Here is a 230686-nt window from a genome sequence, read left to right on the forward strand (position 1 = left end):
GCCCAGGTCTGCGGTTCGCGATGCAATTGGTATACGTCGCAAGGAATGATGTCGCCCAGCAGCGTTCCCAGATGAATGAGCAAAGGCTGCGGTGCCAGCGAAAACACGGAGAGATGCGCAATGTCGCCGTCTGCAATCTGATCTCGAACACGCCGAGCAAATTGCCGCTCAAGATTCTCTCGTTCAGAGATCCAGAACTGCTCATCACGGTCTGTGCCGGCGCTGTTGTGGAGACTGAGGCTAATCGCACGATCAGTGGCCGGGTAGCGGTGCGGAAACATCGCCGTCGCGGCACCAGCGTAAGTCAACGGCGCAGTGTGTTCGCCAATGTTGGCTCCGTACAGGAGAACGTGGCTTTTCCGCGTCGTATCTATGCCCGTCACGAGCTCGATGCGGCTCTCGTGGTCTCGCTTCATCTCACGGAGCAGTGGCGCCGGATAGCGTCCGCCATCGACAGCTTTGTCGATCTTCTGATGGCACTCGTGGCAAACCAGCAGGAGATTGTCCACCGAGTTGATGTCTTCCGGCAAAACCCCGTCACGCCCTCGTGGTCCGCCTTCGCTAAAGGAATATATATGGGCTTTCTGCCCGATGTTCACGCGCTCAGTCGTGACCGAAGATTTCCATAGTGGCTTGTTGCACCCGGCAAACTCGCAGCGGCCAGCGGCCCGTCCCCAAAGCTCATTCTGGATGGCGGCGGGAATGTACCGCGTCACTTCCCAAGCACCCGGCAAAGCCCCATCCGCGACCGCAGACGTGCTGGCCCGTTCTCGCTTCCGGCTCTCTTGGGAGTTATTCAATCAGACTCCTGTCTATTGACGATGCAACTACATGACCTCAGAATGGTTCATATGTAAGACAGTAAAGGCCACTGTGCACCGTGTCAATAGTGCACCAGTGGATTACTTGTAAACCACAGGAGACGGCCTTGGCCAAAAAGCTTCTTGAAGACCTCGGACGCAGAGTGCAGCAAAAGCGAGGGAAGTTGGGAGTTCGAGCCGCCGCCCAACAGATCGGCATCAGTCATGCAACGCTTTCGCGCATCGAACGAGGACATCTCCCTGATCTAGAAAACTACCGCAAGATCTGTGTCTGGCTCGGCGAAGATCCAGAAACAATCGCTGTGGAGACCGTTGTCGCCGAATCTTCGCCCATTTCTGAAGTACACTTCCGCAAGAAGCCGACTGTGACCCCAGTTACCGCTGAAGCGCTGGCGCAGATGATTCTAGCTGCGCAAAATTTCATCCTGACGCGGCAAGGCGGGTTCTAAAGTGAACGAATTGCGTCGCGGCTTTAAGAGCTGGTGCGAGAAGGCCTCTGCCGGATATCGGCGAGACCTTGGATTGGTGCGGCATGCTGCTCTTAATCCGCGCGCACTCGCCGCATACCTCGCAATCGAAGTTTTCTATCCAGAGGAAATTCCGGGTCTGGACGCCGGCGCTCTGCACCATCTCATCCGTGTCGATCCCGATAGCTGGTCGGCGGTAACGTTGGTCGTAGGCACAACAACGATCATCATCTTGAATTCGGCGCACCCTCTGACTAGGCAGAACAGCAGCTTGGCCCACGAATTGGCACATATTATCTTGCGTCACAGCCCCACGCAGGCTTTCTTCGGACCGGGGGGTGCATTGATGATGAAGGAGTTCAACGCCAGTCAGGAAGCTGAGGCTGATTGTCTCGCAGGAATTCTCTTAATCCCCAGGGATGCATTGTTGGTCATGCTTAACCAGATGGACGAACCATCGCTCGCAAGTTATTTCGGAGTGAGCCTGGACTTGTTCAAGATGCGCAAGAACCTGACTGGCGTTGAGCGGCAGCTCGGGAACCGGTTTGCGCAATGTCGATCGTCTGCTCGGGTCACTTCCTGACAATAAGTATGCTTGTCGTCAGCGATCGATCAAGTCACGCTAAGCGGGTTTATAGCTAATCACTTCTTGCATCAGTCCGCAGGCGATGCGAACTGGCTCACTGAGTGACCTCTGTTGCATTCTCTCAAGAAAACCTTAGGTAAGTGATCTATTTCGGTGCGGACTATGGATGCCAAGCAGGCACCGAATCAATCACGTTGACATCACGGGGTAATTCCAAAGAGGCAAGCGGGATTCGATGTAGTGCCTGAGGGCTTCATATCGGACGATCAGCTTGGGATCGTTTCCTTTGTTGATTCGCTCTTGCTCTGCAAGCGCGAATTCATAGATCGGTTTGAGCTGGATCTCCTTGAACTTGCCCTCTGATCCAGCAGCATTTTCGACTATGAAGGGGCCTAGATAGTCGAGTATTTTTTTTCCATCGCTGTCTATTGCAATAAGTTTCAGCGCTTTCTCGATGATCGCTGTGATCGTTTTTGACTCAGGGGTCGCCTGCGTCCGAAAGTTGGCGTGGGCCGAATTGAGAAAACGCCAGAGTCCTTCACCGACGAGGATGCGCGGGTATCCGGCTTCTTCGGACTCGAGCCTATATGCGCTTTCTAACGCCGTACCGTAAATTTCCTGGGGGCCGATCTCAGTCGCAAGACCCACATCTATTCCACCACGCAAAGGGTGGCCGCTTGCTAATGACACGCCCATGACCGAGGCAGCGGCTGAAAGAGCCGATACGATCGTAATCATTAGGGCTAAATCTCCCCCTTCATTACGTATCGGAACTGACGTGACGAAGGAGTCGGAGAAGCCCATAAACTTTGGTCGGACGGACTTGTCTGTGTGTTTCTTTAGGTTAGAAAGTCCGGATTCAAAGGCTGTGAACTGCGTATCGAAGATCCTTCAGAGGTCGAGTACGAAACCCGCTGTATGCCTGAGAACTTCAGCTACTTCTGCTCTGTTTTCGGGTGTGGTCGGGAGATACAAGGCTTTGAACCTCTCGCGCTGCCCGAGCACATCGAGAAATGCAACTAAATGATTCCCAAGCTGAAGATGAATCTTTTGCATCGATTTTACCTTCCACTATTACTAATAAATTCTCGTAAGTCGGCCTATGGGAAGCAATCCCGAACGCCGGATCTCTACTGAGGTTCGGCAGACGTCTCTTGAGCGTCCCAGCGGTACATCTAAAGAGACCACCGGTTTAGGGTAGCTGGACTAAACAGCGCGGGCGCTGATGGGTGCTGAAATCAACTGGCGAGTTGTACGAAACCAAGAACTGCTGCGTTCGCTCCGTAGATCATCCCTAAGTCACGCCGATATACGGTGCCGACCATACCAGGAATCACTGCAGCGATGATGTATCGCTACAGTGCTGGTTGTGAGGCGGCATCGCTGATGTGTTTCTCTACAAACTCTGTCACACCATTCAAGTGAAACTCTATCTGGCGGTCTCCGAAAAATTGCTGATATCGCTCCTTCGTACTTTCGTACCGCCGACTGTCCTCGTCGCTGCCGCCTTTGCGGAGAACGACATCGATCCTGGCATCCTGATGAACCATGCGCGAGAGAAGCTGTCTGAACTCGAAATCCGCATTTGGCAAGGAATACCCGATAAAGACGAGGCGCTTCGCTTCCATCAATTCGACGCCAGCATTCTGCCAGACGAGCTTCACCTGGAAATTTGTCAGGTCCTTCAGGAAGGTCGGCATCACCAGAGAACCCGCAAGCGGGTTCTTATATCCATATTTCTCGCAATGACGGCAGCACGTCTCGCCGACACGCTCTAGGATGTCTTCCTTGAGACCGTACTCAACGAATAGCCTCTGACAATTCGGGCATTGCAGCCAATTCATCGAACCGTGAAGTTTCAAAAGCTTCACGTTGAAGCCACGACATCCGAGGCTCCATAAACCGGAGCGTATTCGTGTATCGCCCGCTTGGACCGAGCTGATATAGCAGCAATAATCCACGACACCAAACGGGTCATAATCGCCCCCAAGTCCGGGATCACGATTCCAAAGCGCCGAATGAATGGCGTTGTCGAGCAGGATGTCCCAATTCAACGAGATAATCGCAAATGGATCATAGGCTTTTGCCCTCTTCGCATCCTTCGCGTCTTTCGCGTATTCCGCTCTTTTTGCAGCTTTGGCAACGACGTACTCCGCAAACGCATGGATGTATTCGCCGTCAGCCTTGCCGGAGCCAATCTGAGTGGTGATGCGCCGGGATATCGCAACCGATATGAGATACCCGAGATCCTCGCGAATCTTTTTCAGATCCGCAGCGTTCCTGCTTTTAAATGCCGTGCCGTCGGCGATACAGCGGTCAATAGGGGTGTAAACATCCTCCAGTGCGATCCGGGGGATATCTTCGCGTCTGATACGAAGGTCGTCGATGAGGAAGGTTTCTAGCCTGGTCTTCGCTTCAGCTACTTTGGCGTTCCATCCATCAAGTTCCAGGATGTCTCCGAGTATCTGCGCTTGCGTCGGTGCTCCAGCGGGGATTGAAAAGCCCGCTCCCAAAACATAAACCACTTTGCCGGCATCTACTGGAGTTCCTAACATATTCTCGAACAACCTCTCTTCGAATCTCGATACCCCAATTTATAGGAACATCCCTCGTCTCCGGAATTAGCGGATTGTGTTCGGTGGGTGGCAAAGAAGTGCCTACGATTGCAGTGCATCTGGCCGATGCCTCTTCTTTGCTGGAAATGTCCGATGCCAGGCGTGGCGCACACTCTGGATCTCGAACAGGATGAACTTGATGGCCGCAGCGAGTAGTGCAGCTAAAAGAATAGCGTCAATCAGAAGGTGCTCCAGACTCATTTGCCGCCCGCTTTCTTTGCGGCCTTAGGAACGACGATCTTCGGCTTGGGTTCAATCAAAGGCAGCTTCATGATTTCGAGCAGGTCGTTAGCATCTTCCAGCTCGCCCTTCGTCATCTCGTTCAGCTCGTAAAGTTTTGCGACGGCTAGTCGAGGGTCGCGCAGCAGATAGCGACGGGTGCCCCGGTCATTGTGGGAGCGGATGAGTCCGATCTTTTCCAGACGGTGTATCGACTTGCTTACCGTTCCTTTTCCCTTGATGCCCGTGCCTCGCATAATGTCTTCATAGGTCGGGTAGCAGATGCTTTGCGGGCCGCCGCGCGTGAGCAGGTAAATCCAGACCTTGAGTTCTGCGCCTTCCAGGTACCGCAGGAGTTCCCGCGAGATGTATGGAAGCGGTGCATATCCCCCGGCTTTAGGCGCGAACACTTCTTTGGCCCCGTCAGGAAAACATGCGTCCCGGTATCGCTCGTCTTTTTGCTTTCGCTTCGTCGTCATTCCAATGCCTCCAGGATGAGTATCCGGCCCTGCTCAAAATTCTTCTAACCCCGCTCACACTCACCCCATGGTCAATAAGTCAATACACTCAACACAGGTAAACACAGGTAAACACAGTCAATACACCGGCCCCTTTGCGCCGGAGCGAAATCGCCAGAAAAGGCGCGCCATTTTGACTTTTTCAGCCTGGGGACAGGTTTCCTGTAGGATTTTATCGTGCTGCACGGAGCCGGAATGGATTGCAAAGTTGACCCCCTAAAATAGTCCGGCACTTTCATTATCGACTGAGTGTCTGGAGGCGAGGGGGTGCGCCTGCCGGGCGTCAGCTAACCCTATATGGGTTAATAGATAAGCGGCACTGCAAAGGAACGTCCGATGAGTACGACTGCCAGTTTAGAGAAATTCGTAGGTGATGTGTTGCACACCTATACAACCACACCGCCAGGCATGTTGTGGCACTACACGAATGCTGCAGGATTTCTGGGGATCTTCCGGTCTGGCAAGCTCTGGGCGACAAATACTGACTATCTTAACGATGCATCGGAGATGCGATATTCGAGGCGTTTGGTTTTGCGTGCTATTGAGGGAATTAGATCCAGCATAACCACCCGCGAAGAGCACGAGATGTTGAGCCTCTTCTTGCAATGCATTGGCGACAACGCTACCCGGCCTGTTTTTGTGACATCCTTTTCGGCCGAGAAGAATGAGCTGAGCCAATGGCGTGCATACGGGGGTAGCACCGGAAGCTTCGCACTAGGGTTCGGCTCAGCGCAGCTGGTCGCGGCAATTGCCAAGAACACTGTTACGCGCTTCGGTTTGTACCAGTGTCTTTATGACGAAACACAAAGCGCATCCCTGTGTCAGCAAATAGTGGAAAACTTGCTTGAAGACTTTAGAAGTTTGCGGACAAGCGCGACCGGCAGCCTCCCTTATAACGAAATGTCAGATTTCGTTCATGAGTCGGTCAGGATATTTGATACGCTTGCCCCTCTCATCAAACATCCTGATTTCATCAAGGAGGCCGAGTGGCGACTGGTATCAGAGGTTGTCGATCTTACTAAGAGACCGATACATCTGCGTGAGGGCAGAACTCAGATCGTTCCCTATCTTGAACTGACGATCGCTCCGGACAACTCGGACCCGAGATTTACGGTGCATATGCTGGTTGGGCCATCTAACGGCCATAACCCCCGAGATGCCAGCCGCGCACAAATCGGATATTGTGACGACTTCATTCTCCAGCCTTTCCCCATCGAGTCTTCGTACAGTCCTTTCCGACATACGTAAGGGCGGCCACAATGAGCGACTCAACGTCCGGCTCGGCGGTCGTCTCAGATATCCTTCAATACGAATACTTTCGAACCTGATAGTTCTATCCATTGGGTATTGCTGACAAACTTAGGCTGGAGCATGATCGGAAGGAGCACCTCGTTCCTGCGGCCATTTACTTCAATCACCAACCTCAGCGCGGCTGGGCCTGAATGGTCGGAGTAGTTCATGTCAGGTCGAGGCGTATTGAATAAACTGATGATTTTCGCGTGATCCAGCACAACTGAATGTTCTTTGGCATTCTCAGAACCGATTTGCATATCGGATATTTTGGCTTCGGAAGAGGTAAGAAACTCGACTTGTTTTACGATGATCGGTTTGTTTGATTCGACGCAGAGCAGCTGCCTGTTGGGTGTTCCTGCGAACGACAACGACAGTTCCAGAGGAGCAATGCTGATTTCCTTATCAGCGCGGGCGAAGCCATCTTCGGTCAGCTCGTATATTTCTTCACTCTCTTGATGCAGATAGCCGAGTTGCACCAGGTTGCTCAGCACTCGCTTCCACGTTGCGGAGGAGCGAGGAGTGTCTTCGACAAAATTCTTCCCATTTGCCTGGACGTAAAACCCCTCCATCGTGGTCCCTGCAATGATCTGTCCGTTTCGGTCGTCCGCCGTTTCCAGAATGAGTCGTCGCTCATTGTAATCCAGATCCGGTTCTTTCAGTTCGACTTCGGCATTGGGCTTCGTGAGCCAAAGATATTGAGGCCTGTTGAGAGCGATTGCCAGGTGATGTCCGAAATCCGTGCGTAATTGTTCGTGGCTGGCATATTCGGCATAGAGGCCGCTTGCTCTGCACTCTTCCTTAAACGCTTGCAGCGCGGCCCATTGTTTCGGATCGATGGCATGCGGATCGACCGGTACATGCGAAAAGTACAACATTGCCAATTTCCCCGCCGCGACATGTCGCTTAATCTCCTCCACACTGCCGCTTATGAAGTCAGCTGTGGCCGTCCCGATGCGAGTTCCGAAGATGCTGACAACGATGTCTGCATCGAGCAGTAAATGTTCGTTGAGAAGTGATTGTGCAGGAGCGCCCATCTGAGGAGAGCTGTGGGTTTCCCACTTGACGGGCTGGAGCACGAGTTCGCGGGTGACGGCGTTGGCGTTATTCCATTGATACAGCACATTGGTCACGATCTCGCGCTCGTCCGCTACGTCGCTTGGGGAGGCGATCATTACTTTTAGGACATTTGCCTGAAATCCCATGTCTTCCTTTATACAGCTTGGGAATGCGCGGCGACTGCGGCCCGTAGAAGAGGTTATGGGAGCAATGCGGCTGACCGGAGATTGGTTGGTTCCTATGCTGCCTGGGCAACAATTGAGGTCGTTTGGATACACAGACCGGTATGGAAATCAAGCAGACGCTATTGGTGCTTTTGTCGTTTCTCGGCAAAGGTCGCGACATTTTGGGCCCAAATCGCCGAGGGTGCTGGCGAGGTACTGAAATTCGATATAGCTGTTTTTCCCAGCGTTTTTGAGGGTTCAACGATGCTGTCGTTAGCCATCAACGCAGCCATCAACGCCCATGAAGCTTTTGGATACGTAACTGTTACGGCAGCGATCCAACAAGCTAAACGGAATACTAATCACAAGTGCCCATTTCGTCACTTACAATTCCTGTTCAATCACGGACGAAATGCGATCGATGACCGAAAGGCGATGCTCGGGGGATAGGTGACTATAGCGGGCTGACATAGTTATCGTCTTATGCCCGGCGAGTTCTTGGATTTCTTTGATGGAAGCGCCAGCCATTGCAAGCCATGAACAGAATGTGTGTCGGTTGGAGTGCCAAACGTAACCTTCGATGTCGGCCTCTGTGAGGCATGGGACGAACCAGGAACGCGTGTCGAAGCGGGCACCTTGCCTCAGAAAGATGGGATCTGTAGCCTTCTGTCCTTTACGGCGGAGGCTCTCGAACGCAGCGACTGAGTCTGCATTTAGATAAACGGTACGGGCGGAGCCATTCTTCGTCTTGATGAGATCGATAGTGCGGCGGTCCAGATGGATTTGTCCCCACGTCAACGAATATTGCTCCGAGAGCCGCATGCCTGTAGTTACGGAGATGATGAACTCGGCCAGGTGCTCCGGATGGTTTGTTTGAATCACCTTGTAAAGGTTGTCATACTCTTCGCGAGTCAGGAAGCGAAGACGACCGACTCCTTCACGACGGTGACGAACCTGACGTGCGGGATTTATGGTGGTTTTGTTGTTGTGAACACCCTCGCGATAGCAAAGCGAGATAAAGGCTTTGTACCGGTTTGCGGTGGCGGGCGTTTTGCAGTGAGAGCGAAGCCAGCGATCAAGCTCCTGTGGTGTAATCTCTCCGGCGGGCCGCGAGCCGAACACCTTGCGGACGATTTCGCCTTTGCTGATGTAGCTGCGACGATCCTTGTGATCGGCTACGAACTCCAGGGCATCGTCGATCAGTTCGGAAAAACGCAATACCTTGCTGTCTCGCAATTCCGGCAGTTTTCGACCGGCAGTCGCATCGGCCTTGCGGCTCTGGTACAGCTTAATGGCATCTGACTTGCGACCGACCTTTTCGCGATGTCGTTTCCCAGACGCGTAGTAGTGAATCCACCATACACCGCTGCCTTCCGGCTTTTCGTATACTCCGCGCATTGACTACTCCTGATGGCTGTTCCGTCGGATATAGAATATCAGTCTATCCGCTGCAACAGCCACTCACACTCGGGCAACCATGTAAATCTGCCACGCAACGGCAGATTTGCACGGTTAAACCGAGTCATACTCTCCTAAGGCATCCTCCAATCCTTTATTTCGACCTTGCGAGATCAAGCGCACCAGCACGCACAAACAAAGAAGGCTAAGGCCATCTAAGGGCGCTGCCCTCGCGCGGCGCAAGGGCTTCCCCAATCTTCCGCGCTTCGCTTGTGCAGACCTTCGCTGCGCTTCGCCCTTTCCGTTCCGCCGTTGGCTCCGCTGCAAGGGTGGGGGAGACCCCTCCCTTGCGCCTTGCTACCCCGCCTTCGCCAGGGGGCGTTCGGCATGTAGGTACATGCCACGCATGGCATGAAAAGCAACCGCAACTGCTCCAAAGTTACTCGCCAGTACCTAGTGAGTGCGAGGACGGAATATCTGTTTTTAGAGCCTTGGGTCGATTGGTTCACTTTCCAGAGCCAAAACTCCGAAAACGCATTCATGGGTGAGACGTAAGGGCTCCTTGCGAACAAATCGCTCCAGCGCCTCAATACCAAGTGCAAACTCTCGGCTTGCGAGAGACCGCTTGGCTCCGACATTCCGAGAACGCAGCCGTTCAAGATTTCCGGGGAGGAGATACTCCGGGCCATAGATGATGCGGAGGTATTCTGCACCTCTGCACTTTATCGCCGGCTGGGTAATTCCACGCTTGCCTTCTGCAATGAAGTTGAGCGGCTTGACGACCATTCCTTCTCGTCCTTGAGCCGTCATCTTCGTCCACCAAGCAACTGCGTCCGCAACGCTTGCCTCATCTTGAAGGTCGACGATCTTGAATGGGGTTGCGAATAATATCTCGGTATCCGCGCTGCAGAGCTTGGCGATCATCTCCATGTGCCAGGTGTGCGGCTTGTCCGTGTGGACTGCGCCTTCGCTTGCCAAGAGATGAAACGGAGCAAGTTTGAGATCGGCTAACGAATTTACCGGCCAGCAGTATTGCCTGTAGGCCGTGGTGTAATGCTCGACAGCGTTGAGCCGTTCAGTAGTCTGCGCAGAGAGCGATTCCAGGCCGGGGACGCGCAGCATAGCTTTTGCGATGAGATCTTTCTCAGCTTGCAATGCACGGACGCCAGCGTTGCCGACAGGCGCATACTGCTTCTGGAGCAACTCCTGTGCCTTTGCGGACCAGGGCATCAGCTCGCAATCAAAGCAAAGCCAATCGGTCCCGAGTTCATCCCAAAGCCCCGACTTCTCAACCGCCAATTGCAGACGAACGAGGAACCGACGTTCCAATGCTTCATCTGTGAAGAATCGACGACCGGTTCGTGTGTAAACCGTTCCGAGTGACGCTTGTACAACACCGAAACGCTTCTGAGATACGGCCTCATCTTTGCAGAGGACAACGACAGCTCGAGAGCCCATGTGTTTCTGTTCGCAGACAACAGTTGTGATGCCCTCTTTGCGGTAAAAGGCGAATGCCTCGTCGGGATGTTCGAGCAGGTTCTCGTGCTTGCTCGTCTCGGTGGGTGACATCGTCGGAGGAAGATAGATGAGCCACTTGGGGTCACTCGCGAACCGGCTCATGACTTCAAGCGCGGAGATAGCGTTCTCTTCTCGAATCGTGATCTTCGGCTTCAACCGTGTGTCGATGAGGCGTTTACCGACTACATCGGCAAGGTCAAGCACATCGTCTTGTGCATGTTGCAAATTCCGTATAGCCTCCGTCTTTTCAGGCAGGAATGGACGGGCAGGTTCGTAGTACGTCTGGTGCGGTTTGACGGACACGATTTCCCGCTCGGGATAACGCAGGGCTGTGAGTTGCCCGCCAAAGACGCAGCCGGTATCGAGGTTGATCGTATTGTTCAGGAAGAGCGGCTCGGGCACGGGCGTGTGTCCATAGACGACTAGAGCTTTACCGCGATAGTCCGCAGCCCAGTTGTAGCGAACGGGCAAACCGAACTCGTCCGTCTCTCCCGTAGTCTCTCCGAAGAGGGCAAACTCACGCACCGCTCCTGACCCTCGACCGTGCATGGATTCCTTCAGGCCAGCGTGGGCGACGACCAGTTTCCCGTCGTCAAAGACATAGTGACTGACAAGGCCATCGAGAAACTTGGCGACTTCGGCGCGGAACTCATTTGACTCCTCGCCGAGTTGTTCCATCGTTTCTGCAAGACCGTGCGTGCGCTTCACGTCCCGGCCTCGCAGAGCTCTCACGAGCTTCATATCGTGATTACCGGGAACGCAGAATGCTTGGCCGGATTGCACCATGCTTGAGACGAGGCGAAGAACCTGCACCGTTCCTGGGCCACGATCAACAAGATCGCCTACAAAAACCAGTTTGCGGTCACCGGAGGACGAAACCGAATAAACACCATCGGTTTGATTCACCGTGTAGCCGAGCTGCGCCATAAGCTCGACAAGCTCATCAAAGCACCCATGAACGTCTCCGATGATGTCGAAGGGGCCGTGCTCGGTCTTCTTGTTATTCCAGAGTGGGTGACGTTCGATGGTTACGGCATCCACTTCCTCGGGGCTTGAAAGCTTGAAGACGTGACGGATGCCTTCGCGTTCCAGTCCGCGCAGAGAACGGCGGAGTTGCTGCGACTGGTTGCGAATGACGTGCGGCCCGAACTGCCGGTCAGGACGAAGCACATTGCGGTCCTGGCACACGCGCTCCGAAAGGTCAAAGACAATCGCCTCTGCAAAGAGATGAAACTCCTTTGCCAGCGCGATCAGAGACTTTCGTGCCTCTGGCTGGACATTGGTTGCATCGACTACCGTGAGGTGGCCCCGAGCGAGCCGCTTGCGAACAATCTCATGCAGTAGATCGAAAGCATCTCCGGTGGCAGACTGATCGTTTTCGTTGTCAGAAACGAGCGCGCGGCAGAAGTCGGAGGACACAACCTCGGTGGGCAGGAAGTGCTTACGCGCGAACGAAGACTTGCCAGAGCCCGAGGGCCCAACCAGGAGGACAAGCGACAATTCCGGAATGCTGATTTTCATGCCGCCACCTCCTTCTGAGTAAAGACTGCCATCTGCGTTGGGGCGCCTTTTTCCATATCGACTGGCCCTACCGGCTCGAATCGAACTCCATAGCCGAACCGCTCTGCAACTCCACTTGCCCAGCCTTCAAACTCAGCTCGTTTCCACTCGAAACGGTGGTCGCCATGACGGAATTCGCCTGCCGGAAGCGTCTCAAAGATCGTGTTGTACTCTGCGTTCGGAGTGGTCAAAACGACGTGCGTCGGTCGAGCAAATTCGAAGACGATGCGCTCGAAAGTCGCCAGTCGCGGCGCATCCAGATGCTCTATGACTTCCACAATGGCGGCTGCTTCAAACCCGTTCAGCCGCTGGTCCTGGTAGGTTAGCGATCCTTGGATCAGCTCGATTCGACCGCGTTGGCGTTCCGGTAGTTCGTCGAGTCGCAAGCGCTCCTTCGCGATCTCCAGCGAACGCCAGGAGACATCCATGCCGAGGATCGTGTCAAACTGCTTTTCCGATAGAAGCAACTTCAATAGCTTGCCTTCGCCGCAACCGAGATCGACAACGCGCTTCGCCCCTGTATCCCGGATGACTGAAAGCACCGTTTGCAGGCGCTGATCGTGCAGGGAAGGTGTGCGTTCCGTCACAGGCGACTCCGCCGAGGGTATCTCGTCTACCTCATCGCTTGGTGTGTCCTCTGCCAATAAGCGGCTCAACGCTTCTCGCGTAAGACTTCGCTGGCGCTTCAGGTAGCGCGAGACAATGAGGTCTTTCTCTGGATGAGTACCAAGCCAGCCCTCGCCACGCTTCAGTAGCTTTTCGATCTCGTCGTTAGCGACCCAGTAGTGCTTTTCATTGTCGAGAACTGGAATCAGCACATAGAGGTGGGTGAGAAGATCTTGCAGCCGCACTGTACCGGCGATAGTGAGCCCGACATAGGGGGACGCCCCCCACTCCGGGAACTTGTCGTCAAGCTGTGATCCCTTCAATTCGACGGCATAGCCAAGCGGCTCAAAGAGACGCCTGACCAACTCCTCACCACCCCGAACCGCAATGACAGGCAGATGTGCCGTCAACGGAATTGGTACCTCCGCAAGTTCAGGGCGATCCTTGCTCCGACCGCTCATCGCCGTGCTGAAGATCCGCCCCATCGCGACGCTCAGGAATGAGTTCGCAGCGTAGGGACGGTCGTTCACATACTGCTCCAACTGACCGCCTTCACCGGAAGGTCCCCGTCCGCGAACGAGAGCGACGGGATCAATCTCGACCAGCAGAGCTGCTGTGCAGAATTCGACAGACGCAGCGGGATAAAAGACATAAGCCTTTCCAAACGAAAGCGCCTCCGTCTGGAGACGTGACGGATTCTTATGCAGCAAATAACCGAGGTCGGTGGCCGGGTGATGGGTCGTGGAAATCGTGAGGAGCATCTGGTTAGTTTAGTGGATGGACCGTGGCCGCCTTCTACGATGGCCAGCGGTCTCACGGTGGCAATCTGCATCGCATCATCTGATAAATCGCTATTTGCCTTTTGAGCTGTGCTTGGAGCAATCGTCCGTTTGTCGTCAAAAGAGGTTGCGCTGCTGCGCAGCGGGTGTAGAGCTGACACGTCATCCCCAAATGGGTGCTGTGGAGCTCCGCCGGGGCACAGTCCGTTAACTTCTTTTCCCTGCAACGGATTACCTTTTCGTGTTCACGGACGTAAACATGCGGTTCTGTTGCTGTCTACACGTGCTATTTGCCCTATCAAGGGCGTAGTTATAGAAACTACGTCGACTCGAAACGCATCCAAGCGGACACCAGAGAAGTCTTAATAGGTGGTATTGTTCATGGCCTCTCCTGATACCAAACCGCAGCAAGTCGCAGAGCCAGCTTCGGGCAATCCGGCAGCGAGTGACGCTTCTCGGGTGAAATCCATCGCAACCAGGCTCACAGAAGCAGAGCTTGGCGAGGTTGAAGCGGCGGCCTTTAAGGCTGGGAAAAAGGTATCCGAATGGCTGCGCGACACTGCTCTTGCCAATGTCCGCGCTCCACAAGAGACACAGACTGATGCTCTTCTATTGGCGGAGATTATAGGGATGCGGGACCTCATGCTGAACCTATTTGCCCAGGCATCGAAAGGGCCATTGAGCAAAGAAGACATGCGCAAGATTTCTGCTTATGCAGACTCTATTAAGGAACAAAAGGCTCGCGAATTGCTGTCCCAAAAACAGTCGCGAACCGCCACCAAATAAGAGGAGAAAAGCATCATGCAATGGCCGGATCTTCGCAGGGCATTTCCGTGGAGAACAGGACTGCTGATGTGCTCGATTCCAACGCTGGCATTGGCCGCGCTCCTGGCATGGTTTCGGGGGGAATTGCCGCCGCTCGAAGGCTACTATTTGATGGCCTATTGGGAGAGTTCTAAGAGTGCTGAACGTCCTGAAAATACCACTCAAATCGAGTGGCTTTATAAGGCGGCTCCGGGACGGCAAAGCGAACCCGTAAATCGGCAGGATGTCGATTCAAAGGGATCGGGATTTCCTCCGATTGGACTGTCATCTTCAGCCCGCGAGCGAGGCTGGACTCAACTGGTCAAGATGCCTGTCCAAGGATGGAAGTCATTCGAGCTGGCGACCTTCCTGCAAGAGGATTTCTACGGCAACCGCACCTTCCGGGAAGTGATCGTCGAACCGCTCTTCACTATCTGCGTTATACCGTTCCTTGTCCTCTATGTCGTGGTCATTATGAGGCAGGAGTTAACTGCGGAATGGAGACGGCTTTATGAAGAGGTTTATGGAGATGAGTTCGCCCCCGATTGGAGTGCTCCTTGGTGGAAGTTTCGAGAGCAGATTCAAGAGGGGGAGAAGCGTCTCTTTGCCTGGGCAAAAGGAAGTCTTTCGAGACCCCAATTGAAGCCCGGAGAACAACCCCTTGCGGCCACCAATCACAGACCATCTCACGCTGAACGTGACATGCCTTCGAGAGATGAAAAGTCGGTTGCTCCAGTAGCCTTTCCTGCGAAGCCAAGGCGCCATATGATCTTTCCGGGCGCAACAGCTATTCGCAACGGTGACGCACTCCCTAAGCCGTGGGATAAATCGCAGTGGATTGATTAGCTTCGCGGCCCTCAAAGCACTCCATTGCGACCTTCCATATTCTCTGACATTCGAGCTTCAGAGATACCTTCATTGACCTTGTTTGTGTCTATGCATTCGTGTGCTTCTTCGTCTACTAGAAGAGGTCACGTTAGCCTAGTTATATGCGATGAATTAGACGTTCAATAGCTGTTTCATTCAATATCCATGCTGGTATTCGCAACTATCGCGCCGAAAATATTTCTTGAAATTAGGCTCTACATTTCCATATTTGGAGTTACGCTATGCAGCAAGCAGTTGCGAGATTCTGCAGTTCACGTGTTGAGGCTTCTACGCATGTTGACTCTTTCCAAAGCGTTGTCGGCCAACCAAGCCCGTACATACCATGCGCGAGAGTTCACGTCAGAGAAGCAGAACTACTGGAGCCGTGATCGCCGGGGACACAGTGAGTGGCAAGGAGGGCTTGCGCGTGAATGGGGTCTGCATGGCTCCGTCGCCGATGAGCAATTTGCGCGGTTAAGCGAAGGCCAGCATCCAGTGAGCGCCGCGCAGCTCGTCAAGCATCAACCGGCGAGAACCTATGAGAACGAGTACGGCAAGCAGATCACGAGCGCAGAACATCGCGCAGGTTGGGATGCAACCTTCTCTGCGCCGAAGTCCGTATCGGTGACGGCTCTTGTTGGTGGTGATGACCGTGTGCGTGATGCACATCGTGAAAGCGTTCGCGTTGCGCTGCATGAATTGGAACATTACACGCAGGCTCGCATCGGCAATGTTCGTGCGCCTGAGACAACTGGCAAGTTTGTCGCGGCAACTTTCGAGCATGACACTGCACGGCCTGTTGACGGATATGCAGCTCCCCAGCTTCATACCCATGCTGTGATCTTCAACATCACAGAGCGCGAGAATGGCCAGACCCGCGCGTTGCAGGAGCGCAGTCTCTTTCAGTCACAGCACTATGCGACAAGTGTGTATCGCTCAGAGCTTGCCATGCGGCTACAAGGACTTGGTTACGAGATCGAGCGTGGTCAACATGGGCAGCCAGAAATCAAGGGGTACTCACAGGAGTATCTGGAAGCATCGAGCCCACGGCGCGCACAGATCAAAGAACATCTTCAAGAGATAGGCCGCGACGGTGCAGGAGCCGCGCAAGTTGCGGCCCATCGGACAAGAGACAGCAAGGACATTCTTTCGCGTGAAGAGGTGCTGGAACGGCATCGTGAGCTTGCGGCGAAGTTTGGCAATCAGCCCGATCATGTCGTAGCCCAGGTGCAGAAGCGCGAGCACAAGGTCGAGCAGCAGCCCGAGAAAGCAGTACAGCAGTCGATGACGTACTCGCGGAATCACGTATTCGAGCGGTCGGCTGTGCAGGATGAGCGCAGCATCTTGCAGGCTGCAATGGATCGCAGCATGGGCCAAGCGACGTACAGCCAAGTTCGGCAAGAGTTCGAGCAACGTGTACAACATGGCGAGTTCCGTTTGGTAGAGCGCTCAGACGGAAGAGCAGCACCGCAGTACACGACAGCCGAGATGGTGCGGTTGGAGCGGGAGATCATCGGCCTTGTGCGGAAGGGCAATGAGAGCCGATACGAGAGCTCCATGTTGGTGTCGCCAGTTCTGCGAATCCGCATTGAGGACGCGCATCCAGAGTTGAGCAAGTCTCAACTTGCCGCAGTAGATGACATTTTCCTGACTCGCGAAAAGATTGTTGGGCTCGATGGCGTAGCAGGGGCGGGTAAGACGACCACGCTGTCAGTCATTCGTGAAGGTGTCGAAGCACAGGGCTACCGTGTCGAAGGATTCGCACCAACAAGCCGAGCCGCACAGAAGCTCGCAGAGGCCGGCATGATGACATCGACGCTTCAGCATCATTTAGTCAAAGGCGAACGTCCCAATACTGGAGGGAAGCGCCTTTACGTGCTGGATGAGTCCTCTCTTGCGTCCACACGGCAGATGCACGAGTTCCTTTCACGTCTTCATCGGAATGATCGCGTGTTGCTGGTTGGTGATGTGCGTCAGCATGAAGGTGTAGAGGCTGGTCGTCCTTTCGCGCAGCTTCAAGAAGCCGGGATGCACACGGTAAAGCTGGATGAGATTCTGCGACAGCTTGATCCAGAGTTGAAAGAGGCGGTTGAGATGCTGGCGCGCGGTCATGTCGCAGCAGCAATTGAAAGTCTCGACATCCAGGGCCGAGTGCATGAAGTGATCGGGCGTGATGCGCGAATATCCTCGATAGCACGTGAGTATGCAGCTTCGCCGGAAAACACGCTTGTTGTGTCACCGGATAATCGCTCCCGTGCTGAGATCAATACCGCGATTCATCGGGAGCTACAGAAGCAAGACATCGTTAGCAAACGGGAACATACGATGCAAGTACTTGTCCCGCGGCAGGAGCTGACCGGCGCGGATCGCAGTTGGGCACAGCAGTATCAGCCCAATGACGTACTGCATTATTCGCGGACATCGAAGGAGACCGGCATCGGGAAAGGAGAGTATGCCCGTGTTCTTACCGTGAACGGCCAGGAGAATCTGCTTAGGGTTCTGCGCGGCAACGGTGAGCAGACGACCTACGATCCGCGCCGTCAGATGGGCGTCTCTGTATATCGAGCTGATGAGAAGGCGTTTTCCGTTGGTGATCGCATTCAATTCACGGCACCCAATCAAGAGCTGAAGATTGCCAACCGGGAGCTCGCCAGTATTGAGAACATTGGCACGAACGGTTCGGTGCGCTTGAAACTTGATAGCGGACGCAATGTTGAAGTCCGGGTGCATGGCTTCCCGCACATCGACCACGGCTACGCTGTCACGAGCCATTCGAGCCAAGGACAGACCGCAGAGCGTGTTCTGATTCATGCCGATACTGAGCTAGGAGCTAAGGATTTACTGAATCACCGCATGGCCTATGTATCCGTCTCGCGCGGGCAGTGGGACGCGCAGATATTTACAAATGACCGCGACAAGTTAGTGCAGGCGTTAAGCCACGATGTTTCGCACAAGAGCGTGCTCGAGCCAGGACAGGCAATCTCCGGAACGCCCCAGAGGATAGGTCCCGCCTCAGAGCATGTACTGGAGCGGAGTATGGGATACGGATTGGGTTTGTAGGAAACGAGTTCTTATAGGGGAACGGACCATGCAGCCATTCAACACTACGCAGAAGAAGCCACCAACGCGAGCCACAATTCCAGCCGAAGAGAAGTTACTTGTCAGCAGAGGAGAGGCGGCACAGCTCCTCTCGATCAGCCAGCGTGGGCTCGATTACCTGATAGCAAATCGTAGACTTCCGACTCGAAGAATCGGTGGAAGGGTTTTGATTCCTGTGGCAGATTTGCGAAAGTATGCGCGCGGGGATCATCCTGAAAGTATTGTGGCGTGAGCGTTTCGCGTAGGTAACGAGTTGAAGTGTGCCGAGATGAGATGTAGGCCACTCGAAAAGCGGAGGCACAATCCCTCAAATTAGTTGTAGTATTGTGCGTATGGCTCAAGTTCGTCAGGAAGCGTCGCAGCGTCTGTTCGATCTTGCCGAACAGCAACAGGGCTACTTCACCACGAAGCAGGCTAAGGCGGCAGGATTTGCAGAAAACACGCATCCTTACCACGTTCAGGTTGGGAATTGGATTCGTGAGCATCGCGGCATTTATCGGCTCGCTCGATTTCCTGCGACGGATCGGCCAGACCTTGCCCTTTGGTCGCTTTGGTCAAAGAACCGGAAAGAAGAGGTCGAAGGGGTTTATAGCCATCAAACGGCAATCAGTCTCCACGAACTGTCTGATCTCAATCCGGCCAAACTCCATATGACCGTTCCTCCCAACTTCAGGCGTAATAGCGAGATTCCCGGCGTTCTCATACTCCATCACAGCCATCTTGCAGAAAGCGATATCCAGAGTGGCCCTGGGTATAGATACACGCGGCCTCTGCAAACGGTTGTTGACCTCATTGAAGACGGGACAGTAGAGAAGAACTTCATTCGTCAGGCGGCGAGGCAAGCGGTTGATCGGGGACTGATTACTCGTCAGCAGATTCAAAAAGCAACGATGAGTGAGCCTGCACGCGAGTTCATCGAAGAAGCAATCTCACGAGCTGCCAAATGACAGAACCGAAAAAGTACACAACCGCTGGAGCCTTTCGGAGAGCCCTTGAAGAACGCTTGAAGAAGACATCGCAGACGGAGCAAACCGACATCAACCGTCTCAGACGGCAGGTGTCATTCGATCGTTTGCTGGCGCGGTTGTTTCACGATGGCTCGGCGCCGTGGGTATTGAAGGGCGGCTACGCCCTGGAACTTCGCTTTAAGATGGCACGATCTACCGTGGACATCGACCTGACTATGGGGCGAGTAAACGATGGAACCGATGGCAGCGATATAAATCAGGTTGTCCGGGAGATGCTTCAAACAGCGGCCAGTCTCCCGCTGGGAGATTGGTTCGAGTTCACGATTGGTTCTCCCATGACGGACATAACGGCTGCTCCTTATGGAGGAGCGCGTTATCCGGTCGAAGTTCGTATGGATGGAAGAATCTTCGCAAAGTTCCACCTCGACGCAGGCATCGGAGATATTGTCATACATCCGGTGGAGATCATCGAAACGCGAGATTGGCTCGCATTCGCTGGAGTCGAACGGTCGCAGGTGCTGTTGATTGCCCGCGAACAACAGTTCGCCGAAAAGATTCACGCATACACGCTGCCGCGCAACACTCCCAACAGCCGTGTGAAAGACCTGGTGGATATGGCGCTCCTGATCGGCGATAACACATTGGACCGGCAGAAGATTCTCAACGCGCTGCGGCTAACATTTGAGCGCCGCGAAACGCATCCCTTGCCAGAAACGCTGGATGCCCCGCCACCTGAATGGACGACGCCGTTTCAAACCCTCGCGAAGGAGTGCGGATTGCCACCAGACCTTACCGCCGTATTTGAGCGCGTGCGCAATTTTTTTGAAGAAGTCTTTGCCAGCCAGAGAGCATCCTGATTGGGTGGATTCTCTGTTTCCCCAACCGCAATCCTGCTTGCTATGATTGCGACGCGGGCCGTGGTGGCTTCTAGTAGCGACCACCAGAATAGCCACCCAGCGACAGAACAGCCAGCAAGCTGGAGCACGTTAGAAAAGCATTCCGCCGGGAAAATGATGAATCTGGTGGCTGTTTTGGTGGCTGTTCGTTTTCGACTTTTGTGCTTTTTTATGCGGTGCATTGCAAACGTAATATGGCTCATATCGCATTGAAAATGAAATAGTTGTGCAGTTTTTTGCGATCCATTGCGACTCGCTGCAAAACCATAAAAACGGGACTCAAAATCCGCCGGGCCTTGCGCCCGTGGGGGTTCGACCCCCCCTCCCGGCACCAAATATTCCCCCTATAACTCGTTTATTTCAATAGACTTACCTGCATTTCTCTGCTTAACAGAGAGGCACTGATACCTGGCTTCAGGTACAAAAAAGGGTACAGTGCTCAACCCATTCACGTTGAATGATTTAGGCGTCATCGACTTCGTTGACGGCGCGCGGAGATATGCTCCGTTTCTCCTAATTACGCTGGATTACGGAATGCGCAGCGGATAATCGATCCGCGCAATGAGATGTTCTCTCGCGATGAATTTTGAAGCGGAGTTGTCGATCGGAAAGGGAAGTGGGATGGCCGCTCCAGTGGTGAGGTCAGATTGCCCGGTGAGTTCGCCATGAAGGACTAGGCGAAGGCTGAGAACAAAGGGCCAGCGAAACCCGTTCGAGACTGTTGCGAAACTCTATGCTCGGACCCAGTTCATCGCTGGTCAACTGTCGAGTTGGCGACCGCCCGGGAGTTGGCGACTATCGGTTAGTTCACGCTAGAGCGTATGTCCTCGTGGGGCGCCGTACTCACCAAAATCCCGCATGTCCGTACCCTACGAAATATTCTCAGTAGCACTTAGTGAATGAGGGGCTCTACATACCAATGGGCAAGCTCGTACCCAAGAGCACCGATCAATGCCGCCCCGGGAAACGTCATCACCCAGGCCCAGACGATCTTTTCGCCCCAGACCCAGCGCACGGCATGAGGTCCGCGTGTTGCGCCGACTCCAAGCACGGCTCCCCCGATGGCGTGGGTAGTTGAGATCGGGACCTTTGCTATGGTGGCCAGCCCAATGGTCGTTGCCGCGGCCATCTCAGCCGCAAAACCACCTTCGGGACGTAGATGAGGAGTGATTCGTGAACCGATCGTTTTGACGATTCGCCATCCTCCCGCCATTGTCCCAAGGGCCATGGCAGCGTGGCAGGAGAGAATGATCCACCACGCAATTTCGTGTTTTCCTGTCAAGCCTTGGAAGCTGTCCGGACCGGCCTTTCCCCACTGCTCGTGCCCGGCGGCGGCTAGAAGAGCAACAATGATTCCCATGGTCTTCTGCGCGTCATTGGTTCCGTGCCCCAAGGAATATAGGCCTGCTGAAATCAACTGAAGATGGCGGTAACGTTTTTCCGCTCGATACCGTTCGGTACGGTAGGTAAGCCAAGAGTTGGCAGTCATGATCGACCAGCCGAGAACCGCACCGATGATGGGAGAAACGATGAGGAAGATGACAACTGGAATCCATCCCTTCAGCAGAATGGCCTTCCAGCCGGCGTGAGCGACCGCCGCCCCAGCATAGCCACTAATGATCGCATGCGACGAACTCGTCGGCATGGCTGTCAGCCAGGTAATGATGTCCCAAACGATAGCGCCAATCAGTCCACCACAGACAACATACATGTCTACGGCTTTTGGATCGATGAGCTTATCCGAAATGGTCTTGGCGACACCGGTACCGAATAAAAATGCCGCAATAAAGTTGAAGAAAGCAGCCCAGAACACGGCCTGAACCGGCGTGAGCACGCGTGTTGTGACGACCGTGGCAACGGAGTTGGCGGCATCATGAAATCCGTTAAAGAAATCGAAGACGAGCGCGGTTGCTATGAGTGCAAACACAAGGTCGAGAGTCGGCATGCTCATAGCCTCCTGTTCTAACCGTTCTTGAGCAGAACGCGAACAAGCACTTCAGTGGCTTCTTCACAGCGTTCGATCGCATCCTCCAGGAGGTCGTGCAGCTCTTTCTTCTTGATCACATCGAGCGGGTCGGGATTGCCGATAAATAGGCCGCCAAGAAAGATTTCGCGATCTCGCTTCACCAATTCCATCGTGCCGGCGACTGTATCCAGCGCAGGTTGGCAATCTTTGAGCTTCTTTCCACTCCGAACGCCATGGATGATTTGGCTGAGAACTCCCGCGAGTGTGGACAGGTTTCTGGCTTGCCCCTCCAGCGTCGGGTGCAAATCTTGAATACCATACAGACGAAAACGTTGTGACAGCTCAGCCACGCGGTCGACAACACCGTACATCTCCGTGATGAGATTGAGAATATCTTCACGGTCTAGTGGCGTAATAAAGGCCTGGTCAAGTCGAAGAAGACTTTCCTTGAAAATTCTGCCTGCACCGAGACGGTCACCTTCGATGGACTGAATCTGCCCGTCGCGGTTAGGAAAACTCACAACTAAGCTCTGAAGCTGACCAGCACTGTTGACAACGCGGTTCGCGAGCTGTTCAAGCTCGTCATAGAACTTCTCGTCTTTCGGTAGGAGATTGAACATGAGCTCACCATGTTTAATATGGATGCCAAAAACCATGAAACCACCGCAAAAATCGCAGCAGACATAAATTGCAATTTGACGCTACAAGCTGCCGGCAGCAAAATTGAAGCCTTGTGCGGAGGATTCTGGGTAGAAACATGTGCTTTGTGCTGCATGGAAGTAACTCCGGGTCGCGGGACAGGGGGCATTCCCTATACGATTCGTGCCATGGTTCAGAAGAAGATGATGGTATTCCGGTTTAAAGTCGGTTTGCATATCTGAGGAGGAAGATGTGGATAATCAAAAAATACAGACCATTACATTGATTCCCGGCGATGGAATCGGCCCAGAGGTCACGAATGCAGTTATCCGGGTTTTAGAGGCCACTGGCGTTAGGTTTGCATGGGAATCGTTTACTGTCGGCGCGGATGCATTCGCGCAGCATGGGGAATATCTTCCGAAAGAACTCAGTCATTCGATTGAACGGACCAAGGTCGTATTGAAGGGACCCGTTGCAACTCCGGTTGGCGGTGGATTCCGCTCCGTAAATGTTGCCCTGCGACAACAATTTGAGCTCTATGCCAACCTTCGTCCAGTCAAAAATTTGCCTGGTGTTCCAACGAAATATCCTGATGTGGATCTGATCATTGTGCGTGAAAACACCGAGGGATCTTACATAGGACGTGAAAAAGAAATAGCCCCTGGAGTCGTTGAAGCCATCAAGCTGGTAACCGAAAAAGCATCGACGCGGATTGCCAGGTTTGCATTCGAATATGCAAGAACGCATCATCGCAAGAAAATCGACGCAATCCATAAAGCGAACATCATGAAGCTATCCGATGGTCTATTTCTAGATTGTGCACGGAAGGTCAGTCAGAAGTTTCCTACGATTGCCTACGGCGAGAAAATCATCGACAACGCCTGTATGCAACTGGTTCTGAATCCGCAGCAATTTGACATCTTGTTGACAGAGAATCTCTACGGAGACATTTTGAGTGATCTCTGTGCCGGCCTTATCGGCGGCCTGGGATTGGTGCCAAGCGCGAACCTCGGTACCGAGATTGCAATCTTTGAGGCTGTCCACGGTTCTGCCCCGGACATAGCGGGAAGAAATATCGCGAATCCGACGGGATTATTGCAATCGGCTATTCTCATGCTCTGGCACATCGATGAACCGATCGCGGCCCAGAGAGTTCAGAAGGCGCTTGAATACGTTTACCGGCAAGGCAAAGCATTAACCCAAGATATGGCTGGCTCGTATGGAACGATGCAATTCGCGGATGCGATCATTGCTGCTATGTGATCCACATCGCCACTAAGATGGGAACAAGCGATCCGCAAAAGACGAGTTCGCCATGCTCGCGAGCAGCATGGGATGAGAGAGCACTGGGCGTCCCGACATCCTAACGATACGATCCGTACTTAAATACAGGTCAACCCCGGGTGTTATAGGAAAGATATCTCCCTGGCAGCCGACATGCTTACTTACAAGCAGCCAATTCATCCAACGCGTGCTTCAGCTCTTCGAGCTTTGCGCCAGCGGCTCCAAGCTTGCCTTCCGACGTCAAGCGCTGATAATCGGAGAGATATTTGGCGGCCTCGGGAATGCGAGCGCTACAGGATGCCTTTGGGTCTGGCCGTTCCTTGGGGTTTCTGGAAGCCGCCGGTGACGGCGTGCCCGACTGCGTCTGCTGAGCAGTGCTGGTGGAGGACGCCGCCCCGCCAAAGAGCCCTGCCATCGCGGCCTCGAAGGTCGGTCCGTAGACGAGGCGATCCTGTAGAGCAAGTACGACGAGACGCAGTTCGGGCATCGGGCTTCGCTCGGCCTGCAGGTAGATCGGCTGCGCGTAGAGCAAGGCATTTCCGATGGGAATGACAAGGAGATTGCCTCGGCGGACGCGCGAACCTTGCTGGTTCCACAACGTCAATTGACCGGAAAGTTCGGCGTTCTGATCAATCCGGGCCTCAACCTGGAGAGGACCATCGACAAGCTTCGTCTTGGGAAAGTTGTAGACGACCGCGGAGCCATAATGCGCGCCATCGCTGCGTCCCGCAATCCAGCCGATGAGATTATTGCGGTTTGCCGGCGTAAACGGCAGAATGTTGACGAACTCGGTGCCGCTCTCGCCTGGAAGCTTCATGAGAACGAAGTTCGGGGCGATTGGCTGGGTGCTGCGCTGGCCCTGCGCATCGACGCTACTCTCGGAGGCGGGTGTCCAGAGGTCTTCGCGGTTGTAAAACATCTCCGGATCGGTCACGTGGTACAGACCGTATACCTCCGCCTGCAGCTTCAGCAGCAGCTCGGAGTAACGGACGTGCGTGCGCAGCGTCTCCGGCATTGCGCTGCCGTCCTTGAATAGGCCCGGGAACATATTCCGATAGGATCCAACAATCGAATCCTGGGGATCAAAGACGTAGAAGGTCGTCGTGCCATCGTAGGCGTCGATGACTACCTTGACGCTATTCCGCACGTAGTTGATGGAGTCGCCGGCAAAGTTGAAGTGCCGCGAATAGGGAAAGGTTTCTGATGTGGTAAAGGCGTCGATGATCCAGGACAGCCTGCCGTCGCCCCCGACCACGATGTAGGGGTCCGAGTCGAAGGTTAGGAACGGCGCCAGCGCCGACGCGCGCGCGATGATGTTGCGCCGCATTAGCAAGCGGCTGTCAGGGCGGATGTCATCGCTGAACGGCAGCTTAGCCAGATCGCCGCGATCGAACGCGATGAGCAGACGTCGTAGCCTTCCCCCCAGGACGATGCCCCCACTGCCTTCGTAGGAGGTCAGATTGTTCGACTGCCCTTGCGGGTAGTTGAACTCTTTCTGGCTTGTCTTGACGTAGACGTCCTTATCCGTCAGTTGACCGAAGTAGACCTCTGGCCGCGCCAGCGTGAGTCCGGGAACGGTGCTCTGGACAGGCATGTTGCCCAGCATCAGGAGCGGCAGGCCCTCCGCCGTGAAGCCGTTGACGGAGTTCATGGTGATACCGTAGCCGTGCGTGTAGATGAGCTTCTCGTTTATCCAGTTGCGACTGCTCTCGGGCAGCTTCTCGGTGTTGAGTTCACGAGTAGAAATCATCACCTGGCGAGTTGTGCCATTAAGGTCGTAACGGTCGATGTCGATGTCGGGAAAGTCGTAGTAAGTGCGGATCTCCTGGATCTGGCGCAGGGTGTCCTGCAAAGCATGCCAGTCCCAGAGCCGGATGTTTTTGAGGGTGTCCTGGTTGTTCGCGGCGTCGGCTGACTCGACGGTCGTCTGGGCGGAGAACTCCCGCTGCGTGATGCGATCCAGCCCGTACGCCTTGCGCGTGAACTCGATGTTGTAGCCGATGTACGGCCGCTCCCGTACCAGTTCATTCGGCTTGACGATGAAGCTGTTCACGTACCAGCTGAAGAGCTGCAGCGCCACAAAGGAGATCACCGCAGGCAATACAGCCAGGCCCAGCCAGCGCCTGCCACGATCCGCAAAGGCACTGACCGTCGCAACTGCTGCACCCAGAAGCAGCGCAACACAGAGGATCAGCAAGCCTTTAATCATGAGGTGCGCGTCCATGTAGCTGGCGCCGGAGAAGACTGTATGGTCCCCAAGCAGTCGGTCAAAGCGGCCGATATACATCCGCACGGCCAGCATGAGCAACAGGAAGGCGGACGCGAGGGAGAGGCCGTGCCAAGGTGGCTTGATGTAGTGTTCGCGCCGTCCTTCGAGGGCCCGGCTTCCGTTTGCGATGAAGAGAAAGAGGACGGCAATGCCGAAGGCGAAGAGCGCGAGCGTAGTGAGCCAGTCCGCCGTGAGTCTCCAGACTGGAAGTGTAAATAGGTAAAAGTTCAGCGGCCTGCCGAAGATGGGATCAAGCGTGCCTCCGGCGACTTTTGGCGTGTACCAGAAGCGCGCCAGAACAGGCCAATCCGCAGATATGGCCAGGCCGCTCACGAGAGCGATGACGCCTGAAACGCCCACTGACAACCAGCGCATGAGCGAGCCGAGCGGGATCGTGACCGGTTGGCGATTGAGGATGATGGTGTGGCTGCCGGGCAGGTCATCGCGGTGTATCCGCTTCAAGCCGAAGAAGGTTCCGTAGAAGAGGAGAAAGGTCGTCGTCGCGACTGCGGCGAAGACACCCCATTGCATTCCCAGGGTCTTCCAGAAGACCTCTCCATAGCCGAGCGAGGAAAACCAGAGACTGTTTACGTAGCTCGAAAGCGCCGTGTTACCGAAGAGGAAGAGGACCGCGAAAGGAACGATGGCGAGCAAAATACGGCGGCGACGTCCCGGGCTGTGAGGCAAATGGATCGTATTGGGCATCATCCCCACTAGTTGAAGCAGATCCGTTACCAGGCAAGTAGCGTCCTGGAGAGTGACCTAAGTGTACAGCGCGGTGTTTTTGTGGGATTGGGCAATCCATACGAGGGGATCTCGATCTCATCGCATCTGCAGGACGTAGCACCAAGCAAGTTCCTCGTGGCGATTGCTTCAGACTGGCGGAAGCCGAACGGTCTCTTCAGCCCAAAGGGTGTGGATACCTTTCTATTTCGATTCGAGTTGTGATCATTGGAGACAATTTCCTTGATCTACCGGCCGGCGGCCTTCGAGAATGACGGCCTCCGAAGGGCTGCAAAGTCGCGTGTGTTAGACGGAGTATTCTCCCAAGCGAGCTGGGCCCGAAGTACGGCGTCTCTGCTCCTGTCTTTGCCGGCATTTCCGCAAGTCTTCGGCTACGAACTCGCCGGAGAGGAGATAGGCGGGATACTTGGCCCCGAAGAACCCATGTTTGTTGCCGCGCGGCGCGCATAAGTCTCGCCGGAATACGGAATCTACGACTTCTTAGCCGGGTCCGCGGCGGTCACCTTATGACCTGTCGCTTCTTCGACGACCGAAAACTCTCCACCGTTCTGCGACATCTCGAGCTTGAACGTGTACTCGGTTTGGGATACTTGCTTGATGGTGACGCGCACACTGATCTTGGCGTCGCCCATCTTGGATTCGGCGGTCCAGTTCCACGTGTCGCCGTTCACTGTGCCTTTCGAATCGATAGCATCGCCAGTGCTGGTGAACTCATGGTAGGTGTAAACCTTCTCATTCGGATCGTATCCCATGAAGGAGACGCCTTTCTCTGGCCCCATCGGCCCGGCGCCTTCCGAGTGGCACATGACGAAGAACCCGCCCGAGTACCATTCGCACGTTTCCGTGGACGTGAACTTGCCTCCGGGCATTGGACCGAATGGTTTGGCCTCGCCCTCAACCTTCCACGTGCCGATGTTATAGTCGAGCTTCTTCACCTCAGGTCCTGGCTTCGGCGGGCCCTGAGGCGCCTGTGCTTGGAGTGATGTCGCAAGAAACATCGTGCAAACCGCGAGCAGTATAGTCATTTTCTTCATAATCGCCTCCTTTGAATCGGCTCCGCTGCGGGTGTAGGTCACATGGAAAGTCATGTTCACGGCGCGGTGGGGCGTGCGAGGATGATACTCCCGGCCTCAAAGTTTTCAACCGAGCAATCGCTCTGACTTTGCTGTCTTGTCGTCGGCCATCGCGTCACGATCTGGCAGACAAGCAGGATGTTTAATTTTTCGTCTTTTCTTCGCCGCAAATAGCATCTCTGGTTCAGATGCGGGCTTCAATGGGCATAGGCCGTGTTATCTATGGAACGGCTTGATCCAACACGATCCGAGCGGGCCCAACCTTCTCCTTTGAATAATTCCTGAACTGAATGGAGCTCTCGTGAAGCGAACTCTGTTGGTATTGGCTTTTGCCGCAACGTCTTTGCCGGGTCATGCTCAAAGGCAAACCGCGGACCTCGTCCTACGGCACGGAACAGTGTTGACGGTGGATGCGAAAGACAGCGTCGCCCAGGCAGTCGCCATCCGCGATGGACACCATATTGATCACGTAACCGATAACTGAAAACTTTTTGCCTGAGATGAGCCTCCCGGCGGCATGCAGAGTCTCGTGTTTGATCCCGATGCCCACCTCCCGGGGATCAACCGTGGTATGGTTTACCGAGATTTTCTAACCGGGTGTTTCGGAAAGTTCCGCTAAAACTGGAGAAGAAATGACCCAAGCTGAGTTCAACGACCAATGGGCCATTAAAGAATTACCGCCTGCAGTGCTGGGATGGAGATTCTGAAGCATTTTGCCGAAGCCCACCCAGAAATCCCCCTATACGAGCTGCGGATTTTGTCCTGGACGAACAAGGTGGATGAAGTTATGGCAGAGGAACCGCTCTGGAGGGCCTACGCTCGTCATATAGGCGACTGCTCAGACTGCAATGAGCTCTAGAGCGTGGCCTTGAGAGGCTATATCGCCAGATACTCACGCAAGGCGCTTTACGTGAAATTAAGCTTCCGCGGGCCTCGGTATGAAATTACGCCCGGTTTCGAAAACAATTTACGTTGCGGTGTCCCTTAGTGATTTACGCTCGTCGCATTAGTAAGGCTGTCCATAAAACAACGAATTCAGCAGAGCAGATGTCGTGGATTCATCCCAGGGCTTAGCAGAGTAACAAGTGACCCCGGAGGTGCGGTATGGCCAGAGATGAAAGACTCAAGCAGCATTTAGGTAACGGAACTACCTCAACGAAGGCATTCTCCTCCCTAGACCGACATGTTCCCATCGATGCCCGTTTTGGCGCACGCCTTCGCGATCTGCGCAAAGAGCGCCAGTGGACGCAGCTATATATGGCCACCCATTTAGGCATTGACCGGAGCCACATTAGTGACGTGGAGAGAGGCCGCAAGTCGATGACGCTCTCGCTGATAGCAGTGGTAGCGCTCGGCTTTGAAATCTCCCTTTCTGAACTGCTGGACCACCTATAGATGGGAATGGTCGTTCGACCAGCGTGAGACAGTCAAAGGTCGAACGCAGGCCAAGGGACAGCAGTGTTGATTTCCGGCGAGCAGTCTGGTTTTGTGGGAGTGCCGTTAGAGTACATTGCCAGCCTGTGTGTGGGTCTCTAAATCATTAAGAAAACTCAGCCATGCCAAGTATTAAGTGCTACGCTCTTGGATGCCCCGATGAAGCGCGTCGCGGGCAATCAGTTGGGCCTTCGCGGGAAGAGGATTTGCTTTGTAGAGATTTGAGTTCTTGCATCCTGCCTTGTCCTCTGGGGGAGGTGAGCATGGACTCCGGAACGAAATTCTTCCCAAAGTTGGTACCGGGCGGGCCGGAACAATCCATTTGTATGCGGTGCTTCCTTTCCGTGGTCCCCAAGAAGGGGCAATCACTTTCAGAGGCCGAAGAACAGCATCGATGTGATTCTGTAACAATCGTGGACTGCTACCCGCAAGAACAGCGGTCAAAGCCCCATCCCCAAAAGTAAAAACCTTCAACACTTCGTTCCGCATGGAGAGCGTTACGCCACCCGCTTTTGTGGTGGTGGGGCTGTTTCCCGGCGATTCCTGTGCCAGAACACATACTCCTCAACAGGAACTCTCCGAGGCTCAACCCGACACGAGACTGGCGGCTGCTGGGATGGCTCTTCGAGGAGAATCGTCGTCTCCGAAGAAACGCGGTTATCGGCAGAAAGCGATGGTTGAATCATGGCGCACTTGTCTTTCCATCATGGATTGCTTGGGTTTGGCGTCGCAGTGATCGTGGTCACCCGAAAGCGAACAGGCCTTCTTAGGCCGCAAATAGTACTCCATTCCGATCAGAAATTCCAACGGTTACTCTCTGAAGGAGACCTAGATCGCATCTTCACTAACCAGCCTGTCCACTTCGACGACATGGGCTATGTTCCTCACTGGTTCGAGCGTCAGGACATCGAGAGGTTGGGGAACCAGATATGTCGCGAGCGTTACAGGAGCGAGTACGAGCAGAAGAAGTAGCCTCCGCCACAAAGGACAAAACCCCAGTTCTGAGCGCATTCCTGGCCAACTCATTGCAGCGGCTGAGCAAACGACAGCTCGTGGCCATCTGGATCGAGCATGTGGAAATAGCGTTCCCCCCAAGACGCGTCCCGCGGGATTTCAGGATCAAAGCCTCTCTCCTTCAGATATGTGCAGACCGCATCCACATCCGTAACGTGGAAGATCAGCCGGCCCCAGCGCGACACATTGTCACCTCGTTCGAGATTCAGGATTGCAGATTCCGAATCGTTCGCTCGCAGTGAAGAGAAACTCGCCCGTTCTCCGCCGTAAAGCAGCTGCATACCGAGCACATCTCGGTAAAACTGCACCGAAGTCTGCATGTTCGAAACCCGAAAAGTAATCGCAGAAATCTTTTCAATCATCGGCGTCATAAGCCAGCAGTGTACGTGGGATTTGCTTCCCGGAGGGCATACGGTGAAGGTTGAACCTGCTCCAGCCGCGGTTCTAGAATCCAACTGCAGCCTTTTAGACTGTGGGAGGTCTGTATGCCCCACTATGAGTTCTTCTGCAACGCCTGCAAGAAAACATTCGACAGGATTCTGACCATGGCAGAGCATGATGACGCGGAAAAGACCGTCTGCCCGCGCTGCGGTAGTCACGAGGTTGAACAGCGCTGGTCTGCCTTCTCTGCCGTCACCTCGAAGAAGAGCGCCTGAACACAGCGGCACGGGAGGCGCGGTATGCACCTCGACAAATTTTCCTTCGGCACCCTCCGAATCAACGGCACCACGTACGAGCAGGATGTCGTGATCGACCGCGGAGAAGTCCGCAAACGCAAGAAGACGCCTTCCAGGAAATTCCGTGACGAGTTTGGGCATACGCCTCTGTCCATCGAAGAAAAAATACCCTGGAAATGCCACCGGCTTGTGATCGGCACCGGGGCGTACGGCCGTTTGCCAGTTATGAAGGAAGTGAAACTCGAGGCGGAACGCCGCCACGTCGAATTAGTCATCGCACCGACCAGTGAGGCTATCCGGCTGATAGAAAAGGAGCCCGCGGCAAACGCCATTCTCCACGTGACCTGTTAGGAGCTCATATCCTCGGCGGACTCGCACCTGAGGTGAGTTGATGCCCTGATAGCAGCAATAGAGATCGTTGCCCTCAAACGCGATCAGGGTGAGCGTTCGGCGAGCCGTTGAGGGAAGTCTCGCCAATGCGAGACAGAGCCCAGGGCCTCATGCAGAAGGACGATCGTGCCGCGTGCATGCGGTGTGCTAAGGTGCTGGACCTCCAGCCGCTGACCGGTGACGTTGAGCAATGCTGGCGATGCGCTCATAGGCCGCGCGCCCATAAGACCGGTTTCTGCATCGCAATCCATTCATCCACGTGGGAGGCGTACCGCTTCTCGATCGCATTCCGCTTGAGCTTGAGGGTCGGCGTAATCAAACCGCTCGCGATGTCCCAGGGCCCATCGACGAGCGCGATGAAGGAGATCCGCTCGTGCGGGTCGAGTTCCGCATTGATATCGGCGAGCAGTCTTTCGAGCGCCTGGCGGAGCTCGCCATTCAGCCCGCCGCTCTCGCACTGCCTACGCGCTTCCGCAGAGAGCACGGAGAGCGCAAAGGGATGTGCGCGGCCATTGCCCATGACACAGGTGGCCTCGAGGGCGGTGTGGATAGCAAAGCGCTTTTCGATCGGCGCGGGTGAAACGTATTTGCCATTACTGGTCTTGAACTGATCCTTGATGCGGCCAATGATCTTTAGCTGGCCATCGGGAGCCATCTCTCCTTTATCGCCGGTACGAAAGAAGCCATCCTCAGTAAAGGACTCGCGCGTTGTTTCCTCATTGCGGTAGTAGCCGATCATGTTCATCGCACTGCGCATCTGGATCTCTTCGTCAGGGCCGATGCGTACCTCGACGCCGGGCAGCGCGGGGCCGACGTATCCCATGCGGAAGTTGTCTGGTCTGGGTGCGTGGGTGATGCCCGTCTCGGTGAGGCCATAGCCTTCGACAAGCGCGAGGCCGACACTGCGAAACCAGGCGAGAACCTCGCTTGACAGCGGAGCCGCACCCGAAGCGGCGAAGCGCACGTGCTCCAGCCCGAGCTGGCGCAGGATCTGCCGCTTCACATAGCTGCTGAAGATGGGGATACGGAGCAGGCGATTGAGCCACGGTTGCGGCACTCTCTCCAGTACGCCCTGGCGGAGGTGCAGATACAGCCGAGGCACAGAGAAGAAGAGCGTAGGGCGGGCGCGCTTGAGATCGGCGAGCAAGCTCTTCTGCCCTGCGGTGAAGTAGACGGTACAACCGATATGCAGGCTGGTAGCCTCAATGGCGCCGCGCTCGGCGATATGTGCCAGCGGAAGATACGAGATGAACCGCTCATTGCTGTCCATATTGGCCAGCGAGGCGATGGTGCTTCCCATCTGCGGGAAGAGGGAGAAGCGATGCATCACACCCCTGGGGTCACCGTTGGTGCTGGAGGCGTAGATGATGGTGGCCAGCGCATCGGCCCCGCGGGTGGGTGAGTCCAAAATCGGCTCGTATTCGGTGAGGATCTTGTCCCAGCGGCGGTCACTGCCGCGGAGCACCTCAGGCGCGGCGTTGGGCATAGCGATGCGCAGCACTCCTGCTGGAACGCCCTGCTGCATAGCCTCGATGTCGTCCACGGCGCCGAGGAAGCAGGCGCGGACATCGGCGTGCTGCAGAAGGGCGCGGATGGACTCCGCGCGGAGCGATGGATAGAGGGGCACGGTGACCATGCCGGCCATCCATGTGCCCAGCTCGGCGATGATCCACCAGGCACTGTTGCGGGCCAGCGTAGCCACGCGTGCGCCAGGCTCCCAGTCTTGCGCGCGCAGGAAGGCTGCGATGCGGCGCGCCTCGTCCATGGTCTGCTGCCAGGTCCAGGTGCGGATGCTGCCACCGTTCACGGGCTGGACGAGATAGACCTCCGAGGCACGAACGTGCTCCCAGTGGTAGGCCCGCCCAAGCGGGAGAAGATCATCGCCGAACTGCGCCATCCAGATGTCCTCCGATAAGTGATCTCTCCAGTGACTGGAAACAAGCGCTACTATGCGCCCCTGGCTTTCTTGACTGCTTCGGTAAGCGCTGGAACCACTTCGAAGAGATCGCCGACGATGCCGTAGTCGGCGACTTCAAAGATCGGCGCGTTCTCATCCTTGTTGATAGCGACGACGGTTTTCGATCCCTTCATACCAACCAGATGCTGGATGGCGCCGGAGATGCCGATTGCGAGGTAGAGTTTGGGCGAGACGGTCTGGCCAGAGCTGCCGACCTGCCGCTCCATAGGCAGCCAGCCGTTGTCGCAGATGGGACGCGATGCGGCAAGTTCGCCGCCTAATGCCTGCGCCAACTCTTCAACCATAGGCAGGTTGTCCTGCTCCTTGATGCCGCGACCGACCGAGACGATGATCGAAGCTGAGCCGAGATCGACGGTCTGGGCCGCTTCGCGGAAGGGCGGCTGGGGCTTGTTACGGATGGCGCCGGCATCGAGCTGTGGCGAGAATATCTCGACTGAGGCAGAGCCGGCCTCAAGCGAATCCGCGCGGAAGGCGCCGGCCTGCACGGAAAGGAAACATGGGGCTGAACCGGCGACGGGGCCGTTATGGCGATAGTCGGCGTTGAGCTTGCCCTGGAAGAGCTGGCGGATGAAGACAAAAGAGTCGCCATCCTTGCGCAGGCCGACAAGGTCCGCCAGCAGCACCTGACCGAAACGCGTGGCGAGGCGCGGGGCAAAGTCGCGTACCTGATAGGTGTGAGGCAGAACGACGAAGCTGGGTTCGAGCTTCTTGATGAGCTGCTCAATCGCCAACACGTAACCGTCAGCTGTGTAATCTTTCAGGAGCGCGTGCTCAACGCGATAGCCTTTGTCCAGCTTCTTGCCGGCAAGCTCACTGCCTAGCGGCTCGAGTTCGTGGCCTGCGATGGCAGCTGTCAGTGGCTGCCCGGCTGCTTTTGCCATCTCCTGCCCGGCGGCCAATGCCTCCCAGGACATTCGGTTGTACGCTCCGCCGCGATGCTCTAGCAAAACCAGGACTCCGCTCATATCACGCGCACCTCAAACTTCAATTTCTCGACCAGTTTCGCCGCAGCTTCGTTGGGTGAGCCTTCGAGCAGCTGCGTCTCCTTCTTCTTTTCCGGCAAGTAGACGCGTTCAAGCGTCACCGTAGGTGCCGCGGCCACAGGCAGATCGCTTCCGGAGACGCGGCGGACTTCCTTGGTTTTCGCTTTCTTGATGCCCATGAGCGTGGCGTAGCGCAGCTTGCTGATACCGGATTGGATGGTGAGCAGTGCGGGCAGCGGCATCTCGACGTGCTGGAACCAGCCATCTTCCAGCTCGCGCTTGACTCTCATGCTTAACCCGCTGGCCGATCCCTCGCCTGAGCCGCTTCCCATTCCGCCCTCTACCTCCACCTGCATGATGATGGTGGCGTGCGGAATCCCGAGCAGTTCGGCCAGCACCACCCCGGTCTGACCGAGGCCCAGATCATCCGATTGCAGCCCGGTAAGGATGAGGTCGGCCTTCTCGTCCTTGATGGCTGCGGCGAGACGGCTGGCGACGCCAAGGGTATCCAGCGAGGCCAGATCCTCGCATTCGATGTGGATGGCGCGGTCTGCGCCTTTGGCCAGCGCCTCGCGGATGGTCTGGGAGGCGCGCTCGGGCCCGGCAAGTAGTGCGACAACTTCTCCCCCGTGCTTCTCCTTGAGTTGCAGAGCCTCTTCAAGCGCGTAGGCATCAGGCTCGTTGATCTCATAGCTGAGATCGTCCTCGTCGATCCAGCGTCCGCCGGCATTGATATGCAGGCTGGAATCGCGGACTGGCACCTGCTTGATGGCGACGATGATCTTCATGCGTTCTGTACTCCATTGGATGACTTGGTGGCGTTGGAGATGGATTGCGCAGCGATCTGCGCGATATCGAGCAGTTGCGGCGGCGCATCACTGGTGGCGGCCAGCGCATCGCGAAACATGGTGTTGCAGAAGGGACAGGCGGCGCCTACGATGCTTGCGCCGGTCGCGGCAAGCTCTTTCGCGCGGACGTGACTCACACGCGCGTTACCGGCTTCCTCGCCGAGAAAGGCAAGGCCACCTCCGGCGCCGCAGCAGAAGGAACGCTCACGAGCGCGCGGCGGATCGATGACCCGGCCCGAGCGTGCCAACACCTCACGCGGCTGATCGTAGGAGCCGCGATAGCGCCCAAGGTAGCAGGGGTCGTGGTAAACAATGTCGGGACCGGAGGATTTCGGCAGCTTGTCCTGAAAACGCGCCATGAACTCGGAGTGATGCTCGACCTCGGGCGAGGCGCCGTAGTCCTTCCAATCTTTGGCGATGGTGCGCACACAGTGCGGGCAGATGGTGACGATTCTGGTGACCTTCTGCTGCTTCATGATCTCCAGGTTCTGTTCGGCGAGCTGCTGGAAGATGAGATCGTTGCCGAGACGGCGGACTGGATCGCCGGTGCACCGCTCTTTTTTAAGAACCCCGAAGCTGGTGCCGAGGTAGTTCATTACCTTCGCAAAGGAAGCGATGATCTCGCGGCCCTGAGGGTCGAAGGCGCCCATGCAGCCGAGCCATAGGCAGTATTCCTGTGAGCCGTCGAAGATCGGCAGCTCCTGCTTTTTGATGAACTTGTCCCGCTCGGTGGCGCTCATGCCGAGCGCATTGCCATTGCGTTCCAGCGCCAGAAAGAGCTTGGTGCCGTAGTCGTCCTCCCAGGCGCCGGTATTCACAGCGCCGCGGCGCAGGCCAATGATGACCGGCAGATGTTCGATGCCTACTGGGCACTGGTACTCGCATGCGCCGCAGGTGGTGCACTGGAACGCCGCCTCCTGCGAGTTGTACTTGCCGAGCAGCGGCTCCTCTGCGTGGGGGCCGAGATCGTTGAGATAGCTGCGCACACCGAGGATGATCTCCTTCGGGTTGAGCACCTTACCGGTGTTGGAGGCTGGACAGTGCTCAGTACAGCGGCCACACTCGACGCAGGAGTATGCCTGCAGCGCGACAAGCTGGGTGACATCCTTGCCCGTAACCAGGCCGAAGTCTTCATCGCCCGCGAGTGGTGGGATTCGGCTGAACTCGCCGCGTGAGAGAAAGACGGTGATGGGGCTCAGAACAAGGTGCAGGTGCTTGGTGTGAGGGATCAGGGGAAGGAAGATCAGAATACAGAGCGCATGCGCCCACCAGAGTCCACGTGCGGCGAATGATGCCGCCGGTACGGCGAAGGCAGCGAGATAGGTTGCCATGAGGGCGAAGATGAGGAGGGCGATAAAGCCAGACTCATACGAGACCTTGCGTCCCAGCCAGATGGGCCGCACGAAGAAGCGGCGGATAAAGAGTCCCGCGATGGACACGCCCACAAGCAATGCGAAGATGGCTGCAAACCAGAAGTAGAAGCTACCGATCCAACTCGCCGGTGACAGAAAAGACAGTCCGAAGCCCGCAGCAAAATGGTTGAGCGAGACCACTGCGAAAGCAAGAAAACCCCAGAAGACAAAGGCATGCGCCAGCCCGGGTAGCGGCCGCTCGCGGATGACTTTGGCCTGACAGAGGACTTCCCAAAAGAAATCCCAGATGCGCTTCCCGATGGGAGCGAGGCGGAAGTCGGGATCTTTGCGCGCGGTGAGGATGTCGCGTAAGACGCTGCTGAAACGCCAGAAGAAGCCGCCAAGCGAAAGCACGATCAGGACAGCAAAGAGAACCCTCTCCAGCATGGAGAAGGATTCTGGCTCCGCGTAGCGGAAGACCAGGGAGAGAGCGTGTGCGGTCAGCGCGTTATTCATTCGGCTGTAACCTGCCCGAGCCTACAAAGTGAAAGCTCTCTTACTAATTCGCGCCCCAAATTTCGCTTGCACAATCCAAGCGAGAGCGCGTAGAAGGAGTACTGCAAATCCTACCGGCGAGTAAGATATCAACCGGAAGGGGTAGTGTCAATCGCTATCGGGGTGGAACGATGTCCAAGCAGTCCGCAGCCTTACAGCCGCATCGACGGTTGTTCGCCGACCGCCGACGCAATCCGGACGCCAAGCGGGAGGCCGTGCTCCACACAGCTGTTCGGATGTTCCTCGGGCGCTCCTACGCGCGCACGTCGATGAACGACGTAGCGACGCAGTTGAATATCACAAAACCGGCGCTCTACCACTACTTCCGCAACAAGGAAGAGATCCTGGTGGAGATCTACCGGCTGGGGGCGGACTTGATCGACGAGGCGCTGGATTCGATCGAAGCCGATGAAAAACCTGGACTGGACAAAGTAACGGACTTTATCGGCGGCTATATCCGGATCATTGCCGGAGACTTTGGCCGGGCGATCATTCGGCTGGATGACGGGGAGTTATCGAAGGCTGGCCGCAAGCTGGTGCGCGCCCGCAAGCGCGAGATCGACCATCGGTTGCGAGCCCTTATCGACAGCGGCATTGAGGATGGATCCATTGCCTCCTGCGATGCAAAGATTGCGGCCTTCATCCTGGCCGGGGCCATTAACGGGATGGCCAGTTGGTATGAGCCTGCCGGGCCAATGGACCTGGCCGCTATCACAGGGCAATACGTTCGGATGCTGGCGGCGGGGCTGGCTACGGGAGGCCTGCCGGAGTTGTCCGAGCGCCAGACAATTGCGCCACGTCGCTTTGAGTAGAGGGCTGCACGGAGTAGAGGGCTGCACGGAGTAGAGGGCTGCGCGGAGGCACGATGAGCGCGTCAAACGGGATCTCTCACGAATCAGAGGTCAGGAATCAAACGAGGCGAGCATGGGAGCTGTTGCTGAGCAGGAAATGAAGACGACCAGGGTTGAGGCGCCGCTGCTGTTGCGCAAGGCCGCCGTCCTGGGTGCGGGGACAATGGGATCGAGAATTGCGGCGCACTTGGCCAATGTAGGCGTGAATGTGCTGCTACTGGATCTGCCAGGCAGCGAAGGTGGGCGAAACGTTGTTGCCGACAAGGCACTCGAGGCGCTCAAGAAGAGCAAGGCAGCTGCGTTCTACACACCCAGCGCCGCCATGCGCATCCAGACAGGGAACTTCGAGGATGACCTGGCCCAACTCGCCGAGTGCGACTGGATCGTTGAGGCAGTAACGGAGAACCTGGAGATCAAGCAGCAGCTGCTGGCGCGTGTAGCACCGCACGTGCAGCCGCATGCCTTCCTCACCACCAATACCAGCGGCATCCCGGTTGGCTCGATTGCCAGCGTGCTGTCTCCCGAACTACGCCGCCGTTGGTTTGGCACACACTTCTTCAATCCGCCACGTTATATGCGGCTTGTGGAGGTGGTTCCAGGACCGGATACCGACCCGGCGGCCATGGCCGCACTCTCCGCCTTCCTCGACCAGAACCTCGGCAAAGAGGTGGTCCGGGCACGGGACACGCCGAACTTCATCGCGAACCGCATCGGCATCTTCTTCATCCTGGAAACGCTGCGCGTGATGCGGGAAGAGGACCTGAACGTTGAGGAGATAGACGCCCTGACCGGCACCGCCATAGGCCTGCCGCGCACCGGCACCTTCCGGCTGGCAGACATGGTCGGGCTGGACATCCTGGCGTACGTGGCGCGAAACTTCGCGCAAGCCCGCACCGATGCTGGCGGACAGGCTGCGCTGCCACCCTTCCTGGAAACCATGCTTGAGCGCAAGTGGCTGGGCGACAAGACAGGTGGAGGCTTCTACAAGAAAGAGCGAAGCGCGGACGGGAAAGAGGAGCGCTTCGTTCTCGACCTGAAGACGCTGGAGTACCAGCCGACGTCGAAGCCCAAATTCCCGGCGCTGGATATGGCGAAGAACGTGGAGTCGCTGCCGGAGCGGCTGCGGATCCTCTTATCCGGTGACCAGAAGAAGGACAAGGCGGCGCGCTTCCACTGGAAGCTGCTGACGCGGCTTTGGAACTACTCCGCCGATTGCCTGCCTGAAATTGCAGACTCTGCGGCCAGCATCGATGCAGCGATGCGCGCCGGCTACAACTGGCAGCTTGGCCCGTTCGAGATGTGGGATGCAGCCGGCGTAGCGGAGACAGTCGCCCGCGTGCAGGCAGCGGACGAGCCTATCAGCCCGGTTGTAGAGGCCATGCTGGCCGGCGGGGCAAAGACCTGGTATGCCGACAACGGCACTGCCTATTATGACCTGGCGACACGGCGTTATCAAACGGTGGCGCGGCCTGCGGGCATTGCGCACATCGCTACCTTCCGAGCCAGCAACGGGGTCGTGCGTGCGAACCCGGGGGCATCGCTCATCGACATCGGCGATGGCGTCGGATGCATCGAGCTGCACTCGACGAAGAGCACGATCGGTGATGACATCATGCGGCTGATCACAAAAACGCTTGAGCCCTCGTCGGAGTTCGTGCGCGACTTCCGCGCCTTCGTGATCTCCAGCGATGCAGAGAATTTCTCGGTTGGCGCAAACCTGATGCAGCTGCTGCTTGCCGCCCAGGAAGGCGAATGGGAGGATATCGACCTGACGGTTCGCACCTTCCAGCGCATGACACAGTCAATCAAGTTCTGCCCGCGGCCGGTGGTGGTTGCGCCCTACGCATTGTGCCTGGGAGGCGCGACGGAGATCTCGCTGCACGGTGCACGGCGGCAGGCACATGCCGAACTGTATATGGGGCTGGTAGAGACGGGTGTCGGCCTGATTCCCGGTGGCGGAGGCACCAAGGAGTTCGCGCTGAAGGCGACCGATGAGGCAATTCATGCCTTTGGCGATGCATCCCGCGTCGCCATCTCAACCGAAATCGTAGACACCATGAAGCAGGCCTTCGAGACGATCGCGATGGCGAAGGTCTCCACCTCTGCGGCCGAAGCGCGATCGCTGAACCTGTTGACTGAAGAAGACGGCATCACGCTGAACCGCGAGCGGCTGCTGCTGGAGGCAAAAAACGCCACTCTTGCCCTGGCGGACGCCGGGTATCTGCCGCCGGTGATGCGCTCCGAGATTCCCGCTGCAGGCGAGAGCGTGCGGGCGACGCTCCGGTTGGGGGCCTACCTCATGCAGCAGTCCGGTTACGCGAGCGAACACGACGTGAAGGTGGCCGGGCACGTTGCGCATATTCTGTGCGGCGGCCGCGTCGCGCCCGGCACGCGCGTGAGTGAGCAGTACTACTTGGATCTGGAGCGCGAGGCCTTCCTCTCGCTTTGCGGCGAGCGCAAGACGCAGGAACGCATCGCCTACACGCTGAGCAACGGCAAACCCCTAAGGAACTAGTTATGCAGGAAGCAGTGATTGTCAGCGCCGTCCGTACACCGGTCGGCAAGGCAGGACGAGGCAGCCTCGCTACAACGCGGCCGGATGATCTAGCGGCCACGGCGATTGAGGGCGCATTCGCGCGCGTGCCGCAGCTCGACAAAGGCGAAGTGGATGACGTCGTTCTGGGCTGCGCGCATCCCGAAGCAGAGCAGGGCATGAACGTGGCGCGGATCGCGAGCCTGCGTGCTGGTCTGCCGGTGGAAGTCTCAGCGATGACGGTGAACCGCTTCTGCGCATCGGGTCTGCAGGCGATTGCGCAGGCAGCAGATCGTATCCGCGGCGGTGGCGCATCGGTGGTCGTGGCCGGCGGCACGGAGTCGATGAGCATGATCCCCATCGGTGGTCACAAGATCAGCGCCAACCCGTGGCTGGTTGACAACATGCCTGCCATCTATCTCTCGATGGGATTGACGGCGGAGCGGGTGAGCGAGCGCTTCCATATAAGCCGCGAGGACGCTGATAGCTTCGCGCTGGCCAGTCATCAGAAGGCCTTGAAGGCGATCGCCGAGGGACGCTTCACGGACGAGATCGTGCCGGTGGAATGGACCGAACGCACACCGAAAGCCGGCTCTGCAAAGCCAGAGGAACAGAAGCGTAGCTTCCAGATCGATGAAGGACCGCGCGCCGATACATCCGCTGAGGCGCTGGCCAAACTGAAGCCCGCCTTCCATGTGAAGGGCACGGTGACGGCGGGCAATTCGTCACAGACCTCCGATGGCGCGGCGGCCACCATTGTGACCAGTGCGGAACGCGCGGCCGCCTTGGGCATGAAACCGATGGCGCGTTTCGTCGCCTTTGCTACCGCGGGTTGCGCTCCGGACGTGATGGGAATCGGACCGGTACATGCTGTGCCGAAGGTGCTCAGGATCGCCGGGCTGAAACTGGAAGACATTGGCCTGGTGGAGTTGAACGAAGCCTTCGCCGCGCAGGCGCTCGCGGTCATTCGTGAACTTGGTCTCGATCCGGAGAAGGTGAACGTGAATGGCGGCGCGATCGCGCTGGGACATCCGCTGGGCTGCACTGGTGCGAAGCTGACCGCAACATTGCTGCATGAGATGCAGCGCCGCAAGGTGCGCTATGGCCTGGTGACGATGTGCGTGGGCGGCGGCATGGGTGCAGCAGGCATCTTCGAGAATCTGAACTGATTTTGCTAGAGACAGGAGCGACTTGATGACAACGCTGGCATCACAACCCACTACGACGGTCAAAGCCGCTGCTGGTGGCAGCTTCCTGATCGAGGAGCGCACACCGCAAGAGGTCTTTACCCCCGAGGACTTCAACGACGAACAACGGCAGATCGCCGAGGCCGCCTCGAACTTTGCGCAGAAGGAGATTCTCCCGGCAGCCGACGCGATCGAGGCAAAGGACTATAAGGTGACACGCGGGCTGCTGGCGAAGGCCGGCGAGCTGGGACTGATGGCCACCGACACGCCGGAGGAGTATGGCGGCCTTGCGATGGATAAGGTGACGTCGGCCATTGTGGGGGAGAAACTCTCTGTGCTGGGCAGTTTTGCCGTTACCTTCAGCGCACACGTGGGCATCGGCATGCTGCCCATCATCTGGTACGGCACTCCGGAGCAAAAGCAGAAGTATCTGCCTAAGCTGGTGACCGGTGAGTGGGTGGGTGCCTACGCCCTCTCTGAGGCCTCCTCCGGCTCGGACGCGATGAGCCTGCGCACACGCGCCGTGCTCTCCCCGGATGGGCAACATTACATCCTGAACGGCGAAAAGATGTGGATCACCAACGGAGGCTTCGCCGATCTCTTCACCGTCTTCGCAAAGGTGGACGGCGAGAAGTTCACGGCCTTTCTGATCGAGCGCAATACACCCGGCTTTTCCGTCGGCAAGGAGGAGCACAAGCTGGGCATTCGCGGCTCCTCCACCTGCCCGCTGATCCTGAGCGATTGCAAAGTGCCGGTGGGCAACCTGCTGGGCGAGTTGGGTAAGGGGCACCATATCGCCTTCAACATCCTGAACATCGGCCGTTTCAAGCTGGGCGCAAGCGCGATTGGCGCCGCAAAGAATTCACTTGCAAATGCGGTGCGCTATGCCAAAGAACGTAAGGCCTTTGGCAAGGCCATCGGCGAGTTCGGCCTGATCCAGCAGAAGCTGGCCGAGAGCGCGACCGGCATCTTCGTGGGCGAGAGTATGGCCTATCGCACCATCGGCATGATCGATGCGGCGCTGGGCTCGCTCGAAGGCGACAAGGCGCATGACGCGCGGGAGATCCAGAAGAAGGTCGAAGAGTATGCGGTTGAGTGCTCCATCCTCAAGGTATGGGGATCCGAGATGCTGGACATGGTGGTGGACCATACGATGCAGATTTATGGTGGCTACGGTTACGTGGAGGAGTATCCGGCAGAGCGTGCGTATCGCGACTCGCGCATCAATCGCATCTTCGAGGGTACGAACGAGATCAACCGGCTGATCATCACCGGATGGCTGATGAAGCGCGCGGCGAGTGGACAGCTACCGCTGCTGGACGCGATCAAGAAGCTGATGGCAGAGGTGATGGAGCCGCCCTCCTTCGACGCTAGCGACGATACCGATGACCCATTGAGAGCCGAGGCAGCGTTGCTTGCGAATTTGAAGAAGGCGGCCCTCTTCTGCTCTGGCTCAGCGACGCAGAAGTACCTTCAGGCACTGCAGGATCAGCAGGAGATCATGGGCGACCTGGCGGACATGACGATGCAGGTCTTCGCGCTGGAATCAGCACTGCTACGCGCGCGCAAGCTGGCGTCGCAGCCCCAGGCCCAAAAGTCACAATTGCAGACAGCGCACGCGATGGTGAAGCTCTTCGCAGCCGATGCGCGTGCGGTGGTCGAAAAGGCTGCGCGACGTGTGCTGGCCGCTGTTGCCGAGGGTGACACGTTGCGCACCCAACTCGCTATCCTGCGGCGGCTGCTGAAGCACACACCGGAGGACACCATCGCGCTGAGCCGCGCTGTGGCACAGCGGCAGCTCGAGGCGGGTGGCTACAAACTCTGAATTAGAGCATCTTGCCAGGCGATCGCATCCTTGCTGTTCCTCCTTGAGCGCCTGGCGAGCCTCATGGGCGAAGATCGTCTTGAGGTATTGGCGCGGCAGCACGGCAAGCGTCGTAGTCAGATGCGGCGATACGCCTGGGTGCGTCGCCTGAAACTAGCCCCACAATGGCTCCCCACTGCTCTTTGAGGAAGGTTCGTCATAGCAAATTTCTCGGGTACAGGTTCGGGTACAGACATCAGCTTGGCTTATTGAAGCTCAATTATGCTAAAGCACTGACAAGAGACTACTTGGGTCGCTTCGACATTACGCTCGAGTACGCTTATTTTTCATAGACTTACGGTATTCTCAGGAAACTCAAAATCCGCCGAGCCTTGCGGTCGTGGGGGTTCGCCCCCCTCCCGGCACCATCAGAATTCAAAAAATAAACCCTATAAAATGAGTAAAGTAGGCGCCATTCTTTGGATTGGGCGGAGTCTCGGTAATTTCGATTATTGATCGGAACGGCTCAAACGCGCCCGCTAGGAACTGGAGAGAACAAAAACTCTGAAGCAATTCTCTCGGTGGCGGAAGCTATACATAACCTTTAGTCGCTTATTGCCTTACTAAAGGAACAGGCGGTATCCTTTCGTTAACCAACAGAGCAGCGAAAGGTTCTCTTGTCCCAGTTGCAGGCCAAATCCCGCCTCGGCCGATACGTCGCCAAAGTCTTTGAGGGCGAGACGGTTCGCGCCTTCGTCCCGCCGCCGTTGCCCCCGGTTCCGCCCGTGCGGTTCGAGAGGTTGCAACTGCTTCTGGAACAGGCCAATCAGGCGGTCGGTCGGCTCGACGGGCTTGCCTCTCTCCTTCCAGACCTTTCCCTTTTGCTGTATACATACGTTCGCAAAGAAGCCGTACTGTCGTCACAAATCGAGGGAACTCAATCCTCTCTATCGGATCTGCTGCTCTTTGAAAATGAAGAGATTCCCGGTGCGCCTATCGAAGACGCGCAGGACGTCTCGAATTATGTCGCCGCCATGAACCATGGGCTGGAACGCCTGCGCGCAGGATTCCCACTATCGTTGCGACTGATCCGGGAGATCCATGAAATTCTTCTGGCCCAAGGTCGAGGAAGCGGCAAACAGCCAGGTGAATTCAGACGAAGTCAGAATTGGATCGGCGGGAGTCGCCCAGGTAATGCGGCGTTTGTGCCGCCACCTCCAGAATTCGTCCCGGAATGCCTGGGACAGTTCGAACTCTTCTTGCATGAAACGGAGTCGGGACTCCCGCTGCTCATCAAAGCCGGATTGATCCATGTTCAGTTTGAGACGATCCATCCGTTCCTGGATGGCAACGGCAGGCTGGGACGCCTCCTGATCACGTTTCTTCTCTGTGCCCGGGGCGCGCTCCGGGAACCGATTCTCTATCTGAGCCTCTATTTCAAAAGTAATCGCAGTGCGTACTATGAGCTCCTCGACCGTGTGCGCACCAGGGGCGATTGGGAAGCGTGGCTTGACTTCTTTCTGATTGGAGTCCGAGACACCGCCGACCAGGCTGCAGGCGCAGCCCGACGCATTGTTGCCCTTTTCGAACAGGATCAGAAGAAGATCGAAGGCTTGGGTCGCCCCTCAGCCTCAGTCTTGCGCGTATTTCAACACATGCAGCGGAATCCGATCGTTGCGATTCCCACCACAGCCAAAAAGATCGGAATCTCAGCGCCGACAGTCACCAAATCACTGATGCACATGATCGATCTAGGAATCTTGCACGAGGTAACTGGCCGGGAGCGGCACCGGCTGTTCGTCTATGAGCAGTATTTGGCAATTCTGAACGAAGGAACGGAACCGATTCGATGAAGTCGTTTTTGAATCATGACGTTCTCAGTACAGAGACATTTGAAAGCAGGGGCCCGCTAGTTTGGTCTCTGGCAGCTGAGCGACTTGAGCAGATCAACACCCATTCGTAAGCGTTGGGAAGGGACCCGTGACCACTAAGGAAATCATCGATCGCATCTTCAAAGAACCTGGTATCAAATACGAGCTCACCGAGTTTGAGAATCTCGGAAAGCCGATCCACGAAATCCTGACGATCTATCCAAAGGCTGCCACAACCGGAAAAGACGCCGGCAAGAGCAAGTATTACCTGAAGAGCTTCATACCGTTTTCAACCGGCAATGAAGAAGTGCCGGTTTATATCGAGGGTGGCAAATCGGCACCTGAAGAGATTGTGCGGCAGCTCTGGATATATAAGCTCACCCATCAGTACCTCTACAAGATTGAAGAAATCGATTTGGAGAAAGGTGTACAGTTTGGCACGGAGGTGGGGACAAAAGCGGCAGACATTATCGTCTACACCGACCCAACAAAGCTTACGCCAAAAATCATCGTCGAGTGCAAAAAGCCAAAGCGCAAGGACGGGATAGAGCAGCTCAAAAGCTACATGAACGCCAAAGGTGCGCCGGTGGCTGTTTGGTCCAATGGCGCAGACAGCATCATTCTGTACCGTCCGTACCCAGCGCAGTTTGACGATACGCTCTTCGATATTCCCAAGCGCGGTCAAGAGCCTAAGGACGTACTCGAGGCCAGCAAGACGCTACTCCAATTAAAGCGTGACTTCAATTTCAAAAAAATCATTCAGGACCTTGAAGAATTGGTGTTGGCCGACAGCGGCAAGGATGAATTCAATGAAATCTTCAAGCTCATCTTTGCCAAGATTTGGGACGAGAAGGAAGCTCTGGAGAAACGACCCAACAAAGTAGTCGAGTTTCGCAAGGCCATCGACCCGGATATTACCTACGATCGGATTAACAATCTGTTCCATAAGGCATGCGAAGAGTGGCCGGGCATTTTCAAGGAAGGGGATGACATTGACCTGGCCAAGCGCCATCTGCAGATTTGCGTTGGACCCATCGAAGGCGTGCGTTTGATGGGTTCGAACCTACGCATCATGGACGATGCCTTCGAGTACCTGCTCCCGACAGAGGCCAAGAAAAAGAAGGGCCAATTCTTTACGCCTCGCCATGTGGTGGAGATGTGCGTGCGCATGCTCAATCCAAAGCGAAACGAGTATGTTATGGACCCTGCCTGCGGCTCCGGCGGCTTCCTCCTGCATGCCATGGATTGGTGCTACCCCGCAAACGATAACGAGCAACGAGAGACGAGAAAGCACAAGTACGCCTCGAAATACCTATGGGGCATCGACTTTGAGCAGCGCGCCGCAAAGACCTCACGCTCACTCATGCTGATTGCGGGGGATGGCCACACTAACATCTTTGGCCCGGATGTCAGCAGCCTTGACCCGAGAACATGGTACGAGAGTGCCTCGGGGCAGCAACTCATGCAAGGTCTGAGACAGGCAAAGCTAACCGCGAAGAAGATCCCCGAGAACGAGACCCTCAAGGACGACGACAAGGCGTGGGAATACTTCGTGGATCTGAAATTTGATGTCGTTCTTGCGAACCCGCCGTTCGCCGGTGAGATGAAGGATCGCAAGATGCTTGTGCACTACGATCTAGCCAAACCGGCTTTAAAACGAGCGGGCGACGACAAAGCTCCCAAGGAAGAGCGCGATGTGCTTTTTATCGAGCGCATCCTGAAAATGCTCAAGCCAGGTGGGCGGGCCGCGATTGTGTTGCCTCAAAGCAAATTCAATAACTCCTCCCTGGCCTTCATTCGAGAGTGGATTCTGAAAAGGGCCAGGCTTCTGGCAGTGATCGGTCTCCACCCCAACACCTTTAAGCCGCATACGGGGACCAAGACGTCGGTCCTGTTCATTCAGAGGCATACTCAGGCCCAGCTCGATCAAATTTCCGCAGTTCATGACCAGGTGGCGATCACATCTCCCGACTACGAATCCGAAATCAGAAAATTGCTTGAGGATCATGTGGCTTCGGCCGATGTCCCCGACGAAGCTATCCCGGAGCCGATTGCGGACCTCATTGTCGAGCGCCTGAGTGAGCCCGAGCCGGATAGTGAAGAAGCGCTCGACGATCAAAGTCAAGGCGAAAACGGCGAAAAGGAAGACGAGACCTCTGCCAGAGGGGAAGATCTCGGAGCAATCGCAGAGGAGAAGGTGAGCAGACTCAAGGGCGCGCTACTCAGCGCCAAGCAGAAGCTCATCGACCTCGACAGCGATGCTGAAGCGCTAGCCCGAAAGAACAGGCAGGAAGTCGATGCAATCGCGAAGACGTGGAAGGGCACCAAGACCGAGCTGAACGTGCATTTGAAGCCCATGAAAGCGAAGCTCAAAGCGACAGTTGCCAAGCAGAAAGAAAGCCAGAAGGAAACGCAGAAAGCTATCAAGGCTGAAATTAAGGTACTGGAGAGGCAGATTCCGCAGGCTGAGATCGACTTGAAGCTCCTCAGCAATCGCGGCAAGTTGACGTTGATCCTGGAAGACGCAGACCTACTTGGCGCACTCAAAGAGCGCTGGATCGCTGCTGAGGTAGCCAAGCAACTGGACTACCCTATCTTCATGGCAGTAAGCGAGCGCGGAGGAAAGGACACATCGGGAGACTACCAATATGTTCTAGACGAGCTGGGTAGCTTGGTGGAATTTCCAAACGACCATCCGCAAGAAGGACAGCTCATCGTGAATCAAGACCTTGTGAACTACGACTTGGCAGCAGCGGACCTCGCTAATGCGGCTACCATCCCAGATGACAAACGTTGTGTCGCAGAGGAGTTCGTCCTTTTCGCTCAAGTGCAGAACCTAAGCTTCTGGAGTAACGAGTAATGGCCACTATTTCGTTTGTGTCTCATTCACGACTAGGCCGTTATAAAACGCTCGCTGCAGAGTATTATCAGCCGCACTTCATGTGTGCTGAACAAATGGTTGAGAAACTAGGAAAGCACTGCTTTCCTCTAAAGGCTTGTACAAAGAGTGCTTACCCTATCACGTACGGTGTTCTGAAACCCAGGCAGGTTGACACCAGCACTTTTCGACTAGCACGTATTCAGAACGCTGAGGCTGTATTCGTATTTGGGGACGATCTCCCGCCGATAAGCGCCGTTCAGTTCGAGGAGTATCGACGATCGGAAGTGCGTCTCGGTGACATCATCATCGCTATTGGAGGAAATATTGGTCCTCTCGGAATCATCTCTGACTCCGCAAGTTGCCGACTTAATATCAACCGTCATTTGGCGCGAATCTCGCCTGAGGAAAGGGTGGTGGACGGGTACTATCTAGTGGCCTACCTAGCATCGCCCGTAAGTCGGGCCCTATTGGATCGAGAGGTTCGAGGTGCAGTTCAAGCAGGCATAAACATTGCCGATCTAAAACTTCATCCAGTCTTCTTACCTGATCCGGAGACCCAGCGCGTTATTGGGGATCTTGTCCGCGCTGGAGAGCGGGCGCTTAAGAATTCACGCCTAGCACACTCCAGTGCAAAACAACTGCTTGAGGAAGAGATCGGTGTGAACAGACTCATGTTCAGAAGGTCTAGAGGTTACACCGTTCTCTCTTCCGATCTCGCGAGCTCGAGGCGATCCGATGCCGAATATTACAACCCTGCGACGCGTGAGGTCATAAGGAGAATCACTGCGAAGCAGCATACTAGAGTGCGTGATTCCTTTGACGTTACGAGTGGGTTCCCGTGGAATAGCGCCAAGTTTCTGCCAGATAACTCCGGAGAACCCGTAGTCAGAATTAGGAATATTAAGCCTGATCACATTATTCCAGATGAGCTGACGAGCATTGACCCTTCCTACGCGAATTCGATCGGGGCCGCAAAAGCCCAGAAGGGGGACGTCGTAGTCGGAATGGATGGAATCAAATACTTCTACGCGAGCCTGCTGGAAGGGACTGCCTACGTCAACCAACGGGTTTGCCATCTTTCGCGGCGTGCCTCGGGTACAATCTCGCCCGAATACGCAGCGTTTATGATCAACAGTTCCATCGGTCAGGCTCAACTTATGCGTGACATGACGGTGGCCACCACAGTTGGGCACATCACCAATAGAGACGTGTCGAGACTCGTGATTCCTACAGTGTCGCGAGCTTTCCACGACAAGGTTACAGGGTTGATACGCGAGTCCATCGATGGCAAGGAAGAAGCCAAGCGTCTGCTTACTCAGGCCAATGTACGAATCGAGCAAATCATCAAGGAGGCCGAACAACCATGAATCTGTCGACTGAAGACACTGCATTGCTGGAAGAGCTATGTCACCAGCACGGCATCAGCTCAGATAAGGTACTGAAACTACTGGAAGCAGTGCGTGAGTACGAGTTTAAGGATCGGCGCACCGGAGTCTACGACGCTCTACGCGAGATCCTGAAGAGTAAAACGTCACAATAATCGGGACAGGCAGAATGACCGACACAGGCGAAATCGAACGCTTCGCAAGAGATCCACGAATTCTAGTGCAGGTCTGCCGTGGTGTGATCGAACGGTTGGATACAAGTTCGGATAGCGCAGCTATCGCGGAGCAGGAGGCGCAGCTGCGCGCGATTGCAAGGGCCGTGGAGCAGCTCGAGAAATCGCGCGTTGCAGTACCTGACCCTCTGCGGGCCGAAAAGACTCGACTGGCTGTGTCTTTGGCTGTTCAAGCCGATGCTAAACAGGCGCTTACTCAATTAGCCGACGACTTCCAGGACATCTTGAATGATTTAAGAGATCGGCTCGGTTTTCGCGCAACGGTGCCAGAACCAAAACAGTCCAAACCCGCCGGTAAGCGTGCAAGAACCCCGAAAGCAACAAGACTGCCGAAGACTCCACATATTATCCTGCGTGAGCACATTTTGCTGGCGTTGAAGAAGTTAGGTGGTAAGGCGCGGATGTCTGACGTGATGGACGAAATGAGCAAGCAGCTCGAAGGAAAACTGTTGCCCGGCGACTTAGCATTGCGTCAGGACGGTAAGAGTATTGCCTGGAAAAACAACGCCCAATGGGAACGGCTCAGAATGCGCCAGGATGGGATTCTGCGAGATGACTCGCCGTCAGGCATCTGGGAGCTTATCAAGGAGCGCAAATGAGATTTCGTAAGCTGACAATTGAGAACTACAAATCCTTTCAGTTTCCAAGCGAGATCCTTTTTCCGGTAGGAGAAGATGGCAGGACCATCTTCTTGATCGGGGGAATGAATGGGGCCGGCAAGACCTCGATCATGGAGGCCGTGACTTTCTGCCTCTATGGCGGTAAGGCTGACGAAATCTATCGCAACATTAACCGTCGTGAGAAGGCCAAAGGGAATGCCAATGTTGCATTCGAGATGGTAATCGAGATGGATGATCTCTCGGAGCTGGTCGTGAAGCGCTCTTGGACGGCAGGCGCGGCCAGCGATCCTAAGCCGCGTGATCTGACGGAGCGGCTTGTCGTTGTGCGTGACGGCAAACGGGTATCAGTGCAGAACCAGGAGATTTGGCAGGATTTCATCCGGGCGGCGATCCCGCCTGGGATCACGCAGTTTTTCTTCTTCGATGGCGAAAAGATCCAAGAGATTGCGGCAGATGATCACTCCGAGGTTCGGCTAAAGTCCTCGCTAGAGGCGGCTCTCGGGATACAGTTCATCAACCGGCTGGCCGCTGACATTGTCTACATAAAGCAACAAGAACGGCAGGGCTTTGTGGAGATCTCGGATGAGGACTTGGAATTCAAGCAGAGCGAACTGAAGAGAGAGAGGAGCAAGCTGGCCCGAAAGCATCAGGAACGAGATGGCTTGCGCACGGAACTGGAGTCCTTCAAAACACAGCTGGAAGAAGCCAAGAAGCGATTCGAAGCCACATTTCACGCGGCACCAGAGTCGCGTGAGGCAATGCGCGAACAGGAAAAGAAACGGGTGTTGACTGCCAACCGTCTCGCGCAAATTGAAAGTGAGATCAGCAGCCTCTGTGAGAAGGCCCTCCCGTTCAGCCTCGCAGGAAAACTATTCAGCGGAATCAGGCGGCAAATTGAAGCCGAGCGCGAATCGGCTACGGGAGAAGCCATCAAGGAGAACGCTTCCAATCTGGCGAAGCGAATCGTCAGGGTAGTCGAAGAACCGGAGCCAATCTATACAGAAAAGTTGTCCGACGAGCGGATGGCCGAGTTGGAGCGACGCATCTTTCGCCTACTAAAAGAGGGCGACCCACGAAGCAATGTAGCCAAAGTGCTGGACCTCTCGGATCGCGACGCGGCGCGGGTGCTAAACCGGATGGAGTCTCTTGAAAGTAGTGACGTATTCCTATTGAAGCCCTTGCTCGAGGAAGCCCGTGGCCTGGAAGCCCAAATCCGCCACCTGGAGGGTCTCCCTCAGGGAGGATCGCTACCCTCGACAGAACGCGAACTCTTTGATCAGTTACAGGGAGAAATGGAGAGCTGTTCGACTCAGATCGGGCGCAAAACTGAACAGTTGCGATTGCTCGAAGAGAGCATCCTTGGGATGGACAAGCGCATCGCTGACATCGAGATCGAAATTGAAAAGCTCTATGAGAAGCATCACATCTCAAGAGATAAAGCTGACTTCATCGAGGAATGCGACGCCATCGCGAGTGTGTTGAACCAATTTATCGTCCGACTGCGTAAGAACAAGGTGCATCTGCTCCAAGAGAAAACGTTCGAAATGTACCGACTTCTCTCCAGCCGTAGCGGCCTAATCAAAGACATCACGATCGACGACAAAACATATGAGGTTCGAATCACTGATCGCAATGGTCACGAGATTAGGAAGTCCGCACTATCCGCCGGAGAAAAGGAAGTGTTTGCGGTTTCCCTTTTATGGGGCCTTGCACAGACTAGCGAATTGAAGCTTCCGATCATCATCGATACGCCTTTATCGCGTTTGGACAGCACGCACCGCGACAATATTGTGAACAATTATTTCCCGAATGCAGGTGAGCAGGTCATCATTCTCTCCACAGACACGGAAATTGATAGCAACTATTATCGTTCCTTGAAACCGCGGCTGAGTGGTGCCGGAAGTTTGGAGTTTGACCAAAGACAAGAATTGACTACTTTCCGACAAGGCTACTTTTGGGAGAGAAACAATGGCTGATCGACTCTATACGTCAGACGAAGCCGACGAGGTGCTCAGCGCACTGCGCTTCGAAACTAAGCTTGAAAAAGCAGTACTTGCTCGGATTGCCTTCGCGCTCTCATTGGTCAAACAAGGCGTGGGTGTGCCAGTAAGCCTTAGCTTTGGTGGAGCTGAGATGAAGAGGCCGACGTTCGTCGGAGAGGATGAGGTTTTTCTCCGTGCACTGATTGCCCACATATATGGACAGCGAGAGTTCAGCGAGGACGAGTTCTTTTCAAATCGTTCAATCGTAAAAAACCACATAGACAGTGGTACGGCATTACTGGCACAGATGTTTCAAGAGGCTGGGCGAAGCGGCGAGGGGCTGATTCGTCGCCTGGTGGACGAAGTGGAGTTCTCAGGTTGTCGCGAACAACTCGGCGGTAGACTGGACATCTTCATTGGTCGTACGTTGCTTCAACGGGCTGAGTTGGTTATGGAATTGAACAATACGGTCAAGCATGCAAATTCTCATCTCGCCATCATGGGAAAACCTGGTGTTGGAAAGACCCAGTTCTTGCTAAAGATTTTGGCCGACATCAGGATCCAGTCAAATTATCAAACGAATTTTATCTACTTCGACTATAAGGGTGATGTCATAGAGAACCAGCGCTTTCTGGAACTGGCACGTGTTCAGCCATTTCGTCTTTTGCAAGGTGGCCAATCCCTCCCGATCAATCCATTTATTCTGCCGGCATACGACGAGCAGACGATCAATGTGTCTGCCCGCGAAAAGGCGGAGAGCTTCGCGTCGATCAACAGTAAGCTCGGAGTGGTCCAGAAGGGTGCTCTGACTGAGGCAATTCGGGCTGCTTACGCCAAGCGGGCCGGATCGGCTTCGTCATTTCCCGATTTTCCAGATGTTCTTGAAGTTGCGATGGCGTCTTACGAGCAAGATGGAAAGAGGGACGACAGCCTGATCGAGGTTTTGCGAGACCTCTCCGATTTTGATTTATTCTGGCGCCACGGCAATGAGACGGCACCGCTCGACCGTTTGGCCAATCGCACGATGCTGATTGATGTACACGCTATGCCAGTCTTGAAGGAGTTGGTTGCTTATCTTGTAATCGAGCGACTTTACAAGGAAATGGCCACATTGCCAGACAGCCCTGTCACTGAGGATCGGCGAACAATTCGGACCATCCTCGTAATTGATGAGGCTCATAATTACCTGGGTCAGAAGAACATATTCCTGCAAAGAATCATTCGTGAAGGGCGCTCAAAGGGCGTCGTTGTCTTCTTCGCCAGCCAGTCGCCAAACGACTATCAACAGAAGTTTTTCAATTTCCAAGAATTGCTTGAGTTTGCATACATATTTCAGTGTGATGGCGTTTCGGCAGGTTCTGTTCAAGACATTCTCGGATGCAGCGCTAAGGCGGCAAAGGATCTGCAGACTGAGATCGCGCGATTGGAGCCTTGGCAAGTCATTACACGCAGTCAAGCCAAGACCGAGCAATTCGACAAGTTCGTTGCTGAGGCTTTCTACAAGAGCTACGCTTGATCAGCGAAATTCACGGATGAAGATGCCTTTGTCGGTGGCGAGTAAACCCCATTGGTTGTTGGATGCGGGAAGGAACTCATATTCGGCGTCGGCGGTGTTGAGGCCGGGGTCGGCGTTTTCTGGAGCATTTTCCCTGTTCCTGGGTATTCCGGAAGGGGCGTGCAGTGGCGTTTTCATTACGGAAAACGCCCATAGATGCGAATGCTCTGGACTACACCTACAGGGAAAATGGCTCCAGCCAGGTTCCGTTGGAGGTCTGGCGGGCGCGCCAGATGTCGTCTTTGCCGAGGCCTCCAGGACGACGGGAGCCGAAGTAGAGCCAGCCGTCAGAGGCGGGCGGGGGAACCACTCCGCTTCGTTGGAGTTCACTGGTTCAGGTAGCTTGACTGGCGTTTGCCATGTGCCCACAGTGGAGCGGATGGCGGTCCAGATGTCGAGGCCTGCGCCGGTGCTGCGTGAGGAGATGAAGTAGAGGGTGCGGCCGTCGGGGGTGAAGTGTGGGTCTGCTTCTAAACCGGGAGCGGCGATAGGGGATTCGGTTGGAGGTTGGAGATGGTGGTCGACGCAGCGGCTGACCAGGATTCTCCAGCCGGAGAAGTCGGGTTTGCTGCGTACGAACCAGAGAGCATTTTCCCTGTAGGTGTAGAGTAGGGCTTCCGCGTCTATGGGCGTTTTCCGCAATGAAAACGCCGCTGCACACCCCTTTCGGGATACCCAGCGCAGGGAAAATGCTCTAGATCTCCGGTTTGTGGGTCGATGGCGGGGTGGGATTCCCACATGGGGCTGGAGATGGCTTCGGGGGTGATGGGTTCAACACGATAGGTGGGAGCTGCGAAGGCGAGGAGTAGAAGGAGGGGCAGCATGGGTTTTTGTCCGGGATTTTTCTATCACGCGCTTCGCTGAATCACAAGAAAAGCAGGTCCTTCGCGTAGCTCAGGATGACAAGGGAAGATGATTTGGTGGAGAAGCGGATTTCTCCGCTACTCTTCACCCAGCCAGTAAGCTGGCTGGGGACCCCGAGCGCTACGAAATGGCAGAAACGCATTGATCCACTGAAAACGGTTCAATCATATCCCACAATCTTTGAGGTCGTGTGGCGGAGCCCCTCCCGGCATCAAATAACATAGCGCGTATGTAGATTGCCTCTCGAAACGCGAGAGGCAAATATTTGGTGGCAATTTGTTCGCACCGTGGCTGGTCTAATTTAATTGCACTTCATGGAATCTGACAAATGGCGAAGGCAAAAGTTCACGGAAACCTACCCGAGAAAATACAGGAGCGACCCTTTGCAGATCTGCTCGGCGAACTTGATTTCGGAACGAGCCGTGTCCACGTTTGGTACACAAGAATTCTTGGCACGCGGGATGTGGACGCGGTTCTCCTTGCGGAAGGTTTGGGGCTCTTCGTAATCGAGTTGAAGAGCATTAATCTGAGTGCCATAAAAGAAATCAGTGGGGACAACGGCATGATCCTTCACGATTACGTGAAGAGTTCTACGAAGAAGCCGCCCTGGCTCCAGGCGATTGACGCTGCAGAGAGCCTGCAGAACAAGATTCAAGCGACACCAGCTCATCGGGAGATGTTGAACGAACTTTGGATAGCGCCAGGAGCGTCGTTGTTCCGGATTAACCGTCAAGGCTTCCTGGCACGCTTTGGACGTGAACCCCAATTTAGTCACGCAGCAGACGAACTGGCCGACGGAATGATTTTTGCGGAAGACCTCATCGATGGTCGAATGCTTCTAAATCGGCTGAAACATATCAAAACGCATCCCTTATATAAGGCTGCGCCGAATAAGACGAAGGACAAGCCAGCTCTTTACGGTGAGGCGACCGCGATTTCGTTAGATGCGTTTATCCGTTTCAAGCTCGTTCCGGCTGAAACATTGACTGCCTCGGAAATGGCGCGATTGCGACGCATCGAAGACGAGGAGGAACGCCATCTCGACCAGATCAATCCAGATCACCATGTCATTTGCACTGGCTTTGCAGGAACAGGGAAAACCCTTCTCGGCCTTCAACTGGCTCTGCGTCGGAAGGTTAATACGCTATTTACTTGTTACAACAAAGTCTTAGCAACGGACATTCGAAGGCTTACATCGATGGGCGCTCCTTTCTTGGAATTCAGTTTCGAAGCGTTCGACGTATTCCAACTGCTGGGGGATTGTGAACGCCGTTTAGGAGTTCACCCTGATCGCTGGGACAGGACACGAGAGACGTGGGAGGAATATGAGATCCGACGAATACGTAAGGTGATAGAAGCGGATTTCGATAGAGGCGCCCGTCTCCGTTCAGCGTGGGAACTGGTGATCGTTGACGAAGGTCAAGACATTGCGGACGCTTTCTGGAGTTTAATCGACTATCTCACCGGCGGATCATCAAGGCTCTACGTGATCGACGGCAAGAATCAGCTACTCTATCGCAACTCGTCTTGTGAGTATTTGGCCGACGGACTACCTTCAGTGATCCCCGCGGAGAATCATCGCGAAAAGCGGCGAGTGTACCGAAATACCAGCGAGACATTCCTCCTCGCGCAGCTCTTCGTTCAAAGCTACCCTGCATTAGATAAGGCGCAACGCATTTGGACCCAGACACTACAGAAGCGCTACCGAGCCAGTCGCAAGTCTGTCGACCAGGTCTCGTTCGATTTTGAGCTGATCCGCGAGAACGGAGGTGCACCCTCTTTGGTAGATGTCGATCTCCTTTCGACCAAGGAGATCAGCTTTCGTATCGAAGAGTCGCTGAAGAGCAAGATTGAGCAACTTCGTTTGACAGACGTTGGGACACCATCAGACATTCTGATCTTGCTTCCTTATGGAAAGTCAGATTCGCCATGGCGTTCTGTAGCAGTCAAGGCATGCGAGGCTGCTGGTTATGACTATATCGATTACACAGACGAAGACAATCGACGCACATCGTACTCGCCAGATGAAATTCGTCTCTGTACCTTCCACAGTTCTCGAGGCATTGAAGGACTCCACACGATCATTTTGGGTTTTGACCAACTTCATGTTGCAGCGAAACAGTCGGATACGACAGCTGCGAATCTTGGATATATCTGCTTGACACGTTCTACCTTTGAGACGGAAGTCTTTTTCTCAGCTCGTATCGATATGCAGAGTGGCAGTCCGGCTCATTTCTTGATGGGCGTCGCAGAGATTACCGGTTTTTGAAGCGATCTGTCCTATCGTCGGAAGATGTGTCCGGATTTTCTATCACGGATGGGCGGCGAGTTTGGGTAGAGAAGCAGATTTCTCCGCTACGCTTCACCCCAGCCAGTAAGCTGGCTGGGGACCCCGAGCGCTACGAAATGACAAACAAAAAAGCAGGTCCTTCGCGGTGCTCAGGATGACAGGGAAAATGATTCGGTAGAGAAGCGGAGAAATGACAAACAAAATGCAGGTCCCTCGCTGTGTCACCCCAGCCAGCAAAGCTGCCTGGGGACTTCGTTTGCTCAGGATGACAAGCGAAAGGCGGTTCGCGCGTAGCGCGAATACCCATGTCCCCGAGGGACATGGGCACCCGGTGCACGGGCCAACCCATTCTTTGGAGAGAAAAGCCTCCGTATGATAAGCGACTTGAGGATGAATATGCGGCGGCGAGGGATTAACTTAAATGTTCTGCTGGTGCTCACTCTTCTGTGGGGAGTGGCAGCCCAGGCGCAGGCAAGACAGCATCTCCTGCCACCTTCCCCTGCGGAACGAGCGGCTTTTGAGAAGAAGCTCGATCCAGCACTCATGCCGGCTGGCGCCAGCCACCGCAACATTGATCCCAAGCAGGTATTCAAGCTCGCAGGCCCAGATGGAACAGAACTCACGGTCGCTCCAGTCAACTTTGATGTGCCTCGCTCAAATATGAGCGAGCCAGGGCGGCGTACCTGTGGTGTATACATTGTGCCTGCACAGGGTGCTGCGTATTTCCTCGATTTAATTTCGGACGACGACGCTGACCTTGGGATTCAGTGTTGGTCAGTCTTGTCGGTACGTTTGGCGCGCAAGCAGGGAGAACCTGCTGATATCGTGTTGGTCGGGTCTGCCTCCCTGACCACCCACTCCTGGCGTCAGGACTATGTACTTCACTGCGGCAAGGACGGAATCTACAAGCTCTCAGTTGACTAAAAGGACGCTCCCCAGCAACCGTGATTGACAACGAGCAATGTCGATTGGATTCACATCCGTTGGTAGGTACTACGGACTGCTCACGTATTCCGTCATACAACGCGGCTCTGAGATGGGAATACGAATCGCACTCAGGAGCGACAAGAATGCACGTCGTGCGATTTTGAAGGTATTAAATGATGGGCTTCAGCCCTGGGCTCTCTTTGCGACCAATACAAAGACCCAGGGCTAAAGCCCAATTTTTTTAGGGCCAATAAACCGTGGGCTAAAAGCCCACGGCTCCCACCCATTCGAGCTTCGCTCGAACAACCCACATAAGCTTCGCGTATGTGGGGCACCCGAGTCGATTCATTAAGCTGCTACTTCCCGAGCTCCTGTCGATGCCGTCTCGGCACTGCTGCTTGATCCGAAGGTTTCGGAGTAAGCGTCGTTGTGCTGCCGAATAAGCTCCCCGTCCCAGGTATTCCGATCTGTTGCATACGAGAATGAGAAGCTGTACTGGCCGGTCGTCTGCACATAGCTGACCTGGTTGTTCTGCATCTGAGTTACCTTGTTTTGCAGCGCAGTCCGCAGGCTATTGTTCGGCATGGGATTAGGTCCGGGCGAGGGGAAAAGTTGAAAGAAGTTGGTCATATTGAACGTTGGATTGATGGTCGTGTCCGTTGCCCAGACATGTGGAATGGCGTCGTTCTGATTGAAGCAGGGCACATAGTTGGATGACGCATTGAGAACGTCGGCCAGTGCCTGGTTACCTGCGGCAAAGGACGCAAACGTGATGGCTTGAATACTGGCAGGAAGGGTCGTAAGTGGTTGCTGACCGTTCAGGAACTGGAAGGCAATCCAGCATGCCGCCAGATAAGCAACCGTCCCACCAAGACTGTGGCCGGTGATGAGCAACGGAGTGGTCGCGTTAAATGATCCGGAGATCGACTGCAGATAGGAACCAAGGTCCGTACCGCCCTTGGTGAGGCTGGCGTTCATCTGCATCAGGGCGCCGAAGAGCGCTGCCTGGGCGCCAATGGCCACCTTGGCTCCACTGACCGGGTCGAAGCCGGCCCAGAACTCGCAGCAAAAGTCTTCCAGTTCATCGGGCGCACCATGGGTCCCCTGAATGACCAGGGCATATTGGTTCGTTGTCGGGTTCAGGAGGACAGCCGAATAATCTGCGCCGATTGAGCTGGGCTGCCATACGACTGTCCAGGGCGATGGTGGATTGGGGTTGGAAGATACATGGTCGATCCAGTCACAAAGGCTCCACGCAAGCTGCGTGCCTTGAGGGAGACTGGTAGTAGAAGCCTGCTGTTTTTCAGATGTCATTGCAAAGGTTTCCTCTCGTTGAATGGGACATGGAGTTCCTGAATTCAGCCGAGACCTAAGCGAAGAAATTTGTAGCTAAGAGGGGGCAGATGAGGTACTTCAAGAGCGTCCAGATGTAGTTGCTCCGCTGGATCTCGGAGCTCCGTAGCCATACATGCGGATGCGGCTAGGGAGGTGCATCCGACAGCTTCGGCCTTTTTGCAGGGGCTGTCAAGAAGAGGTTGATGAAAGTTCTGTTGCTTGCCTGACAGAAACAGCCCAAGAGGCTAGCATCCATTGAGACAGAGTTTTCGCGCGGCAACTAAGCTCTGTCGCCCCTACAGGACAGGCAAGAGCAGGTCCTTCGCTACGCTCAGGATGACAAACAAAAGGTTCGCTCAGCGGGGTATTAACCGGCGGGAGCAGCGGGCTTCAGCCCGCTGATTGAAGTTCTTAAATGATGATGGGCTTCAGCCCTGGGCTCTCTCTGAGACCAACATAAAGACCCAGGGCTAAACAGGCTGCGGAAAAACTCTATATGAGGGGTTAATCGGGTCAAATTTGGGGATAGAAAATCATCACCCAATGTCCCCGGATCGCTTATAGGTCATTCTGACGCGATCGTTTTTTTTGCGCTTCTCGAAAATCGAGTTTTTCCGCAGCCTGTAAAGCCCAATTTCTTTAGAGCCAATAAACCGTGGGCTAAAAGCCCACGGCTCCCACCCATTCGAGCTTCGCTCGAATAGTTCACCCCAACGAACGACGTTCGTTGGGGACCCCGAATATCCCACTCACGCTATGCGTGAATGGGGCACTCAAGGTTATGGTGATCAGAAGCGGGATTGCTCTAGCGGGGTAGGAGCTCTGCGAGGCTCTTCATGTCTGTCAGGTTGCGGTCTTCCATCAGGGCGAGCAGTTGTTGCAGGTAGCCGGGGCTGTGTTCGACCGTCTTTGAGAAGGACTGGACGGTCTTCACCACTGCTTTTTCATCGAACTCGGATTGGCGGTTGCCGGAGATGCCGATCAGTAGGCCGTGCACCAGGACGTATTGGCCGATTAGCAGGGTGTATTCCTGGAAGATTGTCTTTGGTGTCGAATGCGCGCTGGCTTCGCGGCCGAAGGGGAACAGCGTTCTGAAGATGTAGTTCAGCAGGTAGTTCTCGAGAATGTGCGGGTGCTGCTCGAGGAATGGTTTGCAGTAGGCGTTGTCGGCGTGCTGATAGCGCTCCAGGTCCTGGGCGGCCGTTGATTCGGTTGCATAACCGATGCCGGCGAGGAAGTCCTGGAAGGATTCGTTGAAGCGCTTTGAGTTCACGCCGGAGCGGTTGGCAAGGTCGGCGACGCGAAGGACGAGATCCAGCTGTGCGGCGGTGTTCGCGGGCAGATGGTTGAGCTCTGTCCGGAGGGTGCCTTCCTCGACGATCTGCTGATAGCTCTGGATGATCTCCGCTACCTTCTCTTCACCTTCCAGCGAGGTGACCTCGTCGAGCTGCTTGCACATCATGCCCAGCAGGAAGATCCGCTGCCAGAGGGGACGGCTGCGATCGGTGAGCAGGTCTCCCATGCATAGCCGCACCTCGGTGAAATAGCTGAAGGGCTTGTGAGGCGAGTCGGGTCCGTTGCGGGCGAGCTTGGAGAACTGGTCGGTGCGGAAGGGAACAGCCGGGCCATCGGTGTGGCGGTTCGCAAATCCTGGATCCAGGAGCACCATGCGCGCTGCCTCGGGGCAGGAGAGATACAGGGAGACCTCGAGCTGTCCGTCGACTTGATTGAGGGCGCGGGGATAGGTGGAGCATGCGGCCGACAGGTAGTCGTGGCCATGCTCCTTGTGGATGCCGCAGAGACGCTGTGCCGTGAAGAAGGGGCACTTCTTATCGGCGGTCATCTCAATGCTGGCGTAGAGGTTATCGCTGGGAGAGCCTGGAACCTTACGGACATGGGTATCGACGGCGGACCGGATCTCGCTGACAGGCAGCAAACGGTAGAACTCATAGGTCTGTTTGTCGACGGGGACAGAGAATCCGTTGCAGCAGGTGTCGTCGCAGCCTCCGCGGAGGCATTGGAAGCCTTGTCCGTAGAGAGGCTGAGACGGTAGAGGTTGACGTGCGATAGCGCGGCTCACGGGGGTGAGGGGTGCAATCTGGGGGCCGTTGGTCGAGATAACGGATCAGAGGGCTTTAATGTCGGGTGGGGGAAGGGTGGGAAGCGAGGACCCTCAGTGGCTAAAGCCACTTCCTTTTGAGCGTTCGTCCGGGACGGCTGAAAGCCGTCCCCTTAAGCAATACATTCGCGCGGTGCGCGAACGCCCAGGTCCCTGTAGGGATATCACCCCAACGAACACGTTCATCGGGGACCGAACCCGGGGCAACCGCCGTATGGGCTCGTTCAAGATAACGGTTGACCGGTTGTGGGACGTCAGGGGCCTTTCTACCAAAGATGATTGTGGGAACATTCGCGCTACGCGCGAACCGCCTTGCTTAAGGGGACGACTTCAGTCGTCCCGTACCCGACGTACGAAACAAGTGGCTTCAGCCACTGAGGGACATCGGTGCGGGGCAGCAAGACCGTAATGCGTCGGCGGCGAATCGGGTCTCTCCCCGGGTGCTAGCTCTTCAACAGCTTCTGCGCCGTCTTCTGATCGGTGATCAGGACGTTGATCAGCTTGCCTTTGATCGCCGCCTTGATGGCGGTGAACTTGGCAGGCCCACCGGCGATGCCGATGATCTTGCTGACCCGCTTGAGCATCGGCATCTCGATGCCGATGACGCGGTTGAGCAGCGGCGAGCGGATGAGATCTCCCTGTTCGTTGAAGAACTGCAGGCAGATGTCGCCAACAGCGCCTTTCTTCTGCAACGACTCAAGCTCCGCCATGGTGAAGCTGTTGCCGCTGCTTTCGAGCAATGCCGATGGCTTCAAGGCGCCGATGCCAACCAGTGCGATGTCGAGCGTTGGGAAGGTTTCGATCGTCTCGCGTACATATGGTTCCTGCAGCAACAGGTCGCGTGTCTTGGAGCTACCGGTCACGCCTGGCGCCTGCAACAGTACAGGAGTAGCACCGATCAGACGCGAGAACTGATTTACAAGCTGGGTAGCGCGTGACTGGATATCAGGTGTCCCGACACCGCCGAGCATCTGGATGACACGTCCGCCCTCGGCACGATTGGTCGGGTGGAGCTGATCGACCATGGCCAGCAGGTGGCGGCTCCAGGAGGAGATGCCGATGTTCTCTTTGGGGCGCAACGTGGATTCGAGCAGGAATGCGGCTGCGGCGCCAAGCTCCTGGATCATATGGAACTCATCGTCAGGGCAGTCGACGATGACGACTTCGCGCAGGCTGAAGCGGCGCTCCAGCTCCTCTTCCATCTCGGCATAGACACCGCCGGGAACGTCGACGATGACACGCACCACGTTCGCCTCGCGCGCCTTCTTCAGAAGGCGTGAGACGGTGGACTGATGGATGCCGAGCATCTCGGTGATATCCTGCTGCCGCACCTCGTGTACGTAATAGAGGCGGGCGATCTTGACCATCAGTCGGGTTTCATTGATGCGTGGCATATAAATTTATGTCTGCATAATATTACACGTGGGTTTGGTCCGAACCTAGATTGCCGGTGGGAGCAGCGGGGTCCCCAGCCAGCTTTGTTGGCTGGGGTGTTCAGCGGGCTTCAGCCCGGTGATTGAAGGCATAAAAACGATGGGCTTTAGCCCTGGGTCTTTGATTGCGATACTCAGAAAAGCCCAGGGCTAAAGCCCAAATTCTCTTGTATCCAGGTACCGTGGGCTAAAAGCCCACGGCTCCCACCGGATTCGAGCTCCGCTCGAACTTCCCACCCATCACTCCGTGATGGATGGGGCACCCAGAGTCGTGGTATCCGCAAAGAAAAGGCCCGCTTTGGTAAGCGGGCCGAGTGTGGTGATGTATCTGAATAGCTCACACCTCAGCGTGATGGTGGTAAACATCCCATCCCATATAAGTCCCCAGGGCTTCGGCCACGGGCTCAGCGCAATGGCTTCCGTTCATCGCGGCATGATGCTCAAACCCGTTCTTGCAGATCACATGCATCAGCTTCTGGAGCTTCGGCACATGCGCGACGGCTCGGGTACCGAAGGTATCCAATGGATCATCCGTAAACAGACCATTGCCGACATAGGCGCGGATCTTGCCCTGAAGATCATCTGTACTGACGCGGCCAAAGGTGAGTGGGCCGGCAGGTGTGCGGCCTTCGAGGGCGCCGACGGTGTTCTGTTCTCCGAGTACGGTTCCGAGGATAGGAGCGGTGCCGATGCGGATGTCTGGCAGAAAATCCTTAGCCCAGTTGCCGCAGTGGAACAGGACGCACTTATCAGGATCGTTGCCGTAGTTGTTGTTCCAGTCGACCAGCGCCGAGGGCTTCTTGCTGGCGAGCTGCAGCGCGTACATACTGACGACGCCTGCGATATCGACCTCGCAGGCCGATGGCAGCATCTGCTCGCTCATCATGGACATGATGGTGCAGACATTGACGCCGAAGTTCTTCTGCATCGAAGACCAGCATTGAATGGCGGTCGCGGTCAGACCGAGCTCCTGCATCCAGTCATCGACGACCAGGGCAAACTTCGCCATCTTCACCAGGCTCTCAGTCGGAGCCTTGGATGCATCGGCGTAGCTGCGGATCTGTTCGATGCGTTGCTTCACCCGGGTGTCGGCGTCGGCGATACGCTGGGCGGAGCCGAAGACCTCGGAGAGGTCAATCGTATTGACGGAGATGCCCGCAGCCTCAAAGAGCTTTTCGCTGAAGCGGGTGGTGTTGAAGGCGTTGGGGCGTGCTCCCACTGCTCCCAGGCGGACACGACGGAGACCGCGCACGACGCGGCAGGTTGCGAGGAAGTTGGTGAGGTCTTCGCGGAAGCGGTCGCTATTGATGGCTACGGTGTGATCGCGGGTGAGGGTGTACTTGTAGCCGTACTGGCGCAGGTTGTTACAGGCGGAGATCTTGCCGCAGAAGGCATCGCGGCGGCGCTCCAGGCCAAAGGCGTCCAGATCGTCAGGGCAGGCCTGCACGAGGATAGGAACATTCAGCTCAGAGAGACGTATCGCATCGGAGAGCGCCTTCTCGTCGCCGAAGTTCGGCAGGCAGACGAGGATACCTTCGATCTCAGAGCGATGCGCGCGGAAGAGTTCGCCGCACTTCACCGCATCGAGCCAACCCTGGACGTCGCCCAGCTTGGTCTGGCCCTGGGTGAGCCAGATGGGGGTGACATCGAGTTGCGAGAAGAGCGTGGTGAGCTGCTGCCGCGCTTCGGAGATGAGCGCGTCGGGAAAGAAGTCGCGGTTACCGAGAATGACGCCGAGAGTGCTGGGCATGAGTGATTCCTTTTGATTGTTATCTGATCTTTTCAAAGTCGCGATAGTCGTCCACGTTGGCGCGAGTGACGAGATCGCAGGGGATGATCTGTTTCTCCAGCTTGCCGGTCGAGCCTGTCTTCAGAAAGCGATCAGCTTCGTCGACTGCGAGCCGGGAGATGACGACGGCAGGCTGCAGCGAAGTGGCCTGTAGTTCGCCGGAACGAATGGCGGTAGCCGCATCGGGTGAGCCGTCGAAACCGGTGACGACGATTCCTTTGCGGCCCGAGGACTTGACGGCCGCCGCGGCGCCGAGCGCCATGGTGTCGTTGCCGGCGATGATGCCTGCCAGCTTTGCGTGTGCCTGCAGAATGGTCTCGGTCTTCTGGAAGGCTTCGGCCTGCGACCAGTTGGCTGATTGCGCAGCGACGAGCTTCAGCTGTGGCGCGGTGTCAAGGATCTCGTGAAAGCCCTTGGTGCGGATCTGCGCGTTGGTGTCGGACTCGCGCCCGAGCAGCTCGGCGTATTCACCTTCTTTAGTGGCACGGGCAAACTCTTCGGCGACGATGCGGGAGCCTTGATGGTTGTCGGCGATGATCTGCGCGTTGGCTACTCCGGTGACCTGTATCTCGCGGTCGATGAGGAAGACAGCAATGCCTTCGGCCTTTGCGCGACGTACGGCAGAGATGGATGACTCCGATCCGGCGTTGTCGAGCACGATAGCCTTGGCTCCGCTAGCGATGGCGGCGTCGATCAGGTTGTCCTGACGGTAGGCGTCGTCGTTGTGCGCGTCGATGCGGGTACGGTAGCCGAGCTGTTGCGCACGGGCTGCGGCGGCATCACCCTCGGCCTTGAAGTAGGGATTGTCCTGCGAGGGAACGATGATGGCGATCAGCGGCTTCGAGAGCTCTTCGCGGTGGCAACCAGAAAGAGCGATAGCCCCGGCCAGGAATAGCGGTACGAGCTTCATGCTCCGGCCTCGGGGTTGGAGCGGAGCAGCAGAGGCAGGAACTTTGCCTGCAGCCGCGACTGGAGCTGATCGATGGCGACCGCAAGGACGATGACGACTCCCTTGATGACGATCTGCCAGAACTCAGAGACGCCGAGCATGACCAGCCCGTCGGCGAGCACGCCGATAACGAACGCTCCGATCAGTGAGCCGGTGACGGAGCCGCGTCCGCCCATCAACGACGTGCCTCCCAGAACGACCGCGGCGATGGCATTCAGCTCAAAGCTCTCTCCTGTAGCCGGGTGAGCGGCTTCGAGCTGCGAGGCGATGATGAGCCCAACGAGCGAAGCGCAGAAGGCGGAGAAGAGGAAGGTGTACATCTTCACGCGCGGCACAACAATGCCGGCCAGGCGGGCAGCGCGTTCATTACCGCCGATGGCGTAGACGTGGCGTCCGAATGGTGTTTTCGCTGCGATGAAGGCTGCGACGGCAAACAGCGCGAACATCAGCCAGACCGGGATAGGAATGCGTAGCAGAAAGCTCTGGCCGATGAAGGCAAAGGAAGGGGCGTGCGCGGCAAGGTTCGGGAAGGTCTTACCGTTGGACATCAGCAGGGCAGAACCCCGCGCGATGTATAGCGTGCCCAGGGTGGCGATAAAAGGAGCGACACCGGCGCGGGAGACCAGCCATCCATTCAACGCGCCGACGATCAGGCAAAGCGCAATGGTGGCCAGGATGGCAACGAAAACGCCGGGATGATAGGTCGTCCCACCGAGGGTGATGCCCTGGGTGAGGATGTAGCCAGCGGCCATGCCGCCCAGGCCGGCAACCGAGCCGACCGACAGGTCGATGCCTCCGGAGAGGATGACGAAGGTCATGCCTATGGCAAGAATGGCGGAGATGGCGACGTGCTTTGTCAGGATGGAGAGATTGGCTGTCGTAAGGAAGCTCGGCGCCATGGCAGAGAACAGGATGAGCAGCAATACCAGCACGAGGACAGCGCGGGCACGCAGCAGGATGAGTGCGATGCGGGCTCCACTGCTGGCCAGACGATCGGACGATGAGAGCGTGGCGGAGATAGAGGTCATGCGATGCTTCCTGTGGTCACATTCGGACTGGCTGCGGAGAAGAGCGCTTCGTCGGTCAACTGATGATGCTGAAACTCGGCTGCAATGCGTCCCTGGCAGAGGACGAGGGCGCGGTCGGCGAGCGTTCGCGTCTCTTCAATCTCGGAAGAGGTGAAGAGAATACTCAGGCCATTCGCGGCCAGCTTGCGAAGGATGCGATAGATCTCGGCTTTCGCTCCTGCATCGACACCGCGTGTCGGTTCGTCGAGCAGCAGAACGCGCGGGTTCCGCATGAGGCAGCGCGCGATCAGGACCTTTTGCTGATTGCCGCCCGAAAGCGAGGTGACCGGCAGCTCGAGATCGTTGGCCGCGATGTTGAGGTCTTTCGCCAGCTTTCGGACTAACTCGGTCTCGTGCGCGCGTGAGAGCAATGGGCCGTGCGAAGCAGCGAGGGCGACGTTCTCGCGGATCGACAGTTCGGGAATGAGGCCGTCGCGCTGGCGATCTTCGGGGACAAGCACAATGCCTGCCTTAACCGCGCTGCCAACGGAGTTCAGCTCGAGCGTGCGGCCTTCGATCTGGATGGAACCCTCGAGGGGTGTGCGGTTTCCCGCGAGCGTCTCCAGCAGTTCGGTTCTACCCGCTCCGAGAAGGCCGTAGATGCCCAGGACCTCACCCTTGTGGAGAGTGAATGAGATCTCGTGCAGAGCTGCCTGCGATTCTTCACCCGCGGCGGAGGAGCCGAGCTCCAACTGATGGACGGATAGCACGGCCTGGGTGGAGGCAGCGGGACGGACTTGTAGATCTGTGGTGTCGGCGCGGCCTGACATACGTTCCACGATCCACTGCCGCGTGACCTCGGAACGCGGAGCTTCGCCGACGACGCGGCCGGAGCGCAGGACCGTGAAGTAGTCACCGAGGTGCAGCAGCTCGTGCAGACGGTGCGAGATGTAAACGATGGTGACGCCCGAGCGTTTCAGGTCTTCGATGACCTCGAAGAGCGATTCTGTTTCTGCCATCGAAAGAGCAGAGGTGGGTTCGTCGAGGATCAGGATCTTTGATCCATGAGCGATGGTCCGGGCGAGCTCGACGATCTGCCGGCAGCCGAGCGAGAGATGAGCCGTTTGCGCATTGACCGGCATTGGTTTATGCAGGCGATGGAGCGCATCGGCCGATTGGGTGTCTTCGGTCTTGCGATCGACCATGGCGGCACGGGTCAGCTCGCGGCCGGCGAAGATGTTCTCGCTGATGTCGAGGTTCGGCATCACGCTCAGCTCCTGGTGCACGATGCTGATGCCGTGTGCCCCGGCATCGCGCGGACTGCGGAGAGTGATCGGCTTACCGTCGAGCAGGATCGTGCCTTCATCGCACGACTCTACACCCGACAGGATGCGCATCAGAGTAGATTTGCCGGCGCCGTTCTCTCCGATCAGTACGTTGACTGCATTGCGGTGCAACTTGAAGTCGACATGGTCGAGCGCGATGTTTCCGGGGTAGCGCTTCAAGATGCCGTTTGCCTGCAGGATCACGTCGCTCATGCGAGGTCCCCCTTCAGGCGGGTCTGCCGGACGGCGAGCTTCCAGCCTTCATAGTGGGAGGTGCGTTGAGTTGTCGGAAGGAACGTTGTCGACTCCTGCGGAAGCGAGGCAAGGTCAGCCATGCTGTGCCACCACCCAAGTGTGAGCCCGCCGAGCCAGGCAGCGCCGAGCGCCGAAAGGTCTTCGCAACTGGAACGATGGACTGGCACATGCAGCAGGTCCGCTTGAAACTGCATCAGGGCACTGTTGCGGGTCGCGCCTCCGTCGGTGTGCAGGGCTGGGAGGTCTACACCGGCGGCATCGCGCATGGCGTGAAAGACATCCGCGACCTGGTAAGCGATGGCGTCCACTGCGGCGCGGGCCATATGCTCTCGTCTGCTGGTGTGGCTAAGGCCGGTGAGTGTGCCCCGTGCGGCAGAGTCCCAGTAGGGGGCTCCGAGACCGACCATCGCGGGGACAAAGTAGACCCCTGCTGCATCTGAAACGCTCTCGGCAAGAGCTACGGCATCGCGTGTAGGATCGCCGAGATTGAGGAACTCTCCCACCCACTGCACGGCTGACCCAGTCATGGTGATGTTGCCTTCGAGGGCGAAGTGAGCTGTCCCATTGTGCGACCAGGCGATGGTGCGTGCCAGGCTCTGTGTCGGTGCTGGCAGGCCCGGTGTCAGCGTCATCAGCGACGAGCCGGTGCCATAGGTTGCTTTAATGGTTCCCGGTGTATAGCTTCCATGGCCCACCATTGCTGCGTGAGAATCTCCAATCGCGGAGACGATGGGGACGCCCGCAAGCTCTGGAATCGCTGAGACCTCGCCAAGCAAGGATGAGGAGCAGGCGAGCTGAGGCATCGCGACTTGCGGAATGGCGAAAAGGTCGAGTAGATCGCGATCCCACTGCAAGGTCTCCAGATCGAGCAGCGCTGTACGCGATGCATTTGTATGATCGGTGACGTGGGCTGCACCGCCGGTCAGCTTGTAGACAAGCCAGCTATCGACGTTGCCCAGGCAAAGCTCTCCCCGTTCCGCCCGGGCTCGCAACGCAGGATTCTGCTGGAGCAGCCAGCTCCATTTAGTTGCGGACACAAGTGGGTCGAGCGGCAGGCCGGTGCGCTCCCGGATGAGATCCGTTTGTGTGGCAAGTTGCCTGCAGATGGCCTCGCCTCGCCGGCACTGCCAGCTGATCGCATTGGCCGCGGGGCTGGCGTCGGCACGATACCAGGTCACGGCGGTCTCCCGCTGGTTGGAGATGGCGATACCTTTGATCCCGACTGCGCCGCTATGGGCGATGCACTCCCGTATGACGGTGAGTACCGACTGCCACAGCGCTTCGGGATCTTGCTCGACCATGCCAGGTTGGGGCGTTAGCAGCGTAAGCGGTGCAGACGCACGAAATACCGGCTGTCCATCGTTGCCGACGAGGAGAGCCTTGGTATTCGTTGTTCCCTGATCGATGGCGAGGATGAGGTCGGACATGATCTACGCCTACTTGTTCTCTCCCAGCAGATCGAGTGCCGCGTTCACCATGCCGTCTGCGTTCAGATGAAAGTGATCGAGCAGAAACTCCGCGGACCCGGTAGGTGCGAAGACGTCAGGAAGGCCAAGCATGCGCATCGGTGCAGGGTGATGGAGCGCGAGCACCTCGGCGACCGCTCCGCCCAGGCCTCCGGCGGTGAGTGCTTCTTCGACGGTGACAATGCCGCGGGTCTCTTTCGCGGCTTTGATGATTGCGTCGTAATCGAGCGGTTTGATGCTGCTCATATTCAGCACGCGGGCGAAGATGCCGCGTTGTTCCAGAAGCTTCGCGGCCTGCAGTGCCCGAGCTACCAGGATGCCGTTGGTGATGATGGTGACATCGTCTCCGTCATTCATCAGTGCGGCCCGGCCCAGGGTGAACTGATATCCGCGATCATGTACTTCAGGCACCGGAACGCGGCTGATGCGAAGGAACATGGGGCCATCGTGCCGCAGCGAATAGCGCATGACCTGCTCGGTTTCCAGGGGATCCGCCGGAACGATCACGGTGAGATTCGGGATGATGCGTGTCCAGGCCATGTCTTCGATGGAGTGGTGGGTGGCGCCAAGCTGCCCATAGGCCATGCCGGAGGACATGCCGCATAGCTTGACATTCCATTTGGAGTAGCCAAGATCGACCTTTACCTGTTCCATGGCGCGGGCGGTCAGGAAACAGGAGGCTCCGCATACGTAGGGGACCATGCCTCCGTTGGCCAGGCCGGCGCCGACACCGACCATGTTCTGCTCCGCAATGCCGACGTTGACGAACCGGTCGGGGAAGAGTTCCTTGAACTTCTTGAGCTTGGTCGAAGAGACCGAGTCATTGACGACGGCGCAGACACGTTTGTCCTGCGCGGCCATCTCTTCGAGGGTTCTGGAGTAGGCTTCGCGGCAATCGTAAGTCTTGGCCGATGTCTCAACGGGAGCAGCGACTACCATGGGACCTCCACTCCGAGTTCTTCCGCCGCCATGAAAAGCTGCTCACGGGTCGGCACACCATGATGCCAAGCGGGCTTGTTCTCTGCAAAGCTGACGCCTTTTCCTTTGACCGTATTTGCGATGATGCAGGTGGGTTTGCCGGGTTCGAGAGGGAGCGACTGAAAGACCTGCATCAGCTCTTCGTGATTATGTCCATCGACTTCGCGCACGGCAAAGCCGAAGGAGGACCACTTCGGCGCGAGCGGATCCATCTGAATCGTGTTTTCGGTGAAGTCACCCTGCTGAATCCGGTTGCGGTCTACGATGACCGTCAGATTATCGAGTTTGTAATGGTGAGCGGTCATAGCGGCCTCCCAGTTGGAGCCTTCCTGCAGCTCACCATCGCCGGTAAGGACGAAGACCCGCCAGTGCTCACCGCGCATCTTCGCCGCAAGGGCAGCGCCGACGGCGATCGGTGCTCCATGGCCCAGGGGGCCGGTATTCGCTTCCACTCCGGGCAGCTTGTTCCGGTCCGGATGTCCATTCAGCATGGACAGCGGGTCCATAAAGGTCTTGAGCTGTTCGACCGGGAAAAAGCCACGGGCGGCGAGTGTTGCATAGAAGGCGCCCGAACAGTGCCCCTTGGACATGATGAAGCGATCTCTCTGCTCCCAGTGGGGCCGCGCGGGATCGACCGCCAGAATTCCACCCAGGTAGAGACAGGTAAGAACGTCGGCAGAGGAGAGGTCGCCGCCGGTGTGACCCAGTTGCGAATGATGGGTCATCGACATCGCACGGATGCGGGTCAGGTTTGCAGCTTGTTGCAGGTGTTTCAAGGATGATTCCGCCATAAGGTAAGGGCAACCAGAGGGTTAAACTTGCCACTCATGACATCACACTGTCGTACTTTTTTGCAATAGTGCATAAAAATGCTAACGCCCTGTATTCCGCTATGTGGGTCGAAAAGCTTCGCCAGGTTTCACGCGCTGCAAGAGTTGACAAGCCGTAAGGCGAACAAGCATAGTCCTAATCGACACGGCAGAGATCAGAGAGCCGTACAAAGCCAGGCATTTTTATGCCCGGTTTTGTACGGCTTTTGTGTTTTTGTACTTCTTTCGCCGCATTACCTTTTGGAGGCTCCTTGAGGCTAGCAGTATCCATTTTCCTGTCAGGTGTGATGATGTGTTTCGCGACAGCACTGTCAGCGCAGACGCATCGCCCGGTGTTAATGATCTCGATTGACGGCCTTCGGCCTGACTATGTCACACGGGCGGACCAGCACGGCCTCAAAATTCCCAACCTCCGCCGGATACTTGCGGAGGGTGCTCACGCGGAGGGGGTGGTGAATGTGTCGCCGACTGTGACCTATCCCAACCACACCACCCTGGTCACGGGAGTTCTGCCGTCAGAGCACGGTATCTATAACAATGAGCTCTTCGATCCCGAAGGGAAGGAGCATGGTGGCTGGTACTGGTATGCCCAGGCGGTGCAGGCTCCGACCCTATGGCAGGCAGCAAAGGATGCAGGGTTGGTGACAGCGAGTGTTTACTGGCCTGTCACGGTCAAGGCCAGTGGAATTGATTACAACATTCCGGAGTATTTTCGTCAGCGGACGCAGCCGGACCGGTATATGGAGGAGGCTGTCTCGCGCCCCGCTGGAATGCTGGAGGAGCTGGAGCAGAAGGCCGGGCCATTCAACATACGCAATTCGGACGCCGTCTTTGATGAGACGGTGACGCGGACGACGATTGCGATGATCGAAAGCCGGCATCCTGACTTTCTAACGGTCCATATTGTCTCGTTGGACCATGTGGAGCACGAACACGGTCCTTTCAGCCCGGAGGCGAACGCTGACCTGGAGAAGATCGACGAGATGGTGGGCCGTATCGCGATAGCGCAACGCAAGGTACATCCGAATGGAGTAATCGCCGTAGTTTCGGATCACGGCTTCAGTGCGGTGCGGCACCGGGTCTATCTGAACTCGGCACTGGTCAAAGAAGGTTTTATCTCGCTTTCAGGACACGAAAAGGCGACGGTGGATCGGTGGAGTGTCTTCGCCTGGCCGGCGGGCGGCACCGCCATGATGATGCTGCGTGATAAGGGTGACGCTGAAACGGAAAAGAAGGTGCAGATCCTGTTGGCAAAGCTCGCGGCAGATCCACGCTATGGAATCGCCGAGATCGTCTCGCACGAGAAGGCTGTGCAACAGGGAATGAACCCCGACGTCGCTTTTGTCGTGAATTTCAAACCGGGATATCGCATGGCGGTTGGTTTCGCCGAGCCGGAATTGGAAGACCTCACAAAGGACGAAGGTACCCACGGCTATATGAACACGCTCGACGAGATGCACTCCTCGTTCTTTGTCGAAGGTCCCGGCGTTGCGAAAGGGAAGAATCTGGGAGTGATCGATATGCGACAGATTGCGCCGACGATTGCAGGGCTGCTGGGAGCGAAGCTTGATACGGCCAAATCTCCAAGGTTATCGCTGCAATGAAAATTGAGTACCCTGATCTAGAGGTATTGAAAAGAGGGTACGTGGAGCGCAGCAGGGAAACCCGTCGCCAGGACGAGCGCGAGACATCGCCTCGAGTCAGGCAGACGCTGATCGATACGCCGATTATTGCGGCGGTGAATGAGCCGCCTGCATTCGAAGTGGCTCTCCAAAGCCCTCCGCGAGCGGTATACCTGCTGACGGGAAATCCTCTGTCTCTCCCTGGCATGCTGCAGCGAGCGGCGGAACAGGGAAAGCAATGCCTGGTCAATATCGACTTTCTCGACGGACTGGCGCGCGACCGGTTTGCGGTGGAGTTTCTCGCGAGCCATAACGTCGCCGGAATCGTCTCGACACGCTCCGAGATACTAAAGGCCGCGCAATCCTTTGGCTTGATTACCGTACAGCGCACGTTCAGCCTTGATTCGGCGGCCGTGACCGCCACTCGCCGGTCACTGGCGCAGTTCCTTCCGGATGCGGTGGAGGTGCTGCCTGCGATGGCAGCACCCAAGGTAGCGCGGAAGTTGCTGGAAGACCATCCCTCACTGCGGATTATTGGGGGAGGGCTGATCGAGACCGTCAAAGAGATCGAGGACCTTCTGGCTGCGGGGATTCACGCGGTCTCCGTCAGTGATCAGCGGTTGTGGATTATTTAGCAACCTTTTGCTGTGTAAGTACCTCTGGATTTGCGCAATAACGCAGGGTTCCGTTCTGAAGGTAGTTTCCCAATTCCTCTGCTGCGATGCGGGTTGCTTTGATAGCAGCCTGCTTAGTGCCTCCGGCGATGTGCGGTGTGGTGATGAAGTTTGGGAGTTGCAGCAGGCTTGAGCCGGTGGGGAGCGGTTCCTCAGGAAAGACATCTGCTGCTGCCGCAAACAGGTGTTCGGAGCGAAGCGCTTGTTCGAGAGCCTGATAATCCATCAGCGCACCGCGAGCGCAGTTGACGACGACAGCGCCGCGCTTGAGCTTCCGGATCTGTTCCGCGCCAAGGATATGGCGGGTTTCAGCGGTCTCGCGGGCGTGGAGTGAGACGACATCGGAGCGTTGCAACAACTCGTCCAGAGTCGCTACCTGGATTGCGGGTGAGTCTTCAGTCATGCGCGCATAAGGGTCATAGCAGAGAACGGTTGTACCGAATCCGCGCAGGATGCGGGCAACGATGCCGCCGATGGCGCCGTAGCCTATAAGACCGACGGTTGCGGTTTCAAGCTCAAAGCCGGCGCTGTCCCACGTGTAATCGCCCTTCCACTCACCGCGATGAAGAGCAGCATGCGTCTGTGGAATGAAGCGGAGTGCACTCAGCATCATGGCGATGGTATGTTCCGCCGTTGCTGCAGCGTTTCGTGCCGGTGTGTAGGCGATGGCGATGCCGTGCTCCGTGGCCGCCGGTACGTTGACGTTGACCGGACCGCCGCGGCACACGATGAAGAGGCGAAGGTCTTTTGCCTGTTCCATCACGCGCCGAGTGAGAGGAGCATGATGTGCGATGCAGATGGAAACACCCTGGAGAACGTCGACCATCTGCTCTTCCGAGCCGGAGGCCTCGCGTACCTCGGCGATATTGCGGAACGGCTCGATGGGAAAAGGAGTCGATGCTTCGGTGACCTCGAAGCGATCGGCAAGCTCACCAAGGGAGGTGCGCATGAGCTGCGACGAGATGAAGTTGTCTCCAATGACGAGAAGCTTTTCTTGAGGCATTACAGGGAAGTCTCCTTCGTGGGAAGTGGGAGGGGGGCATTGAACGACAAAAGACTTACGGCGGAGTTAGGCCGTATCTCGATCTCGGTGATGGCGCAGTTATGAAAGGTCGGAAACAGGTCCCGGTAGCGAGATAGCGAGATTCCAAGAGCCCGGCAGAGGACGAGCCGCAGCAGCGTGCTGTGGGCGACGACCAGTGCGTGTCCATGCGGGGGAAGGGGCGCTGCGATGGAGCGAAGAGCGGCGAGGCCGCGTTCGGCGGCTGTGACTGGATCTTCGCCACCGGGCATGTGATGGAGGACAGGATCGCCGCGGAATGCAGCGAGAGCTTCGGGCATGATCGTCTGCAACTCGCTCTTCGTGTGCCCTTCGGCTCGCCCGAAGTCCAGCTCAAGGAGGCGGTCGTCGGTCTGGAGCTTCAGCCCCAGAGCTTCTGCCGCAGGAGTAGCCGTCTTGATGGCGCGAGAGAGTGATGACGACCATACAGACTGAATGCTGGTGGTTGCTGCCCAGCGTGCAAGCCGTCCGGCCTGCTGGATACCTTTGGGTGTGAGCGCGATGTCGGTTCGGCCGGCGTAGCGGTTTTCGGCGTGCCATATGGTCTCACCGTGGCGGACGAGGAAGAGGCGGCTCATTGCATTATCCCCTTGATCGCTGCGCATGCCAGCGCGGGATCCAGCCAGCCCCGCTGCTTCAGTTCTTTTACAAATTTTTGGTACTGCTCCAGATACATCGAGGACTGTCCTGTGGGTTCGATCGTTTTTTCGATATGCACCATGCGCTTGGCGGCATGATGCAGTGAGTCGGTTGAGGATGCTGCAAGAACGGCCATGCCGAATGCGGCTTCCGTCACAGAGGGGATGATGAGGGGACGGCGAAGAATATCAGCGCGGATCTGATTGAAGGCCTCGCTCTTTGTGGCTCCGCCGGAGATAAAGAAGTCGCCTTCCCGGGGAGCGCCGCCCGCGACCATGACATCCACGCAGAGCCGCTCGGTGCAGGCGATGCCTTCGAGGATTGCGCGATACTTCATCTCATCGGAGCCGGATTGCCCGAGGGCGAAGCAGGTGGCATCGGAGTTTGAGAAGGGGAAGCGCTCTCCGCGTCCACTGAGCGGATACATCACGATGCCGGTGGGGTCGTCTGCCGCTGCCGCTGATTGGTTGAGGCGTGGAAGATCCTTCGCCTTGAACTCTTTCGCAATGATTCCTGCGCCGATATTGGACGCTCCTCCAGGGAGCCACATTCCATCGGCGGAACGGTGGGAATAGATGACCCCGCGGGGATCGTGGAGAAGATCAGGCGTCACACCCTTCAATACGAGTGTTGTGCCGATGACAGAGCTCCAGCTCCCGGGACTGACGGCACCAGATGCGATCTGCGAGGCGCAGCCATCGGTCATACCGGCGTAGATGGGGGTGTCGGTGGGGATGCCTGTTTCCTGGACGGAGCGGCGTCCTGTCACTCCGATGCGAATACCGGGGCGAACAACTTTTGGCAAAAGCCCTGAATCGATTCCCAGTGTGTTGAGGACATCGTCAGGCCACCTGTCTTCGAGTTGATGGTATCCAGTTTTGAGGGCATTACTGCTGTCCGTTGGAAGCAGTACGCCTGCCATCCGTGCATTGATGAAATCGTTCTGATGGAGAATGCGGCGGTCGGGCGAAAGAAAGCCGTGACGCGAGAGCCATACGATCTTGGGGAGAGCCCAGGAAGGCTGCATGCGATAGCTCATCTGCTGCCAGACGCCATCGCCAACACGATTGACTTCGTCAACCTCCGCCAGCGCCCTGGCATCGTCATACATCAGGGCCGGGCCGCAGGGGCGGAGCTGAGAGTCGGTGACGACGATCGTGCCCGAAGTTGCGTCGACAGCGATCCCAAGAATGGGAGCGCCGGCGAGCTGTCTGGTGACCGCAGAGCAACTGGCACAGACCGCACTCCACCAGTCTTCAGCATTCTGCTCGTGACGAATCCCGTTTCGTGTGCTGGTGAGCGACGCAGAAGAGGATGCAACGACGCGACCTGCGATCGTTACCGCCATCACCTTTACGCTCTGTGTGCCGAGATCGATGCCGAGATAGACGGGCTCCATCATCTCTCCCCCCGAAGCATCTGCCACTGCGACGATGAGGAATCGCGCAATGCGAGCCAGGTTTTGTAGCGACGGGAGAAGAGGTCGTATTCGGCGGTGCGCGCGACGAAGGTGGTTGTCTCCGTCTCGATGCTGAGAGAGACCTTCTGCGCGTGATCGATGTTGCCTGCGGTCTTAAGAGCCCAAAGGAAGGCGCCCAGTGCGCCAAGTTCGTTGCCTGCCGGGCGAACTACATTGCGTCCGGTAACATCTGCGATCATCTGGCACCAGAAATCACTCCGCGCTCCTCCACCGGCGACAGATACGCTCTGCAGGGCAGGATGCGCAGTACGTTCGAGGCATTCGCGGATGACAAAGGCGAGGCCTTCGTACAAGGCATGAGCAATCTGCGATGGAGAGGTGTTGAACGACAGACCATGAAAGCTGCCGCGAGCCTTCGGTTCGAGGAAGGGAGCTCGTTCTCCGGCAGCGGAGAGATAGGGCAGGAAGAAGGCACCATCCCGCGATACACACTCTGCCTGCGCAAGCTGTTCGAGTCGCTGCTGATCTCCGCCTGCAAAGAGTGTCGAGCCCCAGCGTAGAGCCTCGCAACCCGTGAGGGTCGGCATGGCGCGAAGGAACTGCCCGTCTTCAAACGCGATGGTTGTGCCAGAGGCGGCTTGTGCGAGATCCATGTCAGGAAGAATGGTCTCGGTGCAGATGGTTGTGCCCAGAATGACGCATGCCCGTTCGGGCGTGTTGACGCCGCAGCCAAAAGCCGTCGTGACGATGTCGTAAGGAGCCATCAAAACAGGAATGCCTGCGGGAAGTCCCATCTGCTGTGCCGCGGTCGACGTGAGTGGAGCGCTGAGATCGTTTCCCTGAGCGATGGGAGGCAGCTTCTCAAGATGTTCTTCGAGCTGAAAGAGCTCGAGCAGATCTGGAGAGTACTGCCGATGTTTGATGTCGCAGAAGGGGTTGGATGCATCAGAGAGGTCAGCGGCATAACGACCAGTCATGCAGGAAAAGAGCCATCCGTTGCAGGTAAGCGCCCAGCGCGCGCGCGTCAGCGTCTGTGGTTCATGCAGTGAGAGCCAGCGGAGAATTGCATTTGGCAAGCCCGGATACGAAGCGGATCCCGAGATGTGGAAGGCTCGGTCGATAATACCTTCTTCGTGCCAGCGTTCGACAATCTCGTATGAACGGCCATCGTTCCAAAGAATGGCGTTGCGCACCGGGATGCCGGAGGCGTCGACAAGCCAGCAGCCATCTCCTTGTGCTGTGGAGACGATACCTTCGATCGGCTCGCCGCACTGTTGTGCGGTCTGGCGAACGGTCGATGCGACTGCCTGCCACATGCTTTCCTGGCTCTGCTCGGAGTACTCATTCTGAGGACGCAGTACTTCCGTGTTGGCGCGCGAGAGGGCTAGCTCCTTGCCGGTGTGGCTAAAGGCGACTGCTTTGATGACGGTCGTTCCTGCGTCAATTGCGATCCAGGCCATGGTCAGATCTCGGAGTGCGATTCGTTAGGAATGGTCAGGGTCCAGGCGAGCAGGCTGCTCAGCAGGTAGAGGCCGGCGAAGATCCACATGAGACCACCGATGCCAACAGAGTGATAGAAGATGCGTACGAGGCCAGGCCCGACGAGCATGGCGCCGCCCGCGCCGAGGCTGAGTAGCGAGAGTGCTTCGCCACGATTCTCCGGAGCGAGCATAGGGGCAAGCGCAGAGAGTGGGACATAGCCCGCGAGTGTAGCGCCGTAGAGCATGCCAATGGCGACGCTGAGGCCATAGCTCTTCGTGGCCAGTGGGACGTAATAGAGCGCAAGCGTGGTGATGGTACACCCCAGGCCGCCACAGATGGCCACAGTTTGCCGCCATCCAAATCGGTCTCCGATGAGGCCAAAGAGCAGGTTCCAAATGATGTTGGAGAGGAAGATAGCGCTCAGCAGGGTGAGAAACTGCGCCTGGGTCAGGCCGATTCTGTCCTGGAAGAAGGCCGGAAGAATAACGAAGAATCCAAACTCGGGCGCCGTGTTGATGACGCGTACGACGCAGGCAATTCCAGTCTTCGGCTTCCGCCATGCCAGCGTGACTGAGTTGAGCAGGGCGTGGAAGGGATTGTCGTTTTCAGCGATGAGGCGTGAGTTGCCGCGAGGCTCGCGGACGCCGATCAGCAGAACCGCTCCTCCGGTGAGAACCAGAGCTGTGGCAATCCAGAAGGTACCGTACTGGCCGAAGTAGGGAATCGACAGTCGGGCTACCTGAGATCCCAACGTGGGGAGGCCTCCCGTAAAGGCAAACCAGAACCAGCCCATGGCGGAGGCGAGGCGATGTTTGGGGGCGGCGAGTGTGATCCACACCAGGAAGCCGAAGGCGAAGAGCGGATAGCCGAGACCGCGCAGGCCGTAGGTCATCAGGACTGCGGGATAGGCGGCATGCTGCAGGCCGAGGGTTAGGAAAAGCACCTGAAAGAGAAGCCAGAGGATAAGGCCGATCTTGATAACCCGGCGTGGCCCCCACACGTCTGAGAGGGCTCCGGAGAGCCACCCGGCCAGGGCTGCCATTGCTCCATAAACAGAAGAGATCGTTGCCGCATCGCCGATGGTGAGTCCTCGGCTGACGAGGTAGGGGGTGAAGAAGCCTGATTCGACGCCATCGCCGATCATGAACAGCAGCAGGCCAACAAAACCCCACAGAAGAACAGGGGGAATGCCGATGGCCTCGAGCCGCGAAGAGCTCTTGGATGCCAATGTCTCTGGGAATGAGGCCGTAGATTCCATGGGACCGCCCTTCGTGTGCCGTAAAAACGTAAAAAGCCGCCCCAGCACCCATGGAAGACGGGCGTGGGGCGGCTTTCGATTCTCTGCCGCTATCGATGTGGATAATGCCTTAGAGGGGGACCGCATGTCAAATTTCCGCGATCCTCGGCGGGCGAAACCGTAACGAGCACCTTCAGGAAGTGAGGAGTTGGCTTTGAGAGTTTTTCGATATTTGGCGCTTTTGCTTCTTGTTTCAATGGCTCTGTTGAGCGTTGGGGTTGGGGCGATCGCCCAGACCGGATCTCACACGATTGGGTTTCTGACCGACTTCGATACGAAAGATGATGCGGTGGGTATCTGCCGTGCCGTCATGCATGGCATTGCACCAACCGCCACGATCATCGATATCACGCATCAGGTTACGCCCTATGACATCAGCGAAGGTGCTCGGTTTCTCGCTGGAAGCGCTCCGTATTTTGCGAAGGATGCAGTGTTTGTCGCAGTGATCGATCCTGGCGTTGGTACGGCTCAAAAGGCCATTATTGTGAAGTCGAAGGTGGGACAGTACTTCGTCCTGCCTGATAACGGCCTGATTACCGGCATTGCAGAGCGCGATGGCCTGGAAGCCGCAAGAGAGATAACCAGTTCGGAGTGGATGATCGGAGCGAAGCTTTCGTCCACATTTCATGGCCGTGACATTTTCTCTCCAGCAGCGGCCCATCTCGCGCGTGGGGATGATTGGACGACGGCTGGTCCTGCGATTCCCGTTGCCCAACTTGTCAAGCTCCAGGGGACGGTCGCAAAGCTCGACGAAAAAGGTTTACATGCGGAGGTTATCGGGACAGATGGCCCCTACGGAAACCTGGTCCTCAACGTACCGCAGGCTCTTTTTGCAAAGCTTGGCTATTCCCGTGGAGATCTCGTTCCATTGACGCTGAACGGGAAAGCCTATCGTATCCCCTTTGTGAGAACCTTCGACGATGTGCCTGTTGGGAAAGATCTGCTTTACATCGATTCGAGGGACAGGCTCAGTATCGCGATCAACCAGGGAAATTTCGCAGCACGGGATCATATCGACAAACACATGGTGCTGGAGATTCCGTACACGCACTGAGTCGCGCTCGGCGCATCATCAATAAAGCTGAAGCAGAGAGTGATTGCTAAATCTTGTGCATTTCAGTAAACGTTAACTGTTACGTTTACTATGCGCTATCGCACACTCGGTTCTACTGGCCTTTCCGTCTCTGTTGTCGGGTTTGGCGCTTCTCCGCTGGGCAATGTCTTCTCACCCGTTCCTCGGGCTGACGATGGCGCTCTGGTTGGGAGGGCTGTCGATGCCGGCATCAATTTCTTCGATGTCTCTCCTTATTACGGGGCGGGACTGGCAGAGGAGCGTCTTGGATCGGCGCTTGCCCCTTATCGAAAGAACGTGGTGCTGGCGACCAAGTGTGGCCGGAATGGCGCCGATCGGTTTGACTTCTCGGCAAAGGGGATCACCGCCAGCTTGGAAGCCTCGCTGCGCCGGTTGAAGACGGATGCCGTGGATCTGATTCAGGCACACGATATCGAGTTCGGGGATATCGATCAGGTAATTCACGAGACGGTTCCTGCATTGTGGGAGTTGAAGCGACAAGGTAAGGCACGGTACGTAGGCATCACCGGATATTGGCCAAGCCTGCTGGCCAGAGTGGCTTCCGAAGCGCCGGTCGACACGGTATTGAACTACTGCCACTGGAATCTCCTATCGAATGACATGGATGAAACCTTGACCTCGGCTGCGGGACGGATGGGGATTGGGTTGATCAATGCATCGCCTCTGCATATGGGGATTCTGGGAGGGGTTAGGCTTCCCGAATGGCATCCTGCTCCGCCTGTGGTGCGCGCAACTGGGGCGGAGGTGGTTTCGTTCTGCCGTTCGTCCGGTGTAGACCCCGCCACGCTCTCGATGTGGGTATGTCTGCAACATCCATCTGTTGCATCGACGTTGATGGGATTTGCGAGTGTGGAGCAGGTGGACTCGGCGTGTGCTGCGCTGGATTTTGCACCGGATGCGCAGGTGCTGCGGACGGTACGACGTCTGGTGGCTCCGGTACACAACATCTCATGGCCGCAGGGACGCCCGGAGAACGAAGATATTGGACGAGTGCTGGCGGTATCGGAAGAAGACGAGAGCAAGGTGGCAAAGGCATGAGAGCGTTGACGATGGTTGCTCCCGGTGAGCTGGCGATAACCGATGTCGCTGAGCCCGGAAACGATGGTGTACTGCTGCAGGTAGAGATGGTCGGGCTCTGCGGGTCAGATCTGAACAGCTACCGCGGAAACAATCCGATGGTGAGCTATCCGAGGATCCCGGGGCATGAGATTGCAGCGACCGTTCTGGAAGGCTCGGAGAAATACCCTGCGGGGACACGAGTAACGGTTTCGCCTTACACGAGCTGTGGGTGCTGTGCGTCATGCCGCAATGGGCGTGTGAATGCCTGCGAGTTCAACCAGACCCTGGGGGTGCAGCGCGATGGCGCTCTGACGGAACGCATCCGCGTGCCGGAGGAGAAGTTGTACACCTCGCCTTCGTTGAGCCTGCGTGAGCTGTGTCTGGTAGAACCGCTGACCATCGGATTCCATGCGGTGGCCCAGGGGCGCGTGACAGAACGTGATACTGTCGCGATCTTCGGTTGCGGCGGTGTCGGGCTTGGTGCGGTAGCGGGCGCTGCGTTTCGCGGTACGCAGACGATTGCGATCGATCAGGACGACGACAAATTAGAGATTGCCCGTGCTGCAGGAGCAGTACACCTGATCAACACCCGGCGCGAAGATGCTGCCGTGAAGTTGAAAGAGATTACCGGATGTGGACCGGATGTCGTGATCGAAGCGATCGGCCTGCCGGAGACATTCCGCATGGCGGTCGAGCAGGTCGCTTTTACGGGCAGGGTCGTCTATATCGGCTACGCCAAGCAGCCGGTCTCATATGAGACGAAGCTCTTTGTCCAAAAGGAGCTTAACATCATGGGTTCGCGGAATGCCCTGGCCGGCGATTTTCTCGAGGTCATCGCGATGCTGGAAGCCCGACGCTTCCCTGTGGAGAGGGCGATCAGCGCGGTTGTGGGGATGGGTGAGGCTTCTGACTATATCGCCCGTTGGGCTGCGAATCCTGCTGCGATGAAGAAGATTATGGTGCAGGTGCACTGACGTGATTGCGAAACGTCAGCCTGCAGCCCTATTGTCGTGGATACCTGTATGAAACGCCTTCACGCTATTGTCTGCAGTGTTACGTTCGCGGCTTCCAGCCTGTATGGTCAGGTGGTCTTGCGGCCCGAGAGCTTTCGTCATTATGTCGACGAGTTTCGCCAGCAGGAGAAGCTCGTCACCGGGAGCCTGGGAAATGACTCGTATGACTGGATGGCGGCAAATATTCCGCTCTTCGAGTCTTCGAATAAGGACTTCAATGAGTTGTACTACTTCCGCTGGTACGCCTTCCAGAAGCATGTAGTGCACAGTGAGAAGTATGGCTACCTGATTACCGAGTGGCTGCCCAAGCCGGAGAGTCAGGATGGAGCGTATGGGGTTCTGCCGGACGCGACACCGTTTCATCTGCGTGAGGCACGATGGCTGCGCAGGTCGGAGATCGCCGGCGACTATGCACGATATTGGCTGAGGCCGGAGGCTGATCCATGGAAGTATTCCGTGCCGCTGGCAGATGCCTTCTATCAGGTCACTCTGGCCGCAGGATCGCGCGATCTTGGGCGAGATAACCTGTCAGCGCTGATTCAGTATGCGGAGCATTGGGATGCAACGCAGCGAGACAGCAATGGACTGTACTGGTCGATCGATACGCGGGATGCGATGGAGAAGTCCATCTCGGGCGATGGCTATCGGCCTACCTTGAATAGCTATATGGTGGCCGATGCGAGAGCACTCGCCGCGCTTACTGACGATGCCGATCTACGCACGAAGTTTGCCCGCAAGGCGGATCTGCTGCGAAACCTGGTGCACGAGCGGCTTTGGAATGCGAAGGATCAGTTTTACGAAGTGGTTTCACCTGCCGCCGATTCAGGTATCCGCAAACAAAAGAAGTTTGTCGATCCGGGAACCGTTGCCCATCCAGGAACGCAGATGCAGCTTGCGGGCGTGCGGGAGCTGATCGGCTACATCCCGTGGACCTATGGCATTGCGACGCCGGACCAGGATATTGCCTGGAAGCAGTTGTTTGACCCGCAGGGTTTTGAGGGGAAGTATGGACCGACGACGGCCGAAAAGCGGAATCCGCGGTTTCGTTTTGCCAGTAGTGATCAGTGCACCTGGAATGGTCCTATGTGGCCCTTTGCAACCACACAAACACTGACAGCTATGGCGGAGTTGTTGCAGACGCGTGGAACGTCATCCATCAGCAGCAACGAATACTACAAGTTGTTTGCACGCTATGTACTGGCGCAGCACCTTACTCTGCCGGGTGGACACTCGATCCCGTGGATTGATGAGGATCGGGACGCGGATGCCGATGACTGGATCGCGCGCCGCATGCTCAGGGAGAAGAACAAGCAGGTCGGGCGAGGGAACTACTACAACCATTCCGGCTTTGCTGATCCGTTGATCACCGGTCTTCTGGGAATTCGACCAGAGCCGGGAGAGACTTTGCACCTTCATCCACTGCTGCCTGCGGGTACCTGGCAATACTTCGCTCTGGAGGGGCTGCCGTACCACGGGCATCTGTTGACACTGATCTATGACCGTGATGGAGCGCACTACCGGAAGGGACGCGGATTCCGGGTCTGGGTAGATGGAAAGATAACCGCGCATCGCGAGGAACTCGGTCCGCTGACGGTACAGCTTCTGAGAGCGAAAAAGCCGTGAAAGGAGCGAAGAGATCATGAAACGAGCAACCGTTGCCGCTTCCATGTTGCTGGGACTGATGACAGTCGCCGCACGCGCCGAAAGCTATCTCTTTGCCTATTTTAGGGAACCTGGCGATACCGGTATCTACTTTGCCCTATCGCATGATGGCTATCATTACGCTCTGCTGAACGATGGGTCGCCGTGGTTTCTTCCTCCGGCAGGGCAAAAGATTCGCGATCCCTATCTGACGCAGGGACCCGATGGGAAGTACCGTTTGGTGTGGACGTGGGACTGGCGAGGCAAGTCGATCGGTTTTGCCGAGTCAGACGACCTGCAGCACTGGACGGGAACGCGCGAAATTCCGATCATGGCTGATTTTCCTGAGACCAATAACACCTGGGCGCCGGAGATCTACTGGGACACGATGGCCGGAAAGTGGCTCGTTCTATGGTCTTCGGCGATGAAGGGTGAGCCGAACAATCACCATATCTGGTCATCGATGACGGCGGATCTTAAGAGCTTTAGTAAGCCATCAGTGTGGTTCGACCCGGGATACGTCACCATCGATCAGACGATCTTTCACAACGTGTCGCGGAAGGATCTCGCTGCCTGGTACCTCGTCTTCAAGGACCAGAACCAGGATCCGCTGCGTTACCAGATTCGTGTCGCCAGGGGGCCAAGTGTGCAGGGGCCGTGGAGCAATATATCCGGGCCGATTACACCTACATGGAGTGAGGGGCCGTCGGCCCTCCAGGTTGGCGATCGATATGTGGTCTTTTACGACTACTATCGCCCGCCGGCGCGATTCAAGGCGGTGGAGACCACGGATTGGGTGCATTGGAGCGATGCGACCGACAAGATTGATCTGCCGCATGGATGCAAGCACGGTAGCTTTTTGAAGATCAGTGATGAGGTGGCGGGCCGCCTAGAGCAGCGGCATGGTGCTGCGAAGACGGCTTCGCGGTGAGGGTGAATTTCGAGGTAGAGAAGCAGATTTCTCCGCTCCCTTCGGTCACTACGAAATGACAAATAACAAACGGTACCCTATGTCAGGAACCTGGGGTGCCCGTTCCGCTTAGTCTTCGAACATCCAGTCGAGGTTCGGTGGTTCTCCATCGACGGAAGCAGTGGAGAAGTTGATACGGGCTTTGACCTTTGTCTCCTGTGGGATGAAGCCAAGAATCACGTAGCTCCCGCGGCCAAGGTCGAGCTCATTACGTCCAGCAGAAAGCGGCGCAGCCCATACGGTGAGGGCTGGTGCTCCCTTCAACGCAACCGCATTGGTCAGGACGATATTCCAGTTTTCGGCGTCGGCATTCTGTGGGCCGGCTTTGTTGACTCCCTTGCGGACGAAACCGACGAGAACCTGGGCAGGTTTGTCGAGAGTGAAGCGTACGGGCGTGTTGCCCTTGCTGCTGACGCGGATTCCGTGCATACCATCTAGCTCGCCGGCCACGGATGCGATCTGTTGTGGCCCGTCGGGGAAGATCGACTCGCCAGCTTTGACAGTGAATGCTTCGCCGGAGCCGGGCTCGAGCTGAAAGGCGACCTGAGGCGGTCTCTCTACCGGCTTCTGCGCCTCTGCCAGCGCGGCAGGGTCGTTCATGCTTTTCAGACGCGAACGGAAGGCGGCCAACTCCTTCTCATAGACTGGCAGAAGGTCGCGCCAGTGATTGGTCTTCGGGCCTCCGCGTACGGGAATCTGCCGCTGTGAGGTCTGCATACCTGCTGCGTTGCGGTAGGTCTTGTCGGTGATCGCCGTCAACTGGCGGAAGAACTCGACCGAAGAGGCAAGAAGGGAATCGGCCTTTTCAAGATGTTGCTGATCTTTGTCGTACCCAAACAGCATGACTTCAGCAGCAGCGTGGGTCTTTGCCTGATAGAACTGCATCAGGAGCCAGATGCACTGCATGTCGCTGACGATACGGTCGTACTCGTCCTTGTTCCTCTTGACATACGGCGCCGCTGCTTTGGCTGCTTCGTAAGCCTGTTCTGCGCCTTTCGTGACGGTATCGGCTACACCGGTAGGTGTTTCTCCCTGGTGTGGCTGGTGATGGAACTCATGGTTCACGTAGTCGTACAAACGCTCTCCGGCCGGAGCGTTGGCGGTCCAGAGCGTCTCAGCGGGACCAAAGCGTTTGGCATCGATCAGCTCTGGCATCGTCATCCCAAGAGCAAACGCCTGGCGATTGCCTTCGGTGATGCCGATACGTGGTAACAGGCGCGGTTGTGCTGGACCTGCGAGAGTATAGGCATCGAGCAGCTTTTCTCCGGCCTGTGATGTGCCGAATCGCTGGGCGAACTCCTGGATCCAATACGCGCGCTCCTTCTGTGGATCGCGATTGGGATTCCAGGCATAGCGGGCCCAGGCTTCAAACCAGATCCAGTCCCGCTCCGGCTGATAGAGCAAGGGCTCGGTTTTGTCGGCGGCGTTGGGCCAGTCCCAGTAGCGTAGAGGATAGAGGTGTACGCCTCCGATGCCGATGCGCTGATAGTTCAGCAGGGTCTCGCGAACGAAGTCAGGATCTCCCCAGCGGAAGGGCTCAAGGTTTGAGAGCAGGTGGACGTTGGAGACGGCGACGTTGCTGTTCTCTACCAGCAGCTTGAAGCGGTCAAGCACCTTGCCGCGATCGTTTGTCCAGGTGAGGGACTCACCGTTCCACTTGGAGAGGGTATCGATATTGCCATACAGCGGCTTGCTTGCCTTCAACACATCTTCGATGTCGGTGGCATGGTCGCGAAGCACGATCGGCGGTTCCACTGTGGTGCCAAGGGCCTTCATACCGTCCTTCACGCCAGGGATGATGGCCTGGGTCATGAGTTCGACACCCTTGTGTGGGGACAGGGCCTCACCCAGCGTCATCATCAGGCCAACGTTCGGATAGTTGCGGATGAACTCGGAGATGACGTAGCGGGTGTACTCGATGGCCTCCGGCGTCGGGTTCACCAGGTGATAGGGAAGATGGTGAGCTCTGGCATACGCATGGGAGAGATGGAGGTTATAGAAGCCCTGCAGGAGCCAGATGCCGCGCTTGTCGGCTTCGGCCGTGATCCAGCGCATCATCTCGATGTTCTGATTCAATTGCGCATCGCTCATCTCCTGAGCCTCTGGATACTTCGGCAGCTTCAGCAGCGAAGTAAACGGATGTCCATTCCAGAGATAGAGCGTGTTCGACCGCTGGCGGACCATCATGTCCAGGTAGCGAGTCCATTCCGCCTTGTCGTAGAAGAAGGGAAAGTCTTTGGGCGTGTAGGGGTAGTCGTACTGCGCGTCTTCGTAGGTGATCTCGGGTTTCTGCATCCCGATGCAGGTTCCGCGCAGCTTCAGTGCGGGATGATCGATGAACTCGATCTCCTTTGGCAGAGTATGCATCTGGTTGATGCGATCGGCGAGTTCCAGCGCTCCGTACAGAACTCCGGAGGGGTCACTCCCGGCAACGATGATCTGGTTGCCGATGCGCTTGATGACAAAGGCTTCGGTAGCACCGGGCCATAGCTGTGGCAGTAGCTTGTACTTTTCGACTGCGGGAAGGGAACGCAGACCAAGTACGATCCGTTCGTCACTCTCAATGTGGTTCGCTGTGAGCGCCGCTTGTAGCCGATCGGCGCCAAAGCGCTCACGAGGTGAGGCGTTCTCCGGGACGACGACCTTTACGGGAGCCGCCATCACGATGGCTGGCGCGGCGAATACAAGGGAGAAAGCCACAATGGACCGGATGCGAACGCGGGCCTGTGTCAACAGATGCATGTCACACTCCTAAACTTTCTGGAAGAGCACAGCCATGTAAGGCTTGCCCGTGAGCTCGATATGGTTAGTGCCACCCTGAATCTGGTCGCCGGCGTTTTCGTCGACGAACCTGCTGCCCGTGGACTTTCCGGTAAAGACGCCGGGCAGCTCGCGCTCTGTCATATTCCAGGGATCGATCAGTGTGGCTTTGAAGCGCACACCTGCGGGAAGAGGAAAGTCGTATTCACCGACGCAGTGAAAGTCGAAGTAGTAAAGATAAAGCTCTTTATCTTTGCCGGCCGATGGATAGTAGGCGTCCTCGAACTCATTGACTCCGGTTTGTGTCGCCCGTTCCAGCAGCTTACGCAGAAAGGCGATGCGCGGAGAGCTAATGCCGCGCAGTTTTCCGCCATCACTCCAGACGGGCTCGCCCGGCGGTGTCTTGTAGGTCTCTCCGTGGGAGGCATAGACACCATGGACAGTAGCGAGCCAGAAACGCCGCGTCACCTCTTCAGCAGAGAGGTTGCCCCAGCGGCGGGCGATGTTGCCTTCATATTGGATCTCGTCATAGACGATGGGCTTGTTCCAGGCGGCGCGGCGCTCTGCCGACTTCTGGAAGTCATATTCCTGCAGGCTCGCGTGCGTACACCATGGTTTGGAGTGGTCGTAGATGACCTTGCTGTGATGGATAGAACGCAAATGGCTGTAGGGATCGCTGGCGACCGTGATGCGGAAGAAGCGATCCCAATCGGCCAGGCTCTTGGTCTTTACCAGGTCATACTCGTTTGCAATCGCCCACCAGACATTCCGGTAGGCGGCGAAGCGGGCGATGGCATACCGCAGGTAACGGTCATCCTGCTCTGGTGTCATCGATTTGAAGCCCCACGAGTCATACGGATGGAAGAGGATCAGGTCCGCTTCGATCCCGGCCTTCTGGAGCTCCAGAAGGCGTCGCTCGAGCAATTGAAAGTAGCGCGGGTTCAGGCGATCGCAATCAAAGGTCGCGTTCGATGGATGGCCGTCTTTCAGTTCCTCGCGATGAGCGCTGCTGGAGCCCGCTGCGTGTTCAAACGGAAACTCCGGCAGGCCGCGTTTACCTTGCCCCTTGGGCAGGACACAGACGCGGACCTTATTGAAGGGGGAATCCTTCAGTGAGGCAATCGTTTGCAAATCGTATGGCTCGCTCATGAACAGATAGGAGTAGGTGGTGGTGCCAAAGGGGAAGTATGGGGTTCCGTCCGCGTATTGGAAATGGAACTGGTGAGCAACGTGGACCGGTCCGTGGTTTCCCGTCGAGGCAGAGGTGCATTGAAAGCTGCCTGACTTACCATGCAGCGCGCCGGCGGAAGACGTGGTGACGTAGCTCCAGTCGCCGGTGGCATCAGGCATGAAGCGGATGCGATAGGTTCCATTGCCGTCGTAGAAACCGGTGACGCTGACGGTGCGATGCTGGTGGCGAAACTCCGCCGACAGCGTGACCTGGATAAATGGATTTCCTTCGGAGGGGCCGGCGAGAGCCACTTCGAAGATTCCCCACTGTTCTATGGTTCCCTGCACTGCATCTCCGCCTTGGTCTGCGGTGGCACCGCTATCCGGTGCCGCATCGCGGAATGGGTGTTCTGCGTGCGCGACCAGGGGAAGGGATGTTGCAAACGCTCCGGCGCCCAGCTTCATCATCTCGCGGCGATTCATAGTTGTGCGTATCTCCACTTCGCGAAGCAACGGTAGTTGACCGCGAATCGTTCGTCGTTACTGAAAACGATGGTTAGCACCAACCGAATCCTGGATTGAAGTGTGCCGAGGAAAGAGAAGGCGCTGTCGTTTATGCCACCCAAGTATGCAATGTGGAGGGTTCGACGTGCATTGCATTTTTTGTCGATATATTTTGACAAAATACGAGAATTTCAAGGGAAAAATGCAGAAAATCGTCACGTTTCCTCTCATTCTTTATTGACAATTCTTTCTTCACCTCGCTAGTGTGGCAGCCGTTCCGGATTCATAAATGAAATTCGGTTTTCGTCAGGAGCACGTTTATGAAACGCTTTGCCGCTTTGCTTTTGCTTCTTCTCGCCAGTGCCTCCATCATGTCGGCCCAGGAGTTTCGCGCAACTCTTACAGGGCGAGTCGCAGATCCAACGGGCGCGACCATTCCGCACGCCTCCGTGCTTGTCACCAACATGGAGACAGGCGTCAATTCCATGACCGCGAGCAATGGTGCGGGTGAGTACACCGTGCCCTTTCTTGCTCCAGGCAAGTACCGCGTTACCGTGACCGCGCAGGGTTTTCAGCGGTATGTGCACGAGAACCTGACGCTCGAGTCGGGATCGAAGGTGGGCGAAGACGTCACCATGCAGGTCGGCGCCACGACTGAGGAGGTGCGGGTTACCACGGATGTTCCGCTGATCCAGACAGAGACGGCTTCGGCCGGCCAGACATTGTCGGCGCAGGAGATTGAGAACCTTCCAGACAACGGCCGTTCCCCGCTGGCGCTTGCCAAGACGATGTACGGTGTAGTCGTCAAACAGAAGAACTCTGTGGTGCAGGCGCGTCCCTTCGACAACTCTGCCTCTTCCGACTTCTCTCTCGGTGGGGGAAACTCGCAGTCGAATGAGTATCTGCTGAACGGCGTGCCCAACATGCAGGACTCCTCGCGTCTGCCGGGTTTCAGCCCGCTGCAGGACTCGGTACAGGAGGTGAAGGTCGATGTCTTCAACGCCGATGCCTCTACCGGAGATACCTCGGGCGGAACGGTTAACCTGGTGACCAAGTCAGGAGCGAATCAGTTCCACGGCTCGCTATCTGAGTTCAACCAGTTCTCTGCCATCAATGCCCCGAACCGCTGGTTTGCGGGGACGACAAAACAGCCGGCTTACCGCCAGAACCAGTATGGCGGTCATATCGCCGGCCCGATCTGGATTCCCCACGTTGTGAACGGCAAAGACAAGCTCTTCTTCCTGTATGCCTACGAGGGGTTTAAGGGATCGCAGCCCAATCCGACACTGACCACTGTGCCCACTGCGGCGGAGCGCAACGGTGATTTTTCCGCGCTGCTGGGCCTTGGGACGAACAAGTCAGCTACCCGTTGCACGGGTTATTCGACTACGTACAACAGTTATCAGATCTTTGATCCCGCTAGCGGCACTGCCGACCCGAATTGCTCAGGACAGGCACTTCGCACAGCGTTTCCGAACAATATCATTCCTGCTTCACGTCTGAGCCAGATCGCGCAGAAGTATCTCTCACTTTATCCGCAGCCAAACGTCACCGGTACGGCGGACGGGCAGAACAACTTCTATTCCAGCAACAACACCGTCTACAGCTACAGTTCCAACTCGGGCCGCTTCGACTGGAGCATCGGTGCCAACAACAAGTTGTTTGTCGATGTCCATCGCAGCGAGTATCAGCCGATTCAGAACAACTACTTCAACAACATCGCTACTGGATCGAAGAGCTATACGGTCTATCAGGGCGGCCTGGTCGATTTCGTCCATACCTTCAGTTCATCGGTGGTGATGGATTCACGAATAAGCCTGACCCGTTCCTATAAGAACTCGGCGATTGCCAGCGGAGGTGTCCAGCCCAGCAGCTATGGTTTCCCCGGCTATATGGACTCCTCGTCAACTGCCGGTGCGGCGCTGCCACGCATTCAGTTCAGCGAATCTGGAACGGCTTACACCACGTTGAGCGCTGCTTCGCCGAGCCGGACTGCTTTTGACACTCTCCAATTCTTCACAGCGGTCACGTGGGTGCATGGACGTCATACTTTGAAGATGGGTCCGGACCTTCGCCAGAACCGGAACTACGCTACGCCGACGGCTCCCGGAACCAACAACTACTTCACTGGTAATTTCGCCTTCGACAACACCTTCACCAAGGCGGGTACGGCACTTGCCGGCCCGGTCTTTGGCGGCTCAATGGCCTCGTTCCTGCTGGGGGTTCCTTCGAGTGGTGCCTACACAATCAGTCCCTACCTGACTTTCAACAATCACTACTTCGCCGGTTTCGTCCAGGATGATTGGAAGCTGACTCGGCGTCTGACGTTGAATCTGGGTATCCGCCTGGAGAGTGAGACGTCGATTAATGAAAGTCACAATCGAGCTGTCTCTTACTTCGATCCGAACGCCGTAAACTCGGCTGCAAGTGCGGCGGCAACGAAGTACGCCGCTTCTCCGGTTCCTGAGCTTGCGGCTTCCAGCTTCAACGCCAAGGGTGGGCTGGTCTTTGCGTCCGATGCCCGCCGCCATGAATACGCTACCGCGCCGCTGTACATTACGCCGCGTGTGGGCTTGGCCTTCAACCCGCCGATCTTCAATGATCGAATGGTAATCCGGACGGGCTTCGGTATCTTCGTCAATCCATTCAACGATTACTACACACCGCAAAGCTACGGCTATATCTCCAATACTTCACTGGTGGCTTCGCTCAACAGCAACTTTACGCCGGCGGCCTCACTGTCGAATCCGTTTCCGACGGCGAATCCGATTCTGCAGCCGACCGGAAATGCGCTTGGCGTAAATACCTATCTCGGCCAGGCGATCACCATCCGCCCGATGGCGGTCAAGGTTCCATACTCTGAGCGCTGGTACCTCGATCTGCAGTTCCAAGTAAGCAAAAATACAATGTTCCAGGTAGGTTACCTGGGCAACCATCAGGTCCATCTCTCGTACAGCAACTGCCTAAGCTGCGTACCAGTTCTGCCGCTGCTGAGCCGCTCACCCGCGCGCGATGCCGCGGTACAGAACAATCTGAGCGGAGCTGTTACTAACCCATTCAAGGGAGCGCCTGGCATGACCGGAACGCTAGCGACGGCTAGCACGATTCCGAAGTATGTACTGCTGCAGGCTTATCCTCAGTTTGGCAACGGCACGGCACAGAGCGGTGTAACACAGCAACTGGCACCAGGTGCAAGCTCCAACTACAACGCGCTCATGGCACGTTTCCAAAAGCGTGTTTCGGATGGGCTTACTCTCAATGTCAATTACACCTACTCTCGTAATCTGCAGGCGCAGCCGATCAATCCGGGTGGAGCGCTGACCTATCAGACCAATCCTTCGGATTTTCCGCAACATCTCTCTATTTCAGGCGTCTATCGTCTGCCTTTCGGACGTGGCCGGCAGTTTGTGGCAAATGCCCCCTATGGCGTGAATGTTTTGATCGGCGGATGGACGATGAATACGATCTTCCAGCATTTGTCGGGATCTCCCATTCAATGGAACAATGCACCGCTCTTCGCCGATGGAACGGCATATAACAATGTGACGTTCGATGCGCGCCGGGTAGAGGGAGCGTTCGATACCACGAAGTTCAATCGTGATGCGAATTCTCAGCCCAGCTCCATCTATAACTACCGTACCTTCCCGCTCTTCTATGGGCGGCAGGATGGAACGAACAACCTGGATGTCTCGGTATTGAAGGACTTCAACGTCTTCAAGGAACGGATCCACATGCAGTACCGGTTCGAAGCATACAACGTCCTGAACCACACCAACTTCGGAGCGCCGACTGTTGCACCCACCAGCACAAGCTTCGGCCTTATTACCTCAACCTCAACTCCGCCACGTGTGCTGCAGCAGGCGCTGCGACTGAATTTCTAAACTGGGCGTCAGAACAAAGAAACGGGGTGCGCGATGCGCACCCCATACTCTTTAGTGTCCAGATACGTTTATGCGAAACGGACGGAATAGCGGGCACCGGCCTCCGCATCGATGACGTACTCTTCGCCTTCGGCCTTGCCGATGGACTTGCCTCGCAACTGCACGCTCTCTACCGATGAGCCACGAGGCACGGCCAGGCGAAGCTTTCCGGCGCGCGATGCTAGAACGACTGCCGAGACCGGCTTGCCGGACTTCCAGGTGAGATTGACGGTGTAGCCTCCACGGGCGCGGAATCCCTGGAAGCCGCCGTCCTGCCATACAGAAGGAAGAGCGGGCAGCAGACGCACGATATCTCCGTGGCTCTGCAATAACATCTCCGCCATGCCGGCTGGCATACCGAAGTTGCCGTCGATCTGGTACGGAGAGTTGTCCTTCAGTCCGCAGACATCGAACATGTTTGGACGAACGCTCTGGCGGAAGAACCACTTGATGTTGTCATAGGCCAGGTTGCCATCCTCCAGGCGGGCACACTGGTTGATGATCCAGGAGCGGCTCCAACCGGTGCTGCCGCTGCCAGCATCGAGACGGCGTTGGAGCGAGACCCGAACTGCGGCGGCAAGGTCTGGGGTCTGGCGCAGCGTGATCTGGTCGTCGGGATGGAAGCCCCACAGGTGGGAGATGTGACGGTGTCCGGGTTCGAACTCGTCATAGTCTTCAGCCCACTCCTGTAGCTGGCCGTGTTTACCGATCTTGTAAGGCAGCAGCTTCTTTGCGGCGGCTTCTACTTCTGTGCGGAGATCCGCATCGCGGTTGAGTTCGTTGCTTGCCGCGATAAATTGACGGAACAGGCCTCGGGCGATCGCCTGGTCCATGGTCGGGCCCATGCACAGATTGGCTTTGGTTTTAGCTGTACCAGGAAGGATGTAGCCGTTTTCCGGAGAGCAGGAGGGGCCACCGACGAGATGGCCGTCCTTATCCGTTTGCAGATAGCCAAGCAGAAACTCTGCTGTCTCTTTCAAATGAGGATAGGCACGCTGTTCAAGGAATGTGCGATCGCCAGAGTGCAGCCAGTGTTCCCAGAAATGAGTGGTGAGCCATGCGCCGCCCAGCGGCCAGAAACCTCCGCCAATGCCATCGATGGGGACAGCGTCTCCCCAGAGATCGGTGTTGTGGTGGATGCAGAAGCCGCGAGCGTTGTAGTACTTCTTCGCGGTCACCACTCCGGCGGCGTGGGCTGAGTCCAGCAGATCGAAGACTGGGAAGTGCAGGTCGCCAAGACCAGTGACTTCGGCGATCCAGTAGTTCATCTGTGTGTTGATGTTGATGGTGAACTTCGAGCCCCATGGTGGATCGAGGGCGTCATTCCAGATGCCCTGCAGATTGGCCGCCATCGTGCCCGGGCGACTGCTGCTAATGAGGAGATAACGTCCGAACTGAAAGAAGGTGGGCAGCAGGTGAACATCGTCCTCTCCTTCTTTCATGCGCTTCACGCGTTCGTCAGTCGGAACGCCGGCATTGGGATCGGGTGAGTTCAGCAGCGTCAGGTCGGCGCGGCGGAAGAATTGCCGATAGTCGGCGATGTGCCTGCGCTTGATTTCGGCGTAGGGTGCGGAGGCGACAGTAAGGTAGCGGCGGCAGGCCCCTTCCATATCCTTCGTCCTGATCTCGGTTGCAGCACACAGAAGCAGCGTGACTTCGGTCGCGCCTTCTACCTTGAGCTCGTTGTCTGCCGCGGAGATGCGGCCACCGCGGTTCAAGGCCACCATCTCGGAACGGAAACGGACACCGGCCTGACGTTCCTGGGTTGCTGGGTCTGTCGTCGGTTTCACCGGCAGCGCCTGTCCGGTCATGACCAGCCGCTTGCTGCCCACCACTTCGGTGGTGGCATTCGCCGGACGGTCGAGTGCCGCGGTGAAGGAGAGCTTTCCAGGAGCGCTGGCCGTGAGATGAACGACGATCACCTGGTCCGGAGCAGACGAGAAGACCTCCCGGACAAAGGTGACTCCGTTGCTGACAAACCGCGTGGTCACGATAGCAGAGTCGAGATCTAGCTCATGACGATACTGCGAAGTGTCAGTAATGCCGTCGAAGTTCAGATGCAGATCGCCGAGAGTCTGATAGTAAGGCATCCGCGTCGGAACGGCGATGACATCCTTCATCGCCTCCGCCTCCGCCTCTTTCACCTTGCCTTCGAAGAGCAACTCGCGAACACGGCGAACGCCTTCCGCTGCATTGGGATTGTTGCGATCGCGTTTTTCGCCCACCCAGATGGTTTCTTCGTTGAGCTGAATGCGCTCATGGATGGGCTCGCCGAAGACCATGGCACCGAGGCGGCCATTGCCTACGGGGAAGGCATCGCGCCACTCCTGGGCAGGATGGTTGAACCAGAGGCGATAGCGGGGCTCCTGCTGAGAGGTTGTGATGGCGTTGCCTCGCCTGGAAGTGGCGGCGACACCGGCAAGGACGGAGTCACGCAGAAAGCTGCGGCGTGAGAGGTGCATTGATATCTCCTTATCGTTTCCACACGACGCCCGCGCTATGCGCAGGCAGATCGAGGGTAGAGGTTTTCCCCGTGTGCATGGGGTGTAGTGTGATTCCTTCTTTGCTTTCGAATTCAGGACCGGTCAACAGCACGCCCTTGTTCCAGGGATTCTCAGTGCGAACACGAAGGGAATCTGCGGTCTTATTAAAGACAGCGAGCATCGATTCTCCCTGGGCATCTTTCGCCGCATAGGCAGTGACACGGTCGCTGTCGCAGGTGAGTGTGCAGGGGACGAGAGTGGCATCGACAAACCTCTGGGCAAGCAACATGCCGTAGAACTCAGGCCGCCGGGTCAACGGTTTGCTCAGTCCACCGGCGATCGGAGTGTAGTTGCCATCGCCGCCGCCATGCAGATTGACGCCGGAGCATCCGGCCTGCGCCCACTGCAGCATGAAGTCTCCACACCATAGCGCCGAGGCCAGAGTGTCACTGACTCCCAGTTTGCCGCCATCCCAGCAGGAGTTGCCCTCAGCCATACGGAAGGGAAGTCCGGCCGGTTTCACCGCTGCCATGATCTTATTCACGTCGCCGGTGCGCTGCTTCGAGATTGGAGACATCAGTTGATCGAGCGTGGCGCCTTCGCTTCGGGCCGGACCCATCGCGTAGTAGTGGGCCGTGAGCAGGATGACTTCCGGATAGTGCCCGCGCTGCATCTCTTCCGCGAAGACGGTGAGGTAAGGAAGTTTATTGGAGATATCCGGTCCCGCGAGCTTCAGCCCTGGAACCTTGTCGACGAGCGCTTCGCGAAACCGTTTCCACTCCTCCAGAAAATCAGCGGGTCCCCAGGCCGCGGGGCGGTAGCGGGTTCTCCATGAGTCAGGTTCGTTGCCGAGCTGGAAGCAGATGAGCTTCGCGCCAATTGTCTTTTGCACATAGGTGGCTTCAGCGATTGCATTCTCAACGCTGCCTTGTGCCATGTTGAGACCGTAGATACAGGTCCAACCCGTTGCATCCAGAAATCCGCACAGAGCGTCGATCGCCGTCGTGGAGATGGGGAACTCTTTCTTCACGGTCTTTTCCGTATCGGGGCCAAAGACGTCGAAGGGAGGTGGTGTCTGCTGCGGCTTTCCTGTAAAGGTGGTGAAGGCGCTGGTGCCGCCGCCGATGCGAAGCACTCCGTGAGGAGTGAGCTCGCGATAGAGGGAGATGAGTTGCCGATGATGCGGTGAGAAGAAGGCCGGATTGACGAGCTGTGCCGACTCGTAGCTGAAGCCGCTGTAATCGGATGGAATTTTGTGGCCTTCACTCCTCCAATCAACAGAGATCGAGGCTTCCCTGGCATTACTTTGTGACCAGAGCCGAGGATGGAGGGTAGCTCCCAGCCCAATCAGCAGATCGCGACGGCGTAGCATCAGTTGCCTCCTTCCAGCGTAGAGACGATGACGATCTCTCCGGGCTGGACAACGACATCACGCAATCCAGGCTTTGCGACAGCTACTTCGTTCTCTTCGTACTGTGTGACGTGCTCTATCTGGCGCCACGGTGCGCTCCAGAGAATCGCAACGCGAGTGGCATCGGTGCCGCGGTTGAGAAGCACGATCGTCTTTTTACCGGTGGCGCCGACAAACGCTGAGACCAGAAGATCCGGATTGCCCGAAGCGGTAGCGCTGACACGCCACATGCCCTCCTGAATATGGCGGCTATAGGCGCCGAGAATCCGCAGCTGGAAGCTGGAGGCAACCGGGACATTGCCGTGTGTCTTGTCGGGAATCAGAAGGGAGCGCGACGCACCGAAGTTGGGCTGCTCGACATCGAGAATGGTCCAGCAGTACATCAGAGCAATGGCATTCAGCTCAGTCAGATGCTTGTGATAGAGCTGCCCCACCTGGAAGGCCACGCGGTAGCTGGGTTCCTGCAGCTTGCCGTCGTTCAGGCAGATCTCGGTAGCCAGATAGGGTTTGTCGCCCATCACAGCGCGCATAGCCTGGAGCTGCTCGTCGTACCGGTCAGGATCGACGGCGTATTTTTGCCAGTCATAGACGTGGCTGGCGACGTAGTCCGTATCATTCCAGGCTTCGGTGTCGTGCTTCAGGTCGTTTACCCGGCCGACGCCCATCCATAGATAGGGAGCATCGGCCATATGGATCTTCACCTCTTTGAAGCCTGCTTTATCCAGCTCGCGGCGCAGACTCTTCGTCATCTCGGCATAGACGGAGGGAATCTGTTCGACTTCGTTCTGGATACCGACGATCATCGGAGGTCTACCGGACTTTTTCGCCGCCATACGGCAGTACGCCACAACGATGCGGACGTACTGTTCCACGTCGGCCTGCTTGGTGACTGGCTTCTTCCAGGCGTCGATGATCTTGACGGGGCCGTCATACGGCTTCTCCGCCCATTTCGGCAGAGCCCACATCTCGTAGATAACGTGACCACCAAGAGCGAGCATGCGGCGAGAGTAGTCGAAGTCGCTGATCTCTCCGTTGGGGAAGTTATCGCCGTAGTAGTGCGGCGTGGCGGATGAGAGATCGTCGAAGTTGCTGAGATCCTGCTTGAGCTCTGTGCCCATAGGGTATTCCCGATGGAGCAGCAGATTGTATTTGCGGATGAGATGCCAATACTCGGTCTTGCCGCGCTCACTCAACTCGGCATAGGCCGGAATTCCGGGGCTGCCGCCGAAGCCGAGCATGGTCTGCTGTTTGTTGTCCGCATCGATCTGCAGTGCTGCGGTTTTGATCTCCGGTGGAAGCAGGGCTCCGTGGACGACGAGGTGTTGCGTGCGCGGGGCGACCAACATCATCTGATGCCGCTGTACGTCGAAGTACATCGGAGCCTGCAGGAGATCTTGCCCGTTAACCAGAACATGAACGGAGAGATGGGCGTCGGCGACGACCGTAAGAGTGCGGGGATGTCCGGTAAACGCCTTCTCCTGTCGTACGAGGGTGCCTTTCTCTCCCAGCAGTTGCGCGCTGTCATACCAACGCTCGGAGAGCTTGATGTTCCCTTCGCTGAGCTCAACGGTCAGGCCGGCACGGGGGCCGGTGAAGATCCACCGTAGCGCCGCTGGTTGCGGAAGGTCATTTTCGATTGCGATGGTGCGGCTGAAGAGTGCCGGCAACATCTCACGGAAGTACTTCCGGGCGGGTTCGTTGGGACGGGTCCAGCCAGGTCCGGCAGGGCCGTCAGCGACAAACTCGAAATGGTCCGCTGCCTGCGATATCGCGGGAGCAGCGGTATCGGGAAGTTGCAACGGTTGCTGAGCTATCACCGGAACGGTGACCACCGCAACGGTGACCATCGCAACGACAGCGGTAGTTAGCCACGGATGCCATCTCGGTGCCATCGTTACTCCGTCCACCCTTCCACGGCGAGTCCTTTGCCACGAACTACCTTGTCTTCAGCCTGGATGGTTAACCCTTCGGCTTTCCCCTGTGCAAACTGTGCAACGCCGGCCTTTTTCGCCTGTAGGTGGACGTTCTTGAGCTGCAGGTTCTGGATCGGAGCCTCGGGCAGTCCCTGGATCTGCACGGCGGTCTGCGAGTTCTTTGCGGTTACATTTTCGAGGTAGATATCGTGGAAGCGGGGTGTGTGCTCGGTGACGAGCTCGCCAGGGTCCTCGGCTTTGTAACCGGTGTAATAGCCAGTAATCTGGATCGCGGTGCGGACATCTTCCATGGTGATGTCCTTGTAGTGGAAGTCGCCGATGTCGTTCCCGCGTCCGCGGGCGCTCTTGATCCGGATGCCCTGGTCTGCACCTTTAAAGCTGACGCGTTCGACTCGGACATGTTGCACGCCGCCGGCGAGTTCACTGCCGATGGAAAGGCCGTGCCCGTGGACAAACTCGCAGTCCCGGATAGTGATGTCGCGGCTGGGAACGATGGGTTCTCCACGCTCGACCAGCCCGCTCTTGATGGCTACGTTATCGTCGCCGGTGTCGATGTAGGCATGCTCGATCAGGACGTGCGAGGTCGAGAGCGGATCGATGCCATCGGTATTGGGCGCCTTACGGCCCGGATTCAGGATGCGAACATTCCGCACCGTGAGTCCATCGCAGAGATTGGTCAGGATGTTGTACATCGGCGCGTTCTGGATGGTGACGCCCTCAATGCGGATCTTTTTAGACCGGGTGATATCGACGATCATGGGCCGCGGTGGCTCGGGCGATCCCTTAGGACGATTCAGATGGCGGGTCCACCAGCCCTGGCCGCTGCCGTCGATGGTGCCTTCGCCGGTAATGGCGATATCCTCTGCCCGATCGGCATGAATCAGGGCCATGCGGCGCCATTTGGCATCTTCACGAACGGGGAAATCGTCGATTTCTTCGCTGGCCTTGAGCAGTGTGCCTCTCGCGACAGCGAGGGCCACATGGCTCTTCAGATCGAGCGGACCGGAGAGGAAGGTGCCTCCTCCCTGCAGGACCACGATTCCTCCACCTTTGGAGGCGCAGGCGTCGATCGCTTTCTGAATCGCGGCGGTGTCTTTGGTCACGCCATCTCCCTTGGCGCCCATCTGGCGAGCATCACAGGTGGTGGAAGCAAAGGCTGTCGCCGTGCAGAGGAGGATTGCAGCCGCAACTGATTGAAATACCATCGACACGATCTTTCTGGGGTTGAAGTCGGGGAGTTCAGACTGTGATGTTATTTTCATATTCAAAAATGGATTTTCAGACAAAGTTGCGGGAAAACAAGTATAAGGAGTTTCACGCGAAACTTGCATTCGCGTGTTTGCGTCCTGACCTTAATCTGGCTTGAGGTGCTGTCATTCGTTCCCAGAAGCGTACTCTTCGTTGCTACTTCAACACTCTGGCTCTTGTCGGTCTTGGGCCTTTTCCTGACGGCGCGATGGCGGCGGTCCGCGAGGCCGGTTACGACGGCATCCAGTTTCATATCTCGCCGGAACCACAGGAGCTGGAAGAAGCTCTGAAGCAAGGGCTTGGAGTCTGTGCCGCGGCGCGGGTGAATGTGCCCGAGGATGCTGTCCGTGTTGCGCAGGAGGCTCACCTGATGGGGCTGGAGTGCCTGACGCTCCACGTGGGTTGGGGATTGGAAGATGACGATCAGGCAGTGCGGTTGATCGAGGCCGTACTCAACGCTTCGGCGAAACATTCGGTTCCAATGTATGTGGAGACGCATCGCGCGACGCTTTTCCAGGACATGTGGCGCGCAGTGGGCTTTCACCGCAGGTTTCCCGCGTTGGAGTTCAACGGAGACTTCTCGCACTGGTACACCGGGCAGGAGATGGTCTACGGAGGCTTCGAGACCAAGTTTGCGTTCATCAAGCCACTGCTGGAGTGCGTGCGGTTCATGCATGGGCGGATCGGCAACCCCGGATCGATCCAGGTCGACCTCGGCTCGGGAGACCCAGCGGAGCATCCGTATATTGACCACTTCAAGACGTTGTGGACACATGTCTTTACCCGCTATCTGCAGGCAGAGACTGTGAAGCAGGAGTTCTTCACGTTTACGCCGGAGCTGCTCTCTCCCGATATTTACTACGCACGGACCTTCCAGGGGAAGGAAGAGAGCGACCGCTGGCATCAATCGCTGCTGCTGCGCACGATCGCTCAGCAATGTTTCGCCGAGGCGGCGAAGTCCGCGAAGTAGAGCATTTTTCCTGTAGGTGTCGTGCAGGGCTTGTGCATCCATGGGCGTTTTCCGCAATGAAAACGCCGCTGCACGCTGCTCCCGGGATACCCAGCAACAGGAAAAATGCTCTAAACGGCCCGGGATGTGGAATCGGGAGTGCATGGTTCCGTATAGCGGATTATGGCTTGGCGGGTTCGCCGGCTCCGGGTTGCGCTTCGCCATAGGCGACCGGACCAGCTTCAGGCTCGATGCCTGCGTGTTTCATGACCTCCAGCGCCTCCTCAGGCCACTGACCGTTAGTGACCAGATGGTCGTTGAGGATCAGGTCGTTCTGATAGTTGGTCCACATGCCGCCGATCTTAGTACCGTCGTGCCAGTTCGAGTCCGCCGTGTTATCGGGCGAGATGCGGAGCGGGTAGGCGGCACGGACAGTGTTGATGTTCAGCCATTCGCTGTCGGTATCCTGCACGACGTTCCGGCGAACCGTGATGTAACGTGAACCTTCATCGAGATACAGGCCAATCATCTTGCTGTTGTCGAAGATGTAGTTTTCGGTGATGAGCGTTCCTGGACTGGCGGAGAGGTTATAGATGGCTCCTCCATCGTGGAAGAAGCGCTTGGCTCCATGGACACGATTGCCGGCTACAACGGTGTCACGATGCGTGGTTGGGGTGGAGTAGACAAGGTTGGCCTTCCAGTCATAGCCATGCATCCGCACGCGGTAGTTGGGATTCCCCCCGGCATCGTGCATGCCCCAGCCGTAGCCGATGTCGATGGCGTCGTACGGAACCTCGGAGATGTCGTTGTGCAGAATGATGGCCTGTGTGATGTAGGTACTGAGGATTGCACTGTTGTCCCGGAAGGTCTTGCTGACCAGGCGAATGCGGTTGTTGCGGATGATGAGCTGGCGGTTGACCATCTCCGGACGCGGAGGATGGTGAGCATCGCGGCGAACGCCACCGGCGAGGATGGCGCCTCCTCCGAGATCGGTGAAGACGTTTGCTGCCACCGTGACATCGCCGGTTCCGAGGCCAATGCCACTCAGCATGGCGTCAGCGTCGTTACCAATGCCCAGGGCATACTGGCCGAGATGCGCGAAGACATTGCTATCGAAAGTGATGCGTTCTGCCGCCGAGACCTGAACGCTTGCGGGCATCTGTTGCCATTCGTTGCGCACGCTCTCGAACTCGGGGCAGCCGAACTTGCAGGTACCGAGCGGATCGGCAGGATAGGCAATGGCGCGGCCCGTCAGGTACGAGCCGCTCTGTTGGCTGGCATAGCCCTCGGAAGAAGAGGGGCCCATCCAGGTAGTGTGCGAAAAGCGGATGCCGCGGAAGCTCAGATTTCTGACTGGTGTGTCATAGCTGCCGCTGATGGAGAGCAGTACCGTGAGCCGCGGAAGTTCGACATCGGCCTTGGCGAGATCAATGCCGGCTGCGGGTTTTAGATACAGCTTGCCCTGACGTGGATCGATGTACCACTGGCCAGGCTCGGAGAGAAAGGCGAATGCATTGCTGAGGTAGAGATGTGCAAGCTCCGGATGGTAGGGGAAGGCAAGGCTGTCGTATCCCCATAGGTTGTTATCCCAGGACGGCTGCTGCATGACGATCTTCATCCCGTCGATGCGCGCGACGGGAGAGAAGCGTTCGGTGAAGAAGCCGGTACCGCTGACGAGAATGCGGGATGGGTCGGGAAGAGCGGCCAGATAGTTGTATTTGGCGCCGCGCAACGTCAGCCCTTCGCGCGTAAACGTGACATCGGCTCTCGGAAGCTCTACACGGGCTCGGGGCGCCAGATGGCCGTCTACCCAGAGATCGCTACTGTCGGTTCCAGCAGGTACATCGGCAACCCAGATGTTTTTAGCGCGGTCAAAGACCTTCCATCCAGTGACGGCGATGCCGCCGGAGATTACGGGCCTTGCATCCTTGGCTGCGCGCCACACCACCTGATGGCCGTTCTGTCCGCCGTCCGCGGCATGGAAGATAAGTGGATTGGCGATGCGGTACATGCCATCGCTCAGTTCCGCCACGACGTCGTGTTGTCCGTTGATCTCTCGTATGGCAGCCTGTGCGCGTTCGAAGGTACGTAACGGCTTGCCGGCTGAGCCGTCGTTATCGTCGTTGCCATTCGGGGCAACGGAGAGAATGACGGCATCAGGAGCAAGCTTCTGAGCCAGGACAATGGGGGAGCCTGTGGTCAGCAACAGGGTGATGGCGGCTATCGTTCTGTGCATCGTATCCGGACCTCTGCGCCGTCGTAGCGCACTGTTTCTGTTTTCAAGCCTGTATCGGCGTAGATTTGAAACGTCAACTCGCGGGTGGCGGTCATCGTGGGGAATCTGCCCTCGCGGGGCAAAACGGTCAATTGCTGTTGCGACTCATCCCAGCGGAAGTGGATGAGGGCATACTCGCCGCGTTCGTAGGCGTAGCCATCACCCGCATCCTCATAGAGCGTGAAGATTGCATCGGCACCGGGATAGACATGGATGGTGTACGGTTCGTCTGGGAGCTGACTGGTGAACTGCCGCACCGGTCCCAGCACCAGGATCGAGCCGGAGCGGACAAAGACCGGGATGGTTTCAAGCGGTGCATCGGCGTTGACCCAAATCCCACCCGCATGCGGTATGCCTGTCCAGAAGTCGAACCAGTCAGACGATACGGGCAGATAGGCTCTGCGGGTATGGCGGCGTCCTTCCAACGGCTGTGATGAGCGGCTGTAATACATCGGCTCTGTTACCGGTGCAATGAGAAGGGAATCCCCAAGAAGGAAGGCATCGTCTACCTGTCGCGTAATGGGATCATCGGGGAACTCCAGCGCCAGTGGACGAAGCATGGGAGTTCCGGTGCGGCAGACCGCAGCCATCAGGGAATAGAGATGGGGTACAAGGCGAGAGCGCAGCCGGATGATGGCTGTCAGCGCGTCATAGAAAGACTCGCCTGGTTCACCGAACCGCCAAATCTCACGCGCGGCGTCGGTGCCGTGAGAGCGCATCATTGGGAGGAAGCAGGCGTACTGCATCCAGCGGACGTATAGCTCCCAGAATCCTTTATCGCGGCAGCCGATGTCTGCGGCATCCGGTTGCAGTGCATCCATGGGAGTGAGTCCACGGCAGCCGTCGTTGTAGTCACCTCGCCAGAACCAGAGCGCGGGATCGTTGGCGACGAAGAAGCCTCCCGCGTCGGTTGTCCAGAAGGGCTCTCCGGTCGCACAGAAGTTCAAGCCTTCAGGGATACAGCGCCGTAGCGCCTCCCATGTTCCGCAGATATCTCCGTTCCAGGTGACTGCGCCATAGCGATGCTGCCCCGCATAGGACGACCGCGTGAGGTTGAGTACGCGGCGATCTTCCGTGGCACTTCGCTGGCCATCGTAGATACCTTTCGAGTGCAGAAGAGAAAAGCTATTGATACGGGCTTCGTCGATGTATTTCTTTGCGGCATCAGTATTGATGCACAGTCGGGTATGCGGTTCGGGTTTTACAGCGCCCGCCCAGTCCGCTTCAAAGGGTTCAGTACAGTCGCACCACCATGCGTCGACGCCATGATCGAAGAGCCCGCGTTTCGCTTGCTGCCAATAGGTAGTTCGCGCCCTGGTGTCGAAGGCGTTGTAGGTAGACTGATTGCCGAGCATCTGGCCATTCTGCTGTAGCTCGATCTGGTTTTCGCATCCACCGGTCATGATGGGCCAGATGGAGACCATTAGCCGTACATCCATATCGTGCAGTGCCCGCGTCATGCCGGATGGATCGGGGAAACGGATCGGATCAAAGCTCTTCTGGCCCCAGCCGGAGCCGTTAGGCCAGCTCTTCCAGTCCAGCACGATGCAGTCCAGCGGGATCTCGCGTCTGCGGTATTCGCCGGCGACGTCGAGGAGTTCCTCGGCATTGACGTAGCGCTCCTTGGACTGCACGTATCCAAGAGCCCACTTCGGCAGCATCGCCGGCTTGCCGGTGAGGGCATAGTACTGTCCGTAGAGCGCTTCGAGCGTACTTCCGCAGAAGATGTAATAGTCCAGCTCGGCGACAGTATCTGCCCACCAGTAGGAGCCCAAGGCATCATCGTGGAAGGTCATCAGTGATTCGCAGTCGAGCAGGACACCGTATCCGCGCGACGAGATCAGCACCGGGACGACCGCCTTCATATTCTGCTGATACAGCTCGCGGGATCTGCCGCGAAGGTTGCCATATCCTTCTTCGTGTGATCCCAGTCCGTACAGCGCCTCGTCTTCGACGAAGGAGAACTCCAGTTTGGCTTCGAAGGCTTCTCGGTCGAAGACGGCCTCGAAAGATTCCGCTGCTGCGCGCGCGCCGTCGATGCTTTGGCCGGTGGCGATCGATTGTGCAGCAGAGAAGAGATTGCGATAGACCTTTTTGCGCGTTAGCCATTTGCCACCCCGGTGTGGCTCCTTAAGTAGAACTCGGCCCTGGGAGTTCAGTACCGTGAGGGCTCCACTCGCTTTCGAAACTAAAACCTCGATTGCGCTTGTGGAGAGGCGATAAAGAGTCTGCGTCTCCTCAACATTGAAAGAGACATGCCCGCGGGCTATAACGATGGCGGAAGCTCGCTCGGTAAAGACACTGTCTTCCGTGTACGTGACACGGACCGTGGCTTCGGTCGGGAAGCAAAGCCGAAGGCGGCGGATTCCCGAGACAAAGATGGCATCGCCGTGATGCTGTTCAAACTGAAACATCAGATACCCGCGCTCATGGCTACGGCGGCAGCGCGGCGCAGCTCGAGGTCTTTACGGATCTGCGGTTCCAGACGCTCATAACGCTGGTAGAACAGAACCGGAATGGTCGCTAGGGCATAGGCTACTGCCGGCAGCCAAATAAAGCTGAGGCTGATGCCGTGCAAAGACGCTGCTGTCTGCTGGGTGTGCGGGATGTAGTGATAACGGTCCAGAATCCAGGCAGGAAGAGCGCCGCCAAGGCCGCTGCCGGCTTTCAGGCAGAAGGAGAAGCCGATGGCGGTAAGAAAGCCGGTGGCCCGAATGCCGCACCGCCATTCGCCGTAGTCAACGCTGTCGGAAAGGATGGTGAAGGGCATCGCCATCGCCGCGCCGCTGGCAAAGAAACCCAGTCCCCAGCCTGTCAATATGAGCGGTACGGAATGTGCGCGTGCTCCCGCCGCAAGCAGAAGCTGTCCTGCGAAACAACCAAGCAGGCCTGCAGCCCACAAGTTGCGTTTCGATGTTTTGCGACAAAGCCACGGGAGCAGGAAGACGGTTCCCAGGGAGACAAAGTCCAGGCTGTTGGCGATGGAGATGAGATCGCGGCGATGCAGTGTGTACTCAAAGAAGTAGGGTGCGGCCGAGATGCGGGCGATGAAGGCGATCCAGAAGAAGAGGCCGCTTGCGAAGGTGATCAGCCATGGATGATTGCCACGGATCGCGCGCAAGCTCTCGCGCAGGGCGATCTTCTTATGCTCCTCCACGACGGTCTCCCGCAGATTCCGAAAGGCAGTCAGATAAAGCAGCACGGAGCCGACGGCGTAGAGGGACATAACGATCAAAAATCCCCTACGGTCATTGCCGCCGCCAACGCGATCCACCAGGCGCAGAACGGTCAGGTTGACGAACAGCACAGCGAGCTTTGAGCCGAACATGCGGAAGGTGGTAAGCGTGACCCGCTCGCGGGATTCTGAAGTCAGCCCGGAGAGGATCGATGTGACCGGAGTATTAATGCCCGTGTACAGGATGCTGCAGATGGCATACGTAACACCCGCGTAGACAACCTTCGCCGTTCCGCTGAGATGTGGCGTGAGGAAGGTAAGCACGCCGAAGATGGCGAACGGGCAGCACAGCCATAGGAACCACGGCCGGCTTTTGCCGAGCGGGCTATGAGTGCGGTCAAAGAGGATGCCCCACAGTGGAGCGTCCACCGCATCCAGGCAGCGGGTTGCCAGCAGAATGGTTCCTGCAGCAGCCGCGGAGATGCCGTACACATCGGTATAGAACTTCAGCAGATAAAACGAGACGACGCAAAAGATGAGCTGGCCCGCAACTTCGCTGGCCGCATAACTTAGACGTGTCTTCAGCACACCCTTCTCCCCTTTCTTCTAGCGGCTACAAAGCATAAAGGCCGCTGACGGGGATTCGCCAGCGGCCTTTATGCCGAGGACTAAGCTACCTTTTCCTTCGATGGTTCGGGGAAGGGGCCGTATTGTTCCGCGGTATCGTCCGCGTGGTTATAGATGTTTTTGCCATCCTTCAGAAATGGAGTAGCCATGGCCCAGGGTTTGCCGTCCGGACGGTCGATCGGCGCCGCGCTGTACTGCGGCAGATAGATTCGCCGCATGTTGTCCGTCCTGTTCGGCCCGCTGCGGTGGAAGACATAGCTGTCGAAGGCGACGATGCTTCCGGCGGGCACGATGACTGCATCGCCGGGGTCGTTGCCGGTATAGCCGATCAGGTCGTTGGTCCCGTCTTCCTTGGTGTGGTCGATGATGCTGTGCTGGGTTCCGCCGCGCGAGTGCGGCAGCAGGTAGACGGTGCCGTTTTCTTCGCTGACGTCGTCCAGCGTGCACCAGCAGGTCACGTAGGGCTTGTGCTGGGTCGTGGGGTTGTACCACTTCACATAGCCGGAGTCCTGATGCCAGGCGAATTTCATGCCCTGCTCGGCGCCCTTGACCACCCATTGCTCATGGAATAGGTAAGCGTCAGGGCCGACCGTGGCCGCCGCTACCTGGGCCATCAAATCGCTGAAGACGAAACGCCACAGACGGGAGCTGAGACGGTAGCGGTTATTGATGAAGTATCTCTTGCCACGGTGGCTGATGTTTTCCGTCTGGACACCCTTGGCGTCCATCATGGAATCGTAGTAACCGAGGTAGTAAGAGCACTCCTCACGCAACATGCTCAGCATCTCCGGAGGAATGACTCCGGGCAGGATCATGTAGCCTTCTGTGCGGTACAGTTCGCGTTGTTGTTCCGTAATGATCGCCATACGCATTGCAATCTACGTAGTAGAGCTTACCTTTGGCTTCTCATTTTTGAAATTAGTTGTTATCGTATTTTGTCGTAACGAGCACTGTCATGCGCGAGCGCCTGCAAATTCGTCCGGAATTCGATGGAAACGTCTGGCTTTACCACAACCTGGGCTGGACCAACCGGCGGCACCACCATGCCGAGCTGGAGCTGAACATCGTCACCCGGGGAACGGGCAGCTATCTTCTGGGAAGCCGGAAATATCAGATTCGGAGCGGTGATCTGATCTGGCTATTCCCGGCCCAGGAGCATGTTCTCTTTGAAGAGTCGGCAGATTTTGAGATGTGGATTGCGGTCTTCAAGCGTCGCGCCGTCAAACGTTTCGCAATCGACGAGTTCAGCGCCCCATTGCTGAAACTTACCCGCGAAGGCGAGTGCTGCCGCCGCCTGACATCGCAAGAATTGTCGCGCATGGAGGCCCATTGTGCCGATCTGCTGGCAGGAGCCAGGCAGCCTGGATTTCTGAATGCCGGCCTCAGCTATCTGCTGCTTTATGCCTGGCAGTGTTTTGAGCGGGCAGGCACGGTACCAGTACGCGACGTGCATCCCGCCGTGGAGCGAGCTGCCCACCTGCTGCGCGACGAGGACAATACCTTGAACCTCGATGAACTAGCGCGGCGGTCAGGGCTGTCGGCAGCACGGCTGAGCCGCCTGTTCAAGCAGCAGACCGGCTTTGCGATGGTGGACTTTCGCAATCGTCAGCGGATTGATCGTTTTCTCGATATCTATGGCAACGGGCAACGACAGACGATGCTCGACGCCGCCCTGGAGGCAGGATTCGGCAGCTATCCCCAGTTCCATCGCGTCTTCCGGAGAATTATGGGATGCGCTCCGGGGGAGTATCGCCGTGGCGATGCAAGCTGACAGGCAGGCAGCCAACGGTTGCTAACGGCATTTGCACTGTTCATCGTGATGGCCAAGCTGGCACAATGGTGCTGTCTGAACCAACCTTGCAATGGCAGAGAACCCCGCCTCAACCTTGTCCCGCTTGACGCACAGGCTTTTGCTGGTTGCCGTACTGGCTGTGGTGACTGCGACCTACGCGAACCACTTTCACAACGGCTTCCACTTCGACGACGCTCATGCTGTTGTCGATAATCCCTCTATCCGCAGCCTTGCCAATCTGCCGCGTTTCTTTAGCGATACAACGACGTTCAGTGTATTGCCAGCAAACCGTACGTACCGCCCGTTCGTTTCGGCATCGCTTGCTGTGGATTACGCGCTTGGCCGCGGGTATGTGCCCTTCTGGTTCCACCTCTCTACCTTTATCGTCTTCTTGCTGCAGCTTGCGGGAATGTATGCGTTGTACCTCGCCGTGCTGCGGCGGATCCGTCCTGCGGCGGAGTTTGAGACCGGTAACCGGATCGCTTCTCTTCTGGCGGTAGCCTGGTATGGGCTTCATCCCGCGATCGCGGAGACCGTTAACTACATCATTCAGCGGGGCGATATCTTCAGCACTGCCGGAGTAGTGGCGGCACTTGCCCTCTACGTGCGTTTTCCAGGGATCCGCAGGAGCGGGCTGTACTTGCTCCCGTTCGCCTTCGGACTTCTCAGCAAGCCGCCGGCCTTTGTCTTTCCATTCCTGCTGTGGCTTTATGGGGCACTCTTCGAGCCATCTCGTGAACGCAGGTTGTACCGTTCTTTCCTGGCCGCACTTCCATCGCTGGCGGTCTGCATCGTGCTACTGGTCTTCGAGTCGGCGATGACGCCGAAGAGCTATGCGCCTTCGGTCTTGTCGGCAGCAGACTACCGGATGACACAGCCGTTCGTACTGCTGCGCTATTTCGGATCGCTCTTTCTTCCGGTTCATCTCAATGTCGATACCGATCTCACAGCCTTTCACAGGTTCAATGGGAGTGCTTTCGGAGGTTTTCTCTTTGTCATCGCGATTCTTGTTGCTGCCTGGCTTACCGCGCGAAAAGAATCGACCCGGCCGATTGCGTTTGGACTTTTCTGGTTTCTGATCACCTCAGTGCCGACATCGTTCTATGTCCTGTCTGAGGTAGAGAACGATCACCGGATGTACTTCCCCTTTGTGGGGCTGGTGTTTGCGGTGGTCTGGTCGCTCTGGCTGGCATTTGAGTCTCTGCTGCAACGTGTATCGCCGCCTCAGGCCACCCGTCATGTTGCATTTGCCGGTGTCCTCGTGCTGCTCGCGGTGTATGCATTCGGGACATATCAACGGAACAGGGTCTGGCGTACAGACGAGTCTCTCTGGAAAGATGATGTCGCGAAGAGCCCTCACAATGGGCGTGGATTGATGAACTATGGCCTTACGCAAATGGCCAAGGGCGCCTATCCTGAGGCCCTGGACTCGTTTCAGCGAGCGTTGCTCTATACGCCTAATTACTCGACGCTCGAGATCAACCTGGGCGTACTCTATGGTGTCATGTTCCAGGCGAAAGAAGCGGCGCAGCATTTCCAACGAGCGATTCAACTGGCCCCCGGCAGCGATGAGTCTCATTATTTCTATGGGCGCTGGCTCTATCAGAGTGGAGATCTGCCCTCTGCCATTCGCGAATTAGAGACCGCAACGCGCTTGAATCCATCCAGGCAGGCTGCGCAGTCGCTGCTCACGGTTGCACAGGCTACAGGCAATACGGTGAACTACTGGGTGGATGCATCGCTCTATCAGTATCGAAGCGGTAATTACGCGGCCTGCATTGCAGATGCTCAAAAAGCGTTGGATCTCAACGCCAATACGGCACCGGCGTATAACAATATCGGCGCGGCCTACGCCGCACTCCAGCAATGGGATCTCGCCATCCAGAATGAGCGCGAAGCCTTGCGCGTCGATCCTTCGTTCGCCGTGGCGAAGAACAATCTGGAAGCCTACACGCAGCAGCTTGCACAGGCTTCTCCGAAGTCGGCTGAGGATTGGTTGAATCTTTCGCTGCATGACAATCAAGCCGGCCTCTTTCAGAAGAGCATTCAGGATGCACGGGAGGCTCTCAAACTGCGACCGGATTACGCGGAGGCGTACAACAATATCGCGGCAGGGTACGAAGGGCTCCACGACTGGGACCGAGCGATTGAAGCCGCACAGAAGGCAGTGAGTCTGAAGCCTGATTTTCAGTTGGCAAAGAATAATCTCGCCTGGGCGCAGCAACAACGCAGTGTTCAGCCGCGCTGATCGCTACCAAAGACAAGCAGCCGCTGTGCCGAGAAGCTCAGTAGAAAGAGCACGCTCTCGACAAGGATCTTGGTGAGGACGACGTTCCAGCCAAATCCCTCAGAGAGTCTACGAATACCTCCATACGAGATGGCCGCTAGCAGAATCGCCAGAAGATAGTAGCGCCATAGAGTCGAGGCGACTGATCGATGGCTGTGGAAGACCAGCTTCCGGTTCAACGCAAAGTTGACGAGAGAGCTCAGCCGCCCGGCGATCATGGCGGCGAGTACGTTGTGCGTCAACCAGAAAGCGAAGGTAAAGAACACCAGATCGAGACCCGCTGAGATCAGCGACGATGCGAAGAAGCGCAGCAGCACAAAATAGATGCGCATCGAATCGCGAAGAGGCTGAAAGCTGGATGAGCGATTTCCTTCGATGTAGATGGTTTGAATCGGGATTTCTACGGGGTAAATACCCTTCGCGCTCAGGTGAGCGAGGACCGTCATCTCGTATTCATAACGTTCTCCCGGAAGAGCCAGAAGCTCGGGGAGCAGGGCCGAGGAAAAGGCACGTAGTCCGGTCTGTGTATCGGTGACTTTGTGTCCGCTGAAAAAATGAAAGACGATCCGGGTCAATCTATTGCCCAATCGGCTGCGAAGCGGAACATCGCCGGAAAAGGCGCGGCAGCCTAAGACAACTGTTCGTGGACGAGTGCCCAAGGCTTCTGCGACGCGCACAATGTCGCTTACCGCATGCTGGCCATCTGCATCGGCGGTTATCAGACCGGAGAAGCCGGTCAGCTTGTCGAGAAAGAAGTTGATGCCCGTCTTGAGGGCTCGCCCTTTGCCGAGATTGACGGCGTGCCGCAGGAGATGAACCCTAGGAATCTGTTGCAGCGCAGCGAAGGCCGGATGGTCGGTGGCCGACATGCCGTCGTCGACGACAATAATCGCCCCAAATCCCGCCTCACTGAGTTCGTGAATCATGGGGGCAAGACCAGGCTCCAGCCGACGCACGGGTACAAGGACAGCCATCTGTGCAAGACCAGCCGCTGTCATTTGGTCTCGGGCTTCCTCGGTGCGGGCATCTGCCGTTGTTTCGCAATCTCCTCATTTGCCCATGCGATGTTGTTCTGTGCGAGGGCGAGGGTGGGGTTCAATTGCAGCGCCTTCCTGAACCAGTCCAACGCCTGTTGTGGGTCGTGTTGGAACATGTAGGCCGTACCGATATTGTTTGCCGCCAGCGCACCCTGTGCATCATGCGGAGGAACCCGCCGCCATGCTGCGATGGCCTGAGCGTAATCGCCGAGATGGAGGAAGTTGAGGCCTTCATCGAGATAGAAGGCTGAATCTCTTTTGGCGGGTGCGGTCCGCTCCTGATCGGCCAGAATCTTTTGCGTTTTAAGGACCTCACCTTGGGCCCACGCGAGATTGTTGCGGGCCAACTGGAAGTCAGGTTGTATGGCGAGCGCTTTTGCGCAGTCCTGGATGGCAATGTTGTAAGACATCAGCATCGTATTGGCGGCGCAAAGATTGTTCCAGGCGACGGCATTCCGCGGTTCTGATGCGACAACTTCTTCCAGAAGGGGAACGGCCTTGCCGGGCTGATTGGCCTGGATCAGGTGAAGGGCTTGGTCGATGCGGGTCGCGATGGATTCTGACACCGGATTCGGCGAGGCGCCTTTCGCGGCAGAACGAGGTTCCTGAGTCGAGGCCTGGGCCCGGTCCGGGAAGAGGTAATAGCCGGTGAGGTAGTATGCCGGCCATACGAGTAAGACAGCGGCCACGGCGAGAGCACGCAGCCGCTCTGACTTCCACGAATCGAATTTACCGGCTGTGCTCATATTCCGAGAGACCTTGTAATCCTTATCTTGGATTGGAAGAGGAAGGCTGAGCCGGAGGCTCACCGAGAACCGGTCTTAGCGCGAGGTCCTGCATGCCTGTATTAAGCAGATAGTCGCGGCCGAAGTTCACATCGCGTAATGCCGCTACTCCAAGTACGACGCTGAGGATCGTCCATGCAAACAGTCCGCCGAGTGGACGCATGACGCGATGAAGTTGGACGGTGAACCAACCGCATCCTGCCCCCGCAAGCATGCACAGCGAGGAGTAAATGGGAGCGGTGTACCGCAGGTTCATCCGTTCGGAGACGATCTGTACCAGGAGCAGCACGATGCAGTATCCAGCGAGCGCCAACGGCAAACCTGCCGCGCTTAGACTGCGAGCTCCGAAGGAACGATAGATTGCAATGACCATTCCTGCGAGTGCGCCGATCGCCACCAGCGGGCAGACTCGAACAATGGCTGCGGGCAACATCCAGGCTGGGCCCACGCTATAGGTTTGGTCGTATACATTCATGGCGGAGACGTTCTCTGCAATCCGCTGAAGGGCCACATATTTACCCAGGCCGCCGAAAATCGATGCCAGGATGGCTGCCGTGATCAAAATTGCCGCACCCAAGCTTACCGCGGCTCCAACAGCTGTAGCACGATCTTTTCGTAGAATCGCGGCTCCGAACAGACCTGCGGTGCACAGCAGGAAGGCGACTCCGATATTCTCTTTGGTCGTGAGAGATAGTACGCCGGCAATCGTAAAGACGAGGTACGCACCCAGGCGCGCCACGCCACGTAATCTCGGGAGCTCCATTGCCAAGACGATCAGAGCCGTTGCAAGCAGTGAGATGACGGCTTCCTGCCAGGCTCGCCGCCCGGTCATCAGCTCGAATGGAAGAACAGCATCCAGCAAAACTGTAATCGCTGCTGCTGTGCGTGCGAGGTGGCGGCGCGCAGCGAAGGCTACGAGGATCAGCGTTGCAATGTTCGCAACCAGTGAGAGCTGTGCCCCGGCGAGGACCGTCCGATTTCCGGTGATCTCCATATATCCCGCGAGGATTCCGAGGTATCCAACACGCACCGGTGACGGAGCCACGCCGACTTCCATCGGGTTGCGGACGAGTTCGTCGCCGAGCGTGCGAAGGCCGGAGACACCTTGTTCCAGAAGGACGTTTGCCTGTCGCGTATAGGTTCTTTCGTCAGGGCTGCGAGCGATTTCGGGCTCAAAAAAAGAAAGGCGAAGCAGGATTCCGGCACATGCGCTGATGAAGATCAGCCAGCCGGTAATGGATGAGATCTTTGCGTCCCGATCATCGGCATGAACCTCGGCGGCCGGAGCTGCCTGCAACGGCCCGGAGGGGGAACGCTGGCTCTTGTCGATAGGCATCGTGCGGTGTGCAGCCTCTGGCCCTGGAGTCGAATACGTCAGCCATTAGAGCATTTCTCCTAATACTGTAGCTTTGGAAAAGCTGCGAATGCCGTTTTCTTTGCGGAAAACGATGCAGGCAGCCAAAACTTCACCCCAGCGAAACCGTTCGCTGGGGACCCCGACACTCCGCTCTACGCCATTAGGAGAAATGCTCTATCGCTCAGTCTCGGGGAATTCTCTCGATGCGGCTGGAGAATGCATCGTTATGATCTTGCTTCTCTGGGGAATGCCTTGTTGATAGCGGCGAGTTGATCGAGAAAGACATCACGAATCGTCCCGTCGAGCTCTACCGGGACATCCCAGGTGACGGAGCCGCCGGCGTTCAGGAGATTTCCGGTAAAGGAAACCACCTGTTCGGCGGTGAAGCGAGGTGCGCCGGAGCCCCATTTCTCGCCGAGGAAGCTGAGCATGTGGAGCTGTGTTCCATCGACCTGCCCCTTTTCAGCTCGGCGGATGGCGGCAAGTTCCGGCTTATCGATCTCACCTGCCGTGAAATCTTCTTCAGGCGTTACCGATAGAAAGCGATAGAGCACGCCGGGATTGAATGCAATGCATGAAGCAGAGTTTCCGGCCCGGGCCGCTGCTGCGAAGCTGGCGAAGTTAGGTGCATCTGCGCCCCGATACATCGTATTTGCAAAGTAGCAACCATCAAACCACCAGCCAGTGACCTTCTGTCCCCACCGGTGAGACCACTCCTCAATGATCTGCTGCCACTTGCGCTGAAAGTTCTTGTTCACATGAGGTCCGTTTGCCCACTCCAGAGCCGTAACGGCTGACTTGTCTTGTGCCGGTGCGCCAGAAGGCAGGTAAACCATCAGCTTGATATCGTGCCGGCTGAGCGGCTCATAAAGATCGGCTACCAGATCGCGATGCGAGCACTTGCTGGGATTGTTGCCGACAACCCTGTCATAGGCGGCGTTGGGCGAGAGATAGTAGCCGGAGTTCTGGCCGATGCTGATCTGATAGTGTCCTGCGCCAACGGAGTTGAGGCGTTTTGCCATGGCCTCCACGTCGAACCCATTTACCAGCTTGTTCCAGAGCTCGACGGTCATCTCAAGCTTATGATCGCGCGCCTGCCAGTCTGAGAGATAGTGCGTCATCACTCCCCAGCGGTAACGCTGGTCCTGCATCCATGCAGCCCGGCCGGTGAGAGGTGCAACTTCTTTTTGTGCCGGCTGTGAGGCATGGAGCGACATTGATCCTGCGGCAAGGGCGGCACTGCCGCCTAAGAGGAAGTTGCGGCGCGTGAGGACCATCCTGCTCCTTTGCGGACGTTATGAAACAACGCCAGTGAACTGACCCACTATGGACTCCGTATGGACCGCCAGTCAATCCTCCTGTGAAAAATATATTTCACAAGTGAAATTAAAGCGTGTTAGGCTGTGTGCGCTCAGAAGAGTAAGGAGTTGTGTGTGCGCATGATGCTCAGCGTTCGAGGTGCTATGGGTATGAGAGGTTTTGTCCGGTCTGTCTGCTGTTCGTCCGCCATGGTTTTGGCGCTGCACGCTGTGGGGTACGCGCAACACTTGACGCCGGATGAAGCGCAGAGGCAACTGGACACAGGCAATGAGCCGATGAAGGTCGGCGATGCCGCGCCCAAGGATGCTGCTGCCGTCAAAGATGCGACTTCAGGTTGGTATGCGGCCTCCTTGAAGACGCGGGATCAGCGCCTGGAATGGTGGAGGGAAGCCCGGTTTGGCTGCTTTGTCCACTGGGGGGCATACTCCGTGCTGGGGGGAGAGTGGAAGGACCGTCCGAATCCTGGATATGCCGAGCACATCATGCGGGTAAACCGTATTCCGGTGGAGACCTACAAAAACGAGGTCGCGGCCAAATTTCATCCGGATGCGTATGACGCAAAGTCTTGGGTACGGCAGATGAAGGCTGCCGGCATGCAATACGTCATCATCACGTCGAAGCACCACGACGGGTTTGCCATCTGGCCTTCGGAAGTGAACAAGTACAACATCCGTGATGTTGCACACTTTCAGCGTGATCCCTTGAAGGAACTTGTTGATGCGGCCCGGGCAGAAGGTCTGCACGTCGGCTTCTATTACTCGCATGCCTTCGATTGGGAAGACCCCAATGCTCCAGGGAACGACTGGGACTATACGAATCCCGCAGGCGACAAGGGACTCTTTGGTGGGCTCAACTGGTACAACGCGCATCCGGAGCTGGTGGCCAAGGTTGATAAGTACATCGATGGAAAGGCGATCCCTCAACTGAAGGAGCTCATCGCCAGATATCACCCGGACATCCTCTGGTTCGACACCCCCAGCAAGCTGCCCTTCTACGAGCAGGCGAGGATTGTGAAGGCGGTCCGCGAAGCCGACCCCAATGTGGTGATCAATGGACGCGCTGCACGGACCAAGGGCGTAAATCTCGGAGACTACCTGGACACGGCCGATCGTCCTGAGGAGTTGCGGCCGACCCCGGGAGACTGGGAGGCGATTCCGACAACGAATGAGTCGTACGGCTACGACAAGCTGGATCCGGTCCACAAGCCAGTACCGTACTTCATCCAATTGTTGGCGAAGACCTCCGCAAAGGGCGGCAACATCCTGTTGAATATCGGACCGAAGGGAGACGGAACCATCGACCCGCCGGACGCGGAGATCCTGGCTGGTATCGGAAAGTGGATGGCGGTGAATGGAGAAAGCATTCACGGCACTGAAAGAACTCCATTGGACCGGCAGGTCTGGGGGGATTCCACCATCAAAGGAAACACTTTGTACCTGCACGTCATGAACTGGCCGTCCGACGGAAAGCTTCTGGTTGGAGGGCTAACCAGCAAGGTGACAGAGGCCTATCTGCTGAGCGATAGCGCAAAGCATTCCTTGAAGACCGCGGTGGAAGGATACGACCTGCTGGTGCATGTTCCGGCAACAGCTCCGGACTCGGTCGATACCGTAATCGTGCTCAAGACCGCTGGTCCTGTTCGGGGGCAGATGGGACGGTTACTGCAGGCGACGTCAGGGCCGAACCGGCTTCTGGGCTTCGATGCCGCCTCGCATGGAAATGGGTTTGTCTACGGCGACGGCAAGACCGCACAGTACTTCGTGGATGGGCTGGAGAAGGTGGGGAACTCTCTGACCTGGAACGTCCGTTCGGACAAGCCGCGGCGGTATGAGGTTGAGGTGAAGTACTCGACTCCGAAGGGTTCCAATCCCGCCGGAGGAAAGTTCGTAGTGAAGATGGCCGACCATGTTCTGACAGTTCCCGTGGAAGCGACACCGGGTCCGAAGGAGATCAAGACCGCTGTTGCCGGAACATTTGAGATCGCATCAGGAAGCCTGCAGGACATCTCCGTTACTGCGGAAGGTTCCGCGGAACCGGTGCATTTCTTCGAATTGAACCTGAAACCCATCCAGTAGAAAAGACAAATGGCCTGGCTGTCACAGCCAGGCCAGTCTCTTTTGAAGGTGTTTATTTCAGCGGAATATCGATGACTTCGATCGTGTTTGCGGGCACGTTGCGAGAGAGTTGTGGCTTCCAGGTCGCGCTCGACTTCACCGGCTTGATGACGTCGGGGTGTTCGATAGTGTTCGTGATCCAGCGACTGGCTCCGTGCAGGGTATAGACCGTAGCGTTTCCTGATGCCGCATTGGGAATCTCGAGCATAAGCGGTTGAGCCGAGCTCGATCCGTTAACCAGTTTGAGATGCAGCACTTTTTCCGCCGTGGAGACGGTGGCCGACCAGAAGAAGCGTGGGTTTTCCCCGCTCGCCGTGGTCTTCACCGTGTGGTCCCCAAGATGGTTCGCGAAGAGCACCTGGGCATAGTACGAAGGTGATCCGTAGGAGCGTATGGCATCGTAGCCAATCAGGTCAGACGACCATTGCATGCCGCCTGGATTGACATTCACCATCAGCGGGGCATATGCGGCCATGACGATCAGGTCGCTATTGCGTTCCATACCCGCCATGAAGGCCGCGTCTCCGAGCGCGGCGCCGAAGTCGGGTGTCGGCGATCCGGTCCGCGTCGCCCACTCTCCTACAAAGATCTTCGGTCCCTTGCGGTCCGCGTCATCGTACTTGTGGACAAGGGCGAACATCTCCTCCGGATTCCTGTAGTAGTGGTCATCCTGCACATCAGGATCTCCCTTGGTGTTGGGCGCAGTTGAGATCAGCTTGTACTGCGGGTATTTGGCACGGATTGCTTTTGCGAATGCCTGGAAGCGTTCGTCATAGGAGCCAGATTTATCGAAGTAATCTTCGTTCCCGATCTCGATGTAGTGCAGCGGGAAGGCAGCGGGATGGCCGTTCTTTGCCCGTACCGCGCCCCACTTCGTGCTGGTGTCGCCGGTTACGTACTCAATCTCGTCGAGAGCATCCTGGATAAACGGCTCCAGGTCCTTTCCGGTAACGTGTTCTCCCTTCAGGGAGTAGCCGGCATAGACGGCCAACACAGGCTCGATCTTCAGGTCTTCGCACCACTCCAGGAATTCGAGCAGGCCCAGACCGTCGGACGAGGTGTAGTTCCAGGGGCTCCGGTGCGTGGGACGATCGACGAGAGGGCCAATGGTCTCTTTCCAGTTGAAGCGTTCTTTGATGAAGTCGCCCTCAAGGTAGTTCCCGCCAGGAAGACGCAGAAAGTTTGGCTTCATGGCTGCCATCATCTCCATCAGGTCGGGACGGTTTCCATTGGCGCGGTTGTGATACGTCGGGCTCATCACCGAGACCAGCTGCAGTGAGACGGTTCCTGGCTGGTCAAAGAGCACTTCGAGATGATGCTGCGCGGAGGCGGTGATCTCAGCCTTCGAAGTCATCTTGAACTCGCATTGCTTCCATGCTCCGCCACTCAGATCCACTGTAGTCTCCGCGACAGCTTCTCCAGTCTGATCGGCGATCAGGCGGATATGCGCCTTCATAGGGGAGTTGGTCTTTGCATAGAGGCTGCCGGTGTAGGTGGTGGAGGGTTTAACTCCCATTCCCCAGAAGCCGGTATTGGCCACTCCTGCTTCGTCGCCGGCGCCGCGGGCTTTTATGGTCAGTTTCATGCTTGAGCTGAGCGCTGCGCTGGGACCGTCCGAGCCCGCATCGATCTCAACCTCACCATTGCCACGAGAGGCCGGCAGCCAGGAGGCGAAGCTTTTGCCCCGGTGCTGGAAGGTGCGGTTACGAATCAGCTCTGCATAGAGGCCTCCGTCGTAGGAGTAGTTGATCTCCTCTGTCATCAGGCCATAGAGCATGGGGCTCACGGAGGAGAGGACTGCGTCGGTTTCGACTCTAAGGGTTGGGCTCTGTGCGGATATCTGGCTGGAACCGAGACCAAGAAACACGGAGGCAATGAGCGGCGTAAGAACTGTCCTGGCGAGGGTGTTCATGCTGTCTCCCGTTTGATTTGGGGCGTGGACTTCGGGTAAACGTTTTCTAAAGAGACGACGATACGAGCCGGCATCAGCCTTGTCAAGCAACCCGTTGCTGTCGCTGTCTATGATTGGCGTCGAATGGGCCTACCAATAGGGAATGAGATCGTCCCGTTGCAGGGGCTGGGCCGGTATCTACGAAACAAAAATTGGGACCCTCGACTGGTGTTGGATCGAATGGCTCCGATCCGCGAAAATCTTTTGTTTTATCTGTTCATGGTTGCAGAAGACCTGTGGATGGTTGCCTGAAAGCCTCTTATTCCCGGCCGGCAAAAGGCCCTCATCAAAAACTCTCGTTGACACGTTTTTCTTAAAGGTAGTACCTTTTGTCCCGATTTTGAGGAGAGGTGGATTCGAAAGCCTGTACCTCGCATCGGGGGGAAGTGATGGTTCGCTATATGCTGCTCAAAAAAATTGCCAGGTCGCTAGGAAGTGCCGCGTTTGCATCTCTCTTCACGGCCGTATCCGCACTGGGGCAGGTAGACCAGGGACGCTTCGTTGGCCATGTAGCCGATCCGCAGGGAAGTGCTGTGGTCAACGCCGCTATCAGCGCCACGAATCTTGATACCAACATCACGCAGACGGCAAAGACCGACGAGAACGGCGACTACGTGATTACGTCGGTTGTAACGGGTAATTACACGGTAAAGGTCGCTGCGCAGGGTTTTGAAGGTGCGGTGACCCAACGGATTGAGGTGCAGGTCGCGCAGATCGTCCGCCAGGACTTCAGCCTGAGGATCGGCTCAACCAGCGAAACGATTGAGGTGAGCACGACTGCTCCGCTGCTGAGCACGGACAGTGCAACAGTCGGACAGGTGATCACGAACAAGCAGTTGACGGAGCTTCCGATCAACGGGCGAGGATTCTACCGTTTGGCATCTCTGACGCCGGGAGCGGCGCTGTTGCCGCCTACCGGCAATTCGCTCGCGATCCGTCCGGAGGTCGTGAACGGAAACGTGATCAGCGGAATCCGCGGCAGCGCTACCTCGTTTCTGCTGGATGGCAACGATGTCAGCGAACAGCATCAGGGCGGAACCTTCATTCAGACATCCATTGATGCGCTGCAGGAGTTTTCTGTGCAGCAGAGCCCGTACTCCGCCGAATATAACCGTGGCGGCGCCTTCTTCAACGCAACCGTGAAGTCCGGCACGAATCGTTTTCACGGCGGGTTATTTGAGTTCCTGCGGAATGAGAAGTTCGATGCCCGTAACTTCTTTTCTCCTACCCGCGCAATTTTGAAGCGGAATCAGTTCGGGGCCTCGCTTGGTGGACCCCTCTTTATTCCGAAGTTTTACAGTGGCCGCGACCGCACCTTCTTTTTCGTCAACTATGAAGGGCAGAGGCTGCGCAATGGTTTGGTGGTCAACGTCATTGTTCCTTCCGATGCGCAGCGCTCTGGAAACTTCGGTGCGAAGAGAATCACGGATCCGCAGACAGGGTTGCAGTTTACGAACAATACGATTCCCACGAACCGCCTTTCGTCCCAGGCATTGGCCATTCAGCAGTACATCCCGCGGCAGAACACCTCATCGGGAACCTTTGCTGCCGTACCATCACAGGCGATCGACTTCGATCAGTACATTGTGCGGCTTGATCATCAGGTGACGGATAAGAACCGCCTCTTTGCGCGCTGGGTGTATGTGACCAATCACGAGGTCGATCCAAACAACGCACCTGCACTGGGCACCGCTAATCTCAGCTCGATTGGGCAGGACGTTGCTGTGGGGTTGATCACGAATATCGGGGCGACGATGGTGAACGAGATCCGTTCGCACTTCCTTCCCAGCCACGTTCGGTTACAGGCGTTTCTGCAGGGGCCTGACTTCAACGCAAAGTTCGGCATTGCCGGTTTGAGTGAGACGCTGAGGGACGGAAAGAGCTCCTTCCCCGACTACAGTTTCAGCGGATACTCTCCTATTCAGGGATCGACGTTCGATCAGCGCCCGAAATCGCAGGATCGCAAGGCATGGGAGATCAGCGATAACTTCACCATCTTGAAGGGAAAGCAGTCCATCAAGATGGGTACGCTGGTCCGGTACTATCAGTGGCTGGGCTACGACAGTCAGATCTACGCCGGCTCCTTCGGTTTCAGCGGAAGCGCAAGCGGAGACGCCTACGCAGACTTTCTGCTGGGCCTGCCGAATACCGGAAGCAGAGCCTTCCCCGCGATCAACTTCGGAGGGCAGGTGTGGTCGAAGCAGTTCTATGTGCAGGACGACATCCGCCTGGGACGGCTGACCCTGAACCTTGGCGTGCGTTATGAGTACACCCCGTGGCTGAATGGCTACAAAGGTCAGGTCGGAACCTTCGACCCATCCCAGTCGAAGCCGATCATCGTCTCCGGCGACGGCACTGTACCGGACCTGACGGCGCAGCCTGCGGCGCCTACGGCCTACCAGTTCTTTGGCCAGTACATCCAGACGACGGCACAGGCAAAACTTCCAAAGAATGCAACCTATACGGACAAAACCCAGTTCGGGCCAAGAATTGGGCTCGCCTATTCCCTGGATAACAAGACGGTGATTCGTGCTGGATTTGGAATGTTCTATGAGCCGGAAGGAACCAGTGGTCGTGTCAACCTGAACACGCTACCATTCCGCCTGGCGGAGACGGTTGCTCAGACACAATTCTCCGGGCCGAATGTAAAAACGCTTGCCGACTACTATCAGGGTTCGAAGCTTGGCTCGACGACTGCGAATCCCACCCTGTCGCCGACACGGCTCTATCTGAACATGGGAACAAACATCCACTACAGTCTGAACATCCAGCGACAATTTTCGAATCATGACGTTCTTGAGATCGGCTATGTGGGGAACCGCGGTGTTCACCTGAATGGAACAAACGATATCAACATCCCCACTCCAACTACAGGTACGGCTTCAGTACAGTCTCGCCGGCCATATCAGCCGTGGGGCAATATCACGTACAACACGCAGGATGTCACCAATCACTATGACTCACTGCAAACAAAGTACGAGCACCGTTTTCATGGCGGCTTCAGCCTTCTTACTGCGTATACCTATTCGAAGACGTTGCAGTATAACCAGGCTTCTGCGCTTGGTGGGAACTCTGCATACGAATATGCGCTTGCTGCTTATGACGTGCCTCACAACCTGGCCATGAGCGGACAGTATGAGCTTCCCTTTGGGCGTGGAAGAAAGATGTTGGGCAATGCCAATGGGTTTCTTGATTCGTTCATCGGCGGCTGGCAGGTGCAGGGAATCGTTATTCTACGCAGTGGAACGCCGTTTACCCCGGTTGTCTCGGGCGATGTAGCAAAGACCGGAGTTGGCAGCCAGCGACCGAACCTGAATCCCGCGGGAGGCTCGGCGAGCTTCAGGAAGTCGCTGACGAAGTGGTTCGATACCTCGCGCTACGTTGTCGCCCCAACCGGAACCTATGGCAACGTGCGAGCCAATACACAGCGCAGTGACATGTTCCGTCAGTACGATGCGTCGGTCTTCAAGAACTTCTCGCTTCCCGGCGAAAGCATCCTGTCGTTCCGTGCGGAGTTCTTCAATGTATCGAACACAACCAGCTTTGCAGCTCCCAATGCGACTATCGATGCAACGGCTGGAGGGCAGGTCAGCGCCACGTCGGTGAATCCTCGCAGCATCCAGCTCGCCCTGAAGTATCGGTTCTAAACCGAAGAAGGCCGCCCGCGATATATGCGGGCGGCCTCGCGTGGACAACGACTTCCGTCAGGTCGAAGCCTTCAGGCGGCGAGGTGTCGCGACTTTGGCGGGTTTTTCCGTAACGCGCTTCGTGCGTAAATGTTCCTGAAGCACGCGTTCCGACTCTCGTTGGCGGCCCCTGAGCAAGAGATTGTTGGCATCGTTCAGGTGGTCCGCCATCAGCTTCCGCGCCAGCTCCGCATCCCGCTGCTTGATGGCGTTGAAGATGGGTTTGTGAAATGCGAGCGTGTGTTCCAGCTCAACGAGCTGTGATGTCACCAGCATGACATTGAGCATGGCCCGGTGGATGAGGTGAAACAGCCGTTCGCTCAGGCGATTGCCCGAAGCAATGAAGATGGCCCGATGGAACAGTAGGTCCGAAGCGACCATTTGAAAGTGGTCGCCCTTGCTGTTTTCGAAATCATCGAGAGACTGTTTCAGAAGCGCGATATCGGCCGAGTTCGCATGCTCGGCGGCGCGTGCCGCCAGTGCCGGCTCCATGATCAGACGCATCTCCATCAGTTCCTGCCAGGAGATGTCGTCCAGCAGGAAAAGGAACTCCATCGGTACGGCCAATACTGAAGAAGCGTCGGGATTCAGATAGCTGCCGTCCCCGACTTTCTGTTGAATGACGCCCATGATTTCCAGCACCTTAAGCGCCTGCCGAAGAGACGACCGGGCAACACCAAAGTGCTGCGCAAGTTCACGTTCAGAAGGTAGCTTCGACCCTGGTGAGAGCAATCCGTCGCTCAGCATTTGCTGAAAACGAAGGATCAGAAGATGAGTGACATCTCCTTTGTCCTTGCCCCCGGGCGTCATCAGAGACAATCTCGTTTTACCGCGTCCACGCATGTCGTAATGGTGCACGAAGAATCCCGGAGCAGCAAGCATTCTTCTGCGAAGGCTGGAAAGAGCTTGACAGGGATTCTCTAATGGTACTACCTTTGGCGCATTCGAATACCTCGCATAAAGGGGATGTAATGCAGCTCAACAAACTCAGCCAGCTGGCTTTTGTGTTGGCGGCGTCTGCCGGTGTCGTGAGTGCTCAGGGCACTGTTCCTGCGCCATTACCGGCATCGAGTGAAAAGCCAGTTGCCATTTCTGTGGACCTATCCAAGCCGATTGCGCCCAATAAGCCGATCTATAGCTGGTTTGGTTATGACGAGGGCAACTACACCACCATGCGCGATGGAAAGAAGTTGCTGGGGGAGCTGCGAGACCTTAGCCCAGTGCCGGTCTACATCCGCGCGCATCACCTGCTGACCTCCGGGAATGGAGTGGCGGAGCTGAAGTGGAGCTCGACCAACATCTACAGTGAAGACGCTAACGGCAAGCCGGTCTATGACTTCAAGATCATCGATGGCATCTTCGACGAGTACAAAGCCGCCGGTGTCCGGCCAATGGTGGAACTCGGCTTTATGCCGAAGGATCTGGCAGCGACGCTTCCGGACCGGAAGGAATATCAGGTCCATTATCCGAAGAGCGCCATCTCAGGAGCGTCCAACAATCCTCCGAAGGACTACAAGAAGTGGGGCGAGCTGGTGCGGGTGCTGACCGCCCATCTGGTCGAGCGCTACGGACGTGAGACGGTTCTTCAGTGGTACTTCGAAGTGTGGAATGAGCCCGATATCGACTACTGGCACGCCACCCCCGAGGACTACTGGAAGTTGTATGACTATGCGGTTGCCGGTGTGCGGTCTGCACTGCCCGGAGCCAGGGTCGGCGGGCCTGCGACGACCAGCCCGCGTTCGGACAAGGCACAGAAGTTTCTGCAGAACTTCCTCGAGCATGTGAACACGGGCAAGAGCGCGGCCACGGGTGGCGCGGTGCCTATGGACTTTATCTCCTTCCATGTGAAGGGGCAGCCCACTATCACCAACGGACATGTACAGATGGGGATCGATCGGGAGCTGAAGGATGCAGACCGCGGATTTGCAACCATCGCCTCGTTTGCCAGGTTCAAGAACCTGCCGATCATTCTGAGCGAGGCGGATCCGGAGGGATGTGCGGCGTGCTCCAGCAAGGTCAATCCGGCAAACAACTATCGCAACGGCACGCTCTATCCCGCATATACAGCGGCGGCCTACAAGGCACTCTTCGAACTGCAGGACAAGCACAAGGTCAACCTGATCTCGATGCTGAGCTGGTCGTTTGAGTTTGAAGACCGGGAGTATTTCGAAGGCTTCCGTTCGCTCTCTTCGAATGGAGTCAACAAGCCCGTTCTCAATCTCTTCCGCATGGTTGCTCTGATGGGTCCGACCCGAGTGGCGACGTCGAGTGACGGGAAGGTGCCGCTGGAGAGCCTGGTGGCGAGTGGCGTGCGCGAAGCCGCCGATGTCGATGCAATGGCAACCATCGGAACGCGTCGTGCCGATGTGCTGCTGTGGAACTATCATGATGCCGATGAGCCGGCTGCTGCGGCGCCGACCAGCGTCGCCATTACTGGACTTCCAGTGACAGCGAAGCGCGTGCTGGTCAAACACTTCCGCATCGATGCCAATCACAGCAATGCATACACTGTGTGGAAGGCGATGGGATCCCCGCAGCATCCAACTTCGGAACAGTATGCGGAGCTGGCGGATAAGGCGGGCCTGCAGCTTTTCGACTCACCCGTTTGGATGGATGTGGTGAACGGGCAGATCAAGGTCAGCACTGAGATGCCGCGCGAGTCCATCTCACTGCTACAGGTGAGCTGGTAACGGAAAAGGGCGATGACGATGGCCACGACCATGCGGAGTGAGTACAACCGTCTGTTGGAGACGCGCTGGTACTACGTCGTACTGGTGACAGCGGCGATCGCCATCAGCTACTTCGACCGGCAGACGATTTCGGTGGCGATTGCTGCTATCCAGCAGTCGATACCGATCTCGGAGCAGCAGTTCTCGTATTTACAGACTGCCTTTCTGCTGGCCTATGCGGCCATGTATATCGCCGGAGGACGGCTTCTGGACCGCATCGGTACTAGCCGTGGATTTCTGCTGATCATGCTGTGGTGGTCGTTGGCATGTGCGCTTCATGGCTTCGCGCGCAACTTCACATGGTTGCTGGGTATGCGGTTTCTGCTGGGCATGGGCGAGGGGGGAGCGTTTCCGGCTGCGACCCGCGTTGTCGCGGAGTGGATGCCGCGAGAGCAGCGTTCGACGGCGATGGGACTGATCAATGCCGGCACCGCATTCGGCTCCGTGCTGGCTCCGCCGTTGATTGGCGCTCTCATCCTCAACACCGGGTGGCGTTCCGTCTTCTTTGTCGCCGGGGCGATTGGTATGGCATGGACACTCTGGTGGGCGTTGAGCTACCGCAATAATCCCGCCACGTTGACGATGAGTACGCAGGATGCCCGCCTGCTGGCGGAGAAGTTATCGCTGCGCGAGATCGTAGGCGTGCGTAGCGTCCAGGTACTGGTCTTCGCCAAGTTCATGAGCGATTCAGCATGGTTTTTCCTGCTCTTCTGGTTGCCGAAGTATCTCTATGACGCCCGTGGCTTCGATATAAAACACGTCAGTTATTACGCCTGGATTCCTTATGCCGCGTCAGGTGTGGGCAGCTTTCTGGGTGGATACTTTTCCGCTCAGCTGTTACGACGCGGGCGCTCACTCAACTTCTCGCGCAAGCTGGTACTTGGGATCAATGCGGCGACGATGCCAGTGGTGATGCTGGTGCCCTTTGTTCCGGTAAGTGCTGCGATCTTCCTCTTCAGCCTCGCCTTCTTCTCGCAGCAGTCATGGTCGGGATTGATCATGACTATTCCCGCGGACGTCTTTCCGCTTTCGGCAGTTGGGACCGTCGCCGGACTAGTTGGTTTCGGTGGATCAATGGGCGGAGCGATCTTCGGCATAGTTGCGGGTCGTATGTTGCAGCACGGCTTCAGCTATACGGCGTTATTTTTTCTTGTCGGTACCTTCCACCTGATCGGCTTCCTGGCTCTGGCATGGCTGGGAGGCAGGATTCAACCACTTCGTTCAAAAGACCTCCGGGAGATAGAGAGCCTCACATGAAGATCACTGAAGTCCGTACACGTGTCGTGCAATGGGAAGGTGAGACGGTTCCATTGCCCCCGCACTTCTGCACCAATCCCATGGATCTGGTCAGCTTTCGCCAGGCATCGATGGGTAACTTCGCTTTTCATGGATGGGTGTTGGTAGAAATCTTTACGGACAACGGTCTCGTTGGACTTGGGAACGCGGCACTGTCGCCTATGGTGACCAAGACCCTAATCGATACTTATTTGCGGCCTCTGTTGATCGGTGCTGACCCCTGGGATGTCGAGTTCCTCTGGCAGCAGATGTATCGGCGAACACTGGCTTTTGGACGCAAGGGGGTAGCGCTCACAGCGATTTCGGCGGTGGATATAGCGCTCTGGGACCTATTGGGCAAGGATGCAAAGCAACCGGTCTTCCGCTTGCTGGGCGGGCGCACCAAAGACCGGATTCCCGTCTATGCCAGCCGCCTGTACGCGATGCCGATCCCTGAATTACGCTCCGAGGCTCAGCGGTATAAAAATGAGGGCTACAAGGCGATGAAGCTTCGCTTTGGTTGGGGGCCGCTTGATGGAGCGGAGGGCATGCAGAAGAACCTGGAACTCATTCGCACGGTAAGAGAGGTAGTCGGCGACGGTGTCGATATCATGGCCGATGCTTACATGGGATGGACACTGGACTACGCCAAGCGAATGCTGCCGCTGCTGGAGCCATTTCATCTGCGCTGGCTGGAAGAGCCTGTCATCCCAGATGACACCCGCGGGTATAAGGAATTGAAAGCGTATGGCCGGGTCCCGATCGCAGGCGGTGAGCACGAGTTCACCATCTTCGGCTTCCGCGAACTCCTGGAGAATAACGCCCTCGATTACATTCAGTTCGACACGAATCGCGTTGGCGGTATCAGCCAGGCACGAAAGATCTCGGCCCTGGCGGAGTCATTCCAGATTCCGGTCGTGCCCCATGCAGGACAGATGCATAACTATCATGTCGTGATGGCGAGCCTGAACTCGCCGATCGCCGAGTTTTTTCCCAAGGTAGATGTAGAGGTCGGGAACGAGCTGTTCTGGTACATCTTCGACGGCGAGCCGGTCCCGACCGATGGCCACATCAATCTCGATGAGAGTAAGCCGGGACTTGGTCTGACGGTTAACGAAGATTCACTGCGGCAATTCCACGTGATTGGATAAACGATGGCTCTTCATCTGGTTCAGCTTACAAACGGAGTTCAGCGCCGGGTCGCGCGTGTCGATGGAGACGGACTGATGTGCCTCAGCAACGTGTCATCCGTATACGATCTGGCGCGTGATTGTGTTCGCGTACGACAGTCACTTGCGGCGTGTGCCGAAGCGCTGGATGTGGACGCGACGTTACGGTATGAGCCGATCTACTCAGGGCAGTCGGAGTGGCGTCTGCTGCCGCCGGTGGATGTGCCGGGGAATCCGTCGCGCTGCATCGTCTCCGGAACTGGTCTCACGCATCTGGGCAGCGCCGCGTCGCGTCAGGCCATGCATGCGATGCAGGCCGAGGCGATGACAGACAGCATGCGCATGTTTCAGTGGGGACTGCTGGAGGGGAATCCCGGAAAAGGTAAGGTCGGCGTTGCTCCGGAGTGGTTTTATAAAGGAACCGGCACGATGGTGCGGGCTCATCTTCAACCGCTCGATGTGCCGTTTTATGCCGAGGACGGCGGTGAAGAAGCCGAGGTCGCCGGTATCTACTTCATTGACAATGAGGGCATGCCGCAACGCCTTGGGTTTACTGCGGGTAATGAATTTTCAGATCATGTTTTTGAGAAGAAAAACTACCTGAACCTTGCCGGCTCGAAGCTGCGGTCTTGTTCTCTGGGGCCGGAGCTGGTGGTGACCGACGATTTTGCGCGGGTGCCGGGCAGGGTTTCGATCGAGAGAGAGGGGAAGGAGCTCTGGTCTGCCGCGATCGAGACAGGCGAAGAGGCGATGTGTCACAGCCTCCAGAATCTGGAACATCATCACTTCAAGTTCGAAAATCATCGTATTCCGGGCGACCTGCATGTGCACTTTCTAGGTGCTGCCGCCCTTAGCTTCAGCAACAACGTTAGTCTGGTAGAAGGCGACTGGATGCAGGTTGCGTTCGAGGGCTTTGGGCGTCCGTTGCGGAACCCACTTCGGGTAGCAACGCCGCAGTGTGATCGCTTGATTACCGTGCACTCACTCGCCTAGCTGAAACCGGAGAATGGCATGAAGAGGATTGCTTTGCTGGGTTTGGGGACGATGGGCGCCGGTATGGGGAAGCGCCTGCTGGATGCGGGATTCTCACTGGCGGTTTATAACCGTACGGCTGCCAAAGCCGAGACGCTTCGGGAGGCCGGCGCTGTGGTAGCTGCTTCCCCAGCTGAGGCTGCTGGCGGCGCAGAGGTCGTGATCTCCATGCTGGCTGACGACCAGGCATCGCGAATGGTCTGGATGGGTGCCGAGGGTGCGCTCGCATCGGTGCCCGCCGGCGCCATCCTGGTGGAGTGCGGTACGGTGACTCCGGACTGGGTGCAGGAATTGGGTCACGCAGCACAGGGGAAAGGGTGCGTGCTGCTGGATGCGCCGGTGACCGGGAGCAGACTGCAGGCTGCCGGAGGGGAGCTCACCTTTCTCGTAGGTGGGCCACTGACGGAGCTTGAGACGGCTCGGCCGGTGTTGGAGGCCATGGGAAAGAAGATCGTTCATGTAGGTCCCTCGGGCAGCGGAAGCCGCCTGAAGCTAGTCAACAACTTCCTGTGTGCGGTGCAGCTAGCCTCATTGGCGGAGGCTATCGGCTGGATGGAGCGCGCGGGGCTGGATATGGAGCTTTCGCTGGATGCGCTGAGCACAGGCGCTCCCGGGAGCCCATTGCTGAAGACCATGTCTCAGCGCATGATGAAACGCGACTATCAGGTTAATTTTCTACTCCGGCTTCTGGGCAAGGACGTTGGGTATGCGCAGAAAGATGCCCAGCAGACCGGTATTTCCCTCCACACGGCAGGCAGCACGCTGGACCTCCTGGAGAGAGCGAAAGAATTGGGCTACGGAGAGCAGGACATGTCCTCCGTCGTGGAGCAGTTCCGCAACGGTAAGGGATAGAGCATTTTTCCTGTAGGTGCAGTGTAGGGGTTCCGCATCCATGACGCCCCCTTTCCGGAATACCCGGCAACAGGAAAAATGCTCTAGCACAGCTTTAAAGCAAGGTAAAACGCTTCGCCTTGGAGCGATCCGATGCCCTTACGGGAGGGTATGATACCGTCCCATCGCAAACACAAACGTTTGTCTAAAGCAGACGATGCGGCCTGTCTTCCTGAAACAATGACTCAATTTCGGGGAATACTGAGCTGTTACGTTATGTAACGGCTTGGAACTTCCCGTGGGCAGGACTCAGGAACGATAGTTCTCAGCCGTGCGGGGAATGAGGTTTAGCCTCGTCTCCCACCGGTTTTGAAAACTGGACTCCCGACAAGGCTACCCATGAAGCATCTTTCGAGATGTACCTCCACACCTCCGGCGCCCTTTTGTTTCCAGACCCAAGATGTACGCAGCCTGCGAGCGGCACTATCGCCAGATGGTTGATAGACCCTCGCTGTCTTATTTGAACCAGACCACATCCCAGATCCACCCCAACGGAACCATACAAGGGAGGCATTGAAGACTTCCTGATCTTCCGTCTGCAGCTTCCTGCGTCTCCACACCTTTTGGCGGCGTTCGGATCGCTCGCGATACAGCAACAGCACGATCGAAGTTTATTTCTGGAGGAGCTTATGAAAAAGCCCATGCAGGTCTTTTGGCTTGCGGCGATGATGATGTTTTTCGTGTCATCTCTGGTAGCGCAAACGTACTACGTTTCGCCGAATGGCAGTGACAGCAATAATGGGACCTCGACCGCTACCCCCTGGCAGTCGATCAGCAAGGTCAACAGCTTTGTCTTCCCACAGGGAAGCACGGTCTCATTCCAGGGAGGACAGACTTTTACAGGATGTCTGGTTTTCAATACGACGAACGTTCCTGCGTCGTCAGCCTCAACGCCATTTACCGTGAACTCCTACGGTACAGGCGTTGCGACGATTCAGTCGAACTGCTCCGGCACGACCGGGGCCGCAGTGACGGTCGATAATGTCAGCGGTTTTTACTTCAATGGGTTGAAGGTGGTGAATGGAAGCAGCACCATCTATGGAATCCTGCTGGAAAACCAGACCTCGAATTCGCCGACCCAGACCATCGTGATTGAAAACTCTGAGGTGACTGGGTTTGGGGCGGTAAGCGGAAGTTCGAACGGTGGAGAGATCTGGATTATTGGATATGCCCTGAACGGCAACAACGGTCCGCTGAACAATGTTCAGATTCTGAATAATTCATTGCATGGAGCCACGGTGACTTCCGCCGATGGAGGTGGCGTCAATGGATGGGGCTACGGAAAGAACGTCACGAACGTCCTGGTTCAAGGAAACACCATCTACAACAATGGCATGGTGGCCTCGACTACGTGGGCAGGCATCGGTGCCGATGGATGGAACGGAGGCCTGATCCAGTACAACGTTCTGCATGATATCGGTGCGAATGTGACCTCGTGCGGTGGTACTTCCGGTATCGAAGTCTACACCTCGAATAACATCACGATCCGCTATAACGAGGTCTACAACATTCAACCTTCGCCGAGCTTTACCAAAGGATGCGATTGGGATGGCATTGACCTGGATGGAGGTACCACCAACTCTCTGGTCGAGTACAACTACACGCATCACAATGCTGGCAGCGGATTTCTCGCCTACACCTCTAAGCCGAGTGGGTATACCTGGGGCCCGAATATCTATCGCTACAACATCTCGGAGGATGACGATTGGGCCAAGGCACAGGGAGCTCTGTTTGATGTGGTGCCAAATGCTCCGGCGAATGCGCTCTCCATCTATGGCAATACGTTCTTCAGCAACATCTCGCAGAATACAAAGTCGACCTCCAGCGCCTGTTTCAACTTTGGGAATGGTGGTGGAACCTGGGCAAGCGGCTCTCTGATTGCAGACAACATCTGCTACATGAATAACCATGATCAGTACGGCAGAAGCGGGAACTTTTACTACAACCCATATACCCAGAGTGGGATGACGCTCCAGAACAATCTGTATTACGCGGGCACCACCCCAACCTGGCGTTGGGGAGGTACGTCTTACACCACTCTCGCTGCATGGACAGCGACCGGCCTGGAAACGAGCCCGGCATACGGTGATCCCTTATTCAGCAGCGGTGGTAACGGCGGGACCTGCAGTTGGTCTCCCCTGTTGGGCAATGGGCCGCAACCGTGCCCTTCGGCGTACGCACTTCAATCCGGTTCGCCGGGATTGGGAACAGGAGCTTCCATTACCGGTAATGGAGGTGTCGATTATTACCAAAGCGCACTAACCAGTCCACCGAGCATAGGAGCATACTCGGGTACAGGTGGAGGAGGCGGTGGCGGAAGCACCACACCTCCGGGAACGCCGAGTGGTTTGACTGCGACGCCGACATCTGTGAGCACGGTAAGTCTGACATGGTCCCCATCCACAAACGCCTGGAGCTACAACATCTATCGCAGCCTGACGAGCGGATTTACGCCGTCTCCGTCAAATCTCGTCGCACAGGGAATTGCTGGCTCTCCCTACACAGATACTGGTCTAACGCATGCCACAACGTACTACTACGTTGTGCAGGCAGTGAACGGCGCCGGCACCTCAGCCGCATCGAACGTGGCATCTGCGGCGACCTTCAGCCAGCAGCAATTGCAGTACTACGTCTCTCCGAATGGGAACGACAGTAATGACGGCACAACGTCATCAACCCCATGGCAGACCATCGTCAAGGTGAATAGCTTTACCTACCCGGAAGGAAGCACCGTCTCGTTTGAGGGAGGCCAGACCTTTGTTGGATGCCTGGTCTTCACCAGAACCATCGTGCCGACGTCTTCGGTGCAGAATCCCTTTACCGTGACCTCCTATGGAGGAGGGGTGGCTACCATTCAGTCCTCGTCGAGTTGCTCTGGAAAGAACACCGCGGCGATCATCGGGGATAACATCAATGGATTCACCGTGGATGGTTTGAAGGTCGTGAATGCAGCGAGTACGAACTGGGGCATCCTGTTGCAGAACAGTTCCGTCAGTTGGGCGACTCAGGGAATGACCGTCAAAAACTCTGAGGTGTCGGGGTTTGCAACGACGGGCGGGCAGAGCGGAGGAGAGATCTGGATCCTTGGCTATGCTCTGAATGGGAACAATGGTCCACTCAACAACATCCAGATACTGAACAATACGCTCCATGGAACAGATCCAACTTCTACCGATGGCGCGGGAGTGGCCGGATGGGGATATGGGCGGAACATCACCAACGTCCTGATGCAGGGCAATACCGTCTATAACCTGGGAAGTCCCGCCCCTTATGCCGGCTTGAACGCCAATGGTATGAACGGCGCAATCATCCAATACAACATCATCCATGACGTCGGGGCAAACGTAACCACATGTGGTGGAACGAGCGGCATCGAGACCTACAACGCGAACAACATCTTCGTCCAGTACAACGAGGTCTACAACGTACAGCCGTTGCCTGCATTCACAACTGGTTGCGATTGGGACGGCATCGATCTCGACGGGGGCACAACCAACTCAACCGTTCAATACAACTACACCCATCACAATGGCGGTGCGGGAATCCTAGGGTATGACGGCAATCCCAGCGGCACCACTTGGGGACCAAATACCTTCCGCTATAACATCTCCGAGAACGATGACCTGGTGCGCGGTATCGGTGGGCTCTTTGGCTTGACGCCGAACCCTGCACCGAATCCCGTATATGTCTATGGCAATACCTTCCTCAACAACATCGCGCAATCGTCTATCTCGACAGATCCAAGTGCGTGCTTTTACCTGCCGATGTGGAATGGATCTGGCACATTTGCATCGGGATCGATGATCGAGAACAACATCTGCTATATGGCGAATCCAAACTCCGCCAACAATGTGGAGTTTCTCCGTGACGTGAATACGATCAGCGGGCTCACCTTTAGCAATAATCTCTACTACACTCCCAACAATCCACAGTGGGTATGGAATGGAACCACCTATACCACTGCGTCTTCGTGGGCATCTTCAGGTAGCGAATCAAGTCCAGTGTATGGCGATCCTCTGCTCAGTGGCGCCGGCAATGGCGGCACATGCACCTGGACGGCGTCCCTGGCGAACGGTCCTCAACCTTGCCCTGCAGGGTACGCGTTGCAGCCGGGATCTCCAGCCGCGGGAGCAGGAGTGGCCGTTACTAACAATGGCGGAGTGGATTACTATCAGAATCCGCTAACGACACCCCTAAGCATCGGCGCCTATTCGGGAAGCGGTAATTGCCGGACAGGGCTCTGGTGTCTGCAGGTCACAGTGCCGGCCAGCCCAAACTGGACCTCTATACATCAGCAGATATCGGTGGCAGCCAACCAAACCTATGTTGCGAGTGTATGGATCAAAGGATCGGGTTCTGTGGAACTGGATGCGATGTACAACTCCACCAACCTGGCTACTGTGAAGTGCACGGCAACTTCCACGTGGACGCAGTGCTCAACTCCGGCCTTCAGCACGGGAAGCCACACAGGCTTGAGGTTCCAGCTCAAGGATTCCTATCCGGGAGCCGGCACGCTCATCGCCGACGACTGTTTCATGGGGGTTGCTGGAGGAACCAATGTCTTGTCACATCCCGGATTTGAAAGTGGCCAGACGGGGTGGGGCATTGACGCCGGTGGAGCATCAACCTGGGTGATTGCGCAGTTCTAACTGGTGCGTGTGGCAGTCGGGAGGTCCTGCCGGTAACCCGGCAGGACCTTCCATTTTTCACCGGCTCAGATGGATCAAATCTGAGGATTTATTCCAGATGAGCAGGCTGCAGCGTCCAGTTGATAGCGGAGACGCTGCTCTCAAAGGGGAGCCGGCGAACGAGCTCTTCGGCGATATCCGTGTGACGTCCTGTCGTATGGAAGATAGCCTTGATCTGCATGCAATTTGCAGGCTCGGTATCTTCGCTATGCAACGATTGCAGCACTGCTGTGGTCTGCGCAATGGTTCTCAGCAGCAAGGCTCGCAGATGTGCTTCATCCTGGGAGCGGCAGTTGAGGGAGATTTCGTACGTCGCTTCCGTGGGCGCAGTTGAGGTTAGAACAGGGTGTAGTAAGCGGGCGAGCGGCCGAAGCAGGATGTTGGTAAGAACGACGACGATCATCAGAAGGAACGCGAAGAGGAGTTTGACATCTGTCGCTACCAGTGCCCGATTCTTTCTTCACGGGATTCTGAAAATCCTCTCATCAGCCTTACATTTTGCGTCTTGGCCTGTTTATTGAAGTGCGAGCAGGGCAGAAAGCTCTGTACCGGAATCTGCTTGAGAGAGGGAATTTGTAATCGCTTCGGGCGTCAGGGGATAGGAGAAAAAATATCCCTGCGCGAATTCGCATCCTAGAGACCGTATCTTGTCGACCTGTTCCTTGGTCTCGATTCCTTCTGCGACCAACTCCATCCCCAATTGGTGACCGAGAGTAATGATCAACTCAACGATCCCGCTTGGATTGCGGGGAGAGTCCACCGACGAGATGAAGGACCGGTCGATCTTCAGCGTATCTAAAGGGAAATGGTGAAGATAGCTCAGCGAGGAAAAGCCCGTTCCGAAGTCGTCGCAGCTAAGCCCGACTCCGATCTCCTTCAGCTTTTTGAGAGTGATTTCCGCCTGAGCCGCATTGGTCATTGTGAGAGTCTCAGTGATTTCAACGGTCATGAACTCCGGCGCAAGACGTGTCTCTTCGAGCATGGACGAGATAGAGTTCAGAAGATCCGGATCCGCAAACTGCTTTGCCGAGACGTTCACCGAAACCTTGAAGCGAGTATTGAAGCGGCGGTTCCACTCTTCGATCTGGGCGCAGGCCTGGCGCATCACCCAGGCTCCGAGCGGAATAATCAGCCCCATCTCTTCGGCAGCGGAGATAAAGTGCCCCGGAGCGACGATGCCGATTCCCGGCCGGTCCCATCGCAGGAGAGCTTCAAATCCATGTACGGTTTCTGTATCGAGAGAGACAATCGGCTGGTAATGGATGCGGAACTGTTCGCGCTCAAAGGCGCTCCGCAGGTCACTTTCCAACTTACGCCGATTGACACCTCTGTTATGAAGCTCCGGATCACAGATCCGATGTTTTCCACGGCCTTCCAGTTTGGCCTCATACATTGCGGTATCGGCATCTGTCAGCACGTCCTTGGCGTTATCCATACCGACATCGCTGACGGATGACCCAATGCTGGCTGTCACTATAACCTCTTCGTCCGCGACGAAGATCGGAAGCGAGAGTTCCGCAATAATCGATTCGGCAAGGAGTTCGACATCGGCAGTAGTATCGATGGGATTCAAAAGAATTACGAATTCATCTCCGCCGATTCTGGCAACAACATCTGAGTTCAGACGGGCTGCCGCGCCTTCGTCGAGCGCTCTATGGCGGGCGGCGCAGTAGAGAAGCCGTTTTGCGATCTCCTTGATAAGTTCGTCGCCGGCAATATGCCCAATGGTGTCATTGATGGTTTTGAACCTGTCGATATCAATAAAAAGAACGGCGAACTTCGTCTCCCCATCCCTGTTTTCCGGAGCGACGGTTCTGGAGAGGTGCTCGACGAAGTAGCGGCGGTTGGCAACGTGTGTCAGGGAGTCATGGTGCGCCTCATAGAGCAGCTTGGCTTCTGCCTGTTTCCGCTCGATGATCTCTTTCTGTAGTGCAGCTGTCCGCTCCTGGACCTTGCTCTCCAGCACGCCGTTCGCATTGTGCAGGGCGAAGTCTCTTTCCTCGATCTTCTCCAGCATCTGGTTGAAGGACTGGATCAGGCTTCCAACTTCATCGGATCCTCCGGCCTGGGCGCGCAGCGAGTAGTCTTTGCTGTCGGCGACCTGGGTTACAAGCCCGGCCAGGCGAGCAATCGGTCCACCAATCGCGGAAACCAGCAATCCGGAGATCAGGTAGGTAATGCAAATGGAGATGAAAAGTACCAGAGAGGCGATCAGAAGATAGCGGCGAAGTTTGACGTGGAACCCGTCGAGCGTAGAGACAATGAGAATTGAGCCTGTTTTTTCGCCATCCAGGTAAACTGGCCGTGCGAGCAGCAGACGATCGTCGGCGAAGTGTGCCCCTTCCTTGACTGGAAGCGCGGGCGCCGGCCCCGCGTGCTCCGTAGCCCTGTCGTACCGAGCGAAAAGGGAGCCATCGATGTCATAGAGATATGCGCCGCTGATGTCCGAGGCCTGGGCGAGCGCATGAAGAATTTGCTCGGCCGTACGGGAATCACTGAAAGCAAGCGATGCAGCCGCATTCGACCCGACGGTGCCGGCAAGTGTTTTGAGTTCCGCTTCAGCGGAGGTCCGGAACTGCGCCCGTTCATAGACGGAGAAGCCGATCAGCGCCAGCGTCAGCGCAAGCAGCGTCGAGCCGATCACCAGCAGCCGCAGCTTCTGCCGGATAGGGAGGTCGCGGATTTGAAGGTTGAGTTTCATCGTTTATGAGCCCATTCGAGCTGCCTACGGCACACACTATATCTATCGAGTGGAAACCGCCCTTGCGAGAGATAGCAACATCGAACTGACGGTCAGATTGGATTTTGTGATGGCTGCAAGATTGACGTCGAAACGCAAACGATCATTTTCTCGCCGGAAGGCGACCATTCCCCCGTACTGAGTAAAGGATTCGTCGTCTCCGACGGTGAGAATCGGAAGGTTGCCAAGATCGTTAACCACGGCGCTTATCTCTCCGCGCTGCAGTCCTGGAATAAAGGCGATGTGACAACTGTGAGCATCAGCCACTCGCCGTACATGGGCTACTTTGATGGAGTGTCCCTGAACCTTCTTCGCGCCGATCGTTTTTTCCAGGGAGCCGTCAAACGGATCTCCGTTCACTGTGCAGATTACGAACGGCTCATCGCCGGAAGGAAAGGCAGATGCCGGCCAGGTAGTGAGCTGGGCAAAGTGGAAGAGAAATGCCGCCTTGAGCTGGTATTCGTCATACCCCGGGGCGTCGACCGTAACCGCTCTGAGAGGGGTGAGGAAAAGCCAACCCAGGGTGCCGATCCAAATCGACATGCGTCGCCACGCGCGCCAAAGCGCGAAGGGCCGCTGCAAATCGATTTGTTGTCCGATGAGAGACATTACCGCCCGCCACCGTGCCAGACGAGTTTTATCCGGAAGCTTCTTCCGTCCTGCTGCAATGCATCCTGACGGTGCTGTTCTGCCCCGGGATCGTAGAAGGTCTTGTCGAGTGCGTTATAGAGACTGGCGGAGAGATCAAGATGACCGAAGACGTCCCGGCTCAGCAGAGTGAAGTTCAAGGTGGTATAGGGGCCGACCGTGTTTTGAGCCAGGGTGGAGCGTCGGCCAACATACTGCGCATCGATTGTGGCAAAGGTCTTCTTTGTCAGTAACGGAATGCTGGCATTCAACTTTCCAAGATGCTTTGGCGAGTTGATCTTTCCTTCTCCGTCATCACCTAGCTGCTGGAATGTATTGCTATAGCCGAGGATCGCTGTCGCACCGTTGAGCCATTTTTTCTGGAATGTGGTTTCCAGGCCGGCGGTTTCCATCTTGCCTTCGTTCTCGAATCCGAACGTGTTTGCCTCATTGGTTGCGATGAAGTTCCGCATGCGATTGGCATATAGCGCGGTGGACAGAAGAAACCCGCTGGAGAATTCCCGGTCCCAGTTTCCTTCCCATGCGAGGTTGCGTTCCGCCGCCAATTTGGACGGTGTATATGCCGGGTAGTAGTACAACTCATACGCATTGGGTGAGCGAAATGACTGCCCGAATATGAGTTTGAAATGGTTGCGGTCGCCTTGTGCGAAACGGAGAGCAAGCCGAGGGCTAGTCATCCAGCCGACACGCGGATTGTAGTCAACACGAATGCTCGGAGCGAGCAGGAAGGATCCACGAAGGGGAATCTCACCCTCGATGTAGGGCGCGGCGACGAAGGACGGGTGATCGTAGTTCAGATAGCTGGTGAATGGTGATACGTCGTAATTGGTGACTTCCTGGCGGAAGTCATTCCGATACTCAAAACCTGAGACAAAACGATACTTGTCCCACAACCGGGTAGTGGACTGCAGTTCCAGGCCGAAACTCTCGCCGCGGCCAAAGTCTTTATTGAGGACACTTCCGTCCTGTCCGACCTGAACAAATTTGCCGTCGTACATGTAGCGGTCGAAGTAGGATCGTGCGAGGAGGGAGGAACTATTGCCGATGGAGCGTTCGTAACGAAGATCCAGATATCCATGCGCGTCGGCTTCCCGGTTACGACGATCATTGAACACGTCGCCGAAGGCTCCGGTTGGATCTCCCTTCTCCCGGGCGTTATAAGCCGCCTGAAAGCGCAAGCCGCGTCTGGTCAGGGTTGCGAGCAGGTCAACGAACTGGTCGTCATCCGCATGGCTGACGATGCCGTTATTGGTAGACGGATCGTCATATTCGGGATAGTAGAGCTGCTTGGGGCCCTGGCTGCCATAGAAGGTGCCCGAGAGCAGTGTTTGTATCCCGGCGATCTCGTGTCCATAACTCAGCCGGCCACGATATGTGTTGAATGATCCTGCGTCTGATGCTGCTTCAACCCCATTGAGATCCGAGCCCTTGCGGGTAATAACATTGATTACCCCAAAGACGGCATTTGTGCCATAGAGAGAGGATGCAGGGCCACGTGTGATCTCGACATGATCGATAAGGTCCACATCGATGCCGAATTCGGTACCGACCATCGCCTGTTCGAAGATAGCGTCATTCAGACGGTGTCCATCGACCATCAGCAGCACGCGTGTGTTGTAGTCTCCAGGATTGGAAAAACCGCGCACGCCAACATAGCTGTATTGGCGGTCATAGGTAATGTAAAACCCCTGGACCCCTCGAAGAATGTCTGCGAGTGTGCGGTATCCAGACCGCTGGATCTGTTCACGGGTAACGACTGTCACGGACGCGGGCGCCTCCATGGAGGACTGCGAAAATCGGGAGGCGGTCGAGATCGGCGTATTCAACAGATCGGGAAGAGAGAGCTCCGTGATGTCTGCCGGTTTCTGTTGTGCTGGGAGAGGCGCAATGACTGCGCAAAACATCGTTGCTGCGAGATAGCGGACGAGGCGTGGGGGATGACTGAGCCCGGGGGAGGGAGTTCGCCGTGTTGGGGAGTTCCGGGAGGTGCTAGAGTGCCTCGCCCATCTTTTTTTGTAAACCTTTTCCCCGACCGACACGTTGCCCCCTCAGGCTAAGTGATCTATTTTGTGAGTTTTGTGAAATCATAGAAGGCTCTCTGAAATATCTCCAATCCTATTTAGAAGGCGGTATACGTGCTGCCACTGCAAAAGGGGAAATAGTCAGTTCGTCAGAGTTCCAGGGTGCCTGTCTGCGGACATCATGGGTTCGCCTCCGTTCAAACGATGGATTTTCAGTCTTGATTCGACATGCGATGAATGGGCCCTCTGATCCTTCTATCGGCAATTGCCTGGATAGCCTTAGCTCTATCAGAGTCTGAGACCGGCCATGAGAAGAGGGTTATTCGAAGCTGTTCACAGGAAGCGTGAACGAGATGACGGTACCGCCGCCTGATTCCGCTTTACGGCTGCGGATTTGAATCCTGCCGCCATGTCTGGCGATGATCTCTCCGCTTACCCATAGCCCGAGACCCGAACCCTTTTCCCCTTTGGTTGTGAAGAAAGCGTCGAAGATACGTGCTTTGACTGCTGACTCCATTCCGGGGCCGGTATCGGCTACGGTGATGCGAATACGATCTGTGCCGTCGGCGGAGGTAGAGACGCGGCGGAGCTGTAACCGTAACTTTCCAGGAGTGCCGGCCATGGCATCAAGAGCGTTACTTAGCAGGTTGACCAGTACCTGCCGTATGTCTGAAGCGTGAATCAGAATTGCAGGCACGTCTGCGAAATCTCGTTCTACCGTGACCTGCTGCTCACTGAGCCGGCGAGCGAAGAGCGCCAGCGCAGACTCCAGCAGTTGCGATGGTGCGGTGCGAGTCTGACGGTTGCTCTGACGATGGAACTGAAGGGTTTGTGTCGCAATCTGGGAGACGCGTTGAAGTTCATGCTGGGCATCTCTGAGGTATGACTGTGTCTCTTTATTGACTTCGCTGGAGGTCTCGGCCAGATAGATGAAGTTTGTTACGGCTTCAAGCGGATTGTTGATCTCGTGAGCGATCATCGAGGCCAATTTGCCGACGGCCGCAAGTTTTTCGCTTCGCCGCAAGCTCTCTTCAGCTCTTCGCCGATTAGTGACGTCATCTACCGTTCCAATCGTTCCCATCGGCAGACCCGCTTCATTGAAGAAGACTGTGGATCGTCCGAAGATCCATCGTGTTTCCCCGTCGGGCAGCAGCAATCTGTATTCGATCTCAAAGGAGGATCCGCGGCTGCTTGCATCAGACCAGCCTTCGATAAGATGGGAGACGTCGTCTGGGTGGATGCGGGCGGTCCAGCCCCGTCCAAGGATCTCCGGTTCATTCATATGCCAGATCTCCTGGAGCCGAGGGTTGGTATAGGAGACATTCGCCTGCAGATCGGCCTGAAAGATGCCTACCGGACTGGATGCACTGAGACCGCGGAAGCGGGCTTCGCTGGCGCGAAGCGCCTGCTCCGCAACTTTGCGATCGGTGATGTCGGAAGCAACGCCTACGATCTCTCTGACGGTTCCATCTCCGTCAAGGTAAACACGGCCGTGGCTCAGGATCCAACGCACGCCGCCGTCGGGACGCACAAGGCGGTACTCCATCTTGGCCTCGGAGCCCTGCCGAATTGCCTCCGTCAGAACCTCACGCCGCCGGGCGCGATCATCCGGATGGATCAGTGATTCAAAAAGTTCCGGAGTGATGATGGTTCCCGCAGGGATACCGGCTACGGCATAACACTGCGCATCCCAATCAATGACATTGGTGGCGACGTTATAGGACCAGATCCCGAGACTCGCGGCCCCGGCGGCAAGGCGGATACGTTCCTCACTTCGGCGTAAGGCAAACTCGGTCTGCATCCTCGTTCGCCGCTCCGTTGCTGTTCGTAACTCGCGCAGCACAACGAAGGGCAGGCGGGTGAGATCGTCTTTCTGGAGATAGTCCTGTGCGCCAGCTTTCACCAGGGTGTCGGCATGCTCATGACGGGGACTTTCGCAGATCAGGAGGAAGGGGATTGCCGGGGCAAGTTCACGTACGATTTGAAGCGACACCAGGGCAGGGAGCTCCTGAACGGAATCCCCGCAGATGACAATATCCCAGTCGGAAGAGGCGAGCGCCCTTCTGAGTTGTGTCCCCGTGGACGCGACGCGATAGGTATGCGGCAGGCCTGCTGACTCGAGCGCATGTCGAATCGGAAGGATATCCGTCTCGCGATCGTCAAGAAAGAGAACACGCAGCACGGCACATGACATAGAAACCTGGGCGACAGCCGATCGGGAACTCGGCATCTCAGATGCCCGCAACGAATCGAAGACAATCTTACCGCTTCATGACAGAAATGCCCTAGATCGTCTTTGATGGCATATCAACGCTCTTTGAGCGGTACGTTTCATCAGGACTGGTGCTATGATCGGCATGCTTCTGAGGAGCAATGTTCACGCGCTCTGAACGTTCGTTCGATACACCGAAGAAGCCTCACATCCCATCATGATTCAGCCCGGAGTTATCTTCCAATGACGATGTATCGGTATGCGTTTGTCCTATTTGTTGCAACTTCGATCAAAAGCGTGGCGTTTGCCGCCTCGGCGTATCACTCGCCCTGGGATGCGCATCCAGTAAAAGAGACCAGCGCGGCCTATAGCTGTCCGGAGCCGGCGCACCTGCCCGTGGATTTTGTCACGGATGGCTTCTACGCAGACAACGATCCGACGCACTCCATCATTGATCCGGTGAAACAGAAGGCGTATGCGGAGTCGTCCGGTCCGGTGAAGCGCGAGGGCGATCTGATGGTCGCCGCGGCCGACGAGTTTCGAAAGACTGGATCCGCGCAGGCTGCCAAATGCGTTTTGCAGCACCTGGAATTCCAGGCAAAAGAGGGTGCGCTGACCGGAAAGATGTCATCCTCACAGGCCTACTTTGTTCAGGGATGGGTTGTGGGTGCGGAAGCCATTGCTTATCTGAAGGTCGGGGGGCCGGCAAAGACGACAGCGGCGCAGCGCGCACTGATTTTGCCATGGCTGGAGAAGGTGGGTGCGCAGACGGTGAAGTTCTATGAAGACCGCGCCAAAGAGAGCGGCGGCAACAGAGCCCAGAACCACTTCTACTGGGCTGCAGTGGAACTGGCAGCTATTGGCATTGCGGCGAATAACCCCAACGACTTCGACTGGGCGATGCAGCAGGCGAAAGCCGGGATAGCGTCAATCCGCCCTGACGGAACGCTTGCGGAAGAGATGCGCCGAGGTAAACGCGCTCTGCACTATCACCTCTATGCTGCGTCGCCCCTCGTCATGTTGGCAGAGCTCGGACTGGCGAACGGTGTCGATCTTTATGCGGAGCACTCCGGGGCTTTGAAGAAGTTGATTGCTATCTCGACGACTGGCCTGGTCGATTCCTCATTTTTCGATAAGCAGACCGGGATTCCGCAGGAGCGTCCTGATCCACCGACAGCCGAAGCAATCGGCTGGGCAGAACCCTACAATCGCCGTTTTCCCGATCCTGTTACGACAAAGCTGCTCGCTGCGGCTCCCAGCCATAGCTACATGTACCTGGGCGGACTTCCGCCTCAATAAAAGTATTGTCCCGGTCTGTGAGAGACAAAAGAAAAGAGGCCAGCTTCGAGCTGGCCTCTTTCCATTCGAGTCGTGTTGGTTAGAAGGTGAGGCGAAGACCGAGCTGCGTCTGGCGCATCGAATTTGCGCCGGTGATCTTGCCGTAGTTGGGCGAGTTCAAGGTCGCATTCGGATTGCTGAGGTTCACATTGTTCAGGACGTTGGTGAATTCGCCGCGGAACTGCAGCGTGCTCTTCTCCCAGAGTGCGAAGTTCCGGAAGAAGGCAACGTCCACAGACTTCGATCCCGGGCCGTCCAGAGTATTCCGTCCGGTCGTGCCTTCGGTAGCCGTGGTTGGAGCAACGAATGCTGCCGTATTGAACCAGGCGTTGATGACGTCGTTCCGCGAACGGTGAGCTTCAAGGTATGGGTTTCCGACGATATTAGGACGATCGTTGTTCGTACCATCCAGGTTGGTATCGGTACCGTTGGTGACGGTGAATGGAGCTCCGCTACGGAAGCGGATGATCGGAGAGACCTGCCATCCATTGGCCGCGGTTTTGATGTAGCGGTTGTTGCCGTTGTAGTAGTCCAGCATCCACACAACCGAAGTGGTGAACATGTGGCGGTAGTCGTTGTCAGAGCGGCCGCGTTCGAGCCAGAGCTTGGTCTGATTGACCACAGAGGCGGTGCTGTTCTGCATACCGAGGCTGGCCCAGTTCTTCGCCCATACATAGAAGCTACGCACCGTAAAGTGCTGGCTCATGCGCTTGTTCGCTGTGACCTGCATTGCGTGATAAGCACTGGTCTGGTTGGAGCCGAAGATGTTGATTCCCTGATAGGTAATGGGAATGCCCTGGTAGTTGGTGGCTGTGCCGGTCGATAGCGGAGGATTCGGCTGGTAAGGCCGGCGCTGATCGACATTGCTGGTGGAAGGCGCCGCGGCGCCGACGTTCACAAGCATGGGGTAGTTGACGTCCGTCGTGTAGGGAAGGTGGCGCCCCATGGCTCCAACGTAGCCCACAGAGGTTGCAAAGGTGGAGGTCCACTGTTGCTCGACGGTAAGGTTCGCCTGATAGGCCGAGGTCCAATCGAAGTTCGGATCCGTTCCAGGAGCTGAGAACGGAGCGGTGAAGCGGGGAGCGGATGGCGTGTAGTTGTACGGGAAAGGGGAGCCTCCCGCCACATTGGCGTAGGGATCGGTGATCGACTTCACATTTGTGAAGGATGCCCGGAAGGAGAAGGGCTGACCGGCCGCTCCCCATTCGTTGCCAGAGATGCTGCCCCAGAAGATACCGGCGCCGCCGCGAACCGCGATCTTCGAGTTGCCAAAGACATCCCATGCAAAGCCGACACGCGGAGAGAAGTGATTCCAGCGAACCGGAACAATGCCGCGCGAGACACCCTTATCGCCGGGCACGAGCAATCCGAGCGGAGCGCTGGAGATGGTGGTTGATTGCTGACCGAACTTGAAGTTCTCCACCTTGTTGTCGGTATCGACAGGTGGTGTCTGTACATCCCAGCGCAGGCCGAGATTAAAGGTCAGGTTGGAGGTAATGCGGTAGTCGTCCATCAGGAACAGGCCGGCATACCAGCTATTCATCCGCTGAATGCTAGGCGCGTCCTGGTTCATGGAATTGGGAAGTCCCAGGAGGAAGTCCGACAGCGCGTTGTAGCTGCGCGACTTCGCTGACGTGAAGTTGAAGATTCCGTAGTTATTCAGCAGCGATTCCTGGATGTCTTTGTCGAGAGCCGCATTGCCGCCGAAACGCAGGGAGTGTTTGCCTTTGGTCCAGATGATGGTGTCGCGCACCTCATAGTAGTTGGAACCGGCGCGTGGGCCGGCGATGGCATTACCGGCGGTGAAATAGCCACTGACGGCGATCTGCGGAAGTGATGGAGTTCCCTGAACCTGGAACTTCGAACCATACTCGCTGATCTGGTGTGCTGGAGTGTTCACGCGGCCGCCCAGGTTGCGCGCAAATGAGATCCAAGCCTGGTTGATCAGCGTGGGGCTGATCGTATAGACGTGGCTGATATTGGCATTCCACTGGCGCCATACATAGTTCTGCTGTGACCACGGCAGGTTTCCGCCGGCGTTCTGGGAGTTGATGCCCGCTGTCTCGAAGACTTCGCCGGTGAGCCGTTGGTTTGCGGTCAACTGGTGGTCGACCTTCATCAGGAATTCGTCGGTGTTGTTCTGGTTGCGGATATAGCCGGCGTACGTGTTGCCGGCGCCGTTCGGCAGGGGAATCGATGGCAGGCCGTTGGCGCCCTTGAGGATGTTCTGCACTGTTGCATCGAGGTCAGAAGCCGGAATGATGTTGCCGGCATACGGTTTGTTGGTTTTTGGGTTGCAGACGTAGAAACTGGTCGATGTGCCGCTTTGACAGGAAGATGCTGCCGGCCCCGAAGGCAGATTCTCGCTGAAGTTGCCCGCTCGCTGTGCTGCTGAAGGAACCACGGCTGCGCCGTTGCTGATCGGCGTTGTCGTAATCTGCCTCAGACCGCCATAGCTGAAGAAAAAGAAGGTCTTGTCGCGCTTGATCGGGCCGCCGACGGTGCCGCCGAACTGATGACGGTGCAACGGCTGCGCCGCAGGAGCGGACGCTACAAAGCTGCGGTCAAGAGCGTTGAGGGCATTCTCCCGCCAGAACTCGAAGAGCGAGCCGTGAAAGGCATTTGTGCCCGACTTGGTGATGACGTTGATGACGCCGTTCGGGAAGCGGCCATACTCTGCGCTGTAGTTATTGGTCTCCACACGGAACTCATTGACCGCATCTGGATTAGGCTGCGTATTCCCGGTATTGCGCAGGCCTGTCATGTTCGTGCCGCCGTCCATGTAGTAGCTGGTGGAACCAGCATTGCCGAGCATGACGCCGCCGTTGATCTGAACAGTCTGCTGCGGATAACCGAGAGTGTAGGAGGTGGTATTCGTCTGCACGCCAGGAACCAGCGTCAGCAGGTCATAGACGTTACGGTTCACGATGGGCAGATTGACGATCTCGCTATTCTGCACCGTGGCGCCGACCACCGAGTTGGTGACATTCACAAGTGGCACGTCGGAGTTGATGCTGATGGTTTCAGAGGTATCGCCAATCTGGAGAGCTGCATTGACCGTGGCAAACTGGCCCAGGCTCAGGACGATACCTGACTGTGCGAAGGTCTTGAATCCTTCAGCCTTGATGGTCAGGCGATATCCGCCGACTGGAAGCAGATCGATGCGCCAGGCGCCCTGGTCATTGCTGTCTGTGCTCTGGGTAAAACCAGTGTCTGTATTGACGGCGGTGATGTGAGCTTTCGGAACGAGCGCTCCGGTATTGTCCTGGACCTCTCCGGAGAGCGTCGCCGTTGTGAGCTGTCCAACGGCCATGGACGAGAAGAAAACGAGACACGTGGCCACACAAAGAATGCGTACTGCAGTTCGGATCATTGTTTTTATACCCCCGAGGGATGTTGGCCAGTCTGCTCGTCAGGATTTTCGATTGTCAAGGGTAAAACTTAATTCTCGTATATGGAATAAAGGCAAGAATTGCAATGAAATCAAAATGGCGCCCAGTATGCGCGCGGATATTCCAAAAGATGGAGAAATGTCCCGTTATTTGTAGAGATTCGACATGCGGCAGGAAACGTATTGCGTATGAGAAAACGAACAGGTGAAAGGCGTCGTTTCTTTCAATTTCTGCTGTCGCGGAGGAAAAACAACGCTTCATAGGTGAAATGCGGGAGATCTCGTTTATTTAAAGCAAAACTGCCGCCTGGAGAGGCGGCAGTTGCAGGTAAGGGTGTTGCTCAGTATTAGCGGACGTGCTGCTCCTGATAGGACGGCTCGGCCCACGCAGCGCCGCCGGGATACTGATAGGTCTCCAGCGATTCCGGATAGATCTGAATGCTGTAGCCGGGCGCTTCGGGCAGAAGGTACTTGCCCTTGCGGATGCGGACCGGGTGCAGGAAGTGTTCGTGGAGGTGGTCGACGTACTCGATCACGCGGTTTTCGAGGCTCCGCGAGACACGCAGATAGTCGAAGAACGAGAGGTGCTGGACATACTCGCAAAGTCCTACACCGCCTGCGTGCGGGCATACCGGGATGCCAAACTTCGCCGCCATCAGCAGGATGGCGATGTTCTCATTGACTCCGGCGACGCGGCAACTATCGATCTGGCAGACGTCAATGGCTTCGGCTTGCATAAGCTGCTTGAACATCACGCGGTTGTGGCAGTGCTCTCCGGTGGCTATACGTGTCGGTTTGCACTCTCTGCGGATTCGCGCATGGCCAAGGATGTCGTCAGGGCTGGTGGGCTCTTCCATCCACCAGGGTTCGAGCTCCTGCAGTTGGTGAATGCGATCGATGGATTCGGCGACGCCCCATTTCTGGTTTGCATCGACCATCATGCGATTCTCCCAGCCGATCTCCTCCCGCACGATGCGTCCGCGGCGCAAGTCGTCCGCTGGATCGCCGCCAACCTTCAGCTTGAAGTGAGTCCAGCCGTCGGCCAGACCTTCACGGCACAGACGCCTGATCTTCTCGTCGCTGAAGCCGAACCATCCGGCTGAGGTGGTGTAAGCCGGGTAACCTTCCGCCTGAAGCTGGGCAAGCCGTTCGCTCATGCCGGCCTTTCCAGCATCGAGAATCGCCTTTGCCTCATCACGCGAGATGGCGTCGTCGATGTACCGGAAATCCACCGCTGAGAGAAGCTGTTCGGTCTCCATCTCCGCAAGCAGCTTCCAAAGCGGCTTGCCCTCTACCTTGGCGTAAAGGTCCCAGACCGCGTTGATCAGGGCCCCGGTCGCAAGGTGGATCACGCCTTTTTCCGGACCGAGCCAGCGGAACTGGCTCTCATCGGTCAGCTCACGGGAGAAGGCGGCGAAGTTGGAGACGATGGAGGAAAGTGTGCGGCCTTTGACGGTCCGGGCGAGGTAATCGAGAGCCTGGACAACAATGTCCGTGCCGCGTCCGAGAGTAAACGTCAGTCCATGACCTTCCAGTCCGGAGTTCGTTTCCAGGATGCAGTAGGCGGCCGAGTAATCAGGATCCTTGTTGACCGCATCCGAGCCGATGGCCTCGCGAGATGTCGGGAAGCGGAGGTCGATAGTTCGTATACGTTCAATGCGAAGATCGTTCACGGTGTGTTCCTTCCACTAGTGGGTAATACCGGTTGCGGGTTGTGCTGTAGCTGCTTGTTCGGCCACTGGAATGCTTTTTGTCATCATCCATGCGTAGAGAGCGACAAACAGATAGCAGACCGCTGTAACGGAGTAGCCGAGTGCATAACTGGAGAAGCGATGAGCGACATAGCCGAGGAGCGGCGGAATGATGGCGCCGCCCACGACTGCCATGACAATGGTGGAGCCGCCAAGCTTCGCGGCCGGGCCGAGACCCGACACGCCGACTGCGAAGATGGACGGAAACATCGGAGCCATAAAGAAGCTGGTCGCGAGAATCGCACCAGCACCCACCAGGCTGGGATGGGTGATACAGATTGACAGCAGGCACAGATTAATCGCGGCGTAGGCGAGAACCAGCCGCATCGGCCGGATCCAGCGCATCAGGGCGGTTGCGGCGAAGCGGCCAACTGAGAATGCGATCAGATTTCCGATCAGCCAATAAGCTGCCTTCTTTTCCGTAAGTGTCGTGTACTGACGGAGATAAGGGATCAGAGAGGACCATGTGCTGATCTGCGCCCCGCAATAGCAGAATTGAGCTGCTGCGGACCACCATAGCCGTGGAGCATGCAGCAGGTCCGAAAACATCGCGGCTTCGCCGCCAGCCGATTCGACAGATTGGTCGATCGACGGGAAGCGGACTCGCCAGATTAGAAACGCCAGAAAGAAGACGACACAGCCAAGCCCCAGATAGACCGGGACAACGCGCATGATCTCGCTATGCAGATAGCTCTGATAGGTTCCCTGGAGCTTCATCGCCGCGATCTGCGCGGGCTTGAGCTCGATGCCCGAGAAGATGAAGGTGGCCCCGAGTATGACACCGGTTATCGTTCCCGGTGGATTGAACGCCTGGGAGAAATTGAGCCGCTGCACCGAGGTTTCAGCAGGACCGAACTGCGCGATGAACGGATTGGCGGCGGTCTCAAGCACAGCTGATCCGCAGCCGACAAAAAAGAGGGCAGTCAGGAAAGTCCAATACTTTCCAACCGCGGCCGCGGGCCAGAACATCAGCATGCCCGTGCCGAAAAGAAAGAGTCCGCCCAGGATGCCCGCTTTGTAGCCGCGCCGCTCCATCAGGAAGGCTGCCGGCAACGCCATACAGAAATATCCAAAGAAAACAGATGTCTGCACCAACTGGGCCTGCATCTGCGTCAGCTCGAACGACTTCTGGAACTGCTGCACCAGGATGTCGGTGAGGTTATTGGACATGCCCCAAAGGAAGAAGAGGACGGTCACAAGGACAAAGACCGCCATGTTTCCCTTGGGGAAGATGCCCGGTGCGTGCGATTTCTGTGAAGCGGCCATCGTCAGATCGCCTTTCCCTGCGTTGAGAGTCTGGGAATCTTGTAAGTGCGGCAGCAGGTTCCGGCAAAGAGGCTCTGCTGCTCGGAATCGCTGAGGGTGGCAAAGTACTGCCGAAGGAAGTTCCACCACCGTTTATAGTCTGTCGCCAAAAGGCAGACAGGCCAATCGGAACCGGCCATAAGTCTGTCTGCGCCAAAGGCTTCAAGACAGACGTCGAGATAGGGCGCCAGCGTTTCGGTAGACCACGACTTCCAGTCGCCTTCCGTAACCAGGCCGGAGATCTTACAGACAACATTGGGCCGTTTCGCCAGTTCGCGGAGATTGGCCGCCCAGGGCTCGATCTCTCGCGCGGCAATGCGCGGTTTGGCGGCATGGTCGACAACAAACGGTTGGTTGGGATGGCGATCGACGAAGCGGATCGCCTCCTCGAGCTGATGCTGAAAGATCAGGATGTCGTAGATGAGGCCGCTGGCCTGCAGGTGCTCGATACCGCGATTGAAGGCGGGTGCATCGAGGAAGCCGGCGTGCTCGGCCTGGACGACGTGGCGCAGACCCAGGAGCTTCGGCTCCTGGCTGAGCCGTTCCAGAAGCGCAGGGAAGCCGTCCTCCGCAATGGGAGCCCAGCCTACCACCCCGCAGAGAAAAGAATGCTGCGCCGCTAGCTTCAGCAGCCACTCCGTCTCCCCAATCGTTTGTCTCGCCTGCACTGTGACGGCCCCATCGATGTCGGCCTCTTCCATCTTAAGCTTCAAATCCGATGGAAGAAAATCCTGCCGCAGCTCCGGCATCTCCGGGGAGATCCAGTCATACTGGTTCTCGTCATACTCCCAGAGATGGTGGTGTGCATCCACGCAGACTTGCCTGGAGTTGCTGTTATGAAGCTTGGTGGAATCCGAAGGCATCGCGTCAGGCAGACTCCAAAATCACATTTGCATACTGGATCGTTTCGGCTGTCCGGATCAGGCCGATGGCATGTGGAACCCGCTTTTTGAAATCGATGTGTGGTTCCCAGCCGATAGGAGGAAGAAGTGACGTAAACCGCGCCACGGTTGCTGCGTCGTTCATCTCCTGGAACTCCCGCGCCATCCAGCATTTTCCAACAATGAAGTTAGGACGCAGCGCCAGGAGTACATCGGTCACAGTGGGAATGTTGTCCACCAGGGAGATGTCGACCGTCTCAATCATCGGCCAGTAGGGAAAGCCACGGTCGGCGATAACGAGAGTATTGGTGTGTCTGACTCTGCTAAGCAGTGAATTGATATGAGGATTGAGGATTCCGGTTCGCAGCATATGTTCAACGCTTCCTGGTCATACCGATAGCGGTTAGCGGTGCGGCCGGTGACATCTCGTCCTTCGGTAGGGAGAGATGATGCGGTAACGCAACCGTCAGGCTGCCCAAACAGATGGCAGTGAGCATGTTATCGCACTCCAATGTCACGCTTGCTCCAACATGGGCGCGTTCAGACTGCCCCTCGGTAAATTGCTGGCAGTTTATGTTTTCCTATTGTATTTCGTCAATAAAAATATTTTTTTGCATACGGTAATCCAGCCGACTTTTTCTCAGCCTGCGAAACGCCGGATTCTTATTTGGCAACCGGTCTTTTGCGATGCTATAACTCCGGGAATGACAACTGGTATGCCATCCTCTCCATTTCGCCTTGAAGGAAAATCTGCGGTCGTTACGGGCGGTGCAAGCGGCATCGGCAATGCGATTGCTATTGCCTTCGCCGAGGCCGGAGCACGCATCACACTTCTCGATATCAATCCCGCGCAGTTAGAGGCTGCGGCTGCAGCGATTCCGGGTGCAAACGGTATTCCGTGCGACGTAAGTGAGCCAGAGCAGGTGCAGCAGGCATTTGCAGCGATCGGCGAGGCAGGTGGAACCGACATCCTGGTAAACAGTGCCGGCGTTTCGCATATCGGAACGCTGCTCTCGACCGACGTAGCTTCGTTTGATCGTCTGTTCCGGATCAATGTCAAAGGCTCGTACCTGGTGATGCAGGCCGCAGTTGCCCAGATGGTCGAGAAGAAGAGCGGAGTCATCCTGAACATGGCGTCGGTTGCCGCCACTGCCGGGCTGTCAGACAGGTTCGCTTATTCCATGAGCAAGGGGGCGGTGTTGTCGATGACGCTCTCTACTGCGAAGGACTATCTGCAGCACGGTATCCGGTGCAACTGTATCTCGCCTGCACGGGTGCACACCCCGTTCGTCGACAACTTTTTGGCGCGTAACTACGCGGGCAAAGAGGCGGAGCAGATGGCGCGTCTGGCAGCCGCCCAGCCGATCGGCCGCATGGGAACTCCTCAGGAGATTGCGCTTCTGGCGCTATACCTTTGTTCGGATGCTTCGTCGTTTGTGACCGGCGCCGACTATCCGATTGACGGCGGCTTCTTCAATCTTCGCTAAAGGGCGCATATGGATCTGGGACTTAAGGGGAAGGTCATTGCCGTCACCGGCGGAGGCTCCGGCATTGGTGAGGGAATCACCCGTGCATGTCTGGCTGAAGGCGCCAGGGTGGTGATATTGGGCCGTGTAACAGCGGCCGTACGGCAACTGATGGAAGAGGTGAACCAGAAAGGTCTGCCCTGTGAGCTGGTTGAGATGGAACTGGCAGACACCCGCCAGTGCCGGACAGCGATCGACCATATACAGGCCAAATATGGCGAACTCTTTGGGTTAGTCAATAATGCCGGCGCGAATGATGGAATCGGCCTGGAGAACGGTACGCCAGAGCGGTTTATGGAGAGCCTCCAGCAGAACCTGCTGCACTATTACGCTTTGGCCCAGTTCGCATTGCCTCTTTTAAAGGCGTCGGTAGGTGCGATCGTGAATATCAGCTCGAAGGTCGCGATGACGGGGCAGGGCGGAACCTCAGCCTATGCCGCCGCAAAAGGGGCGCAGCTTGCCTTGACCCGGGAATGGGCGGCGGAGTTGTTGCCATACGGCATCCGGGTGAATGCCGTGGTGCCGGCTGAGGTGATGACTCCTCTGTATCAAACCTGGCTGAAGACCGTAGGCGATCCCGAGAAGGAGCTGTCGCGCATCAAATCCCGCATTCCCCTCGGTCACCGGATGACGACGATCGAGGAGATCGGGGCACTGACCGCCTTTCTGTTGTCTCCTACAATGTCTGGCCATACTACCGGGCAGCATCTTAGCGCCGATGGCGGCTATGTACATCTGGACAGAGCCCTTACCTAGCAGGCAGGGCGGATGTGCGCTAGAGCATTTCCCTGTAGGTGTCGTGTAGGGCTTCCACATCTATGGGCGTTTTCCGTAATGAAAACGCCACTGCACGCCCCCTCACGGGCTACCCAGCAACAGGGAAATGCTCTAAAGTATCCAGATAACTCGCCATGAGCCTTAAACAGACCGCCAAGCAGACCAGCCCGCGCACCAAGCGCAACCTTAAAAACGATTATGCCGCGCCTGCCCTCGACAAGGGGCTCGACGTGATCGAACTTTTGGCCCATCAGACCGTCGGTTTGAGCATGAGCCAGATCGCGCGAGAGCTGAACCGCAGCGTCTCAGAGATCTTTCGCATGTTGCTCTGTCTGGAACATCGGGGATACATTGCGCAGGCCGGTGCAGAGAAGTACTCTTTGACGCTGAAGCTCTTCAAGCTGGTGCAGGAGCATCCGCCCACGGAGCGTCTCATCAGCGAAGCTCTACCCGTCATGCACCGGCTGGCGTCGCAGACCATGCAGTCCTGCCACCTGGGTGTGGTCGAGAGCGGTCGTGTCGTGATTCTGGCGCAGGTCAATGCGCCTACTTCCGTCGGCTTTTACGTAAAGCTTGGATCGACCGTGGACATCATGGAGGCCTCGTCCGGGTACGTCATTCTGGCTCATCAGAATAAGGCGGAGCAGGAGCGGACCCTGACGGAGTGGCAGCGTGAGACCGGCCGCAAGCCGCCGAAGAACCTCGAAGCCCATCTTGCGCTCATCCAGAAGAAGGGTTTCGAAAAGCGCGAGAGCTACCAGGTACGTGGCGTCGTCAACTTCAGTTTTCCGGTGCTGGATCACACGGGCTCAGCTATCGCGGCGATCACTATCCCGTACATCGACCACATGGACGCTCATATCTCTCCGGCGAGCATTACAGAGATGCTGCGTGCGGGAACACAAGAGGTGTCGAAAGCGATCGGACTGCACGTTTGATCGCTTTCGACGTCCATTAAACGCTGCGCATGTGTTCGTTCATGATGAGGAAGGCTCCCAGGCCGTGGAAGTCGTCCGTGCGGCGGGGGCGGTTGTAGTAGTACGCCAGATCTCCCACATTGGTGCCTTCGCAGATATTGGCGATATGGCCAAATCCGTCGTCGTCCTTTGAAAGCTGCGTGAGCACGCCCTTGTAGCCCTTGGCCGCGACCTCGGCGTAGCGCTTCGCGATGTAGCCGCGTTTGACGGCCATCGACAGTGTGTAGGTGTACATGCAGGAGCTCGAGGTCTCGCGCCAGTTGTTAGGATCCTCGCCCTTGTCCAGAATCTGGAACCAGAGACCCGTCTCCTTGTCCTGGTAGCGGGTATAGGCCTCGCAGAGCTGGCGAAGTTGGGCGATCAGCTTTTCCCGTTGTGGATGGGAGTGAGGCATCAGTTCGAGAACCTCGATCAAGGCCATGCCGAACCAGCCGATCGCGCGGCACCAGAAATAGGCCGAGTGATGCGTGCTGGGATCCGCCCACGGCTGCGCTCCGGACTCGTCGTAGGCATGGAACATCAGGCCCGATTTCGGATCGTTGAGATGGCTGGCATAGATCTGGAACTGCTTCGCCGCCTCATCGAACGTATATTTGCTCTCTCCATAGGCGACGCCATAGCGCACGAGGAAGGGCATCCCCATAAAGATGCCATCAAGCCATAGCTGGTGCTGGCGGGAGAGCGCATGCCAGAAGCCGCCGTCCTCGGTGCGGGGATAGTTGTCGAAGGTGTGGCGGATGGTATCGGCAGCCGTCTTGTACTTCTTCTGTCCGGTCTCCTTATGCAGGATGAGCAGGAGATTGCCAGGTAGCACGTAGTCGAGCGCGGTGATCGGGCGATCAATCACGCCCTCGTCATTGACGTGCTTATCGACCCATCCCTGGATGTAGTCAAGGTACTTCCGTTCTTTAGTCCGCTTATAGAAGAGATATTGCCCATACAGAAAGAGGGAAACAGCATAGCCCCAGCCGCTCAGGTTGCGAGGGTCCGGCGTGCGATGCAGCATGCCATCGATCACCAGGCGGGACCAGTCGGGCTGAGCTGCGGGTTTTTCTGCTTTCATCGCCCATGCGGAGCGATGCAAGCCTGTGGTGAGCAGAGGCGCGGCTGCGAGCAGCCTGAGCGATTCTCTTCGGGTGAAATCTGTCATGTTCTGTCTTCCTTTGGGCAGGTGGCGAAAAAAATGGGGTGCTGCGCTTCCGATACGAACCCACGGCTGGGAGCCGCGTGGCTTTTGCGCAGCTCCCAGCCGCGGTTGGAGAGACTATGCTCGTTAGACGCCGGCGCGTGGTTTTTCTTTCCGCACGCGGATGTTGTCCTGGGCCGGTTCGCCATCGCACTCGATTGCGATGGTGGTTACCGGCGAGTCCGGCGCCTTCTCGGGCAAGCCGGTGAACTTGACGTGCCACTCATTCTGAGTAAAGGTCACGGGCTTGCCGCCCTTGAGAAGCTTCGCACTCTTCACCTTCACGCTAAGCCCGCCGATCGAGACATACTCTCCCGGCCAGAAGTGAACGTGCATGTAGAGCGTGTTTCCTTTGCGCGTGAAGCTGGCGTAGTTGGAGCGGCGCGGCTGGCAAGGATCGCTTCCGTAGATGCTCTCCCCGTTGGCCGCCATCCAGTCGCCGACCTCGGTGAGAATGCGGACCGACTCCTCCGGGATGGAGCCATCCGGTTTGGGCCCGATATTCAACAGGTAGTTTCCGCCATCGCGGGCGCAACTGATCAGGTTGCGTACGACGGTCTTCGAGGTCTTCCAGGCGTCATCGGCACGCTGGTAGCCCCAGCTGTCGTTCAGGGTCATGCATGACTCCCAGGCACGGCCACCGGTCTCCGCGACGATCTTCTGTTCCGGGGTAGAGAAGTCTCCATCGAGTTTGTTCCGGTTGTTGACGACGATCTCCGGCTGCAGCTTGAAGACCATCTCGTTCATCCGCTTCGACTCCCATCCGTCGGCGTCCAGCGGCCAGGGAACGTCGTACCACAGGACGTCGATCTTCCCGTAGTTGGACAGAATGTCGTGGATCAGCCCGTGGGTGTATTCCACGAACCGCTTCCGGGCAGCCTCATCGGTGGCGCAGTGGGCGCCGTCCGGATGGTGCCAGTCCATGAGCGAGTAGTAGAAGCCGACGCGGAGCCCCTCAGCGCGGGCGGCGTCCACGTATTCCTTGACGATGTCGAAGCCAGGCCCCTGTTTGACGGCGTTGTACTCCGTAAGCTTGGTGTCGAAGTTGCAGAAGCCCTCATGGTGCTTCGTCGTCAGAACCATGTACTTCATGCCGGCTCGTTTTGCCAGCTTGGCCCAGGCGCGAGGTCCCGTGCGGGACGGCTTGAATGACTTCGCGTGCGCCATGTATTCCTCGATCGGAGGAGCTTCATTCTCCATGTTCCACTCGTGCCGCATGATGCTGCTGTAGACGCCGAAGTGGATGAACATGCCGAACTTTGCTTCATGCCACCATTGCAGGCGCTGCGTGCGCGTCTCATCCCCGGGCTGCGCTTTTCCGGTGTAGGCCTGATTGGAGACGGTTTGCTGGGCGAAGCCGAATTTCGGCGCCGCGAGTCCGGCGATCGAAGCCGCGGTTCCGAGCAGCGCCTGCCGGCGATCGAAAAGTTTCTTGCTGAGCACGAAGGTCCTCCTGAAAACGATGTACGAGGGTTAGTTGTGACGATAGGTGATTGTCAAATATGAAAAGCATTTTTCACGAGCAATCCAACGATGGTCAACGAAATCCTTGTGTCGAAGGGCAGATTTTTTCAGGAAGGATCTGCGAAGAAATGCCGAGGCAATGTATACGTGTGCAAAAAAGGCTGTCAAGAAAGATTTTGAGCCACTTTTAGGGGCCTAGAGGGAGGGCAAGCGTATTTCCGGCAGTCCTGGTGATCATTGAGGCGGTTCATCCCTGAAAGCGTGTTTTTACAGAGAAAATTTTCCATTGACAAAGGCTGAATGGATCACGCACGATGATGCCCGCTCCTCTGAATGCATAAATACGTTTCGCGAGTTGTATACGTATTCATACTCACTGGCTCGGACCGACATCTGAGGTGCGAAAGGAAGTTGTAATGATCAGATCGTTTTTGAGGCCATTTCTTCTGCTGGTGTTGCTCGCGACGGCTGTCTCCATTCACGCACAAAGCACCAGCGGCCAGATCAGCGGTCACGTTGTAGACCCATCTGGCGCCAACATTGTCGGAGCTACCGTACAGCTCCTTAACGTACAAACCGGAGAGGTGCGCGAGGCAAAGACCGCCGAATCAGGCGATTTTGTCTTTCCCGCCGTCCAGCCCGGTCAGTTCAAGGTCAGAATCGCCCTTATCGGATTTAAGGCCTACGAAAAAGAGAACCTGAACCTCAGCGCAAATGAGCGCCTCTCCGCCGGTAACATTACGCTGGCGGTCGGCGCACAGTCGGAGACGGTGGAGGTCCAGGCGGACCGGACGCCGGTGCAGACTGAGAGCGGCGAACGCTCGGCGCTGCTCGATTCAAAGGAACTGTCCACCCTGATGACCGCGGGGCGTGACGTGACGGCCCTCCTTCGTGTTCTTCCCGGTGTCGTCAAGGACGGCGGCGGCGCAAGCCAGCTCGGAACGCAGAGCGCAGGTACCATCAATGGCGTACGCGGCGACTACAACAGCCTGAGTGTGGATGGAACCACAGGAAATACCCGCGGCGGCCCGAACCTCGACACACCGATGAACTACGACGCGATCGGCGAAGTAAAGGTGCTTCTGGGCAACTACCAGGCTGAGTACGGTCAAGCTGCCGGTTCAGTAGTACAGATTGTGACCAAGTCGGGTTCGAAGACCTTTCACGGCTCGGCGTACTACTACAACCGCAATGAAGCCTTCAATGCGAACGACTACTTCAATAAGAACAAGACCTATGTGCCTCGCCCGATAAGCCGTTACAACACGATCGGCTATAACATCGGCGGACCGTTCTTCATCCCTGGCCTTCTCAACGAGAGGAAAGACAAGATCTTCTTCTTCTTCTCGCAGGAGATCTGGCCCACCCAGAAACCTGGAACACTACGCCAGTTCATGATGCCGACAGCGTTGGAGCGCCAGGGTGACTTCTCGCAGAGTGTCGATAAGAGCGGCAATCAGGTCTATATCAAGGACCCGACATCTTCATCGACAACCTGCTCCAAGGCGAACACGTCGGGATGCTTCCCGGGGAATAAGATCCCAACCAGCCGCATCGATCCTGACACGCAGAAGTTGATGAATATTCTGCCAATGCCCAATGCCAGCGGTACGATCAGCGGCGGCCTGTACAACTTTGTCAATCAGGGTGTGACAAAGAACCCTGTGAACCAGCAAGTGCTGCGTGTGGACTACAACCCCTTCACCCAGTTGCACACCTACTTCCGCGGTACGCATATGACGACCACGAATGATGGTCCGAATGCGGCAGCGGTCAACGCGCTGATGCAGTGGGGCGTGCCTTTCTTCTACTCAACGCCATCGAGAAATGCGACGTTGAACGTTACCTACATCCCAACTCCAACATTGATCAACGAACTCAATGTCGGCTTTGCGAGCTGGAACGAGACAACGGGCCTTTCCAATTCTGCCGACATCGCCAAGTTCCAGAAGGATAAGCTGGGCATCAATCTCGGGCAGTACAACCCGGCCATCAATCCGCTGAAGCTGGTGCCGCGAGCGAGCTTTGCAGGCAGCACTGGATTCGCGATTGCTAACTCGCCGTCGATTCTGTTTGACAACCGGTTCCCACTCTCGGACGACACACGTTCCTGGCAGGTAACGGACGGTATCACCAAAGTCTTCAACCGGCATACGCCGAAGGCAGGTATCTACTATCAAAAGGGCCTCTATATTCAGCGGCACACGGGTGCGACCTTCGATGGACAGTTCGCCTTCGACACGAACTCCTCGAATCCGAACGACACCGGTTATGCTTACGCCAATGCCGTCGCCGGTTACTATAACTCCTACACGGAGGGGAGCAATACGGCCGACTATGCGCCGACGTGGAAAGTGCTGGAGTGGTATCTGCAGGATAGCTGGAAGGTGGTTCCCAGCCTGACCTTGGAATATGGTGTCCGGTTCAGCTATGACCTTCCGACGACTCTGAAGCCGGGGAATGGCGCTGGTTACGTCCCCAGCCGGTACAACAGTGCAAAAGTTCCGAGGCTCTATACGCCGTATCAGGACCCGAAGACCAAGACACGCTATGCCGTCGACCCTGGAGCCGGCACTCCTGGTTCCTCCGGTAACCCCTTGCTGCCTGCTGTTTACATTGGGCAGTTCGTCCCGAACTCTGGTGACTTCTTCAATGGAACGGTAGTCAATACTGACTCGAGCTATCCGACTTCGTTGCGTTATAGCAACGGCTTGCTGGTTGCTCCGCGTTTCGGTTTTGCCTACAGTCCCTTCAATAACTCGAAGACCGTTGTCCGTGGCGGAACCGGACTGTTCTACAACATGCGCGAAGGTGGCGGCACGGTAGGCGACTATTCGCTGATCGGACCCATCGTCATCAACCCCGTACAGAACTACGGCGACGCTCGGCAGTTTGCCAACAACTGCTCCGGCTCTGCGTGCAGCAGCGCCGGTATCTCAACCATCAGCCCGCAAGATACGCGAATCCTTCAGCCGAACCGTCCGCTGGAGACCATCTTCAACGGAACAATTGGCATACAGCAGGCCATCAACGGAGGCACTGTCATTGATGTTGCCTACGTTGGTACCTTCGGACGCCATTTGAGCGAGCAGTACAACACGAACCTGGTGCCGTATCTCTCGCACTTCCAGACGAAGAACATCGACAACACGGTCGCCGCGACGACCGTGCTTGGAAACGTCTCACAGCCCGTTCCACTGAACGATAACTTCTTCCGTCCCACTCCGGGCTATGGCGCTATCAATCTTCGCTCGTACTCGGGCACGTCGAACTATCACTCGCTGCAGGCACAACTGACCCGCCGCTTTGCCAAGGGGCTGCAGTTCGGTGTGGTGTACACCTGGTCAAAGGCGATGACGGATGCGGACGCGGTGAATGGAACTGTGGCGACCTACCAGAATCGCCGCTTTTGGAACTACTCCCTGGCGAGCTATGACCGCACCAACAACTTTGTTGTTCACTGGCTTTGGGATCTCCCGAAGGCCAGCGCTCTGTGGTCGAACTGGGCAACGAAGGCTGTCCTGGATAACTGGCAGTACTCCGGTATTGCGGAGCTTGTCAGCGGAACGCCCTACGGCATTACTCTCAACACCTCTGGCATTGACCTGACCGGCGGCGGCGACGGTGCACGTGCTGTGGTAAGCGCAAGCCCGGTCCTTCCCAAGAACAAGCGGACGGTAACGCAGTACTTCGACACCAGCGTCTTCGTTTTGCCGACGTATAAGGCGGTACCCGGACCCGACACACCAGGTATCACACGCAACATTGTCTTCCGCGGCCCCGGAACAAACAACATGGATATGGCCCTCAACAAGAATGTCCCAATACGCGAGGGAATTCTCTTCCAACTCCGCTGCGAAGCCTATAACGTCTTCAACCATGCATCGTTCAACGCCATCGATAACACGGCACGTTTCAATACGAACGGCACGACAAACTTCTCTACCTTTGGAAATCTGACGGGCGACCGCGGCCCTCGCCAGTTGCAGCTCTCCGGACGCATCAACTTCTAGACGTTGGTTACCTCCTGGGTCACGGCTTCCGAACAGCCGTGACCCACTTTTTTATCTACAGGTCTCTCTGGCCGGAACCGAATTAAGGACTTTGTCATGTCTTTGTTGCATCGCACCTCTGTGTTCGGAGCCGTTGTTTTGACGCTCTGTTCTGCTTCGTTTTGTGCACAGGCACAAAGCGGTTCTAATCAGCTTGCCCAGCGTCCACCGATGGGATGGAATAGCTGGAACCATTTTCGAAATAAAGTAGACGACGCCGTCATCCGCGCCCAGGCGGAGGCCATGGTCTCGAGCGGCATGCGCGACGCCGGCTACGTCTACATCAACATCGACGACACCTGGGAGGCGAGCCGGGACGCCAACGGCAATATTCAGACGAACAGCAAGTTTCCAGATATGAAGGCGCTTGCCGACTTCGTTCATAGCAAAGGTCTCAAGCTGGGCATCTATTCTTCGCCCGGAAGCCAAACCTGTGCGAAGTTTGAAGGAAGCCTCGGGCACGAAGAACAGGATGCAAAGACCTATGCCGCCTGGGGAATCGACTATCTGAAGTACGATCTATGCGGCCTGAAAGAGCAGATGAAGGCGGCTGCCAGTCCTGAAGAAGCTCACAAGATCATGATCGACGCTTATAAGAAGATGGACGTCGCGCTTCGCAACACAGGACGGCCGATTGTCTATAGCCTCTGCCAGTATGGTCAGGACGCTGTGTGGCGTTGGGGCACTGAAGTAGGTGGCAACCTGTGGCGGACAACGGGCGACATCTCCGACAAGTATGCCAAGATGGCGGAGATTGGTTTCAGCCAGGCAGGGCTAGCGCGCTACGCAGGGCCCGGGCATTGGAACGATCCAGACATGCTTGAGGTCGGTAATGGCGGTATGACGACCGACGAGTACCGGACCCACATGAGCCTTTGGGCGATTCTCGCGGCTCCGCTGCTTGCCGGAAACGATCTCTCTTCGATGACTCCAGAGACACTCGCTCTGCTGACGAACAAGGACGTTATCGCCATCGATCAGGACGCGGCGGGCAAGCAAGGAGACCGGGTCAGCACCGAGGGACCCATTGAAGTCTGGTCGCGCCATCTTGCGGATGGATCGCAAGCTGTAGGTATCTTCAACCGGCACCACACCGCTCTCACAACGACAGTCGACCTCCGCACCCTGGGCTTTACCGGCCCGGTCAAGGCGCGTGATCTGTGGAAAGGGGAACTCAAGAATCTGAATAGTTCCTTCCAGACCACGGTTCCAGCGCACGGAGTCGTTTTCTTGAAAGTATCGCAGTAGCAATCACAACAGGGAGCTTACGATGGATGCGTTTCGCAGAGACTTTTTGAAGCTTGCCGGCACTGGCGTTGCCGGAGCGTTGACTCCAAGTGTCGTCGGAGCGAGAGCTATGGCCGCTCCGGCTCCGACTTCCGGAGTCGGTTCGATCTTTGATGTTAGAAAATATGGGGCGAAGGGTGATGGCAAGACAATTGACTCACCCGCTATCAATCGCGCCATTGAAGCAGCCGCCGCCGCCGGTGGAGGGACGGTTCTTTTTCCTGCCGGTGTCTATGCCAGCTACTCGATTCGCTTGAAGAGCAATATCGTTTTGTACATCGAGCAAGGCGCAACGATTCTTGCCGCAAGTACGCCGCTGGAGGGCGGAACAGATGGATACGATCCTCCGGGTGAACGGCAACCCTGGGAGGATTACCAGGACTACGGTCATAATCACTGGCATAACAGCCTGATCTGGGGCGAGGGGATTCATGATTTCGCAATCCTCGGCACCGGCCTGATCTGGGGTAAGGGACTCAGCCGCGGACTATCGGATAAAGATCGTCCTAAAGCCGATAAGCCGGGAGCGGGTAACAAGGCGATCGCGCTCAAGAACTGCTTCAATGTTGTCCTTCGCGACTTCTCGATCCTTGAGGGAGGGCACTTCGGCATCCTCGCCACGGGTGTCGATAACCTCACTATCGATAACCTGAAGATCGATACCAACCGCGACGGCATGGATATCGACTGCTGCCGCAATGTGCGCGTGTCGAACTGCAGCGTCAACTCTCCGTGGGACGACGGTATCTGCCCCAAGAGCTCGTTCGCCCTGGGATATGCTCGTGCCACGGAAAATGTAACCATCACCAACTGCTATGTGACCGGCGGATATCAACTTGGAACGCTGCTGGATGGAACCTTCAAGCGCCATCCACCTGAGTTCAAAGTTGTTCCAACGGGCCGCATCAAGTGTGGAACGGAATCGAACGGCGGCTTCAAGAACATCACCATCTCCAACTGCGTCTTTGAAAGCTGCCGTGGTTTTGCTCTGGAGTCGGTTGATGGAGCGCTGCTGGAAGACATCACCTTCGTGGGCATTACGATGCGTGATATCCGTAACTCACCGATCTTCCTGCGGCTTGGCACCAGAATGCGTGGGCCGACTGGAACCCCTGTGGGCACTCTCAAACGTGTGATCATGAGCGGCATTACCTGTTATGGGGCGAATACGGAGCTGTCCTCCATCATCAGCGGCGTTCCCGGCCACTACATCGAAGATGTGAAGGTCAGCGATGTCTACATCCATCAGCTTGGGGGCGGTACTTCGGAGATGGCGGCTCTTCAGCCGGTCGAAAAGCCGAATGACTATCCGGAGCCAAGAATGTTCGGCACGCTGCCGGCACATGGCTTCTTTGTGCGCCACGTCAAAAACATCGACTTCAGCAATGTTGAGATCGTCTCTGAGAAGCCGGACGCGAGACCTGCTTTCTGGATGAATGATGTTGATGGTGTGGATTGTTTCCGTATCAAGACAAAGGCGCCGGAAGGCTCAGCCTTTCATCTCCAGGATGTCAGCGACTTCCGAGTCTTTGGCTGCAAGTCGATCAAAGACGTTCGAGAGGAAAAGATCGATAAACGGGATATCTAAAAAAGGAAATGGCCCCCATGAGAAGCATGAGGGCCGTTTCTCTTTTAGTTTCAGTTAAGCCCGGACCTTTACCGTTCCGTTGCTCGCACTGGCGGCATATTTCACAAGGTTCGCCGAGGCAACATCGCCTCCGTCGAGTGTGATCTTCTCCGAGCCAGAACCTTCTACCTGAAGATATGCTTGCGGTGCACCCTTCATTCGCGGATCCGTCAGAAGGACATCTTTGCTGTTGATGAAGCGTACGGCAGATTCCGTCTGACTATCGGCTTCGACATTCAAGCCGCGGATGGAAGCGTCTACAACCCGATCAAAGATGACTGCGGGCCGCAGGTCCGATGAAGCCAGCCGGAACTTTACGTTCTCGACGGTCAGGCCATGAACTCCACGGGCATAGAGCCCATAGGCAGGCATCGGCCCCATCATGAAGTACTCACCAGCGATCTCAGGAAGGTCTCTGCGGGCAGCATCTTCTGCTGTGCCACCTCCACCGAAGGTGAGATTGATGTTGGAGAGCGAGACATTCTCCATGGTCGCGCCACCGCTGCAGGTAAGGGTGATGCAGGAGTGCTTCTCTCCGGGATTGTAGCCACTGGTGACCTTGGCCTCAGCAAGCTGCGGAGGATCGGTGGTTACGGTTCCCTGAATATTGCTGAATGAGACGTTGCGGAGGACTGCAGGTGCGCCTGATTCCTCACGAGGAGCCGTGGCCATGTCATCGGTGCGTGGAGCGTTGGCGCGAGGCTGCCGTGGCCCAACACTGACGTGGATCGGGCCAGTCACTTGATCCAGGGTGATGTTGGAAAAGTTGATGTTTTCATAGCTGGAGCCTGGATTGCCCTGGAACTTGATCGGGCATCCGTATACCTGCATCAGAACGCAATTAGAGACGGTGATATTGCGCGGAGAGCCGCCCCCGAAGCGGAAGACCGACCAGCGGGTGCTGAAGATGGAATTGGTGATCGCAACATTCTGGCAGCTACCGAACAAGGCGCAGGCATCATCCTGGCACATGATGACGCAGTTATTGACCGTGACATACTGCGCGCTGATGAAGTGGAAACCGTCATTATTGCCGTTTACCCGGTTATGGATATAGATGCCGTCCATGTGGACGCGCTTGCTCTGGATCACCCGGATACTGTGATACGCGCAGTCAAGCAGATCGATGTCGCGGACGCGGAGACCTTCGCAGCGGTAGGCCAGGATATGGTACGGCCGGCTATTACCGCCCAGGCCGCTGGGCGGCTTCTGTCCACGAACCGGGGAATGGAACTGGTAGCCCTGGCCATCGATGGTGCCCGGGCCTTCGACCGTGACATTCGTGGCATTCACGGCATAGAGCAACGCCCAGTTGCCGTCGATCAGTGTGGTGTCTCCGCTGAGCGGAATGGCATCGACAGCGTGATACTGCTTCCCGTCTGCGGAACCCAGCAGTTTACCGGATGCGGCAATATGCAGCGTGACGTTGCTCTTCAGCTCCACGGTGCCGATCTGGAAAGTGCCCGCTGGTACAAGTACCGTGCCTCCGCCATCGTGATTGCATGCATCGATGGCCGCCTGCAGGGCTTTGGTGTCCAGTGTGACGCCGTCACCCTTCGCGCCATAGCTGCGAATGTTGTAGACGCGGCTTCCAAGATCGATGTCGTTTCGCGACGGAGCCGCTGCATGAGCCTGCTTCGGAAGCATGTCGAAGGCGGCTCCCGCGGCAAGGGCCGTTAGAGGAGCTTTTTCAAGCCACTGACGGCGAGTGAGACGAGTAGGTGCACCTTGTGCGGAAGGAAGATAATTTTCAGGCATGAAATGGTGTCCGGATCGAAGAAATTCGAGGTGGGACAACGATAGATGTATTCGTATACATGAGTCAACCTATAAACTAAGTTCAGTCGGTGAATTTCACCGTAATTTCCGCTCTTTTGGAGAGTCTCTCCCACATGGACATGCGAGACATTGCGAAGATCGCAGGCGTATCCAGCGCAACGGTCTCACGAGTTATCAATGGATCGTCTCTCGTTCGCCCTGAAACGGCGGAACGCGTGCAGCGGGTGATCGAGAAGACGAACTTTGTTCCCAATGGAAGTGCGACGACTCTGAAGTACGGGCGCAGCAGCACCTTCGGGCTCATCATTCCCGACATCACCAATCCGTTCTTCCCCGAACTGATTCGCTGCTTTGAAGCGATCCTGGTCTCCAACGACCAGGACATGCTGATGGCGACGACAGACTTTCAACCGGCGAAGCTGCAGCGGACTATTCGCCGGATGCTGATCCGCAAAGTCGATGCGGTTGCTCTGCTTGCGGCAGAGATCGAAACCCAGCCCATCGAATCACTCATGCATAACCGTGTTCCGCTCGTCACTCTCGACCGCCGCAGCATTGCGCGAGGCGTAAGCGATGTTGCCGTGGAGTATCTGAGCGGTATGAAGCAGGCGGTGGAACATCTGAAGCGGCTGGGGCATCGCCGCATTGGATATATCGGGGGCTCGCTTGGGCTGACGATCTCAGAACATCGTGTCGAGGGCTTCCGCACCGCAATCGAAGAGGCCGGATTGAAGTACGATCCAAAGTTTGTTCTGCCGGGAAATTACCGGATCAGCGGCGGAGAAGCCGGCATGCGCGAGATCCTGGCGATGAAAACGCGTCCGACTGCCATTCTGGCGACCAATGATCTTACAGCGATCGGAGCCATGCGGGTGGCACGCGTGCAGGGTGTTGGTATTCCTGAAGAGATTTCGATCATCGGATTTGATGACATTGAGTTGTGTGAGATCGTTTATCCCGCATTGACAACGCTTCGCCTGCCACGGCAGGAACTGGCTCAGGCGCTCTTCCGGGCTCTGGATGTATTGGCGAAGCATCCCCATGGAAGAGGACATCAGTCCATGGTGAGTACTACGCTTGTGATCAGGGACTCCACGGGGCCGGCCCCTCGGGACCGAAAGCCGGCCGGTAAGTCGGTTTGAAAGTATTGGAAAGCTGATATAGCTGATCCATAGCCCATGCGCGTTTCAGATCGTGAAACGATCCATGGAGGACGGTGTGCCTCCAATATTCAACGGATATCGCGTCCGCGGGCCATTCATGCGCGCGAAACGATATATTCGTCATGCATCCAATACTGGCGTCTTCTCGAAAATGAAACGCCGCCGTCGGCGCGCTTCCGAAGCTCGGATGGCTGCTATGAAGTCACTATCGTATCTTCTGAGGGAAGATGGCCGTGGTGCGTATGTTGTGTTGGTCTTGCAGAAGATGGATGAACTACCGTGCCGGCGCGATTGCCGGTCTTGCTGTATTCGCCTTGGCGCAATGCTCTCAGGCGCAGGGGAACAGTTCACCGGCAAAACAGGAAACGTCTCCGGCGAAGTCACAGGGAATCTCTATCTCCTATGAGGCTCCCGAGGATGGTCTTCTGACCCTGGTGCTTGAGGACGAGAAAGGCATTCGCGTCAAGAACGTCGTCGCAGACCAGCCCGTCCATCAAGGAAAGAACATCATCACGTGGGATGGAACGTCGACAGACGGTGTAGCCCATCCTGGGAAGTACCATGTTCGCGGTCTCTTCCATCAGGCGATTACGCCACATCTGCAGTACTCCATCTATTCCCCTGGAGATCCGCCCTGGCCCACATCAGATGGAACCGGAGCATGGCTGGCAGATCATACAGCGCCGGCGTCCGCATTGTTTCTTCCGCAGGGAAGTCCATGGCCAACGCACTCTACACAACCACAGGTCTTGCTGGGAGCAGATGCAGCGGAGGCTGGCCAGGCACTGATCTGGACTGATCTGAACGGCCATAAGCTTGGCGGCACCAAGATCCGCGGGTGGAATGGCGGCATAGCGCTTGCGCGCGATATCGGCAGCGCCGGAAATCCTGACCATGTTGCTTACACCGTCTATGTCGTAAATCCAAGCCGCGACTTTGGCGTAAAGGATCCGGGGGCACTGCAGGTCTACGCCATCACCAGGAATGGTCTGGCTCCGGTGGACAAGGTCGTTGGTGGTATCCAGGTCCATGACGCTTTTCGTGCGCTGGCTGGACTGGCGGCATATAACGGTCTGCTGCTGCTTTCGAATCCGGCGGCAAACGAGATTGTTGCCTTTGATGAGCGGCACGGTACCAAGCCAGCCTTTGCAAAAGTTAAGCTTTCGGGCCTGGGCGCCCTGACCTTCGAGCCGGATGGCCATATGCTGGTCACGACTGCGGAAGGCATTACGCGATTCACCGTGAAGAACGACTGGCGCTCCATCGAGCTCACCGAGGCGCAGTTGGTCGTCGCTTCAGGGGCGCTGCAGGCTCCGAAGCAGATTATCGAATCGGATGGCGAGATCTATGTCACGGACTGGGGAACGAGCCATCAGGTCAAAGTGTTTTCTGCCGCGACAGGCAAACTCGCACGTGTGATCGGCCGTCCCGGAGGCCCGCAGATCGGCGCATATGATGAGCTGCGCATGGCGCATCCGTTGGGAATGACGGTCGACTCCAACGGTGTACTCTGGGTTGCCGAAGAGGATTACCTTCCCAAGCGAATCAGCCGTTGGAACGCAAAGACTGGTGCATTTCTCAACGCATGGTATGGTCCTACGCAATATGGCGGCGGAGGATTTGCCGATCCTCATGATCCCTACCGCGCTTACTATCCGTCGATTGGAAACCCAGGAAGTATGGGGCTGCTCGAGTTCAACGTAGATCCCGCAACCGGAGACTCACGTCTGACGGCAGTGCGATATCGTTACCCGGATCCGCTCAATGATGTAATCGCCTACGCAGGTCAGCCTGCGAAGCCGATCTTCTTTCCGAATGACATGATCCCGGTAGGCTCGCATGGAGGCATTACACCGGCGCAGACCTTCTATCGAAACGGGCACCAGTACTTTACCGATTCCTACAACACTTACTGGTATAACCAGACCGCCGTCAGCGATCTGTGGATCATGGAGGATGGTGTTTGCCGTCCTATTGCTTCGGCCGGCTGGGTTGAGCCCGGTCCACATTACTGGACGACTCTGGATCGGCCCGATATTAAGAGCAAGATGCCGCCAGGGAAACCGGAGGGCATCTTCTTCGTCTGGACCGATCGCAATCATGATCATGCGGTTCAGGCCAACGAGGTAGAGTTCACCCGTCCGGCAGTGCATGGTGCGGCGGGTGTCGTAATACAGCCTGACCTCTCTGTCATTAGCGGAGGTCCCTACCGGCTTGCTGCAACTTCCGTCGACAATGCAGGCGTTCCTGTCTATGACCTGAACAAGCTCACGCTGCTCTCGCATACGCCAGCGGAAGGCGATGTGGCTCTAAGCCCCGATGGCTGGTTCCTTGCCGATATGAGTGGCTATAAAGATGGGCAGCGCCGGTGGACGATGTCGAGCCGTGGCATTGGAACGCCGCCAACAGGGCCGGGAGATATCCAGGAACCGAAGCGGATGCTCGGATATCCGGTAATGCCGGCGAAAGGCCAGGCGGGATACCTGGTTGCCCGCTACTCCTATATGGGAGAGATTTACATCTACACGACGGACGGTTTACTGGTCACGACCCTCGGAGCAGATACACGCATGGCGCCTTTCTGGCCGTATCCGAAACAGAAGCCAGGCATGGCGATTGCTGGACTCAGTTTCGATGCGGAACACTTCTGGCCGTTTATGTTTGGAGAAGACGACGGCAATGTCTACCTGGCTATCGGAAAGTGGCACACATCGATCGTGCGTCTCGATGGTCTCGATTCAGTTCGGCGGGTTGATCTGGGATATATAGACGCAACGAAAGAGGCAATTGCCGCTGCAGAACCGCTTCGCACGGAAGCCGCATCGAGAGAAAAGCTGCGCGCCGAGGTTGAGGTCCATCGTATTGGCGGAGCTTCAGATCGTACGGAGAAGAAGTGGAACCAGAAGGATTGGGCATCGATCGATGCACAATCGTCCTTCCAACTAGGCACAGATGGTAAGAGCCTGGTTGTTGCTTACAGGACGAATCAGCCGCAGCTTCTCCGCAACAGCGCCGCTGAATTCCCTTATGCGTTCACGCAGGGCGGCGGACTGGACCTCATGATCCGGGCTCAGGGAGCAAGTGATAACCGGCAAGTCTTTGTCGGTGACTCCCGGCTCTTCGTGACACAGAGAAGTGGCAAGCTGCTGGCAGTTCTCTATCGGCAAAAGGCTGAGAGAGCCGGCAATCGTGTCACCTTCGCCTCGCCGGTGGGAGAGGTGACCTTCGATGACGTCCAGGATGTCAGCGATCGCGTCAAGCTTGCCGCGAATGGGGGCGCGTACGAGATTTCAGCTCCGCTCGGTCTGCTGGGTATCGACTCGTCACCGGGCAAAACATATCGCGGAGACGTAGGCATGGTGTTGAGCGATGGCGTACGAGCACAGGCACGTGTCTACTGGCACAATAAGACCGACTCTATGACGGCTGACGTTCCGAGTGAGGCCCGCCTGAATCCAAGTCAATGGGGCATCTTCCGGTTCTGATGGGGAACTGGAAGACCTGCACAATCTCGGTTACCTGTACCTTACAGCCGCACCGGTAACTGAGACAGCAGACCTCCATCGACACGATAGGAAGCCCCGGTCATGAATGAGGCCGCGTCGCTGAGCAGGAACGCGATCACGTGCGCAATCTCGGTGGCATGGGCTACGCGGCCCAGCAGGTGATTGCCTCCCCACTGTTCCAACGTTTGCTCCAGCCCGTCCCTTCCTCCAAAGCGCTCTGCGGAAGAACGAACCATTGGCGTGTCTACGGTGCCCGGAAGAACGGCATTAACGCGGATTCTGTCCTTTGCATGATCGACAGCCATGGCACGAGTTAAAGCTTCAAGTGTTCCTTTGCTGGCTGCATAGGCCGCAACGCCTTCCTGACAGGCGAGTGCTTGTACTGACGAGACCAGGACAATCGCTCCGCCGCGCGTCATTGCAGGAATGGCGGACCGGCAGGCGAGGAAGGCCCCACGAGCATTGACTTGCTGGACAAAGTCGTACTCTTCGATCGGTGTATCGACAACCGATCCGTAGTGCTGAATACCGGCACTATAGACCAGCCAGTCAAGCGGTCCACGCTCGACAGCTTTTTTGACCGCCTCGCAGACCTGGCTGGCATCGCGTACATCGCAGGCTGTGTACCGCAGTCTTCCTGGATCAGACGGCCTTGGATCAGCCGGCCTTCGCAGATCGGCGATCGTAACCTGAGCTCCCTGATCCAATAGTGTTTGTGACGTGGCCCATCCGATTCCAGAAGCTCCACCAAAGACCAGTGCATTTTTTCCTGGGGTCATCTGCATTCCTACTCCAAATCCACGATCAGTCGTTCAGCCATAGTGAGAGCGCCACGCAGCTCCGCAAGCCCTCGTAGACGCCCGATGGCGGGATATCCGGGAGCGGCATTTCGTTCGCGGTCATTGAGCAGCTCCTGACCGTGGTCAGCCCGGAACGGTAAATGGAAATGATCGCCGGCAAACTCGCGCCGACGCTTTTCCTTCACGAGTTCGATGATGATCCCGATCAGGTCAGCATCTCCTTCGAGATGAGCCGCCTCAAAAAAAGTCTCGATGCCTTTGGGATAGACGGTCTCCCGTTGTGTCGAGCGCAGGTGGAGAAAACCAATGCGAGGAGTAAAACTCCGCACCATCGCCAGCAGGTCGTTGTCAGCTCTTACACCCAGCGCTCCGGTACAGAAGGTGAGCGAATTGGCTGCATGAGGGTATTGCTGTAGAAGCCATTGCAGGTCATCTGCAGTGCTGACGATTCTGGGTAAACCCAACAACGGGCGTGGCGGGTCATCCGGATGGATACAAAGCTTCACACCGCACTCTTCAGCTACAGGGCAGACCAGCATGAGGAACTCTCGAAGTGAGGCTCGAAGATCTTCTGAGGAGAGGCCGGAATACTCCTGCAGGAGATCATTCGTCTTCTGCAGCGTGAGCGACCGGTGTCCTCCAGGGAGACCTTGCAGGATCGTCTGCTGCAGCAGCTCTTTCTCTTCTGAAGACAGATCTGCAAGATAGTCATGGGCCGCTCGGCTCAGGTCTTCACCCCAGTCAGCCTCCGCGTCCCTCCGTTGCAGCAGATAGAGATCGAATGCCGCGAAGGCAAGCACGTCGAAGCGGGTAGTGTATCCACCCTTTGGCGCCGGTTCGCGCAGATGGGTTCTCATCCAACTGAAGAGGGGCATCCAGTTGTAAGCGATAGTCCGTATGCCGCAGGCCGCCAGATTTCGAATCGACTGGGCGAAGTTCTCTACGTCAGCGCGCCAACCGGGTGTCTGCATCTTGATGCGCTCCGTGACCTCGAGGCTTTCGACGACGGACCATTCCATACGCGCAGACCGTATCTCAGCCTGACGAGCCCGGATGCTCTCAACCGGCCACACCCCCCCAGCCGGAAGTTCATGCAGCGCCGATACAATTCCGGTCGCGCCGGCTTCTCTCGCGTCTCGCAATGTGACACGGTCCGGCGGACCGAACCAGCGCCAGGTTTGCTCCAATAACATCCTTGCCTTTCCCCGGGAAACACCTGTAGCGAGAAGCTCAGAGTTGTTCCCTTTGCATTTTCAGCATGTCTTGCGATAAGTTTCCTGTGCACGATTACGAACTCGTACGAAGTCAGCCTTACCAGCGTCACGATCCTACGTCCCCAGCGATATTGGGATGAATCTCACTTGGCGAGAAGGGAAGTTGTTTCACATCGCGAGATGAGCTGAGTTCTTCATGGATCAAACAAACCCCACCCCCGAATGGCAGGCCACATGGACACAATCATTGGAAGAGAAGGCAAGATGAAGCATGCATCGAAACCAGCTCCGGCAGAAGGCACAAAACGGGGATATACGATTCAGGCAGTTGTCCGTGCCGCTTCGATCATCAACGCATTTCAATCAACCTCTGAGGTATTGGACCTCCGTGTAGTAGCGGCAAGAACCGGACTTCATAAAGCCACTACGTTTCGCCTGCTGGAAACTCTGGTGGAGACGCGCATGCTGGAGCGAGCGGGGAAGCAAGGGTATCGCTGTTGTGTTCAAACGGCGCGCGCCAAACGCTATCGGATCGGCTATGCCTCTCAAAGCAATCTCCTGCCGTTTACAACGACCGTGAGCGACAGCCTGGGAGTTGCCGCAAATGCAGCGAATATCGATCTGCTGGTGCTGAACAACGGCTTCAGCCCGAGGGTGGCGCTGCAGAATGCCGAGACTTTCGTTGCCGAGAAGGTTGATCTTGTCGTCGACTCCCAGATCAATGTAGCGGTCGCTGCGCAGATCGCGGCGAAGTTCTCCGATGCCCGTATTCCGTTCATCGCGCTGGATATTCCTCATCCTGGCGCCATTTACTACGGCGCGGACAACTACAAAGCGGGGCGCATGGCAGGAAGGCACCTCGCACGATGGGCCGAGAAGAACTGGAAGAACGGTCCTGAGCAGATCATTCTGCTCGGCGTCGATGCAGCCGGCCCGCTTCTGAATGCGAGGCTGACCGGCGTTCTGGACGGCATCAATGAGGTTGGGCAGTACGCCCGCACTGTTCCGACGCATCACTATGACACCAAGGGCGGACAGTTTGAGGCTACCCTTGACATCGTCCGTCGTCACATCCGCCGTAGAAAGCCGGAGCGTGCCCTGGTGGGCGCGGTAAACGATTCCACGGCCCTGGCGGCGCTGCAGGCTTTCCGTGAGGTGGGCCTTGAGCGTGCATGCGCCATTGCAGGACAGGATGGCAGTGTCGCTGCCCGTGAGGAGATGCGACGTGCCTCGACACGACTGGTCTGTTCCGTTGCCTATTTCCCCGAGATGTACGGAGAACGGATCATCCAATTGGCATTGGATGTTTTGAAGCACAAACCCGTGGCCCCAGCTGTCTTTGTGCCACATGAACTCATCACGCCCCAGAACGTGGACAAGATCTATCCAAACGATAGCTGGATGAAGGTCAAGCCTAACCGGGTCTAAACCCGTATCGATTCGTCTCGCTTTGTGAGATATGTCGTGCGGTTACGAACGGCCTCTTTTGGAGACCATTCGCCAAAGGAACGAGCTTTTATTTTCGATAAATAGCAAGATCTCCCGGAAAATGCCCGCTGCGTGCGTGGGGCATCGAACAGGAATGCATTTCACAATGCAAAACGAGCGTGAGCGAGATTCAAAGTCAAGAGAGCTCCGTTGACACGGTTTTACGCCAACACTTACAACGCTGCTCGACCTGGTACATCAGCCATTCTGATCCCCCAACGAGATGGCTGGGCCGGCAATGAGTACGTTTCCCGGGAGGCTGCATGCAAGTTAACAACGAAAAAGAGATCAAGGGACACCACCTGCTACGCAGGGTCTGGATGCGCCCATTCTTCTCTCTCGCACTTTCTTTTCCAGGCGTGGTTTCTTCCGCTCTGGCCGTAACGCTGGTTTCTGCCACCGCCTTCGCGCAGACTGGGCAGGGTTCTATCAGCGGTACTATCCGTGACAGCCAGGGCGATCTGGTCCCAGGGGCAAGGATTGAGGTTGTCAGCGATGCGACCAAGGTATCGCAGGTGGCGACTACCAATAACGCCGGTCTCTTTCAGATTCAGTCGCTCAACCCAGGGTCCTACATGGTGCTCATTGTCAAAGAAGGATTTGAGAAAACGACCGTCAAGACGGTCAACGTCTCAGGTGTCGGAGTGACCCCAATTGATGTCATGTTGACATTGGGATCGACCACCGAGACGGTCACGGTCAATTCCGACGCGGAACTGATCAGCAAGACCGACACCGATGTTGTCACGACAGTCGACAACGCACTCGTGCTGAACCTGCCATATCCTGAACGCAGTTCCCTGGGTGCAGCGTTGCTGGTACCAGGGGTAGAAGGTGATCCCCTGCAGCCGGGCGGCATCTCTACGGAGAATCCAGGCGCCTACACGAGTTATGTCACACCGGGTGCTGGAATTGTGATCGGCGGAGCACCTCCAGGAACAAGTTCCATCGTCGTGGACGGATCTGACGTGACCCAGGCAAGCCTCGCGCGCACCGGTGTCAACCTTTCCGGCCGTCAGGTGCAGGAAGCGACCGTCATTGTTACAGGACTCTCCGCGAAGTATGGAAGAACTGGCGGCGGCGTCATCGTGCAGAGCAGCGCGCCGGGTACCAGCAACTATCACGGAGCGATTTCGTGGCGGCACACCGATCCCTATTTCAACGCCTTTCCTGACGGTAATACCGCGCCAAGCGCGCTCCGTGAGAACTACTACGGCTTCTATGTCGGTGGCCCGATCTGGATTCCGAAGGTCTATCCGCACAAGGATAAGTCTTTCTTCTTTGTAGGTATTGAGCCCGCCCGGATGCAGAACTCGTTTGGTTTCCGCGGTATCTTTCCAACTCCCGATGAACTTTCCGGAAAGCTTCACAACTCTCTTGCTCTGTTGAATCAGAGCATCTTGAAGAGCCAGGGATATGCTGCGGCCCTCGCAGCTCCGCGCATAGGAGCGATTAACTATCAGTCCACTGTCGATGCCAATGGCTTCCCGAACGGACCGTATGATGCGTCGCAGATTCGCGCGGTTCCGAATGACGACGTCTCTGCGCAGTTGTCAAAGAACCAGTTGGCGCAGTTCGTGCTGTCGCAGTTTCCTACCCCAAGCAATCCCGGACCGTATGTCAAGTTTGATAACGCCCAGGCCACTTCCCAGAACGATGGGACCAATGCGACGTACAAGCGCGGTGTGATCAATAAGGATAATCGGTATTCCTTCCGCATCGATCATCATTTCAACGATACCGATCAGATGTTTGTCCGTTACACGGTGATTCCGGTAAATGCTGCCCGGTTCTTTGCCGTGGATCCTTCAAATCCGTTGACGATTGTTCCGACGGACTTAGCCAATACGCATGACATTGCATTGGGATACTCACACGTTTTTACAAACAATATCGCCAACAGCTTCCATTACTCCTTCATGCGCGTCAATCAGCAGCGCCTCGCTCCGCCCAGCACGCGTTCCAAGGATTACGCGGGAGCGTATGGTCTTACTCCGGCATCCTTCGGATATGGCTTCCCAAGCCTTGGCAACCTGAACGCCAACGGAGTCGGGTACACCATGCAGATGGGCCTCTCCAATGCGGCAATCCAGGTGGACCAGAACTTTATCGCCGGGGACGACATTACCTGGACCCACGGTCGCCACGTAGTAGAGTTCGGTGCTGACATCCGCTGGCTGCAATCGAGTCAGTATGATCTGGGCGGAGCCACGGGAGGACGCTATTCCTTCACAGCCAGCAGCACCAACAACGGTTCGACTGGTGGCGCACCTCTGGCCAGCTTTATTCTCGGAAGTATTGCGTCGTTCTCCAATACGCCGGTTGCGGTGCCTGGCTATTACCGCTGGCGCTACTACGCCGGCTACATCCAGGACAAATGGCGCATCACACCAAACCTGACGATTGATGCCGGTGTCCGCTATGAGCTTGAGACTCCTCGTATGGAGAAGTTCAACAATCAGGCGTATATCAATCTGAGCACCGCTGGAAATCTCAATGGCCTGCTGCCGACCACCTCAGCGTTCTGCTTCTCAGGTGCATGCGGCAACCCACAGTCACTCTGGCCGATCAACTACAAGGGAATTGAGCCCCGCGTTGGCTTTGTCTATGCCCCCACGCCCAAAACATCCATACGTGCTGCATACACACTGCAACGGCTGCCGCTGACGGGATACGAGAATACGCCGGATCCCAACTTCAACGTTGCGTCTCAGGCGGTCGGCGGTCAGAGCGGAGGTGTGACGCCGAATTCAACGGTGAATTACATCACCAATCCAATTGGGCCGCTCACCTCTGCCTATACGGCCCTGGCAGGCAATCGTGGACCGATTCTGTACTCTACGGGGCTGTCGCCGGTGTTTGTAAATCAAAGTAATGCTGTTCCTTATACTCAGACCTGGTCGTTTACGCTGCAGTATCAGCCGGCAGCGCGCACGGTGGTACAGGCGACCTATAACGGCTCTAAGGGAACGCATCTCATCGGCCCTTTCACGAACGCACTCAATGTCCCGAGCCTCGGCACACTTGTCAACGCGATTCAGACGCACCAGAATCTGGGAGCTACGTCGCCGAACAAGTATGGCATCACCCAGAATGGAGCGCTGGTCAGCGAAAGCAACCTTCAACTCCTCAATCCCTACCAGAATTTCTACAACCAGCCACTCCCTGAGATCTATCCGCGTGGTGGAACCATGGAGTACAACGGGCTCTATCTCAGCGTGAACCAGCGTTTTGGACATGGCCTTTCCGCACTGGCGAACTATACCTGGTCAAAGATCATGGACAACATTCCGGATACCAACACGGGAGCGAATGGTGGAGGCTTCGGATTTGTGGCTCCACAGGATCCGACCAACCCATACGCCGAATGGGCGGTCGCAAGCTTCGACCAGGCAAGCCGCCTTAAGATCGGTTATACGTACGATCTTCCGATCGGCTCTGGACACTTCTTCAGCGCCCACAACCGTCTTCTGGATAACATCATCGGCAATATCTCTACAGCGGGTATCGCCACTTATGCGGACGGTTTGCCAAACTCCGTAATCCTGGGAACGGGAAATGCCGGCTACTTCGTTTCGGTAACGCCTTCCGGTACGAACGGATGCACTGCGAGCGGCTCTAATAAGTACTGCACTGCAAGCGCTCTTCCTGCGAACTATGGTTATACTTTGCGGCCGGATATCATTCCCGGCGTTCCATTGATCAACAAAGACTGGAAGAAGAACGCTCTGAACTCCAACTTTACGCCTTACCTCAATCCGGCGGCATTTGCTGTGCCCGGTTCTGTCAACAATCCCCGGCTGGGAAACGCGCCTCGTACCCTGGCCGGCGCACGCAGTCCGCGTGAAGCGCTATTCGATATGCGCTTCAGTAAGGGCATCAAGTTCGAAAGCCGTTACGCTATCAATGTCAACGCAACCTTCAGCAATGTCTTCAATCACCCGGTCTACTATGGCGTGGGACGGGCCCTGCTGAGTTCTACGACTGCTTCTAACGTCACCGGAGCTGTAACGCCGGTGAATGCGGCAAACTTTGGACAATTCAACCAGTCGCAGACCGCAGGTATGTCCCGCGTCATTCGTATCGGGGCGGAGTTTACTTTCTAAACGCAACCGGGATGTTCATAGAACATCTCTCAATCAGTACACACACTTTGTGCGATGAGATGGATGCGTCAGAGGCTGCGATGTGTATTCTGCATCGCGAATCTGACTCGCATCCATCTCCCTTTGTTGTTCTTGTGCGTAACTGGAACGGTAGGAACCGTGGGAGAGGGCAATACGTTTCAATGACTGTTATCAAGATTCGACCGGCAAATGTAGTTCTGCGTAGATTGAGCTTTTTTGCCATGCTCGCAGGCATGGTGACGGGAGCCGCTGTGGGGCCACTCCTGTCGCAGCAGAAGGCGGCTCATATTGACCCACTTGCTATGGTTGATCCAAGAATCGGTACCTCCAATGAAGGCCAGACCTACCCTGTGGTGGGCGTGCCTTTCGGTATGACCGGATGGACTCCTGAGACGCGGAGTACCGAAGCAAAGTGTGTGTCGCCCTACTATTACGACGACATGAAGATTACCGGCTTTCGCGGGAGCCACTGGCTCAGCGGAAGCTGCACGCAGGACTATGGCACCGCAACCCTGATGCCGACGGTTGGGCCAATCAAGGTCGACCCGGAAGAGCGTGGTTCTTCCTACAAGCACGCCTCCGAGATCATGTCTCCGGCCTACTACTCCGTTCATCTGGACGACTACGATTTGAAGGCAGAACTCGCCGGAACAACGCGGGCGGGAATGTTGCGGATTACCTATCCGGAAAAGGGAAAACGCAATCTTCTCATCGAGCCCAATGTCAGGCCTGGACAGGGTTTCGTTGAAGTGCGCCCTGAGAAGAAGGAGATCGTTGGCTACAACCCGGTGGTACGTATGTATCAAGGTGCGGGAAAATCGGCAGGCTTCAGCGGATACTTCGTGATCAAGTTCCGTGAAGAAGTTCAGGAGTTTGGCACCTGGTGCGGAAAAGCGGTGACTCCGCATGGCCGTACTCAGGGTTCTGGATGTGAGCGCCTGGGCGGCTTCGTAACTTTTTCCGACAATGCACCGAAGACCGTTATTGCGAAGATCGGAACCTCATTTACCAGCCTTGAGGAAGCCGAGAAGAATCTCGCTGCCGAAGAGTCCGGATGGGAGCTTGAGTCCCTCCGCCGGCAGGCAGAAACTGCATGGCGTAACTACCTTGGACGCATTGAGATCGCTGGGGGTACCGCAGAACAGCAGAAGATGTTCTATACCGCCCTGTTCCATGCGTCGCTGGCTCCCCGTATCGTGAGCGATGCCGACGGAACTTATAACGGATTCGGCCAGGAAGGGAAGCTGCACCACACACGCCCAGGAACGGACTATTATGACGATTTCTCTTTGTGGGATAGCTTCCGTTCATTGCATCCATTGCTCACGATTCTTGATCCCAAACGTGATGGGGAGATGGTGCAGAGCCTGGTCGATAAGGGCACTGAGGGTGGCTTTCTTCCGATCTTTCCTACGTGGAACAGCTATACCTCAGAGATGATTGGTGATCACACCGTTGCCGTGATCTATGACGCTTACGCCAAAGGGATTCGCAACTTTGATGTTCCGGAGGCGTATCGCCTGGTGCGTCAGAATGCGTTTATCACGCCTCCTCACGATGATTATGTGGAAGGGAAGGGACGGCGCGCTCTGGTCTCCTATGACAAGCACGGCTACATCCCGCTGGAGGACGAGGTCCTGGATGCCTTCCATCAACGTGAGCAGGTCTCTCGCACGTTGGAGTATGCCTACGATGACTACGTCGGCGGGCAATTCGCCGCGGCGTTGGGACACAAGGAAGATGCGGCACGTCTGTTCAAGCGTTCGGCCAACTGGAAGAACGTTCTCGATCCTGAGACCCGTTTCGTTCGCGGACGGCATGAGGATGGCAGTTGGGTCACTCCATTCGCCCCCGATAAGCCGGCTACCTATATTACGGAGGGGCTGCCGTGGCAGTACACCTTCTTTGTTCCTCATGACATCGAGGGCCTGAGCAAGGCGCTGGGCGGGCATGAAGCAATGATCGCAAAGCTGGATGGCCTCTTCGATAAGAAGCTCTATAACCAGGGAAACGAACCGAGCCATGGAATTGCGTATCTCTATAACTTCATTGGCGCGCCATCGAAGACGCAGCAGCGGGTGCGCGAGATTCTGAAGACAGACTTCGGACCCGGACCGGAGGGGCTTCCAGGGAATGACGATGCCGGGCAGATGTCGGCGTGGTATGTGCTCAGCGCGATGGGTTTTTATCCCTGGTGTCCAGGAACGCCGAGCTATACCATCGGCTCTCCTCTGTTTTCCCATGTCGCGATTCATCTGCCGAACGGAAAGCGTTTCAGCATTGAGGCCAAAGATAACTCTGCCTCGAATCCCTATGTGCAATCAGTTCGGCTGAATGGCAAGGCATACTCCGGATGGACGTTCTCCCATCAGGAGATGCTGCAAGGCGCTTCGCTTACGTTGCAGATGAGTTCCGAGCCATCCATTGAGAAGCACTAGCCGCAAGAATCCACATACTCAGTCTCAGGGAGGGATTGAATCGTCATGCGTCGACTTGTTGTTCATTGCGTTGCTGCCGCTGCGTTGCTGGCTTCTGTTCCCCTTGCTTCTGCTCAAGTGGGGCTTGCCGCAACGCCCCTAATGGGCGCAACACCTCCAATGGGGTGGAACAGCTGGAACCATTTCTTTGAAAAGGTAACGGATGCGGATGTGCGCGCCACGGCTGATGCCATGATTGCGAATGGCATGCGGGATGCAGGCTATGTCTACGTCAATATCGACGACGGTTGGCAGGGAACACGGCGTGCAGACGGCTCCATTCAGTCGAACGATCGTTTTCCGGACATGAAGGCTCTGGCAGATTACGTTCACGCACGCGGGCTGAAGCTTGGGATCTACTCTTCGCCTGGACCCAGGACCTGTGCGAAGTTCGAAGGTAGCTATGGACATGAAGAGCAGGACGCCCGTACCTACGCTGCCTGGGGCATCGACTATCTGAAGTATGACCTGTGCAGCTTCGGCGGCATGTTGAGCAAGGCAGGCAATGGCGATCAATCGGCTCCTGCTGCGTTTGCTCTGCAGCAGGAGGCTTATCGCAAGATGCATGATGCTCTGCTCGCCACGGGGCGGCCGATTGTCTTCAGCCTTTGCCAATATGGTATGAGCAGCGTATGGGAGTGGGGGCCTCAGGTCGGAGGAAATCTCTGGCGCACGACTGGTGATATCAGTGACAAGTATGACCGGATGTCGCTCATCGGTTTTCAGCAGGCAGGGCTGGCGCGTTACGCGAAGCCTGGCCAGTGGAATGATCCTGACATGTTGGAGATCGGTAACGGCGGTATGACGCTCGATGAATACAAGACCCACATGAGCCTGTGGGCGATTCTGGCAGCCCCGTTACTGGCTGGCAATGATCTCAGCAAGATGAAGCCAGAGCATCTGGCGATCCTGGTCAATAAGGATGCGATTGCCATCGATCAGGACCCGTTGGGCAAGCAGGGTGACCGCGTCTCGGCGGTTGGACCCTATGAAGTATGGAGTAAGCCGCTGGCACACGGCGGCATGTCGATAGGGCTCTTCAATCGCGGAGAACTGGCACATCCGGTCACTGCGAACCTGAAAGAGCTAGGCATTTCCCGAAAGGAACATCTGCGGGATGTGTGGGCCGGCAAAGAGATGTCCTATGCCGACATGTTTACCGCGACCGTTCCTAAACATGGCGTCGTGCTTCTATTGATCCATCCGTAATGAAGACAGATCGCAGCCCACATACGGAGACAAAACTGGATTGCTTGGGGGCGAGTCGTAGCCTTCGCTGGGTTCTATCTTCTTGGAACAAACAATGCTGGATCGAGCCGTCCTACAAAATGGCGCTGTATCTGACGTTGGAAAAATACGATCTGTACGAATTTGATACAGCGTCAAGTTAATCGTTTGTTTGAGGGAAAAGCCACAACATAAATTTCTCATAGACCTGTTGCAGACGCATGTTAGACTGCTCCCTACCAATACAAACTTGGATTTTGCAGATGCTTCCTGCGGGAGCTCCAGGGGTTTTGCCCTTTGTGGTGCGTTTCTGGTGATCGCAGCATCTTTGCTTGCCGTTTGCGGAGTGGGTTCTATGGTTAGCGGTTTTTTGCCTCGGTTCGATGTGGGAATAATGTCTTCAACTGGTCGTATCGGCCGTATCTTCCCCAGATATTTCCTTCTCTTTACAGCTCTTTTGATGTCGGTGGTAGCGACGCTACCGGTGCAGGCGCAGTCGCCACAGACGCTCCGTAACCATGTGATGCCGGCAGTGACGCAGGGCACGGCGCCCATGGTGGCTGCTATGTCAGAGAGCGAACAGATGAGCTTTTCGATTGTGCTTCCGCTGCGCAATCAGTCAGAGCTGACGAGCCTGCTGAAGCGTCTCTATGATCCGAGCAGTCCCGATTACCGGCAGTTCCTCAGTGTGTCGGAGTTTACCGAGCGCTTTGGCCCGACGGCCCAGGACTACGAGACGGTGGCAAGCTATGCCCGTGCGAATGGCTTCACGGTAGCCGATGCTCCGGCAAATCGCATGGTGCTCTCCCTGTCCGGCACCGCGGCTCAGGTAGAGAGCGCCTTTGGCGTACGGATGAACTATTACCAGCATCCGACAGAGAGCCGCACCTTCTTCTCTCCGGACCGGGAGCCTACTGTCGATCTCGCCGTGAAGATCGCTCATATCAGCGGCCTTAATAACTTCTATCTGCCGCGGCCGGCATTTCAACTTGGCAGCAATGTCCAATCCATGGCGTCCGTTAACGGATCGGGACCTGGCGGATCGTACCTCGGCAGTGATATGCGCGCGGCCTATTACGGTGGCTCCACCCTGGACGGTAATGGACAGGTTGTCGGCTTGCTGGAGTTCGAGGGCTACAACAAGAGCGACGTCGACCTGACCTTTACCAATGCGGGGCAGACCTACAAGGTACCTGTAACGAATGTTTTGCTCAATGGGATGACCGGCGCTCCGGTATCAAGCGGAGGCGAAGCAGAGGTCGTACTGGATATCGTCCAGGCTATTGGCATGGCGCCCGGTCTCAAGCAGGTGCGCGTCTATATCGGCAACAACGATGCGTCCATGCTCAACTCCATGGCATCGGAGAATCTTGCTAAACAGATCGGCTGCTCCTGGAGCTGGCGGCCTGACGATCCTGCGGTTGCTGATCCTTTCTTTCAGGAGATGGCGGCCCAGGGACAGAGCTTCTTTACCGCATCTGGAGATAACGGCGCCTTTGCAGCCAATGTCCCCTTCTACTTCCCGGCCGAGGACACCTATGTCACGGCAGTAGGTGGTACCCATCTGACGACAAGCGGAGCCGGCGGAAGCTGGGTTTCGGAGACAGCATGGAATAGCAGCGGATACGGTACCGGCGGCGGTGTCAGCCCCGATAGCATCGGGATTCCGAGCTGGCAGGCGGGCTTGGCCACGACCGCAAATGGCGGTTCCACCACATTACGCAATGTTCCTGACGTGGCCATGGAAGCCGACTTCGATAACTACATGTGTTACATGGGAACCTGCATTACCACCGGCGCCGGCACGAGTTTCGCCGCTCCGCGATGGGCAGGCTTTATGGCCATGGTGAACCAGCAGGCCATCGAAGCGGGCAATGCCCCTAAGGGCGGACTCGGCTTTATCAATCCGACCATCTATGCCATCGGCTCCGATAGCCGCTTCGCCACTGAGATGCACGATACTACCAGCGGAAATAACCAAACTGCTGGGCAATCTGTCTGGTATAGCGCTGTGACCGGCTACGATCTGGTAACCGGATGGGGCAGCGCCAATGGTCAGAACCTGATTGACGAGCTCGCGGGAAGGCAGGTCCCCGGCTTCTGGATTGCCGCGGCGGACGGCACAGTCTCTCTGAATCAGGGGAAGACCAGCTCGACCACGATCACGGTAACCGATGCCGCCGATTTCACCGGCAGCGTGAATCTAGCGGTGACCTCGACGTTGCCTACGGGGGTGACGGCAACCTGGGGTACGAATCCCACGACTAACACCAGCGTGCTGACGTTCACCGCAACCGCTTCGGCGCCTGAGAGTTCCACGCCGGTAACGATCACCGGAACCTCTGGAAGCCTGACGGCAACGACCACACTAACGTTGGCCGTTCATCAGCCGAGTTTCACGCTTTCTCCATCACCTGCGACGGTATCGGTGAATCCCGGCAACTCCGTTACTTCCACCATCACGGTAACGCCGAAATATGGTTTTAGCGGCGACGTGACCCTTGCTGCCTCCGGGCTTCCTGCAGGTGTAACGGCGACCTGGGGGACGAATCCTACCACGGGTTCCAGCGTGCTGACGCTCGCAACCAGCAGCTCTACCCTCGGCGGTACTTATCCAATTACGATTACCGGAACCTCCGGCAGCATCACCGCCACGACGACGGTCTCAGCGGTGATCCAGGCGCCGAGTTTCCGCATCAGTGGATATGGCAGCGTCAATATCGGCAAGAATGCTTCCGGGTCCGCTTATTTCTATGTAACGCCCCTCTATGGATTTACGGGGAACGTGAACTTTACGGTATCTGGTTTGCCGACGGGAGTTTCCGCGTATTTCTCTCCCGCTTCGAGCGCCTATTCCTCGACTCTCTATCTTTCGGCAAGCGGCGCTACGCCCGGACAATATACGGTCACTGTTACGGGAACCTCCGGTAGCTTAACAGCTTCGACAACTTTCATTCTGGGCATCTATGAGCCAAGCTTTACTCTAAGCTCTAACGGATCAGTTGATGTCGGTCAGGGAAGCTCTACATCCGCGTACGTGTACGTCAGCGGGCAGTATGGTTTCAATAGCAATGTCAATCTCTCCGTCTCCGGTCTTCCCAGTGGCGTATCGGTTCTATGGAATCCGAATCCTACTACCTACTCCAGCACACTCTCCCTGATTACTTCCAGTAGCGTCCCGACGGGACAATATACGCTCACGATCTCCGGCAAGTCCGGCAGCCTGTCCGCCTCAACGACGTTGAAGCTCAATGTCTATGCACCGACGTTCAGCATCTCAGGCTATTCGAATGTGACGATCGGCCAGGGGAGTACGGCCACTAACTACGTCTATGTCAGTCCCCAATATGGGTTCAATGGCAGCGTAAATCTTTCGGTATCAGGCCTGCCGAGCGGAGTCACGGCTGCATTTTCTCCGAATCCAACTACGGGATCCAGCAACCTCACCTTCACCGCAAGTTCGAGCACGGCGGTAGGCCAGTATCCGCTGACGATCACAGGAACTTCGGGAACAATTACAAAGACGTTCTCCACGACACTGAGCGTCTATACTCCCACCTTTACACTCTCTGGTAGCGGCACCGTCAATATTGGACAGGGAACCAGCGGCACGGGGTATCTCTACGTCAATGGTCAGTATGGATTTTCGGGTAACGTGAACCTGAGCGTATCGGGTCTTCCAAGTGGCGTGACCGCCACGTTTTCCCCAAACCCAACGACAGGTTCCAGCCAGATCACGTTTGCAGCGGCCAGCAGCGTTGCCGTGGGACAATACCCTCTCACCATTACGGGTACGTCCGGTTCTAAGACGGTTACGATGACCATGACTCTCGGCGTGTATACGCCGACCTTTACCTTGTCCGGTTATGGTGCATCCATCGGGCAGGGTACCTCGGGCAGTGGATATGTTTACGTCAACACACAGTATGGGTTCAGCAGCCCCGTAACCCTGTCTGCCACTGGCGTGCCCAGCGGTGTAACGGCGACGTTCTTATCAAACCCAACAACAGGTTCCACTACCATCACGTTTGCCGCGAGCAGCTCTGCTGCGACCGGACAGTACCCGATTACGATTACAGGAACCTCCGGCTCCCTAACGGCGACGACAACATTGACACTGAGTGTTTATGCGCCGTCATTCACTCTATATAGCTATGGTGTGAGCATGGGGCAGGGAAGCACTGCCTCCGGCTACGTTTACGTCAATTCGCAATATGGATATCCGGGCAGCGTAACCTTGTCTGCTTCCGGACTGCCGGCGGGCTTAACCGCTTCGTTTACGACCAATCCCACGACCTCCAGCAGTCAGGTCTCCTTGACGTCCAGTTCCGCTCTGGCGCCAGGGCAGTATCCGATAACCATTACGGGAACCTCTGGAAGCCTGACGGCGACAACTTCGCTGGTCGTCAGTGTCTATGCCGCCGGATTCTCGATCAACACTCCTTATTTCGGAAGTGCTAACCCTGGCACCACGCAGACGGGAACGGTCACGGTGAATCCCCAGTACGGTTTCAGTGGAAATGTCACGCTCTCCGCTACAGGTTTGCCGAGCGGAGTTACGGCCTCATTCTCGCCGAATCCCACCACGGGTTCGAGCATCATGACACTGACGCTGAGCAACAGTGCGACTCCTGGTTACTCACAGATCACTGTTTCTGGTGTCTCCGGTTCCGTCACTGCCGTGGGTTCAACATCGCTCACGGTCAATCAGCAATCATTTACAGTCTCTTCCGCTCCAGGAGTCCTGAACCTGTCTCCAGGTACCACAGCGAAATCGAGCGTTATGGTGAAGCCGCTGAATGGGTTTAGCGGCAGCGTAAACTTTACTGCTACAGGTTTGCCCAGCGGAGTTACGGCTTCGTTCTCTCCGAATCCCACGACCGGAAGTGCGATCGTGACGTTTACCGCCGATAACTCGGCGACTGTCGGCTCTGGAACGGTGACGATTACGGGAACATCGAATGGTGGAAGTGCTTCGACGGCACTCACCGTAAACGTCGTTGCGGCATCGACGGCGACGTCGACCTCGCTTTCGGCGATCTCGAACGGTACGGCTGTGACTTCTATCGGCACCGGATCGCCAATTGCTCTAACCGCGGCTGTGACGTCTGGCGCTACGGCGGTAACCAGTGGCGAGGTGATCTTCTGCCAGGATGCGGGCACCACGTGTGATGTGGGGCATCGATTTGCTTCGGCACTGCTCGGAAGTGGAGGGAAGGCTGTTGTTCGCTTGATCCCCGGTCCGGGAGTTCATAGCTATGGCGCGACCTTCCTGGGAAGCAATGGGCTCTCAGCCAGCACATCCAGTGCCGTGGCTCTCACCGTGACAGCAACGCTGCCAACGACAACCACGTTGTCCTCCAGTGGCAGCCCGGGTAACTACACACTGTCTAGTACGGTTACGGGACAGGGAAGACTGGCTCCAGGGGGCACCGTTTCATTTGTCGATGTGACGAGCAATAACGGCATAGTGAAGGCGCTGACATTGTCGCCTTCCCAGACAAATGCCAGCTTCGCAACCAGTGCAAGCGCGGTGGGTAGCACGTCGCTCTATGGTCTCGCTTCTGGAGATTTCAATGGAGACGGCGTCACTGATCTTGCAGTTGGAAATTCATATTCCAAGCAGCTCACGATTCTTCTTGGCAAGGGAGACGGCACTTTTACTGCCACGAGTCAGGGACTTACGACCACCAGCCAGCCGCTTGCCAGCGTGGCGGGAGATTTCAATGGAGATGGCAAACTGGATCTCGCGGTCGCCTGCTCCAATGCGAATGCCCTCTTGTTCTTCCTCGGGAATGGCGACGGCACATTCCAATCGTCAACTGCTTTGACAACGGGAAATAGCCCGGTCGGACTTGTGGCGGAAGACTTCAACCGCGATGGCAAGCTGGACGTAGCGGTTGCGAATAGCTATAGCAACACTGTCAATATCTTCCTTGGCAATGGAGATGTTACGTTTACGAACAATCAGAGTCCTCAGACCGGAAATTCTCCGCGAGCGATTATCGCTGCGGATTTCAACAAAGATGGCCTGATCGATCTGGCGGTCGCGAACTCCGACTCAACCCTGACAATTCTGCTGGGAAGCGGAGATGGATCGTTCACTGCGGCTCTGAGTCCGTCTACAGGCTCTTATCCAGTCGCTATCGCTGCGAGCGACTTGAACGGCGACGGTATTACTGATCTGGCAGTGGCAAATTCAAGCAGCAGTACCGCCACCATTCTGTTGGGAAATGGTGATGGTACGTTTACGGCAAGTGTCAGTGTGGTTACGAGTTCGAATCCGGGATCGATCGTTGCAGGCGACTTCAACGGCGATGGTAAACAGGACCTTGTTCTTGCAAGCACTTATCAAAACGGCGTTTCTCTGATTCCTGGAAAGGGCGACGGTACGTTTGGTGCGAGCGTAACGACGTCGTCAGGAACGTCCCCATCCTTTCTGTTAGCGGGAGACTATAACGGTGATGGTGTGCCGGATATTGCAGCTCTAAACGCCAGCAGCGGTCTGGTTACCACACTTGTATCAAAGTGGGTTCAAACGGCAAGTGCTTCAGCAGCGGGGGTATTCCCGTTCGGACAGGGACAGCACCAGGTCAAAGCCAGTTATGCGGGCGATGCCAGCTATCAGGGAAGTTCCTCAAGTGCGATAACCCTCACAGCTCAGGCCGGTCCGCCGGCGGTGACGGTAACACCAGCTTCGGCTACGATATCCGTCTTGCAGCCACTGACGGTCGCAGTGAATGTGGGGGCCGGAAGTGGATACCCGACTCCTTCCGGAACCGTTACATTGACCAGCGGCAGCTATAGCGCACAACAAACACTGGCTTCCGGTGCCGCCAGCTTTACGGTTCCTGCCAACGCACTTGTTGTGGGGAATGACACGCTGACTGCAGCCTATGTGCCGGATGCCTCGAGTACATCGACGTATACGAATGCAAGTGGAACCGCAGCGGTTAAAGTGACGTCAGCGATTACACCGACGGTCACGGTAACTCCTGCTGCGTCGAACATTACAACTGCACAGCCGCTTTCGGTTTCAGTAGGCGTTGCCGGCGGTAATGGAAACCCAACACCAACCGGTACTGTTACGTTGACGAGTGGAAGTTACAGTGCACAACAGACACTTAGCTCGGGCTCGGCGACGTTCAGTATCGCTGCGGGGACTCTGGCTGTCGGCAATGACACGCTGGCAGTTGCATATGCACCCGATACGTCCGGTGCCACGATCTATACATCCGCCAACGGATCGGGAGCAGTGACGGTAACTCAGGTCATTGGCAGCGGCTCGGCTGCGTTGGCGATGACCGTATCGCCTGCAGTCATCACAGATAAGCAGGCTGCCACGGTTAGCATCTCCGTGGCAGGTCCGAGTGGACAGGCCGTACCGACCGGTACTGTAACTCTTAGTAGCAGTACCTATACGTCTCAGCTCACACTGGCCAATGGAAGCGCAAGTGTTTCGGTTGCTGGCTCAAGCCTGAGCAGCGGTTCGAACACACTCTCGGTGACATACTCCGGAGATGCAAACTATGCCTCCACCACCGGATCCGGAACCGTAACGGTCACACCCGTTGTGGCCGCGGGAGCGACGCCGTCTCCGGTGAATCGTGGGTCGAATACAACCAGCACCATCACCTTCAATGCCGGCAGCGGCTACAGCGGCACGATGAATGTAGTCTGCGCGCTGACAGCCTCGCCTTCCGGAGCACAGAATGCGCCCACCTGCAGTCTGTCGCCCTCGAGCTTCTCACTGACTGCAGGCGGTAGCGGTACGACGACGCTGACCATCCGTACAACGGCGCCCACATCTGCGGCGTTGACGATGCCTGGCAATCCTCGGAGCTGGGGAGCAGGTCTGGTGGTTGCGGCATTTGCTCTACCCGTCCTATGGTGCATGCCGCGTCGTCGCAAGCTGATTCCGCTCCTCATGCTGCTGATGGCTATCACAATCACAATCGGCAGCAGCGGTTGCGCCGGAGGAGGAAAGTCTTCCTCTTCGGGCTCCACGGGCTCGACAGGGACGACCACGGGTAGCTACACCTTTACGGTAACGGGCACGGATGCGACCAACACAAGCGTCTCCGCTACTACGGCCGTCACGGTCACCGTCCAATAGCAATCGCACCTTGTTGCATCTACTAGGCCGCATGGGGAACAACCCATGCGGTTTTTGTTTTAGAGGCCATCCTTCGGTTCCTATTGACCAACCAGGGAGGAAGTTTGAGAGCATGGACAGGTCACAAGGAGCCGAACGCAATGGAACGTATCGATGGTCTTAGTCGTAGAAACCTGTTGAAACGTGGTGCGCTCGCACTCGCATCGGCAAGATTGGCCCGCTTTGCGAAGGCACAGAGTGTGGCGGCATCAGGGCCGTACGGGCCGACCTGGGATTCACTCAAGCAGTGGCGAATGCCGGAATGGTTTCGCGATGCCAAGTTTGGCATCTGGGCGCACTGGAGCGCGCAATGCGTGCCGGAGCAAGGAGACTGGTACGCACGCCGCATGTACCTGCAGGGAGACGCCTGCTACGACTACCACGTGAAGACATATGGGCATCCGTCGAAGGTTGGCTTTAAAGAGATTGATTATCTATGGAAGGCTGAGCGCTGGCAGCCGGAACAGTTGATGGAGCTCTATGTGAAGGCGGGAGCAAAGTACTTTATGGCGCTCGCCTGTCATCATGACAATCTGGACTGCTTCGATTCCACCCACCACGCATGGAATACCACGCGGGTGGGCCCTGGAAAGGATATCGTCGGCACCTGGGAGAAGATCGCTCGCGCGCACGGAATGCGTTTTGGCGTTTCCAACCACACTTCGCATGCCTGGCACTGGCTGCAAGCGGCCTATGGATACGATCCCGAGGGGCCGATGGCAGGAGTCCGTTATGACGCCTATCAGCTCAGCGCTAAAGATGGAAAGGGAACCTGGTGGGATGGACTGGACCCGCAGGAGCTCTATACCGGCCGGAATATCGTCATGCCCGATGGTTTCAAGACAATTGCAGAAGCCAATGCCTGGCATGAAAAGCACGATCGTGTCTGGGATGAAGCTCCGCCGCGGGCGAACCCGGAGTTCGTCCGCACCTGGTATCTCCGGTGCAAAGATCTGATCGACAAGTACAAGCCCGATCTTCTCTACTTCGACGATCGCGAATTACCGCTCGGCCAGGCTGGTCTCGATATTACCGCGTACTACTACAACGCCAGCCTGTCGTGGCATGGAGGCCAGCAACAGGCCGTTGTTGCGGCGAAGGAATATAGTCCCGAGCATGCGGGAGCAACGATGCTGGACATCGAACGTGGTCGTGCCCAGGGCATCCTGGAAGCTCCGTGGCAAACGGATACCTGTATCGGTGACTGGCACTACAAACGCTCGCTCTTTGAAAAGCACGAGTACAAGACTCCGGACTGGGTGGCCAAGTCGCTGGTCGACATCGTCAGTAAGAATGGCAACCTCATGCTGAATATTCCTGTCCGCGGAGACGGCAGTATCGATGAGGACGAGCACAAGTTCCTTGCGGAGTTCGGTCGCTGGATGTCAGTGCACGGAGAGGCCATCTACGGTACCCGTCCCTTCAAGATCTATGGCGAAGGCGCACCGGATGTGAGCGGATCGCATAATTTCAACGAGTCCAAAGCAAGAGCCTTCGACTCCAGCGACATCCGTTTCACCGCTAAAGGCGATGTGCTGTATGCGTTCGTCCTGGGATGGCCGGCAGATGGCAAGGTGAGCATTAAATCGCTCGCTGCAAACAATGCGATGTATCCCCGCAAGATCGGTTCTGTCGAGATGCTGGGGGGACATGGTCGCCTCGAGTTCCGTCAGGAAGCGGAGGCGCTGACGATCAAGCTTCCAGCAAAGCCGCAAGACCGTCTTGCCGTCTATGCCTTCCGCATCCGCGCTTGAACGCAGTGATCAGAAAACAGCAAGGGCAGAGCCGAGGCTCTGCCCTTGTGCATTGTGGAGGACTTTTAGAAATCGAGCCTCAGCGCCAGTTGTCCGGTTCGATTGCCGGAGTTCTCGGCCGTTTGTGTTGCGGTGATCTGTCCAAACGAATCAGGAGCAGACACATTCACAGCAGGCGGCGCGAAGTTGGGATGGTTGGGAAGGTTGGTGAAGGTCGCCTCAAAGCGCATCCGGAGCGACTCTCTGAGTGGAAACGTCTTCGACAGACCACCAGCGACCGCGGTCGTGCCAGGTCCTACCAGGCTGCCGACGGCACAGTTTCCAATGCGGCCGGCGCCCGGAATCGGATTGAATGCGTTGATATTGAAGTAGTTGGAGAGCGAACGGTTCGAGGGAATCGGATTCCCGATGCAGTCTGGCCGGAGTGCGGCTCCACGAAAGACCAGATTCAGATTCGCGGTGTCGTAGCTCGGGCTGGTGGTCGGCGTAAGGTATGGTCCTGTCTGCCACATGGAGACGGTGCTGATCTCCCATCCACCCAGCAACGCATCGCCGAAGGAGTTCATGTTGCTGAAGAATGTCCTCTTGCGGCCAAAGGGAAGCTGATAGATCGCGGAAGCGAGGAAACGGTTGCGGCGCGTGCCGACAACATTACCCCGATTAGCGCGCAGGTTGAACCGATCGGCCACAGGAACGCCATAGTTGACCTCAGGCGCAAAGACCGACGGAGCATCGCCCGCGGCGTTGCTCAGGTTTTTTGCCCAGGTGTGATTTACCTGTAAGAGCAGGCCATGGCTCATACGTTGGTTGAGCTCTGTCTGCAGCGCCTGGTAGTTCGCTCCGCCGGCATTTTCGCTGGAGAGGATGCGTGCCCAGTTCGGATAAGGCCGTTTGCTGTAGTCGTTCGGAGTGACGCTGGCGTGCTGCTGGTTCAGGTCGACGGTCTGTCCCATGCGATAGGAGTTCATGCCAACGTAGCTGACACGAAGCCCCATGGCGTCCGTGACCTGACGCTCGACGGTGAAGTTCCACTGCGCTGCCTGGGGATCGCGGAAGTGCAGATTGACGTTCTGATAGAAGTCGCCCGTGCCTGCTGCCTCCTGGGGAGTAAGAGGTGCATTCACATTCGGAAACTGGAAGGCGGGTTGCCCATTTGCTTGTTGGTTGGCTGTCGTCTGCACAACGCCTACGTTGATATTGGTGGTGTTGAACGAGAGTTGTCCGAGGCTTGTCATCGTAAAGATACCGAAGCCGGCACGCAGGACCGTCTTGCTATCGCCGAAGGGACGATAGGCGATGCCGAGACGAGGCTGGAAGTTCCCTTTGTAGAACTCCCGCAGACCATTGCCCACGCCCTTCTGGCTGGCCTTTTCGATTGGAGCGCAGGGGAGAGACGCGTTCACGCCTGGGCAGCCATTGATGGTGTACAGCATCTCCTGTCGCGCGGAACCGTCGTTAGGGAGAATGAAACCACCATTCGATGGATCGAATGCTCCGAGGTTATTGTTCTCGCTCACGAAGGGGGGCAATGCCTGCCAACGGAGACCGGCGCTGAAGGTGATGTAGCGCGTCATGTGCCATTCGTCCTGAGCATAGAGACCAGTCTCATAAGCATGCAGCTTAGTGTCAGGCCCGGAGCGGGCGACATAGCTCTTCGAGGGAAGTCCCAGCAGCAGATCGGAGAACGCGTTTCCGCTGAAGGTGGCCGCGTTGAAGGTGAAGGCGCCAAAGTCGTTCGAGCCACCGAAGCTCTCCAGGTCGGTATAGCGGACGCGACGGAAATCGACACCGAACTTCATGGTGTGGCTGCCCTTCACCCATGTGAGATTGTCGGCGAACTGTAGTGTTTGTGATCTCGTGGTTCCAGTCTTGTCGCGCCCGATCGGTGTGAAGTTTGTACCGTCACTGAAGTCGAAGGTCGGAAATGCATTGACGTTCGGCACATCGCTCAGGTTCAGGCCCTGAAGGCCGAGTTGCTGTACGGCGGATGCTCCGCTGATCGGGAAGTCGACGACCGCGGTGTAATACGTCAAACCGAAGCGGGCTTCGTTCAAGAGCGTGGGGCGGATGGTGTAGTTGTGCGAGAGGATCAGGTTACGATTCGATTCGCGGTGCACCTCGGTGGGAAGCAGATTGTTCGTCACCGTCGAGTCGACATTCTTCCAGCTCCAACGGCCGTAGAGCTGCTGCTTGTCAGAGAGTGTGCGGTCGATGCGGAGATCGTATCCATTAATGTTCGCGGGAGTAGGTGCCTGGAAACGGTAGTTGCCCGTCAGATTGGAACCATCGCCGGAGTTCGGAAGAGGCACATAGTTATTCAGCAGCGACTGCGAAACCGCACTGAGCCGGTTAGACGGAACCTGATTATTGGCGAACGCTTGTCCAGTTGCGGGATCGACGGCCGCTGGACCGGGAACGTTATTCAGATTGCCCGACCGCATCGCGGCTGTAGGAACGCTGAGCACGAGGGGCGTTGTGAAACGGCGACGGTTGCCTTCGTAATCCGCAAAGAAGAATGTCTTGTCGGTGCCAGGCTTTACATGGGGAAGGCGGAGCGGTCCGCTGAAGCTGCCGCCGAAGGTGTTGTAAGCCTTGTGCGCCTTGCTGTCGAATCCCCATGTCTTCGCATCGAAGGCGCTGTTCTGCAGGTATTCGAACGCACTGCCATGGAAACGGTTCGCTCCGGATTTGGTAATGATGGTGACGTCGGCCATCTGCGAGAACTCGGCATTGTTATTGAACTGGGTCACCTTCATCTCGCTGATGAGCTCTGAGGAAGGATTCATGTTGTTCAATGCGCCATTCTGGCGAATGTTCACCGTTGATGTTCCATCAACCGAGTACTGAATCTGGGCGGAGGTTCCGCCGCCAATAGAAACATTGCCGCTGCTGTCCTGCTGGACACCGGGGACGGCGACGAGGGCCGCCAGCGGGCTGTCATTCCCGCCACGATAGTTCATGGGGAGCTGGACTACCTGGTTAAATTTCTTGGTATCGCCGATCGTGCCGCTTTCTGTGTTGACTGTTGTGGCGTCGGCTTCGACGGATACAGTCTGTTGCGCGTTATCGACCTGCAGCTTCACATCGACTCGCAACTGCTGACGCGCATCGAGGGTGATGTTCGTGATGGTGGTTGCGGCGAAGCCATCCGAGCTGGCAGTGACGGCATAAGTTCCGGGATTCAGATTGAGCACCTGAAACTCGCCCCCTGCGTCCGCTGTCGTATCGCGAGTGGAGTTGTCGTTCAGATTTTTGACATGCACAATCGCTCCCGGTAACACAGCTCCGGTGGAATCCTGCACTGAGCCGATGAGGCTACCGAATGTTGATTGGGCGTGTGTCGGCGCGACAACAAGCAGGCCTGCCAGCAGGAGTGCAGTGAGCGCACGGGCCAGCCGACCGAATAGGTTACGACCCCCAAAAGTGTTCATTATTTTCTCCTGACCATTTGTCCCGGTCAGGACGATTGAAGCTTCGTTTTCATCAGGGAGGCATAAAGCTTCCGTTGTTACCAACGCGAAAGGCTTAACCTTTACGCATTTCTTATGTATTTCTGGCTAGTCTCTGAGGTGAAGGGTCCATGTGAAGGCGCTTCGATCGAGATCGGTGCTGTGGACTGCGGCTACTTGCGGCGCGGTTGGATTGTTCGGTTTCGTCTTTGGCGATCGGCTCCAGCTTGCGTTCGCCTGCGTGATCTATCTGTTGCTGACGATCATCGTGGCCTGGCAGGCAAGGTTCCGAGCCGCGGTGGTTACGGCTGTGTACGCAACGTTATGTCTCGACTATTTCTTTACCGAGCCGAAGAGAACGCTTCGACTCGTCTCGATTGCGGATTTCGCATCAGTGACTGCATTTGCTTCAGTAGCGCTGCTCGTGAGCCATCTCTCAAATCGAGTTCGGCAACAGGCAGAAGATCTGGTGCTGCAACGGGAGAGACAGCGAGCGTTGCACGAACTATCCGCGGCCGCTCTTCTTCTGGACTGGCGTGAAGCTTATGGCGAGCATCTGGCATGGTTGGTGGAGCGGACCCTCAATACAGAAGGTGTATCGATCTGGACCGCGCGTGAAGAGCGGACGTGGGTGGCGGGGAATATCGATATTCCTGCAGACTCGCTACGCGCTACGTTTATGGCTGGAAAGGAATATGACCTTACGCGGAATGGAGTTGCGATCCGCCTGCTCAAATCGGGGACGCGGAATATCGGAGTTCTCTGCATCAGGTCGCAACAGGTAGATGCCCTCACCGTGGACTCGGTAGCGTCGATCATCTCGTCTTCACTGGAACGTGTACGGGCACTTAGGAGCGAGGTAACCGCTCAATCAGAGCGCTTGTCGGAGCAGCTTCGTACCTCCGTGCTCGATGGCCTGGCCCATGCGTTTAAAACGCCCTTGACGACGATCTCCGTTGCAAGCGCGGGATTGGCTGAAGTGGCAAACCTTCCTGAGGAGCAGCGCGGCGAACTACTGGCGCTGATCCGCAAGGAAGCTGATCGTCTGAACCTGATCACCGAACAGGTTCTGCGAACGGCGCGCCTGGAGTGGGATAAAGTGCTGACGCTCACCTGCGTGAATCTCGGGGTCCTTCTGGAAGAGACGATCTCTGTCCTTGGAGAGCAGGCAGCCGGCAAGATAGAGGTCGTTCAGCAAACGCCACGCATGACGATCGAAGCTGATCGGGCGGTTCTCAAAATTGCGTTCGAGCAGATCCTTGAAAATGCCCTGAAGTATGGAGATCCGGGAGCGCGTGTGACCGTATCAATCGCAGTCCGGGAAAGCGCGGCGATGATCTCGATTCATAACCACGGCTCTTATATCTCGCCGGAGGAACAGCAGCTCGTCTTTACGAAGTTCTATCGCAGTCCGACCGTAGTACATCGCGCCAGCGGAACAGGGATCGGCCTCTCGGTGGCGCAGCACGCGGTGGTAGCCCATGGCGGGACGATCACGATCAAGAGCGATGAAGGCGAAGGCACGACCTTTGTCATCACATTGCCGATCCAGGAAGGGGAAGGAGAATCATGAAGAGATCCATCATGATTGTGGAGGATGATGAATCGTTACGGCTGAGTCTGTCGAAGACTCTTGCGGCGATGGGGCTGGAAGTGATCCAGGCTTCGAGCGGAGAACAGGCTCTTGAGTCCCTCAGCGATCATCCGCATGCGTGTGACGTCGTTCTTCTGGATCTGAATATGCCAGGGCTGGGGGGAGTTGCAACGTGCCGTCGGATACGTGAGTCATATCCCTTGCTCGGCATCATCGTCTTGACGGTGCGTGACCGTGAAGACGATAAGATCATCGCTCTCGATGCAGGAGCGGATGATTATGTGACAAAGCCGTTTCCCCTGGGAGAGCTCTTTGCGCGCATCCGCGCCGCATTTCGCCGGGCCAAGCTGATTGAGACAGACCGCGAGGCTCCCATCGAGAGCGCAGAGATACTGATCGATCCGGCACAGCATCGTGTCGTGAAGCGTGGAGAACCTGTCCACCTCACACCCAAGGAGTTCGATCTTCTCCATCTGTTGATGCGTCACCTGGGGCGTCCGCTTTCGCATCATCTCCTGCTTACGTCCGTCTGGGGGCCGGAATATGGCAACGAGCGAGAGTATCTGCGCACCTACATAAACCAGCTTCGCCGGAAGATCGAAGATGAGCCGGCCCGGCCAAGGTATATCTTGACCGAAAATTACATCGGCTACCGCTTTAACGATCTTGCCGGCTGACTCTTTATGCCTTCTTCATCGCTTTCTTTAGAAGCTGATCGAAGGAGATTTATATGTTCGTCCGGTTACCAGTCCTGACTGTTTTAGCGTGTGTACTTCTTGCAGGGAGTGGAGGGAATGCGCAGCAGGTGGAGCACCTGTCACCCCGGGAGGCTAAGCTCCTGGCACAGACCGCACATACGAGCGTGGATTTTGAAAAGCTGGCGGACTACTTCCACGCACAATCGCTCCGTTTCCAGAAGCGTGCCGCTGACGAGGAAATTATTATGCGCCGAGAGGCGGAACATATGTCCGGAACAAAGTATCCGTCCAGCTACGAGACGGCGCATCGCCTCCACGATTACTACCGGCAACGCGCCCAGGATGCAGCCGCGAACGCCGCCGCATACGAACGCAGGAGCCAGGCTTCGGGGGCGGCTACCGCATCACGGTAGGTGGCGGCTGTGCTGATGCTTGTTGCGGCGAAAACGAGGTTCTCTGCATACGTTTGTGCATATCTCGGTTAGGATGAAGGCAATTCTTTCCTTATCCGGGGCTGGTGCATGGCGATCCGTCTTCAAGACATCGCAGACGATCTGAAATTGTCGAAGATGACGATCTCAAAGGTCCTTCGGGGCCAGACAGACGTCAGCGAAGAGACCAAGGCGCGTGTTCTAAAGCGCGTGCAGGAGCTCAACTACCGGCCTAATATCTCGGCGCGCGGTCTGAGGACCGGCCAGACCTTTACTATTGGCCTGGCGCTTCCTTCGCTGCAGGACTCCACCTCGGCACAGATAGTCGCTGGCGTGAACGAGGGGGTACGTCCGCACGGCTATAGTGTCGTGATTACGTCAGCGGATGGCGATGCGGAACGGGAAGAGCGCGAGGTCGAGCTGCATCTTTCCAGGCAGGTTGATGCACTGCTGCTCTGCCTGCGGGGTGATGCTTCCGATTTGCCCCAGGTGCTGGAAACGACAACCGTCCCCGTTGTATTGATCGGATATCCGCCTGCGCGCTTCAACGGGATCAGCGTTGCGATCCGGGAGACTGAAGTTGGGCAGATCGCCGTACAGCACCTGCTGGAGCACCGATGTCGGCGGATCGCCTATCTGCGCGGACCGCGTACTCCCATTGGGGATATGCGGTTCACCGGCTTCCTGGAAGAGATGCGAAGTGCGGAACTTGCCGTGAAACAGGAGTGGATCCTGGAGCCCCAGCCGGGAGAGACCGGCTATCGCAGCGGTTATGACGCCATGCAACGACTCATGGCAGCAAAAACGATTCCGGATGGGGTAATGACTTACAACGACCTGCAGGCGATCGGTGTAAGAGATGCTGCCTTGGAGGCCGGTCTGGAGGTTCCACGGCAGCTACGCATCCTGGGCTGCGGCAATACGCTGCCTCTCTGCGAAACGGGACTTACTCTCTCAAGCATCGATCTTGCTTACCGCGAGCTTGGAAAACGGGCGGCCAAGATTGCCCTGCGCGGCATTGGGGAAAAGGGAAATGGAACGGCGCAGCGCTCGGTCTCTCTTTCTCCGCGCATCGTGCCAAGAAGCTCCACGGGCGAGTGGGTTCCGACGGAAAGGAAAAAGACGAAATGAGCAATACCAGCAGAAAGACGCGCACTGGCGCTGCCAAGAAGTTCGACCTGGTGATCTTTGGCGAGTTCTTTTCCGACATGATCTTCTACCAGTTGCGTAACCAGCCGCGTTTTGGCGAAGAGGTAAAGACCGATAGCTTCCTCATTGCTCCAGGCGGCGGTTTAGCCCGCGCAGCAATTGCCGCCAGCAGGCTCGGCTCTGCCACCGGAATCGTGACTCGCGTTGGAACCGACGCTGCAAGTCTGCCCACATGGAATGCTCTGATGGCGGAAGGACTGGATGTCAGCGCCTGTGAGATTAACAAAGACTATGCCACGGCGTTGACGGTTTCGATGGCCTACCGTTCCAACCGGATGATGGTGACGCATGATCCGATCAATCAGCGGCTGGAAGATCTGCTCTCCAGTTCCGCGGTACAGCAGAAGCTGCATCGCGCGCGGCATGTACACTTCGCCTGCGCGCTACGTCGTCCGAAGCAATGGATCCCGGTGTTGAAGCAGCTGCGAGAAGCCGGCATTACAGTATCCGCCGACTTCGGCTGGAATCCCGATCTGTCGCCCTCGCAAATCCACTCCATCGTGCGTCACTGCGAATTCATCTTTCCCAACGAGAACGAAGCAAAGGCTATTACTGGGGCAGGTGATGCGGTGCGGGCCTTGGAGAAGCTGCAGGAGTGGGTCCGGGTGCCTGTCATCAAACTCGGCCGCCGCGGCGCCATGCTGATGGCCGATGGCAAGATCTATCGGGAACCGGCATTGCCTATCGCAGTGGTGGATGCAACCGGTGCTGGGGATGCATTCGACGGTGGTTTCCTGCATGCCTTTCTTCACGGATCGGACTGGGCCGATTGCCTGCGGGCGGGAAATATCTGCGGAAGCCTGTCGTCGGCCTATCCTGGCGGCTCGCACGGTTTGCCCGATCCGAAGGAGTTTCGCCACTATATGGCGCAGGGGAGCGGCCGTTCGGGGCGAGTAAGAGCGCGAAGCCGATAAAAAATCCATAAAAATTTGTTGACAGGGAAAGTTTGGCGGCTTTACGTTACCGATAACGATACCGATATCGGAACGCCGGGAGCCTGGTTCCGTCACCCTTGTTGCAGGGGCTGCTTCCGGTTAATCCGCTCCTTAGGAGGCAGTCGATGAGCTCGTTTGTCACTGTGGTCCCCGCATTCTCCAACATCTTTTCCCGGACGGTCCTGATTCGCCTCCTTCTCCCTCTGTGTCTTCTTCTCGGAGCCGTCCACGCACATGCTCAGCTCGACAATGGATCGATTACCGGTACGGTGCGCGACGCCAGCGGCGCGGTGATCCCCAGCGCTTCCGTGACCATCCGTAACATAGCCACCGGCGTCACCACGACGCTGATAACCAACCAGGATGGCGTGTACCAGGCGCTCGCCCTCATTCCTGGAACATATGAAGTTGAGGTTGCGTCCCCCGGCTTCGGTAACTCGAAGCAGACCGGAATCGACGTACACGTCAAGACACGTGCGCAGGTCGATTTTGAGCTGAAGGCAGGCAGCCAGAACGATACGGTGGAGGTCAGCGCCGAGGTTCTTGGCCTGCAGACGCAGTCTGCTGATGTAGGTAACGTGGTCAGCACAACCCAGATCAACGATCTTCCGCTAAACGCCCGCCGTTATGCGGACCTGGCGCTGCTGGAACCAGGCATCTTCAAGAATCCGGCAGTGGCGAATAGTGCGCCAGACCGCTTCAGCTCCAATGGCAACCTGGAAACCCAGAACTACTTTGCCCTGGATGGCGTGGACAACAACTCCGGATCGACCAATCTGCAGGAGGGCTCGGTGCAGAACGTGCAGCCTCCGCCGGATGCGATCCAGGAGTTCCGTCTGCAGACACGTACCTACTCGGTGGAGTTCGGCACTTCTGCCGGAGCGGTGGTGAATGCCTCCACCAAGAGCGGTACCAACGCCTTCCACGGCAGTGCATGGGAATATGCTCGCAACAGCGTCTTCGACGCCAATAGCTGGGCCAACAATCATGCAACACCCAAGGTTGCGAAGGGTAATTTCAGCCAGAATCAGTTCGGTGGAACCATCGGTGGCCCGATTCGTCACGACCGCCTGTTCTTCTTCGGCGACTACCAAGGGCTGCGCAGCACGCAACAGACGACAGTTTTGTCGGTTGTTCCCTCGGCAGCAATGAAATCGGGTGATTTGAGTGAGGTTGCGGCTTACAATCCGACGGGCACCCTTCCGGGACAAATAGGTTGCATCGTTCTTAAAGTGGTCAATCCGAATTGCATTGATCCTGTAGCACGACGCGTTCTTGCGTTACTTCCCGATCCGAATAACATCCAGAGCCTGAATAACAGATGGGACGGTTCGAGCAACTACAGGTTTAGCTATCAGCTTCCCCAGCAGGTGAACTCGTTCGACACGCGCATTGATCAGAAGATCAGCGAGCGTCACTCGATCTTTGGCCGCTACAGTTTTTTGGACCAGCACCGCCAGGATCCGCCGTGGACGTCAAACCCGACGGTCGGCAATGGCGGGTTCGCAACCGACTACAAGATCCGCAATCAGGGGCTTGCACTGGGATGGACGACAGTCTTCTCGTCCTCTGCTGTAAATCAGGCGCGTTTTGGGTGGAGCCGCGACAGTGCGCATAGCGATCCCATTGGACTCACCTTGGGAGCATCGGCTGCAGGCGATGTCGGGCTCTCAGGCGTTCCAGTTTCTTCCTACGCCGCTGGCCTGCCGCCCATGAGTATCTCCGGCGGTTTTCGAAGGATTGGCGTGGATCTGTACCGTCCACAGTTTCAGGCAGCGCAGGTGTATCAGTTCCTGGATACCTTCACCAAGTTGAAGGGGAATCACAGCCTGATGTTTGGCTATGAGTATCACCGCAACACGTCGACCTTCCTCGATCTGCAGGCTCCGCAGGGCTATATGGGTTTCTCTGGTCTGTTTACCAATAGCAATGGATTTGGTTTTGCGGACTTCCTGTTGGGCAATGTGAATCAGACCATCTACAACAGCGCACTGGTCGTCCATAACTTCTTGTATGGCAACTCCTTTTTCGGGCAGGACACCTGGCGTGCAACGCGGAACCTGACCATTACGTATGGAACCCGCTATGAGTTGTATTCGCCGATGCTGAACCGGACCAATCAGCTCTCGAACTTCAACACTGCTAATGGCGGATCACTGGCGGTGGCGAGTAGTGGCGGATGGGCGCAGCGAGCCCTCATCAATCCGGACAAGAACAACTTTGCTCCGCGCGTCGGCTTCAGCTACCAGGCGACCGATAAGATCGTTCTGCGTGGCGGATACGGTGTCTTCTACCAGTACATCAACCGTATCGGCTCTGAGTCGCAGTTAGCTCAAAACCAACCGTTCCTGAAGTTCGTGAACGACTCCCGCACAATCTCCGGAAGCTCGCCGGTCTTCTTCCTGCGGAACGGCTTCCCGGGAGCGACGTATGCCAATGCGACAACGCCGCTCTACATCCAGAAGACAAACTGGCAGGACCCAAATCAGCGCACCAGCTATGTCCAACAGATGAGTTTTGGACCGCAGATTCAGTTGCCCAGCAATATGGTGCTGGAGACCATATGGGTAGGGAACTTCGGACACAAGATGAACCGCCTGCGGAACGCCAACCAGGGGCTGATTACGGGCTATACGGGCTCAACTCCGAACGTGGTCTTTCCCTATGCCAACCTGAACTCCGGCACTCTGCATGCCTTCCTCGAGCAGGCGACCAACGACGGCAACACCAATTATCACGGTCTTGTCGCCAGCCTGCGGCGGCCCATGAAGAATGGTCTGGCGTACCAGTTCAGCTATACCTGGGCGCATGCCTTCAGCGACTATGCGGATAACCTTACTGCCGGTTCCACACCGCAGAACGCTTATGACTATGCGCATGAGTACTCGCAGTCGCCCTTCGACCAGCGTCATCGCTTTGTGGCGAACGCGCAGTGGAAGCTGCCGATCGGACGTAATGGCCTAGTGCTGAACAATGGCTCGACGGCATCCAAGCTGGTCGGTGGCTGGCAGCTCAATGCCATCGTTACGATGGAGGCGGGAAACCCCTTCAACGTGACAGCCACTGACTTTACGCAGACCGGGTCAAATCATGCGATGTATGCTAACTGCCTTTCCGATGGTTTTGCAGGAGCCTCGCGTGACCGCATGGCGATTACAAATGCTGCTGTATTGACAACTAATGGACGCTATTTGAATCCGGCTGCTTTCGCGCAGCCGGCAAACGGGACCTTCGGCACTTGCCGTCCGCGGCCGTATGCGGGGCCTGGGCGTCATAACGAAGATTTGAGCCTCTTCAAGCAATTTGAATTTACAGATGCGCGCAAACTGGAGCTGCGTTTTGAGTTCTTCAACGCATTCAACCATCCAAACCTGGCCGCCCCAGGGACCAGCGTAGCGACCCCGAATACGTTTGGAAAAATCAGCAGTGTGGTGAACAACGCACGCCAGGTACAGATGGCCGCCAAGTTCTACTTCTGATCTTGTGTGAATAGGAGCGGCCGGACCGCGGTCCGGCCGCAAGGAGATGAAAGGTCGTTATGCCGTTTGTCAGAAAGTTCACTGTATTGGCGCTGACTCCCGTGTTGTTTGCGGGACCTATCTCCGCCGCACATGCCTTTCAGGCGCGCCCGCAGGTCGATGCACGGCCGATCGCAGCGGATGAGGGGGCCGCCGCGTTGTGGCAGTCGTTGAAGCGCCTGCAGACCCGCGCCAGCCTGATGATGATTGTGGCGCATCCGGACGACGAGGATGGAGCGACCCTGGCCTACCATAGCCGCGGTGTTGGCGCGCGCGTGGCCTTGCTCACACTGGACCGCGGGGAAGGCGGCGCAAACGTGATGTCCTCCGACTACTGGGACGCCCTCGGCCTGGTGCGTACAGAAGAGCTGCTACAGGCTGGCCGCTATTACGGTCTGGATGCACAGTACTTCACGTCGATGACGGACTACGGCTTTTCGAAGTCTCTCGATGAAGCGTTGGGACAGTGGGGACACGACAAGGTTCTGGAACAGGCGGTGCGTGTTGTCCGCACCGTGCGCCCGCTCGTCGTTTGTTCCGTCTTTGTAGGCGGCCCAACCGATGGACATGGACAGCACGCAACCGCCGGTCTGATGGCGCAGGAGGTCTTTAAGGCCGCCGGCGATCCAACGAAGTTCCCAGAGCAGATCAAGGAAGGCCTGTTGCCCTGGTCCCCGGTGAAGACATACGCCCGCGCTCCCTTCTTCCGCGTTTCAGAGAAGGGAATGTACGACTATGCCAACCACACCTGGGGTCCGGTTGGAGTCACGAATCACATCACAGGTAAGTGGGAAGAGGGGCGGCCCTCGGTCACGGTCAGCATTCCGGCCGGAAGCTTTGACCCGGTGATCGGCGAGACCTACTCCCAGGTATCCCGTGAGGGCCTCGGATATCAGCGCTCGCAGAACGGCGGACAAAGCGTGCCCTTGCCAGGCTCGCAGATGAGCGACTATCACCGCTTCGGATCGGTACTCAACTCTCCCGCGAAGGAAGAGACCTTCTTCGACGGTATCGACGTTTCGCTAGCGGGGATTGCAGATCTCGCAGGATCGAAGCCTCCCGCTTTTCTGAAGCCAGGATTAGAGGAGATCGCATCGCAGATCGAACAGGCGATGAAGAGCTTCTCGGCACAGAAGCCTGCGACGGTGGCCTCTCCTCTGGCGAAGGGCAAGCTGAAGGTTGAGTCTCTGATCGCCGAGACGGAGAAGAGCGGTCTCTCCGCGGAGGCGAAGTACAACGTCCTGCATGAGCTGCGGGTCAAACAACGCCAGTTCAATGATGCTCTGGTAGCGGCGCTGCAGTTGAAACTGAATGCCGACGTCATTCCAGCAGGGCAGGAGGACGGCATGATGGCCGCAATGCGCGGCGCAGCTTCTACCTTCCAGATGGCAACGCCCGGTCTTGCATTTCCCGTAAAGGTTCATCTCTACCAACCCACGGTCCCGTCGTTGACGGTCAAGAGCGTGAAGCTGGTGGGCACATCCGGCAAAGACTGGAGCGTCTCAGGTCCCACCTCTCCCGCAACATTGACCGCAGAAAAGGCAGCAGACCCGACCTTCAAGGTTAAGGTCCCAGACAATGAGCCATACACGCAGCCATACTTCACCCGTGCGGGTCTGCAGAATGCTGCATATGATGTCGCTTCCAGTGCGCCCAGGAATACACCGCTCACTCCTTACCCATTGCAGGCTGTGGCACAGGTGGAGTACGAAGGCGCCACTGTCGGTCTGGCAAGTGTCGTTCAGGTCGTCAGCAAAGTGAACGGACCAGGTACGCTGCGGTATCCCATGCCGGTTGGCCCCGCGCTGTCGGTAGCGATGTCGCCGTCGGCTGGAGTTGTGCCGCTCGGCAGTAAGTTGATCAACGTGAGCGTCCGCGTGCATAGCAACGTGAAGGGGGTCGCTTCACCATCCGTGAGTCTGTCGCTTCCCGAAGGCTGGACTGCCGAGCCTCGGTCCATTCTAGTGAAGTTCTCGCAGGAAGGCGAAGAGCAGACCGTCGCCTTCACCGTGACTCCCAAGGTTGCGGAAGGGAAGGAATACATCGTCACCGCCGTTGCGGAGCTTGATGGCAAGTCTTACTCCGAAGGCTATGTGACGATCGGTTACACCGGTCTACGGCCGTATTTCCTCTACTCGCAGGCGAAGTATGCCACCACTGGAACCGATGTGAAGATGGCTCCGGATGTCTCCGTGGCCTATGTCGAAGGCAGTGGCGATGACGTTCCGGCAGCGCTGGAGCAGATCGGTGTACACGTGTCGTATCTCTCGGCGCAGGATCTGGCAAATGCCGATCTGCAGAAGTACAGTGCAATCGTCCTCGGTGTTCGTGCGTATGCTGTGCGCCCTGATCTCATCGCGAATAATGCACGTCTATTGCAGTATGTCGAGAAGGGCGGTACCGTCATCGTGCAGTACAACACGCCCGAGTTCGACCACAACTTTGGACCCTATCCTTACGTGATGAGTAATGATCCGGAAGAGGTGACAGACGAGAAGTCGGTTGTAAAGATCCTCGACCCAAAGAATCCCGTCTTCAACTGGCCGAATAAGATCACGGAAAAGGACTTCGACGGCTGGATCGAAGAGCGAGGATCAAAGTTCCTGCAGTCCTGGGACCCGAAGTACACCGCGCTTCTGGAGACGCACGATGCCGGCCAGCCGGAGCAGAAGGGCGGCCTGGTGTATGCGCGCTATGGCAAGGGCGTATACGTCTACAACGCATATGCTTTTTATCGCCAGCTCCCGTTAGGAGTTCCAGGGGCCTTCCGTTTGTTTGCCAATATGCTGAGTTTGCCGAAGAATCCGGAGATCAAGTAGTTCGGGGACGATCTTCATGGCGAACGCGGGACAACAACTCGGGCATCTGGAGCGTGGAATCGGTCTGTGGGGGGCGCTGTCGGCCAATGTGTTGAACATGGTCGGCGTAGGCCCCTTTCTTACTATTCCTCTGGCGCTGGCAGCGATGGGCGGTCCCCAGGCGATGCTCGGTTGGATCCTGGGAGCGCTGCTGGCGTTGTGCGATGGGATGATATGGGCCGAGCTTGGCTCCAGGATTCCCAACTCCGGCGGTTCCTATCACTACCTGCTGATGGCTTTCGGTCCCAAGAGGCTCGGACGCCTGATGGCTTTTCTCTTCCTCTGGCAATCACTGCTGGTGGGGCCCATCTCCATCGCCTCAGGCGCAGTAGGCTTCGCGGACTACGCCAGCGTCTTCCATCCCATGTCGGCTGGTCAGTTGAAGCTGATAGCGATGGTGTTGTGTCTGTTCAATATGGCCGTGCTCTACCGCTCGATCCGCTCCATCGGAGTGCTGTCGGTTGTCGTCACAGTGATTGTGCTGGCGACCTGTTGTTGGATCATCCTGAGCGGCATTACACACTTCCATCCGGCTACCGCCTTCAATTTTCCTCCCCACGCCTTCCATCTCTCCCATACATTCTGGCTTGGCCTCGGCTCCGCAACCCTGATCGCAACCTACGATTACGGCGGCTACAACAATGTCTGCCTGTTGGGCGGAGAGGTCAGAAATCCAACCAAAAATATTCCGCGCGTTGTGCTGCTCTCGATTGTGTTGGTGGCAGCCATGTACCTGGCGATGAATATCTCGATCCTTGGCACGTTGCCATGGCGTGAGGCGCAACATTCGAAGGTGATCGTCTCCGACTTTATGTGGGCGGTGCATGGAGCATGGGCCGCCAAAGCAGTCTCCATCCTGATCCTGATCGCAAGCTGGGGATCGGCCTTTGCCATCCTGCTCGGGTATTCGCGCATTCCCTATGCGGCCGCGGCAAATGGAGAGTTCCCCGCTGTCTTCGCCAGGGTGCATCCGAAGGATCACTTTCCAACCGTCTCGCTCATCTACATGGGGATTGCCTCGATGGCGATGTGTTTCTTCTCGCTGGCTGATCTGATTGCGGGACTGATCGTGATTCAGACTATGCTGCAGTTTCTCGGACAGTGTATTGCGGTTATGTTGCTGCGGCGGCAGTCACCACCTGCACCCGGCAGGTTCCGCATGCCGCTCTATCCGCTGCCCGCCCTGGTGGCATTGGCGGGATGGCTCTACATCGTTGGCACCAGCCAGCTAAAACACGTCGCCGTAGGCGCAGGCCTGATCGTCGCCGGTGCGGCGGTCTTCTTGTTTCAGGCAAACCGGGCGCAGGAGTGGCCATTTCAGCAGGCATGAAATACGACGTCACAGTCATCGGTGAGATTTATCTGGACCACGTCTTCAGCGGGTTTGCGGACTGGCCTGTCCCTGGGTCTGAGGTCTTTACCGACGAATACACCTGGGAGCTTGGCGGTGGCGCTATCACGACGGCCTGCGCGCTCTCACTGCTGGGAGCAAAGGTGCGTCTCGCAGGCGTTGTAGGCGAAGGTGACTATAAGGCCATCGCAGATCGCCTGGAAGAGTTCGGCGTCTCGGCTGACAGTCTAATCGTTGAAAAAGGGCGCAGCGGCGTCACCGTCAGTATCTCCACTGCACATGACCGCACCTTCTTTACCTATCGCGGTGTGAATGACCGTCTCGCAACGTATCTGGAACAGCATCTCGAGGTGATGGAGGAAGCTGCGCAGGCCAGGCACGTCCATCTCGCGCTTCCGTTAGAGGTGGGAGCAGGCGCCAGAATCGTGAAGGCGCTGAAAGGCCATGGAGCTACTGTCTCCATCGATGTCGGACATCATGTCGAGTGGTTGCAGAACCAGGAGAATTGGACGCTGATGCGCATGATCGACTACGTCATGCCCAACGAGAAAGAGTCAATGATGCTTGCCGGAAGCCCTGAGGCGTATCTACGGCTCTGTCGTCAGCACGATGTGGAGCATGCGCTGGTGAAGCTTGGGCCTGCGGGTGCGATGATGTTGTCGAACGGCAAGGAGTACTGGGCAGCGCCACCCCTGGTGGATCTAGTCGACACAACCGGCGCCGGTGATGCCTTCGATGCCGGCTTTATCCATGCGCTGCTGGAAGGACTTTCGCCGCAGCAGTGCCTGCAGCATGGCTGCGTCTGCGGAGCTCTTTCGACTCGCGCCGCCGGCGCTCTGCGAGCGCTTCCTACTCGTAATGAGGTAGAGGCCGCCCTTGAGGAGTTCTATGCCACGTAAGATTGCATTTCTCGGCGGTGGCGGTGTTCGCACGCCGCTGGTTGTTTTCGGCATTAATGAGTCAGCACAAACGCTGAATGCGGAAGAGCTGATGTTGTACGACGTTGACCGGCATCGGGCGGAGATGATCGCTCGCCTGGGACGTGAGGTAGTCCGTCGCGAGTCTGGCGCGCTGAAGATTTCGGTTGCGAAGTCCCCGGAAGAAGCTGTAGATGGCGCGAGTTTCGTGCTGAACAGCGTCCGTGTTGGAGGCATTGGGTCACGCGCCAATGACGAACGTGCGGCGATGCAGTGCGGTTATCCCGGACAGGAAACGACCGGCCCCGGTGGCGTGGCCATGGGACAGCGCACGATTCCGGTCGCTATTGAACAGGCAAGGCTGGTGGAACGGCTTGCTCCCTCCGCATGGATCATCAACTTCACCAATCCAGCGGGTCTCATTACTCAGGCGATTGCTCATCATTCTGATGCTCGTGTGATTGGCATCTGCGACACGCCAACGGAGCTGCTTCATCGCATCCAGACCGCACTGCAGGCTCCCACGAAAGATGTTGTCTGCGAGTATGTTGGTCTGAATCATCTGGGATGGGTACGCCGTGTCACGCTGCGCGGTGAAGATGTGACCTCACGCATCCTGCAGGACGATGCGATTCTCTCGCAGCTTTACTCTGCACCGCTGTTCGATCATGAACTGATCCGTGCCATCGGCCTGATTCCGACCGAATATCTTTTCTTCTATTACTCTCGTCGTCGTGCGCTTGAGAATCAGCGCAAACAGGGAGCTACCAGGGGAGAGCAGATTGCAGCAATGAACGAGCCGCTGATGCAGCGATTGATAGAGTTGTTGACGGCCGGTGAAGATGCGGCTGCACTGCAAGCCTATGTGGACTACCTGAACCTGCGCTCCGGTTCCTATATGAAGCTGGAAGGCGAAGGAAAGTCGGCGTTCGATGAGGCGACGCCGCAGGAAGATCCATTCCGTGCAGCGAGCGGTTATCATCGCATCGCGTTGCAGGTGATGAATGCACTCAGCAGTGAGACGCCGGAGAGTGTGATCGTCAATCTCCGCAACGGCAATACGATTCCCGAGATTGCTCCGGGAGACATTATCGAAGCCGCGACACAGATCAGCCGGACTCAGCTTGCTCCCATTCCCGTGGGCCCACTACCGGAAGCTGTGCGGGGCCTCGTGTTGGCAGTGAAGGCGTATGAACGCGCGGCGATTGCTGCTGCCGTCAGTGGCTCGGAGCGAGATCTTCGCAAGGCGATGCTGCTCTATCCCAGCATCGGCGAATGGGAGCCATCAGAGGAACTGTTAAAGACAATGAAGTGGAGTAGTAAGGCTTAGCGAATAACCCATGCGCTGGGTGCCCATGTCCGGGGTCCCCAACAAACTTGTTTGTTGGGGTGGTGTCCCTCGGGGACATGGGCATTCGAGCGAAGCTCGAACCGCTTTGTGATTTCGCAACAAAGCAGGTCCTTCGCTCCGCTCAGGATGACAGCAAAAAAGCAATCGAGCGATCTATTTCTTTGCGCCCGATACAGCCACGCCAACCAATGAGTCAGCGCATCCGTAGTAAAGGAACCATTTGTTCTTGAAGTACACCAGACCTTCAGCAAAGGTCGTTCCGGTAACGTATTGTCCCGTTTTCTCGAACGGCAACTCTGGCTTGAGAAAAGGCTCCGCTGTCCTCTCCAAAAGCTTGGAAGGCTCCGTCGCAGAGAACAACGCCTGCCCAACCGAGTAAGCGCCTGGATCAAGCCCAGGCGCCCCATCACTGGAACCATTCTTCCCGTTATAGAGAACCACGATTCCGCGTTCCGTCAGCACCGGCGGAGGACCGACCTCGGGGAACGCACTGTCGAAGAGTCGGGCCCGCTGCTTAAGCACCGTCACCGGAGAGCCGTCGGCATTCTCCACCGGTGTCCAGTGAACGAGATCAGGAGAGGTCGCCAGATGAACCTCCACCTCACCCCAGTACATCCAGTACTTGCCTTGAATCTTGGCTGCGATCAGTCGACCACTGTTGAGCCGCGTAACGATACCACCAGACTTATAGCTGTGATATGCGCCTGAATCTTTGCCAGGGAACATGGGGCCGTACTTGGTCCAGTGGGCAAGATCCTTTGAGGTTGCAATGCCGATGCCGGTGCTCTTGCGATTCCACTGGGTATAGGTCAGCACATAGGTGCCGTCCTCGCCTTCAACCAATCGCGGGTCCTCAGTGCCTCCAGGCCACTCCCGATCTTTCTGCGCATCGCTTGCCGGATAGAAAACCGGTTCAGGCTCGCGGGTGAAGTGAACACCATCGTCACTGGAGGCCAACCCCAGCCGCGAGGTATGCATGCCGATCTTCATCTCGCCGGAGTCATCCTCGGCGCGATACAGCACGTAAACCTTGCCGTTACGCACCACGGCGGATGGATTGAAGGTACTGGTGGCTTCCCAGTGGACGGTCTGTTGGCTTAGAGGATCGGTGAAAGAAGATGCCGGTCGCGGCGAGAGAATCGGAGCGGAAACAGGCCGGTCGAATGGCCCGATCGTCCAGTTCTGAGCAGAACTCTTTTGAGCAAAACTCATGGCTGGCAGCAGAGCTACCAGCCATGAGAGGTGACGTATCGTCGATGTCTTAGACCGCAAAGCCATAGGGATCAACCCTACAAAGCCGCGAGCGAAATTACCAGTCCAGCTTCTCCGGTAGGAACTCCGCAAACAGATCGTCGTAGTAGGGCTTCAGTTCCTTCATGTTCGGCTTGGTGTGGCCCTTGGAATAGAGGTCATACGGATTGAACTTCCGCACCCACTCCAGCATGGCCTCGTCCTTCTTGTTCATCAGATGCGTGTAAGCGCCATGGCGGTGCCACGCATAGAACGAGTGGAAGCGCAGCATGTACAGCGCCTCATCCGGAAGGTAGGGCTTCATTACTTCGGCGATGTAGCCGTCGTGACCGAAGGACATGTGCACGTTTTCGAGACCGCAATTCGGCTCATAGATGCCGTACTTGGTCTGGTACTTGGCCACCAGGCGATCCGGGTTAGCGGCGAAGTACTCAGGGAAGACGATCTGATTGGACCACGCACAGCCTACCGGGAAGGTGTCGCCCACAACACCCCACTGCGGCTCGCCATAGAGGCAGAGGCACTTGCCCAGGTCATGGATAAAGCCCACCAGAGCCATCCAGCGAGGCTGCCCGTCCCGGCGCATGGCTTCGGAGGTCTGCAGCAGGTGCTCGATCTGGGTAAGGTCGGTATCCGGGTCGCTGTCATCGACCAGAGTGTTGAGGAACTCGGCCGCTTCCCATACGGTCTTCTTGCCGCGCGTCAGGCCGAAGTACTCCTTCTCCTTGCCGAGAACGTAGTCAACGGTCTGGAACTCGTGGTTCAGGCGATAGAACTCGGCCACGCCGGGGTTGGCCTCGGCATCATACTGGCGGAATTCAGTCTCAGACTTTCCTTCCTTGTAACGGCCTTCCAGGAAGTCTTCCCACTGATCGAGATCGTGGAGGGGAGTAGCATTGGCGGGTGTGGCGGACATTGGGGCGGCTCCTTGGTGTACGGATCGAGCGTGATAGCCATTCTTCGCCAGAGGCTATCTACGTAATCGATTACGTAAAACTATAGACACGCCCTGTCAGCATTGACAATAGAGATTCAAGGAATATTTACAATTCGCTCCGGTATCGGTTACGCCGGCTTCCAGCTGCTCGCGCGAACGCGGAGATGCGGCTGGATCAGAATGCTGCGGGCTGGTTCTTCCGGATCGTCCAACAGGCGGATGACTTCTTCTCCCGCAGTCCGGCCGATCTGGTCTGTCGACTGGTCGACCGAGGTGAGCGGCACCCGTAAGTATTGGGCATAGCGGAAGTTACCGCAACCAACGATGGCGACGTCCTCCGGAACGCGGAGGCCGGCCTCCAGAACCGCCTCAATGGCGCCGATGGCTGTCAGATCGTTGTAGCAGAAGACGGCGTCTGGCCGGTGATTGAGTTTCAGCAACTGCTGCATGGCCTTCTGTCCGGCGGCGATACCCGTCTCTTCGAAACGCTCGTGCATCAGCACATATTCCGGCGGCACTATGGCACGATGCCGCTGCAGGGTTTCTGAGTAACCGCGCATACGCTCATGGCCGGTACTCAGGTGCGAAGCACCGATGTGTGCAATGCGCTTCCGTCCGGTCTCCAGAAGATGTTCGGTAGCAATCTCCCCAATCTTGAAATCGTCTGACCCGACATAATGAGCATCCAGGAGAGGGAAATTGCGGTCTACCAGAAGGATGGGTGTCTGCTTTTCGCCGACCTTGAAGATGTTTTGCAGTTTGCGCTGGCAGGATGAGATCAGCAGCATGTCGACCCCGCGGGTGAGCAGGGCACGAATCTCCCGCTGTTCGATCTCAGGATCATCCTCAGAGGAGGCCAGCAGCAGAGCCCGGTCATGTTCGCGCAGTACCGCACCCAGGCTCTTGGCTACTTCGCCGAAGTAAGGATGCAGCAGGTCCGGCACCACCAGGCCGACGTTAGCCGTGCGTCCGCTAATGAGGGCCCGGGCGATGAGGTTGGGTTTGTACTGCAGCTCCTCCATCCGCTTAAGCACGCGCTGGCGGGTCTTTTCACCGACGTCTTTACGGTTGCGGAGCACCTTGGAAACCGTAACGGTCGAAACTCCAAGGTCACGAGCAATGTCCTTCAGGCGGACAGCCATCCAATCTCCTTTTAACTCAGTGTAGAAGAAAGACCCTCTTCGCGGATATCAGTTGCGTGTCGGCGCCAGGCGCGCGCGCTTGCGGATGAGCTGCACGAAGGTTTTTACGGCCGGGTTAGTGTTGGATTTCTTCCAGACGAGATACAGGTCGGCATGAACCGGGGGCATCTTGATGTGGCGAAGCGCCACACCGTCAAAGTGCAGCGCCTCGGCCGTCTCCGGCACCAGCGCTACCCCCAGCCCGGCACTTACCAGCGCCAGCATCGAGTGGATCTGGCTGACGTGTTGTACATAGATCGGCTGCAGGTTGTGGCGGCGGAAGATGCTGTCGATCAGGGCATAGAAGTAGAAGCCGTCCTTGGGCGAGAAGGTGATGATCGGCTCAGAGCGCAGATCGTCCAGAGCAACCGTGGTTTTACAAGCGAGTGGATGCTCCGCCGGCACCGCGAGCAGTAACTGCTCGCGGGCGATACACAGCCCATCCAGGTCGGGCTGGTTAGGCTGCTGGCGTCCTAAACCCAGGTCAATCTGGTTGGCCTGCAGGGCTTCGACCTGCTGCACCGTCACCATCTCCTCCAGCACGATCTCCAGCTCTTTTAGCTCGCGGCTGGAATAGGCCAGAAGACGAGGAAGATGGCGATAACTGGAACCGGCAGTGAAACCCATGCGCAGACGTCCGGCCTGTCCCTGCGAGTGCCGCCGGGCGACAGAGACTGCATTTTCAGCGAGCGAAAGAAGCTGCCGCGCCTCTGCACGAAACGCGTGCCCAGCCGGGGTGAGTTGCACACTGCGGTTGTTGCGCTTGAAGAGCGGAAACTGCAGCGTGTGTTCCAGCATCTGGATCTGGCGGCTGAGTGGCGACTGCGTTATATGCAGCCGTTTTGCTGCCCGTCCGAAGTGGAGCTCGTCGGCCAGGACCAGAAAATAATGCAGTTGTTTGAGCTCGAACATTAAGTCCTTTTCTGCATGATTTGATGCTCACTATGATTCCACAAAGCATCGTTCGGCGGACTATAGTTTTACCTGCCGAGCGGCGGCGCGATCGCCGCGGGCTGGAGAAGAAGAGACAGAATGCCCCAGATGCTTCCCGCAGACCTGGCAAAGACGATCGGCAGCGGCCTGCTGTCGTTTCCGGTAACCCACTTCACCGCAGCGAACACCTTTGATGAGAGCGCCTATCGCACTCATATCGGCTGGCTGCTCGAGCACAATCCCGCGGGTCTATTTGCCGCTGGTGGCACGGGCGAGTTCTTCTCGCTTACCCTTTCGGAGTTCTCCCATGTCGTACGTGCTGCCGTAGAAGAGACAGCCGGACGTGTTCCTGTACTCGCCGGTTGTGGATACGGCACGGCCATGGCGATTGAGTTCGCAAAAGCCGCCGAGGCTGCCGGAGCCGACGGCATTCTTCTGCTGCCCCCATATCTGGTCGGCGCAGAGCAGGCTGGTTTGATCGCCCATGCCGAAGCGGTCTGCGGCGCCACCAAGCTGGGCGTCATCCTCTACAACCGCGACAACTTCGTTATTAACGAGGACAGCCTCGAAGCGCTCTGCAATCGTTGCCCGAATCTGATCGGTTTCAAGGATGGCTACGGCGATATCGAACTGATGACCCGCATCTTTACCCGCATGGGCGACCGGCTGACCTACGTAGGCGGTCTGCCGACGGCGGAGACCTTCGCGCTGCCGTACCTGGAAATGGGCGTCACCACGTACTCCTCGGCGATCTTCAACTTCCTGCCTAACTTCGCGAATGAGTTCTATGCCGCGGTACGTCGCCGCGACCACGAGACCATCTACAAGGGCTTGAAAGAATTTGTATTGCCCTACAGCACCATTCGCAATCGCCGCAAAGGCTATGCGGTTTCGATTGTGAAGGCCGGCCTGAAAGTTGTGGGACGTCCCGCCGGTTCGGTACGCACTCCATTGCTGGATCTCACGCCGCATGAACTGGAAGAGCTGAAGGCACTCATCGGCAACCGCTCGTAGAAAGCAAAAGGGTTGATGCAGGATGGCAGGGAAAGAACAGTCGCATATCCGCTTTCTCATCGTGTTGATGCTTTTCACCGCAAGCTGCTGCAGCTACGGTGATCGCGTTGTTCTCTCTATCGTGGGAGTCGACATCTCGCATCAGCTTGGTCTCAATCCACTGAAGCTCGGGTATCTCTTCTCCGGCTTCAGTTGGGCCTATGTCGTTGCGCAGTTGCCGGCGGGCGGCCTGCTGGACCGTTATGGATCCAAGCGCGTCTACGGCATCAGCATCGTCGCCTGGTCGATCCTGGCGCTGATTGCGGGCTTCATCGGGTTTCTTCCGGCCGCGATGGGATTTGGACTGCTGTTCGCGATACGTCTGCTCTCCGGTCTGGCACAGTCGCCTGTCTTTCCTGGGAACGGACGCATCGTCGCGGCATGGTTTCCTACCGCGGAGCGCGGCCGCGCTTCCGCCATCTTCAATTCATCGCAGTATTTTGCCCTGGTGATCTTTGGGCCGGTGATGGGCTGGCTGGTGCAGCACTACGGCTGGAAAGCCTGCTTCTGGCTGGGAGGCATCGTCAGTTTGCTGCTCAGTGTCGTCTGGTTCCGCGTCATTCATAGCGTGAAGTCGCATCCTCATATCTCCGATGCAGAGATCAGCTACATCGAGGAGGGAGGCGGTCTCGCAAACATGGACCAGAACCTCAGGAAGGGTGCGAATCCGAACCAGTTAACCTGGTCGGCTGTGCGCATGCTTTTGAGCAACCGGATGCTGGTGGGTATCTATATCGGTCAGTACTGCATTACCACGCTGACCTGGTTCTTCCTGACCTGGTTCCCGGTCTATCTCAACCAGGCTCGGCACATCGCGATTGCGAAGGCCGGGTTGCTGGCTGCGGTGCCGGCGCTGTGCGGATCCATCGGCGGCGTCTTCGGTGGTATTGTTTCCGATCATCTGTTGAAGAACGGCAACTCGCTATCGGTGGCGCGCAAGGTGCCGATTGTCGCTGGCATGGCTCTTTCGATGACCATGATCGGTTGCAACTATGTTTCGGGCCAGATGGCAGTCATTCTGCTGATGTCGCTGGCCTTCTTCGGTAAGGGCTTCGGGGCCCTCGGCTGGACGGTCATCTCAGATGTTTCACCGCGCAACATGATCGGCATCAACGGTGGTCTGTTCAATCTGATTGGGAACATCGCCGGCATTACGACACCGATCATCATCGGCTGGATCGTGCAGCGGACGGGATCGTTCAACCTGGCGCTGGTGTTTGTCGGGGTTACGGCACTGGCCGCTATCGTTGCCTACCTTCCGTTGGTGGGCAGAATTCATCGTGTGGAGTTTGGCAGTAAGGAGCAGACGAAGGAGCAGCCAGCATAATGTCGAGTCCGAAGATTGCAACTATGCGCGCTATTCCGGTCGCCGGACAGGACAGTATGCTGTTGAACCTGAGCGGAGCTCACGCGCCGTACTTTACCCGCAACCTGCTGGTCCTCACAGACACCGACGGCAAGACTGGTGTGGGAGAAGTTCCGGGTGGAGAGAAGATCCGGTCGGTTCTGGAACAGGCCGCGCCGCTGGTAATCGGGCGTCCTGTCGCTCACTACCAGAGCGTATTGCAGCAAGTACAGTCGGTGTTTGCCGAACTGGATCAAGAAGGCCGCGGTCTGCAGACCTTCGATCTCCGCACTACCGTTCACGCGGTCACGGGGATTGAGGCCGCCATGCTGGACCTGCTGGGTCAGTTTGTCGGCCTGCCGGTAGCGGCGTTGCTCGGTGAAGGGCAGCAGCGAGAGAAAGTTGAAGCGCTGGGTTACCTGTTCTTCATCGGTGACCGCAAGCGCAGCGATGCCGGATACCGCGCCGAAGAGAATGCCGATGATGCGTGGTTCCGCCTGCGCAACGAAGAAGCACTGACTCCGGAGTCAATCGTGCGACTGGCCGAGGCGGCTCATGCACGCTATGGCTTCAACGACTTCAAGCTGAAGGGTGGGGTGCTTGCGGGTGCGGCAGAGATGGAAGCGATCGAGGCGTTGGCCGCGCGTTTCCCCAAGGCTCGCATCACGCTTGATCCGAACGGCGCATGGTCACTGGACGAAGCGGTGCGGCTGTGCACCGGCAAGCACGGCGTGTTGGCGTATGCGGAAGATCCCTGTGGTGCGGAGAAGGGCTTCTCTGGCCGCGAGATCATGGCGGAGTTTCGTACCGCCACCGGCCTACCCACGGCCACCAATATGATCGCCACCGACTGGCGGCAGCTGCGGCATGCGGCGCAGCTCAAGTCTGTGGATATCCCACTGGCTGACCCTCACTTCTGGACGATGCAGGGATCGGTGCGTGTAGCGCAGTTCTGCCGCGACTGGGATCTGACCTGGGGTTCGCACTCGAACAATCACTTCGATGTCTCGCTGGCGATGTTCACCCACGTAGCCGCCGCGGCTCCGGGACGCGTCACCGCGATCGATACTCATTGGATCTGGCAGGATGGCCAGCGGCTGACCCAGGACCCCTTCCGCATTGTGAATGGAGAAATAAAAGTGCCGTCGACACCAGGCCTGGGTGTCGCTCTGGACTGGGAGAAGGTGGACGCCGCACACGAGACTTACAACAGCCTGGGACTGGGTGGACGTGACGACGCCCTGGGGATGCAGTGCCTGATGCCCGGCTGGACCTTCGACCCGAAACTCCCCTGCATGCTGCCTCGCGTGGCACGATAGAAGAGACGGGAGAACTGAATGCAGATTACAGGCGAGATTCTGATCGGCGGAAAAGCGGTTGCAGGCAAGGGCGAGGCCTTTACGGGCTGGAACCCATCAACGGGCCAGGCTTTGGAGCCGACTTTTTACGGCGCGACTACAGAACAGGTGGACGAAGCCTGCGCGTTTGCAGCAGAGGCCTTCGATGCATTCCGCGGCACCACGCTGGAAGAGCGCGCAAAGTTTCTCGAGGCCGTTGCGCAGGCGATCCTCGATCTGGGCGATGAGCTGATCGAGCGCACCATGGCTGAGAGCGGTCTGCCGCGTCCCCGGATTGAAGGCGAGCGCGGCCGGACGGTCGGCCAGTTACGTCTCTTCGCGCAGGTGGTGCGGCAGGGACTATGGCTTTCCCCGGTTCTGGACTCAGCGCTGCCGGATCGTACGCCGCTTCCGCGGCCCGACCTGCGGTTGCGCAAGATTCCGATCGGCCCGGTCGTGGTCTTTGGCGCGAGTAACTTCCCGCTGGCGTTTTCCGTAGCCGGTGGCGATACGGCATCGGCCTTCGCGGCCGGTTGCCCTGTCGTTGCCAAGGCGCATCCATCGCATCCTGGCACGTCGGAGCTGGTCGGCCGCGCGATTCAAAAGGCCGTTGCCGCCAGCAATCTGCCTGCAGGCGTCTTCGCGATGGTTGGGGGGCGGGACAACGGCGTCGGTGGCGCCCTGGCATCGCATCCTGCCATCGCTGCCATTGCCTTTACCGGCAGCCGCGCTGGGGGCCTGGCGCTCGCTGGCATTGCCGCGAAGCGGCCGGTGCCGGTCCCTGTGTATGCCGAGATGAGCAGCGTCAACCCGGTCTTTCTGCTGCCCGGCGCGCTGCAGGGTGATGTAGCTGCGCTTGCTCAGGGCTTTGCAGACTCCGCCACTCTGGGCACGGGACAGTTCTGCACCCAGCCTGGCCTGGTCCTGGGCTTGGCCGGACCGGAGTTCGACGGCTTTGCCCAGGTTGCGGCTGAGAAGATGTGTGCCAAGACCGCAACGACGATGTTGAACAAGGGAATCCACGATGCTTATGAAAAGGGCGTGAAGACAGTAGAAGCACATGCTTCCGTGCAGACAGTAGCTCGAGGTCAGGCGGGAAGCGCAGCGTGGGGCGGTGTGCCGGCGCTCTTCCAGACCAAGGCTAGTGAGATTCTGAAGGACCGCCATCTCTCGGAAGAGGTCTTCGGCCCGTCGTCCATTCTGATCGCGTGCGAGAACAAGGAAGAGATGCTGGCGATTGCCGCATCGCTCGAAGGGCAGCTTACGGCGACATTGCATATGACGGCAGCGGATACGGAGCTGGCGCGGGAGCTTGTCCCGGTTCTTGAGAAGAAGGCCGGCCGCATCCTGGTGAATGGATTCCCCACCGGTGTTGAGGTCTCCCATGCCATGGTGCATGGCGGACCGTTCCCGGCGACCAGCAACGATCACTACACCTCAGTAGGCGCCACAGCGATCGATCGTTTCCTTCGCCCGGTCTGCTACCAGAACTTCCCGGCGGCGCTTCTGCCGGCGGAACTGGACGATGCCAACTCGCTCGGCCTGTGGCGACTGCGCGATGGCAAGGTGGAACAGAGATGAGCTCAGAAAACGAACCGCGGTATATCCAGGTTCATCCTCAGGACAACGTCGCCATCATTGTGAATCCTGGAGGTCTGCCCGCTGGAACAGAGTTTCCCTCCGGGCTTGTCCTGCAAGAGGCAGTCCCCGAGGCGCACAAGGTTGCCCTGGTAGCGCTTCAACCTGGTGATGCTGTGATTCGCTACGGTTCGGTGATCGGTTATACCGCGCGTGCAATTCCGCAGGGTGGATGGGTGGCCGAGGATGCATTGACCTCGCCACCTCCTCCGGCACTCGATGCCTTGCCACTAGCGACCGAGACACCTGCCGCACTTCCTCCGCTTGAGGGCTATACCTTCCAGGGCTACCGGAATCCCGACGGCACTGTCGGTACGCGCAACATCCTGGGCATCAGCACGACGGTGCAGTGCGTCGCGGGCACGGTGGATTATGCTGTTCGCCGCATCAAACAGGAGCTTTTGCCGAAGTATCCGAACGTCGATGATGTCATCGCAATCACGCACAACTACGGCTGTGGTGTCGCCATCAATGCGCCCGGTGCTGAGATTCCTATCCGCACACTGCGGAACCTGAGCTTGAACCCTAATCTCGGCGGAGCGCCGATGGTGGTCAGCCTCGGCTGCGAGAAGATGCAGCCCTCACAGATGTTGCCTGTCAGCACGCTGCCTGTTCTGAGCGAAGAACCCTACGTGGTTCGCCTGCAGGACGAAGAGCACTACGGCTTTGAAGAGATGGTCTCAGCCCTGATGGAGATGGCCGAAAAGCGTCTGGAGCGTCTGAATCAGCGTAAGCGCGTTACCTGTCCAGCCTCTGATCTAGTTGTTGGTCTTCAGTGCGGAGGAAGCGATGCCTTCTCCGGCGTTACCGCGAATCCCGCCGTAGGCTTTGCTGCAGACCTTCTGGTCCGTGCCGGTGCTACGGTGATGTTCTCTGAGGTGACGGAGGTGCGTGATGCCGTCCACCTGCTGACAGCCCGTGCAGCGAACGAGCAGGTGGCTCGGGACCTGGTGCGCGAGATGGCCTGGTACGACGAGTATCTCGCGCACGATAACGTCGACCGCAGCGCGAATCCTTCGCCCGGCAACAAGAAGGGCGGCCTGGCCAACATCGTAGAGAAGGCTTTGGGCTCTGTCGCGAAGGCCGGCACAAGTCCGCTTGCTGCTGTTACTGGTCCTGGTGAGCGCGTCACGACGAAGGGCCTGGTCTTCGCCGCGACACCCGCGAGCGATTTCATCTGCGGCACCTTGCAGCTTGCCGCCGCGATGAACATGCATGTCTTTACCACCGGCCGCGGAACACCGTATGGTCTTGCGATGGCGCCCGTCATCAAGGTAGCCACACGCAGCTCACTTGCAAAGCGGTGGTTCGACCTCATCGATGTGGATGCCGGAAAGATCGCTACCGGTGAAGCAACCATTGAAGATATCGGTTGGGAGATCTTTCGGCTTATCCTTAAGGTCGCGAGCGGTGAGCAGCAGACATGGGCGGACCGTTGGGGTCTGCACAACGAATACGCCCTCTTCAATCCGGGGCCCGTCACCTAAGCAGCACCGCCACGCAGATCGCGAGGAACGATGCAGCAGCACACGACTGAGCTTCCGACGACGAACCGTCACCTTATCCGTTGGGTAGAGAAGATGGCGGATCTATGCCAGCCGTCGTCGATTCACTGGGTAGATGGCTCGCAGGAAGAGTACGACCGGTTGTGCGAACAACTGGTGGTTGCCGGAACCTTTCAACGTCTCGATCCGAAGTTGTGGCCCGGCTGCTTCTACGCCCGCTCCAGCCCGAGCGACGTCGCGCGCGTCGAAGACCGTACCTTCATCTGTTCGCTGTCGAAAGACAATGCCGGTCCGACCAACAACTGGGAAGACCCATTCGCGATGCGCAAGAAGCTGAAGAGCCTGTTCCGCGGATCGATGAAGGGAAGAACCATGTACGTTCTCCCGTTCTCGATGGGACCGATCGGATCACCGTTCTCGCAGATCGGTGTGCAGTTGACTGACTCGCCTTATGTCGTGGTGAACATGCGCATCATGGCGCGGATCGGTAAGGTCGTCTTCGCCGAGATCGATAAGGACACCCGCCGTGTTGTGCCCTGCATGCACACCGTTGGAGCGCCACTGGCGCCCGGGGAACAGGATGTTCCCTGGCCGCAGAACGAGACCAAGTACATCGTGCACTTCCCGGAGACGCGCGAGATCTGGAGCTACGGCTCGGGATATGGGGGTAACGCGCTGCTGGGCAAGAAGTGTTTTGCTCTCAGGATCGCTTCCAACATCGCCCGCGACGAGGGCTGGATGGCCGAGCACATGCTCATCCTGGGTGTGGAATCGCCGCAGGGAGAGAAGACCTATGTCGCTGCTGCTTTCCCGTCAGCCTGCGGCAAGACCAACTTCGCCATGATGATTCCGCCCAAGGGCTTCGAGGGCTGGAAGGTGTGGACGGTGGGCGACGACATCGCCTGGATCAAGCCGGACGCGACCGGGCATCTGCGAGCCATCAACCCGGAGGCGGGCTTCTTCGGCGTGGCTCCCGGCACCAGCGCCAAGACCAACCCGAATGCGATGGCGGCGCTGAGCAAAAACAGCATCTTCACCAACGTTGCGTTGGTAACGAAGAACGGTGCGCCAACGGGCGATATCTGGTGGGAGGGCATGACGGACGAGCCGCCTGCGGAGGCGTTGGACTGGCAGGGCAGACCCTGGACCCCGGCCTCAACGACGCCGGCAGCACATCCGAACGGGCGCTTTACGGCGCCGGCATCGCAGTGTCCGTCGATCGATCCGGCATGGGAAGACCCGGAGGGCGTTCCTATCTCGGCGCTGATCTTCGGTGGACGCAGAGCGACGACGATGCCTCTGGTCTATCAGGCCTTCAACTGGTCCAGCGGTGTTTATACCGGAGCGACGATGGGCTCGGAGATGACAGCCGCCGCAGCGGGCAAGCTGGGTGCGGTACGCCGCGATCCGATGGCGATGCTTCCGTTCTGCGGCTATCACATGGGCGACTACTTCCGTCACTGGCTGAAGATGCAACGAAAACTGAAGCGCACGCCGCGTATCTTCCATGTGAACTGGTTCCGCAAAGATGGGGAAGGGAAGTTCCTGTGGCCGGGCTACAGCCAGAACATGCGCGTGCTGAAGTGGATCGTCGATCGGGCTACGGGCAAAGTGGGCAGCGACGAGACACCGATCGGATGGACGCCGCGCTATGAGGACATGCACTGGAAGGGGCTGAAGTTCACCCGCGAGCAGTTCCTGGAACTGCAGCACGTCGATCATGCCGCCTGGAGAAAAGAGGTGATGGACCATGAGGAACTCTTCCTCCTGCTCCACGCTCACTTGCCACCAGAGATGATCTACGAACGAGAACTGCTCATCTGCAGACTCTAGTGTCCTGAGTCTGAAGTTCTTGTCGTAAATGTTGTCATCCTGAACGTTCGGGGTTCCCAGCGAACTTGTTCGCTGGGGTGATTCGTGAAGGACCTGCTTTTCAACGCTTCGGATGGCAACAGCTCTTCATGATTTATGTCACGAACTTTAGATTTCGGATTCTAGGACATACCCTGGCTATTCAGCCGGCGGATTGTGATCCATGCGGAAACGATAGGTCAGACCGACGTAAACCAGCGTTTCGGGAAGTCCCTTGCTGTTGTCTTTGAGCAGCTGGCCAGGGAAGAGGTGGCTTATGCCCAGATTAGCTACGACCGACTCGTGGTAAACGTACTTGGCTGAGAGATCGAGAGAGTTTCCGAGATTGGTATTGGCAAAGCCGGTGGTAGGAGCCTTGACGAGAACAGATCCGGCGCTGTTGTAAAGACTATCCATCTTCGTGGTCAGGGTCTGATGGCTTGCCTGGAAGAGCAACGTAAGGTTGGTTGTTGGACGCAGATCGAGATTGAGCCTGCGCTGCTTGATGTTCTGGAACCCGAACAGGTCCATCAATTGAAAGGCGTTGTGATTGCTGGGATAAAGCTGGTCGTAGGTGCTGATGCGGTTGAGGTTGCGATGAGGGTTGCCGGTGGCGTAATCGTACTCGACACCTGCCCGAGGCTGTAAAGGCAGCTTCGCGGCGCTGTAGTAAACCTTCGCAAAGCCCGCACCCGCATGGATCGTATTGTTGGAGAAGCTGCCGCGCTGCAGGTTTCCCATCGCCTGGTAGTTGAAGTGCGCAGGCAGAGCGCCTTCGACCTCGGTGCCGAAGGTGGTCTCCAACTCACTGCCGGCGATCTTTTGCTGGCTGGTTACGGAGCGCATGGCTTTGATATAGACAAAAGGCTGCACGTTGGCATTGGGAACGATCGAACGCAGGGAAGCATAGGCTCCATGGAAGTTCAGACCGGCGCCATGCGTGTCCAGGGACGTGGGATGCACCGCAACCACAGAGCTGGTGAATAGATCCAGGTGGTTCCTGCGTCCTCCCATACTCAGGCGGAAAGCATCGAAGGTACGGCTGTTATTGGCCCAGTCGCTGATACCGATAAGGCGCTCGCTGCCGAACTTCAGCTCCTGTCGCCCGGCGATGAGCTGAAGATAACGATGGTGCAACTCAAGATAGCCCTGACGCAGATCGAACCCATCGCGCATGTTACTGGCAACCAGCCCGGCGGGCTGACCAAGAGCATGGGTGTCATGGAACTGCATATAAACCGACATGAAGCTTGTCGGGCGAATCGTCATACCGCCACGCACACGCGTCAGGCTGTAAATGCGTTGACCTTTGGTGTAGTTGTAGGCCGTTTGAAGTTCACCGCGGTCCCGCACTTCCATGTCAAAGGAGAGCCAGCGTGGCAGGGGATCAACCTTGATAGGCTGAACCTTGCCCTTCTTCTGCGGATAATCGGCATAGACCGGCGTCGAAGCGATCTTCCTGGCAGGTGCTTTTTTATCTTTAGGCGCGGGCTGTGCCTGGACGGACGGAACAACCATGCCTGCAGAAACCGCAGCGGCTAAGAAGAGTCGGGATAGACGGACAGTCATAGGGTTACTCGCAAAGGAAGCAGGAATTTCTTTATTTCTTATCGTTCGTTTGGATGGTCCCAGCCGGTGGAGACGCGGACAACATCTTCTCCAACCATGAAGATCCCGCTGAAGTTGTCGTGAGCCAATTCCGGACGGTCGGCCTGTATATCGCCGACGACTGGCATAGACAGCAGTGCGTCGGTCTTGCCCCGCAGTGCCTTTACCTTACCGGCGATGATGTTCACGATCTCTCCGATGGCGTCATTTCTCATCTCGACGTCATCGACTTCGCTGGGATCGTCGAAACCGAGCATGGTAGCGCTCAGGCGATCGGCTGTTGCCTGGCTCAACTCCAGGCGGATCATGCCCGATGGCGTTCCGTTGAAATCAACAACGGCATGTAACTCTACTGGGAAGCTCTCGCAGCCAGTCTGCGACATCTGTACCTCACAGCCTGTAAGTGCACTCAGCGCATCCTGAATTGTGTTTGATACGTTCATGAAAACGTCCTCCTAAATTTGGCCCTAGTAGACTCCCAGCACGGAGACGAGGCCGCAGTCCTTTCCAGAGATAACAACTTTGTAGTTAATGGCTGATCCAGACTTCTTCAGGAGTTCTGAAGCCGGGTGAAGGATCTTCATCTTATTCGTGGTCATCATGCGAAGCAGCACACGCTCGCCACCGCTGAGGCACGTTGAGCAGATATTCAATGCCTCATAGATGGGATCGCGCACGCTGTCTTCCATGGGCTCAACCTGCGCTCGCTCGAGCGCGATATTTGCCGGCATTCCAATCAGTAGCCCGGCAATCGCCGCAATAAAGGGAAGATCTGCCTGGACGATGATGGGCCGCCCCGCCGGTAACGTCTCGTAAACGCCATAGACTTTTTTTGCCTCAACCGCAGGCAGGGTCCTTGCTTCCGAGAAGTTGACGGGGCGGTCCACCAGGTCGGTGAATAGGTGGGAAAGCGCAAATGCAGTGGGTCCAGACATAGCTACTTGCTCATATGCGGCGCAAGAGCCGCGTCGATATTTTCCGGGGTAAAGGGTTTGGTGATGAAAAAGCTGGCGCCTTCTTTCATCGCGGTCTCGCGGATGTCTTCCGAAGATTCCGAGGTGATAAAGCCGAAGGGCACCTGGCAATTTTGACCACGAACCCGTTTCAACAGATCGATGCCAAGCATTTCCGGCATATTCCAGTCCGAAAGAACAAGTTTCGGCTGTTCAGCCTGCACCATGCTGAGCGCCTCGGCGCCGTTGCCGGCCTCGCCGATCTGCAGATTTTCGTAGCCGGCCTGGCGTAGCGCTCGTTTAACCAGCTGGCGCATTGTCTTGCTGTCGTCTACCAAGAGGATGTCCATATTTCGCTCGCTTGTAGTCGCGGGATGCGACTGGTGACCTTATCGGCGGTCGCTTCCGAAAGATGAGGGCATATAAGCGAAGTTTCGCCCAAAAGGTCGGCTCATGTTGGCCACTGCCGGGTCGATAAGAAGGGTGAATGATGTTGAAACACTTTTGGGCGGTACCGTGACATTGACAAGCAGATCTCTCATGACCGTAGGCATCAGCGATTGCGCCGTGACTGCTGATCCGCAGGGTGTGCTGGCGACACATGCTCTTGGTTCATGCATCGCAGTGGTAATCCATGACCCGGTTGCAGGGGTAGCGGGTCTGCTGCACTTCATGCTCCCGGACTCTTCAACCGATCCGGAACGAGCCCGGAGCAAGCCATTTATGTTTGCGGACAGTGGTATTCCCGCCTTCTTCCGCATGTCCTATGAGCTTGGAGCATTGAAGCAGCGGCTTAAGGTTTCGCTGATCGGCGGTGCCCAGGTTCTCGGTTCGAACGATGTATTTCAGATTGGGAAACGAAATCATGTAGCCGCGCGCAAGATCCTGTGGAAGGCCGGCGTCATGGTGCACCATGAAGAGGTTGGCGGCGATGAGCCAAGAACGGTCCACATGGATGCGAGCTCAGGAAGAGTAGTGATCTCGCACGGTGGTAAGGAACGTGAATTAGTGCCTGCAGCAGAGGAAAGGAAGCGCAACGTATGACACGGAATGTATTGATCGTCGATGATTCCCCGGCGATGCGTAAGGTGATCCGGAAAGTGCTCATGCTCTCGAACTTCGAGACACAGGAGTGCTTCGAGGCCAACGATGGCCTGGAAGCATTGGATATCCTGCGCATCGAGGCGGTAGACGTAGTCCTGACGGACATCAACATGCCGCGTATGACTGGGGAAGAACTATTGGAACAGATGTCGCAGGATGACATTCTGTCGCAACTGCCGGTGATGGTGATCTCCACCGACCGCAGTGAGGAACGCGTACGGCGCATGAATGCGCTGGGCGCCAAAGGATATGTCACCAAACCCTTTGCTCCGGAGACGCTTGGAGTAGCGTTGAACGAGCTATTCGTGGAGGCTTAACAATGTCAGTCGAACAGATATCGGCAACTCTTCAAACAGCGATGACCGAAGTGCTGGAGTCGATGTGCTTTATCCTGCCGGGAGAGCCGGTCGATATGGCAGCCTTTGCGGGTGAACCCTGGATGGAACATACCCTCACCTTCCACGGTCCGGAGGAGGGCCGCTTTGGAATCCGCGCGCCGCGGCCGGTGGCGGTTCGTATCGCCTCCGATTTCCTTGGAGAGGATCCCGTTGATCTGAGCGAGCAGCAGGTGGGCGAAGTCATGAACGAGCTGGCCAACATGGTATGCGGCAACGTGCTCGGACACTGCTATCACGATCACGCTTTTGCCCTGACATCGCCAACAGTGATGAATCCCATCTCGCAGGAGCAGGGAGCCCAGTTCGATTGGGAAGAGGGTGTGCTTGTCGCGTGGGTAAAGACCTACTAGATCTCTGTACGAATCGGAAAAGCCCTCTCGGAAGAGAGGGCTTTTGTTTTTTTGCTGCATCGATTCTATTTCAGGGTGTGCTGGAAGTCAGCGAAGGGCTAAGCACCGTGAAGAACCGATGGATAGACTGATCCATACCGGTGTGGCCGGAAGACGTAAGACCCGCAAGCAGAGCCGCATGCGACGCCGGAAGCGGAGCATGTAGCTGTACAGAGTTGAGTTGATGGCAGGTATCGCAACCGGTCGGCGCGCTCTTCTGGGTGTGGCACGAGATGCAGCCGCCCATCGAGAGATCCTTTTCGCGCGTAATGGCTTCGCGTTCGGCCACTGGACCATGGCAGTCCGCACACTGGGCTCCGGCGGTGGTGTGCGTGTCGTGGCTGAAGTTGACGAACGACGGCACCCGATACACGCGGACCCACTGCAATAGCTGATTGTTTTGCGCCGCTTCCGCAATGCGTTTGATGTCGGGTTTGTCAGTGGCGATAGAGGCATGGCACAACATGCACTTGGAGGCCTGCGGCATGGCTACCGTCACTCCATTGCGCGCTGGGGCATGACAGGTATCGCAGGCCATCTTGCCGTCTCCGGCGTGCTTCTTATGGCTGAAGGCGACAGGCTGTGTCGGCGCCGGCGCAGGATTCGTGATGGTAGGTGCGCCGGAGGAGGCTACGGTTCCCGGCCCGGGGGCGGTGGAGGGCTTGGCGCCCGAGGGTACGTCCTGGGCGCGAACAACAGAGGCCGTACACAGAAGAGCTGCGATCAGCAGGAAACGACGCATGTTAGATGTTCCCCTTTCGCATCTCTTCAGCCAGGTATTCAGAAGCGCGCATCGCGAGGGCGCACATGGTGATAGTGGGGTTCTGCCATCCGGCGGAGACGAAGACACTCGCATCTGTGATGAACAGGTTCTTGACGTCGTGGCTCTGGTTCCACTTGTTCACCACGCTGGTCTTGGGATTGTCGCCCATACGCGCGGTGCCCTGTTCGTGAATCGAGTAGCCGGGCGGGTTGAACTCATAGTTGCGGACCAGTACTTCAAAACCGGCAGCTTCGGCCATGGCCGCGGTAGTGTCGACCATATCCTTCGCCATGTTGATCTCATTGTCGCCGTATTTAGTGCTGATGGTGAGCGTCGGCATGCCCCATGCATCCACAACCTGCTTGTTCAACGAGACATGGTTTTCGTAGTGGCCAAGAGTTTCACCCATGATATTGGTGATGAAGCCGCTGCCGTAATACTCGTCCAGCTTCTTCTCCAGGGTGCTGCCGTATTCTGTGAACCAGCGCGCGTCCATGGGGCCGGTGCTGCTGGAGACGTTGACGGCGTAGCCGCGCAGGTAACCCGGAGTCTTTGTCTCAAGGTTGCGGAAACGCGGAATCAGCGCACCGCCGCCAGTAACACCTCGTTTACCTTTACCTCCACGAGCCTCGGGCACGGAAGCTGCGATGCCGGCGCCATAGATCTGGTCGCAGAGATGGTGGCCCAGCACACCACTGGAGTTAGCGATCTCGGAGATCATGAGCAGACGCGTCGTCTCCAGAGTTCCTGCTGCCACAATGACGACACGCGCCTTGAGGGTCATCTCGCGATAGGAATGGCGGTCGAT

At 56.9% G+C, this 230686-nt stretch carries 159 protein-coding genes (2 of these 159 only partly in view); 81 read left to right on the forward strand and 78 right to left on the reverse strand.

What is annotated here, in order from left to right:
- Positions 1-599 carry the 5' portion of an SAVED domain-containing protein gene (locus FTW19_RS09305; RefSeq protein WP_222705551.1) on the reverse strand. Its footprint begins 421 nt before the window's first position, so only the first 599 of its 1020 coding nucleotides appear in the window; it begins with the start codon at positions 597-599; the stop codon falls past the left edge of the window.
- A 329-nt stretch (positions 600-928) separates the two neighbouring features.
- On the opposite strand from FTW19_RS09305, the gene FTW19_RS09310 reads away from it, so the two are divergent.
- Entirely contained in the window at positions 929-1270 is a 342-nt protein-coding gene (locus tag FTW19_RS09310) for a helix-turn-helix domain-containing protein (protein WP_147647363.1), read from the forward strand.
- A 1-nt stretch (position 1271) separates the two neighbouring features.
- Positions 1272-1871 (forward strand): ImmA/IrrE family metallo-endopeptidase, encoded by a 600-nt coding sequence (locus FTW19_RS09315; protein ID WP_147647364.1) that lies wholly within the window; start codon positions 1272-1274, stop codon positions 1869-1871.
- A 192-nt stretch (positions 1872-2063) separates the two neighbouring features.
- Here FTW19_RS09315 and FTW19_RS09320 read toward each other — a convergent pair whose 3' ends face one another.
- The 4 genes from FTW19_RS09320 to FTW19_RS09330 all read right to left on the reverse strand — a co-directional run bounded on the left by FTW19_RS09320 (position 2064) and on the right by FTW19_RS09330 (position 5187).
- Positions 2064-2612 (reverse strand): hypothetical protein, encoded by a 549-nt coding sequence (locus tag FTW19_RS09320; protein ID WP_147647365.1) that lies wholly within the window; start codon positions 2610-2612, stop codon positions 2064-2066.
- Between the two features lie 617 nt (positions 2613-3229).
- Positions 3230-4429, reverse strand: coding sequence for a hypothetical protein (locus FTW19_RS09325; protein ID WP_147647366.1), 1200 nt, complete (start codon positions 4427-4429; stop codon positions 3230-3232).
- Positions 4430-4531: 102 nt separating this feature from the next.
- Entirely contained in the window at positions 4532-4690 is a 159-nt protein-coding gene (locus tag FTW19_RS25775; RefSeq protein ID WP_187143390.1) for a hypothetical protein, read from the reverse strand.
- Positions 4687-5187, reverse strand: a complete 501-nt coding sequence (locus tag FTW19_RS09330; protein WP_147647367.1) for a helix-turn-helix domain-containing protein — start codon at positions 5185-5187, stop codon at positions 4687-4689. Before FTW19_RS09330 ends, FTW19_RS25775 begins: the two co-directional genes overlap by 4 nt.
- Positions 5188-5562: 375 nt before the next feature.
- Here FTW19_RS09330 and FTW19_RS09335 point away from each other — a divergent pair, with 375 nt between their 5' ends.
- The gene (locus tag FTW19_RS09335; RefSeq protein ID WP_147647368.1) at positions 5563-6474 is read left to right on the forward strand and encodes a DUF2971 domain-containing protein; all 912 of its coding nucleotides are present in this window, start codon (positions 5563-5565) and stop codon (positions 6472-6474) included.
- Positions 6475-6518: 44 nt separating this feature from the next.
- On the opposite strand, the gene FTW19_RS09340 is transcribed toward FTW19_RS09335, so the two are convergent.
- From FTW19_RS09340 to FTW19_RS09355, 4 genes are all read right to left on the reverse strand, one after another.
- Positions 6519-7721, reverse strand: a complete 1203-nt coding sequence (locus FTW19_RS09340) for a DUF4062 domain-containing protein (RefSeq protein WP_147647369.1) — start codon at positions 7719-7721, stop codon at positions 6519-6521.
- 402 nt (positions 7722-8123) lie between these two features.
- Entirely contained in the window at positions 8124-9137 is a 1014-nt protein-coding gene (locus FTW19_RS09345) for a tyrosine-type recombinase/integrase (protein ID WP_147647370.1), read from the reverse strand.
- 483 nt (positions 9138-9620) lie between these two features.
- The gene (locus FTW19_RS09350) at positions 9621-12176 is read right to left on the reverse strand and encodes a polynucleotide kinase-phosphatase (RefSeq protein WP_147647371.1); all 2556 of its coding nucleotides are present in this window, start codon (positions 12174-12176) and stop codon (positions 9621-9623) included.
- Positions 12173-13582 carry a 3' terminal RNA ribose 2'-O-methyltransferase Hen1 gene (locus FTW19_RS09355; protein WP_147647372.1) on the reverse strand — a complete coding sequence of 470 codons (1410 nt, stop codon included), beginning with the start codon at positions 13580-13582 and terminating at the stop codon, positions 12173-12175. Before FTW19_RS09355 ends, FTW19_RS09350 begins: the two co-directional genes overlap by 4 nt.
- A 399-nt stretch (positions 13583-13981) precedes the next feature.
- Here FTW19_RS09355 and FTW19_RS09360 point away from each other — a divergent pair, with 399 nt between their 5' ends.
- The 6 genes from FTW19_RS09360 (at position 13982) to FTW19_RS09385 (ending at position 20195) form a co-directional block, all read left to right on the forward strand.
- On the forward strand, positions 13982-14386 hold the full coding sequence (locus FTW19_RS09360) for a plasmid mobilization protein (protein WP_147647373.1): 405 nt from the start codon (positions 13982-13984) through the stop codon (positions 14384-14386).
- A gap of 15 nt (positions 14387-14401) precedes the next feature.
- On the forward strand, positions 14402-15250 hold the full coding sequence (locus FTW19_RS09365) for a hypothetical protein (RefSeq protein WP_147647374.1): 849 nt from the start codon (positions 14402-14404) through the stop codon (positions 15248-15250).
- A 315-nt stretch (positions 15251-15565) separates the two neighbouring features.
- On the forward strand, positions 15566-18331 hold the full coding sequence (mobF, locus tag FTW19_RS09370; protein ID WP_147647375.1) for a MobF family relaxase: 2766 nt from the start codon (positions 15566-15568) through the stop codon (positions 18329-18331).
- Positions 18332-18359: 28 nt separating this feature from the next.
- A complete protein-coding gene (locus FTW19_RS26435) occupies positions 18360-18602 on the forward strand; it encodes a helix-turn-helix domain-containing protein (protein WP_187143391.1) in 243 nt (80 codons plus the stop codon).
- A 100-nt stretch (positions 18603-18702) separates the two neighbouring features.
- Complete coding sequence (locus FTW19_RS09380; protein ID WP_147647377.1) at positions 18703-19317, forward strand: type IV toxin-antitoxin system AbiEi family antitoxin domain-containing protein; 615 nt, start codon at positions 18703-18705, stop codon at positions 19315-19317.
- Positions 19314-20195 (forward strand): nucleotidyl transferase AbiEii/AbiGii toxin family protein, encoded by an 882-nt coding sequence (locus FTW19_RS09385; protein ID WP_147647378.1) that lies wholly within the window; start codon positions 19314-19316, stop codon positions 20193-20195. Before FTW19_RS09380 ends, FTW19_RS09385 begins: the two co-directional genes overlap by 4 nt.
- A 931-nt stretch (positions 20196-21126) precedes the next feature.
- Here FTW19_RS09385 and FTW19_RS09390 read toward each other — a convergent pair.
- Complete coding sequence (locus FTW19_RS09390; RefSeq protein ID WP_147647379.1) at positions 21127-22179, reverse strand: inorganic phosphate transporter; 1053 nt, start codon at positions 22177-22179, stop codon at positions 21127-21129.
- Positions 22180-22196: 17 nt separating this feature from the next.
- Positions 22197-22820, reverse strand: coding sequence for a DUF47 domain-containing protein (locus tag FTW19_RS09395; RefSeq protein ID WP_147647380.1), 624 nt, complete (start codon positions 22818-22820; stop codon positions 22197-22199).
- A gap of 9 nt (positions 22821-22829) precedes the next feature.
- Between FTW19_RS09395 and FTW19_RS09400 the strand changes: the two genes are divergently transcribed.
- Entirely contained in the window at positions 22830-23081 is a 252-nt protein-coding gene (locus FTW19_RS09400) for a hypothetical protein (RefSeq protein WP_147647381.1), read from the forward strand.
- A 10-nt stretch (positions 23082-23091) separates the two neighbouring features.
- Positions 23092-24102 carry an isocitrate/isopropylmalate dehydrogenase family protein gene (locus FTW19_RS09405; protein WP_147647382.1) on the forward strand — a complete coding sequence of 337 codons (1011 nt, stop codon included), beginning with the start codon at positions 23092-23094 and terminating at the stop codon, positions 24100-24102.
- A 178-nt stretch (positions 24103-24280) separates the two neighbouring features.
- On the opposite strand, the gene FTW19_RS09410 is transcribed toward FTW19_RS09405, so the two are convergent.
- Positions 24281-27100: a UPF0182 family membrane protein gene (locus tag FTW19_RS09410; protein WP_246153657.1), complete on the reverse strand. Its 2820-nt coding sequence runs from the start codon at positions 27098-27100 to the stop codon at positions 24281-24283.
- Between the two features lie 506 nt (positions 27101-27606).
- Positions 27607-28170, reverse strand: coding sequence for a DUF1579 family protein (locus FTW19_RS09420; RefSeq protein WP_187143392.1), 564 nt, complete (start codon positions 28168-28170; stop codon positions 27607-27609).
- Between the two features lie 340 nt (positions 28171-28510).
- Here FTW19_RS09420 and FTW19_RS09425 point away from each other — a divergent pair, with 340 nt between their 5' ends.
- The gene (locus tag FTW19_RS09425; RefSeq protein ID WP_147647385.1) at positions 28511-28693 is read left to right on the forward strand and encodes a hypothetical protein; all 183 of its coding nucleotides are present in this window, start codon (positions 28511-28513) and stop codon (positions 28691-28693) included.
- A gap of 620 nt (positions 28694-29313) precedes the next feature.
- The gene (locus tag FTW19_RS09430) at positions 29314-29604 is read left to right on the forward strand and encodes a helix-turn-helix domain-containing protein (protein ID WP_147647386.1); all 291 of its coding nucleotides are present in this window, start codon (positions 29314-29316) and stop codon (positions 29602-29604) included.
- A 1061-nt stretch (positions 29605-30665) separates the two neighbouring features.
- On the opposite strand, the gene FTW19_RS09435 is transcribed toward FTW19_RS09430, so the two are convergent.
- Positions 30666-31028: a VOC family protein gene (locus FTW19_RS09435; protein WP_222705552.1), complete on the reverse strand. Its 363-nt coding sequence runs from the start codon at positions 31026-31028 to the stop codon at positions 30666-30668.
- Positions 31029-31142: 114 nt separating this feature from the next.
- Between FTW19_RS09435 and FTW19_RS09440 the strand changes: the two genes are divergently transcribed.
- Together FTW19_RS09440 and FTW19_RS09445 are read left to right on the forward strand one after the other, a co-directional pair.
- Positions 31143-31313, forward strand: coding sequence for an FmdB family zinc ribbon protein (locus FTW19_RS09440; RefSeq protein WP_147647388.1), 171 nt, complete (start codon positions 31143-31145; stop codon positions 31311-31313).
- 24 nt (positions 31314-31337) lie between these two features.
- Positions 31338-31685 (forward strand): MTH938/NDUFAF3 family protein, encoded by a 348-nt coding sequence (locus FTW19_RS09445; protein WP_147647389.1) that lies wholly within the window; start codon positions 31338-31340, stop codon positions 31683-31685.
- Between the two features lie 83 nt (positions 31686-31768).
- Here FTW19_RS09445 and FTW19_RS25780 read toward each other — a convergent pair whose 3' ends face one another.
- The 5 genes from FTW19_RS25780 to FTW19_RS09465 are packed head-to-tail and all read right to left on the reverse strand — an operon-like array spanning position 31769 to position 37401.
- Positions 31769-31933, reverse strand: a complete 165-nt coding sequence (locus FTW19_RS25780; RefSeq protein WP_187143393.1) for a hypothetical protein — start codon at positions 31931-31933, stop codon at positions 31769-31771.
- A complete protein-coding gene (locus FTW19_RS09450; protein ID WP_147647390.1) occupies positions 31930-33621 on the reverse strand; it encodes an AMP-binding protein in 1692 nt (563 codons plus the stop codon). The genes FTW19_RS25780 and FTW19_RS09450 overlap by 4 nt, the downstream gene beginning before the upstream one ends.
- A 50-nt stretch (positions 33622-33671) precedes the next feature.
- Positions 33672-34667: an electron transfer flavoprotein subunit alpha/FixB family protein gene (locus tag FTW19_RS09455; RefSeq protein WP_147647391.1), complete on the reverse strand. Its 996-nt coding sequence runs from the start codon at positions 34665-34667 to the stop codon at positions 33672-33674.
- Positions 34664-35473, reverse strand: a complete 810-nt coding sequence (locus FTW19_RS09460) for an electron transfer flavoprotein subunit beta/FixA family protein (protein WP_147647392.1) — start codon at positions 35471-35473, stop codon at positions 34664-34666. Before FTW19_RS09460 ends, FTW19_RS09455 begins: the two co-directional genes overlap by 4 nt.
- Positions 35470-37401, reverse strand: coding sequence for a heterodisulfide reductase-related iron-sulfur binding cluster (locus tag FTW19_RS09465; RefSeq protein WP_147647393.1), 1932 nt, complete (start codon positions 37399-37401; stop codon positions 35470-35472). Before FTW19_RS09465 ends, FTW19_RS09460 begins: the two co-directional genes overlap by 4 nt.
- 170 nt (positions 37402-37571) lie before the next feature.
- On the opposite strand from FTW19_RS09465, the gene FTW19_RS09470 reads away from it, so the two are divergent.
- From FTW19_RS09470 to FTW19_RS09515, 11 genes are all read left to right on the forward strand, one after another.
- The gene (locus FTW19_RS09470) at positions 37572-38252 is read left to right on the forward strand and encodes a TetR/AcrR family transcriptional regulator (RefSeq protein WP_147647394.1); all 681 of its coding nucleotides are present in this window, start codon (positions 37572-37574) and stop codon (positions 38250-38252) included.
- Between the two features lie 112 nt (positions 38253-38364).
- Positions 38365-40806: a 3-hydroxyacyl-CoA dehydrogenase NAD-binding domain-containing protein gene (locus tag FTW19_RS09475; RefSeq protein WP_147647395.1), complete on the forward strand. Its 2442-nt coding sequence runs from the start codon at positions 38365-38367 to the stop codon at positions 40804-40806.
- Positions 40807-40808: 2 nt separating this feature from the next.
- Positions 40809-41993: an acetyl-CoA C-acyltransferase gene (locus FTW19_RS09480; RefSeq protein WP_147647396.1), complete on the forward strand. Its 1185-nt coding sequence runs from the start codon at positions 40809-40811 to the stop codon at positions 41991-41993.
- Positions 41994-42018: 25 nt separating this feature from the next.
- Positions 42019-43836 (forward strand): acyl-CoA dehydrogenase family protein, encoded by a 1818-nt coding sequence (locus FTW19_RS09485; protein ID WP_147647397.1) that lies wholly within the window; start codon positions 42019-42021, stop codon positions 43834-43836.
- 656 nt (positions 43837-44492) lie between these two features.
- The gene (locus FTW19_RS09490; protein WP_246153658.1) at positions 44493-45668 is read left to right on the forward strand and encodes a Fic family protein; all 1176 of its coding nucleotides are present in this window, start codon (positions 44493-44495) and stop codon (positions 45666-45668) included.
- Between the two features lie 127 nt (positions 45669-45795).
- Positions 45796-48546: an N-6 DNA methylase gene (locus tag FTW19_RS09495; RefSeq protein ID WP_147647398.1), complete on the forward strand. Its 2751-nt coding sequence runs from the start codon at positions 45796-45798 to the stop codon at positions 48544-48546.
- Positions 48546-49934 carry a hypothetical protein gene (locus tag FTW19_RS09500; RefSeq protein WP_147647399.1) on the forward strand — a complete coding sequence of 463 codons (1389 nt, stop codon included), beginning with the start codon at positions 48546-48548 and terminating at the stop codon, positions 49932-49934. Before FTW19_RS09495 ends, FTW19_RS09500 begins: the two co-directional genes overlap by 1 nt.
- Positions 49931-50107, forward strand: coding sequence for a DNA modification system-associated small protein (locus FTW19_RS25785; protein ID WP_187143394.1), 177 nt, complete (start codon positions 49931-49933; stop codon positions 50105-50107). The genes FTW19_RS09500 and FTW19_RS25785 overlap by 4 nt, the downstream gene beginning before the upstream one ends.
- A gap of 14 nt (positions 50108-50121) precedes the next feature.
- The gene (locus FTW19_RS09505; protein WP_147647400.1) at positions 50122-50784 is read left to right on the forward strand and encodes a hypothetical protein; all 663 of its coding nucleotides are present in this window, start codon (positions 50122-50124) and stop codon (positions 50782-50784) included.
- Positions 50781-52781 carry a DNA sulfur modification protein DndD gene (gene dndD / locus FTW19_RS09510; protein ID WP_147647401.1) on the forward strand — a complete coding sequence of 667 codons (2001 nt, stop codon included), beginning with the start codon at positions 50781-50783 and terminating at the stop codon, positions 52779-52781. Before FTW19_RS09505 ends, dndD begins: the two co-directional genes overlap by 4 nt.
- Positions 52774-54303, forward strand: coding sequence for a DndE family protein (locus tag FTW19_RS09515; RefSeq protein WP_147647402.1), 1530 nt, complete (start codon positions 52774-52776; stop codon positions 54301-54303). Before dndD ends, FTW19_RS09515 begins: the two co-directional genes overlap by 8 nt.
- Here FTW19_RS09515 and FTW19_RS26025 read toward each other — a convergent pair whose 3' ends face one another.
- Together FTW19_RS26025 and FTW19_RS26260 are read right to left on the reverse strand one after the other, a co-directional pair.
- Positions 54304-54480 carry a hypothetical protein gene (locus tag FTW19_RS26025; protein WP_222705553.1) on the reverse strand — a complete coding sequence of 59 codons (177 nt, stop codon included), beginning with the start codon at positions 54478-54480 and terminating at the stop codon, positions 54304-54306.
- Positions 54481-54520: 40 nt separating this feature from the next.
- Positions 54521-54652, reverse strand: a complete 132-nt coding sequence (locus tag FTW19_RS26260; RefSeq protein WP_281292441.1) for a hypothetical protein — start codon at positions 54650-54652, stop codon at positions 54521-54523.
- An 882-nt stretch (positions 54653-55534) separates the two neighbouring features.
- Between FTW19_RS26260 and FTW19_RS09525 the strand changes: the two genes are divergently transcribed.
- Together FTW19_RS09525 and FTW19_RS09530 are read left to right on the forward strand one after the other, a co-directional pair.
- Positions 55535-57475 carry a hypothetical protein gene (locus FTW19_RS09525; protein ID WP_147647404.1) on the forward strand — a complete coding sequence of 647 codons (1941 nt, stop codon included), beginning with the start codon at positions 55535-55537 and terminating at the stop codon, positions 57473-57475.
- A 417-nt stretch (positions 57476-57892) separates the two neighbouring features.
- Entirely contained in the window at positions 57893-58420 is a 528-nt protein-coding gene (locus FTW19_RS09530) for a hypothetical protein (protein WP_147647405.1), read from the forward strand.
- Positions 58421-58771: 351 nt separating this feature from the next.
- Here FTW19_RS09530 and FTW19_RS09535 read toward each other — a convergent pair whose 3' ends face one another.
- The 10 genes from FTW19_RS09535 to FTW19_RS09580 form a co-directional block, all read right to left on the reverse strand.
- Entirely contained in the window at positions 58772-59737 is a 966-nt protein-coding gene (locus FTW19_RS09535) for a lipase family protein (protein WP_147647406.1), read from the reverse strand.
- Between the two features lie 826 nt (positions 59738-60563).
- A complete protein-coding gene (gene fliB / locus FTW19_RS09540; RefSeq protein WP_147647407.1) occupies positions 60564-61838 on the reverse strand; it encodes a flagellin lysine-N-methylase in 1275 nt (424 codons plus the stop codon).
- 482 nt (positions 61839-62320) lie between these two features.
- Positions 62321-63271 (reverse strand): sugar-binding transcriptional regulator, encoded by a 951-nt coding sequence (locus tag FTW19_RS09545; RefSeq protein WP_147647408.1) that lies wholly within the window; start codon positions 63269-63271, stop codon positions 62321-62323.
- Between the two features lie 376 nt (positions 63272-63647).
- Complete coding sequence (locus tag FTW19_RS09550) at positions 63648-65060, reverse strand: L-fucose/L-arabinose isomerase family protein (RefSeq protein ID WP_147647409.1); 1413 nt, start codon at positions 65058-65060, stop codon at positions 63648-63650.
- Positions 65061-65079: 19 nt separating this feature from the next.
- Positions 65080-66009 (reverse strand): D-ribose ABC transporter substrate-binding protein, encoded by a 930-nt coding sequence (locus FTW19_RS09555; protein ID WP_147647410.1) that lies wholly within the window; start codon positions 66007-66009, stop codon positions 65080-65082.
- Entirely contained in the window at positions 66006-67076 is a 1071-nt protein-coding gene (locus FTW19_RS09560) for an ABC transporter permease (RefSeq protein ID WP_147647411.1), read from the reverse strand. The genes FTW19_RS09555 and FTW19_RS09560 overlap by 4 nt, the downstream gene beginning before the upstream one ends.
- Positions 67073-68593: a sugar ABC transporter ATP-binding protein gene (locus FTW19_RS09565; protein ID WP_147647412.1), complete on the reverse strand. Its 1521-nt coding sequence runs from the start codon at positions 68591-68593 to the stop codon at positions 67073-67075. The genes FTW19_RS09560 and FTW19_RS09565 overlap by 4 nt, the downstream gene beginning before the upstream one ends.
- The gene (locus tag FTW19_RS09570; RefSeq protein ID WP_147647413.1) at positions 68590-70062 is read right to left on the reverse strand and encodes an FGGY family carbohydrate kinase; all 1473 of its coding nucleotides are present in this window, start codon (positions 70060-70062) and stop codon (positions 68590-68592) included. The genes FTW19_RS09565 and FTW19_RS09570 overlap by 4 nt, the downstream gene beginning before the upstream one ends.
- Before the next feature lie 9 nt (positions 70063-70071).
- Complete coding sequence (locus tag FTW19_RS09575; protein WP_147647414.1) at positions 70072-71040, reverse strand: transketolase family protein; 969 nt, start codon at positions 71038-71040, stop codon at positions 70072-70074.
- Entirely contained in the window at positions 71034-71855 is an 822-nt protein-coding gene (locus FTW19_RS09580) for a transketolase (RefSeq protein WP_222705554.1), read from the reverse strand. The genes FTW19_RS09575 and FTW19_RS09580 overlap by 7 nt, the downstream gene beginning before the upstream one ends.
- 305 nt (positions 71856-72160) lie before the next feature.
- Between FTW19_RS09580 and FTW19_RS09585 the strand changes: the two genes are divergently transcribed.
- The gene (locus tag FTW19_RS09585; protein WP_187143396.1) at positions 72161-73513 is read left to right on the forward strand and encodes an alkaline phosphatase family protein; all 1353 of its coding nucleotides are present in this window, start codon (positions 72161-72163) and stop codon (positions 73511-73513) included.
- Positions 73514-73554: 41 nt separating this feature from the next.
- A complete protein-coding gene (locus tag FTW19_RS09590; protein ID WP_187143397.1) occupies positions 73555-74166 on the forward strand; it encodes a glycerol-3-phosphate responsive antiterminator in 612 nt (203 codons plus the stop codon).
- On the opposite strand, the gene FTW19_RS09595 is transcribed toward FTW19_RS09590, so the two are convergent.
- The 5 genes from FTW19_RS09595 to FTW19_RS09615 are packed head-to-tail and all read right to left on the reverse strand — an operon-like array spanning position 74159 to position 80064.
- Entirely contained in the window at positions 74159-75208 is a 1050-nt protein-coding gene (locus FTW19_RS09595; RefSeq protein ID WP_147647418.1) for a 2-hydroxyacid dehydrogenase, read from the reverse strand. The two genes, FTW19_RS09590 and FTW19_RS09595, sit on opposite strands and share 8 nt — an antisense overlap.
- Positions 75208-75843 carry a histidine phosphatase family protein gene (locus FTW19_RS09600; protein ID WP_147647419.1) on the reverse strand — a complete coding sequence of 212 codons (636 nt, stop codon included), beginning with the start codon at positions 75841-75843 and terminating at the stop codon, positions 75208-75210. Before FTW19_RS09600 ends, FTW19_RS09595 begins: the two co-directional genes overlap by 1 nt.
- The gene (locus tag FTW19_RS09605; protein WP_147647420.1) at positions 75840-77306 is read right to left on the reverse strand and encodes an FGGY-family carbohydrate kinase; all 1467 of its coding nucleotides are present in this window, start codon (positions 77304-77306) and stop codon (positions 75840-75842) included. Before FTW19_RS09605 ends, FTW19_RS09600 begins: the two co-directional genes overlap by 4 nt.
- Positions 77303-78784, reverse strand: coding sequence for an FGGY-family carbohydrate kinase (locus FTW19_RS09610; protein WP_147647421.1), 1482 nt, complete (start codon positions 78782-78784; stop codon positions 77303-77305). Before FTW19_RS09610 ends, FTW19_RS09605 begins: the two co-directional genes overlap by 4 nt.
- A gap of 2 nt (positions 78785-78786) precedes the next feature.
- On the reverse strand, positions 78787-80064 hold the full coding sequence (locus tag FTW19_RS09615; protein WP_147647422.1) for an MFS transporter: 1278 nt from the start codon (positions 80062-80064) through the stop codon (positions 78787-78789).
- Between the two features lie 193 nt (positions 80065-80257).
- Between FTW19_RS09615 and FTW19_RS09620 the strand changes: the two genes are divergently transcribed.
- From FTW19_RS09620 to FTW19_RS09640, 5 genes are all read left to right on the forward strand, one after another.
- On the forward strand, positions 80258-81157 hold the full coding sequence (locus FTW19_RS09620; protein ID WP_246153659.1) for an SAM hydrolase/SAM-dependent halogenase family protein: 900 nt from the start codon (positions 80258-80260) through the stop codon (positions 81155-81157).
- A gap of 90 nt (positions 81158-81247) precedes the next feature.
- On the forward strand, positions 81248-82234 hold the full coding sequence (locus FTW19_RS09625; RefSeq protein ID WP_147647423.1) for an aldo/keto reductase: 987 nt from the start codon (positions 81248-81250) through the stop codon (positions 82232-82234).
- Complete coding sequence (locus FTW19_RS09630) at positions 82231-83229, forward strand: zinc-binding alcohol dehydrogenase family protein (protein WP_147647424.1); 999 nt, start codon at positions 82231-82233, stop codon at positions 83227-83229. The genes FTW19_RS09625 and FTW19_RS09630 overlap by 4 nt, the downstream gene beginning before the upstream one ends.
- 48 nt (positions 83230-83277) lie before the next feature.
- On the forward strand, positions 83278-84891 hold the full coding sequence (locus tag FTW19_RS09635) for an MGH1-like glycoside hydrolase domain-containing protein (protein WP_147647425.1): 1614 nt from the start codon (positions 83278-83280) through the stop codon (positions 84889-84891).
- Between the two features lie 16 nt (positions 84892-84907).
- On the forward strand, positions 84908-85840 hold the full coding sequence (locus FTW19_RS09640) for a glycoside hydrolase family 43 protein (protein WP_147647426.1): 933 nt from the start codon (positions 84908-84910) through the stop codon (positions 85838-85840).
- Positions 85841-85948: 108 nt separating this feature from the next.
- Here the strand turns inward: FTW19_RS09640 and FTW19_RS09645 are convergent, their stop codons facing one another.
- Together FTW19_RS09645 and FTW19_RS09650 are read right to left on the reverse strand one after the other, a co-directional pair.
- Positions 85949-88621 (reverse strand): hypothetical protein, encoded by a 2673-nt coding sequence (locus FTW19_RS09645; RefSeq protein WP_147647427.1) that lies wholly within the window; start codon positions 88619-88621, stop codon positions 85949-85951.
- Positions 88622-88630: 9 nt separating this feature from the next.
- Entirely contained in the window at positions 88631-90292 is a 1662-nt protein-coding gene (locus FTW19_RS09650) for a DUF5060 domain-containing protein (RefSeq protein WP_147647428.1), read from the reverse strand.
- Positions 90293-90633: 341 nt separating this feature from the next.
- On the opposite strand from FTW19_RS09650, the gene FTW19_RS09655 reads away from it, so the two are divergent.
- On the forward strand, positions 90634-94194 hold the full coding sequence (locus tag FTW19_RS09655) for a TonB-dependent receptor (protein WP_147647429.1): 3561 nt from the start codon (positions 90634-90636) through the stop codon (positions 94192-94194).
- 68 nt (positions 94195-94262) lie between these two features.
- On the opposite strand, the gene FTW19_RS09660 is transcribed toward FTW19_RS09655, so the two are convergent.
- The 4 genes from FTW19_RS09660 to FTW19_RS09675 are packed head-to-tail and all read right to left on the reverse strand — an operon-like array spanning position 94263 to position 101266.
- Positions 94263-96695, reverse strand: a complete 2433-nt coding sequence (locus FTW19_RS09660) for a glycoside hydrolase family 95 protein (protein WP_147647430.1) — start codon at positions 96693-96695, stop codon at positions 94263-94265.
- Positions 96696-96705: 10 nt separating this feature from the next.
- The gene (locus FTW19_RS09665; protein WP_147647431.1) at positions 96706-98088 is read right to left on the reverse strand and encodes a hypothetical protein; all 1383 of its coding nucleotides are present in this window, start codon (positions 98086-98088) and stop codon (positions 96706-96708) included.
- Positions 98088-100019 (reverse strand): glycoside hydrolase family 30 beta sandwich domain-containing protein, encoded by a 1932-nt coding sequence (locus tag FTW19_RS09670; RefSeq protein ID WP_147647432.1) that lies wholly within the window; start codon positions 100017-100019, stop codon positions 98088-98090. The genes FTW19_RS09665 and FTW19_RS09670 overlap by 1 nt, the downstream gene beginning before the upstream one ends.
- Positions 100020-100021: 2 nt before the next feature.
- Positions 100022-101266, reverse strand: a complete 1245-nt coding sequence (locus tag FTW19_RS09675) for a glycoside hydrolase family 28 protein (RefSeq protein WP_187143398.1) — start codon at positions 101264-101266, stop codon at positions 100022-100024.
- 251 nt (positions 101267-101517) lie between these two features.
- Between FTW19_RS09675 and FTW19_RS09680 the strand changes: the two genes are divergently transcribed.
- Positions 101518-102279 (forward strand): sugar phosphate isomerase/epimerase family protein, encoded by a 762-nt coding sequence (locus tag FTW19_RS09680; RefSeq protein ID WP_147647434.1) that lies wholly within the window; start codon positions 101518-101520, stop codon positions 102277-102279.
- A gap of 160 nt (positions 102280-102439) precedes the next feature.
- On the opposite strand, the gene FTW19_RS09685 is transcribed toward FTW19_RS09680, so the two are convergent.
- The 4 genes from FTW19_RS09685 to FTW19_RS09700 all read right to left on the reverse strand — a co-directional run bounded on the left by FTW19_RS09685 (position 102440) and on the right by FTW19_RS09700 (position 109201).
- Complete coding sequence (locus tag FTW19_RS09685) at positions 102440-104494, reverse strand: right-handed parallel beta-helix repeat-containing protein (protein WP_147647435.1); 2055 nt, start codon at positions 104492-104494, stop codon at positions 102440-102442.
- Positions 104479-106947 (reverse strand): glycoside hydrolase family 31 protein, encoded by a 2469-nt coding sequence (locus FTW19_RS09690; protein ID WP_147647436.1) that lies wholly within the window; start codon positions 106945-106947, stop codon positions 104479-104481. Before FTW19_RS09690 ends, FTW19_RS09685 begins: the two co-directional genes overlap by 16 nt.
- The gene (locus FTW19_RS09695; protein WP_147647437.1) at positions 106947-108296 is read right to left on the reverse strand and encodes an MFS transporter; all 1350 of its coding nucleotides are present in this window, start codon (positions 108294-108296) and stop codon (positions 106947-106949) included. Before FTW19_RS09695 ends, FTW19_RS09690 begins: the two co-directional genes overlap by 1 nt.
- An 80-nt stretch (positions 108297-108376) precedes the next feature.
- Positions 108377-109201, reverse strand: a complete 825-nt coding sequence (locus tag FTW19_RS09700) for a phytanoyl-CoA dioxygenase family protein (RefSeq protein ID WP_222705555.1) — start codon at positions 109199-109201, stop codon at positions 108377-108379.
- Between the two features lie 89 nt (positions 109202-109290).
- Here FTW19_RS09700 and FTW19_RS09705 point away from each other — a divergent pair, with 89 nt between their 5' ends.
- Complete coding sequence (locus FTW19_RS09705; RefSeq protein WP_147647439.1) at positions 109291-110106, forward strand: helix-turn-helix domain-containing protein; 816 nt, start codon at positions 109291-109293, stop codon at positions 110104-110106.
- Between the two features lie 91 nt (positions 110107-110197).
- The gene (locus FTW19_RS09710) at positions 110198-112375 is read left to right on the forward strand and encodes a tetratricopeptide repeat protein (protein ID WP_147647440.1); all 2178 of its coding nucleotides are present in this window, start codon (positions 110198-110200) and stop codon (positions 112373-112375) included.
- Here the strand turns inward: FTW19_RS09710 and FTW19_RS09715 are convergent.
- From FTW19_RS09715 to FTW19_RS09730, 4 genes are all read right to left on the reverse strand, one after another.
- Complete coding sequence (locus FTW19_RS09715) at positions 112363-113412, reverse strand: bifunctional glycosyltransferase family 2/GtrA family protein (protein ID WP_147647441.1); 1050 nt, start codon at positions 113410-113412, stop codon at positions 112363-112365. The genes FTW19_RS09710 and FTW19_RS09715 overlap by 13 nt on opposite strands.
- Positions 113409-114197: a tetratricopeptide repeat protein gene (locus tag FTW19_RS09720; RefSeq protein ID WP_147647442.1), complete on the reverse strand. Its 789-nt coding sequence runs from the start codon at positions 114195-114197 to the stop codon at positions 113409-113411. The genes FTW19_RS09715 and FTW19_RS09720 overlap by 4 nt, the downstream gene beginning before the upstream one ends.
- A gap of 22 nt (positions 114198-114219) precedes the next feature.
- Positions 114220-115572 (reverse strand): hypothetical protein, encoded by a 1353-nt coding sequence (locus FTW19_RS09725; RefSeq protein ID WP_147647443.1) that lies wholly within the window; start codon positions 115570-115572, stop codon positions 114220-114222.
- A 245-nt stretch (positions 115573-115817) separates the two neighbouring features.
- Entirely contained in the window at positions 115818-116870 is a 1053-nt protein-coding gene (locus tag FTW19_RS09730) for a hypothetical protein (RefSeq protein WP_222705556.1), read from the reverse strand.
- A 192-nt stretch (positions 116871-117062) separates the two neighbouring features.
- Here FTW19_RS09730 and FTW19_RS09735 point away from each other — a divergent pair, with 192 nt between their 5' ends.
- Positions 117063-118988, forward strand: coding sequence for an alpha-L-fucosidase (locus FTW19_RS09735; protein WP_222705557.1), 1926 nt, complete (start codon positions 117063-117065; stop codon positions 118986-118988).
- A gap of 52 nt (positions 118989-119040) precedes the next feature.
- On the opposite strand, the gene FTW19_RS09740 is transcribed toward FTW19_RS09735, so the two are convergent.
- Positions 119041-120939 carry an alpha-L-arabinofuranosidase C-terminal domain-containing protein gene (locus FTW19_RS09740; RefSeq protein ID WP_147647444.1) on the reverse strand — a complete coding sequence of 633 codons (1899 nt, stop codon included), beginning with the start codon at positions 120937-120939 and terminating at the stop codon, positions 119041-119043.
- Positions 120940-121379: 440 nt separating this feature from the next.
- On the opposite strand from FTW19_RS09740, the gene FTW19_RS09745 reads away from it, so the two are divergent.
- Positions 121380-124625, forward strand: a complete 3246-nt coding sequence (locus tag FTW19_RS09745; protein WP_147647445.1) for a TonB-dependent receptor — start codon at positions 121380-121382, stop codon at positions 124623-124625.
- A 57-nt stretch (positions 124626-124682) separates the two neighbouring features.
- On the opposite strand, the gene FTW19_RS09750 is transcribed toward FTW19_RS09745, so the two are convergent.
- Positions 124683-125546, reverse strand: a complete 864-nt coding sequence (locus tag FTW19_RS09750) for a FadR/GntR family transcriptional regulator (protein WP_147647446.1) — start codon at positions 125544-125546, stop codon at positions 124683-124685.
- Between the two features lie 89 nt (positions 125547-125635).
- On the opposite strand from FTW19_RS09750, the gene FTW19_RS09755 reads away from it, so the two are divergent.
- The 6 genes from FTW19_RS09755 to FTW19_RS26030 all read left to right on the forward strand — a co-directional run bounded on the left by FTW19_RS09755 (position 125636) and on the right by FTW19_RS26030 (position 136409).
- Complete coding sequence (locus FTW19_RS09755; protein ID WP_147647447.1) at positions 125636-127354, forward strand: GH39 family glycosyl hydrolase; 1719 nt, start codon at positions 125636-125638, stop codon at positions 127352-127354.
- A 12-nt stretch (positions 127355-127366) separates the two neighbouring features.
- Positions 127367-128650 (forward strand): MFS transporter, encoded by a 1284-nt coding sequence (locus FTW19_RS09760; protein ID WP_246153660.1) that lies wholly within the window; start codon positions 127367-127369, stop codon positions 128648-128650.
- Positions 128647-129819 (forward strand): L-rhamnonate dehydratase, encoded by a 1173-nt coding sequence (locus FTW19_RS09765; protein WP_147647448.1) that lies wholly within the window; start codon positions 128647-128649, stop codon positions 129817-129819. Before FTW19_RS09760 ends, FTW19_RS09765 begins: the two co-directional genes overlap by 4 nt.
- Before the next feature lie 3 nt (positions 129820-129822).
- The gene (araD1, locus tag FTW19_RS09770; protein ID WP_147647449.1) at positions 129823-130830 is read left to right on the forward strand and encodes an AraD1 family protein; all 1008 of its coding nucleotides are present in this window, start codon (positions 129823-129825) and stop codon (positions 130828-130830) included.
- 18 nt (positions 130831-130848) lie between these two features.
- Complete coding sequence (locus FTW19_RS09775; protein ID WP_147647450.1) at positions 130849-131721, forward strand: NAD(P)-dependent oxidoreductase; 873 nt, start codon at positions 130849-130851, stop codon at positions 131719-131721.
- Positions 131722-132389: 668 nt separating this feature from the next.
- A complete protein-coding gene (locus tag FTW19_RS26030; protein ID WP_222705558.1) occupies positions 132390-136409 on the forward strand; it encodes a right-handed parallel beta-helix repeat-containing protein in 4020 nt (1339 codons plus the stop codon).
- 88 nt (positions 136410-136497) lie between these two features.
- Here FTW19_RS26030 and FTW19_RS09790 read toward each other — a convergent pair whose 3' ends face one another.
- From FTW19_RS09790 to FTW19_RS09810, 5 genes are all read right to left on the reverse strand, one after another.
- On the reverse strand, positions 136498-136851 hold the full coding sequence (locus FTW19_RS09790) for a hypothetical protein (RefSeq protein WP_147647451.1): 354 nt from the start codon (positions 136849-136851) through the stop codon (positions 136498-136500).
- A gap of 111 nt (positions 136852-136962) precedes the next feature.
- The gene (locus tag FTW19_RS09795) at positions 136963-139149 is read right to left on the reverse strand and encodes a putative bifunctional diguanylate cyclase/phosphodiesterase (protein WP_147647452.1); all 2187 of its coding nucleotides are present in this window, start codon (positions 139147-139149) and stop codon (positions 136963-136965) included.
- Positions 139150-139191: 42 nt separating this feature from the next.
- On the reverse strand, positions 139192-139731 hold the full coding sequence (locus FTW19_RS09800) for a YfiR family protein (protein WP_187143399.1): 540 nt from the start codon (positions 139729-139731) through the stop codon (positions 139192-139194).
- 65 nt (positions 139732-139796) lie between these two features.
- Positions 139797-141740, reverse strand: a complete 1944-nt coding sequence (locus tag FTW19_RS09805; protein WP_147647454.1) for a TonB-dependent receptor plug domain-containing protein — start codon at positions 141738-141740, stop codon at positions 139797-139799.
- Positions 141741-142176: 436 nt separating this feature from the next.
- Positions 142177-144087, reverse strand: coding sequence for a PAS domain-containing protein (locus tag FTW19_RS09810; protein ID WP_147647455.1), 1911 nt, complete (start codon positions 144085-144087; stop codon positions 142177-142179).
- A gap of 225 nt (positions 144088-144312) precedes the next feature.
- Between FTW19_RS09810 and FTW19_RS09815 the strand changes: the two genes are divergently transcribed.
- Positions 144313-145368, forward strand: coding sequence for an alginate lyase family protein (locus FTW19_RS09815; RefSeq protein ID WP_187143400.1), 1056 nt, complete (start codon positions 144313-144315; stop codon positions 145366-145368).
- Between the two features lie 79 nt (positions 145369-145447).
- Here the strand turns inward: FTW19_RS09815 and FTW19_RS09820 are convergent, their stop codons facing one another.
- The 5 genes from FTW19_RS09820 to FTW19_RS09840 all read right to left on the reverse strand — a co-directional run bounded on the left by FTW19_RS09820 (position 145448) and on the right by FTW19_RS09840 (position 153105).
- Positions 145448-148750 (reverse strand): TonB-dependent receptor, encoded by a 3303-nt coding sequence (locus FTW19_RS09820; protein WP_222705559.1) that lies wholly within the window; start codon positions 148748-148750, stop codon positions 145448-145450.
- Positions 148751-149145: 395 nt separating this feature from the next.
- Positions 149146-150471 (reverse strand): enolase C-terminal domain-like protein, encoded by a 1326-nt coding sequence (locus FTW19_RS09825; protein WP_147647457.1) that lies wholly within the window; start codon positions 150469-150471, stop codon positions 149146-149148.
- Positions 150472-150486: 15 nt separating this feature from the next.
- Complete coding sequence (fucP, locus tag FTW19_RS09830; RefSeq protein ID WP_246153661.1) at positions 150487-151815, reverse strand: L-fucose:H+ symporter permease; 1329 nt, start codon at positions 151813-151815, stop codon at positions 150487-150489.
- A 2-nt stretch (positions 151816-151817) separates the two neighbouring features.
- Positions 151818-152717 carry an amidohydrolase family protein gene (locus tag FTW19_RS09835; RefSeq protein WP_147647458.1) on the reverse strand — a complete coding sequence of 300 codons (900 nt, stop codon included), beginning with the start codon at positions 152715-152717 and terminating at the stop codon, positions 151818-151820.
- Positions 152718-152721: 4 nt separating this feature from the next.
- On the reverse strand, positions 152722-153105 hold the full coding sequence (locus FTW19_RS09840) for an RbsD/FucU domain-containing protein (protein ID WP_147647459.1): 384 nt from the start codon (positions 153103-153105) through the stop codon (positions 152722-152724).
- A gap of 346 nt (positions 153106-153451) precedes the next feature.
- On the opposite strand from FTW19_RS09840, the gene FTW19_RS09845 reads away from it, so the two are divergent.
- The 3 genes from FTW19_RS09845 to FTW19_RS09855 all read left to right on the forward strand — a co-directional run bounded on the left by FTW19_RS09845 (position 153452) and on the right by FTW19_RS09855 (position 155976).
- Complete coding sequence (locus tag FTW19_RS09845; protein ID WP_147647460.1) at positions 153452-154222, forward strand: SDR family NAD(P)-dependent oxidoreductase; 771 nt, start codon at positions 153452-153454, stop codon at positions 154220-154222.
- Between the two features lie 9 nt (positions 154223-154231).
- The gene (locus FTW19_RS09850) at positions 154232-155017 is read left to right on the forward strand and encodes an SDR family oxidoreductase (RefSeq protein ID WP_147647461.1); all 786 of its coding nucleotides are present in this window, start codon (positions 154232-154234) and stop codon (positions 155015-155017) included.
- Between the two features lie 155 nt (positions 155018-155172).
- The gene (locus FTW19_RS09855; RefSeq protein ID WP_147647462.1) at positions 155173-155976 is read left to right on the forward strand and encodes an IclR family transcriptional regulator; all 804 of its coding nucleotides are present in this window, start codon (positions 155173-155175) and stop codon (positions 155974-155976) included.
- Positions 155977-155992: 16 nt separating this feature from the next.
- On the opposite strand, the gene FTW19_RS09860 is transcribed toward FTW19_RS09855, so the two are convergent.
- Together FTW19_RS09860 and FTW19_RS09865 are read right to left on the reverse strand one after the other, a co-directional pair.
- Complete coding sequence (locus FTW19_RS09860) at positions 155993-157165, reverse strand: glycoside hydrolase family 88/105 protein (protein ID WP_147647463.1); 1173 nt, start codon at positions 157163-157165, stop codon at positions 155993-155995.
- A gap of 123 nt (positions 157166-157288) precedes the next feature.
- Complete coding sequence (locus tag FTW19_RS09865) at positions 157289-158644, reverse strand: alpha-L-fucosidase (RefSeq protein ID WP_246153662.1); 1356 nt, start codon at positions 158642-158644, stop codon at positions 157289-157291.
- A gap of 437 nt (positions 158645-159081) precedes the next feature.
- Between FTW19_RS09865 and FTW19_RS09870 the strand changes: the two genes are divergently transcribed.
- The 3 genes from FTW19_RS09870 (at position 159082) to FTW19_RS09880 (ending at position 165592) form a co-directional block, all read left to right on the forward strand.
- Positions 159082-162678 carry a TonB-dependent receptor gene (locus FTW19_RS09870; protein ID WP_147647464.1) on the forward strand — a complete coding sequence of 1199 codons (3597 nt, stop codon included), beginning with the start codon at positions 159082-159084 and terminating at the stop codon, positions 162676-162678.
- A gap of 96 nt (positions 162679-162774) precedes the next feature.
- The gene (locus tag FTW19_RS09875) at positions 162775-163965 is read left to right on the forward strand and encodes a glycoside hydrolase family 27 protein (protein ID WP_147647465.1); all 1191 of its coding nucleotides are present in this window, start codon (positions 162775-162777) and stop codon (positions 163963-163965) included.
- Between the two features lie 22 nt (positions 163966-163987).
- Complete coding sequence (locus tag FTW19_RS09880; RefSeq protein WP_147647466.1) at positions 163988-165592, forward strand: rhamnogalacturonidase; 1605 nt, start codon at positions 163988-163990, stop codon at positions 165590-165592.
- A 54-nt stretch (positions 165593-165646) separates the two neighbouring features.
- Here the strand turns inward: FTW19_RS09880 and FTW19_RS09885 are convergent, their stop codons facing one another.
- Entirely contained in the window at positions 165647-167389 is a 1743-nt protein-coding gene (locus FTW19_RS09885) for a glycoside hydrolase family 28 protein (protein WP_246153663.1), read from the reverse strand.
- A gap of 134 nt (positions 167390-167523) precedes the next feature.
- Here FTW19_RS09885 and FTW19_RS09890 point away from each other — a divergent pair, with 134 nt between their 5' ends.
- Positions 167524-168552 (forward strand): LacI family DNA-binding transcriptional regulator, encoded by a 1029-nt coding sequence (locus FTW19_RS09890; RefSeq protein WP_147647467.1) that lies wholly within the window; start codon positions 167524-167526, stop codon positions 168550-168552.
- A 290-nt stretch (positions 168553-168842) separates the two neighbouring features.
- Positions 168843-172058, forward strand: a complete 3216-nt coding sequence (locus tag FTW19_RS09895) for a hypothetical protein (protein WP_147647468.1) — start codon at positions 168843-168845, stop codon at positions 172056-172058.
- A gap of 41 nt (positions 172059-172099) precedes the next feature.
- On the opposite strand, the gene FTW19_RS09900 is transcribed toward FTW19_RS09895, so the two are convergent.
- Entirely contained in the window at positions 172100-172858 is a 759-nt protein-coding gene (locus tag FTW19_RS09900) for an SDR family NAD(P)-dependent oxidoreductase (protein WP_147647469.1), read from the reverse strand.
- Between the two features lie 8 nt (positions 172859-172866).
- Complete coding sequence (gene uxuA / locus FTW19_RS09905) at positions 172867-174072, reverse strand: mannonate dehydratase (RefSeq protein ID WP_222705560.1); 1206 nt, start codon at positions 174070-174072, stop codon at positions 172867-172869.
- Between the two features lie 285 nt (positions 174073-174357).
- Between uxuA and FTW19_RS09910 the strand changes: the two genes are divergently transcribed.
- The 6 genes from FTW19_RS09910 (at position 174358) to FTW19_RS09935 (ending at position 193321) form a co-directional block, all read left to right on the forward strand.
- Positions 174358-175521, forward strand: a complete 1164-nt coding sequence (locus FTW19_RS09910) for a substrate-binding domain-containing protein (protein ID WP_187143401.1) — start codon at positions 174358-174360, stop codon at positions 175519-175521.
- 323 nt (positions 175522-175844) lie between these two features.
- Positions 175845-179687 (forward strand): carboxypeptidase regulatory-like domain-containing protein, encoded by a 3843-nt coding sequence (locus FTW19_RS09915; RefSeq protein WP_147647471.1) that lies wholly within the window; start codon positions 175845-175847, stop codon positions 179685-179687.
- A gap of 182 nt (positions 179688-179869) precedes the next feature.
- Positions 179870-182146, forward strand: a complete 2277-nt coding sequence (locus tag FTW19_RS09920) for a GH92 family glycosyl hydrolase (RefSeq protein ID WP_147647472.1) — start codon at positions 179870-179872, stop codon at positions 182144-182146.
- A gap of 45 nt (positions 182147-182191) precedes the next feature.
- Positions 182192-183394: a glycoside hydrolase family 27 protein gene (locus FTW19_RS09925; protein ID WP_147647473.1), complete on the forward strand. Its 1203-nt coding sequence runs from the start codon at positions 182192-182194 to the stop codon at positions 183392-183394.
- 412 nt (positions 183395-183806) lie between these two features.
- Positions 183807-191528 (forward strand): FG-GAP-like repeat-containing protein, encoded by a 7722-nt coding sequence (locus FTW19_RS09930; RefSeq protein ID WP_187143402.1) that lies wholly within the window; start codon positions 183807-183809, stop codon positions 191526-191528.
- Between the two features lie 140 nt (positions 191529-191668).
- A complete protein-coding gene (locus tag FTW19_RS09935; RefSeq protein WP_147647475.1) occupies positions 191669-193321 on the forward strand; it encodes an alpha-L-fucosidase in 1653 nt (550 codons plus the stop codon).
- A gap of 65 nt (positions 193322-193386) precedes the next feature.
- On the opposite strand, the gene FTW19_RS09940 is transcribed toward FTW19_RS09935, so the two are convergent.
- Positions 193387-196752, reverse strand: a complete 3366-nt coding sequence (locus tag FTW19_RS09940) for a TonB-dependent receptor (protein ID WP_147647476.1) — start codon at positions 196750-196752, stop codon at positions 193387-193389.
- 151 nt (positions 196753-196903) lie between these two features.
- Here FTW19_RS09940 and FTW19_RS09945 point away from each other — a divergent pair, with 151 nt between their 5' ends.
- The 10 genes from FTW19_RS09945 to FTW19_RS09990 all read left to right on the forward strand — a co-directional run bounded on the left by FTW19_RS09945 (position 196904) and on the right by FTW19_RS09990 (position 211611).
- Entirely contained in the window at positions 196904-198343 is a 1440-nt protein-coding gene (locus tag FTW19_RS09945) for a sensor histidine kinase (protein ID WP_147647477.1), read from the forward strand.
- Positions 198340-199041 (forward strand): response regulator transcription factor, encoded by a 702-nt coding sequence (locus FTW19_RS09950; protein ID WP_187143403.1) that lies wholly within the window; start codon positions 198340-198342, stop codon positions 199039-199041. Before FTW19_RS09945 ends, FTW19_RS09950 begins: the two co-directional genes overlap by 4 nt.
- Before the next feature lie 53 nt (positions 199042-199094).
- The gene (locus FTW19_RS09955) at positions 199095-199475 is read left to right on the forward strand and encodes a hypothetical protein (protein WP_147647479.1); all 381 of its coding nucleotides are present in this window, start codon (positions 199095-199097) and stop codon (positions 199473-199475) included.
- A gap of 108 nt (positions 199476-199583) precedes the next feature.
- On the forward strand, positions 199584-200624 hold the full coding sequence (locus FTW19_RS09960) for a LacI family DNA-binding transcriptional regulator (RefSeq protein WP_147647480.1): 1041 nt from the start codon (positions 199584-199586) through the stop codon (positions 200622-200624).
- Positions 200621-201616, forward strand: a complete 996-nt coding sequence (locus tag FTW19_RS09965) for a carbohydrate kinase family protein (protein ID WP_147647481.1) — start codon at positions 200621-200623, stop codon at positions 201614-201616. Before FTW19_RS09960 ends, FTW19_RS09965 begins: the two co-directional genes overlap by 4 nt.
- A 146-nt stretch (positions 201617-201762) precedes the next feature.
- Positions 201763-205116: a TonB-dependent receptor gene (locus FTW19_RS09970; protein ID WP_147647482.1), complete on the forward strand. Its 3354-nt coding sequence runs from the start codon at positions 201763-201765 to the stop codon at positions 205114-205116.
- Positions 205117-205175: 59 nt separating this feature from the next.
- Positions 205176-207974, forward strand: coding sequence for a PIG-L family deacetylase (locus FTW19_RS09975; protein ID WP_147647483.1), 2799 nt, complete (start codon positions 205176-205178; stop codon positions 207972-207974).
- A 16-nt stretch (positions 207975-207990) separates the two neighbouring features.
- Positions 207991-209343: an APC family permease gene (locus FTW19_RS09980; protein WP_147647484.1), complete on the forward strand. Its 1353-nt coding sequence runs from the start codon at positions 207991-207993 to the stop codon at positions 209341-209343.
- Entirely contained in the window at positions 209340-210263 is a 924-nt protein-coding gene (locus FTW19_RS09985; protein WP_147647485.1) for a carbohydrate kinase family protein, read from the forward strand. Before FTW19_RS09980 ends, FTW19_RS09985 begins: the two co-directional genes overlap by 4 nt.
- Positions 210253-211611 carry a 6-phospho-beta-glucosidase gene (locus tag FTW19_RS09990; protein ID WP_147647486.1) on the forward strand — a complete coding sequence of 453 codons (1359 nt, stop codon included), beginning with the start codon at positions 210253-210255 and terminating at the stop codon, positions 211609-211611. The genes FTW19_RS09985 and FTW19_RS09990 overlap by 11 nt, the downstream gene beginning before the upstream one ends.
- A 174-nt stretch (positions 211612-211785) precedes the next feature.
- Here the strand turns inward: FTW19_RS09990 and FTW19_RS09995 are convergent, their stop codons facing one another.
- The 4 genes from FTW19_RS09995 to FTW19_RS10010 all read right to left on the reverse strand — a co-directional run bounded on the left by FTW19_RS09995 (position 211786) and on the right by FTW19_RS10010 (position 215913).
- Positions 211786-212910 carry a glycoside hydrolase family 130 protein gene (locus FTW19_RS09995; RefSeq protein ID WP_222705561.1) on the reverse strand — a complete coding sequence of 375 codons (1125 nt, stop codon included), beginning with the start codon at positions 212908-212910 and terminating at the stop codon, positions 211786-211788.
- Between the two features lie 31 nt (positions 212911-212941).
- On the reverse strand, positions 212942-213799 hold the full coding sequence (locus FTW19_RS10000; protein ID WP_147647487.1) for an inositol oxygenase family protein: 858 nt from the start codon (positions 213797-213799) through the stop codon (positions 212942-212944).
- A gap of 149 nt (positions 213800-213948) precedes the next feature.
- Positions 213949-214962: a LacI family DNA-binding transcriptional regulator gene (locus FTW19_RS10005; RefSeq protein ID WP_147647488.1), complete on the reverse strand. Its 1014-nt coding sequence runs from the start codon at positions 214960-214962 to the stop codon at positions 213949-213951.
- 48 nt (positions 214963-215010) lie between these two features.
- Positions 215011-215913 carry a LysR family transcriptional regulator gene (locus FTW19_RS10010; RefSeq protein ID WP_147647489.1) on the reverse strand — a complete coding sequence of 301 codons (903 nt, stop codon included), beginning with the start codon at positions 215911-215913 and terminating at the stop codon, positions 215011-215013.
- 120 nt (positions 215914-216033) lie between these two features.
- Here FTW19_RS10010 and kdgD point away from each other — a divergent pair, with 120 nt between their 5' ends.
- From kdgD to FTW19_RS10040, 6 genes are read left to right on the forward strand one after another with little or no spacing between them, the layout of a single operon-like run.
- A complete protein-coding gene (gene kdgD / locus FTW19_RS10015; protein WP_147647490.1) occupies positions 216034-216948 on the forward strand; it encodes a 5-dehydro-4-deoxyglucarate dehydratase in 915 nt (304 codons plus the stop codon).
- Positions 216949-216970: 22 nt separating this feature from the next.
- On the forward strand, positions 216971-218314 hold the full coding sequence (locus FTW19_RS10020; protein ID WP_147647491.1) for an MFS transporter: 1344 nt from the start codon (positions 216971-216973) through the stop codon (positions 218312-218314).
- Entirely contained in the window at positions 218314-219651 is a 1338-nt protein-coding gene (locus FTW19_RS10025) for an enolase C-terminal domain-like protein (RefSeq protein ID WP_147647492.1), read from the forward strand. The genes FTW19_RS10020 and FTW19_RS10025 overlap by 1 nt, the downstream gene beginning before the upstream one ends.
- An 18-nt stretch (positions 219652-219669) precedes the next feature.
- Positions 219670-221250 (forward strand): aldehyde dehydrogenase (NADP(+)), encoded by a 1581-nt coding sequence (locus FTW19_RS10030; RefSeq protein ID WP_147647493.1) that lies wholly within the window; start codon positions 219670-219672, stop codon positions 221248-221250.
- Positions 221247-222794: a galactarate dehydratase gene (gene garD / locus FTW19_RS10035; RefSeq protein ID WP_147647494.1), complete on the forward strand. Its 1548-nt coding sequence runs from the start codon at positions 221247-221249 to the stop codon at positions 222792-222794. Before FTW19_RS10030 ends, garD begins: the two co-directional genes overlap by 4 nt.
- Positions 222795-222824: 30 nt before the next feature.
- Positions 222825-224645, forward strand: a complete 1821-nt coding sequence (locus tag FTW19_RS10040; protein ID WP_147647495.1) for a phosphoenolpyruvate carboxykinase (GTP) — start codon at positions 222825-222827, stop codon at positions 224643-224645.
- A gap of 177 nt (positions 224646-224822) precedes the next feature.
- On the opposite strand, the gene FTW19_RS10045 is transcribed toward FTW19_RS10040, so the two are convergent.
- Genes FTW19_RS10045 through FTW19_RS10060 form a run of 4 tightly spaced genes read right to left on the reverse strand, consistent with a single transcriptional unit; the run spans position 224823 to position 227574 of the window.
- Positions 224823-226232, reverse strand: coding sequence for an alginate export family protein (locus tag FTW19_RS10045; RefSeq protein ID WP_147647496.1), 1410 nt, complete (start codon positions 226230-226232; stop codon positions 224823-224825).
- 38 nt (positions 226233-226270) lie between these two features.
- Positions 226271-226714 (reverse strand): chemotaxis protein CheX, encoded by a 444-nt coding sequence (locus FTW19_RS10050; RefSeq protein ID WP_147647497.1) that lies wholly within the window; start codon positions 226712-226714, stop codon positions 226271-226273.
- Positions 226715-226738: 24 nt separating this feature from the next.
- On the reverse strand, positions 226739-227206 hold the full coding sequence (locus FTW19_RS10055; RefSeq protein ID WP_147647498.1) for a hypothetical protein: 468 nt from the start codon (positions 227204-227206) through the stop codon (positions 226739-226741).
- A 2-nt stretch (positions 227207-227208) separates the two neighbouring features.
- Positions 227209-227574 (reverse strand): response regulator, encoded by a 366-nt coding sequence (locus FTW19_RS10060; RefSeq protein ID WP_147647499.1) that lies wholly within the window; start codon positions 227572-227574, stop codon positions 227209-227211.
- 190 nt (positions 227575-227764) lie between these two features.
- Between FTW19_RS10060 and FTW19_RS10065 the strand changes: the two genes are divergently transcribed.
- Genes FTW19_RS10065 through FTW19_RS10075 form a run of 3 tightly spaced genes read left to right on the forward strand, consistent with a single transcriptional unit; the run spans position 227765 to position 229076 of the window.
- The gene (locus FTW19_RS10065; protein ID WP_147647500.1) at positions 227765-228268 is read left to right on the forward strand and encodes a chemotaxis protein CheD; all 504 of its coding nucleotides are present in this window, start codon (positions 227765-227767) and stop codon (positions 228266-228268) included.
- Positions 228265-228645, forward strand: coding sequence for a response regulator (locus FTW19_RS10070; RefSeq protein WP_147647501.1), 381 nt, complete (start codon positions 228265-228267; stop codon positions 228643-228645). The genes FTW19_RS10065 and FTW19_RS10070 overlap by 4 nt, the downstream gene beginning before the upstream one ends.
- A 2-nt stretch (positions 228646-228647) precedes the next feature.
- Positions 228648-229076 (forward strand): chemotaxis protein CheX, encoded by a 429-nt coding sequence (locus FTW19_RS10075; protein WP_147647502.1) that lies wholly within the window; start codon positions 228648-228650, stop codon positions 229074-229076.
- A 70-nt stretch (positions 229077-229146) separates the two neighbouring features.
- Here FTW19_RS10075 and FTW19_RS10080 read toward each other — a convergent pair whose 3' ends face one another.
- Both FTW19_RS10080 and FTW19_RS10085 read right to left on the reverse strand, forming a co-directional pair.
- Positions 229147-229857: a cytochrome c3 family protein gene (locus tag FTW19_RS10080; RefSeq protein ID WP_187143404.1), complete on the reverse strand. Its 711-nt coding sequence runs from the start codon at positions 229855-229857 to the stop codon at positions 229147-229149.
- 1 nt (position 229858) lies between these two features.
- On the reverse strand, positions 229859-230686 hold the 3' portion of the coding sequence (locus FTW19_RS10085) for a GMC oxidoreductase (RefSeq protein ID WP_147647504.1). 744 nt of this gene lie beyond the right edge of the window; only the last 828 of its 1572 coding nucleotides appear in the window; its start codon lies beyond the right edge, outside the window; it ends in the stop codon at positions 229859-229861.

The organism is Terriglobus albidus, assembly GCF_008000815.1.
GTDB lineage: Bacteria > Acidobacteriota > Terriglobia > Terriglobales > Acidobacteriaceae > Terriglobus > Terriglobus albidus_A.

What these genes read in the sequence shown, in the direction of transcription:
- FTW19_RS09840 (WP_147647459.1), bottom strand. Translation starts at nt 153,105, where the DNA reads ATGCTGCGAACCGGAATCCTCAATCCTCATATCAATTCACTGCTTAGC.
- FTW19_RS09810 (WP_147647455.1), bottom strand. Translation starts at nt 144,087, where the DNA reads ATGCCGAGTTCCCGATCGGCTGTCGCCCAGGTTTCTATGTCATGTGCC.
- FTW19_RS09550 (WP_147647409.1), bottom strand. Translation starts at nt 65,060, where the DNA reads ATGCCCAGCACTCTCGGCGTCATTCTCGGTAACCGCGACTTCTTTCCC.
- FTW19_RS09485 (WP_147647397.1), top strand. Translation starts at nt 42,019, where the DNA reads ATGACAACGCTGGCATCACAACCCACTACGACGGTCAAAGCCGCTGCT.
- FTW19_RS09880 (WP_147647466.1), top strand. Translation starts at nt 163,988, where the DNA reads ATGGATGCGTTTCGCAGAGACTTTTTGAAGCTTGCCGGCACTGGCGTT.
- FTW19_RS09750 (WP_147647446.1), bottom strand. Translation starts at nt 125,546, where the DNA reads ATGCTTGCTGCTCCGGGATTCTTCGTGCACCATTACGACATGCGTGGA.
- FTW19_RS09720 (WP_147647442.1), bottom strand. Translation starts at nt 114,197, where the DNA reads ATGAGCACAGCCGGTAAATTCGATTCGTGGAAGTCAGAGCGGCTGCGT.
- FTW19_RS09775 (WP_147647450.1), top strand. Translation starts at nt 130,849, where the DNA reads ATGAAGAGGATTGCTTTGCTGGGTTTGGGGACGATGGGCGCCGGTATG.
- FTW19_RS09875 (WP_147647465.1), top strand. Translation starts at nt 162,775, where the DNA reads ATGTCTTTGTTGCATCGCACCTCTGTGTTCGGAGCCGTTGTTTTGACG.
- FTW19_RS09765 (WP_147647448.1), top strand. Translation starts at nt 128,647, where the DNA reads ATGAAGATCACTGAAGTCCGTACACGTGTCGTGCAATGGGAAGGTGAG.
- FTW19_RS09800 (WP_187143399.1), bottom strand. Translation starts at nt 139,731, where the DNA reads ATGTCGATTTGGATCGGCACCCTGGGTTGGCTTTTCCTCACCCCTCTC.
- FTW19_RS09575 (WP_147647414.1), bottom strand. Translation starts at nt 71,040, where the DNA reads ATGGTAGTCGCTGCTCCCGTTGAGACATCGGCCAAGACTTACGATTGC.
- FTW19_RS09870 (WP_147647464.1), top strand. Translation starts at nt 159,082, where the DNA reads ATGATCAGATCGTTTTTGAGGCCATTTCTTCTGCTGGTGTTGCTCGCG.
- FTW19_RS09395 (WP_147647380.1), bottom strand. Translation starts at nt 22,820, where the DNA reads ATGTTCAATCTCCTACCGAAAGACGAGAAGTTCTATGACGAGCTTGAA.
- FTW19_RS09610 (WP_147647421.1), bottom strand. Translation starts at nt 78,784, where the DNA reads ATGGCCTGGATCGCAATTGACGCAGGAACGACCGTCATCAAAGCAGTC.
- FTW19_RS09960 (WP_147647480.1), top strand. Translation starts at nt 199,584, where the DNA reads ATGGCGATCCGTCTTCAAGACATCGCAGACGATCTGAAATTGTCGAAG.
- FTW19_RS09380 (WP_147647377.1), top strand. Translation starts at nt 18,703, where the DNA reads ATGGCTCAAGTTCGTCAGGAAGCGTCGCAGCGTCTGTTCGATCTTGCC.
- FTW19_RS09480 (WP_147647396.1), top strand. Translation starts at nt 40,809, where the DNA reads ATGCAGGAAGCAGTGATTGTCAGCGCCGTCCGTACACCGGTCGGCAAG.
- FTW19_RS09535 (WP_147647406.1), bottom strand. Translation starts at nt 59,737, where the DNA reads ATGACATCTGAAAAACAGCAGGCTTCTACTACCAGTCTCCCTCAAGGC.
- FTW19_RS09460 (WP_147647392.1), bottom strand. Translation starts at nt 35,473, where the DNA reads ATGAAGATCATCGTCGCCATCAAGCAGGTGCCAGTCCGCGATTCCAGC.
- FTW19_RS09450 (WP_147647390.1), bottom strand. Translation starts at nt 33,621, where the DNA reads ATGGCGCAGTTCGGCGATGATCTTCTCCCGCTTGGGCGGGCCTACCAC.
- FTW19_RS09400 (WP_147647381.1), top strand. Translation starts at nt 22,830, where the DNA reads ATGTTTAATATGGATGCCAAAAACCATGAAACCACCGCAAAAATCGCA.
- FTW19_RS09995 (WP_222705561.1), bottom strand. Translation starts at nt 212,910, where the DNA reads ATGGCTTTGCGGTCTAAGACATCGACGATACGTCACCTCTCATGGCTG.
- FTW19_RS09760 (WP_246153660.1), top strand. Translation starts at nt 127,367, where the DNA reads ATGACGATGGCCACGACCATGCGGAGTGAGTACAACCGTCTGTTGGAG.
- FTW19_RS09455 (WP_147647391.1), bottom strand. Translation starts at nt 34,667, where the DNA reads ATGAGCGGAGTCCTGGTTTTGCTAGAGCATCGCGGCGGAGCGTACAAC.
- FTW19_RS10025 (WP_147647492.1), top strand. Translation starts at nt 218,314, where the DNA reads ATGTCGAGTCCGAAGATTGCAACTATGCGCGCTATTCCGGTCGCCGGA.
- FTW19_RS10010 (WP_147647489.1), bottom strand. Translation starts at nt 215,913, where the DNA reads ATGTTCGAGCTCAAACAACTGCATTATTTTCTGGTCCTGGCCGACGAG.
- FTW19_RS09355 (WP_147647372.1), bottom strand. Translation starts at nt 13,582, where the DNA reads ATGCTCCTCACGATTTCCACGACCCATCACCCGGCCACCGACCTCGGT.
- garD (WP_147647494.1), top strand. Translation starts at nt 221,247, where the DNA reads ATGAGCTCAGAAAACGAACCGCGGTATATCCAGGTTCATCCTCAGGAC.
- FTW19_RS09635 (WP_147647425.1), top strand. Translation starts at nt 83,278, where the DNA reads ATGAAACGCCTTCACGCTATTGTCTGCAGTGTTACGTTCGCGGCTTCC.
- FTW19_RS09470 (WP_147647394.1), top strand. Translation starts at nt 37,572, where the DNA reads ATGTCCAAGCAGTCCGCAGCCTTACAGCCGCATCGACGGTTGTTCGCC.
- uxuA (WP_222705560.1), bottom strand. Translation starts at nt 174,072, where the DNA reads ATGTTATTGGAGCAAACCTGGCGCTGGTTCGGTCCGCCGGACCGTGTC.
- FTW19_RS09855 (WP_147647462.1), top strand. Translation starts at nt 155,173, where the DNA reads ATGAGCCTTAAACAGACCGCCAAGCAGACCAGCCCGCGCACCAAGCGC.
- FTW19_RS10070 (WP_147647501.1), top strand. Translation starts at nt 228,265, where the DNA reads ATGACACGGAATGTATTGATCGTCGATGATTCCCCGGCGATGCGTAAG.
- FTW19_RS10050 (WP_147647497.1), bottom strand. Translation starts at nt 226,714, where the DNA reads ATGAACGTATCAAACACAATTCAGGATGCGCTGAGTGCACTTACAGGC.
- FTW19_RS09670 (WP_147647432.1), bottom strand. Translation starts at nt 100,019, where the DNA reads ATGGCACCGAGATGGCATCCGTGGCTAACTACCGCTGTCGTTGCGATG.
- FTW19_RS09985 (WP_147647485.1), top strand. Translation starts at nt 209,340, where the DNA reads ATGAAATACGACGTCACAGTCATCGGTGAGATTTATCTGGACCACGTC.
- FTW19_RS09690 (WP_147647436.1), bottom strand. Translation starts at nt 106,947, where the DNA reads ATGTTTCAGTTTGAACAGCATCACGGCGATGCCATCTTTGTCTCGGGA.
- FTW19_RS10060 (WP_147647499.1), bottom strand. Translation starts at nt 227,574, where the DNA reads ATGGACATCCTCTTGGTAGACGACAGCAAGACAATGCGCCAGCTGGTT.
- FTW19_RS09390 (WP_147647379.1), bottom strand. Translation starts at nt 22,179, where the DNA reads ATGCCGACTCTCGACCTTGTGTTTGCACTCATAGCAACCGCGCTCGTC.
- FTW19_RS09805 (WP_147647454.1), bottom strand. Translation starts at nt 141,740, where the DNA reads ATGTTTTGCGCAGTCATTGCGCCTCTCCCAGCACAACAGAAACCGGCA.
- FTW19_RS09925 (WP_147647473.1), top strand. Translation starts at nt 182,192, where the DNA reads ATGCGTCGACTTGTTGTTCATTGCGTTGCTGCCGCTGCGTTGCTGGCT.
- FTW19_RS09430 (WP_147647386.1), top strand. Translation starts at nt 29,314, where the DNA reads ATGGCCAGAGATGAAAGACTCAAGCAGCATTTAGGTAACGGAACTACC.
- FTW19_RS09640 (WP_147647426.1), top strand. Translation starts at nt 84,908, where the DNA reads ATGAAACGAGCAACCGTTGCCGCTTCCATGTTGCTGGGACTGATGACA.
- FTW19_RS09930 (WP_187143402.1), top strand. Translation starts at nt 183,807, where the DNA reads ATGTCTTCAACTGGTCGTATCGGCCGTATCTTCCCCAGATATTTCCTT.
- FTW19_RS09435 (WP_222705552.1), bottom strand. Translation starts at nt 31,028, where the DNA reads ATGACGCCGATGATTGAAAAGATTTCTGCGATTACTTTTCGGGTTTCG.
- fucP (WP_246153661.1), bottom strand. Translation starts at nt 151,815, where the DNA reads ATGGCCGCTTCACAGAAATCGCACGCACCGGGCATCTTCCCCAAGGGA.
- FTW19_RS09655 (WP_147647429.1), top strand. Translation starts at nt 90,634, where the DNA reads ATGAAACGCTTTGCCGCTTTGCTTTTGCTTCTTCTCGCCAGTGCCTCC.
- FTW19_RS09705 (WP_147647439.1), top strand. Translation starts at nt 109,291, where the DNA reads ATGCGCGAGCGCCTGCAAATTCGTCCGGAATTCGATGGAAACGTCTGG.
- FTW19_RS09685 (WP_147647435.1), bottom strand. Translation starts at nt 104,494, where the DNA reads ATGCACAGAACGATAGCCGCCATCACCCTGTTGCTGACCACAGGCTCC.
- FTW19_RS09625 (WP_147647423.1), top strand. Translation starts at nt 81,248, where the DNA reads ATGCGCTATCGCACACTCGGTTCTACTGGCCTTTCCGTCTCTGTTGTC.
- FTW19_RS25775 (WP_187143390.1), bottom strand. Translation starts at nt 4,690, where the DNA reads ATGAGTCTGGAGCACCTTCTGATTGACGCTATTCTTTTAGCTGCACTA.
- FTW19_RS09555 (WP_147647410.1), bottom strand. Translation starts at nt 66,009, where the DNA reads ATGAAGCTCGTACCGCTATTCCTGGCCGGGGCTATCGCTCTTTCTGGT.
- kdgD (WP_147647490.1), top strand. Translation starts at nt 216,034, where the DNA reads ATGCCCCAGATGCTTCCCGCAGACCTGGCAAAGACGATCGGCAGCGGC.
- FTW19_RS09790 (WP_147647451.1), bottom strand. Translation starts at nt 136,851, where the DNA reads ATGATCGTCGTCGTTCTTACCAACATCCTGCTTCGGCCGCTCGCCCGC.
- FTW19_RS09900 (WP_147647469.1), bottom strand. Translation starts at nt 172,858, where the DNA reads ATGACCCCAGGAAAAAATGCACTGGTCTTTGGTGGAGCTTCTGGAATC.
- FTW19_RS09345 (WP_147647370.1), bottom strand. Translation starts at nt 9,137, where the DNA reads ATGCGCGGAGTATACGAAAAGCCGGAAGGCAGCGGTGTATGGTGGATT.
- FTW19_RS09795 (WP_147647452.1), bottom strand. Translation starts at nt 139,149, where the DNA reads ATGAAACTCAACCTTCAAATCCGCGACCTCCCTATCCGGCAGAAGCTG.
- FTW19_RS09660 (WP_147647430.1), bottom strand. Translation starts at nt 96,695, where the DNA reads ATGCACCTCTCACGCCGCAGCTTTCTGCGTGACTCCGTCCTTGCCGGT.
- FTW19_RS09665 (WP_147647431.1), bottom strand. Translation starts at nt 98,088, where the DNA reads ATGCTACGCCGTCGCGATCTGCTGATTGGGCTGGGAGCTACCCTCCAT.
- FTW19_RS09755 (WP_147647447.1), top strand. Translation starts at nt 125,636, where the DNA reads ATGCAGCTCAACAAACTCAGCCAGCTGGCTTTTGTGTTGGCGGCGTCT.
- FTW19_RS09630 (WP_147647424.1), top strand. Translation starts at nt 82,231, where the DNA reads ATGAGAGCGTTGACGATGGTTGCTCCCGGTGAGCTGGCGATAACCGAT.
- FTW19_RS10065 (WP_147647500.1), top strand. Translation starts at nt 227,765, where the DNA reads ATGACCGTAGGCATCAGCGATTGCGCCGTGACTGCTGATCCGCAGGGT.
- FTW19_RS26025 (WP_222705553.1), bottom strand. Translation starts at nt 54,480, where the DNA reads ATGAAAACGCCACTGCACGCCCCTTCCGGAATACCCAGGAACAGGGAA.
- FTW19_RS09680 (WP_147647434.1), top strand. Translation starts at nt 101,518, where the DNA reads ATGGCGGCGGTCCGCGAGGCCGGTTACGACGGCATCCAGTTTCATATC.
- FTW19_RS09595 (WP_147647418.1), bottom strand. Translation starts at nt 75,208, where the DNA reads ATGCCTCAAGAAAAGCTTCTCGTCATTGGAGACAACTTCATCTCGTCG.
- FTW19_RS09675 (WP_187143398.1), bottom strand. Translation starts at nt 101,266, where the DNA reads ATGGTATTTCAATCAGTTGCGGCTGCAATCCTCCTCTGCACGGCGACA.
- FTW19_RS09335 (WP_147647368.1), top strand. Translation starts at nt 5,563, where the DNA reads ATGAGTACGACTGCCAGTTTAGAGAAATTCGTAGGTGATGTGTTGCAC.
- FTW19_RS09505 (WP_147647400.1), top strand. Translation starts at nt 50,122, where the DNA reads ATGACCGACACAGGCGAAATCGAACGCTTCGCAAGAGATCCACGAATT.
- FTW19_RS09920 (WP_147647472.1), top strand. Translation starts at nt 179,870, where the DNA reads ATGACTGTTATCAAGATTCGACCGGCAAATGTAGTTCTGCGTAGATTG.
- FTW19_RS09975 (WP_147647483.1), top strand. Translation starts at nt 205,176, where the DNA reads ATGCCGTTTGTCAGAAAGTTCACTGTATTGGCGCTGACTCCCGTGTTG.
- FTW19_RS25785 (WP_187143394.1), top strand. Translation starts at nt 49,931, where the DNA reads ATGAATCTGTCGACTGAAGACACTGCATTGCTGGAAGAGCTATGTCAC.
- FTW19_RS09645 (WP_147647427.1), bottom strand. Translation starts at nt 88,621, where the DNA reads ATGCATCTGTTGACACAGGCCCGCGTTCGCATCCGGTCCATTGTGGCT.
- FTW19_RS09970 (WP_147647482.1), top strand. Translation starts at nt 201,763, where the DNA reads ATGAGCTCGTTTGTCACTGTGGTCCCCGCATTCTCCAACATCTTTTCC.
- FTW19_RS09320 (WP_147647365.1), bottom strand. Translation starts at nt 2,612, where the DNA reads ATGATTACGATCGTATCGGCTCTTTCAGCCGCTGCCTCGGTCATGGGC.
- FTW19_RS09915 (WP_147647471.1), top strand. Translation starts at nt 175,845, where the DNA reads ATGCAAGTTAACAACGAAAAAGAGATCAAGGGACACCACCTGCTACGC.
- FTW19_RS09440 (WP_147647388.1), top strand. Translation starts at nt 31,143, where the DNA reads ATGCCCCACTATGAGTTCTTCTGCAACGCCTGCAAGAAAACATTCGAC.
- FTW19_RS10055 (WP_147647498.1), bottom strand. Translation starts at nt 227,206, where the DNA reads ATGTCTGGACCCACTGCATTTGCGCTTTCCCACCTATTCACCGACCTG.
- FTW19_RS09330 (WP_147647367.1), bottom strand. Translation starts at nt 5,187, where the DNA reads ATGACGACGAAGCGAAAGCAAAAAGACGAGCGATACCGGGACGCATGT.
- FTW19_RS10020 (WP_147647491.1), top strand. Translation starts at nt 216,971, where the DNA reads ATGGCAGGGAAAGAACAGTCGCATATCCGCTTTCTCATCGTGTTGATG.
- FTW19_RS10045 (WP_147647496.1), bottom strand. Translation starts at nt 226,232, where the DNA reads ATGACTGTCCGTCTATCCCGACTCTTCTTAGCCGCTGCGGTTTCTGCA.
- FTW19_RS09950 (WP_187143403.1), top strand. Translation starts at nt 198,340, where the DNA reads ATGAAGAGATCCATCATGATTGTGGAGGATGATGAATCGTTACGGCTG.
- FTW19_RS09860 (WP_147647463.1), bottom strand. Translation starts at nt 157,165, where the DNA reads ATGACAGATTTCACCCGAAGAGAATCGCTCAGGCTGCTCGCAGCCGCG.
- dndD (WP_147647401.1), top strand. Translation starts at nt 50,781, where the DNA reads ATGAGATTTCGTAAGCTGACAATTGAGAACTACAAATCCTTTCAGTTT.
- FTW19_RS09650 (WP_147647428.1), bottom strand. Translation starts at nt 90,292, where the DNA reads ATGAATCGCCGCGAGATGATGAAGCTGGGCGCCGGAGCGTTTGCAACA.
- FTW19_RS09955 (WP_147647479.1), top strand. Translation starts at nt 199,095, where the DNA reads ATGTTCGTCCGGTTACCAGTCCTGACTGTTTTAGCGTGTGTACTTCTT.
- FTW19_RS09735 (WP_222705557.1), top strand. Translation starts at nt 117,063, where the DNA reads ATGAGAGGTTTTGTCCGGTCTGTCTGCTGTTCGTCCGCCATGGTTTTG.
- FTW19_RS09360 (WP_147647373.1), top strand. Translation starts at nt 13,982, where the DNA reads ATGGCCTCTCCTGATACCAAACCGCAGCAAGTCGCAGAGCCAGCTTCG.
- FTW19_RS09835 (WP_147647458.1), bottom strand. Translation starts at nt 152,717, where the DNA reads ATGCCTTCGGATTCCACCAAGCTTCATAACAGCAACTCCAGGCAAGTC.
- FTW19_RS09420 (WP_187143392.1), bottom strand. Translation starts at nt 28,170, where the DNA reads ATGAAGAAAATGACTATACTGCTCGCGGTTTGCACGATGTTTCTTGCG.
- FTW19_RS09515 (WP_147647402.1), top strand. Translation starts at nt 52,774, where the DNA reads ATGGCTGATCGACTCTATACGTCAGACGAAGCCGACGAGGTGCTCAGC.
- FTW19_RS09615 (WP_147647422.1), bottom strand. Translation starts at nt 80,064, where the DNA reads ATGGAATCTACGGCCTCATTCCCAGAGACATTGGCATCCAAGAGCTCT.
- FTW19_RS09340 (WP_147647369.1), bottom strand. Translation starts at nt 7,721, where the DNA reads ATGGGATTTCAGGCAAATGTCCTAAAAGTAATGATCGCCTCCCCAAGC.
- FTW19_RS09740 (WP_147647444.1), bottom strand. Translation starts at nt 120,939, where the DNA reads ATGAACACCCTCGCCAGGACAGTTCTTACGCCGCTCATTGCCTCCGTG.
- FTW19_RS09745 (WP_147647445.1), top strand. Translation starts at nt 121,380, where the DNA reads ATGCTGCTCAAAAAAATTGCCAGGTCGCTAGGAAGTGCCGCGTTTGCA.
- FTW19_RS09730 (WP_222705556.1), bottom strand. Translation starts at nt 116,870, where the DNA reads ATGGTCCTCACGCGCCGCAACTTCCTCTTAGGCGGCAGTGCCGCCCTT.
- FTW19_RS09885 (WP_246153663.1), bottom strand. Translation starts at nt 167,389, where the DNA reads ATGCCTGAAAATTATCTTCCTTCCGCACAAGGTGCACCTACTCGTCTC.
- FTW19_RS26435 (WP_187143391.1), top strand. Translation starts at nt 18,360, where the DNA reads ATGCAGCCATTCAACACTACGCAGAAGAAGCCACCAACGCGAGCCACA.
- FTW19_RS09570 (WP_147647413.1), bottom strand. Translation starts at nt 70,062, where the DNA reads ATGTCCGACCTCATCCTCGCCATCGATCAGGGAACAACGAATACCAAG.
- FTW19_RS09565 (WP_147647412.1), bottom strand. Translation starts at nt 68,593, where the DNA reads ATGAGCGACGTGATCCTGCAGGCAAACGGCATCTTGAAGCGCTACCCC.
- FTW19_RS09500 (WP_147647399.1), top strand. Translation starts at nt 48,546, where the DNA reads ATGGCCACTATTTCGTTTGTGTCTCATTCACGACTAGGCCGTTATAAA.
- FTW19_RS10040 (WP_147647495.1), top strand. Translation starts at nt 222,825, where the DNA reads ATGCAGCAGCACACGACTGAGCTTCCGACGACGAACCGTCACCTTATC.
- FTW19_RS09935 (WP_147647475.1), top strand. Translation starts at nt 191,669, where the DNA reads ATGGAACGTATCGATGGTCTTAGTCGTAGAAACCTGTTGAAACGTGGT.
- FTW19_RS10000 (WP_147647487.1), bottom strand. Translation starts at nt 213,799, where the DNA reads ATGTCCGCCACACCCGCCAATGCTACTCCCCTCCACGATCTCGATCAG.
- FTW19_RS09965 (WP_147647481.1), top strand. Translation starts at nt 200,621, where the DNA reads ATGAGCAATACCAGCAGAAAGACGCGCACTGGCGCTGCCAAGAAGTTC.
- FTW19_RS09525 (WP_147647404.1), top strand. Translation starts at nt 55,535, where the DNA reads ATGGCGAAGGCAAAAGTTCACGGAAACCTACCCGAGAAAATACAGGAG.
- FTW19_RS09910 (WP_187143401.1), top strand. Translation starts at nt 174,358, where the DNA reads ATGAAGCATGCATCGAAACCAGCTCCGGCAGAAGGCACAAAACGGGGA.
- FTW19_RS09890 (WP_147647467.1), top strand. Translation starts at nt 167,524, where the DNA reads ATGGACATGCGAGACATTGCGAAGATCGCAGGCGTATCCAGCGCAACG.
- FTW19_RS09895 (WP_147647468.1), top strand. Translation starts at nt 168,843, where the DNA reads ATGAACTACCGTGCCGGCGCGATTGCCGGTCTTGCTGTATTCGCCTTG.
- FTW19_RS09725 (WP_147647443.1), bottom strand. Translation starts at nt 115,572, where the DNA reads ATGCCTATCGACAAGAGCCAGCGTTCCCCCTCCGGGCCGTTGCAGGCA.
- FTW19_RS09410 (WP_246153657.1), bottom strand. Translation starts at nt 27,100, where the DNA reads ATGATGCCCAATACGATCCATTTGCCTCACAGCCCGGGACGTCGCCGC.
- mobF (WP_147647375.1), top strand. Translation starts at nt 15,566, where the DNA reads ATGTTGACTCTTTCCAAAGCGTTGTCGGCCAACCAAGCCCGTACATAC.
- FTW19_RS10030 (WP_147647493.1), top strand. Translation starts at nt 219,670, where the DNA reads ATGCAGATTACAGGCGAGATTCTGATCGGCGGAAAAGCGGTTGCAGGC.
- FTW19_RS10075 (WP_147647502.1), top strand. Translation starts at nt 228,648, where the DNA reads ATGTCAGTCGAACAGATATCGGCAACTCTTCAAACAGCGATGACCGAA.
- FTW19_RS25780 (WP_187143393.1), bottom strand. Translation starts at nt 31,933, where the DNA reads ATGAGCGCATCGCCAGCATTGCTCAACGTCACCGGTCAGCGGCTGGAG.
- FTW19_RS09385 (WP_147647378.1), top strand. Translation starts at nt 19,314, where the DNA reads ATGACAGAACCGAAAAAGTACACAACCGCTGGAGCCTTTCGGAGAGCC.
- FTW19_RS09365 (WP_147647374.1), top strand. Translation starts at nt 14,402, where the DNA reads ATGCAATGGCCGGATCTTCGCAGGGCATTTCCGTGGAGAACAGGACTG.
- FTW19_RS09545 (WP_147647408.1), bottom strand. Translation starts at nt 63,271, where the DNA reads ATGCCACGCATCAATGAAACCCGACTGATGGTCAAGATCGCCCGCCTC.
- FTW19_RS09710 (WP_147647440.1), top strand. Translation starts at nt 110,198, where the DNA reads ATGGCAGAGAACCCCGCCTCAACCTTGTCCCGCTTGACGCACAGGCTT.
- FTW19_RS09980 (WP_147647484.1), top strand. Translation starts at nt 207,991, where the DNA reads ATGGCGAACGCGGGACAACAACTCGGGCATCTGGAGCGTGGAATCGGT.
- FTW19_RS09560 (WP_147647411.1), bottom strand. Translation starts at nt 67,076, where the DNA reads ATGACCTCTATCTCCGCCACGCTCTCATCGTCCGATCGTCTGGCCAGC.
- FTW19_RS09445 (WP_147647389.1), top strand. Translation starts at nt 31,338, where the DNA reads ATGCACCTCGACAAATTTTCCTTCGGCACCCTCCGAATCAACGGCACC.
- FTW19_RS10080 (WP_187143404.1), bottom strand. Translation starts at nt 229,857, where the DNA reads ATGCGTCGTTTCCTGCTGATCGCAGCTCTTCTGTGTACGGCCTCTGTT.
- FTW19_RS09530 (WP_147647405.1), top strand. Translation starts at nt 57,893, where the DNA reads ATGCGGCGGCGAGGGATTAACTTAAATGTTCTGCTGGTGCTCACTCTT.
- FTW19_RS09350 (WP_147647371.1), bottom strand. Translation starts at nt 12,176, where the DNA reads ATGAAAATCAGCATTCCGGAATTGTCGCTTGTCCTCCTGGTTGGGCCC.
- FTW19_RS09605 (WP_147647420.1), bottom strand. Translation starts at nt 77,306, where the DNA reads ATGATGGAGCCCGTCTATCTCGGCATCGATCTCGGCACACAGAGCGTA.
- FTW19_RS09850 (WP_147647461.1), top strand. Translation starts at nt 154,232, where the DNA reads ATGGATCTGGGACTTAAGGGGAAGGTCATTGCCGTCACCGGCGGAGGC.
- FTW19_RS09990 (WP_147647486.1), top strand. Translation starts at nt 210,253, where the DNA reads ATGCCACGTAAGATTGCATTTCTCGGCGGTGGCGGTGTTCGCACGCCG.
- FTW19_RS09475 (WP_147647395.1), top strand. Translation starts at nt 38,365, where the DNA reads ATGGGAGCTGTTGCTGAGCAGGAAATGAAGACGACCAGGGTTGAGGCG.
- FTW19_RS09715 (WP_147647441.1), bottom strand. Translation starts at nt 113,412, where the DNA reads ATGACAGCGGCTGGTCTTGCACAGATGGCTGTCCTTGTACCCGTGCGT.
- FTW19_RS09940 (WP_147647476.1), bottom strand. Translation starts at nt 196,752, where the DNA reads ATGAACACTTTTGGGGGTCGTAACCTATTCGGTCGGCTGGCCCGTGCG.
- FTW19_RS09815 (WP_187143400.1), top strand. Translation starts at nt 144,313, where the DNA reads ATGACGATGTATCGGTATGCGTTTGTCCTATTTGTTGCAACTTCGATC.
- FTW19_RS09325 (WP_147647366.1), bottom strand. Translation starts at nt 4,429, where the DNA reads ATGTTAGGAACTCCAGTAGATGCCGGCAAAGTGGTTTATGTTTTGGGA.
- FTW19_RS09465 (WP_147647393.1), bottom strand. Translation starts at nt 37,401, where the DNA reads ATGAATAACGCGCTGACCGCACACGCTCTCTCCCTGGTCTTCCGCTAC.
- FTW19_RS26030 (WP_222705558.1), top strand. Translation starts at nt 132,390, where the DNA reads ATGAAAAAGCCCATGCAGGTCTTTTGGCTTGCGGCGATGATGATGTTT.
- FTW19_RS10005 (WP_147647488.1), bottom strand. Translation starts at nt 214,962, where the DNA reads ATGGCTGTCCGCCTGAAGGACATTGCTCGTGACCTTGGAGTTTCGACC.
- FTW19_RS09600 (WP_147647419.1), bottom strand. Translation starts at nt 75,843, where the DNA reads ATGAGCCGCCTCTTCCTCGTCCGCCACGGTGAGACCATATGGCACGCC.
- araD1 (WP_147647449.1), top strand. Translation starts at nt 129,823, where the DNA reads ATGGCTCTTCATCTGGTTCAGCTTACAAACGGAGTTCAGCGCCGGGTC.
- FTW19_RS09845 (WP_147647460.1), top strand. Translation starts at nt 153,452, where the DNA reads ATGCCATCCTCTCCATTTCGCCTTGAAGGAAAATCTGCGGTCGTTACG.
- FTW19_RS09700 (WP_222705555.1), bottom strand. Translation starts at nt 109,201, where the DNA reads ATGGCGATCATTACGGAACAACAACGCGAACTGTACCGCACAGAAGGC.